The 230,686-nt window shown below is 60.2% G+C and carries 165 protein-coding genes, 1 tRNA gene and 1 riboswitch (1 of these 167 running past the window's edge); of the genes, 97 read left to right on the plus strand and 69 right to left on the minus strand.

Translation table 11 applies throughout. The features are described 5' to 3' along the window. The 3 genes from L6R21_08355 to L6R21_08365 all read right to left on the minus strand — a co-directional run. Nucleotides 1–2,714: hypothetical protein (locus L6R21_08355; protein ID MCK6559199.1), on the minus strand; the 2,714-nt coding region annotated here is incomplete at its 3' end. 370 nt (nt 2,715–3,084) lie between these two features. Further along, nucleotides 3,085–5,961, minus strand: a complete 2,877-nt coding sequence (locus tag L6R21_08360) for an Ig-like domain-containing protein (protein MCK6559200.1) — start codon at nt 5,959–5,961, stop codon at nt 3,085–3,087. A gap of 489 nt (nt 5,962–6,450) precedes the next feature. Beyond that, the gene (locus tag L6R21_08365; GenBank protein ID MCK6559201.1) at nt 6,451–7,245 is read right to left on the minus strand and encodes a hypothetical protein; all 795 of its coding nucleotides are present in this window, start codon (nt 7,243–7,245) and stop codon (nt 6,451–6,453) included. A gap of 698 nt (nt 7,246–7,943) precedes the next feature. Here L6R21_08365 and L6R21_08370 point away from each other — a divergent pair. From L6R21_08370 to L6R21_08380, 3 genes are all read left to right on the plus strand, one after another. Next, complete coding sequence (locus tag L6R21_08370) at nt 7,944–8,657, plus strand: GNAT family N-acetyltransferase (GenBank protein ID MCK6559202.1); 714 nt, start codon at nt 7,944–7,946, stop codon at nt 8,655–8,657. Further along, nucleotides 8,654–9,496 carry a lysophospholipase gene (locus L6R21_08375; GenBank protein MCK6559203.1) on the plus strand — a complete coding sequence of 281 codons (843 nt, stop codon included), beginning with the start codon at nt 8,654–8,656 and terminating at the stop codon, nt 9,494–9,496. The genes L6R21_08370 and L6R21_08375 overlap by 4 nt, the downstream gene beginning before the upstream one ends. A 130-nt stretch (nt 9,497–9,626) precedes the next feature. Further along, the gene (locus tag L6R21_08380; GenBank protein ID MCK6559204.1) at nt 9,627–9,998 is read left to right on the plus strand and encodes a DUF2784 domain-containing protein; all 372 of its coding nucleotides are present in this window, start codon (nt 9,627–9,629) and stop codon (nt 9,996–9,998) included. Between the two features lie 205 nt (nt 9,999–10,203). On the opposite strand, the gene L6R21_08385 is transcribed toward L6R21_08380, so the two are convergent. From L6R21_08385 to L6R21_08465, 17 genes are all read right to left on the minus strand, one after another. Then, nucleotides 10,204–11,283 (minus strand): VOC family protein, encoded by a 1,080-nt coding sequence (locus tag L6R21_08385; GenBank protein MCK6559205.1) that lies wholly within the window; start codon nt 11,281–11,283, stop codon nt 10,204–10,206. Between the two features lie 87 nt (nt 11,284–11,370). Next, nucleotides 11,371–11,994: a flavin reductase family protein gene (locus L6R21_08390; GenBank protein ID MCK6559206.1), complete on the minus strand. Its 624-nt coding sequence runs from the start codon at nt 11,992–11,994 to the stop codon at nt 11,371–11,373. Between the two features lie 147 nt (nt 11,995–12,141). Next, entirely contained in the window at nt 12,142–13,161 is a 1,020-nt protein-coding gene (locus L6R21_08395) for a metal-dependent hydrolase (protein ID MCK6559207.1), read from the minus strand. A gap of 10 nt (nt 13,162–13,171) precedes the next feature. Then, entirely contained in the window at nt 13,172–13,492 is a 321-nt protein-coding gene (gene sugE / locus L6R21_08400) for a quaternary ammonium compound efflux SMR transporter SugE (protein ID MCK6559208.1), read from the minus strand. Between the two features lie 45 nt (nt 13,493–13,537). After that, nucleotides 13,538–14,479, minus strand: coding sequence for a hypothetical protein (locus L6R21_08405; protein MCK6559209.1), 942 nt, complete (start codon nt 14,477–14,479; stop codon nt 13,538–13,540). Between the two features lie 679 nt (nt 14,480–15,158). Then, nucleotides 15,159–16,508 carry an AAA-like domain-containing protein gene (locus tag L6R21_08410; GenBank protein MCK6559210.1) on the minus strand — a complete coding sequence of 450 codons (1,350 nt, stop codon included), beginning with the start codon at nt 16,506–16,508 and terminating at the stop codon, nt 15,159–15,161. Nucleotides 16,509–16,564: 56 nt separating this feature from the next. Next, nucleotides 16,565–17,122 (minus strand): sigma-70 family RNA polymerase sigma factor, encoded by a 558-nt coding sequence (locus tag L6R21_08415; protein MCK6559211.1) that lies wholly within the window; start codon nt 17,120–17,122, stop codon nt 16,565–16,567. A gap of 125 nt (nt 17,123–17,247) precedes the next feature. Continuing rightward, a complete protein-coding gene (locus L6R21_08420; GenBank protein ID MCK6559212.1) occupies nt 17,248–20,364 on the minus strand; it encodes an efflux RND transporter permease subunit in 3,117 nt (1,038 codons plus the stop codon). A gap of 124 nt (nt 20,365–20,488) precedes the next feature. After that, complete coding sequence (locus L6R21_08425) at nt 20,489–20,872, minus strand: GxxExxY protein (GenBank protein MCK6559213.1); 384 nt, start codon at nt 20,870–20,872, stop codon at nt 20,489–20,491. A 73-nt stretch (nt 20,873–20,945) separates the two neighbouring features. Continuing rightward, the gene (locus L6R21_08430; GenBank protein MCK6559214.1) at nt 20,946–22,028 is read right to left on the minus strand and encodes an efflux RND transporter periplasmic adaptor subunit; all 1,083 of its coding nucleotides are present in this window, start codon (nt 22,026–22,028) and stop codon (nt 20,946–20,948) included. Nucleotides 22,029–22,219: 191 nt separating this feature from the next. Continuing rightward, nucleotides 22,220–24,115, minus strand: a complete 1,896-nt coding sequence (locus L6R21_08435; protein ID MCK6559215.1) for a monovalent cation:proton antiporter-2 (CPA2) family protein — start codon at nt 24,113–24,115, stop codon at nt 22,220–22,222. A gap of 12 nt (nt 24,116–24,127) precedes the next feature. After that, nucleotides 24,128–24,727, minus strand: coding sequence for an NAD(P)H-dependent oxidoreductase (locus L6R21_08440; protein MCK6559216.1), 600 nt, complete (start codon nt 24,725–24,727; stop codon nt 24,128–24,130). A gap of 267 nt (nt 24,728–24,994) precedes the next feature. Then, the gene (locus tag L6R21_08445; GenBank protein MCK6559217.1) at nt 24,995–25,420 is read right to left on the minus strand and encodes an OsmC family protein; all 426 of its coding nucleotides are present in this window, start codon (nt 25,418–25,420) and stop codon (nt 24,995–24,997) included. Between the two features lie 117 nt (nt 25,421–25,537). Continuing rightward, nucleotides 25,538–26,185 carry a hypothetical protein gene (locus L6R21_08450; protein ID MCK6559218.1) on the minus strand — a complete coding sequence of 216 codons (648 nt, stop codon included), beginning with the start codon at nt 26,183–26,185 and terminating at the stop codon, nt 25,538–25,540. Nucleotides 26,186–26,357: 172 nt separating this feature from the next. Beyond that, entirely contained in the window at nt 26,358–26,966 is a 609-nt protein-coding gene (locus L6R21_08455; GenBank protein MCK6559219.1) for a YceI family protein, read from the minus strand. Nucleotides 26,967–27,048: 82 nt separating this feature from the next. After that, nucleotides 27,049–27,534, minus strand: coding sequence for a MarR family transcriptional regulator (locus L6R21_08460; protein MCK6559220.1), 486 nt, complete (start codon nt 27,532–27,534; stop codon nt 27,049–27,051). A 447-nt stretch (nt 27,535–27,981) separates the two neighbouring features. Beyond that, nucleotides 27,982–28,812 carry a phosphatase PAP2 family protein gene (locus L6R21_08465; GenBank protein ID MCK6559221.1) on the minus strand — a complete coding sequence of 277 codons (831 nt, stop codon included), beginning with the start codon at nt 28,810–28,812 and terminating at the stop codon, nt 27,982–27,984. A gap of 172 nt (nt 28,813–28,984) precedes the next feature. On the opposite strand from L6R21_08465, the gene L6R21_08470 reads away from it, so the two are divergent. Continuing rightward, entirely contained in the window at nt 28,985–30,370 is a 1,386-nt protein-coding gene (locus L6R21_08470; protein MCK6559222.1) for an MBL fold metallo-hydrolase, read from the plus strand. A 529-nt stretch (nt 30,371–30,899) separates the two neighbouring features. Here the strand turns inward: L6R21_08470 and L6R21_08475 are convergent. Continuing rightward, the gene (locus tag L6R21_08475) at nt 30,900–31,775 is read right to left on the minus strand and encodes a DUF4835 family protein (GenBank protein ID MCK6559223.1); all 876 of its coding nucleotides are present in this window, start codon (nt 31,773–31,775) and stop codon (nt 30,900–30,902) included. 66 nt (nt 31,776–31,841) lie between these two features. On the opposite strand from L6R21_08475, the gene L6R21_08480 reads away from it, so the two are divergent. The 25 genes from L6R21_08480 to L6R21_08600 all read left to right on the plus strand — a co-directional run bounded on the left by L6R21_08480 (nt 31,842) and on the right by L6R21_08600 (nt 60,754). Further along, the gene (locus tag L6R21_08480; protein MCK6559224.1) at nt 31,842–32,669 is read left to right on the plus strand and encodes a hypothetical protein; all 828 of its coding nucleotides are present in this window, start codon (nt 31,842–31,844) and stop codon (nt 32,667–32,669) included. A gap of 44 nt (nt 32,670–32,713) precedes the next feature. Then, nucleotides 32,714–32,913, plus strand: a riboswitch (cobalamin riboswitch). A 192-nt stretch (nt 32,914–33,105) separates the two neighbouring features. Further along, the gene (locus L6R21_08485) at nt 33,106–35,253 is read left to right on the plus strand and encodes a TonB-dependent receptor (protein ID MCK6559225.1); all 2,148 of its coding nucleotides are present in this window, start codon (nt 33,106–33,108) and stop codon (nt 35,251–35,253) included. A gap of 387 nt (nt 35,254–35,640) precedes the next feature. After that, the gene (locus tag L6R21_08490) at nt 35,641–36,660 is read left to right on the plus strand and encodes a YpdA family putative bacillithiol disulfide reductase (protein MCK6559226.1); all 1,020 of its coding nucleotides are present in this window, start codon (nt 35,641–35,643) and stop codon (nt 36,658–36,660) included. A gap of 78 nt (nt 36,661–36,738) precedes the next feature. Further along, on the plus strand, nt 36,739–37,302 hold the full coding sequence (locus L6R21_08495; GenBank protein MCK6559227.1) for a hypothetical protein: 564 nt from the start codon (nt 36,739–36,741) through the stop codon (nt 37,300–37,302). A gap of 87 nt (nt 37,303–37,389) precedes the next feature. After that, a complete protein-coding gene (gene lpdA, locus L6R21_08500) occupies nt 37,390–38,784 on the plus strand; it encodes a dihydrolipoyl dehydrogenase (protein ID MCK6559228.1) in 1,395 nt (464 codons plus the stop codon). Between the two features lie 9 nt (nt 38,785–38,793). Beyond that, on the plus strand, nt 38,794–39,060 hold the full coding sequence (locus tag L6R21_08505; protein MCK6559229.1) for a hypothetical protein: 267 nt from the start codon (nt 38,794–38,796) through the stop codon (nt 39,058–39,060). A 144-nt stretch (nt 39,061–39,204) separates the two neighbouring features. Further along, complete coding sequence (locus L6R21_08510; protein MCK6559230.1) at nt 39,205–39,558, plus strand: NADH-quinone oxidoreductase subunit A; 354 nt, start codon at nt 39,205–39,207, stop codon at nt 39,556–39,558. Continuing rightward, nucleotides 39,555–40,025, plus strand: a complete 471-nt coding sequence (locus L6R21_08515; GenBank protein ID MCK6559231.1) for an NADH-quinone oxidoreductase subunit B — start codon at nt 39,555–39,557, stop codon at nt 40,023–40,025. Before L6R21_08510 ends, L6R21_08515 begins: the two co-directional genes overlap by 4 nt. A 200-nt stretch (nt 40,026–40,225) precedes the next feature. Next, nucleotides 40,226–42,091, plus strand: coding sequence for an NADH-quinone oxidoreductase subunit D (locus L6R21_08520; protein ID MCK6559232.1), 1,866 nt, complete (start codon nt 40,226–40,228; stop codon nt 42,089–42,091). Then, nucleotides 42,088–42,567: an NAD(P)H-dependent oxidoreductase subunit E gene (locus L6R21_08525; protein MCK6559233.1), complete on the plus strand. Its 480-nt coding sequence runs from the start codon at nt 42,088–42,090 to the stop codon at nt 42,565–42,567. The genes L6R21_08520 and L6R21_08525 overlap by 4 nt, the downstream gene beginning before the upstream one ends. A 621-nt stretch (nt 42,568–43,188) precedes the next feature. After that, entirely contained in the window at nt 43,189–43,386 is a 198-nt protein-coding gene (locus L6R21_08530) for a HEPN domain-containing protein (protein ID MCK6559234.1), read from the plus strand. A 117-nt stretch (nt 43,387–43,503) separates the two neighbouring features. Beyond that, the gene (locus L6R21_08535; GenBank protein MCK6559235.1) at nt 43,504–43,836 is read left to right on the plus strand and encodes a nucleotidyltransferase domain-containing protein; all 333 of its coding nucleotides are present in this window, start codon (nt 43,504–43,506) and stop codon (nt 43,834–43,836) included. A gap of 124 nt (nt 43,837–43,960) precedes the next feature. Next, the gene (nuoF, locus tag L6R21_08540) at nt 43,961–45,265 is read left to right on the plus strand and encodes an NADH-quinone oxidoreductase subunit NuoF (GenBank protein MCK6559236.1); all 1,305 of its coding nucleotides are present in this window, start codon (nt 43,961–43,963) and stop codon (nt 45,263–45,265) included. 139 nt (nt 45,266–45,404) lie between these two features. After that, a complete protein-coding gene (locus tag L6R21_08545; protein ID MCK6559237.1) occupies nt 45,405–47,069 on the plus strand; it encodes a 2Fe-2S iron-sulfur cluster-binding protein in 1,665 nt (554 codons plus the stop codon). 3 nt (nt 47,070–47,072) lie between these two features. After that, nucleotides 47,073–48,152, plus strand: a complete 1,080-nt coding sequence (locus L6R21_08550; GenBank protein ID MCK6559238.1) for an NADH-quinone oxidoreductase subunit H — start codon at nt 47,073–47,075, stop codon at nt 48,150–48,152. Nucleotides 48,153–48,214: 62 nt separating this feature from the next. Continuing rightward, complete coding sequence (locus tag L6R21_08555) at nt 48,215–48,799, plus strand: NADH-quinone oxidoreductase subunit I (GenBank protein MCK6559239.1); 585 nt, start codon at nt 48,215–48,217, stop codon at nt 48,797–48,799. A 186-nt stretch (nt 48,800–48,985) separates the two neighbouring features. Further along, a complete protein-coding gene (gene nuoB, locus L6R21_08560; protein ID MCK6559240.1) occupies nt 48,986–49,531 on the plus strand; it encodes an NADH-quinone oxidoreductase subunit NuoB in 546 nt (181 codons plus the stop codon). Further along, nucleotides 49,531–50,127, plus strand: coding sequence for an NADH-quinone oxidoreductase subunit C (locus tag L6R21_08565; protein MCK6559241.1), 597 nt, complete (start codon nt 49,531–49,533; stop codon nt 50,125–50,127). Before nuoB ends, L6R21_08565 begins: the two co-directional genes overlap by 1 nt. Nucleotides 50,128–50,129: 2 nt before the next feature. Then, the gene (locus L6R21_08570) at nt 50,130–50,693 is read left to right on the plus strand and encodes a 4Fe-4S dicluster domain-containing protein (GenBank protein ID MCK6559242.1); all 564 of its coding nucleotides are present in this window, start codon (nt 50,130–50,132) and stop codon (nt 50,691–50,693) included. 56 nt (nt 50,694–50,749) lie between these two features. Continuing rightward, entirely contained in the window at nt 50,750–52,012 is a 1,263-nt protein-coding gene (locus tag L6R21_08575) for an NADH-quinone oxidoreductase subunit D (protein MCK6559243.1), read from the plus strand. Between the two features lie 288 nt (nt 52,013–52,300). Further along, nucleotides 52,301–55,126: a SpoIIE family protein phosphatase gene (locus L6R21_08580; GenBank protein MCK6559244.1), complete on the plus strand. Its 2,826-nt coding sequence runs from the start codon at nt 52,301–52,303 to the stop codon at nt 55,124–55,126. Between the two features lie 377 nt (nt 55,127–55,503). Then, nucleotides 55,504–55,989 carry a (2Fe-2S)-binding protein gene (locus L6R21_08585; GenBank protein ID MCK6559245.1) on the plus strand — a complete coding sequence of 162 codons (486 nt, stop codon included), beginning with the start codon at nt 55,504–55,506 and terminating at the stop codon, nt 55,987–55,989. Nucleotides 55,990–56,079: 90 nt separating this feature from the next. Then, complete coding sequence (locus L6R21_08590; GenBank protein ID MCK6559246.1) at nt 56,080–58,389, plus strand: xanthine dehydrogenase family protein molybdopterin-binding subunit; 2,310 nt, start codon at nt 56,080–56,082, stop codon at nt 58,387–58,389. 104 nt (nt 58,390–58,493) lie between these two features. Then, nucleotides 58,494–59,471, plus strand: a complete 978-nt coding sequence (locus L6R21_08595; GenBank protein MCK6559247.1) for an FAD binding domain-containing protein — start codon at nt 58,494–58,496, stop codon at nt 59,469–59,471. Nucleotides 59,472–59,488: 17 nt separating this feature from the next. Then, nucleotides 59,489–60,754: a hypothetical protein gene (locus tag L6R21_08600; protein MCK6559248.1), complete on the plus strand. Its 1,266-nt coding sequence runs from the start codon at nt 59,489–59,491 to the stop codon at nt 60,752–60,754. A gap of 87 nt (nt 60,755–60,841) precedes the next feature. On the opposite strand, the gene L6R21_08605 is transcribed toward L6R21_08600, so the two are convergent. Together L6R21_08605 and L6R21_08610 are read right to left on the minus strand one after the other, a co-directional pair. Continuing rightward, on the minus strand, nt 60,842–61,501 hold the full coding sequence (locus tag L6R21_08605) for a DUF480 domain-containing protein (protein ID MCK6559249.1): 660 nt from the start codon (nt 61,499–61,501) through the stop codon (nt 60,842–60,844). 95 nt (nt 61,502–61,596) lie between these two features. Further along, complete coding sequence (locus L6R21_08610) at nt 61,597–62,688, minus strand: saccharopine dehydrogenase NADP-binding domain-containing protein (protein ID MCK6559250.1); 1,092 nt, start codon at nt 62,686–62,688, stop codon at nt 61,597–61,599. Between the two features lie 1,735 nt (nt 62,689–64,423). Between L6R21_08610 and L6R21_08615 the strand changes: the two genes are divergently transcribed. The 5 genes from L6R21_08615 to L6R21_08635 all read left to right on the plus strand — a co-directional run bounded on the left by L6R21_08615 (nt 64,424) and on the right by L6R21_08635 (nt 68,698). Continuing rightward, on the plus strand, nt 64,424–65,485 hold the full coding sequence (locus L6R21_08615; GenBank protein ID MCK6559251.1) for an ATP-grasp domain-containing protein: 1,062 nt from the start codon (nt 64,424–64,426) through the stop codon (nt 65,483–65,485). Continuing rightward, entirely contained in the window at nt 65,482–66,549 is a 1,068-nt protein-coding gene (locus tag L6R21_08620) for an ATP-grasp domain-containing protein (GenBank protein MCK6559252.1), read from the plus strand. Before L6R21_08615 ends, L6R21_08620 begins: the two co-directional genes overlap by 4 nt. Then, nucleotides 66,488–66,967, plus strand: a complete 480-nt coding sequence (locus L6R21_08625) for a GNAT family N-acetyltransferase (GenBank protein MCK6559253.1) — start codon at nt 66,488–66,490, stop codon at nt 66,965–66,967. Before L6R21_08620 ends, L6R21_08625 begins: the two co-directional genes overlap by 62 nt. Nucleotides 66,968–67,231: 264 nt before the next feature. Continuing rightward, nucleotides 67,232–68,482: a NupC/NupG family nucleoside CNT transporter gene (locus L6R21_08630; protein ID MCK6559254.1), complete on the plus strand. Its 1,251-nt coding sequence runs from the start codon at nt 67,232–67,234 to the stop codon at nt 68,480–68,482. A gap of 69 nt (nt 68,483–68,551) precedes the next feature. Continuing rightward, complete coding sequence (locus L6R21_08635) at nt 68,552–68,698, plus strand: hypothetical protein (protein ID MCK6559255.1); 147 nt, start codon at nt 68,552–68,554, stop codon at nt 68,696–68,698. Here L6R21_08635 and L6R21_08640 read toward each other — a convergent pair. Continuing rightward, nucleotides 68,690–69,016 carry a hypothetical protein gene (locus L6R21_08640; GenBank protein ID MCK6559256.1) on the minus strand — a complete coding sequence of 109 codons (327 nt, stop codon included), beginning with the start codon at nt 69,014–69,016 and terminating at the stop codon, nt 68,690–68,692. The two genes, L6R21_08635 and L6R21_08640, sit on opposite strands and share 9 nt — an antisense overlap. Nucleotides 69,017–69,089: 73 nt before the next feature. Between L6R21_08640 and L6R21_08645 the strand changes: the two genes are divergently transcribed. Next, complete coding sequence (locus L6R21_08645) at nt 69,090–70,592, plus strand: amino acid permease (protein ID MCK6559257.1); 1,503 nt, start codon at nt 69,090–69,092, stop codon at nt 70,590–70,592. Nucleotides 70,593–70,617: 25 nt separating this feature from the next. Further along, nucleotides 70,618–72,027 (plus strand): amino acid permease, encoded by a 1,410-nt coding sequence (locus tag L6R21_08650; GenBank protein ID MCK6559258.1) that lies wholly within the window; start codon nt 70,618–70,620, stop codon nt 72,025–72,027. A gap of 205 nt (nt 72,028–72,232) precedes the next feature. Here the strand turns inward: L6R21_08650 and L6R21_08655 are convergent, their stop codons facing one another. The 7 genes from L6R21_08655 to L6R21_08685 form a co-directional block, all read right to left on the minus strand. Then, nucleotides 72,233–72,676, minus strand: coding sequence for a biopolymer transporter ExbD (locus L6R21_08655; protein MCK6559259.1), 444 nt, complete (start codon nt 72,674–72,676; stop codon nt 72,233–72,235). A 13-nt stretch (nt 72,677–72,689) separates the two neighbouring features. After that, on the minus strand, nt 72,690–73,346 hold the full coding sequence (locus tag L6R21_08660; protein MCK6559260.1) for a MotA/TolQ/ExbB proton channel family protein: 657 nt from the start codon (nt 73,344–73,346) through the stop codon (nt 72,690–72,692). A 23-nt stretch (nt 73,347–73,369) separates the two neighbouring features. Further along, entirely contained in the window at nt 73,370–74,263 is an 894-nt protein-coding gene (locus L6R21_08665) for a hypothetical protein (protein MCK6559261.1), read from the minus strand. 100 nt (nt 74,264–74,363) lie between these two features. Next, nucleotides 74,364–75,164, minus strand: coding sequence for an MBL fold metallo-hydrolase (locus L6R21_08670; GenBank protein ID MCK6559262.1), 801 nt, complete (start codon nt 75,162–75,164; stop codon nt 74,364–74,366). Between the two features lie 3 nt (nt 75,165–75,167). Further along, nucleotides 75,168–75,509 (minus strand): divalent-cation tolerance protein CutA, encoded by a 342-nt coding sequence (locus L6R21_08675; protein MCK6559263.1) that lies wholly within the window; start codon nt 75,507–75,509, stop codon nt 75,168–75,170. Between the two features lie 132 nt (nt 75,510–75,641). Further along, nucleotides 75,642–76,535, minus strand: a complete 894-nt coding sequence (locus tag L6R21_08680; GenBank protein ID MCK6559264.1) for a hypothetical protein — start codon at nt 76,533–76,535, stop codon at nt 75,642–75,644. Nucleotides 76,536–76,541: 6 nt separating this feature from the next. After that, nucleotides 76,542–76,826: a hypothetical protein gene (locus tag L6R21_08685; protein ID MCK6559265.1), complete on the minus strand. Its 285-nt coding sequence runs from the start codon at nt 76,824–76,826 to the stop codon at nt 76,542–76,544. A 160-nt stretch (nt 76,827–76,986) separates the two neighbouring features. Between L6R21_08685 and L6R21_08690 the strand changes: the two genes are divergently transcribed. Beyond that, nucleotides 76,987–77,910: a BlaI/MecI/CopY family transcriptional regulator gene (locus tag L6R21_08690; GenBank protein MCK6559266.1), complete on the plus strand. Its 924-nt coding sequence runs from the start codon at nt 76,987–76,989 to the stop codon at nt 77,908–77,910. A gap of 76 nt (nt 77,911–77,986) precedes the next feature. Here L6R21_08690 and L6R21_08695 read toward each other — a convergent pair whose 3' ends face one another. Both L6R21_08695 and L6R21_08700 read right to left on the minus strand, forming a co-directional pair. After that, nucleotides 77,987–80,227, minus strand: a complete 2,241-nt coding sequence (locus L6R21_08695) for a TonB-dependent receptor (protein MCK6559267.1) — start codon at nt 80,225–80,227, stop codon at nt 77,987–77,989. 97 nt (nt 80,228–80,324) lie between these two features. Continuing rightward, complete coding sequence (locus tag L6R21_08700) at nt 80,325–80,768, minus strand: hypothetical protein (protein ID MCK6559268.1); 444 nt, start codon at nt 80,766–80,768, stop codon at nt 80,325–80,327. Nucleotides 80,769–81,236: 468 nt separating this feature from the next. Here L6R21_08700 and L6R21_08705 point away from each other — a divergent pair, with 468 nt between their 5' ends. The 19 genes from L6R21_08705 (at nt 81,237) to L6R21_08795 (ending at nt 100,874) form a co-directional block, all read left to right on the plus strand. Continuing rightward, a complete protein-coding gene (locus L6R21_08705) occupies nt 81,237–81,914 on the plus strand; it encodes a lycopene cyclase domain-containing protein (GenBank protein MCK6559269.1) in 678 nt (225 codons plus the stop codon). Next, entirely contained in the window at nt 81,883–83,391 is a 1,509-nt protein-coding gene (gene crtI / locus L6R21_08710; GenBank protein MCK6559270.1) for a phytoene desaturase family protein, read from the plus strand. Before L6R21_08705 ends, crtI (L6R21_08710) begins: the two co-directional genes overlap by 32 nt. Before the next feature lie 125 nt (nt 83,392–83,516). Then, entirely contained in the window at nt 83,517–85,043 is a 1,527-nt protein-coding gene (crtI, locus tag L6R21_08715) for a phytoene desaturase family protein (GenBank protein ID MCK6559271.1), read from the plus strand. A 90-nt stretch (nt 85,044–85,133) separates the two neighbouring features. Beyond that, entirely contained in the window at nt 85,134–86,051 is a 918-nt protein-coding gene (locus L6R21_08720; protein MCK6559272.1) for a phytoene/squalene synthase family protein, read from the plus strand. A 4-nt stretch (nt 86,052–86,055) separates the two neighbouring features. After that, on the plus strand, nt 86,056–86,742 hold the full coding sequence (locus L6R21_08725) for a lysophospholipid acyltransferase family protein (protein MCK6559273.1): 687 nt from the start codon (nt 86,056–86,058) through the stop codon (nt 86,740–86,742). Nucleotides 86,743–86,811: 69 nt separating this feature from the next. Continuing rightward, a complete protein-coding gene (locus L6R21_08730; protein MCK6559274.1) occupies nt 86,812–87,951 on the plus strand; it encodes a glycosyltransferase in 1,140 nt (379 codons plus the stop codon). A 6-nt stretch (nt 87,952–87,957) separates the two neighbouring features. After that, nucleotides 87,958–88,653, plus strand: coding sequence for a carotenoid biosynthesis protein (locus tag L6R21_08735; protein ID MCK6559275.1), 696 nt, complete (start codon nt 87,958–87,960; stop codon nt 88,651–88,653). A gap of 15 nt (nt 88,654–88,668) precedes the next feature. Then, nucleotides 88,669–89,397 (plus strand): fatty acid desaturase, encoded by a 729-nt coding sequence (locus L6R21_08740; GenBank protein MCK6559276.1) that lies wholly within the window; start codon nt 88,669–88,671, stop codon nt 89,395–89,397. A 95-nt stretch (nt 89,398–89,492) separates the two neighbouring features. Further along, nucleotides 89,493–90,977, plus strand: a complete 1,485-nt coding sequence (locus L6R21_08745) for a deoxyribodipyrimidine photolyase (protein MCK6559277.1) — start codon at nt 89,493–89,495, stop codon at nt 90,975–90,977. A 23-nt stretch (nt 90,978–91,000) separates the two neighbouring features. Then, nucleotides 91,001–91,315, plus strand: coding sequence for a DUF1232 domain-containing protein (locus L6R21_08750; protein ID MCK6559278.1), 315 nt, complete (start codon nt 91,001–91,003; stop codon nt 91,313–91,315). A 70-nt stretch (nt 91,316–91,385) separates the two neighbouring features. Next, complete coding sequence (locus L6R21_08755; GenBank protein ID MCK6559279.1) at nt 91,386–93,227, plus strand: N-acetylmuramoyl-L-alanine amidase; 1,842 nt, start codon at nt 91,386–91,388, stop codon at nt 93,225–93,227. Nucleotides 93,228–93,286: 59 nt separating this feature from the next. Further along, on the plus strand, nt 93,287–93,817 hold the full coding sequence (locus tag L6R21_08760) for an NUDIX hydrolase (protein ID MCK6559280.1): 531 nt from the start codon (nt 93,287–93,289) through the stop codon (nt 93,815–93,817). Continuing rightward, the gene (locus tag L6R21_08765) at nt 93,814–94,236 is read left to right on the plus strand and encodes a hypothetical protein (protein ID MCK6559281.1); all 423 of its coding nucleotides are present in this window, start codon (nt 93,814–93,816) and stop codon (nt 94,234–94,236) included. The genes L6R21_08760 and L6R21_08765 overlap by 4 nt, the downstream gene beginning before the upstream one ends. 77 nt (nt 94,237–94,313) lie before the next feature. Then, complete coding sequence (locus L6R21_08770) at nt 94,314–95,258, plus strand: histone deacetylase (GenBank protein ID MCK6559282.1); 945 nt, start codon at nt 94,314–94,316, stop codon at nt 95,256–95,258. A gap of 160 nt (nt 95,259–95,418) precedes the next feature. Then, nucleotides 95,419–96,099 carry a protein-L-isoaspartate(D-aspartate) O-methyltransferase gene (locus L6R21_08775; protein ID MCK6559283.1) on the plus strand — a complete coding sequence of 227 codons (681 nt, stop codon included), beginning with the start codon at nt 95,419–95,421 and terminating at the stop codon, nt 96,097–96,099. 242 nt (nt 96,100–96,341) lie between these two features. Further along, entirely contained in the window at nt 96,342–96,797 is a 456-nt protein-coding gene (gene rpiB / locus L6R21_08780; protein ID MCK6559284.1) for a ribose 5-phosphate isomerase B, read from the plus strand. A gap of 103 nt (nt 96,798–96,900) precedes the next feature. Next, nucleotides 96,901–97,659 (plus strand): PspC domain-containing protein, encoded by a 759-nt coding sequence (locus L6R21_08785; GenBank protein ID MCK6559285.1) that lies wholly within the window; start codon nt 96,901–96,903, stop codon nt 97,657–97,659. Nucleotides 97,660–97,794: 135 nt separating this feature from the next. Continuing rightward, a complete protein-coding gene (locus tag L6R21_08790) occupies nt 97,795–98,298 on the plus strand; it encodes a DUF5668 domain-containing protein (GenBank protein MCK6559286.1) in 504 nt (167 codons plus the stop codon). A gap of 149 nt (nt 98,299–98,447) precedes the next feature. Then, nucleotides 98,448–100,874 (plus strand): thiamine pyrophosphate-dependent enzyme, encoded by a 2,427-nt coding sequence (locus tag L6R21_08795; protein ID MCK6559287.1) that lies wholly within the window; start codon nt 98,448–98,450, stop codon nt 100,872–100,874. A 618-nt stretch (nt 100,875–101,492) separates the two neighbouring features. On the opposite strand, the gene L6R21_08800 is transcribed toward L6R21_08795, so the two are convergent. The 7 genes from L6R21_08800 to L6R21_08830 form a co-directional block, all read right to left on the minus strand. Continuing rightward, the gene (locus L6R21_08800) at nt 101,493–102,677 is read right to left on the minus strand and encodes a P-loop NTPase (GenBank protein MCK6559288.1); all 1,185 of its coding nucleotides are present in this window, start codon (nt 102,675–102,677) and stop codon (nt 101,493–101,495) included. A 157-nt stretch (nt 102,678–102,834) separates the two neighbouring features. Next, complete coding sequence (locus tag L6R21_08805; protein ID MCK6559289.1) at nt 102,835–106,092, minus strand: AsmA family protein; 3,258 nt, start codon at nt 106,090–106,092, stop codon at nt 102,835–102,837. Next, the gene (locus L6R21_08810) at nt 106,089–106,892 is read right to left on the minus strand and encodes a FecR family protein (GenBank protein MCK6559290.1); all 804 of its coding nucleotides are present in this window, start codon (nt 106,890–106,892) and stop codon (nt 106,089–106,091) included. The genes L6R21_08805 and L6R21_08810 overlap by 4 nt, the downstream gene beginning before the upstream one ends. A 199-nt stretch (nt 106,893–107,091) precedes the next feature. After that, complete coding sequence (locus L6R21_08815) at nt 107,092–115,389, minus strand: CHAT domain-containing protein (GenBank protein ID MCK6559291.1); 8,298 nt, start codon at nt 115,387–115,389, stop codon at nt 107,092–107,094. Between the two features lie 173 nt (nt 115,390–115,562). Continuing rightward, nucleotides 115,563–118,595: an AAA family ATPase gene (locus L6R21_08820; protein MCK6559292.1), complete on the minus strand. Its 3,033-nt coding sequence runs from the start codon at nt 118,593–118,595 to the stop codon at nt 115,563–115,565. A gap of 170 nt (nt 118,596–118,765) precedes the next feature. Then, a complete protein-coding gene (locus tag L6R21_08825; GenBank protein ID MCK6559293.1) occupies nt 118,766–119,128 on the minus strand; it encodes an aspartyl protease family protein in 363 nt (120 codons plus the stop codon). A gap of 100 nt (nt 119,129–119,228) precedes the next feature. Then, complete coding sequence (locus L6R21_08830) at nt 119,229–121,235, minus strand: molybdopterin-dependent oxidoreductase (GenBank protein MCK6559294.1); 2,007 nt, start codon at nt 121,233–121,235, stop codon at nt 119,229–119,231. 630 nt (nt 121,236–121,865) lie between these two features. Here L6R21_08830 and L6R21_08835 point away from each other — a divergent pair. From L6R21_08835 to L6R21_08865, 7 genes are all read left to right on the plus strand, one after another. Then, the gene (locus tag L6R21_08835; GenBank protein ID MCK6559295.1) at nt 121,866–125,489 is read left to right on the plus strand and encodes an FG-GAP-like repeat-containing protein; all 3,624 of its coding nucleotides are present in this window, start codon (nt 121,866–121,868) and stop codon (nt 125,487–125,489) included. A 477-nt stretch (nt 125,490–125,966) separates the two neighbouring features. Next, on the plus strand, nt 125,967–127,514 hold the full coding sequence (locus tag L6R21_08840) for a serine hydrolase (GenBank protein ID MCK6559296.1): 1,548 nt from the start codon (nt 125,967–125,969) through the stop codon (nt 127,512–127,514). A 285-nt stretch (nt 127,515–127,799) separates the two neighbouring features. Beyond that, nucleotides 127,800–128,003, plus strand: coding sequence for a hypothetical protein (locus tag L6R21_08845; GenBank protein ID MCK6559297.1), 204 nt, complete (start codon nt 127,800–127,802; stop codon nt 128,001–128,003). 407 nt (nt 128,004–128,410) lie between these two features. Beyond that, nucleotides 128,411–129,841: a sodium:solute symporter family protein gene (locus L6R21_08850; GenBank protein ID MCK6559298.1), complete on the plus strand. Its 1,431-nt coding sequence runs from the start codon at nt 128,411–128,413 to the stop codon at nt 129,839–129,841. A 22-nt stretch (nt 129,842–129,863) separates the two neighbouring features. Further along, complete coding sequence (locus tag L6R21_08855) at nt 129,864–130,823, plus strand: threonine/serine dehydratase (GenBank protein ID MCK6559299.1); 960 nt, start codon at nt 129,864–129,866, stop codon at nt 130,821–130,823. Continuing rightward, nucleotides 130,820–131,578, plus strand: coding sequence for an MBL fold metallo-hydrolase (locus tag L6R21_08860; protein ID MCK6559300.1), 759 nt, complete (start codon nt 130,820–130,822; stop codon nt 131,576–131,578). The genes L6R21_08855 and L6R21_08860 overlap by 4 nt, the downstream gene beginning before the upstream one ends. A gap of 19 nt (nt 131,579–131,597) precedes the next feature. Further along, on the plus strand, nt 131,598–133,184 hold the full coding sequence (locus L6R21_08865) for a T9SS type A sorting domain-containing protein (GenBank protein ID MCK6559301.1): 1,587 nt from the start codon (nt 131,598–131,600) through the stop codon (nt 133,182–133,184). A 34-nt stretch (nt 133,185–133,218) separates the two neighbouring features. On the opposite strand, the gene L6R21_08870 is transcribed toward L6R21_08865, so the two are convergent. From L6R21_08870 to lexA, 15 genes are all read right to left on the minus strand, one after another. Then, nucleotides 133,219–133,581 (minus strand): STAS domain-containing protein, encoded by a 363-nt coding sequence (locus tag L6R21_08870; protein MCK6559302.1) that lies wholly within the window; start codon nt 133,579–133,581, stop codon nt 133,219–133,221. A gap of 375 nt (nt 133,582–133,956) precedes the next feature. Continuing rightward, nucleotides 133,957–134,643, minus strand: a complete 687-nt coding sequence (locus tag L6R21_08875; protein ID MCK6559303.1) for a hypothetical protein — start codon at nt 134,641–134,643, stop codon at nt 133,957–133,959. 94 nt (nt 134,644–134,737) lie between these two features. Beyond that, entirely contained in the window at nt 134,738–135,430 is a 693-nt protein-coding gene (gene rpiA / locus L6R21_08880; protein MCK6559304.1) for a ribose-5-phosphate isomerase RpiA, read from the minus strand. Nucleotides 135,431–135,590: 160 nt separating this feature from the next. Continuing rightward, complete coding sequence (locus L6R21_08885; GenBank protein ID MCK6559305.1) at nt 135,591–136,511, minus strand: P1 family peptidase; 921 nt, start codon at nt 136,509–136,511, stop codon at nt 135,591–135,593. A gap of 54 nt (nt 136,512–136,565) precedes the next feature. After that, complete coding sequence (locus L6R21_08890; GenBank protein ID MCK6559306.1) at nt 136,566–137,708, minus strand: AAA family ATPase; 1,143 nt, start codon at nt 137,706–137,708, stop codon at nt 136,566–136,568. 94 nt (nt 137,709–137,802) lie between these two features. Continuing rightward, entirely contained in the window at nt 137,803–140,310 is a 2,508-nt protein-coding gene (locus L6R21_08895) for an ATP-dependent Clp protease ATP-binding subunit (GenBank protein MCK6559307.1), read from the minus strand. Between the two features lie 104 nt (nt 140,311–140,414). Continuing rightward, on the minus strand, nt 140,415–141,536 hold the full coding sequence (locus L6R21_08900; protein ID MCK6559308.1) for a protein arginine kinase: 1,122 nt from the start codon (nt 141,534–141,536) through the stop codon (nt 140,415–140,417). Beyond that, nucleotides 141,533–142,069: a UvrB/UvrC motif-containing protein gene (locus L6R21_08905; protein ID MCK6559309.1), complete on the minus strand. Its 537-nt coding sequence runs from the start codon at nt 142,067–142,069 to the stop codon at nt 141,533–141,535. The genes L6R21_08900 and L6R21_08905 overlap by 4 nt, the downstream gene beginning before the upstream one ends. 52 nt (nt 142,070–142,121) lie before the next feature. Beyond that, nucleotides 142,122–144,668: a T9SS type A sorting domain-containing protein gene (locus L6R21_08910; protein ID MCK6559310.1), complete on the minus strand. Its 2,547-nt coding sequence runs from the start codon at nt 144,666–144,668 to the stop codon at nt 142,122–142,124. Nucleotides 144,669–144,902: 234 nt separating this feature from the next. After that, nucleotides 144,903–145,604, minus strand: a complete 702-nt coding sequence (locus L6R21_08915; GenBank protein ID MCK6559311.1) for an ABC transporter ATP-binding protein — start codon at nt 145,602–145,604, stop codon at nt 144,903–144,905. Nucleotides 145,605–145,620: 16 nt separating this feature from the next. Further along, nucleotides 145,621–146,868: a lipoprotein-releasing ABC transporter permease subunit gene (locus tag L6R21_08920; GenBank protein ID MCK6559312.1), complete on the minus strand. Its 1,248-nt coding sequence runs from the start codon at nt 146,866–146,868 to the stop codon at nt 145,621–145,623. An 86-nt stretch (nt 146,869–146,954) separates the two neighbouring features. Continuing rightward, entirely contained in the window at nt 146,955–148,493 is a 1,539-nt protein-coding gene (gene lysS, locus L6R21_08925) for a lysine--tRNA ligase (GenBank protein ID MCK6559313.1), read from the minus strand. An 88-nt stretch (nt 148,494–148,581) separates the two neighbouring features. After that, nucleotides 148,582–149,790, minus strand: a complete 1,209-nt coding sequence (gene alr, locus L6R21_08930; GenBank protein ID MCK6559314.1) for an alanine racemase — start codon at nt 149,788–149,790, stop codon at nt 148,582–148,584. Nucleotides 149,791–149,870: 80 nt separating this feature from the next. Continuing rightward, nucleotides 149,871–151,017 (minus strand): peptide chain release factor 2 gene (gene prfB, locus L6R21_08935; GenBank protein ID MCK6559315.1). Its coding sequence is split into 2 segments (ribosomal slippage): nt 149,871–150,947 and nt 150,949–151,017, totalling 1,146 coding nucleotides; the frame shifts between segments, so codons are not numbered across the junction. A gap of 843 nt (nt 151,018–151,860) precedes the next feature. Then, on the minus strand, nt 151,861–152,484 hold the full coding sequence (gene lexA / locus L6R21_08940; GenBank protein ID MCK6559316.1) for a transcriptional repressor LexA: 624 nt from the start codon (nt 152,482–152,484) through the stop codon (nt 151,861–151,863). A gap of 861 nt (nt 152,485–153,345) precedes the next feature. On the opposite strand from lexA, the gene L6R21_08945 reads away from it, so the two are divergent. Beyond that, nucleotides 153,346–155,733 carry a PP2C family protein-serine/threonine phosphatase gene (locus tag L6R21_08945; GenBank protein ID MCK6559317.1) on the plus strand — a complete coding sequence of 796 codons (2,388 nt, stop codon included), beginning with the start codon at nt 153,346–153,348 and terminating at the stop codon, nt 155,731–155,733. Nucleotides 155,734–156,257: 524 nt separating this feature from the next. Here the strand turns inward: L6R21_08945 and L6R21_08950 are convergent. Together L6R21_08950 and L6R21_08955 are read right to left on the minus strand one after the other, a co-directional pair. Continuing rightward, the gene (locus L6R21_08950) at nt 156,258–156,977 is read right to left on the minus strand and encodes a DUF3782 domain-containing protein (GenBank protein MCK6559318.1); all 720 of its coding nucleotides are present in this window, start codon (nt 156,975–156,977) and stop codon (nt 156,258–156,260) included. A gap of 535 nt (nt 156,978–157,512) precedes the next feature. Beyond that, a complete protein-coding gene (locus tag L6R21_08955; protein ID MCK6559319.1) occupies nt 157,513–158,460 on the minus strand; it encodes a glycosyltransferase family 2 protein in 948 nt (315 codons plus the stop codon). A 190-nt stretch (nt 158,461–158,650) separates the two neighbouring features. Here L6R21_08955 and L6R21_08960 point away from each other — a divergent pair, with 190 nt between their 5' ends. The 26 genes from L6R21_08960 to L6R21_09085 all read left to right on the plus strand — a co-directional run bounded on the left by L6R21_08960 (nt 158,651) and on the right by L6R21_09085 (nt 190,508). Further along, the gene (locus tag L6R21_08960) at nt 158,651–159,886 is read left to right on the plus strand and encodes an AI-2E family transporter (protein MCK6559320.1); all 1,236 of its coding nucleotides are present in this window, start codon (nt 158,651–158,653) and stop codon (nt 159,884–159,886) included. Nucleotides 159,887–160,192: 306 nt separating this feature from the next. After that, nucleotides 160,193–160,951, plus strand: coding sequence for a hypothetical protein (locus L6R21_08965; GenBank protein MCK6559321.1), 759 nt, complete (start codon nt 160,193–160,195; stop codon nt 160,949–160,951). A 202-nt stretch (nt 160,952–161,153) separates the two neighbouring features. Further along, nucleotides 161,154–161,579 carry a nucleotidyltransferase substrate binding protein gene (locus tag L6R21_08970; GenBank protein ID MCK6559322.1) on the plus strand — a complete coding sequence of 142 codons (426 nt, stop codon included), beginning with the start codon at nt 161,154–161,156 and terminating at the stop codon, nt 161,577–161,579. After that, nucleotides 161,576–161,902, plus strand: coding sequence for a nucleotidyltransferase domain-containing protein (locus tag L6R21_08975; GenBank protein MCK6559323.1), 327 nt, complete (start codon nt 161,576–161,578; stop codon nt 161,900–161,902). Before L6R21_08970 ends, L6R21_08975 begins: the two co-directional genes overlap by 4 nt. Before the next feature lie 540 nt (nt 161,903–162,442). Then, nucleotides 162,443–162,973, plus strand: a complete 531-nt coding sequence (locus tag L6R21_08980; GenBank protein MCK6559324.1) for a gamma carbonic anhydrase family protein — start codon at nt 162,443–162,445, stop codon at nt 162,971–162,973. A 320-nt stretch (nt 162,974–163,293) separates the two neighbouring features. Next, on the plus strand, nt 163,294–165,879 hold the full coding sequence (locus L6R21_08985) for a hypothetical protein (protein ID MCK6559325.1): 2,586 nt from the start codon (nt 163,294–163,296) through the stop codon (nt 165,877–165,879). Between the two features lie 307 nt (nt 165,880–166,186). Beyond that, the gene (smc, locus tag L6R21_08990; protein MCK6559326.1) at nt 166,187–169,801 is read left to right on the plus strand and encodes a chromosome segregation protein SMC; all 3,615 of its coding nucleotides are present in this window, start codon (nt 166,187–166,189) and stop codon (nt 169,799–169,801) included. Between the two features lie 397 nt (nt 169,802–170,198). Further along, the gene (locus L6R21_08995; GenBank protein ID MCK6559327.1) at nt 170,199–171,200 is read left to right on the plus strand and encodes a polyprenyl synthetase family protein; all 1,002 of its coding nucleotides are present in this window, start codon (nt 170,199–170,201) and stop codon (nt 171,198–171,200) included. A gap of 13 nt (nt 171,201–171,213) precedes the next feature. Next, nucleotides 171,214–171,480: an HPr family phosphocarrier protein gene (locus tag L6R21_09000; protein ID MCK6559328.1), complete on the plus strand. Its 267-nt coding sequence runs from the start codon at nt 171,214–171,216 to the stop codon at nt 171,478–171,480. 4 nt (nt 171,481–171,484) lie between these two features. Next, nucleotides 171,485–173,263: a phosphoenolpyruvate--protein phosphotransferase gene (gene ptsP / locus L6R21_09005; GenBank protein ID MCK6559329.1), complete on the plus strand. Its 1,779-nt coding sequence runs from the start codon at nt 171,485–171,487 to the stop codon at nt 173,261–173,263. A 60-nt stretch (nt 173,264–173,323) separates the two neighbouring features. Further along, entirely contained in the window at nt 173,324–174,457 is a 1,134-nt protein-coding gene (gene metK, locus L6R21_09010; GenBank protein MCK6559330.1) for a methionine adenosyltransferase, read from the plus strand. Nucleotides 174,458–174,616: 159 nt separating this feature from the next. Further along, nucleotides 174,617–174,690, plus strand: a tRNA-Ile gene (locus L6R21_09015). Between the two features lie 82 nt (nt 174,691–174,772). After that, a complete protein-coding gene (locus L6R21_09020) occupies nt 174,773–174,979 on the plus strand; it encodes an AbrB/MazE/SpoVT family DNA-binding domain-containing protein (protein MCK6559331.1) in 207 nt (68 codons plus the stop codon). Continuing rightward, nucleotides 174,976–175,353, plus strand: coding sequence for a type II toxin-antitoxin system VapC family toxin (locus L6R21_09025; GenBank protein ID MCK6559332.1), 378 nt, complete (start codon nt 174,976–174,978; stop codon nt 175,351–175,353). Before L6R21_09020 ends, L6R21_09025 begins: the two co-directional genes overlap by 4 nt. A gap of 189 nt (nt 175,354–175,542) precedes the next feature. Beyond that, on the plus strand, nt 175,543–175,869 hold the full coding sequence (locus tag L6R21_09030; GenBank protein ID MCK6559333.1) for a hypothetical protein: 327 nt from the start codon (nt 175,543–175,545) through the stop codon (nt 175,867–175,869). A 341-nt stretch (nt 175,870–176,210) separates the two neighbouring features. Beyond that, entirely contained in the window at nt 176,211–176,951 is a 741-nt protein-coding gene (locus L6R21_09035; GenBank protein MCK6559334.1) for an ATP-binding cassette domain-containing protein, read from the plus strand. A gap of 121 nt (nt 176,952–177,072) precedes the next feature. Then, nucleotides 177,073–179,739, plus strand: coding sequence for a Gldg family protein (locus L6R21_09040; protein MCK6559335.1), 2,667 nt, complete (start codon nt 177,073–177,075; stop codon nt 179,737–179,739). A gap of 1 nt (nt 179,740) precedes the next feature. Next, complete coding sequence (locus L6R21_09045) at nt 179,741–181,117, plus strand: DUF4340 domain-containing protein (protein MCK6559336.1); 1,377 nt, start codon at nt 179,741–179,743, stop codon at nt 181,115–181,117. A gap of 242 nt (nt 181,118–181,359) precedes the next feature. Continuing rightward, nucleotides 181,360–182,142: an enoyl-CoA hydratase-related protein gene (locus L6R21_09050; protein MCK6559337.1), complete on the plus strand. Its 783-nt coding sequence runs from the start codon at nt 181,360–181,362 to the stop codon at nt 182,140–182,142. Nucleotides 182,143–182,158: 16 nt separating this feature from the next. Beyond that, complete coding sequence (gene thrC, locus L6R21_09055) at nt 182,159–183,490, plus strand: threonine synthase (GenBank protein MCK6559338.1); 1,332 nt, start codon at nt 182,159–182,161, stop codon at nt 183,488–183,490. Between the two features lie 160 nt (nt 183,491–183,650). Continuing rightward, a complete protein-coding gene (locus L6R21_09060) occupies nt 183,651–184,925 on the plus strand; it encodes an MFS transporter (protein MCK6559339.1) in 1,275 nt (424 codons plus the stop codon). 368 nt (nt 184,926–185,293) lie between these two features. Continuing rightward, nucleotides 185,294–185,818 carry a PepSY domain-containing protein gene (locus L6R21_09065; protein MCK6559340.1) on the plus strand — a complete coding sequence of 175 codons (525 nt, stop codon included), beginning with the start codon at nt 185,294–185,296 and terminating at the stop codon, nt 185,816–185,818. 442 nt (nt 185,819–186,260) lie between these two features. After that, entirely contained in the window at nt 186,261–186,548 is a 288-nt protein-coding gene (locus L6R21_09070) for a hypothetical protein (protein MCK6559341.1), read from the plus strand. Between the two features lie 260 nt (nt 186,549–186,808). Next, on the plus strand, nt 186,809–187,246 hold the full coding sequence (locus L6R21_09075) for a hypothetical protein (GenBank protein ID MCK6559342.1): 438 nt from the start codon (nt 186,809–186,811) through the stop codon (nt 187,244–187,246). A 467-nt stretch (nt 187,247–187,713) separates the two neighbouring features. Next, a complete protein-coding gene (locus L6R21_09080; protein MCK6559343.1) occupies nt 187,714–190,143 on the plus strand; it encodes a penicillin acylase family protein in 2,430 nt (809 codons plus the stop codon). Next, nucleotides 190,140–190,508, plus strand: a complete 369-nt coding sequence (locus L6R21_09085) for a hypothetical protein (GenBank protein MCK6559344.1) — start codon at nt 190,140–190,142, stop codon at nt 190,506–190,508. The genes L6R21_09080 and L6R21_09085 overlap by 4 nt, the downstream gene beginning before the upstream one ends. Nucleotides 190,509–190,556: 48 nt before the next feature. Here L6R21_09085 and L6R21_09090 read toward each other — a convergent pair whose 3' ends face one another. The 4 genes from L6R21_09090 to L6R21_09105 all read right to left on the minus strand — a co-directional run bounded on the left by L6R21_09090 (nt 190,557) and on the right by L6R21_09105 (nt 195,547). Continuing rightward, nucleotides 190,557–191,243, minus strand: a complete 687-nt coding sequence (locus tag L6R21_09090) for a hypothetical protein (protein ID MCK6559345.1) — start codon at nt 191,241–191,243, stop codon at nt 190,557–190,559. Further along, nucleotides 191,240–192,109 carry a CHAT domain-containing protein gene (locus L6R21_09095; GenBank protein MCK6559346.1) on the minus strand — a complete coding sequence of 290 codons (870 nt, stop codon included), beginning with the start codon at nt 192,107–192,109 and terminating at the stop codon, nt 191,240–191,242. Before L6R21_09095 ends, L6R21_09090 begins: the two co-directional genes overlap by 4 nt. A 178-nt stretch (nt 192,110–192,287) precedes the next feature. Next, on the minus strand, nt 192,288–193,151 hold the full coding sequence (locus L6R21_09100) for a carboxypeptidase-like regulatory domain-containing protein (protein MCK6559347.1): 864 nt from the start codon (nt 193,149–193,151) through the stop codon (nt 192,288–192,290). A gap of 95 nt (nt 193,152–193,246) precedes the next feature. Next, nucleotides 193,247–195,547 carry a TonB-dependent receptor gene (locus tag L6R21_09105; protein ID MCK6559348.1) on the minus strand — a complete coding sequence of 767 codons (2,301 nt, stop codon included), beginning with the start codon at nt 195,545–195,547 and terminating at the stop codon, nt 193,247–193,249. Nucleotides 195,548–196,390: 843 nt separating this feature from the next. Here L6R21_09105 and L6R21_09110 point away from each other — a divergent pair. From L6R21_09110 to L6R21_09135, 6 genes are all read left to right on the plus strand, one after another. Further along, a complete protein-coding gene (locus L6R21_09110; protein ID MCK6559349.1) occupies nt 196,391–199,453 on the plus strand; it encodes a TonB-dependent receptor in 3,063 nt (1,020 codons plus the stop codon). A gap of 196 nt (nt 199,454–199,649) precedes the next feature. Beyond that, entirely contained in the window at nt 199,650–203,093 is a 3,444-nt protein-coding gene (locus tag L6R21_09115) for a T9SS type A sorting domain-containing protein (GenBank protein ID MCK6559350.1), read from the plus strand. Nucleotides 203,094–203,149: 56 nt separating this feature from the next. Then, the gene (locus L6R21_09120; protein MCK6559351.1) at nt 203,150–204,253 is read left to right on the plus strand and encodes a PorV/PorQ family protein; all 1,104 of its coding nucleotides are present in this window, start codon (nt 203,150–203,152) and stop codon (nt 204,251–204,253) included. A 491-nt stretch (nt 204,254–204,744) separates the two neighbouring features. Beyond that, on the plus strand, nt 204,745–207,099 hold the full coding sequence (locus L6R21_09125) for a PIG-L family deacetylase (protein MCK6559352.1): 2,355 nt from the start codon (nt 204,745–204,747) through the stop codon (nt 207,097–207,099). A gap of 154 nt (nt 207,100–207,253) precedes the next feature. Then, the gene (locus L6R21_09130; GenBank protein ID MCK6559353.1) at nt 207,254–208,618 is read left to right on the plus strand and encodes a GWxTD domain-containing protein; all 1,365 of its coding nucleotides are present in this window, start codon (nt 207,254–207,256) and stop codon (nt 208,616–208,618) included. A gap of 24 nt (nt 208,619–208,642) precedes the next feature. Beyond that, complete coding sequence (locus L6R21_09135; protein MCK6559354.1) at nt 208,643–209,194, plus strand: DinB family protein; 552 nt, start codon at nt 208,643–208,645, stop codon at nt 209,192–209,194. On the opposite strand, the gene L6R21_09140 is transcribed toward L6R21_09135, so the two are convergent. Together L6R21_09140 and L6R21_09145 are read right to left on the minus strand one after the other, a co-directional pair. Further along, nucleotides 209,191–210,186, minus strand: coding sequence for a hypothetical protein (locus tag L6R21_09140; GenBank protein MCK6559355.1), 996 nt, complete (start codon nt 210,184–210,186; stop codon nt 209,191–209,193). The genes L6R21_09135 and L6R21_09140 overlap by 4 nt on opposite strands. Before the next feature lie 333 nt (nt 210,187–210,519). Further along, nucleotides 210,520–210,918, minus strand: coding sequence for a hypothetical protein (locus L6R21_09145; GenBank protein MCK6559356.1), 399 nt, complete (start codon nt 210,916–210,918; stop codon nt 210,520–210,522). Nucleotides 210,919–211,624: 706 nt separating this feature from the next. Here L6R21_09145 and L6R21_09150 point away from each other — a divergent pair. After that, nucleotides 211,625–212,710: a sugar kinase gene (locus L6R21_09150; GenBank protein MCK6559357.1), complete on the plus strand. Its 1,086-nt coding sequence runs from the start codon at nt 211,625–211,627 to the stop codon at nt 212,708–212,710. A 593-nt stretch (nt 212,711–213,303) separates the two neighbouring features. Here the strand turns inward: L6R21_09150 and L6R21_09155 are convergent. The 6 genes from L6R21_09155 to L6R21_09180 form a co-directional block, all read right to left on the minus strand. Beyond that, nucleotides 213,304–218,643: a CHRD domain-containing protein gene (locus L6R21_09155; protein ID MCK6559358.1), complete on the minus strand. Its 5,340-nt coding sequence runs from the start codon at nt 218,641–218,643 to the stop codon at nt 213,304–213,306. A 469-nt stretch (nt 218,644–219,112) separates the two neighbouring features. Next, on the minus strand, nt 219,113–220,144 hold the full coding sequence (locus L6R21_09160; protein MCK6559359.1) for a zinc-binding dehydrogenase: 1,032 nt from the start codon (nt 220,142–220,144) through the stop codon (nt 219,113–219,115). Nucleotides 220,145–220,426: 282 nt separating this feature from the next. Continuing rightward, on the minus strand, nt 220,427–221,350 hold the full coding sequence (locus L6R21_09165; protein MCK6559360.1) for an amidohydrolase family protein: 924 nt from the start codon (nt 221,348–221,350) through the stop codon (nt 220,427–220,429). A gap of 322 nt (nt 221,351–221,672) precedes the next feature. Further along, on the minus strand, nt 221,673–222,431 hold the full coding sequence (locus tag L6R21_09170) for a 4'-phosphopantetheinyl transferase superfamily protein (GenBank protein ID MCK6559361.1): 759 nt from the start codon (nt 222,429–222,431) through the stop codon (nt 221,673–221,675). 384 nt (nt 222,432–222,815) lie between these two features. Beyond that, nucleotides 222,816–228,383: an ATP-grasp domain-containing protein gene (locus L6R21_09175; protein ID MCK6559362.1), complete on the minus strand. Its 5,568-nt coding sequence runs from the start codon at nt 228,381–228,383 to the stop codon at nt 222,816–222,818. 97 nt (nt 228,384–228,480) lie between these two features. Then, nucleotides 228,481–230,686, minus strand: the final stretch of a protein-coding gene (locus L6R21_09180; protein ID MCK6559363.1) for an SDR family NAD(P)-dependent oxidoreductase. 6,530 nt of this gene lie beyond the right edge of the window; 2,206 of the gene's 8,736 nt are visible here — the last part of the coding sequence; the start codon falls outside the window, past its right edge; its stop codon occupies nt 228,481–228,483.

Genomic DNA, 230,686 nt, shown 5'->3' on the forward strand with positions numbered 1-230,686 from the left:
GTTCCGCCGCTGGGCGAAACATAGCTCGTCAAATCAAGCGCAGCAGTATTTACGCAAACTGCACTCACGGCATTGAACCCAACGCTTGGCAGCGGATTGACGACGATGTTCTGACTCGCGCTGTTGGTGCAATTGCCGCCCGAGGTGAAAGTGTAGGTGATCGTGTGCGTGCCCGTGCCCGCGTCGCTCGGCGTGAAAACTCCCGCGGAAGTCACGCCGTTGCCGGAGAAAGTTCCGCCGCTGGGCGAAACATAGCTCGTCAAATCAAGCGCAGCAGTATTTACGCAAACTGCACTCACGGCATTGAACGCAACGCTCGGCAGCGGATTGACGACGATGTTCTGACTCGCGCTGTTGGTGCAATTGCCGCCCGAGGTGAAAGTGTAGGTGATCGTGTGCGTGCCCGTACCTGCATCGCTCGGCGTGAAGATGCCCGCGGAGGTCACGCCATTGCCGGAGAAAGTTCCTCCGCTCGGTGAAACGAAAGCGGTGAGATCGACGGCTGCGTCAGTCACACAGAACGGCCCGACCGAACTGAAGTTCACACTCGGAGGTGTGCATTCCGCCAACTGAAAATCGCTGAAGCTCGTCATGCCGGTCGCCTGCGTGCTCGTCGCGGTGCGCGTGCCAACCGCCGGATATGTCCACGTGCCGGCGTCGAGTTTGCCGACGATCAAATTGCTCGGGTTGGCGCCGCCATCGAGATCGCCGGCCACGAAGTTGAAGGTTACGTCATAATTCGTGAGGGTCAGCGCGCCGTCACTCGTCAGCGCCCAATTGCGATTGACGCTCCTGGTCGCATCCAAAGTCGAAGTGCCGATACTGGCATGATCTCCGCTGGTTGATTTGGCGGTGACATTGCCGGAGTTGTTGACTTGCGCGATGGTGACCTCCACCGGCGTGTAGTCGCTGCCCGTGCCCACTTCGAACGTTTGCACGACGTTCGATCCCGCGGCGAAATGCTTCTGCAGATTGCCGGCGATATGCCCGCTGGTGCGCGCCACCGTGCCGCCGGCAGTGATGATCATTCTATTCGAGCCGGTGGTCACATTGCCGTTGAGCAGTGAGAGCGTGTTGTTCACGGTCTCATCGGTGAGCAGCGTCACGCCGCTGGCATTGTTGATTGCCAAATTATGAAACGTCGAGCCGCTCATGTTCTGCGGACTCGATCCGTTCATGATCACTGTGCCTGTGCCCGGCACAAAGGTGCCGTTGTTCGTCCAATTGCCCGCCAGCTCGAGGTTGAGATTGTTGGCATCGAGCGTGCCGGCGCTGATCAACAGATCGCCATTCACCGTGAGCGGAGTATTGACCAACTGCGCCGTGGCGTTGGCGCTGTTCACGGTAAAATGGAAAATCGGCACCGCACTGTTGATTTCAATCGTCTGCGCCGCCGGCGTTGAAGCATTGCCGATGCGAATGGTGCCGCCGGTTATGCTCTTGGCCCCGGAGCCGCTGGCAATCACCAATTCAGCGCCCCCGGCGTTGCTGTTGGCGCGTTCGCAGGTGATGAGGCCGCCGGTCATGGTGAATTTACCCGTCGCACCAAGATTGAAATTCGGCGCCGAGGCGCTGTTGTTTCCCGCCGTGGTCACCACCATTTCCCCGCCGGAAATCGTCAATCCGTTGCCGGCGCCCGAGCTGGTCACACTGATGCGGCCGGCGAGTGTGAGCGTGCCGCCATTGAGTGTGACTTCGGAGCTTGCCCCGCTGACCGTGAGTTGATTGCCCGAGCTGCTGCCGATATTCATGCTGCCGTGGTCAACGATCAGCTTGCCATTCAGCGTGAGCGAGCCGGAGCTGCCCCAATTCGACAGGGCGCTTGCGTGATTGAGATGAAAGCCGGCACCAGCGGGAATCGTCTCCGAGCCGCTGAACGGCGTTATGGTCGAGGCGCTCGAGAGCTTGAACGTTCCCTGGGTGAGCGTCAGGCCGTTGTTCGCCAGCGTTATCGGCGCCAGCACTTCCAGCACACTCGCGCTGCTGCCCAGGTTGACGGTCACGTTGTTGAAGGCCGTTGTCGCGCTGCCGGTGACATTGACTGTGCCGGTGCCAGTGAAGGTCACCGTTGCCGTTCCGGGGGTGAAGGTGCCGTGGTTGCTCCAATGGCCGGCGACGGTGAACGCCTGATTGCCGCTGGCCAGCGTGCCCGAAGCAATGGTGAGATCTCCGGTGACATCGGTGGGGCCGGCCAGCGTTGCCGTGGCGGTTCCCGAGTAGGTGAGATGATGGTAAGTCGTTGCCGCGATGGTTTGCGCCGCGCTGCCGTTGAACGCAACCGTCCCGTTGCCGGCAGTGAAAGTGGACTGGCCGGCAGTCAAGAGCAACGCGCCGCTGATCGTAAGTGTGCCACCGGCCGTCATCGTCACCGTGCCGGCATGATCGGGTGCGGTTGTGCCGACGATGACGTCGCCGCCGCATTCGACCAGGCTGCCGGCATTGAACCAGAGCGTGCCGGCGCCGGCGTCGGCGCCATCTTGTCCAAGCGCGAGGCTGGCACACTGGCCATTGGACACGTCGACGGTCAGGGTCGCGCCATTTTTGACGATGATCGCGTCTGTGGTTGACGGTTGCCCGGCCGGCCCGCTGCCGCTGCTGATCGCGCCCCAATTCGTGTTGGCGGTGATGGTGATTTGCGCGCCGGCAAATTCGGCAAACAGCAACACCAGCACCGCACCCAAAGCCCGCGCAGAACAGAATGCCCGAGGTTTCATGGCACTGCCCTCCATTTGAATGAAATGTCATGAATTTCGGCTTGTGCCTGAGCAAAGCAGCGGCAACGACGCTGCTGCCCGGCGCAAACCCGTCAATTGTCAAGACGATGAAATCGGAGTTGCCCGTCCAAGGTGGGAAACCTTCGCAACACGGGATCAGAATGAAGCCGGACTCTGGAAGTGGAGGGAGGACGTGTGAAAATCGGATACCGTTGGCTGTGAAAGTCCGGCTCCCCCTGGCTCAGGTTCGCCCTGAAGCACAATGATGCACAACGACATCGGGCTTTCGCCGCGAGCCACGCGCCTCCGGTTCAGACGACGCGGCGAAAGCCCGATGTTCAAGCAACGCAATTTTTGCCACTGGCAGATTCTATTTTTCCAATAGCATCTTGCGCACGGCCACGAAATCGCCGGAACGGACTTGGTAGAAATAGACGCCGCTGGACAACGCCTGGCCGCGGGCATCACGCGCGTTCCACTGCATCGTGTGCTGGCCGGGTTGGGCATAGCCGTCGAACAGCGTCTGCACCAGTTGTCCTTGGATGTTGAACACGCGCAGCGTCACCGGCGCCGTCCAACCCGCCGGCACTTCGAAGGTGATGCGAGTCTCGGGATTGAACGGATTCGGGTAGTTCTGCTGCAACGTGAAAGCAGTGGGAACCGAATCGTCCAGCCGGCGACCGGTGGCGACGCCGGTGGCTGAGTCATCCACGCGGAAATCGGTAATCAGAAAATCCGCGCTGCTGCCGGCCGGGCCAAAGGCCGCCACGGTGTAGTCATTGTCTCCCGGTTTGAGATATTCTTCGAGATCGATGGTGCGCGGCCCGTCAAACGGCATGAAGTAGGTATTACCGGCGCGCTCGAAGCCTTGCGCCCGCGCAATCAGCTTGATGTCATGCTGATTGATCTTCATCTCGATGCGCTCCAGGCCGTGGTTGTTCACGAACAAGTAGCGATCGATGGGCGGCAAGCTGAAGGACACCGCGCCCTGCTCCGGATTCAGGCTCAAGTAAATCGGATCGCACACGATCTCGCAGCCCGCCATGTTGGTGATCTTCAACATGAATCCCGAGCGGCCCTGCGGCTGCGTGCGTTCACTGCGGAAGCGCACCCGCTTGGCGCCGGGTGTAAACGGTTCGATGATCACCACGCGATTGACTTCATGAAACGGTTCGATACTGAAGATCCCGCTCTCCTCATCAATCGCCTCGCCGGTGATCAACGGCAGTTTGCTGAAATCAAACGTGCACTGCGGCGCGCTGGTGTCGGCGAAGACCACAACCTTGTCCGAACAAACCGTTTCACATCCCACGCTGTCGCGATGGCTGCAGGTCGCGACGATGGTGTTGTAGCCCAGATTCAGGTTCACTGTGGCGCCGAACGCCCCGCCGCTCACTGTCACCGGCGTGCCGTTGATGTCACAGCTCGAGGTCACCGGCCCCAGACCGCCGCTGACCGAAGTCGTGCCGCTGACGTTGATCGAGGTCGCGCAAATGAAGCTGCTGTCTGCGGGCGTGTCGATCTCGAGATGACACGCCAAGCGGCTGGCAAAGACGTGAATCGAATCAACCGCAACGCACACGGCGCCGGTGGCATCGGTGAAAGTGCATTCCACCGTGATGGTGTTCCGGCCGGCAGTCAACCTGGCCGTGCCGCAGGAGTCGGGCGTGACCTCGCCGTTGATCTTGCAGACTTTGGTCAGCGGCGCCAGGCCGCCAGTGGCCCGCGCGGAGAAGCAAACCGTGACGGTGGTGTCGCAGCTCACGAAGCCGCTGTCCGGGCTGAGAATCTCCACCTGGCAGAGAATCGGTTCCGCCGCCTCGGTCACCGTGAGCGTAAACGCGGTGGAATCGGAGAGGGGAGAGGGCGTGCCGTCGTCGCGCACGATAATCACGATGTTGCCATAGATGCCGCCATCCGCGAAAGAAGGCGCGAAACGCAGAACGGCCGTGCCGTCGAGTCTGTTGATCAACACGCCAAAGGCCGGCAGATTGGCGGTGAAATAGAACAGGCTGTCATTGTCGGGATCGCTCGCAGACAGCGCCAGCTCGAGCACGCTGCCTTCCACCATCGTTTGATTGGCGACAGGCTGCAGCGACGGCTTACGATTCACATTGTTCACGGTCAACGTGAAGGTCTTGCGGTCGGAGAGCGGCGGCGTGCCGTCATCAGTGGCGGTGACTTCGAGTTGATAGACGCCGGCGTGCGTGAAATCGGGAGCGAAGATGATCTTGCCGGTGCCGTCATTGTTGTTGATGAAAGTGCCGAATGCCGGCAGCCCATTGACTGCCAGCGCAATGTCATCGCCATCCGGATCGTTCGCCTCGATGCCGACCGCGAGCGTGTCACCCTCATTCATGGTTTGATCGGCGATCGGCGCCAGGCGCGGCGGATTCTCCACCTGCCTGACCGTCAACGTGAATGACGTAGTCGCGGCCAGCGGCGGCACGCCGTTGTCGGTGGCGGTCACTTGCAGATTCGGGTACACTCCGAAATCATCGAAACCGGGCGTGAAGCGAAACGTGCCGGTGCCGTTGCCGTGATCGGCAAAACTGGCAAAGCCGGGCAGGGTGCCGGGGGTGAGCGTGATGGCATCACCGTCCGGATCCGTCGCCGCCACGGCAACCTCCAGCGTGTCGCCCGCATCCATGCTGGTGTCCGGGATCGTGATCGTGAACTGGGGCGGCCGGTTGGCGGCTGTCACCAGCACGCTGCCGTTGGTGACGGACAGGAAGGGAAGCAGATTGCCAAGGATGGAAGTCGTCAGCGCTGAGAATGACAAGTCCAGTGAAGTGCTGGAACCCGGCGTGCCGACCACTTTAAAATTTACATGAATGACGTTGATGTTCGCGCGCGCAACGCCGCCCTGCACAAACGCTTGCCAATCGAGTCTTCCGCTCGCAACACCCGACTCAACAACACTCGGATTGTTCCACGGCGGGGCGGCTGGTGTGTAACCGGCGTACTCGAGAATGTCCGGTCGCCAGGTGAGCTTGGCTTCATAGGCAGCCAGTCTGTTATCGGACCTCTCCAGACCGCGCGTGTCGACAAAAATGGCCACGGAAATCGTGTCTCCGGGTTGGGGAGCGGGATTGCTGGGCACAGAGGCTGCGTCGACGCGATCGGCCATTATCGCGTTCTTGAGCTTCAATTGTGCATGGGCCGGCCCGCTCACCAGCAGAAGGAGCGCGAACAGCCCGCCCAGCAGTGCCGCTTGCCGGAGCCAGGCATGGTAGGAAGATTTCATGGTCTTCTCCCCGGTTGCAGGTTCTTGTTTGATGAGTCGATTTTCAGCAGGTGGAATGCTGCAGAGAGGTAGTGCCTGAATCTTGCATCGGAATCGCTTCACGCTCGCCGATGAGTGAAAGCGCAGGCTGAAAACTCAAGCCGGCTGAAGCCGGTTTGTCACCGCATGGCGACTGGTCGCCCTCAGATGACTTCAGGTTTCAGTCGCGCCGCAGGCGAGAGGTGGCAAAATGCGACGCAAAATGCAGGTGTTTTGCTGCCGATTCTGGCGATTGGATTGATATTTCGTGCGTGATCGCCGCGGCGGTGTCACCTTCTCGAACCTTGTCTTTCGATATGGAAGACACGGCGGAACGCTGCGTTCGAGAAGGCTGCACCGCAAAGGCGGGCTTGCCGCACACCGGCTCCCTGGGCAGTGGCGGCAAACAGCCTGGCGACCATCACACTTTCTTTCCCCAGCATTGCTTCAACAATTCTGCCGGTGGCAGGCTTACAAAGTCACGTCGAAATAAAGTCCGATGACATTGTCCAGCAGCAAATCGTCGAGCGGCACGCGAAAATAAGCGCCCGGTGAAAACTTCTCGAAAACCAGTTTGGCGCGCACGGCCGCTTGATTGACCACGCTTTCATTGAAATTGCCGCCCGAAGAAACCCAGCCGCGGCCGGTGAACGAAGCGCCCACGTAGAGCGGCTGAAAATCGAACCAGCCGTCAGCGCCATAGAGCACGTGCAACTCACCGTCGTTTTCCCGCAGTTTGTTGAATACGGTCCGGAAAAACTGATTCTGTTTCTGCTCCGTCTTGATGTTGAACGAAACGCCACCGTAAGGCTGCACGCTGAACTTGCTGATCGAGAGTTTGGTTTTGATCTTGCCGGTAAGCGGAATCAAATCCGGAATGAAGGCTTCCTGCCGGTCGAAATCCGCGATCGACCCGATGAAACCCGCGAACCCATATTTCACGACCGGCACGCGCAGCATCACCTCGATGGCGTGATTCTGTCCACCAAAGTGCAGCCCAAAGCCGGGATTGCCCAGCGTCTCGCCTTTAGTAGGGATTTTCGAATCTTCCAGCTTACCAAACGCAAAGGGAAGCTGGCCGATGAAACTGACACCATCCTTGATGACCGGAACCGTGACTGTGACAAACCAAGCTGAGGTGAAGGTGGAAGGCTCTCCATCGCCGAATTTGAACTGCGGCCGCATGGCCTCGACTTTGATCGTTTGCGCCGGCAGCAGCAGCGGGAGCAACAGCAGGAGAGTGAAAACGGCCGCAAATTTCTTCATAGATGCCCTCCGGAGGTCAGTGAAACCGGCCAGACTGCCGGGCATCGCTGTTTGGAACCGGCAGCCGAAACCGGTGGGAAATGCGATTTGATTGTCAGTCTTGCGGAAAGCACACATGAGTGTAATGTTTTTGCGGTCATTGTCAAGTCATTTTCGTGAAGAGGTGGCGCGTCGGCGGCAATGGGACGAAGGTGGGATATAGTCAGTATCCGTCCGAGAATGTTCCAACCTCGGCTGAGCCGAGGTTTCCAAAACTCAGAGCGCCGTGGAAACCTAGAGGTTCTTGATGCAACGGCGAAGCCGTTGCTGGAACTCTTCTGTCAAAAGACTGCGATTTCGGACGAACACGAATCAGGTGATCGCGCAACGCTGCGGCGGTCAGGTGAGCGGAGGGTTGGTCGACAAAATCACCGCCGGACGGTCGCGTGCCTTCATGAGATACTACGGCCACCTCCCCCGAATGCGGAAGCAGAGGCAGGTTTTTACCGCGTTCTTTGCCGAATTGGTGCGCGTCAGGAAAGGAAGAAACTGCCCGGGCGCCTGGCCGCGCGGCGTGGACACCTCGATTCAAACATACGCTGGTTGGTGGCGAAGCGCCCGGGCGGTGGTGTTTTCCGATAGTCACGATTTATCACTTGTTTTTGGACAGAGGTTTCCTCAAGTTTTCTCAAAAAACCGAATCATCAGGAAAATCTCACATGCCTCTTCCCACTGATCGCCATATCACGCTGCCGTTGCCACCAATGAAGGTGCAGCCCGTCACTCTCGCCGGCCGCGAGGTGCGGCTCGAGCCGTTGCGCCTGACCCATTGCGAAGATCTTTGTAGCGCCGGTTTGGACGAAGAACTCTGGCGTTTCACCGTTTCCCCGCTGCGCACTCCTGCCGACATGCAAGCCTATATCGCTACCGCGTTACAGGGGCAGACCGAGGGTAATGCGCTGCCCTTTGCCACTTGTCTGGCGGCCACCGGCCAGGCCATTGGCAGCACGCGCTTTGGCAACATCGATCCGGCCAATCACCGTCTCGAAATCGGCTGGACCTGGATTGCGCGGCAGTGGCAGCGAACCGTAGTCAACACCGAAGCCAAGTATCTCATGCTGCGCCATGCCTTTGAAACGCTGGGCTGCTTGCGGGTGGAATTCAAAACCGACATGTTGAATGAGCGTTCGCGCCGGGCCATTTTGCGATTGGGCGCCCAGGAAGAAGGAATCTTGCGCAATCACATGATTACCAGCGAGGGCCGCGTGCGGCACTCGGTTTACTATAGCATCCTGGACAGCGAGTGGCCGGCGGTCAAACGCGGTTTGGAGGAGAAGATGGCAAGTCGCAACCGCAGCGAGAATGCCGCGGCAGCCTCGCAAAATGACGGCACATTGTCCGCGCTTGTAGCAAAGCAAGGAGAGAGTGTGTGAAGCATGACACTGGAACTTTTGGCGGCCGCAAGCAGCCGCAGCTTTTCTATCAATGTTGGTTGCCCGAGGGCCAGGCGCGTGCGGTGTTGATCGTGGTTCATGGCTTGGCCGAGCACAGCAGCCGCTATTCGAATCTGGTTGATTACTTCGTGCCGCGCGGCTTTGCGGTGTATGCCTGTGATCATCAAGGCCACGGCCAATCACCTGGCCGGCGCGCGCATGTCGAGCGCTTCAGCGATTTTGTCGATGATCTGGAAATCTTCTGCGAGCTGGTTTACCGGCAGCAGCCCAATCTTTGCCGCTTGCTCATCGGCCACAGCATGGGCGGCTCCATTGCGCTGGCGCATGCCGTGAGCGGCCGTTGCCGTTGTGAGGGATTGATCCTCTCGGCGCCGAGTCTCAAGACCAATGCCGAGGTGCCGGCGCTGCTGTTGGCAATCAGCGGCCTGCTCTCGCGCTGGACGCCCACTTTGCGCGCGGTCCAGCTCGAGGCTGCGGCGATCAGCCGTGATCCGCAAGTAGTGGCAGCTTACGAAAACGATCCGCTGGTTTTTCGCGGCAAGATCACTGCGCGCCTTGGGCGTGAGTTGCTCGATACCATGAAAAGCCTGGAACTTCGCGGCGCCGAGCTGGCGCTGCCGCTGCTCGTTCTGCACGGCACTGCCGATCGCCTGACCGATCCCGCCGGCAGTCAAGCCCTGCTGGCGCGGGCAGGCTCGGCCGACAAAACCCTCAAACTCTATCCGGGATTCTATCACGAGCTGTTCAACGAGCCTGGCAAGGAAATCGTATTTGCGGATATGGAGAATTGGCTGCGGCAACGCCTTCCCGCGCTTTGAACGAGTGTCCATCGGAGAACATCACCGCCCGGACGCTCCATCATGAACAGAAGCACGTTTCGTTCGGTTTGTGCACGCCACGGGGCCAAGCGCCCGGGCGGTTCGTTGCTTATCTGGACTGAGATGAACGATGTGGTATCGCGCTCTGGCGGATGCAGTGGTGGTACTGCATCTCCTCTTCATTTTGTTCGTTTTGTTCGGCGGCCTGCTGGTTTGGCGCTGGCCGCGTTGCGCCTGGCTGCACCTGCCGGCGATGTTGTGGGGCGCCTTCATCGAATTCAGCAAGGGCGTGTGCCCGCTGACGCTACTGGAGAACTGGCTACGCCGCCAGGGCGCGGCCACCGGCTACGGCGTCAGCTTCATCGAACATTATTTGATTCCGCTCATCTATCCCGCCACTCTCACGCCGCGATTGCAATTCGTGCTGGGGGCATTGGTGTTGATCCTCAATGCCTGCGTTTATTTCTTCCTGCTTCGTCGCCGGCGTTGGGCGAAGGATTGAATGCTAATCCGTCCAATCATTTCACCATTTCGCCGCAGCCCGCGCCTGGTGGTCGGCTGAGCGGAGTACGGCCCGCGACGAGGCCAGTGGCTTCCCATTGTCATCCCACATGGAACTGACGATTCGCCCAGCCTGGTGCCGAATACCTCTCAAGCGCAGTCTGGCAGATTGCGCTACGAAGAATACCGCCTAGCGCGCTACTCTCTCAATTCTCCCGCCATTCCGGCACAACCAGCGGCTTGAGATTGCTCTCTATCTCACGGCGTTGTGCCTCCAGCCAGGGCGGCAGCCGCAAGCTTCGGCCGAGTTGTGCAACCGGCTCGTCCGCTGCAAAGCCGGGACCCATGGTCGCCAATTCCACAATGTGGCCGTCGGGATCGCTGGTGTAGATGCTCTTGAAATAGATGCGATCCCTCACCGGCGAAACTCGAATGTAGGCACGCAGGATCTTCTCGCGCCATTCGAGCTGGCTTGCTTCATTCGCCACTGCCAGCGCAAAATGATGCGTCTGTCCCGTGCCCATGCGCACATGGCGCGCTGTTTTCGGATCGAATTGAAAATAGGTGATGATGGTGCCGGGCTTACCCTCGCCCACGCCCCAGTACCAATGCGCAGTTTTGAGATCATCGAAATCCGAGGTCATCTTCACGCGGCGCATGCCGAGTAAGTCGCCGAAAAACGCATGCGTGGCTTCGATGTCCGAACTGATCGCCGAGATGTGGTGCATGCCCTGCTGCAACGCCATGGCGGGCGTGATGTCCGGCACCGGCTCCGGCCAATTCTCGGTCTGAATGCGTGCCTCGTCGCGCTGGCCTTTGCGCATGTCCGGCGGCGGCTCGCGATATTCCAAGCCGAGCTGGTCCGGCGCTTCATCGATCGCCCAGCCCGGGCCTTGCGTCGCGATCTCGAGCAGCACGCCATCGGGATCATGAAAGTAGATCGACTCGAAGTAGTTGCGATGAAATGGCCCGGTCACGCGTATGCCGAGATCGCGCAGGCGGCGTTTCCATTGCAGCAAGCCTTCGCGATCGCTTACGCTCAACGCGAAATGATGCGTGCCGCCAATGCCGGCTGCGCCTTTGGGCGCGTGCGGCCATTCGAAGAATGTGACCGCGGTGCCGGGCCGCCCGGTGGCATTGCCGAAATACAAATGATAGCTGCCGGGGTCATCGAAATTCACCGTCTGCTTCACCAGGCGCAGTCCGAGAATTTGTGTGTAGAAATCCACCGTGCGTTGTGCCTCGGAACACACGAGCGTGATGTGGTGCAGGCCGAGAATGCTCATCTGATTTTCTCCCTGTGCAAAGCAAAGCCGGGCCGGAAAGCCACAGTGAAGCTTGACTTTTGATGCGCTTCCTCTTCCGCTCCGGCTTTATTTGTTGACTTGTGGCCGCGCCATTGCAAAGACGCTGCCGATGGTCGCGTATTCTTCGCCGCCGAGGCGTGTGAGCGGCCGCAGCGCAGCGGCATCGACCAAACCATTGGGTCGCAACAACCCGGCACGAATGTGAAAGCGCACGATGCGGCCCAGCACCAGCGTGGCCGTGGTGCCGGCGACCGGCACGATTTGAGTGAGGCGCGCTTCCATCGCCACCGGCGCGGCAGCAACGCGCGGCGGCTTCACTTCGAGCGAGGCCACGGCGGCCAGGTTCGCCAATTGAAACTCATCGCGGCCGGATTCCCATTCGCCTGAAGTCAGATTCATCGCCGCAGCCAGCGCCTCGTCCACGAGATTGATCACGAATTCGCCGGTTTCCTGCACATTGCGCAATGTGTCTTTGGGCCGGCCCTGGCGCTGTCCAATGGCCAGCATCACCGTGGGCGGATTGCCGGCGACGGCATTAAAAAAGGAGAACGGCGCGAGATTGCGCACGCCCTCGGCGCTGACGGTTGACACCCAGGCAATGGGCCGCGGTGCCACGATGCTCAAAAACATGCGAGCGGCGTCACGCGGCGGCATTTCATCAGTGGTGAGTGAGACAAGATCTTGCGACATGCGGGTCGTCTCCCGGTTTGACGGCAGGCGCAGCACTGCACTGCAGTCGCCCACGCTGCACGCGAAGGCAGGCTTTGTCCTTTTCCTTGCCGGCAGTGGCGAGGTGCGCGACCAGCTTAAGCCGGAATCGCGCGCGGCGGCCTTGCCTTATTTTGACAGAACCGGTCGGGGCACTGGTTCCTCATTGAATTTCATTTCGGACAGATCACCCTGGGGTGAGAACGTGTAGCGCAAAATGAAAGGCAGGGAACGCTCGGGAAATCCAATAGCACGCAGAACTCCGCGGTCGATCATGAATTGCAGATCGCGGATCTCGACAACCTGGCGGCCGTCGCGCTGCTCGGAGTGCACCCAGGGAAAGCGTGCGAACAGCAGGTACCAGCGGCTCTCCTGAATCTGCAGGGCGCGGGCGGCGAACTCATCTTGCGCGTTCTCATAGACGGTGAGCGTGAGCGGCTCTGCCGGCCGCAGGTTGCTCATGTAGGCCTGCCGGGCACCATCCGCGGTTTGCGCCAGCCCCATCCAGCGGAAGAGGCTGAACGGCTGCGGCAGTGCGGTGATTTTCGTCGCAGGCAAGCCGGCCTGCTGCAGGGCCTCGGCCATGCGGTGCCTGGCGAATTGATGGTTGATCATTTCCGCGCCGAGATAGAGCAGCACCAGCAAGCTGCCAGCGAGAATGATGCGCCGGCGGCCGGTGGTCCGCAGTTTGCCGAGCAGCAACACCGCCGCCAGCAACCCGGTGAACCAAAGGTCGATGATGAACATCCAATCGAGCGCATAGCGGCCGTACGACAGCGGCGCGAGAATTTGTGTGCCGTACGCCGTGATGACATCGAAGAAGATGTGCAGCAGCGTGCCGAGCAACGCGAGCAGCCAGGCGGTTTTGAAGGGCTGCAGCTTCTTCCAAAAATAGAAAAGCGCGGCAGGCGCCAGCGCGAACACGGGCGCAAACACCAGCGAATGCGTGAGGCCGCGATGGTGCTGCATCGCGAAGATTGGATCTTGGAACGCGCCGAGCGCGACATCGAGATCCGGCAGGTTGGCCGAGACCACCAGCAGCCAGAAGGCTTTGCGTTTGAAACCGGGGTCGGCAAAAAACTCAGGCTTGGTGACTTCAATCACCTTTGCGGCCAGCGCGCCGGTGAGACTGTGCGTGAGATTATCCATCGTTACAATCTTAATCTGAGGCCAGGAGCCTGAGACCGGCGATGCCCGCCAGAATCAATGCCAGGCAAAGCAAGCGCAAGAGCTCGCGTGATTCATTGAACAGGATCATACCCAGAATTGCCGTGCCCGCCGCGCCGACGCCCGTCCACACTGCGTAACCGGTGCCCACTGGAATGGTCTTGAGCGCCTGCGCGAGCAGAAAAAAACTTGCTGCCATGGCGAGCACGGTCAACGCGCTGGGCAGGGGCCGGGTGAAGCCCTCGGTGTATTTCAACCCAACCGCCCAACCGACTTCAAACAAACCGGCAATGAAGAGATAAAGCCAGGCCATGCGTTCTCTCCGGGGGTGGTGAAGCTTGGTGAGGCCGGTGCGGCCTCAGCGCGGGGTGTGCTCCTGCTCGAGTTTCAATTTCCTCTGCCAGAGTTGGCCGGCACTTTCGGAAGCAGCACGTGAGATTTGGATCAAAGTGGCGGCAGCGCTGAGCATCATGCTCTGCCCCTGCACCAGCGTTTGCTGGTGGACGGTGTTGTTCGCCTGCTCGCCATACTCCACCGCGGCCAGTTTCTCCTGAAACGGCGTGAAGCGCGCTTGCAGTTTCTTGATTTCCTCCGGCCACCATTTCTGCAGTGCCGCCAGATATTCGTTGTCAACCGCAAGCTGTTTTTCCACCGTGGCAACGTGGAGCGCGTGCGTCGCTCTGGGCTCCGCTATCATGCCCACGCCGGGGCCGCCGGGCACTTGCGGAATCTTTTTCTGCTCCGCTTCCGCCCAGGTCTTGATCTCCTCCTGCCGGCGCTGACGATCGGCGTCGAGCTGCTGCTTTTTCTTGGCGGTCGCATCGGGGTTGGTGTATTCGCTGTTGACCGCGACGCTCATTTCGCCGAATGCCGCCACCGCTGCCTGCACTTCTTCCGATTCCGGCTGCACGCTTTGCATGCCCAGGGCCATCTGGCTCATTTGCATCGCAAATTGGATTTTTTGCTCCGGGCTCATGGCGTCGAGTTTCTTTTGCATTTCCTGCGGATCGATTTGTTGCATTGCCTGCACGCCGGGCTGTGCCAAAGCCGCGTTGAGTGCCGTGAGGCGCTGTTCCAGCGCGGCAAGCGCCTCGGCAGTGGGCTGGTAGAACTTCTTCGCATCGCAATTCTCGAAGCCCTCTTTCTCGGTGCACACCAGGCGGGAGTGCGCCGTTTTGGCGTCGGCCGGCGGTGCTGGAACTTTATCAAACTGTTCGATGAGGTTGACTTTGACCATTTCCTGGCTGAAGGCCAATGCCGGCAGCAACAGCCCCAACACCAGAAAAGCAAATCGACGCATGGTGATCTCCTTGCAAAGTTATTGAACTGGGTTTCACGAGTATCTTGAAGTCCGGCCTGCGCGTGATCGGGTCATCAATAGATCCTCAATCGCGGTTCAAGATCGCCGGATGGCAATTTGACATGACTTTGTCAGATTCACCGCGGAGAGGCGGAGTTCGCTGAGAATTCCGGCACTCTCGCCCTGCGGACTGCGCGACGCAGCGGATATTTTGCAAAGTGTGATCGTGTCAGGTTAGCCCGAAGCACGAGAGGCAGCACCCGTTGGGATGGCACCACACGTGACAGCCGTCTGTGTGCCGCTCCTTTGAACATTTGTCGGTTCAGGCTCAAAACAAAATTCCGAAAGACTCTGAATGGCAAAGCAAACTTTTGAACCACGGAGACGCGGAGATCGCAGAGGTGTCAGAGCACAAAAGCCTTTCGCCGCGCTGGCAGCGCTTGTGCGATTCCGGTGAGGACTTTGTGACTATCTGTTGCCCCAGATTGGTCGAATGCATTCCCGCCAGCCGGCGTTCAGATCTCCACTTGCCTGAATTCTGGCCTAGTAGGTTGGGACGGCTCATTTGACCGGTTATTCGGATGAGTCTTGTGAATGACTCGGCGAAGTCTTCACAGGCTCCCTGCAGGATGATGATCGGGCCGGCTATGCTGCGCAAGGTAACGGTGCACCAGGTGCACTAGACTTCATCATCGCCGGCGGGATCGAGGAAATCCAGCTCATTGCCCTCGATGGAGAGCAGATCGCCGCGCGCATAGGCGTCGTTCGCGGCCTCGTCTTCGCCGGCGGCACTTTCGCCGGCCAGCGCGCCGCGGCTGATGAGCTGTTTCTCCAGCAGGAACATTTCGTCCGCGCGCTCGCTTTCATCCAGCAGCATGCGAATGCGCAGGAATTCATCCATCAGGCCGTATTCCTCGTGCGAAACCGCGGCGAGAATGTGTTGCGCGATCAGCCAGGCGATGGCCTCCTCGTCCGCGACCCGGCGTGCGGCGCGGCGCGGTATGCGGGTGGGAAATTCCGGCGAAGCCACGGCGAAAAGATTCTTGAGGGTCTCCAGCATGCCGTGGATTTCGAGCCGGTGCAACTCGGCGTCATAGACGTGGCCGCGATCCTCGTAACAAATCTTGCGCAGCGCATCCACCAGATCCCTGGCATTGATGACGCCATCGGGGTTGCTTTCCTCATTGGCCAGCAGGTATGATCCCAGCAGTTGCAGCAAATGCGGATGGCCACCGGCCAGCGCAGCCACGCGCGCAATGAGGGCCGGCTGCACTTGCAGGCGCAGGCCCTGCTGCTCGGCCGCTTGCGCCGCCTGTGCCAGCTTGGTTGCGATGAGCTGCGCCGCTTCGGCCTGTGCCAAAGGCGATAGCGTGATCGTCTTCGCAAAGAAGCGATTGAGGCCCGCATCCTCCTTGAGCATCTCTTGAAAAAACGGACTCACGCCCGCCAATAGAAAGCGGACATTTTTCACGCCGTTTTGCTGCGCGTGCATGATGAGGCTGCGGAGCAGCCGCGCCAGAGGAACCGGGCACTTGTCCGCTTCATCGACGGCAAAGATGAGAAGCTGCTGCGCCGCGATGATTTTCTGCAGATTCTCCTGCGTGATGATCTTCTTCAGCGCGGCGAGTTCATGCCCGGCCTTCAAGTACCCGCAGATTTCGGCAGATTCCACGTCATACTCCGTCCCCAGTTTGAAGGTCACGGTGTTGGCTGCTTCGTTCCAGCGGACGAAAGCCTGCAGCAGCAGCCGCGCTGCCTGGTCCACGGTCTTCACGTCTTTGTCGGCCACCGCGAGGACGGTTTTTGCGCAGCGCGGCTTGCCTTCCATGAGCGCGCGAATTCTGGCCATGAGCGAGGATTTCCCCATGCCCATGGGGCCTTGTATTGCCACTGCGGCTTTGACCAGGCCTTGCTCGATCAGGCGCAGTGCTTCGCTGCGGCCGAAAAAATCCTCGGGCAGGCCGGCGATTTCCGCGGGGGTAAAGGGGTTTGCAAACATGTTGTCGCGCACGTCAAGATCGCGTTTCAATCAGAATGTTGACCGACCGAATGGGCAGACTGGTCACGCCGTTGTGGTTCGATTATTCACGCGTGTGTCTTTTCTCGGCTGGACCGGCACGTGCAATCCAAGCACCCATGTTGCGCACAAACGCGGCAGGTTTCCTCCAGCCGTTGGCGCAGCGCCTGGCGTGCGCGGTGGCGGCGGACTTTCAAATTGTTGCGATTGATGCCGAGCTGGTCAGCCACCAACGCCGGATCGGCCTCCGTGAGCTCCATCCTCTCAATCAACTGGGCATACTTCGGCTTGAGGGTTGGAATCAACTCCCGAATGCAGGCGCACAAGGCGGCTTCGTCGTCGGACTCCGGTTCGGCAACGTGCTCCGGCAGCGCCGGACTCTTTTCGAAGTGTTTCGCTTCAACCTGCCGGCGCCGGTAAACATCGGTGATGGCGTTGTTCAAGATGCGATAGAACCAGGGCACGAGCTTTTCCTCATCCCGCAGCTCCGGCGCGGCGCGCAGCGCCTTGAGCAGACTGTCTTGCAACACGTCTTCGGCCAGCGCCGAATCGGAAACCTTCCGCCGAACGTAGGCGAGCAATTGCTCACGCTGGTTCAGCAGTTTTGAAGTTATGAGGTCGCGCATGATCCCGTCAGTCTCAAAGTCCATTGGCCGGGAGCCGGCCCGAGTCAACTTGGCGCAAAAGCACCGAGGCAGCAGGCAGCCGTTCAGTGCAAATGGGACTTTGCTTCTTTCATCTCGCGCTCAGTTCAGGCCACCGCTTCGCCGACGCGCTCGCTGCGGGCATGCGCCGCCGGTTCATTGCCATTGGTCGCGCCGACTTTCACCGTGGTGAAGCGCGCGAGCAGCGTGTAAACCACCGGCACCAGCACCAGCGTGAGAAACGTCGACAGCAGCATGCCGCCCACCACCGCGATGCCCAACGGCCGCCGCGATTCCGCGCCCGCGCCCAAGCCAATGGCGATGGGCAGAATGCCGAAGATGGTCGCGAACGAGGTCATCAGAATCGGCCGCAAGCGGATGGTAGCCGCATCGGCAACGGCATCGAACAGGCGCTCGCCCCGCTCCTGCAGTTGGTTGGCAAATTCCACGATCAGAATGGCGTTCTTGGTCACCAAACCGATCAGCATGATCAAGCCGATCTGCGAGTAGATGTTGATGCTTTGCCCGAAGAAATACAGCGCGGCCAGAGCGCCGGCAACCGCCAGCGGCACCGACAGCAAGATCGTGAGCGGGTGAATGAAGCTTTCGAATTGCGCCGCCAGCACCAGATAGATGAACACCACCGCGAAGGCGAAGAGAAAATAGAGCGCGCTGCTGGATTCGCGGAATTCGCGCGACTGGCCGGTCAAGTCGCGCTTGATCGTGGGCGGCAGGCTGGTGTCGGCGATGCGGTCGAGATCATTCAAGGCCTGGCCCAGGCTCACGCCCGGCACCATGCTGGCGGTGATCGTCGCCGAGCGCACGCGATTGAAGTGATTCAACTCTTTCGGCGCCACGGTTTCCTTCACATTCACGACATTCGCGAGCTGCACCAAGCCGTTGGCGCCGCGCAGGTAGATGCCCTCGATGGTGTTGGGCGTGGCGCGGTCCGTGGGTTTGAGCTGCACGATGACATCGTACTGTTTGCCGCCGCGTTTGAAGTCGGTGACCACGCGGCCGCCGAGGAAGGTTTCGAGCGTGCTGCCGATGTCCGTCACCGAAACGCCGAGTAACGCCGCGCGCTCGCGGTCGATGGTGATCTCGAGCTGCGGCTTGTTCAGGCGCAAATCACTGTCGAGATTGATGAGGTAGCCGAGTTGCGAGGCCTGCGCCATCATGATGGCGACTGCGCTCTGCAGTTCCTCGTAGGTGTCGGCCTGCAGCACGTATGCCACCGGCGTGAAATTGAAATCCGCGCCCAGGCTCGGCGGGTTCAACACAAACGCCAGCACGCCCGGAATCGAAAAGAGCTGCGGGAAAAGCTCCTGCACGATTTGCTGCTGCGATTTTTGCCGTTCACTTGCCGGCTTCAGGTTCAGGAAGATGAAGCCATTGGTGACGCGGCCAGGCCCGGCAAAGCCCACGCCGGTGGCGGTGAACACGCCGTTGGTTTCGGGCCGGCTGAGCATGATCTGTTCGATCTGCCGCACGTAGCGGTCGGTGTAATCGAGCGTGGCGCCTTCGGGCGCGATGACGATGCCGAAGCCGACGCCGCGATCCTCGGTCGGCACCAGCTCGCTGGGCAGCAGCTTGAACAGCGCGGCGCTGATCGCGATCATGACCACGCCCACACTCACCACCAGCACGCGATGCCGCAACGCGCCGTGCACGATGCGATGGTAGGTGCGCTCCAGCCATTCGAAGAAGGTGTCAAACGAGCGCGAAGCCCAGCTCGAGCTGGTGTGATGCAGCGGTTTCAGCATGCGCGAGCTCATCATTGGCGTCAAGGTCAGGGCGACGAAGCCGGAGATCAGCACCGCCACCGCCACCGTCACGCCGAACTCATTGAACAGGCGGCCGATGTTGCCGGTGAGAAAGGCGAGCGGCACGAACACGGCCACCAGCGCGATCGTCGTGGCCAGCACCGCAAAGCCGATTTCTTTGGCGCCGTCAAGCGCGGCCTGCAGGCGGGACTTGCCCATTTCCATGTGGCGGTAGATGTTTTCGAGCATGACGATGGCATCATCCACCACCAGACCGATGGCGAGCACCAGCGCCAGCAGCGTGAGGATGTTGATGGTGTAGCCGAGAAAATATCCCACCGCAAACGTGCCGATGATGGAAATCGGGATGGCGAAGGTGGGGATGAGCGTGGCGCGGAAACTTTTGAGAAACGCGATGATCACCAGCACCACCAGCCCGAAGGCAATCAGCAGCGTTTCCGCCACTTCGTTGATGGAGCTCTGAATGAAGGTGGCGGAATTGTAGGCCACCTCGAGCTGCATGCCCTCCGGCAGCGTCTTTTGCAGCTCCGGCAGCGCGTCGATCACGGTTTGCGCCACTTGCAGCGTGCTGGCGCGCGTTTGTTTCACTACGCCCAGACCGGTGGTGGGCTTGCCGTTCCACCGCACCGCGGTGCGCTCGTCTTGCGCGCCGAGCGCCACTTCCGCCACATCGCCCAGGCGCACGAGCTCATCGCCGCTTTGCTTGACAATGATGGCGCCAAATTCCTCCGGCGTGGCCAAATCGCCGCGCGTGCGCACGGTGAATTCACGGTTTTCGCCCTCCACGCGGCCCGCCGGAATTTCCGCGTTTTCGCGGCGGATGGCGTTTTCGATATCCTGCGGCGTGAGGCCGCGCGCCGCCATGCGTTGCGAATCCAGCCACACGCGCATGGCATAGCGCCGCTCGCCGCCCATGAAGATCGAACCCACGCCCGGCAAACGCAACAGCCGCTCTTTCAGAATGCGCTCGGCGGCGTCGGTCAATTCCAGGTTGTTGTGGCGGTCGCTGATCAACGCCAGCCACATGATCGGCTGGGCGTTGACGTCGATCTTTTGGATGATGGGATCATCGGCCTCGCGCGGCAGCAGGCCGCGCACACTCGCGACGCGGTCGCGCACGTCGTTGGCGGCCTGATCGACGTCGCGATCAAGCTCGAAGGTGATGGTGATCGCCGAGCCTTGTTCCTGGCTGGAAGAGGTGATCGTCTTCACGCCCTCGATGGTGGAAAGCTGCTCTTCCAGAATGTCGGTGATTTCGGTTTCGATCACGTTCGGGCTGGCGCCGCGATAGAAGGTGGTGACCGAAACCACGGGCGGATCGATGTCGGGATATTCGCGCACCGGCAACTGCGTGAAGGACACCACGCCGAAGATGATGATCACCAGACTCATCACCGTGGCGAGCACCGGCCGCTGTATTGAAATTTCACTGAGCTTCATTATTTATCTCCAATGTTGAGTTTTTAACCGCGAATGAACGCCAATTAACGCGAATGAAAAATATTCACTTCCGTTAGGTTGATTAGTCGTAGTTCGCGGTATTTGAGCCATTCGAACAGCAAACTCATCGCGCTTCATCCAAAACAAGCCGTTCCCATTCCAACTTGCGGTGTTTGTAATTGATGATGACGCCGACCTTCAATCCGGTTATCCTGAGATAGTTGAGTATCGTTCCACGATGGTCATCGATAATGGTTTCGACGGTTTTGGTATCGACGATCACGCGGTTTTCGACCACAAGGACGGGAATAAATTCATCAACTAACTCATTGCGATAATAAACCGGAAATCGGGTTTGCTTGCTATAGTCGATACCTTGATGCTTGAATTCAACCGCAAGCGAGTTTTCATACGTTTTTTCTCGCAGACCGCGCCCAAGTGTATTGTGGACGGCCATCGCGCATCCGATGATTCGGAAGACCAAGTCTTTTTCCAAAAGCTCTGCCATCTTTGTTCCTTCCACAAAAAATTGGCGTTTATTCGCGTTCATTCGCGGTCAGAAAAAGAGTATCACAATTGTGCTAGTTTTGCGGTGGGGCCGCTGAAATCGGCAGGACCTTGGCGCCAGGGAAGAGTTTTTGATGTCCGGCGCGCACGACCCGGGCGCCCGCGGCCAGGCCGTTGATGATTTCGACATTCTCCCGCTGGCGTGTGCCCAACTCCACCGGCATTCTCGCCACCGTGCTGTCGGGCTGGATGAGGTAAACCAACGCCTGGTTCCCTTCCACGAAAACGGCCTCACTCGGGATGACGAGCGCGTTGGGCCGCTCATTGAGCACCACCGTCACATTGGCGGACATGCCGGGACGAAACTTGCCGCCGGGGTTGTCGAGCCGCGCCACGATCCGGACCCGGCGCGTCGCCTCATCGACGATGGGCTCGATGACATCCACACGACCGGTCAGTTCATCGTCCGGATAAGCAGTGGTGGAGACGTTCAGCTCCGCGCCCCGCTGCAAGCTGCCGTAGTAGCGTTCAGGCGCGGAAAAGGTGACACGCAGCCGGTCGATCTGCGCCAGCTCGGTGATCGGCGTGCCCGCGCGCAGAAACGTGCCGGGGCTGACGCGGCGCGCGCCGGTGATGCCCGCAAACGGCGCCACGATGCGCGTTTTCTGCAGCCGCGCGCGAATCAAGGCCAGCTCCGCCTCCGCCACTTTGAGCGCGGCCGCGGCATCGTCCAGGCTTTGTGCCGTGCCCAGGCCCTCGTCGGTGATGGTTTTGATGCGCTCGAAGGTCACCCTGCGCTGTGCGAGAATCGCCTGCGCGCGCTCTTCTTCCGCGCGCATTTGCGCATCATCGAGCTGCGCAATCAAACCGCCTTTCGCGATGGCTTGGCCCTCCCGAAAGGGCAGACGGATCACGGTCGCGTCGATTTCAGACACGATCGTGGCGGCGTCTTCTGCTGCAATAGTGCCCACCGCTTCGAAAGGGTCGATGACCGCACTCTGTGCCACCGTGGCGACTTCCACCGGCATGGGCGGCATTTGAAAGCCGCCGCCGCCGCCCTGCTGCTGTGAGCAGGCGGCCAGCATGAACGACAAAGCACCGAGGCCTGCGAGCAGGAGTGTCGAGCTTCCGTGCTGTTGCTTGCATGAAGTCATCATGCGCTAACCATCCTTTCTCCGGGAATGACTTGTGTTAAAGAGACTGCCACGACAACAATTTGCAAATGGAGCTAACGATAGCATTTCGTTCGCTCAAAGCCAAATGTTATTCGATGAAAACGGTCGCGGGTTGCCGGGGAAGAGCCCGTGCACCCTCCTGCGCTGCGGCGTTCCCGGCGGCAGGCCCTTGGTCAGCGCGCCGTCTGCGGGCCAATGAACGCACCCGCGCGCACCTCTTCACGCAGGGTCGCGCTGTCCCAACCGGCGTCGCGGTCAAGATCCGGCTCGGCGTCATCGGCCTGGATCAGCTCTTCCAGCTCGGCGCTGCGGCGGCGCACGGCATTGATGTAAGACTTGTTGTCGGCATAATGCCGGGCCAGTTCGAGCAAAACGCGCTCATCGTGCTGCAGGAAGATTTTGGCGGCGCGTTGCGCGCGATAACCGCGCATGCCCAGCAGCCGCAGGGCATCGATGCCCATGCGCAGGGAGGTGTCCAGCGTCTCGCGATAAACGTGGCGCAGGCCGGCGTTGAGCAGATGATAAGCATCGGGCCGGTCAAGGGCGCGCGCCAACACCTGCAAATTGGGGAAATGCTTTTCCACCGTGTGCACCAGGGCGAGGTTTTTTTCGGGATCGTCGAAGGCGATGATGAGCAAGCGCGCGTGATCCGCGCCGGCGGCCTGCAGCAGCTCGCGGCGCGAGGCATCGCCGTAATACACTTTCAAACCGAGTTTGCGCAACAAGTCCACGCGGTCCGAATCGAAATCGAGCACGGTGGTGACGATGCCGTTGGCCTTCAGCAGCCGCCCCACGGTTTGCGCGAAGCGATCGAAGCCGGCAATGATTACCGGGTTGTGTTCCGCGATGGCATCGGCGGCGCGTTCGTCGCGCGGTTTCGTGCCCACGCGCGGCAACAGCACTTTTTCATTGAACATGATCACCAGCGGTGTGAGCGCCATGCTCAAGGCCACCACCGCGACCAGGGTGCCGGCAACGCGCGCCTCCAGAATATTCTGTTGCGTCGCGAAGGAAAACAGCACAAAGGCAAATTCCCCCACCTGCGCGAGCGCAACGGCAAAGGTCAAGTTCTGATCCGTCCCCATTTTGAAAAACCTGCCGAGCGCGTAGAGCACGAGACCTTTCACGAACATCAATCCCAACACCAGCGCGGCGATCAACAGCGGCGTCTGCACGATCAACGCAAAGTTGATCGACGCGCCCACGGAGATGAAGAACAAGCCCAGCAGCAGCCCTTTGAACGGCTCAATATCGCTCACCAATTCGTGGCGATACTCGCTGTTGGCCAGCACCACGCCGGCAAGAAAGGTTCCGAGCGCGGGGCTCAATCCCACCTGCGTCATCAAGACCGCGATGGCAATGACGAGCAGCAACGCCGCCGCGGTGAAAATTTCCAGTAAGCGCGTTTGCGCGATGAAGCGAAATGCCGGCCGTACGATGAAGCGGCCCGCCACCACGATCAAAGCCACGGCGCTCAACACCACCACGGTCTGCGCCCAGCCGGGCAGCGCGCTCATCCAGGTGTGCTCGGCGCTCGCGGCGGCCGGCGCGCTGGCGAGCAGGGGAAAAAGTGCGAGCATCGGAATCACCGCGATGTCCTGAAACAGCAAGACCGCAAACGAGCTCTGGCCCGCGGAGGTTTTCATCAATCCTTTTTCATTGAGCGTTTGCAGCACGATCGCGGTGGAAGAAAGCGACAGCGTCATGCCAATGGCCGCGGCGGCTTGCCAGGATTGGCCCGCCAGCAACGCCAGCCCGGCAATGACGACGGCAGTCACCACGACCTGCAGGCCGCCCAGCCCGGCAATGGCCGCGCGCATGCGCCACAACAATGCCGGCTCCAGTTCCAGGCCGATGACAAACAGCATCATGACGACGCCGAACTCGGCGAAGTGCATCACGTCCTGACCTTCTGCGCCGATCAAGCCGAGCACACTCGGGCCGATGAGCGCGCCTGCAATCAGATAACCCAGCACCGAGCCGAGTCCGAGTCGCTTCGCAATCGGAACGGAAATCACTGCTGCCGCCAGATAAACCAGGGCTTGAAAGAAGAAGGAATCGCCGTGCATAGGGTCCGCTATTTATTTTCTCATTTGCTGAAGGAATTGCTTGCCACTCTCACCGTGCAGCCAGCTTGCCATATCGAAGTGGCCGTCGCGCAGCCGCTGCAGAAGCTCGAGGTATTCCTGCGCAAAACTTTCGATCTCGTGATCGGCCAGGCGATGCGTGCCATGCACCAAATACGGCGGCAAATACAGCATGCCACACAGCTTGGCGGTTTGCTCGAACGGCAAGAGGAATTCACGGATGGTATGCTGGTGCATGCCCGCGGTTTGATAAGCCTGCTCGCCGCCGCCGGTGGTGACCACGTGCACGAGCTGCTTGCCGCGCAGCGCCGTGCCTTTTGCGCCATAGGCCCAGCCGTGTTCGAGCACGAGATCGGCCCATTGTTTCACCAAGGCCGGTGAGCTATACCAAAACATGGGATGGTGCAGCACAATGGTGTCATGTGCCGCAAGCAGTTGTTGTTCCGCCGCGACGTCCACAAAAAAATCGGGATACGCTTCGTAGAGATCATGAAACGTAATCCCGTCGAGCTGGCCAACGTCGCGAATCAGGCGCGCGTTGATGCGGGATTTTTCCAAAGCGGGGTGCGCGAACAGCAACAACACGCGAGCCATGCGGCGCGGGTCTCCTGTGCGGTAATGAATGTGAAAATCAACCGGCAGCATGATCGCACGGCAAAGCGCGCTGCCGGCGCCTTGCCGTCGATCCTTCAGCCGCGAGCTTGGCCGAACGAATTTGTGCCCGTCCGAAAACGCGAATTCCTGAGAAAATGCTCCCGCAATGGCTCGGCCATTGCACAAAATCTTCGGAGTTTCGGCGACACCCGAAGCTTTGGAAACCTCGGCTCAGCCGAGGGTGGAACATTTCAGGACAGACACCAATCATGCTCCCAGCTTGGCGTCCAGCGTGATCTGTGCGGTGAGGGCGCGGGAGACGATGCAGGTCGCCTTGGCGTCGTTGGCCAGCTCGTCGAACTGGGCGCGCGCCACGCCCGGCACTTTGCCGGTCAGCTCCAGATGAATCGTGGTGATCGTCCAATTGCCCTGCACTTGTTCGAGCGTCAGGTTCGCGCGCGTGCTCAGCTTTTCGGGCGGAAAACCGGCGGCGCTCAACTTCGCGCCCAGCGCCATGGTGAAGCAGCCGGCGTGCGCAGCGGCGATCAATTCTTCAGGATTGGTGCCCGTGCCGGATTCGAACCGGCCGCTGAAGTTGTATGGCGTTTCTTGCAGCGTGCCGCTTTGGGTTGAGAGCGAGCCCTTGCCTTCCTTCAACGTTCCCTGCCAAACAGCAGAAGCATGTCGTTTCATGTGATACTCCTTTGGGTTGAACCGTGTAAGGTTGTGATGCTTGGCGCGGTACAATGCAGCCCGGCATTCTTTGCCGCGCCCTGTTTGAAATTTCCAGACAGCCAGCCGGCGCCGGCCTCAAACCGGCCGGCCGGCAAAGGTTGCGATCAACTCTTGCGCCCGCTCTTGCAGTCCGTGCTTGATCGGCAGGCCGGAGGCGGCCTGCTGATTGATGGCGAGATGATCGCCGGTCTCCAGAAAGCGCTTCATGCCGGTGGTGTTGATCCAGTAATAGAGGCCCCAGTTGCAGAGATCCCATTGGGCGAGATAGGGATTCATCTCATAATCGACATAATACAGCCGGCTGTCGTTCACCACGAAGTTGGTGGGGAAGTAGTCGATGTTGAGTTGGTGACGCTGGAGCAACTCTGCCATGGCAAAAAGCTGGGCGAAAATCGCGGCCGGTACGGCGTCGGCCGCGATCAAGTCGGCGGCAGTGGGGCCGGCAATGTATTCCTTGAGCAAATACTCACGTTGCTCGTCGAACTCCAGCAGCGCCGGCAGCGGCAGGCCGAGGCGGTGCAGGCGTGCATAGGCATGAATCTCGCTTTGGGTTTTGTCGCCGAAAGTGTAATACGCGCACGGTTCATCGTGCATGAGCTTCAACACCCGGTGCTGCGCCCGGCATTCCACCAAATAGGAATAGCCGGATTTGCCCTTGCCCAACAGGGAGAGAACGCGCACCGTGGCGCTTTTCGTGTCGAATGTGGTTCCGGGAGAGAGCATGATCTGGCGCCGGCTGCCGCCGGTTTCCTGATGGGCTTTTGATTTGGAACGAGCGGCCGCGGCGTTGCCTTGTTTGCCTGCCTGCAGAAGATTGCCCGGCGCGGCAACCGGCGCGGATCGTCAGCGATGATCAGCGCCGGTTGCTGCCGGCCGGAGTTGCTGGGTGACGCGCTTACAGCTTGGGCGCGTCTGCGGGTTTCGCAATCGCCTGGACGTTCAGACTGATGTCGACGTCTTTACTGACGATGAGATTGCCGCCTTCCAACGCTTTGTCCCATTTCACGCCGTAATCAAAGCGATTGATGGTGGTGCTGGCTTCGGCGGCCAGGCGCTTGTTGCCCCAGGGGTCGTTGATCATTCCCAGAATCGTGAAGGGCAGCATGATTTCTTTGGTCACGCCGCGGATGGTGAGATCACCGACCGCCATGAAACCCTCACCCCTTTTTTCGATCCTTTTGCTGGTGAAGGTAATGAGCGAGTCCTGGGCGGCATTGAAGAAATCATCACTGCGCAAATGCTTGTCGCGGGCTTCGTTTTCGGTGTCAATGCTCGCCACTTTGATGGTAACGCTGACCGATGACTTGCTGAGATCCTTTTCATCGTATACGATCGTGCCGGAAAAATCCTTGAATTCCCCGGTGACCTTCGCAATCACCATGTGGCGCACGGTGAACAATACGTTCGAGTGCGCCACGTCGATTTCGTATTTTTCGGTGGCGAAGCTGTTGGATAGCAGCAGCCCGCCCACCAGAAGCAAAACAAACGGAGTTTTGAAGCGCATGAGTTTCCTCCAAAATGAAAGGTTATGTGAAAATGCATCATCGTCGATCGTGGCGTGCCGCCACCCGGCGGAGCAGCCGCGATCAACGCGCCGTGGGAATTGACTTGCCCAGCTTCTTCAGCAGCCGGATGAGAGTCGCTCTTTCGTGCGGCGTCAAGGCGCCGGTCAACTGCTCGATGCCGGCAGCATGCTGCGGAAAGATTCCCGCAATCAGCCGGCCGCCGGCTTCGGTCAAATGGATGCGGAACATGCGGCGGTCGTCGCTGTCGGTGACGCGCTTGACCAATCCCTTTTCCTCCAGGCGATCGACCACGCCGGTGACGTTGGCGCCGCTCATCAGCAGCTTGCCAGCTATTTCGCACATCTTCAAGGGTCCGAGATGAGCCAGCACCTCCAACACCGCGAATTGCGGCTGGGTCAGGTCGGCCTCCTTGTGCGACATGGCTTCGGCATGGGCAAAGGAATTGTAGCAGCGCGCCAGCACCACCCACAGTTTCAACGCCTGCTGGCGGCATGCGCTGTACCCCTCGCGGTTGAGCAGGGCTTTGCGGGTCAGATGATCGGCCATGGTTTCGCCGCACTTTCTTTAAGTAAAGATACTTTAAATTTTAAATGTCTGTAGTTTAAAATAAAATCCGTGAGAGTCAAGCCCTTTTTTCGTGGCGACTCCCGACCAGGCAATAAGCTCTACGCAGCAGGGGTGGTGTTTCCCCCCCCGGGAACCGCGGAGGCGCTGCGAGCGCAGAGTCACAGCCTCACCGAAGCTTCACTCTGTGTTCTCTGCACCTCTTCGGTTTGGGCGATGATATTGAGACTGCGCGGTATCCCCAATTGCGCAGGCTCATGGCTGGCCGTGGACTTCGGATTGTAGTCCGTCGGAAATCCGGCGTCATTCCATTGATGCTGTTGATGCCACCAGAGTCGGTGAGCAAGCCGGGCGCCACGTAGTGGCAGGCAGCAATGAGGTTTTGCCAACGATCGCCGGCGCCCGGGCAGGGGAGAAAAGTGCGGGAGATCACCAGGCCACTGTCGTATGCAGGCCGCGGGCCGTGGCAAATACGCGCCACTGGCGGCCGCTCGCTTGGCTGTGATTGCGCTGTCCTTCGAGCCATTTGGCGGCGCTGTTCACGTTTACGATTGCGAAGATCGTGCCCAGCACCACGTCTGACAGCCAGTGATCTTCATTATACAAGCGCGCTGCGCCGCCCACTGTGCCCATGGTGTAGAGCAACATCTTGGCTGGCACTGGCTTGAGGCGGCGCGCAAACGTGTGTGAGGTGGCCATGGCCACCATCGTGTGGCCCGAGAAGAAGGAGTAATAGGCCTCTTCGCCGCGGAAGAAATCAAACTCATCGTGGCCCAGGCCCACATGTGGCCGCGCGCGGCCGGAGATAATCTTGGTGGGATATTGCACCGCGCCGGAGGCCAGCAATCCCGTGGACAGGACGATGCAGCCTTCTCGCAGCCATTCACTGTCGATCACCAGTCCGGTGAGATAAAGCCCGCCGGTGAGCAGGACAACGGTGCGCGGTTCGCCGTATTGCACGCCGAAGTCCGCAAGCTTGTCGCCGGTCTTGCTTTGGTTGCGCTGGAAGAAGCGGTTCACCTCCTCATCGGCGAAGGACACGGCAAAGGTACCGGCAAGGACGGAGCCGAAGATCGCCCAGTCTTTCCCCTGCCAGCGCAGCGGATTGGTCAGCACGTGGCCCGTGCCGGCCAGCACGTCGCCGGCGTCACGAGCAAACTGCTGCGGCCAATTCGTTGTCGATCGCTCCTGGCCGGAGAGGGATTGCGTACAGAGCATCAGGCAGGAAAACATCACGCCACGGCTGAGAGAGGTGTGCATGGAAGAACCTTTGGTTGATGGCAAAAATCCCGCGGGCGCGGGGCGGCTTGCAATGGCGGCGAATATAGCCAGAAACAACGGCCAATGCAAGAACACGGCGCGCTGGTTTTTCCGCTTGACATTCTTTGCACCCGGCATTAGCTTGTGCCCGACTTTTTCACGGGAGCACAGCATGCGCATCAAGTTCTGCGGTGCTGCGCGCACAGTCACCGGCTCGCAGCATTTGCTTTCCATCAACGGCAAACACGTTCTGCTGGAATGCGGTTTGTATCAAGGCCGCCGCGCGGAAGCGCGGGAAAAGAACCAATCCTTCCTGTTCGAGCCCGACCAGGTGGAAACCCTGGTGCTCTCCCATGCCCACATCGATCACTCGGGCAACATCCCCTCGCTGGTGAAACACGGCTTTCAGGGCAATATTATCGCCACGCGCGCCACCGTCAGCCTGTGCCACGTGATGCTGCGGGACTCCGCCTATTTGCAGGAAAAAGACGCCGAATGGCTGCGCAAGAAGCGTGAGGAAGAGATCGAGCCGCTCTACACCATCGAGGATGCCGAGTTGGCGCTGCAGCAATTCATGGGCGTCGAGTATGGCCGCCCGTTCAGCGTTGCGCCCGGTGTGCGGGCCACATTTCACGATGCCGGCCACATCTTGGGGTCGGCCGGCGCGGTGTTCGAGATCGAAGAAAAAGGCCGGCGGCTGCGTCTGGGTTTCAGCGGTGATTTGGGACGCTTCCGCATGCCGATTCTGCGCGATCCGGTGCTGCTCGATGATCTCGATGTTTTGATCATGGAAAGCACCTACGGCGACCGGGTGCATCACGAGATTGAAGACGTGGAGGAGGAGCTGGCCGGGATCGTGCGCACCGTCCACCGCCGCGGCGGCAAGATCATCATTCCCGCCTTTGCCGTGGGCCGCACCCAGATGCTGGTTTACTATCTCCACAAGCTCTGGCAGCACAATCGCATTCCCGAGCTGCCGATTTACGTGGACAGCCCGCTGGCAGTGGATGCCACTGCGGTCTTTCGCATGCATCCCGAATGCTTCGACCGCGAAACCTATCGCCTGTTTCTGCAGGATGGGCAGGATCCCTTCGGCTTCCGGCGACTCACGTACGTGCGTGACGTGGAAGATTCCAAAAAGCTCAACGATCTCACCACGTCCGCGATCATCATTTCCGCCTCCGGCATGGCGGAAGCCGGCCGCATTCTGCATCATCTGCGCAACCATATCGGCAAGCCGGAGAATCTGGTGTTGCTGGTGGGCTTCATGGCCGAACACACGCTGGGCCGCAAACTCGGCGACGGCGCAACGGAGGTCAAAATCTTCGGCGAGGTGTGTGAGCGCCGCTGCGAAGTGCGCAAACTCGAGGGCTTGAGCGCGCATGCCGATCGCGAGCAGTTGCTGGCGCTGGTGCAACGGCAGAATCCCAAGCGACTTCAGCAGATCTTTTTGGTGCACGGCGAGCCCGACCCGGCCGCAGCGCTTGCTGATCGCATACGCGCGGCCGGCTATGGCGGGGTGCATGTGCCCTCGCCGGGAGAAGAATTCACGGTTTGAACGCGCGTGTGAGCGTGAGGAGGTGATCCGCAATACGACGCGGTGTGCGCCGGCGATGGCGGCGCGTGCCGGAAAGCCGGCTGTTTCCCATCCTTGTTTTCATCACCCCGTGTGAGCATCTCGCGCTTCTTCGGAAGGGGGAATCGGACAAGCGCCGCCCACCTTGAGAAAGTCAATCCGCAATCGAAAAGAATGGACCCGACTGCGCAGGGCATTGCGGGTCGCGCCGGCAAAGCGGAAATCCGTTATAGGTGATTCGCTTTTGCAATCCCAGAAGAAATCCTGCAGGTCATTGGCAGAATGATTCTTTGGCAGAATGAGTTTGAAATAATGCTGCCGTCAAATCACTCCGTCAAAAATTTCTTGTGCTGCCCAACAAGCTCCGCTCTTCAGCTTGTCTGAAAATCGGATGCCGAGCATGACGCCGGAAGAACGAACGCGGCCGCGAAGTCCTTCCCGCTGGGTACGTTTGCAATCGGGAAAACGGCGTTACGGGTGAGCATTTGGAAGGCGGGGCTGGCAATGCCAGTCAGTTGGTTTCGGCTGCAATCTGCTCTTCGTAGATATGTTTGCGCTCGGGATCCAGCCGCAGCAGAATTTGGAAGGGATGGGTGTCCTTGCTGCCTTTGAAGACGTCGATGACTTCGGAGTAGTGGGCGTCAATGAATTGCTTGGCGGCGAGGTTGTCTTTGTTCTCGCGCAATACGACTTCGAGACGTTCCAGCGACTGCTTGATGTAGTCGCGCGCCGGGCCGGGCTCTTCTGCGAGCGCGGACATGCCGTAGAAGTAATAGTCTTTCAGCTCGCGGAACTTTTTGTAGTTCTCTCCAAAGATGGCGAGGATGGTGTCTTCGCGATAGTCCCAGCCGTAGATGAATTGGCTGAATTTGGCTTCCTGCAGAATCGCGCGTGCTTTTTCGAAATACTTGGTTCCTTCCAGGGCGCCGTACTTATCGAGCTCGTTGCCGATCAGCAGATAGATATAGAAATCGATCAACGCACGCACCGGCACATAGCCGGGCGAGTCCGTGATGAATTCACTTTGCTGAAAGGGAAAAATGGCGCGCTTGTCAAAGTACTGCAAATCCGGGCCGGAGGCGATCAAGCTGCACTGGTAGCGGTCTTCGGTGCTGGTGGGCCGGTATTCCAGAAAAAACTGAAAACCGATGGTAAAGGGCATCACGTAGTCTTCTTCGATCCAGCTTTTGGCGTTGATGTACTTCTCGACCTTGCCGGCAAAATCCGCCATGCGCGGTTTGAATTCATCGGGCAGCTTGTCCAAAATGGTCGTCACCTTGGCGCGCACGACGCCCTTGTCGGGGGTTGCGAAAGCGGTCGCGGCCGCAAACACAAGCGTCAGCCCGATCACGCAGCATTTGATGCGAGGCAGAAAGATCGAAGGCATGTTTTCATCTCCACCAAATAGAACACCGCAATTCACTGAACGCGGCCAATATAGCCAGAGGGGCGCATGAAAGTCAAGCATATACTCTGGTGGACCGTGCTGGCGGGCGCCGGTTTTGCGCAGACGCAGGACTATGCGCTCGGAATTCGTGCGCAGGCGATGGGAGGAAGCGGCGTGGCGCTGGCGCAGGAGGCAGAAGGCCAACTGCAAAACCCGGCATTGCTCGCCGAACTGCCGGCCTGGAGCGCGACCGCGTTCTATTCCCGGCCATTTGGCCTGCCGGAGTTGTCGTTATCCAGTCTCGCGCTCGCCGGCGGGATCGGCGGCTTGAGTTTCGGCAGCAGTGCGGTTGCTTTGGGGCATGACTTGCTGCGGGATCAAACGCTGCAGATTGCCGTCGCCCGGCGCTGGCAGTTCCGCAGCCGGCCGGCGGCAGCGGCATTCGCCTTTGGACTGCAGCTCGGTGTGCAGCAAAAGCATATCGTGAACTATGGCCAAAGTCAAAGCTTCGTTCTCAATGCCGGCGTGGTGGCGCGCCTCAACGACAAGCTGGTGTGGGGACTGGCCGCCGGCAATCTCACGCACGCCCGTGCGGGCCGCGGCCGGGAACGGCTGCCGCGCCATCTCAGTTGCGGCCTGGGATATGTGCCCGGCAGCGCGCTCACGGCACAATTCGATCTCTACAAACAGCCGCCGTTTCCGCTGGAATGGCGGCTGGGTTTTGAATTGACGCTTTGGCCGCCGCTGCGGCTGCGTTTGGGCGGCAGTGAGAATCCCGACCGCTTCACCTGCGGCTTGGCACTGGCAACGCGACCGGCCCTCGTTCAGGTCACCATGTTTTCGCATGCCGACCTGGGTTGGACGCGACAGGTGGCGCTCACTTTGCGCCGATGAGGCAGTTCGCAGAAAACCAGTTGCACCCGCAAATTCGCTTCCTTATATTGCGCATCAACACGGGTGTTCAGTTCTGCTTGTGCAAAACTGAAAGAATAGGGAACGCCGTGCGAATCGGCGACTGCCCCGCAACTGTAAGCAGCAAGTTATTCGGCGATTTCACCACTCTCGGCACGAGGGGAAGGTCGAAATCAACTCAGCCGAGCTGCAAGTCAGGAGACCTGCCCGTGCGATCAATCTCCACAATGGCGTTGACCTCCGCCATTGCCTGGGAGAGCCTTCGAGGGAAGGCAGGCTGCGACGATTCCGTCTCCTCATCCTCATCCCCTCAAGGCGTGGGGATTTTTTGTTCCTGCGCCGGTTTCTGCCTTCCGCGGAGCGCCCTCCTTCCCCTGGTGCACCCGAGCAGGTGCGCGTTCATTCTCAGGGAGGTGTTATGTTTTCAAAATTGTGTGCCGGCCTGCTGATCGCCGGCGCGATGTTGACTTCGGCGGTGCGCGGGCAATATGCCGGAGAGATTCGCGGCACGGTGGTTGATGGTTTGAGCGGCGAGCCGCTGGCCGGTGTTGCCGTGCTGCTGGGCAAGTCTTCGACCGGCGCTGCCACCAACGCTGCCGGAGAGTTTCGCTTGGCGGCGAAAGATCCCGCTGATTCTTTGCTGATCCGGCGCATCGGGTATGAACCGGCACGGCTGGCGCTCGCGGAACTTTCCGGCAACGCCGCCATCCGATTGATTCCCACCAGCCTGCTGTTCCATGAAGTGACCGTCACCGCCAAGCGCAGGGCTGCTCTCGCCGCGGACAATCCTGCGCCCGTGGCAGCCATTGCGCTGGCAGAACCGCGCTTGCTCACCAAACAGAATCTGGGTGAGGCGCTCGCGCAGATGCAATCGCTGCTGGTGAAAGAATACGGCGGTCTGAGCGGATTGAAAACCGTGACGCTGCGCGGCGCTTCCGAGGGCCAGGTCCTGGTGTTACTCGATGGCTTTCGCCTGAACAACCCGCAAGGCGGCTGGGTCGATCTCAATCTTTTGCCCACGTTGAGCGTGAGCCGGATGGAAGTGATGCGCAGCGGCGCCTCGGCGCAGTACGGCAGCGAGGCGGTGGGCGGTATCGTGCACATCCACACGCTCGCGCCCGCGGCCCGCTTCACGCCGCAGGCCGAGTACACGCTGGGCAGCTATGGCACCGGCGCCGCGCGCATGCGGTGGAGCCAGCAGTTTGGAAAATTTTCCGGCGCGCTGGCTGTGGGACAGTTGCGCACCGCGGGCGATTACCCCACCGGCCTGGCAACGCGGCCGCGGCTGGAAAACAATCGTCTCGAGAAATGGGATTTCTACGGCCGTGCCGATTATGCGATTTCACCGCAGGTGCGCGTGCGCGCTTTTCATCAATACCTCGACAGTGATCGCGCCGTTGCCGGCTCGTTGAGTTTTCCTTCGCCGGGCGCCCGGCAAACCGACGCCAATCACCTGAGCGGCGTGCTGTTCACCGCCCAACAAGGCGCACATTTGAATCTGAATCTGCAGGGAAGCTGGCATCATCTCGAACAGGACTATCGCAATCCCGATCCATTTTTCCCGATCGCGAGCCGTCATCGCGTGGAAGTGGCGGAGGTGCTGCTGCACAATCGCAGCCGATTCCGTGCCGCTGATTTGCTCTACGGCCTCGAGCTGGCGCATGCCCGCATCAAGAGCACGGATTTGCGACAACCGCGGCGCGATCAACGCAGCGCATTTGTGCAGGGCGAATGGCGCTGGCAGCGCGTGCACGCCAAATCGGCCACCAGCCTCACGCTCATTCCGGCGTTGCGTTATGACGATTATAGCGACGCCGGCCACCGCACCAGCCCCAAACTCAGCCTGGTGTGGAAATGGGAGCGCACCTTTGTGCTGTCATGGCATGCGAGCACCGGCAAGAGTTTTCGCGTGCCGTCGATGAATGACTTGTTCTGGCCGAGTGGGCCATACACGGCCGGCAATCCGAATCTGCGGCCGGAAACCGGCACGCAATTCGACGGCGGCGTTTTGCTGCAGGCCGTCACCGGCGCGGGCCACTGGCAATTCGCGATGGACGCGTTTCACACCCGGCTGCAGAACTTGATCAGTTGGATTCCGGATGAAAATTTCCGGTTTTCGCCGCAGAACATCGCGGCCGCGCGGATCACGGGCTGGGAACCGGCGTTGCACTGGCGCGCGCCGGATGAACAAGTGCAGGTGCGGCTGGCCTACACGCGTCTGCACGCCGTTGATGACAGTGAGGATCCGGCCGTGCGGGACCGGCGGCTGCTCTATCGCCCCGATCACAAGTTTGACGCCCTGCTCTCGTTCGAAGTGGCGGAGCTGAACTGCAGTGTGTCTTATCAAATCGTGAGCCGGCGTTTTGTGCGGCAGGACAACAGCCGCTCGCTGCCGGGTTATCGCCTGGTGGATTTGTCCACGGCGCGGCGATTGAACTTGAAGAACGACTACTATCTCTATCTTGCCGGCGCGGTCAACAATCTCTTCGACAGGCGTATTCAGGTGATTGAAGATTATCCGGCAGCCGGCCGTGAATTCCGCCTCACGCTGGGCGTGAGCCGGTGAACGTTGCACGCGTTGCGCCGTGATCGGGCACGTGCGTGTGTGATGTGATCGGGCCGAATGCGCCGGCAGCAGCGGCGGTGCCATCGTCGCGCGACAGCCGGACAGGCATGGTTGATTTCCGCATGCACTCGGCGCGAGAAAATGGAGCGTGCGGAGGATTCTTGCGCGTGAACGAATCACCGTGCGCTCTGTTTTCTTGCTGCTGGCAGGCTGTGCCGCGAGGGACAAGCGTGTCGGCACGGGCAAAATGGAAATAGGCCTTGCATTGCTAGCGAGAATTCTTTATAATATTTTCACTTTTGATTGACGCGAATGAGGCGTGTATAGATACGCGCGCACGGAGCCGGGAAAGAGGCTTGCTGAGTTGTGGCACAAGCAAGAGGTGGAATGGATCGCAAGTCACTAGTGGATGTCTTGATCGTTGGCGCGGGGCCAGTGGGGCTCGCCTGCGGTATTGCAGCACAACGCAGCGGGCTTTCCTCTCTGATTGTCGAAAAGGGTGCGCTCACCAATGCGCTCTGCCATTTCCCGCGCCACATGAGATTCTTCTCCACCCCGGAGCTGCTGGAGATTGGCGAAGTTCCCTTCATCATTGCCGGTGACAAGCCCACGCGTGCCGATGCCCTCAATTATTATCGCCGCGTCGCGCAGCATTATGATCTGCGCCTCCATCTCCACGAAGAAGTCCGGCGCATCACCAAATCAGCGGATACCTTCACCGTCAACAGCGCGGCCGCGGACTATCAAGCCTCCTGCGTCGTGATCGCCACGGGCTATTACGACCACCCCAATCTGCTCAACCTCCCCGGCGAGGATCTCCCGAAGGTCTCTCATTATTACACCGAGCCTTTTCCGTTTTTTCGGCGGAAGGTTGCGATCATCGGCGGAAAAAACTCGGCAGTGGAGGCCGCGCTCGACCTCTACCGCCACGGTGCGCAGGTCACGCTCATTCATCGCGGACCGGAGATCCGGCAAAGCGTGAAGTATTGGATTCTGCCCGACATTCTCAATCGCATTCAAGAAGGCAGCATCGCGGCGCGCTGCAACACCCGCGTGGTGCAAATCACCAACGACGCAATCGTGCTGCAGAACCAGGCAGGCGAAACCGAGACGCTGGCGAATGATTTCGTCTTTGCGCTCACCGGCTATCATCCCGACTATGCCTTTCTGCAGGCGTGCGGCATTGCAATCAGTGGTGAGGACAACAGCCCGCGCCACGACCCCGCGACTTTCGAGACCAATGTGCCCGGGCTTTACGTCGCGGGTGTGGTGGCCGCCGGCAAAAACGGCAACAAGATCTTCATCGAGAACGGCCGCGAGCATGCCAACGTGATCATGCGCCACCTCGCGCCGCGGCTGCAGAATCACGCACGGCGCGCTGGCGCGAGTGAACCTGCCCGGGCATGAAGCGGGCGCAGGCCACGCCTACGCTGCTCCGTGCCCGAATAAAACCGAAGACTTTTCACACACCACTGGGAGCAAAGGATGATCCGCAAGATCGGTTTATGGTTGAGTCTGGGGTGCATGGTTACGGTGCTTGCCGGCGGCACTTGCACGCCGCCGCCGCCACAGCAGCGCCCGGGCAGTGCGTTTGAGGGCTCGGCGTTTTGGGCGCGCGACATTGCGCAGCCGCTGATCACCAACTTTGCCGCCGACGCGCAGATCTATCACATCATGGGTGTTCAAATCTTTCGCGACGGCCGGCTGCCCGCCAATCAGGGAAGTTGGGGATTGGTGGCGTGGAGCCCGTCACAGCAGAAAGAGTTTCAAGTCAACGTGCGGCATGACGGCTCCACTTCGACCAGCACGCGGGCGCAAACTTCGGTGCCGGGCGCCAACGGTCAGCCCTTGCCGGTAGGTTGGGTCAACAGCACGGACATCTTCAATGCGACGGCGCCGCATCGCGATCCGGCCGCCACCTTGGCGACTCTGGCCGCGTTCAATATCGCCACTTACAGCCAGCCGATGTGGGGCATCAACTTCAACGCCGGCGCGCAGCCGACGCATTACGTGAAATTCGACGGCACCTATATCGGCACCTCGCCCTGAAGCGGCTGAACGGAACAGACGTCCGGCGCGTCGCAGATTGCGCAAGATTCAGCGCCGGGTGCAGATACAATTCCAGAGGAGAGCAGTTTGAAAGAATTTGATTTGGTAATCGTTGGCGGCGGCCCGGGTGGCTATGTGGCCGCGATTCGGGCGGCTCAACTCGGCATGAAAGTCGCCGTCATCGAAAAGGACAAACTCGGCGGCCTGTGTTTGAACTGGGGCTGCATCCCGAGCAAGGCGCTGCTGCGCTCGGCGGAAGTCTATCACCTGCTGCATCACGTGCACGAGTTTGGCCTGGGCGTGGAGAATGTTTCGTTCGAGTGGCAGAAGATCATTCAACGCAGCCGCAAGATCTCCGAGCAGATCAACAAAGGCGTGCATTTCCTGTTTCGCAAGAACAAAATCGAGCACATCGATGGCGCCGGCCGTTTGCGCAAGGGCAACGTCGTCGAAGTCACCAAAGACGGCAAGGCAGTGGGTGAGTACAAAGGCCGGAACCTCATCATCGCCACCGGCGGCACGCATCGCTCGCTGCCCGGCGTCGAGTTGGATCGCAAGCGCGTCATCACCAGCACGGAAGCCATGATCCTGCCGGAGCAGCCGAAGGCGATGATCGTCATCGGCGGCGGGCCGATCGGCGTGGAGTTCGCCTACTTCTACAATGCCTTCGGCTGCCAAGTCACCATTCTGGAGATGATGCCGCAGATTCTGCCGCTGGAAGACGAAGAAGTCGTGAAAGCGCTTACTTCCAATTTCAAGAAAAGTGGCATCGCGGTGGAGGCCAACGCCAAAGTCACCGGCGTCAATGTCGGCGCGCAAGACGTCACGGTCAGCTACACCGTTGGCAATGCCGAAAAGAAGATCACCGGCGACGTGGCGCTCATGGCGATTGGCTTTGCCGGCCAGACCGCCAACCTCGGCTTGGAAGAAATCGGCGTCACCATCGAGAAGACGTTTATCGCGGTTGACCGGCGCACCTATGCCACCGCGGTGCCCGGTGTGTATGCGATCGGCGATGTGATCGGCGCGCCGCTGCTGGCGCATGTCGCTTCGGCCGAAGGCATCGCCTGCGTGGAACACCTCGCCGGCAAAGCGCCGCAGCCGGTGGACTACAACAATATTCCCGGCTGCACCTACTGCCAGCCGCAAGTCGGCAGCGTGGGCCTGACGGAAAAGCAGGCGCGCGAAAAAGGCTATGACGTTGCCGTCGGCCGTTTTCCGTTCCGGCCGCTGGGCAAGGCCGTGGCCGTGGGAGAAACCGAAGGCTTCGTGAAGCTCGTGGTTGACAAAAAATACGGGGAAATCTTGGGTGCGCACATCCTCGGCAGCGAAGCCACGGACATGATCGCGGAATTGGTGGCGGCGCGCGCGCTCGAGTCCACCGTCCACAGCTTGCTCAAAACCGTGCATGCGCATCCCACCTTCACCGAGGCGGTGATGGAGGCTGCCGCGGATGCACTGGGCGAGGCGATTCACATCTGAGGAAAGCTGTTGCGCGCAGCGACGCTCATGATGGCGGCGCACAATGGCCGGCCGGGGCAGCAAACGCGGTGCGCTCCCGGTGCGGTCGCGATCGCGCGGCGCGAGTTGCTGGGCCCGGGGCGCGGCTGCGAATTTGGGCTACAATTCACTGATCTCATCACCATAGAAGGAGAAGCCACAATGATGAAGAAAAAGGCCGTCAAGAAGGCAGCCAAGAAGAAGGCGACGAAGAAGAAGGCGGCTGCCAAGAAGAAAACAGCGGCGAAGAAGAAGTAAGCACGCGCCTGAAACGCGCCAGCCGCTTTCGGCCTTGCTGAGTTGTAGCGTCAGTCCCGCTGCGGCGGGACTGATGTTTCGCTGTTCCGCGACGCGATGAGTTGCATCACCGCGTTTTTAGCATAAACGTCAAGCGAGTGTGCAATGAGCAGTTTGATGGCAGTGCTCACGACTTTCGTGCTGCTCGGCGGCCTGGTGGGGTTGATCCTGGCGTTGTCCTCCTGGCTCGGCCCCAAACGCACCAACAGCGTGAAAGAAGTGCCGTTCGAGTGCGGCTGGGTTCCCATTGCCCTGCCCGGCGAACGGCTGTCGATCCGATTCTACCTGATCGCGATTCTGTTCGTGCTCTTCGATATTGAAATCGTTTTTCTCTTCCCCTGGGTCACGGTGTTTCGCGAGTTGGGCCCGGGCGGCTTCTTCAGCATGATGACCTTCGTGGGTATTCTCGTGCTGGGGTTGGTATACGCGTGGAAGCGAGGTGCATTGGAATGGGATTGAGAAATCTCCTCGGTGGCGACAACTTTGTCACTTCGCGCGTCGATGCCGCCGTCGGCTGGGCGCGCAAATTCTCGCTGTTTCAGTATCCGTTCGTGACCGCCTGCTGCGGCATGGAATACATGGCAGTGTCCGGCCCGCAATACGATCTTGACCGCTTCGGCGCCGCTCTGCCGCGCTTCAGTCCGCGCCAGGCCGACGTGCTCTTTGTCGTCGGCACGATCAGCCAAAAGATCGCGCCGATCATGCGCCGTGTTTACGATCAGATGTGCGAGCCGAAATGGGTCGTCGCGTTCGGCGTCTGCACCTGCACCGGCGGATTCTACGACAACTACTCCACCGTGCAGGGCATCGATACCATCGTGCCGGTCGATGTCTACATTCCCGGCTGCCCGCCGCGGCCGGAAACCGTGCTGCAGGGCATTATGTTGTTGCAGGAAAAAATTCAAAAGCAGAAACAGGAGTATTGAGTACTGCGACCGTCAAGTCCCTTGCCCCGAAGTTGGTCTTCTGGTAGAATCTTCCCCCGCCCCTGGCACCAGGATTGGCTTATCATGTATGCCCAGCGCCGGCGGAGAATTCAACAGAATGAGGTGGCAGGGTGTTGTATCCCGCTTGACGTTCTGGTATTACCCGCGTAACGAAACTCATCGTCAGGTGACTGCATCCCATGTCTTGGCTGGAGAATATTGCCCAGAAATTTCCAGGTGCGGTGAAGGTTCTGCCCTCGCCTGCCGGGGAAAATGTTCTGGAAGTGACGCGCGACGCGCTGTTGGCAGTGTGCGCTTATTTGAAAAACGAGCATCAGCCCGGTTTCAATTTCCTGATGGATCTCGGCGGGGTGGATTATCTCACCTTCCCACAGCCCCGGCCCGAGCGCTTCGAACTGATCTGCAACCTCTTCTCCTGGCCGCAAAAGGTCCGTTTGCGCCTGCGCGTGCCGGTGCCGGAGCACGACCCGGTGGTGCCCTCAGTGACCAGTTTGTGGGCCGGCGCGGGCTGGTATGAACGCGAAGTCTGGGATCTCTTCGGCGTGCGCTTCAAGGGATTGGCCGATCATCGCCGCATTCTGCTGTATGACGAGTTCAAGGGCCATCCCCTGCGCAAGGATTATCCCATCAGCCGCCGCCATCCGCTCGTCTCCAACGAGAAGATGAGTGCCCCCGGCAGCAACGGCCAGGCGCGCACGCATCGCATCAAGACGCCCCAGCCCGGCGCGAACGCGCAGAACATGCTGCTCAACATGGGGCCTTCGCATCCGGCGATGCACGGCGTCATCCACCTGCTGCTCGAACTCGACGGCGAAACCGTCGAAAGCGCCGAGGTCGGCATCGGCTATTTGCATCGTGCCTTCGAGAAGGATGCCGAAGCCGTGACCTGGACGCAGGTCTTTCCCTACACCGACCGCCTCAACTATGTCTCACCGCTGATCAACAATGTGGGCTACGCCCTGGCGGTGGAAAAAGTGATGGGTCTGCAGATCACCGAACGCTGCCAGTACATTCGCGTGATCATGTCGGAGGTCTCGCGCATCACCGATCACTTGACCTGCATCGCCGCCAGCGCCATGGAACTCGGCGCGATGACCGGCTTTCTCTATTTCATCAAAGTGCGCGACATGCTGTACGAACTGGTCGAGGAAATCACCGGCGCGCGCCTAACCGTCTCCTACGTGCGAATCGGCGGCGTCAAGGCCGATCTCACGCCCACTTTTGCCGACAATCTGCGCAAGATTCTCAAAGAGCTGCGCATCGCATTGGACGAGCTGCACAAGCTGCTCACCCGCAACCGCATTTTCGTGGACCGCATGCAGGGCGTGGGCGTGATCAGCAAGCAGCGCGCGATCGACTTTGGCTTCACCGGCCCGATGCTGCGCTCCTGCGGCGTCGATTACGACGTGCGCAAAGCCGAACCCTATCTCGTCTACGACCGCCTCGATTTCGATATTCCCTATGGCACCAACGGTGATAATTACGACCGCTATCTCGTTCGCATGGAGGAAGTCGAGCAGAGTGTTCACATTCTGGAGCAATGCCTGCAGCAAATACCCGGCGGCGAAATCAACGTCGATCATGAAGGCAGGGTCTTACCGGCCAGCGAGATGGCGGACTACGGCAAATTTGGCCGGACCAAGGGTTTGCTGCAGATCGAAGCCCTGACCGACCCCACGCTTTCCGGCGGGAACTCGCGGTTGCGTGACAATATTTTCCCGGACAACAAGCGCGCCGTCCTGCCTGCCAAGGAAAAAGTCTACGGCAGCATCGAAGGCCTGATGAATCACTTCATGCTGATCATGGAAGGCTACGGCATTGCGCCGCCCATCGGCGAAGCCTACCAGGCGGTCGAAGGCGCCAACGGCGAGCTGGGTTTCTACGTCATCAGCGACGGCAGCGGCAAGCCCTACCGCGTGGACGTGCGGCCGCCCTGCTTCGCGCTCATGTCCGGCTTTCATGAGATGATCAAAGGCGATGCGGTGGCGGATATCATCGCGACGTTCGGCACGGTGAACATGATTGCAGGAGAATTGGATCGATGATTTCGAAATTGTCGCAAGCGGCGCGGGACCGCATCGCCGAATTGCTGACGCATTACCCGCCCGAGCACAAGCGCGCGGCCCTGCTGCCGATTCTGCACGTGGTGCAGGAGGAGATCGGCTACGTTCCCGCCGAACTCGAAGAGGAGATCGCGGCGCTGGTGGGCGTGCCGGTGGTGAAGGTGAAGGAAGTGCTTTCGTTCTATACCTGGTTTCGCCAGCGGCCGGTGGGCAAATATCACTTTCAAGTGTGCCGCACCCTCTCCTGCAGCCTGCGCGGCCACCGCGAGATTCTCGCCTACCTCGAACAGAAGCTCGGCATCAAGGCGGGCGAAACCTCGGCGGACGGCAAGTACACGATTACCGCGGTGGAATGCCTGGCCTCCTGCGAAACCGCGCCGATGCTGCAGTTGAATGAGACCTACATCGATCATCTCACGCCGGCGAAGATTGATCAGATTGTGGCGGAGCTGAAGTGAGTTCGCAGGTTCGTAGTAATGCCTTCAGGCATCGGAAGCGTATATGACTCGAGCTCGTAGGCTCGCACGTTCCGGCGGGGAGGGAAGGTGAAGAGGATTCGACTGAGGCTCAGAAAATTTGTTCGGTAAAGTAAGTTTGGGATTCGCAACATTTCGATAAGATGGCGAATGAAGCAGGGCAGCAAAAAACAACTTGCCTCAAAGGTATCGTAAGGCGTGCGGGCAGCTTCTTGGAAAAGTCTCTTTAAGCAAAAAGGTTGGTGGGAGGGCAAACGCACCTTCCACAAAAGGACATTCGCGTTTATCTTCTCTTTCCAGAGAATCAGGATTATTTCGAATTAAACTCGATTATCGAGGAACAGATAATTTTCCAGTTCACAAGGATCCAGACGATCTTGAAGCAACAGTTGTTTGCCTGCTGTGGGAAGACATTGTTTCAGCATATGTCTCCACAAAAGACGATTAGTCTCATGAGAAACTCTCCTTAAATAGATATTTGGTAGCTTGATCTCTGCGTAGGTTTTGAAAGAGCGCATGCACAAGGTGAACAAAACAGCTTGGTCCTCCGCCGTGAAGATATGGATGGATCGGGTTGAGTAAGATTTCGAAACGGCGCGGGCAATGTATAAAGCTGGCCGCTACCTCTATGTGGTCTTCATGTGCCAGCAAGCCGTTGAGAAAACGCTGAAAGCGATCTTGGCGTTTCAGGGTAAAGAGATCAAGCCGATTCATCACCTTTCCAAGCTGGCAGAGCTTGCCGGGATCTTGTCTGAACTCAATGATGAACCACTTGCTCTTATTGAAAATTGCTCTTATTGAAAATCTCGGGTCGTATTATTTGAATGCACGTTACAAAGAAACCATCGACGCGCTTTCGAAAGCAATCGGCAAAAAGGAAGCAAAAGAGTATTTGGATAAAACCGAGAGTCTGATCACATGGCTTACACAAAAACTGAAGCCATTGCCGTAATCCAAACCTTTTTGGAGGAAATCCGGCCGGAGCTGCCCATCGAGCGGGCGTATTTGTTTGGCTCGTATGCCACGGATCGGGCGCGCGACTATTCGGATATCGACCTGGCCATCGTCACGCCGGCGCTCAACTCCGAAAATTCGTTTGCAATAAATCAAAGAATTTTCAGCCGCGCCTCGCGATACAATGTTGATTTGGAGCCGATTTGCTTTTCGCCCGAAGAATTTGAGAAGGAAGAGTTACCCATCGTGCTCGACATCAAGCGCACGGGCATTGAAGTGAGTGCGCCACAAGCATAGCGTGAAGCAACTGCAAACAAAAGCAACAGCGCATCCCGCCCAGGCGGGTCAGAGACGCACAGGCACGCCAGGAAAAAACTTTGCGCGTTCCTGGCGTGAGACTGTTTGAAGGAACTGATCGAATATGACACCCAACGGCGGCATTCTCACTCCTCTCATCAAGCAGAATTGCCAGATTCTCCGGAACTATCTCGAAGCCGGCGGCTATGCCGCGGCCCGGAAGGCGCTCGCCATGGCGCCGGACGAGATCATCTCCGAAGTCACCAAATCGAATTTGCGCGGACTCGGCGGCGCCGGTTTTCCCACCGGCCGCAAGTGGAGCTTCATCCCCAAAAACTCCCCCAAACCGAAGTACCTGGTGATCAACGCCGATGAAAGCGAGCCGGGCACCTTCAAGGATCGCTATATCATCGTGCACGCCACCCACGCGCTGCTTGAAGGCATCATCATTGCCGCCAAGGCGATCGAGGCCCACGCGGCTTACATCTACATTCGCGGCGAATACGTCGAGCCGGCGCGCGTGCTGCAGGCCGCCATCGATGAGGCCTACAAAAACGGCATTCTGGGCCGGAAAGTGCTGGGCACAGATTACGAATTGAATGTCTACGTGCACCGCGGCGCCGGGGCCTACATCTGCGGCGAAGAAACCGCGCTGCTGGAATCGCTGGAAGGCAAGAAGGGCTGGCCGCGCATGAAGCCGCCCTTCCCCGCGATTGAAGGCCTGTTCCGCTGCCCGACGATCGTCAACAATGTCGAAACCATTTCCTACGTGCCGGCGATTCTCGCCAACGGCGGCGAATGGTTCGCGCAACTCGGCAGCGAGCGCAATGGCGGGTATCGTTTTTACAGCGTCAGCGGCCACGTCAACAAGCCCGGCGTTTATGAGCTGCCGCACGGCACCACGTTGCGCGAGATTCTCTATACGCATGCCGGCGGCATTCGCAACGGCAAGCAGCTCAAAGCCGTGATTCCCGGCGGTTCTTCCTCGCCGGTGCTGCGCCCCGAGGAAATCGACGTGAGGATGGACGTTGACTCGCTCGCGGCCATCGGCTCGATGATCGGCTCGGCCGGGGTGATCGCCATCGACGAAGACACCTGCCTGCTCGAAGTTCTGGAAGTGACCTCGCGCTTTTATCATCATGAGAGCTGCGGCCAGTGCACGCCCTGCCGGGAAGGCACCGGCTGGCTGGAGAAAGTGCTGGCGCGCATGCACCGCGGTGACGGCAACCGCCAGGATCCCGACCGGCTGTGGGACATTGCCACCGGCATCATGGGCAACACCATTTGCCCGCTCGGTGATGCCGCGGCCATGCCTGTGTTCGGCTTCGTCAAAAAATTTCGTGAAGAGTTCGAAGCGCACGCCCAGTATGGCAAGTGCCACACCGGAGCGTTTACCAGTTGGCAGCCGCCGGCCAGGCCCGGGGCCTGAGCGGATGCGCATGAACCGGCGGCGAAGCGTGGCGGCCAGGTCGCCGGTTGCAATCAGCAAATGACAGCAGTGGCAGCCGCGCCGGCCACACGGCGGCGAAGCTGCACCTTTTTGAATCCGATACCACGAACCCCTGCACATGCCCAACATCACAATCGATGGCAAAACCGTGGAAGTCGAACCCGGCACCACGGTGATCCAAGCCGCGGAAAAGCTCGGCATCGAGCTGCCGCGCTATTGCTACCATCCCGGCCTGAGCATCGTCGGCCAGTGTCGCATTTGTCTCGTTGAAATCGAAAAGATGCCCAAGCCGCAAGTGGCCTGCTACACGCCGGTGACCGACGGCATGGTGGTGCATACGCAGAGCGAGAAAGCGCTGCGCGCCCGCAAAGACGTGCTCGAAATGTTGCTGGTCAACCATCCGCTCGACTGCCCGGTTTGCGATCAAGCCGGGGAATGCTGGCTGCAAGAGTATTACATGCGCATCGGCCAGTATGACAGCAAGATGATCGAAGACAAGGTGAAGAAGAACAAGGCGCTCGACCTCGGCCCGCATGTCATGCTCGATCAAGAACGCTGCATTCTCTGCACCCGCTGTGTGCGCTTCTGTGATGAGATCAGCAAGAGCCATGAGCTCGGCATTTTCAATCGTGGGGATCACGCCGAGCTGGCGCCCCATCCCGGCAAACGCCTCGACAATCTTTATTCCGTCAACACGGTTGACATTTGCCCGGTGGGCGCGCTCACGGAAAAGGATTTCCGTTTCGAAGCGCGCGTGTGGTACCTGGAAGCGACCAACTCCATTTGTCCGGGCTGCAGCACCGGCTGCAACATCGCGGTGCACACCAACACCGAGCGCACGCATCACGCCCAGGGCCGGCGGGTCGTGCGCTTGAAACCGCGCTACAACCCCGAAGTGAATCAATGGTGGATGTGCGACCTCGGCCGCTATTCCTTCAAAAGCGCTGATGATCCCTCGCGGCTGACCGTGCCGATGCTGCGGCAGGGCGAACAATGGATCGAAACCAGTTGGGAAGTGGCGATCGAAGCCGTCGCGCAAAAGATCAAGTCGACCGCCGCCGATCGTGTCGGCTTGTGGGCTTCGCCACAGTTGACCAATGAAGACCTGTTCGTCTTGAAAAAGTTCGCCGGCCGTTTGGGCCTTACGCGCGTGGCGGCGGCGCTCGCCCCGCTGGAAAAGCCGGTGAGTGACAATTTCTTGATCAAAGAAGATCACAACCCGAACACACGCGGCTTGGGCCTGGCTGGGTTCCCGGTGGAAACGAAGGCCTCGGCGGATTTGCTGCAGCAGGCCGCGGACGGCAAGCTTGCGGTGCTGCTGATTTTCTCCCACGATCTGTCCCAGAGCTTTGCCGCCGATGCAGTGACGAGTGCGCTGGCGAAAGTGCCGACCGTGATTTTTATTGGCCCCAATCGCAACGCCACCAGCGCGGCGGCGCATTTCATTTTGCCTGCTGCCGCCTGGCCGGAGCTTGATGGCACCTTCACCAATTTTGCCGAGCGGGTGCAGCGCCTGCGGCGCGCGGTGGCGCCTCTGGGCGATGCCCGGCCGGTTTGGCAAATCGTCAAGCTGCTGGGCAAGCCGCTCGGCGTGATCCTGCCCTACCTCGAGTCCGAAGATGTATTTGCCGCGCTCGCCCGTGAAAACAGCGCCTTTGCCGGCATGTCGTATGCGACCATCGGCGATCTGGGCCACCAGCGCGGCGAGGAGGCGGCTGCGGTGAAAGCCCGGCGGCTCAATCAAGTGCCGGACAAGCTGCGCATCATTCCCATTTTTGGATAGCCCATGAGCGAGATTATTGCAACGGCCCTGAAGATTCTCTTTTTCGTTCTGGTCTTTGTGTTCAGCACGGCGGCGTTGTTGACCTGGGTGGAGCGCAAACAGAGCGCCCTCATGCAAGACCGGGTGGGCGCCAATCGCGCCAAGATTTTCGGCCTGCGCTTGTGGGGCCTGTTTCACATCATCGCCGACTCGTTGAAGATGTTTCTCAAGGAGGACTTTCGGCCGCAGGGCGCGGAAAAACTGCTCTTCCTGCTGGCGCCGGGCATCAGCATGTTTTTTGCGATTGCCGCCTTTGCCGCCATTCCCTTCGCCGATGTGCTGGTGGTGGGCGGCACCGCGCACGTCATGCAAATCGCCGCGCTCGACGTCGGCATTCTCTACGTCTTCGCCACCATGTCGATGGCGGTCTACGGCGTGGTGTTGGGCGCCTGGGCTTCCAACAACAACTATTCGCTCATGGGCGGCCTGCGCGCCTCGGCCCAGATGATTTCGTATGAAGTCGGCATCGGCGTCTCGATCATCGGCGTGCTGCTGGTTTTTCAAACGGTAAACTTGCAGGAGATCGTGCGCGCCCAGGGCGCCTTGCTCGGCGGCTGGCTGCCGAAGTGGGGCATTCTCTATCAACCCATCGGCTTTTTGCTGTTCTTCACCACCGGCCTGGCCGAGACCAAGCGCATCCCCTTTGATGCCCCCGAAGGCGAGAGTGAGATCATCGGTTATCACGTCGAATTCACCAGCATGCGTTTCGGCGTTTACTTTTTGACCGACTTGATCGAGACCGTGCTGATTGCCTGCATCACGGTGACGCTGTTTTTGGGCGGCTGGCAGGTGCCGTATCTCACCGCCGCCGGCTTTGAGTTTCCCTGGGGCGTCAGCCTCGCCCTGTCGAACTTGACGGTCACCGTGCTGCAGTTTTTGGGATTTTCGCTGAAAGTCGCGGTGTTGCTGTGGTTCATGATGTTGATCCGTTGGACGCTGCCGCGCTTTCGTTATGATCAAGTGATGGCGCTGGGCTGGAAGATTTTGCTGCCGCTGGCCCTGCTCAACATTTTTGTGACCGCGGCGATCATTCTGTTCGTCTGAGTCTGCCGCGCCCCCTGTCAATTCATCCGGTCTCTCATTCACCACGATTTTTTGCGTTGGCCATGAACGTTCACGACAAATACAAGCCGCTGACTTTTTGGGAAAGAACCTATCTGCCGCGTATTTGGGACGGGTTGGTGCTCACCATGCGGCATTTCTTTTTCAACCTGTGGCATTTCTTTCTGGCCAGCATCGGCGTCCAGCGCGAGTGGAAGGGCGCGGTGACGTATCAGTATCCGGAGGTGCGCCGCCCGATCTGGCCGCGCTTGCGCACGCTGCACCGCCTCACCAAGCGCGAGGACGGCACGCCGCGCTGCGTCGCCTGCATGATGTGTGAAACCGTCTGCCCGGCCAAATGCATCTACATCGTCGCCGGCGAGCGGCCGGAGAAGCAGATCGAAAAGTATCCGCTGCAGTTCGATATCGATTTGGGCAAATGCGTGTTCTGCGGCTATTGCGTCGAGGCCTGCCCGGAGGATGCCATTCGCATGGACACCGGCATCCTCGAGTTTGCCGCCTATGGCCGCAACGGCATGCTGCTCACCAAGGAGATGCTGTTGAGCTTCGTGCCCAAGAAGGAGCATTACACGGCGCGGCCGGATTTGGAGGCAAGGCCCGCCCCGGCGCCGCGCCTCTCCGAGGCGTGACGTATCCGCAGCGGCCGGCCGGCGCCACCGCTTCGCCGGCAGCGGCTGCGCTGAGCTTGCTATTCCTGCCGGCTTTCTCTATATTGCCGGCGTTCTTCGCGGTTAGCGACCGAATTCTGCGCTGCCCGCCGGTAAGGCGGCGCCCACGTTCGACCATGACCTGAATCTCGCAGAGCGGAGGAGAGTATGGGCCGACCACAGCAGCCTTTTCTGGAGAAGGAAACCCGCTTTCTCGAAGAAGGACGGTACGGCGACAACGTCATCATCACTTCAATCGATTCACTGCTCAATTGGGCGCGGCTGTCCTCACTGTGGCCCATGACCTTTGGCCTGGCCTGCTGCGCCATCGAAATGATGGCGGTGGGCGCCTCGAAGTATGATCTCGACCGCTTCGGCGCCGGCGTGTTTCGCCCCAGCCCGCGCCAGACCGATCTCATGATCGTGGCCGGCACCGTCACCATCAAAATGGCGGAACGCGTGAAGGTGCTGTATGAGCAGATGCCGGAACCCAAATATGTGTTGTCGATGGGAAGCTGTGCCACCTGCGGCGGGCCCTACTGGAAGCACGGCTATCACGTGCTGAAGGGCGTGGATCGCATCGTGCCTGTCGACGTTTACGTGCAGGGGTGCCCGCCCCGGCCGGAGGCGCTGATTGACGGCCTGCTGAAGCTGCAGGAGAAAATCCGCCGCGAAAGCTTGTTCAAGCGCAAACTCACGGAGGCAGTGAAATAATGGCACCTGATCAAATTGCGCAGCGGCTGCAGAATCGCTTCGGCGAACAGATTCTGGAATTCAAGGGCGACGCGATCGATCCCTTTGTGCGGGTCGCGCCGGAAAACCTCCTGCCGGTTTGCACGTTCCTGCATGAAGAAGCCGATCTCTTTTTCGATATGTGCCACAATCTCTCCGGCTACGATCTCGGCCCCGGCAAACCGCTCGTCGTCATCTACCATCTCTTCTCCTTTCGCCATCGCCATTGGTTTACCGTGAAGACCGAAGTGCCGCGCAGCGGCGGCCACGTGGCCACGGTGTCCTATCTCTGGCGCACGGCGGATTGGCACGAACGCGAAGTGTACGACTTGTTCGGCATCACCTTCGACGACCACCCTGATCCGCGCCGCATCCTGTGCCCGGATGATTGGGACGGCTGGCCGATGCGCAAGGACTACGTCGTGCAGGAATACTACCACGGCATTCGCGTGCCGTACGGCGAAGACTGGAACAGCTTCGACAACTTTGCCAACAACTTCGAGCGCGGACATTTCGTTTTCGCCTTTGAAAAGCGCCTGCTCGCCAACGGCGGCCAGCCATCCGAGAAGAAGGAGTGATCATGGCACAATACTTCAAAGACGTTTTCAACGGTCTCTACACCATCATGATTGGAATGTTCGAGACCTGGAAACATCTCTTCCGGCCCGCCGTCACCCTGCAATATCCCCATGCCCGCTTTGCCCTGCCGCCCGGCACACGCCAGCAGCTCTTCTGCAACATTGATGATTGCATCGGCTGCTACAAATGCGCGCGCATCTGCCCGGTGAATTGCATCTACATCGACACCGTCAAGGCCAAGCCCAGCGAGGATCTCGGCAAAGCCTCAACCGGCAACCCCATCCGCCAGCACGTCGTGCGCTTCGATATCGACATGTTCAAATGCTGCTATTGCGATTTGTGCACCACGGTGTGCCCGACGGAATGCCTGTACATGACCGACAAGTACGAATCTACGGTGTACGAGCGCAACAACGGTCTCTTTCATTTCTCGAAGTACGAACCGGCGCTCGCAGCCAAAATGCTGGCGGAGCAGGCCGCCGAAGAGGCAGCCGCCGCCGCCGCCAAAGCCGCCAAGGCTGCCGCCGCCAAGCCCAAAGCCGAGGCCCAGCCCGCGCATACCTGAGCGCGGCCGGCAACTCCGCTGGTCTTTCACTTATCCACTCCATTTCGGAACGCGATATGTTCGGCACAATCGGCAACATCTTCAAACGGCAGCGCTACTATTTTGAAGACGAAGGCAACATGGTCGTCGATCTCGATCCCTCCGCTGCCATCCAGAAATACAATCACGAGACCATGGCGAAGGCGCGGCAGAGCAAGGCCTTCCCCGGCGACGAGATGATCGTCAACATGGGGCCGCAACATCCCTCCACCCACGGCGTGCTGCGGCTGGAGCTGGTGCTCGATGGCGAGATCGTCAAGAAATGCACCCCGCATGTCGGCTATCTCCACCGTAATTTCGAAAAGCATGCGGAAAACATCGGCTGGAACGAAGTCATTCCCTACACTGATCGGCTGGACTATCTGGCCTCGATGAGCATGAATCTCGGCTATTGCCTGGCCGTGGAAAAGCTGCTGGGGATCAAGGAACTGCCCCGCAAAGTCGAATACCTGCGCGTGATCTGCGCCGAGCTCATGCGCATCGCCAGCCACCTCATGGCGATCGGCACCTTCGGCCTGGATGTCGGCGCCATCACGCCCTTCCTCTGGGCCTTCCGCGACCGCGAACGCATCCTGGATTTGTTCGAATGGATTTCCGGCGCGCGCCTGCTCTACAACTACATCTGGATCGGCGGCCTGGCGCGCGATCTGCCTGCGGGCTGGCTCAAGCAGGCGGCGGAATTTCTCGATGAACTCGAGCGCAACATGAAGGAGTTCAACCGGCTGCTCTCCGGCAATCACATCTTCATCAAACGCTCCGCCGATATCGGCATTCTCCCGCCGGAGGTCGCCGTCAATTGCGGCGCGACTGGCCCGGTGCTGCGCGGCAGCGGCATCAAGTGGGACGTGCGCAAGGACGAGCCTTATTCGCTTTATCCGGAATTCGAGTTCGAGGTGCCGGTGGGCGAGGGCCGCTATGGCCCGATCGGCTCGGTGCTCGATCGCTACGAGGTGCGCGTCAAGGAGATCGAACAATCCGTCAAGATTCTGCGCCAGGCGATCGCGCAGTGCCCGGAGCAAGGCGATGTCAAGGAGGCCATTCCGCGCCGAATGCGGCCGCCGGCCGGCGCCGAATGCTACGTGCGCAGCGAGGCGCCGCGCGGCGAGATCGGCTTTTATCTGCGCTCCAATGGCAGCGATATTCCCGATCGCGTGCGCTGCCGCTCCTCCTGTTTCGTGCATGTCAGCCTGCTCGACGAAATCAGCCGGGGCGCGATGGTGGCCGACATGATTCTCATCATCGGCAGCATCGACATCGTCCTGGGTGAAGTCGATCGCTGAATGGCGACCACAGCGCCCCGCTATTTGCCCGCAGCAGTCGAACGCCCGCCCTCCTCGTGCCAGCGAGGCGGTGGGAAGAACGTCTCTGTGGGCTGTTTTTTTGGGGAAAAGAGACCGGTTGCAACTGAAGCAACAACCGGCGCCGGCCGCGCGTGAAACGAGGTGACGCGCAAGAGACTGATCGTGCCTGGAAAGAGGAAAACCATTGCGGTGAGATTTCAGGTCAGCGGGCAGGGAAATTTGCCCGCCGCGACGCAAACCGCAGGTTAATCGTTCGGGTGTTTGGTTATGGCTTACTTCGATAACCGGCCTCAGCACTTCCGCCTGGTGGCGGTGCTCTATGCCGGCGCGCTGCTGGTGCTCGCCGGGATGAATTTTGTTCGCAATGCCAGCCGGGCAACCGACGAGAATCTGTTTCGCACCTCGCCGTCGCGGTTGTATGTGATCCGGAGTCTTGCGACCGTGCTGCCTGCAGCCGGTTTGCAGGCCGGCCCGCAGGCCGCAGTGGCTCGGGCCGATTCCGTGCGCGCCGGAGATTTTTTGATCGCCTGCAATCGCCGCGAAATCGAAGACGCCGCCGATTGGCAGCAGGCGCGGCAGGGCGTCGCGCCTGATTCCGTCATCGCGCTCAAACTGTTTCGACCGGCACAAGGCGAGGGCTTTACCATTCGTCTGGCTGCCGCCGCCCTGCCGGATTCCTGCGTGCTCGAGTTGCCGCCTTCCATCTACATCGTCGGTGTCGAAAAAGGCGGCGCTTCCGATCGTGCCGGGCTGCTGCCCGGCGATGTCATCCTGCGTATCAATCAACAGAGCTTTCGCGATGCCGTCGACGCGGACCGCATCATGCGCCGGGCCGGCAGCGGCCAGACCATCGACTACGAGGTTCGGCGCGGCCCTCGATCCCTGACGTTGCACGTCACGCTCGCCCGCCTCGGCGTCAGCCTGGGCATGGTCATCAGCTTGCTGATCGGCTTGGCGTTTCTGGGCTTGGGCCTGTTCCTCACGCTGCACCGGCCGCGCATCCGCGCGGCGCGACTGGTCGGTTTGGTGTTCATGGCATTCTCGTTTCCGGTGCTGTTGACCCATCAGCAGGGCGCGGAGGCCGGCCTGCTCTCCCAGATTTTGTTTGCGGCGATCATCGCCAACATTCTCTTCGGAACCGCCACCGGCATTCACTCCAGTTTCTACTTTCCCAAAGAACGGCCGGAGTTGTTGCAGAACCCCTGGCTCGGCCGCGTGCCCTATGTGCTGGCGGCCGCGGCGTTCGCGGTAATCGGCGGCCTGGGCTTCGCGCAATCTGCGCTTGCGCGGTTGTTGTTCTTGGCAACGCTCGGGCTGATGCTGCTTTACTACGTCGTCGTGTTTTTGATTCACCGCCGGCAATGCGGTGTGGAATACAAACGCCTGAGCCGGTCGTTCAAAGCCATTGCCGCGGCCGCGGTGGTGGGCATGCTTGTGTTGAATTTGCTGCTGGTCCGCAAAGTCGACCAGGCGAATACCGGCGTGCTGCTGCTGCCTCTGCTGCTGCTGCCGGGCGGCTATCTTTACTTTATTGGCCGCCACCGCCTGCTCGATGTGAATTTGCGCGTGCGCCGTAACACGCAATACACCATCGTCTCGGCGGTGTGGACGGTGCTGCTGCTCCTGCTGATGGTGACCGCGCTGGCGTGGCTGCCCAAGCTCAAGTTGAACCTGCCCGACATCCGCTTCAACCGCGGCTACCTCGAGATCGGCGCTCTGCCGATGTCGCCGGATCAACACCAATTCGCCGAGAAGATCATTCTCATGGCGCTGGCGATGGCATTGATCTTCGTTTTCCAAAAACTCGGCCGCGCCGGCCAGAACTGGATCGCACGCCTGTTTCATCGTGAAAGCTATGACTACCGGGTGGCCACCAGCGAGCTGGCCGAAGTGATGGCCACCAAATTGAGCATGGTCGATCTGGCGCGCGGCATCGTGAAAAAGCTGGCGGAGCTGATGCACCTCGAGCGCGTCGGCGTCATGTTTTTCCAAAACCAGAAGGTCTGTTGCTGCCAAGAGGCCTATGGCTTCGATGGCGAGGAGTGGCAGGCGTTTTGTATTGCCACCGATCAGCAGATCGTGCAGGTCTTGGAAAAATTCCGCAGCGAGTCCCGCTTCACCGTGGACTATTTACCCGATGATCTCAAGGACAATTTCTATCATCACGGCTTCCGCCACTTGATTCCGATTCGTTTCAAGGAAAAACTGGTGGGCACGCTGCTGCTCGGGGAAAAACTCTCCGAGGCAGCCTACACGCATGAAGACTTTGCCATTCTCACGGCGGTCGCGAAACAGGCTTCGGTGGCGGTGGAAAACGCTTTCTTGTATGAAGAGCTGGCCGAGCAGGAACGGTTGAAACACGAGCTTGCCATTGCCCGGCGCATCCAGTTGGCCTCGCTGCCGCAAACCACGCCGGCGATCGCAGGCCTGGAGATTGCCGGCGTTTCGATTCCGGCGCATGAAGTGGGCGGCGACTATTTCGACTACCTGAACGGCAAGCCGCACAAGATCACCGTGATCGTGGGCGACGTGAGCGGCAAGGGCACTTCAGCGGCGCTCTACATGTCGAAGGTGCAGGGCATTTTGCGCTCGTTGCACGACTTCGGGCTGTCGCCGCGCGACCTGTTCATCCGCGCGAATCATTTGCTGCGCCAGGCGCTGGAACGCAAGTCTTTCGTGACTTCCATTGGCGCGGATTTCGACACGCAGGCGCGGCGGCTGGTGCTGGCGCGCGCCGGCCATTTGCCGCTGTTTCACTACTGTGCTCCCGCACAAGCCGTGGTGAAAGTCACGCCGCGAGGGTTGGGCTTGGGACTGGATGAGGAGTTCATCTTCGCAGCCGAATTGGAAGAGAAGACCATTCCCTATGCGGCCGGCGATGTTTTTTTGTTCGTCACCGATGGTGTCACCGAAGCGGACGACGGCCACGGCGGTGAATTCGGCGAAGAGCCGCTCATCGACATTCTGCTGCGCCACCATCATCGCCCGGCCGCGCAGATTCGCGATCAATTGATCACCGCGCTGCGCGGTTTCAGCAACAACACCGAGCAGCGCGACGATCAAACCATCGTGGTGGTGAAGGCGACGCCGTGAAACCGCCGGCTGCGACTGTGCATATTCATTCACCGCCACGGAACAAGATTATTCCCCTCCGCTCCGGCCTTTCTCCAGAATCCGCTTGACAACGTTCTCCGCTGATTGTATCATCTACCCACTTTTTTGCGCCCGCCGGAGGGCGCAAACGAGCCCAACCCGGGCAGGCACGAACAATCGCATCACACCGCGCGCACGGTTTGTCTCATCCAAACCATAGTCTCTGTCCGAAAATGTTCCAATCTCGGCTGAGCCGAGGATTCCAAAGCTTCGAATGTTGTGAACGCGCTCAAGATTTTGAAGCACCGGCCGAGCCGGAGCAGGAACGTTTTCTCAAAAGTCCGCGATTGCGGACGGACACTAACGAAACCACCCTTATGCCAACCAAAGAGATCATCACCCTGCGGGTGAACGGCTCCACGCATGAGCTGGCCGTCCGGCCCTCTGACGTTTTGCTCGACGTCTTGCGGGAAAACCTGAATCTGACCGGCACCAAGCGCGGTTGTGACATGGGCACCTGCGGCTGTTGCGCGGTGCATCTCGACGGCGAGCCGCGACTGGCCTGTCTGACCCTGGCGCTGGAGGCCGTCGGCCATGAGGTGCGCACGATTGAAGGTTTGAAGGGGGAAGGATTGCTTCATCCGCTGCAGCGCGCCTTTGCCGAGCATGGCGGTTCGCAATGCGGCTTCTGCACCCCGGGTTTCATCATGACGGCCGCCGCCTTTCTGGCCGAGAATCCCCGTCCAACGCGCGCCGAGATTCAAGAAGCGATTTCCGGCAACCTGTGCCGCTGCACCGGCTATGTCAAAATCGTCGATGCGATTGCGGCGGTGGCCGAAGCGCGGGCAGCGACAACCGGATAAAGATCCCCTTGCTTTGCAGCCGGCCTGGCGGCCTGCGAATTCCATTCTCACCAGATGTGCGAGCGCAATCTCAGTGGCGGAGAGCAAAAGATGTCGAATACCATCGGCAAACCGGTTCCCTTGATCGACGGCCTGAAGAAGACCACGGGCGAGGGCATCTATACCGACGATATCAAGCTGCCCAACATGCTGGTGGGCAAGATTCTGCGCAGCCCGCATGCCCACGCCCGCCTGAAACGCCTCGACACCAGCAAAGCGGAGCAGTTGCCGGGTGTGCATGCTGTGATCACCGGCAGGGAGGCCCCGCATACTTTTGGCGTGTTGCCGATCAGCGAGGATGAAACCGCGCTGGCAGTCGACAAAGTGATTTTCATCGGCGACAATGTCGCGGCGGTGGCCGCTGACGATGAGGAGATTGCCTGCCAGGCATTGCGCCTCATCGAGGTGGAGTATGAAGAGCTGCCGGTTTATCGCAAGTTCGAAGACAGCGTGCAGCCCGCAGCCGAGGCCATTCATCCCGGCAATGGCAACGGCACCAACATTCACAAGGAAGTCCGGCAGGAGTTCGGCGAGGTGGCGGCGGCCCGCGCGCGCAGCCGCCAGGTGAAATCCGCCGGTTATGATTTCCTGGGGGTGACGCACGCGTTTACCGAGCCGCATTGCGTGATCGCGCACTACGACGCCGATGATCGCATGACGGTGTGGTCGGCGCAGCAGGTGCCGCATTATCTGCATCGCGCGCTCGCCAAAGTTCTGCAGATGCCGATGTATCGCATTCGCGTCATCCGGCCGATGGTGGGTGGTGCTTTCGGCGGCAAGAGTGATCCGTTTCCGCATGAGATGGTTGCGGCGCTGCTGTCGCGCAAATGCCGGCGGCCGGTGAAGATTCTGTTCGACCGCGAGGAGGTTTTTCTCAGCAATCACGGCCGGCATCCGACTCGCACCGAAATCGCGATGGGCCTGGATGAAGCGGGCAAGATCAGCTTTCTCGATTTGCAGGCGCAAATCGACGGCGGTGCCTGGGGCAGCTTCGGCGTGGTTACCACCTACTACAACGGCGTGCTGAACATGGGGCCGTATGTGATCAACAACTTTCGCTATCACGGCCGCCGCGCCTACACCAACAAACCGCCGAGCGGCGCCATGCGCGGCCATGGCGCGGTGAACTCCCGCTTTGCGGTCGAGACCCTGCTCGATGAATTGTGCGAAGCGGCCCGGCTCGATCCCTGCGATGTGCGACTGAACAACCTGCTGCCCGCGAACTGCACTACCGCCAATGGCTTTCGCATCACCAGCAATGGTACCCGCGAGTGCATTCTGCGCGCGCGCCAAGCCTCGGAATGGGACCGGAAATTCCGCAAGCTGCCGTTTGGCCGCGGCGTGGGCGTGGCCTGTGGCTTCTACATCAGCGGCAGCGCCCACCGCATTCATTTCAACGATCTGCCGCAATCCACCGTGCATCTCAAAATCGACATGGACGGCGGCATCACCGTGCATTGCCTGGCCGCGGAGATCGGCCAGGGCAGCGATACCATGCTGGCACAATGCGTGGCCGAACCGCTGGGCGTGCCGCTCGACCGCATTCGCATTTTCTCGAACGACTCCGATGCCGATCCCATCGATCTCGGCTCCTATTCCAGCCGCGTGACCTTCATGGCGGGCAATGCGGCGCGTGAGGCGGCGCTGCAGATACGCGCGAAGCTGGTGCAGGCGGCGAATGCGCTCACCGGCTATCCGGCCGAGGGCTTCGTGCTGGCGAATGAAGAAATCATCTATCAGCGCGATCCGCGTGTGCGCGTGACCTTCATGCAGGCACTGGAGCAAGCCCTGGCAAACAACGGCGCTTTGCTGGCCAAGGGCAAATACATAAGCCCGCCGCCGATTGGCGGTTCGTTCAAGGGCGCTCGCGCCGGCCTGTCACCGAGTTACAGTTTTCAATGCTACATTGCCGAAGTCTCGGTCGATACCGAAACCTGCGAGCCGCGCGTGGAGAAGGTGTGGGCGGCGCACGATTGCGGCAAGGCGCTGAATCCCCTGGCCGTGCAGGGCCAGATCGAGGGCTGCATTCACATGGGATTGGGTCAGGCGTTGATGGAGGAAATGGTCTACAATCGCGGCAACGTGTTGAATGCCAATCTGCTCGACTATCGCACGCTCACGCCCCGGCAAATGCCGGAAGTGGAGGTGATCATCGTCGAAAGCGATGATCCCGAGGGGCCGTGGGGCGCGAAGGAGGCCGGCGAAGGCCCGTTGCTGCCGATTCTGCCGGCGGTGGCCAATGCGATTTACGACGCGATCGGCGTGCGGCTGCGCAGCCTGCCGATGACCGCGGACAAGATTTGGAAAGCGAGGCAGGATCAGCAAAAGACTGCCAAACGCCATGTCGCGGCTGTGCTTTGAGCTTGGATCTGCCGGCGGCAGCATCGTCTTGCCCGGATTTTACCGCCTGCTGCTCAACTGGGAGTCGTTGCAGTGAGGATTGATTCAGACAACGAACAAGAAGCATGATTCTCCCCGCATTCAAATTGCACCAGCCCCAGACCGTGCCTGAAGCGATCGCCATTGCGCAGGCGTGCAAGGGTGATTTTGACTTCATTTCCGGCGGCACTGACTTGTTGCCGAACTACAAGATGCGGCTGAACCCGCGCGGCCATGTCATCAGCCTCGCCAGGATCGCCGACCTGCACGAAATCAGCCCCACCTGCATGGGCGCGATGGCGCGCTTGCGGGATGTCATCGCGAATGAATCCCTGGAGCAAGCCCTGCCGGTTATCCCGCACACGGCGCGGCAAATCGCCAGTCCATTGCTGCAGGCCTCCGGCACGATCGGCGGAAATCTGCTGCTCGACACGCGCTGCTACTATTTCAACCAAAGCTGGTTTTGGCGGGATTCGAAAGGCTACTGCTTGAAAGCGGAGGGCACAGACTGTCTGGTGATTCCGCAAAAGTCGATCTGCTACGCGACGTATTCGGGCGACCTGGCGCCGGTGTTCATGGTGCTGGGCGCCACGCTTGTGCTGCAGGGTCCGGAGGGCAGGCGGGAGGTGCCATGCGAAAATTTCTTCACGCATGACGGCATCACCCGCAATGTCAAGCTGCCCGAGGAAATTTTGACCCACGTGCTGCTGCCGGCCGCGGCGCAGTCGCTGCAGGCCGGCTATCTGAAGTTGCGGGTGCGGGACAGCATGGATTTTCCCGTACTCGGCGTGGCGGTTGCCATTCGCCTCAATCAGCGCACGATTGCGCGATTGCGCGTGGCCTTGACCGGCGTGGCGACGACTCCGCTGCTGTTCGATGAGGTGACGGAAGCGGTGGTGGGTGATCAACTCACCGGAGATCTCATCGACGGCCTCGCCGATGACATCATGAATCGGGTCACACCCTATCGCAACGTTGCCCTCTCGCCGCAATATCGCAAAGCCATGATTGCCGTGTTCATCCGGCGATTGCTGCACAAGTACCTGCCCGCCACTTCGGCGTGAAGAGAGGAGCGAAGGACATGAAAACCCAGCAGAGTGACTCCCGCATCGCCGGCCTTGCCGCCAGCGCGCGCGTCGCCAGCGACCGGTTGCCGGTGATGGTGGTTGAGTATCACGATGCGCGCTTCGGCGCCCGCGCCTATCTTGTGATCGACATGCTGGTCAACGGCGTTGCCGGCGGCGGCTGCCGTTTGAAGAAAGGCGTTACCGCGGAGGAAATGACCAAACTGGCGCAAACCATGACGCGCAAATTCACCCTGACCGAACCGCACATTGGCGGCGCCAAACTCGGCATCGATTTTGATCCGGCGCGTCCGGAAAAACTGCTGGTGATGCAGCGCGTTTTCGAGTTCTATCAAGCGTTCCTGCACAACTGCTACGTGACCGGCGCGGATTTGAACACGAATGAGAGCGAGATTGTGGCCTGCACCCAGGCCATCGGCCTGCCCTGCCCGCAATACGCGCTCGCCCGCAGTCTGGGCAACACCGAGCGCCGTATTGCGCGCTTTTTTGATGGCATTCATCTCGCCGTTGACGAACTCGGCACGATGGTGCTGAATGCCGCAGCGACCGGCTATGGCGTGTGCATCGCGGCGCAACGCGCGCTGCAGCCGCAAGACTTGCGCGGCTGCTCCGTCGCGCTGCAAGGTTTCGGCAACGTCGGCAGCGGACTGGCCAAGTTCCTCGCTGACCGCGGGGCCAAAATTCAGGCCGTGAGTGACCGCTTCGGCACCATCTACTGCAAGCAGGGACTGGATATCAGCCTGCTGCTCGCGCGCCGCGATGAGCGCACCAAAGCGGTTTTCCCGGCGCTGAAGGTGGCGACGGACCGGCCGACGAGTTACGAGTTTATTGCGGAGCCGGATGCCATCTACGAAATGGCGGATGACCTCTTTCTGCCGGTGGCCGACAGCGGGTTGATTACCGAAGAGAATTACCGCAAGATCAAGGCCAAGTACATCGTGTGCGGCTCGAACGATCCCTTTGCACCCGCCGATTTGGAGGAGCGCCTGTTCGAGTTGGGGAAAGTCGTGGTGCCGGATTTCATTGCCAACGCCGGCACGGCCGCGCTGTATCACACTTTGATTCGCGGGGAGGGGCCGGTGATTCTCACGGAGGTGTTGGCGAGCATCGCGCAGCAAATCGGGCAGGCCACCGACGAGGCGCTGCAAAAAGCCAAGGCCGACAAAATCTCGCCGCGCCGCGCCGCGGAAATCATTGCCACGGAAAAGATCAACACCTATCCGGCATACTATCCCACGACGATCTCGAAGCGCTGGTCCTGAGTCTCGCGGCGGTCAAGCGGCACTAGTTGGCCGGTTTGGCCCCGCGCGAGAAACCGTCGCAGGTAGGCTGCGGCCTCGCGGTTGGGTTCAATAGAGATCGTTGCGCAATTTGGCGAAATCTTCCTCCAGGCGGGCCAACCTTGCGTGCAATTGCGCGTTCTCATCTTCCACCCGGGCGAGCACGGCCTTGAGTTCTGCCACCTCGGCGCGCAGCGAGGCGGGTGCCGGCGTTTCTGCTTCCTCCTGCGATTCCTGGGGGTCGCCGAGGAGATGGCGGTAGCGTTCCTCCTTCTGGCCGGGCTGGCGCGCGGCCGCTTCGACCAACGGCGGTTCCCGCTGCTGCAGGCTCGCCAGTGTCTCTTCCACTTCCTCCAATGTCTTGAATTCATGCTGGCGCAGCGCGCGGCCCTTGATTTCGCCCAGAGTTTGCGGCCCGCGCAACAGCAGCAGGCTGAGCGCCGCCCTTTGCGCGTCTGACAATCCCACGCCATTATCGCCGGCCCGGTGCGCATACTTCACCACCCGGCCATCGCCGCGCACAAAGGCGCACCAGCCTTTTTCCTTCAAAGCTGCCAAGGCTTCCTCGACTTCCTCGGTCTCATATTCCACCACCGGATCGCGGCTCGACTTCTGGTTACACGCCGCCACCAGCGCATTGAGTGTCATGGGATAATACTCCGGTGTGGCCTGGCTTTTTTCGATCAGGCAGCCCAGCACACGGATTTCTTCCGGGGAAAGAGTTTTCATAGGCTCACCGAATTGGTTGGTTTCTGCACTGCGATGTTCTTCGTTGGAATTTCAATCGGCATCTCGCAGCCGGTGGTGATTACTCACGACAAGCCTCAGGTGCGCGCGCCGGCTGGCTCGCCCAGTGTGAAATCGTGCAGCTTTACGCCGGGCAAAGTCAATACAAAATCAGCGCCCAACGCGGCCGCGGGCGTCCACGCGCCGGCGCGCACCCGGCCTGCCAACACCGCCGCCAGCGCGGCGAGAGCGGCCTCGGCGGTGAGGGTGTATCCTTCCGGCGTGGTGAGTGCGCCGGACACAGTGCGGCCCGCCGCATTGCACACTTCACCCCAAATCACACTGAAGCATTGCCGCCGTTCCGCCGGCGTCAGTTCGGTGACACGTCCCGCAGCGATTGATTTGAGCAGCCCCTGCACCAGGCCGGGACGGGTGAGCGGCGCGATCCGGTTCAGCCACGCCATGCGGCCAATCAACGCCGGGGGCATGGCCATGTAGACGCATATGTTGGGAATGCCGGTCGTATGAAAAGCCGTGCTGATGTCGCCCCAGGGGATGCTCACGCCCAATTTGCCGCCCTGGGGAAAGGGCAGCATGCGCGTTTTCCAGCCGAACGGCACGGCCGTGATCTCGCCGTTGCGGCGCACGCGGCCGCCGCCCGGCAACGCTTCGATGGCAGTTTTGATTGTGCCTCGGCTCGAGCGACCGGTTCCGCTAAACGCCAACTCGAGATGGGTGGCATCCGGCAGGCGTTGTTTGAGCATTGCTGCCAGGCAATCACTCGGCACGACGTCGAAGCCCACGCCGGGCAGCATGACGATGCCTGCGTGTTGGGCCGGCGCGTGGCAGGCAAAGACCGCTTCGAATGCCGCGATTTCACCGGTGATGTCGAGATAGTGCACCCGGGCCTGCAGACAGGCAGCGTGCATCAGCCGGGAAGTGGCAGAGAACGGACCGCCCATGTGCAGCACCGCGGCCAGGCCCTGCAGATGGCGGCTGATCGGTTCGGTGTCGGTGAGCGCGAACACGCGATATTCCAAGCCAAGCTCCTGTGCGAGCCTGCGAATGGCGCCGGCATTACGGCCTGCCAAGATTGGTCGCATGCCGCGTGCGACTGCGAGCCGCGCGGTCAGGCTGCCGGTATAGCCGTTGGCGCCGTAGAGCAGCCAAGCGGGCGTGGATGAGGTCACGAGATTCCTTTTCGGAGAGTTGGGGTTTGCAGTTGACCGTCCCAAAACACTACAGCCCGGGCGCTTCGCAATGAGCAAGAGGAGTCCTCTTCGACTGGTGCACGCTTCGGAGCTGAGCGCCCGGGCGGTTTCATCCTTTCTGGGGGAATGCAATCCATTGGCCGGCCGAAATCGCAGCAATTTGGTGAAAGTGCTCCTGCGACGGCTCGACCGTTGCGTTGAAAATCTCAGAGTCCATCGGTGTCAAGCTAAGAATCGTGAAACTGTCCCACAGGGACAACCGAAAGTAGCCCAGAGATGGAGTCTCATTTTTCATTCGTCCCCACGGGACTTCTCAAGAAATCGAGACTCACTTTCCCACCAAGGAATGGGTGGGCTACCCTCAAGCGTCCCTACCCGACTCCGCCCGGCGGGTTCTGCAACAGCCGAAGCTACTTGCCTTTCTTGGCTTGACACATAAGCCTCTGAGTCTCCGCGGTGCTTGAATTTTTGCCAATCTCGGCTCAGCCGAGGTTGGAACTTTTCCGGACTCACGCTGACCTGTGTCTTTCCGAGAGCCGGGAGACTGCCCGGGCGATTCGCAACCAAGTCTGCGCAGGCCTATTATAATCGCCGGGATCGTTTATTGCAAGCCACCGGAGCGGAGATGTTTTTCGACGGATACCAACTGAGAACCGGCTCATACACGGCGGGCCTGCGGCCGGACAGGGTTCAACCGGGCCGGGCTTGCATTTTCAAAAAAAGCTCTGTAGCTTGCCGCGTGATTTGCGAGCCGGGTGGCGCGGTTGCCGAAACGTCGGCGTACGCCAGCCTCCGCCGCGGCTGGCAATCAGTGATTCGCGCAGTTTTCAAAGTGAGGAGAGCCATCATGAGTTCCCGCACCAAAACCGTCATCATCATTCTGTTCATCTTCTTCATCATGTTTCTCATTTTCCCGCGCGGTTGCCCGGAACAGGGCGGGGCAAACCCGGTCGGGGCGCAGCCCAGCCTCACTGGCTTTTGAGAGTGAATCCGGTCCAACCCAGGTTGGACCGGCGTGCGTGATCGTTTGCACGACGCGGATCCACCCAAAGCACTCCACCGCGCAGCCGTGAAGCGTACCTCGTCGCAAAGCCGGCGGCGTGGGAGTCCCTGCCTGGCTGCGATGAGGCGGGCATGCGCGATGAATGACGCAATCTCCAAAAAAAGTTGGCGCCCAAGCGCGAAAGTGCCAATTAATTCTTGCATTTTCCTAAAAAAGTTTGTTTATTGCGCGCGTCAAAAAATGATAGTCGAACAAATTGGAGATTGACGCACCAGATGTTACTCACGATCCCAGCCGATTCAGCGGAACCGCCAGAACCGGCTTCTCCCACCCAGCTCACTACCGCTGCGTGCTCCGAGGGGGAAGTAATCCAACGCCTTCCTATTTCAGTATTGTCTGCATCCGTCCGTCTCTATCTCAAACGAACCTTCCCAGCATTGTCACAGGTGATTGCCGTGTGAAATCGAACCAGTCGCCCGGTTGCGACTAAGGCCCACAAGAGCTCATTTCGGCGGCAACTGAATGTGCGGCCAGGCGGTTTCGGAAACAGTTGCCACTCGACTCAATCACCAGAAAAAGCCGGCCTGCACGGCGACAACGCCGCGCCGGCGAAGATGCCACGTGCGCAGGCAGGCGCAAAGCCGCAGCGGCGCACGGCATGCGATCACCTGAACCACATGCAGTTCTACAGTCTTTGAGGAGACACACATCATGCGAGTTGGATTTACCTACAACATGAGGCGAAATTCGTCGGCCGCCGAAGAAACGGAGCCTCCTGATTTTCCCTCGTCCCTCGCCCCCGGCCTCGACGGCATGGACAACTTTGCCGAATGGGATGACGAACACGTCGTCCGGGACCTGCAGGAAACTTTGGCGAAATACCACGAGGTGATTCCCATCGAAGCCGACCTCAATGCGTTTGAGAAGCTTCGCAAATATCGTCCCGATATCGTGTTCAACATTGCGGAAGGATTTTTTGGCCCGTCCCGCGAGTCAGTTATCCCCGCCATGCTGGAGATGCTGGGCATTCCCTACACTGGTTCCGATCCGCTCACCCTCGGCCTCTGCCTGGATAAGGCGCGCGCCAAGGAAGTTCTGGGCTACCACCGCCTGCCCACCGCGAAGTTTGCCGTGCTGAAATCCTGGCCGCTCAACGGCCAGTTGCGCCACTTCGACTATCCCATGTTCGTCAAGCCGCTGTTTGAAGGTTCCAGTAAGGGCATCTGGATGGATTCCGTGGTGGAAAACACCTCCGCCATGAAGGCCACCGTGGAAAAAGTCTGGCGCACCTATGCGCAACCGGCGCTGGTGGAGGAGTTCATGCCCGGCCGGGAATTCACTGTGGCGCTGCTGGGCAACGGCGCGTCATTGCGCGTGCTGCCCATCGTCGAAATCGCTTTCGAAGCGCTGCCTGCGGGCGCCAAGCCCATCTATGGCTGGGAAGCGAAGTGGCTGTGGGATTCGGCAGAGCATCAATTGGAAATCTACAAATGTCCGGCTGATCTCGACCGCGAGCTGCAGTCCAAGATCGAGACCCTGTGCAAGAAGGCATTCAACTATCTCGGCTGCCGCGATCTGTGCCGGATTGACGTGCGCCTGGACGCCAATGGCGAGCCCAACATTCTCGAGCTCAACCCGCTGCCCGGCTTGATCAAGGATCCGGCCGTGCATTCCTGCTTCCCGAAGGCGGCCTATACCGCAGGCATGACCTTCGATGATTTGATTCTCACCATTTTGGAGGAAGCGTGCCGGCGGCAGGAGGTGCGGAGATGAATGGCCATCGCGTTCTGATTGCCTACAATGCGCCGCGCCGCGAGCAGCGCGGCCGCGCCATCGACTATGTTTCCGAAGCCGGCGTGCTGGAGCAGGTGAATGCCGTGCATGCTGCCCTGCTCGAACTGGGCTATGAAGTCATGCTTGCGCCGTTGCAGAAGTCGATTCCTGCCTTCATGGACCGGCTCTCCCGCACGCCCACCGATCTCGTGTTCAATCTGGTGGAAGGGTGGCAGGGCGAGAGCCGTTTTCATGTGCATGTGGCCTGCTTGTACGAGCTGCTGGGTGTGTCCTACACCGGCGCGCCGCCGCCCACGCTCATGCTGGCCACCGACAAATGGACGACCAAGATGATGCTGCATCAGGCGGGCTTGCCGGTGCCGGCGGGCATGCTGTGCAGCGAAGTGCCCGGCCGCGTCAACCTGCGCTTCCCGGTGATTGTCAAGCCGGTGCATGAAGATGCCAGCCTGGGCATCGATGCGGAATCCGTTGTGTATTCGGTGGAAGATCTGCGCCGGCGCGTGGCCTGGGTGATTCAAAACTACCATCAACCCGCGCTGGTGGAGGAGTACATCGACGGCCGGGAGTTGAACATCGCCATCCTCGGAGATCAAATTCCGGAGGCGTTGCCGATTTCGGAGATCACTTTTCCCTACTGGCCGGCGGGCCTTCCGCGCATTTGCTCTTACAATGTCAAGTGGATGGCCGACAGCGAGGAATATCATGCGGTGGAGGCCGAGTGTCCCGCCGCGCTCGAGGAAGAAACCGCCCTGCGCGTGCAGCAAATCGCGATTGCCGCGTTTCAGTTGCTCGGCTGCCGCGACTATGCGCGCGTCGATATGCGCCTGTCCTCCGACCATCAGCCGTACATCGTGGAAGTCAACCCGAATCCGGACATCTCGCCCGACGCGGGCTTGACGCGCTCGGCGATGGCTTCGGGGCGATCGTACATGCAGCTCGTGGGTGACATCATGGCGTGCGCCTTGAAACGTGGAGAACGCAATGGTCGCCATTCGCGCCCTGCAGCGCGACGATCGGCCGTCTATCAGCCGAATTTTGCATGACACCGGCAATTTCACCGCCGCTGAAATAGCCGTCGCGCTCGAACTGGTCGATATCTACCTCAATCAGCCGCAGCAGAAGGACTACCTGCTCCATTGCGCCCTCGCCTCGGATGACGGCGTCATCGGCTATGTTTGTTTCGGCCCGACACCGATGACCGAAGGCACTTGGGACTTGTATTGGATCGCCGTTGCCCCGCCGTATCAGGGCAGCGGCATTGGCCGGGCATTGACCGAATTCGTTGAGAATTACGTGATCAGCCGGCACGGCCGCCAGCTTTTCATCGAAACTTCCTCGCAAGCGAAATACGAACCCACCCGCCAGTTTTATCTCCGCCGGAACTATCAGGAAATCGCCCGCCTCCCCGACTTCTACACCGTCGGGGATGACCGCGTCATCTACCGCAAACTGTTGCGCTGAATAACGGCACCCGGCAACTTGGCCACACAGGCTTGCCGTCAGCCCTCCTGCAAAAAGTTTCCTGCTGCGGCTCAGGCAGCGCCTTGCGGACGGCGCAAAATCTACTTGTGCTTCACGGAAACTTGATTATCTTGCCCCTTAACTTTTTCAGCAATCGGAGCCTCGCAGCAGAAATCCCGACCCAAACGAAAACCCAACAATCACGCGCGCGCCAGCAGCCGCCGCGCGGCGATCGCAGCATATGATCGACGGAGGAAGGAAAGCATGGAACGATTCATCAGCCTGCTGGGTATGGTCGCCTTGTTGGCGCTTGCCTACGCCATTTCCTATGATCGCCGGAATTTCCCCTGGCGGGTGGTGTTGTGGGGAACGGGTCTGCAACTGTTGTTCGCGGTAATCATCCTGTGGACGGATGCCGGCAAGACCGCATTCCAATGGACCGGTGACAAGGTCACCGCCTTCCTCGGCTTCACCAAATACGGCACCGAGTTTCTTTTCGGCAATCTCGTCAAGCCGGAATTTCAAAACACCTTCGGTTTTCAGTTCGCCTTCGCCATTCTTCCCACCATCATTTTTTTCTCTGCGGTGATGTCGATTCTCTATCATCTCGGGCTGATGCAAAAAATCGTCGAGGTGATCGCGCGTGCCATGGCGAAAACCATGGGCACGAGCGGCGCGGAATCCTTGTCCTGCTCCGCCAACATCTTCGTGGGCCAGACCGAGGCGCCGCTGTTGATACGGCCGTTCGTGGCAACGGCGACGAAGTCGGAGTTGATGGCGATCATGTGCGGCGGCTTTGCCACGGTGGCCGGCGGCGTGCTGGCGGGTTACATCGCGATGGGCATTCCGGCTGCGCATTTGCTGGCCGCCAGCGTGATGTCCGCGCCGGCCGCACTGGTGATGGCCAAGATCATTCTGCCGGAACGGGAGGAGTCTGTCACCAAGGGCCACGTCAAAGTGCCGCCCGCCAAAGTCGCGGGCGACGTGATTGAAGCAGCGGCGGTGGGCGCAGCGGATGGCGTCAAGCTGGCGGTCAACGTCGGGGCCATGCTGCTCGCCTTCATCGCCATCATCGCCGTGATCAATGCCGGCATGGGCGTTGTGCACCAGGCGCTGTCGAGTTGGGTGGGTTTCGATTACTTCCCGCAAGACCTGCGCACTCTCTTCGGTTGGATCTTCGCGCCGCTGGCGTGGCTCATGGGCGTGCCCTGGAAAGATTGTATCGAGTTCGGCAACCTGCTGGGCACGAAAATCTCGATCAACGAATTCGTGGCTTATGTTCATCTCGGAGAGGTGATCAAAGGCGGCCTGATGAGTGAGCGTGCCGAGATTATTGCGACCTACGCGCTGTGCGGGTTTGCCAACTTCTCCTCCGTTGCCATTCAAATCGGCGGGATCGGCGGCATGGCACCCGAGCGCCGCGGTGAGCTGGCCAAACTCGGCTTGCGCGCCATGTTCGGCGGCGCGCTGGCAAGCTGGATGACCGCGACGATTGCGGGGATGCTGATCGGCTAGGAGGCAAGGAGACAAAGAGCCAAGATCAGAGATGGTCTTCCAACTTCTCCAAACCATTGGGAGGGTATCATGGAAAAGCTGGAGCCTAGATATGATCTTCGGGAACGAGCCTTGCGCTTTGCCACGCAGATCGTCATGTATGTCCGGACTTTTCCGAGAGAGGTCGCGGGGTTTGCAATTGGCGGCCAACTCATTCGCTCCGGCACTTCACTGTGAGCAAACTGCGAAGAAGCCGATGCCTGTGCCGGTGCCAGCGAATTCATCAACAAGATACGGACCTGCTTGCAGGAGTCGCCGGAAACTCGCTGCTGGTTGATAGTCTCCAAATTTGCTCTCGGAGAAAGCGAGCTGAACACCTGGCTGCGCAAGGAGGTCTCTGAATTGATCAAAATTTTCAACTCGATCATCGCGAAGACCATCAAGAGAAGAAAATCCCCAAATCATAACGCACACAAATCTCGAACGTGAATTGCCCGTCTCGGCACTTGTGCCCTGATCAAGCGAATGCCATTCTTGGACTTCATAATCAACCACGCGACCCCTGATTCTCTTTGGCTTATTATCCAACTTGGCACCTTGGCTGCTTGACTAACTTGGCTCCTTGACCATGAACCTGTTCCGCACCAAAAACCTCGACCAGTTGACCCGCGACGCCGAGGCTACACGCATGAAGCGCTCGCTCGGCCCGGTCGACTTGATTTCGCTCGGCATTGGCGCCATCATCGGCACCGGCATTTTTGCCGTCATCGGCACGGCAGTGGCCGGGGATGCCGTGCGTCCCGGCGCCGGTCCCGCGATCATGCTCTCCTTTGTGCTCACCGCGGTTGCCTGCGCCTTTTCCGGCTTGTGTTACGCCGAGTTTGCCTCGTTGGTGCCGGTCTCGGGCAGTGCTTACACATATTCTTATGCCACTCTCGGCGAAGTCGTGGCGTGGATCATCGGCTGGGATTTGATCATCGAATACGCCATTGGCAACGTTGCGGTCGCGATTGGCTGGGCTGCCTATTTTCACCAAATGTGCGAGGGCCTCGGCCTGCATATTCCTGCCTGGCTCTCGGTGGATTATCGCTCCGCGGTGCAGGCGGCCGCGGCCGCGGCCAAAGCCGGCGGGCAAGTCGATCCCTCCATTGCCCTGAACTATGAGGCGTGGCTCAACCATCCCACCATTCTCGGCATTCCCATCGTGTTCAATTTTCTCGCGGTGGCGATCGTGGCGCTGATCACGTGGGTCCTGGTGCTGGGCGCGAAGGAATCGGCGCGGGTCAACAACATCATGGTGGTGATCAAGCTCGTCATTCTGCTGTTCTTCATCTACGTGGGCGCGAAGTACGTCAAGCCGGAGCATTGGACGCCGTTCATGCCCAACGGCTTTTCCGGTGTGTGGACCGGCGCGAGCTTGATCTTTTTCGCCTATATCGGTTTTGATGCCATCTCCACCGCCGCGGAGGAATGCCGCAACCCGGGTCGCGACATGCCCATCGGCATCATCGGTTCGCTGGCGATTTGCACGCTGATCTACGTGGTGGTGGCGGCGGTTTTGACCGGCATGATGCCGTGGGACAAGCTCGGCGTCGCAGATCCGCTCGCGGCGGCGCTGGCCTACGTCGGCTCCGATGCCGCTGCCGGCCTGGTGGCGTTCGGCGCGGTGATTTCCATGACCGCGGTGCTGCTCGTTTTTCAATACGGCCAGCCGCGCATCTTCTTTTCCATGTCACGCGACGGTCTGCTGCCGCCTTACTTCGAAAAAATTCATCCCAAATACAAGACCCCACACAAAACCACCATCTGGACCGGCGTGGTGGTCGCAACCATCTCCGCGGTCGCCAACATCAACGAGATCGTGGAATTGACCAACATCGGCACGCTCTTCGCTTTTGCGCTGGTGTGCGCGGGCATCATCATTCTGCGCTACAAAGATCCGCACCGGCCTCGCGCCTTCAGAACACCGCTGGTGCCGCTGGTGCCGCTACTCGGCATCGCCTCCTGCATTTACTTGATGGCCGGCCTGCCTTACGTTACCTGGATCCGCTTCGGCCTGTGGCTGCTCGCCGGTTTGCTGCTCTATTTTGTCTATGGCTTCTGGCACAGCCAATTGCGCCGCCGGGGTTGATTTCGTTCAGCAAAGGAGACCAGCAATGCAAGAACCAACGCCGCCAACCGCCGCGCAAAAGGAATCCGCGCCGACGGAGTTGCTGCGCGCCCTCGGCTTGCGCGAAGCCATTGCCATCAACATCGGTTGTGTGATTGGCTCCGGCATTTTTCTCGTGCCGGCAACCATTGCCGGCCATCTGCACGCCATGGGCCCGATTCTGCTGGTGTGGGTCGTGGCGGGATTGCTCACGCTCTTCGGCGCGCTGTCACTGGCCGAGCTGAGTTCCATTCTGCCGCGTGCCGGCGGCCCGTATGCTTATCTGCGGGAATCCTTCGGCAAGGTGTGGGGCTTTCTGTTTAGTTGGAATGATTTCTTCATCAACAAAGCAGCCTCGCTCGCCGCGGTTGCCATCGCCTTCACCACCTATCTCGGCTATCTGGTTCCCGCCATCGGCCAAAGCCCGCCGTTTTACCAACCCGGCTGGACCATCTTCGGCCATCCTTTCACCTTCGGCTGGAGCCAGCTCGTCGCCATTGCCGTAATCGCGCTGGTGACCATCATCAACGTGCGCGGTGTGCAATTCGGCGGTTGGGTGATGAACATCTTCACCTCCGCGAAAGTAGCGGCCTTGGTGTTCTTGATTCTTGCGGTTTTCTTCTCCGGCGCGGGCAGCACGGCCAACATGCTGCCGTGGTGGCCGGAAAGCTGGAACCGCGAACTCACCGCCGCCTTCGGCCTGGCGATGGTCTCGGCGTTGTGGGCTTACGACGGCTGGGTTGACGTGACGCTCACCGCCGGTGAGATCAAAAACCCGACCCGCAACGTGCCGCTGGCCTTGCTCCTCAGCGTGCTGGTCATCATGGTGCTCTATTTGTTGGCGAATATCGCATACGCGCTGATCATCCCGATCCACGCCATGCCGGCTTCCACGCGCATTGCGGCGGACGTGGCGGCGCGCGCCATCGGACCGGCCGGCGCGGTCATCATCGTGGCCGGCATCATGTGCTCGACGTTCGGAACCGTCAACGGCATGGCGCTGGCCGGCCCGCGCTCGATTTGGGTCACCGGGCATGACCGCGTCTTTGCGCCGGCGCTCGGCAAAGTGCATCCGCGCTTTCGTTCGCCGCATGTGGCCATCATCACCATCGGCGTGTGGGGAGGGCTGCTTACGCTCAGCGGCACGTATGATCAACTGGCCGCGTACGTGGTTTTTGGTTCGTGGTTTTTTTACGCCATGGCGGCGATCAGCGTGATTGCGTTGCGCCACAAGCTGCCGGACGCGCCGCGGCCCTACCGGGCGTGGGGCTATCCCCTCGTAACCTTGTTGTACACGCTGTTTGTCGGCTGGTTTTTGTACAACACGTTGCTCAACGATCCGCGCGATGCCTTGATCGGCATCGGATTGCTGGTTCTGGGATTGCCGTTCTACTATTACTGGACGCGGCAACGGTGACCCCATTGCGAAGCTGAAAGCCGGAGAGTGCAAGATATATGGGTGGCGGCCTGGCCGCAGATTGGCAGAAAAGACCCGCTCAAACAGACAGGCCAACGGATCAAGCGATCCGTTGGCCTGTCTGTTTTTCGCCCCCGCCCCGGCGCATTGCGCTCGCTGAGCCTGATGGCTTGCCTGCCGCCCGCCCAGCGAGGCGGCGCGAGCATCAATTCCCGCTCGCCTCGGGAATCGTCGCGATCGCCAGCTTCTTTACGCCGGCCTGCTTGGCAATATCCATCACCTTCACCACTTTGCCGTGCGGCACGTTTTCATCGGCGAACAGATGCAGCGTTGTCTGCGCAAGCTGGCTGGCTGCCGGTTGCAGCGCCGCAGGCAGGGTTTCCAGGGTCAGCTCCTGTTCATTCAAACGAATTCTGCCGTCTTTGAAGATGTAAAGGATGTAGGATTCCACCTGGGTGACGTCCGCGCTTTTGGCGCTGGGCAGATCCAGCTTCATGCCCGGCTGCTCGATGAAGGTCGAGCTGATGAAGAAGAACATCAGCAGCATGAATACGACATCGATCAACGAGGTGATGTTGATGAACACGCGCCGGCCCGAACGCGCGCGTGTGGACGCGGCAAAGGAGAATTTGCTGTCGTAGAATTGCATAGGCACCTATGAATCAAGCAGCGGCTGCCTGGCCCGCACGCGGTGGGTCGCCGGCGGGCGTGAAGGCGCGGATTTTGAGCAGGAGCGCCGAAGTCTGGTCTTCGATATCCAACACCAAATCTTCCGCGCGCTTGGTGAAGTAATTGTAAACGGCCAGGGCCGGAATGCCGATCGCCAAACCCACGATGGTGGTGATCAACGCCTCCGAAATGCCGCCCGCCAATGCCGCCGCCTGGCCCACGCCCATCTGGCTGATCACCTTGAAGATCTTCAGAATGCCGAGCACGGTGCCGAACAGCCCGAGCAACGGCGAAATCGCGGCGACCGTTTCCAGGGCCACCAGGCCGCGCTCGAGCGCGCGGACTTCCTGGCGGCCGCGATCAATGATGATCTCCTTCATCTGCTCATGGGGCAGGCTGCGATGCTCCAGCGCGGTGCGAATGATGTTGGACAGCGGCCCGTTGTGCTTCTGGCAGACCGACAAGACCAGGTCCACGTCCTGCGGCGAAGAAATGCTCTCGATCACCGACACCACTTCGGGCGTGAGAACCTTCCGGCGCCGCAGGCTCAGGAGTTTTTCGATGATCACCGCCACGCCGACCAGGGAACACAGGCCGAGCGGGAACATGGTGATGCCGCCTTGCTGCAGAAAATGCCAAACCGTTTGCATAGTTCCTTTCCAGGTGGAGGCCATCACGGCCGGATGACGGTGTATTCGAAATGCGCCGTGATCTCGAGATAAGGCTCGGGAAAATTCTCCGGCAGCTTGCGGAAGGGCGCGGAAAGCTGCACCGCGCGCACGCTCGTTTTCATCAGCGACTCGTGGCCGTTGAAGTTGAGCACCTCCAGCGTTTGCAGCGTGCCGTCCGGATAAATGCGGAAGCGCAATTGCGTCTTGCCGCTGATCAAGCCCATGTGGGTGAAAGCCGGCGGCGGAAAGATATTCTCATAGATGCGCCGCCGCAGCCACAACAGATAGGGCGCAAATTCCCACTCATAAGTGTTGAGGGAAAAATCGCCGAGCGCCTGCGCGCGTGTGGCTTGCTGGTCATGTCCGGGTGAAACTTCGCTCTCGGCAGCCGGAGAGTGAGGCGCATTCTTGCCGGTCAGCATTTCCCGGCGAAAACTGGCAGCGCCGAAGTAAAAGGGTTGTTCAGAGGGAGTCGCGGCACTGGCTTCGGCAGCATTGCCTCCCGCGGGTTCGGGCGGTGACGCCGTTTGCCGCGGCGGAGAAGCGGGACGCTGCGATTGCAGCAAGCCTTTGGAATATGCTTCGCCCAGCGGCAGGTTTTCCGGCGCCTCTGGATTTTGGGCCTCGGCATTCTTGTCGGAGGCGAACTTGGGCTCGTCCGCCGGTTGTTCACGCCGCGCTGACTCCGGCGCTTCCACCACTTCCCGCGGCCGGTCTTCATCAAAAGTCAATTCGATGACTGCGGGCACCGAGCTGACCCTTTGCGCTGCCGCCAGAATCCACCCGGCAGCCGCGGCCCAGCTCGTGAGCAGAAACGCGATGAGATGAATGAGCAGAGAAGCGGCCAGCGCCCATTGCACCGGTTTGTTGCGAAAAGATGTGGACAGGGCTTGCACAGGGTTTTCAGCAGAGCGTGGGAAACCAGCAGAGATTTGCGCTGAGTTTTGTCTTCGCGGCAGGCCGCGGGCGATGCCGGTGCTGCGGGATGACAAAACCTCACAGCGTTAGACGATCCAAATCGCCGGCAAGTTTGACCTCGCCGGAAAAGAATTCCCGGCATTGCGCCACCACCGGCGCTGCGAGGCTCTCCGGATACAAATGCGACAGCAGCACCCGCCGGCAATTGGCAGCCCGTGCGATTTCTCCAACTTCGCCGGCCGTCAAATGATTCGCCAGGCCCTGGCCGTTGGGAAACGAACACTCGGCGATCAACACCTCCGCCTCGGCGGCCAACTTTGCGATTTCTGGACAGGGGCCGGTATCGCCGGTGTAGGCCAGCACTGCACTGCCGGCTTGCAGACGGTAGCCGTTGGCCGGCACGCCGTGATTCATCGGCAAAGTGTGCACCTGCCAGGGGCCGGCTTGAAACGTTTGGGCCGACACCTCCTGCACGTGAATGGGAACGACAATGTTGTCAATCCACTTGCCGTAAAGAACCGCCAAGCCTTCGTAGAAATTCCGGAGGCCGGGCGGGCCATACAAGTGCAGCGGCCGATCCTGCCGCTGTTTGCCTTCGCCGTGCAACGCCCACAGCAGCGGCGGCAGATCGGCGATGTGATCGAGGTGAAGATGGGTGATCAAAATCGCATCGACCGCGATCAGCGGCAAGCCGGCCTCCAATCCACGGCGAATCACGCCGTCGCCGCAATCCAACAGCAGGAGGTGATCATCGCACCTCAGGGCATAGCCCGCCATGCTGCGCTCGGGCAGCAACACCCGCGTGCCTGAGCCCAACACCGTGAGCGTGATCGTGTGCGCGATTTCGGGCGGGGCGGATTCTGCCAGCGTTGCGGCCATGGCTCAGCCCACCGGGTGCGGCTTCACTTCGGCCACCAGCCAGCGCAGATAGTCTTCCGCGCCCGCGACGATGGGCAGGGCGATGATCTCCGGCACTTGGTAGGAATGATGTGCCTGCACGGTGGCGATCAATTCCTGCAGCAGCGGCCGCGTGGTCTTGATGATCAACAGCACCTCTTCCTGCTCGTCGATTTTGCCCTGCCACCAGAAGAACGAACGAATGCCGGGCAAGACATTGACGCAGGCTGCGAGCCGCTGTCCGACGATCAAGTTTGCGAGCTTTGCGCCTTCTTCGGCATTGGCGGCAGTGACCAGCACCACCAGCTTGTCGTTGAGATTTTCCATTGCCATCTTTCAGCACGCCGTGTCCTGCTGACCCTTCGGCTCTTCTACGAATGATCACTCGCAGGAAAGAAGAATCTTATTGAAGGCGGTCGCCGGTTCGGGGCGAGACCCGCGGTCTCGCGGGGTGAGGCGTCAGCGTATCCAGCTCGCCGGCAGGAACCGCCGCGTGAAATGCCACATGGTGAAGCATTCCACGGCAAAGGCCATGAAGCCGAGATAGCCGTAGAGCGGCATCTCGAAAAGCTTCGGTTTGTTGAAATAGGGCACCGTGTAGACCCATTTCGCGCCGGCCCAAAAATTCCAGAATTCCCAGAGAAAACCGCAAATCAATCCGGCGGCAAACAGCGTCAACAAGGTGCTCAATGAGCGCTGTTCCAGCTCGCGCAACAGCGAAGGCAGGCCCATGCGATAATTCAGCGGATCGAGCAGGAAGATGAAGCCGATCCACACCAAGACAAACAGGTAGCGGGCCGTTGTCGCCGGCAGAATCAATGGCACCGTGCAGCAGAGAAATCCGAGAATGACGAACAGGCGCAGCACACTGGCCGGCAGAACCAGGGGCGTGGCGGTTGCGCCTTTCAATTTCGCCTCGCGAAACAGCCCGTGTGCCTGCAGCAGGTCGTGGGTCATCAAAATGCCGGGATAGATCGTGGCAAACGACCAGATGAAACCAATGAAGCGAAGGGTGAGATTCTCGGGAAGATTCACATAGGCCCAGTTGCGCAGGTGCAGGTTGTAGCCTTCGAACATGAACCAGTAAATCACCGAAAAGAAGGCCATCGCCCCGAATTCGCGGGCATGAGCGAAGATGAAGGACTCGCCCCGCTGTTTGAGCAGCAGCGCGTCGAGCAACAGGAGATAGCCCGTCCATTGCACCGGCGTGAACCAAACCCACACCGGGTTGACTTTGGCAAACATGAGGATTTGGCCGGCAAGCATGATGGCGAGGCCCAGCAGACCGTGCCAGGGAAGCGGCAAGCGCCGCGTGCGCGTCAAGGTATGGGCGCCGACCGAAGGAGGGGGCATGGCAGCCTAGTTCAGGAATTCGGGTGAGCGGGACATGCGCTCGGATATGATGCGGTTGAAGCGGCTGCGATAGATCATCTCAAAAACCGCTTCCTTGTCCGGAAAAAGCATGAGGGCAAAGCGTTTGGTCAGATGGATCAACCGGCAGGCTTGCACCACGGAAACCGAGGGGCTCGCCAGCAACAGGCAAATCAAATCCGCCACCCGGGAAAGCTGCCAAGCTTTCTGGCGTTCTTCCTGCACGGCGCGATCGCCGGCATGGGGTTGATTCGGTTTTCGGGCATCGGTCATGATGAAGCCACCTTGTTTGCGATTTCCACAACGGCCAGCGAAGTATAAAGTTTGCTTGCAAGAAAGGCAAGAGATTCTTTACTTGGAACGGGCCTGCCTGCCGGCCGGTATAACAGGGCGATTGTGGAAACGAATGGTTGGTGCCTGGATTGGAATGCCTATGCGCTCACTCGCGATGAAAGGGATTGTCTGCCTGGCGGCCATGTTGCTCCCGCTACTGCTGCGCGCGCAAACCATGCCGCCGCTCTTGCCTGGCGCGGCCCACCCCCATCTTGATTCGCTCAACCTCTCTTCCGCTCTACCGGATTCCAACGAGGCCATCGCCGTGCGCGCGGATTCTTCTGCCGCTGCTGTCTTGCGTGGTGAAACGCCGGAAGCGCGCTTGCTGCGGCTGCGCCGGCAGGCATTCGTCGAGCAGATGCTGGCGCATGCCTCTTTGGGCGTCATGGATTCGACGTTGGCTTTCCGGCTGGCCGCCTACGTGCCGGTGATCGGATTGACCGCAGAAGAGCTTGCCCGCCTACAGCCGCAGCGTGACCCAATCGCTGAAGCCGTGCGCCGCGATCAACTCGGCGTGCCTTCACTGTTCAATCTCGGCGAAGCGTTGGGCAAAGGCGTGAAATATCTCGCCAACAAAACCGGCTTGGCGCGATCGCAACCCAATCTCTGGACGGCAATTCCTTCGGCTGCCGAGGTCAGTGTCATGAAAGTGCTGTGGCAGGAGGGCAAGGCCACGCCGGCGGCGATCTATGCCCGGGTCGACAGTCTGGCATTGACGGTGAAGGATCTTGAAGTGCTGCTGGAGAACCTGCGGGCGCGCGGTTGGCTCACGCGCGCGCAGGTTTCGCCGCAAAATGAATTCACCGCCTTCGGCATCGTGAAGTTCGAAATGAGCCGCAAGAACGCCAAGAACCGCGAATTTCTCTACCAGCCGGTGATTCACCGCGAGGACATGCTGGCCTATCTCGATGCTTCGGCCTATTCGCGGCAAGTGCGCCACGCGTACGGTGATGATCTCGTGGTGGCGCATTTGCGCCAACTGATGACAATCCTGGCAACTGAAGGAACGGCAGGCAAAAACTGAAGGATCGAGGCCGCGCCCGCCGGCGTCATTTCTCCCGCCGCATGACGCAGGCGGGCTGGTCTCGATCCCACTCAGTTCAGAAAAGGAAGGCCGTGGTCAGGGCCACGCTGCGGATGGGTTCGAGATTGCTTTCGACTTGCGTGTAGTAATAGTCAAACGCGTTGTAGACGTTGAGCGTGATTTCCGCCGGCGCCAGGCGCACGCCCGCGCTGAAGTTCGTGACCCGCTGCGCGACGTTGGGCTGGTCGGGAAAAACGCAGAATTGCACCCGGCTGACGTAGCGCGAATCGACGCCCAGGAAGTAGCGGCCAAGCGTGAGGGTCGCGTTGCCGGTGAGCAGGTGACGCGGCCGGTAGCACAGCGGTTCATCGGAAGATTCGGTCACGCCGGTCACATCGTTGCGGCGTTCCAACTGCCGCGCGTCGAGATAAGTGTAGCTTCCTCCCAAAGACAGCCGCCGGTTCCAGAAGGAAGTATTGAAATCCAGTTCCGCGCCGCGGATGCGCGCCCGGTTGAAGTTTTGAAACTGGATGACATTTTGATTGCGCTTGGTCACGAAGCGGCCTTCGATCAAATCCTCATAATCACTCCAGAACACGGCAGGATTGATGAAGACGTTGCTGAGCACGAATTGCCCGCCGATCTCATGCGACCAGCCGATTTCCGAGCTGAGATTGGGATTGGGAATCACCACAAAGCCGCTGGCTTTGGTCAGCGTGAAAAGCTCGGCCATGGTGGCGGCGCGAAAACCGCGGCCGGAAGACAGGCGCAGCGACGCCGAAGGCGAAACGACATAGACCAGCCCGAAGCGCGGGTTGAGATGATACTCCCGCAGGCCCGTGTCCACCCAGTGATAATCAAAGCGCAAACTGCCGGTCAGCGTGAGTGCCGTCGTCGCTTTCCATTCATGCTGCAAGTAGGCGGAAAAATCGCGGCCGTCGTGCGTGCCGAACAGCGTGGAGTTGATGCTGTTCAACGTTCCCGACATGCCCACCGTGGAGGAATGCACGGGATTCAACTCGATATCGAGCTGGGCCTCGAGGTCGTTTTTCTGGGCGCGTGAATCGATGTGCGGGCTGGCGTTTTGCACGAACGGATTGGGATCGGTTTCGGCGAGATCGTTCTCGAAGCGGCTGTAGTAGAAGGAATCGCGCAGCCGCAGGGTCATGTTGCTGCCCAGCAGGGTTTGATAGGTGACACCGGTTTGCAGGCGGCGGGTATGCGTGTTCAAGCCGGCGGAGGCTTCCGGCACGCGCGTGATCTCATTGATGCTTTGAGCCGCGATGGCCTCGCCACCGTAGTTGTTGGCGAGATTGGCATAAGCCGTGAGGAACGACGTCGATGTGAAATTGTATTTCAGCTTGGTGTAGCCGTTGAAGCGGCGATAGTTGCCGTTTTGCGAGTAGCCGGTCGATTCCCGGCGGCCGAGCGAGGCGCGCACCCGCAACTTGCCGAACGCGCGCGAATGGGAAATATCCTGATAGTTGTAGAACTGCGTGCGCTCGGTGAAGCGCCATTCCGGATAGCGCGGCTTGTCGTAAATGCCGGTCGAGGTTTTGACGGCGGTGACCGGTTTCTCGCTCGGATCTTTGGTGATGATGTTGACCACGCCGCCCAGCGCGTTGCTGCCATACAGCGAGGAGGCCGCGCCTTTCACCACTTCCACGCGCTCGACTTCATTGGGCGGAATCTGATCCCACTTGATGTCGCCGCTGTCGCCGGGCAGCATCGGGACGCCGTCGACCAGCAGCAGGACGCGCGTGCCCGCGCCGCGGCTGTATCCGGAAGAGCCGCGGATGTTGATTTGCCCGCCCATCAGATTCACGCCCGGCGCAAACTCCAGCAGCCGGTCCAGCGAAACAAAATTCTGCTGCTCGATTTGGCGCGCATTCACGACGCTCAAGCTCACCGGTGTTTCCAAGAAGGACTGCGCCTTCTTGCTGGCGGTCACCACCACTTCCGGCACGTCAATGGCCGATTCGCGCAATTGAAAACTGAGGCGCGTGGTATCGCCGGCATTCACGCGCAGCACGGCACTCATGCTGGTGAGGTAACCGATCAAGGAGGCGCGCACGCGATAGTTGCCCGGCGGCACGCCGCGAATGAGGAAGCGGCCGTCAATATCGGAGGCCGCGCCGATGCTGGTGCCTTCGACGATGAGATTGACGCCGGGCAGCGCCTCCCGGGTCGTGGCCTCGCGCACGGTGCCGGCGATGACGCCGCGCGCCGCCGGGGTTTGCCCGTTGAGCGCGGCCCCGCCGGCAAGCAGCAGGGCGGTGAGGAGGAAATTTACCAACCGCTGGGAAAAACGTTCCATGAGTTCAGTCCCTGAATGATGGATGGAAAAACGTTCTGGCAATCGTCTGATTGATGCCAGGCGCGATCGCGCCGCCGGCTGAGCGGCATCTGGTTGATCATGGCAGGATGGGAGAGGGCGGCGACAAGCGTGCAAAGTCGGCAACGATATCGACGCCGGTGAGCAATTCTTTGTCAGGTACGGTGATGCTGGCAGGCCCATTGAGGCTGCCGTTCAGGCTGTAGACGCCCAGGGTGTCCAGGCCGCTGTAGTCGCTGCTGGCAAACTGTTTTTTGGGTTTCCACGCCAGCACCACCCATTCGTAGGTGCCGGGCGCCAGCGTGAGCGTGTAGTCGTAGCTGGAAACGAACCGCGGCAGTGTATCGCTGAAAACGGGAGGATTCAAGGCGATTTCGAAGACCGAGGCGGGCATTTTTTTGAACACCGCCACCCGCACCCATTCCGTCGTATCCGGCCATGCCCCCACGTAAGTGATGCGCCCGGAAATTCCCTCACGAATGGGCGCCAGCCCGTGATCCGTGCACGCGGGAACAATAATCATGAAGACAACGAAGCCAAGTGGGAGAAGCGAGATGGCGTGCTTCCGCATGTGTTTCCCTCACAGAAGTAGGTGGTAAAGCTCACGGCCGCGGGAGGCGCCGCGACGGTCAAATACCTCCGGTCGCCCGTGTGCCGGCCCGCTGCCGCCAAAAGTGAATCAAAAGCAAGGCGCAAATTACAGCACGAGATTATCATTGTCAACGGCGAAAATGGTGGCCGCAGGCATGAAGGCAATCGCAGTGCAGGCATCTTGCTTGCAGCAGACGTGACCTCAGCCCCAGCCCACGTCACTTAGGCATTACTCTTCGTGGGCTGCAATGACACCTCGACCGTTTGTTGCGGCACGTAGTTGACCCTTGCGTCTCGCGTGTCATTTCTGCAAACTTCTACCATTGTACCACGCCAGCACAACGCTTGCGTCTGCCCCTGACTTGGGTGAACCGCCGGCGCGGAGAATGATTGAAAAAGAATGAAAATCGAATATCTGCTGTTCAATTTGCTCGTTTTCGCCGGGCCGGCAGCCATGAGTTTCGAAAAGCAGATTTACTTTTTCTCGAAATGGCGCCGCGCCGGGCTGGCGATTGCTCCGGTCGCGCTGCCCTTCATCGTTTGGGATGCCGCCGTGACCGGACGGCATTGGCGGTTCAATTCCGCCTACACGCTCGACTGGCGCGTGGCCGGCTTGCCGCTCGAAGAACTGCTGTTCTTTTTCACCGTGCCGTTTGCCGCATTGTTTGTTTGGGAGGTGATCGGCTTTTATCTGCCCGATCGCAACAGCGCGGTGGCCGGAGGGTTCGCTGTGCTGCTCGGGCTGGCGCCCCTGCCGGGCCTGCTCGCCTTCCTCAGCGGCCGGGAATACACCGGCATCATGCTCGTGGCGTTGGGCCTCACGGCTGCGCTCGACCGGCTGCTGCAAACCCGCTTGTTGACCGGGCGGCGGGTGCTGTACTATTTCGGCGCGACGGTGGTGATGAACTTGATCTGCAACGGCTATTTGACGGCGCGGCCGGTGGTGATTTACAGCGAGGCTTATCAACTCGGCATGCGGCTGGGCACCATTCCCATTGAAGATTTTGGCTATGGCTTTGCTTTGATCATGCTGGTCACGATACTCTATGAGAAGTTCCGCCGTGTTGCGCCTGCCTAAACGCGTGTTGGTCGTCGGCGCCGGCTTGGGCGCGATGAGCGCCGCCGTGCGCCTGGCGCGCATGGGATTTCGCGTTACGGTGTTCGAAAAAAACGCCGAAATCGGCGGCAAAGCCGGCGAAAGGATTCTGGGCGGCTATCGCTTCGATACCGGTCCTTCCTTGCTCACCATGCCGTTCGTGGTTGATGAGCTGTTTGCTTTTGCGGGATATCCACGCGAGCAGTTTCTGCAATACTTCCCGCTGGAGCCCATCTGCCGCTATTTCTTTCCCGGCGGCAGCCGGCTGGATGCCAGCTCCGAGGCTGCCCGCATGAAAGCGGAAATCGCCAGGCTCTCCGCCGGGGAGGCGGCGCAATACGAGAAATTCCTGGCATACAGCCGTCGCATCTATCAACTCACGGCGGAGGTTTTTCTTTTCTCGCCGTTTCATGAATGGCGCAAGCTGCTGCGCCGGCGCAATTGGCGGGCTTTGCTCTCCCTGTCGCAGATCGACCCGCTGCGCACCGTGCATCAGGGCGTCGCGCGCTTCTTTTCCGATGAACGCTTGCTGCAGTTGTTTGACCGCTACGCCACCTACAACGGCTCGAATCCCTATCGCGCGCCGGCGACGCTCAACATTATTCCGCATGTCGAGTACGAGCTGGGCAGCTTCTACGTTCAGGGCGGCATGCGGCGGCTGGTGACGGCGCTCGCGCAAGTGCTGCAGGCTCTGGGTGTCGAAATTCACACTTCCCGCCGCGTCGAAAAAATCTTGCATGACGGCAAGAAAGTCACCGGCCTGCTGGTGAATGGTGAGAAGGTGGAGGGCGACTATGTGCTGTGCGGCCAGGACGTGGTGGTTGCTCATGAACAATCCCTCGAGGGGTTTGACCGGCGGCGCCGGCAACTGCGCAAGTTGGAACCTTCCTGTTCCGGGCTGGTTTTTCTTTGGGGTGTCCGCCAACGCCACAGCCAGCTTCTGCACCACAACATCTTTTTCTCGCACAACTACCGCCGCGAATTCGAGCAGATTTTCGATGAACTGGTGCCGCCGGAAGATCCAACCATTTACCTTGCGATTACCAGCAAGAGTGATCCGGAGCATGCGCCCGGCACCGGCGAGAATTGGTTCGTGCTGCTGAACATGCCTTATTTGAACGGCAGGCTGGATTGGCAGAAGGAATTGCCGTGGGTGCGTGACCGCGTGCTGGCAAAGTTGAGCCGGTTTGGTCTCGACCTCGGCGGTGACATCGAAGTGGAGAGTGTCATCACGCCCCAGGACTTTTATGACCTGTACTTGAGCAATCGCGGCAGCATTTACGGCATTTCTTCCAACCGCCGCAGTACCGCCTTTCGCCGGCCACCGAACCGCAGCCGTGATCTCAAAGGTTTGTATTTTGCCGGCGGCGCGACCCATCCCGGCGGCGGCATTCCGTTGGTGCTGCTCTCCGGCAAGCTGGCCGCCGAATTGATCGCCGAGCATGCCGCAAATTTCTGAGACCGGAGCACAGGCCGCCGGCGCAGAAACGAGGAAGACTGCAAGGGGGATTACAGCCGGTGCAACGTAGTAGTATGAGTGGGACAAAAGGCGCCAATTTGAAAAAAGAGAGTGTGGGCGAAAGAATGAAAAACTTGAACAGGATTGTCGTCATTGGTTCCGGCTTTGGCGGTTTGGCGGTGGCGGTGCGGCTGCAGGCGGCGGGCTTCGCCGTGACCCTGCTGGAAAAAAACGCGCTGGTCGGCGGCCATGCCTACCAGCTCAAGCGGCAGGGCTACACGTTCGACATGGGGCCCTCGCTGATCACCGCGCCGGACATCATCAATGCCGTGTTCGCCAGCGCAGGCCGCCGCCTGGAGGATTACCTCGACCTGGTGAAGCTCGATCCGTTCTATCGTATCTATTATCATGACGGCACTCATCTCGATTACACCGGTGACGTGCCGGCCATGAAAACACAAATGTCTGCCTTCCACCCGCGCGACGGCGAGAACTATGAACGTTTCCTGCGCGACAGCGGTGCCATCTACCGTGCCGTCATCGCAGACGGCTTGGGCACCACTTCGTTTCATCAGCTCAAAACGCTGCTCGCCTTTCTGCCGCGCGCCTTTCGCCTCAAAGCCCTGTATCCGGCGCATTTTCTCGTCAGCCGCTATTTTCGCGACCCGCGCAACATCTTTGCCTTCTCTTTTCATCCGCTGTTCATCGGCGGCAATCCCTTTCGCGCGCCCAGCGTCTATTTGATGATTCCCTATCTTGAAAAAGCCGGCGGCGTGTGGTTCAGCCGCGGCGGCATGTACAGCCTGGTGCAGGCTTTTGAAAAAGTGTTTCTGGAACTGGGCGGCCGCCTCGTAACGGAAGCCGAGGTGACGGAGATTGTGGTTCGCAACGGCCGCGCCACCTGCGTCATGGCCCGGGAGGAGTTTTTCGGCGCCGAGGCGGTGATCTCAAACGCGGATTGGGCGCACACGCAAATGCAGCTCATCAAGCCGGAGCACCGCCGCAAGTGGAGCGATCGCAAAGTCAAGAAGCTGGATTATGCCATGAGCGCGTTCCTGCTCTATTTGGGCGTGCGCAAGCAATATCCCCAACTCCTGCATCACACGCTGATCCTGTCGCCGCGCTATCGGGAGTTGGTGAAAGACATCTTTGATCGCAAGATTCTGCCGGATGATTTTTCCATGTATTTGCATGCGCCCACGCGCACGGATCCTGCCATGGCGCCGCCCGGCTGCGAGAGCATATACGTGCTGATTCCGGTTCCCAATCTCGCGGCGGAGGTGGACTGGCAAATCAACGCGCGGCCCTTTGCCGACAAGGTCCTGCGCTTTTTGGAAGAGGATTTCGGCCTGCATGAGCTGCGCCGTCATATTGCAGTGATGGAAATCTTCACGCCGCTCGATTTCAAGCTGCAGCGCAATTCTTATTTGGGCAGCGCGTGGGGCGTGGAACCGAAGCTGACCCAGACGGCCTATTTTCGGCCGCACAATCGCAGCAACGATATTCCCAACCTCTACTTCGTCGGCGCGAGCACGCATCCCGGCGCGGGCGTGCCCGGTGTTTTGCTCACCGCTGCGGCCACAGAGCGGCTGGTGCGGGAAGATTTCGGCATGCCGGCGTTGACGCTCACGGCTCACGCAGGAGGAGATTGAACCCGCCACAACGTTGACTGCCCGCGGCTGCCCGGACGGCACACCTGATTTCAGTATGAGAAACGATGAATGCATTTTCGAGAAACAATTATGAAATACTGGTTGGAAAAGAAGAATCGCCTTGTGTTTGATCACGCCCGCCATTCGACCGCCCATCATTCCAAAAGCTTCTACCTCGCGGCCCGCCTGCTCCCCGAAGAAAAACGGTGGGCGACCTTTGCCGTTTACGGTTACTGCCGTTATGTCGACAACTTGATTGACAATCAACGCGCCCGCCATACCGTCGAGATCGAGCGCGAGCTGGAATTCCTGGTGCACGAACTGGAAGCCGCCTACCGCACCGGCGAATCCGAGCATCCCATCATTCAGCCATTTATCGTTGCGGCGCTGCGCTATGGCATTCCCATCAAGCATCCGCTGGATTTAATCAGCGGCGTGCGCATGGATTTGCGCCACGTGCGCTATGAGACGTTCGCGGAGCTTTATCCGTTTTGCTACAAAGTCGCGGCGGTCGTCGGGCTGATGATGACCCACATCTTCGGTTATGACGCGCCCGGTGCCTTCGCTTATGCCGAAAAGCTCGGCATTGCCATGCAATTGACCAACATTCTGCGGGATATTCAAGAAGACCGCCGCATGGGCCGCATCTATCTGCCGCTGCAGGAGCTGCATGCCTACCATTGCGCCGAGCAGAACATTCTCGCCGAGCAAATGACGCCGGGGTTTCGCGAGCTGATGGCGTTCCAAGTCAATCGCGCGCATTCCTACTACGACGCGGCGGAAGCCGGCATTGCCCTGTTGCAGGAAGATGCGCGCTTCGCGGTGTATGCGGCCAGCCGCATCTATCGCGGCATTCTGCGCCGCATCGAATCGCGCGACTACAACCCGTTTCTCGGGCGGGTGTACGTGCCGAGACACACCAAGCTCAGCATCGTGCTGGAGGAAGTGCTGCGCACCAAAATGCTCGCCGCTCACGGCGGCCTGACTTATCCCGTCGACCTGAGCTGAGGCCATGATTCCCGCCAAACATGCGTTTTGGGCTGATGGAATTTTCTATCCCTATCTTCGGCAGCTCTGCCGCCGCCATTTTCACCGGCTGGAGATTCTCGGCAGCCTGCCGCACTTCGACCCGCAGTTGCCCGTGCTGCTGCTGCCCAATCACAGCACGTGGTGGGACGGCTTCTTCGTCTATCTCTTGAATCGTAAGATCTTTCATCGCCGGCCTTATTTGATGATGCTGCAAGAGCAGCTCGCGCGCTACTCTTTTTTTGCGCGGCTCGGCGCTTTTGCCATCGACCCGCATTCGCCGCGCGAGGTGAGGCAATCCTTGCGCTATGCTGCGGAGCGCTTGCAAATGCAGCCGCCGGTTTTGCTGGCGGTCTTTCCGCAGGGTGAATTGCGACCGTGGCATGTGCGGCCGCTCGGTTATCGCCGCGGCATCGAGATTCTGCTCAAGATGGCGCAATGCCGGGTCAATCTGCTCAACCTGGCCATCAGCGCCGGTTTCTACCGCGAACGCCGGGCAGAAGTGTTTTTTCTGTTCGATGAAAACCGCATTGTTGATCACCGCAATTATCCCGATCACCTCGGCCTGGAGCTTGCCGAGGAACGGCTGCTCGCCGAGCTGAGACAACGCTGTGATCGCGGCGAAACCGGTGTCTCCTTGCTGCCGCGCCGCGGCCGCGCACCTGCAGGTTGATGCGCTGGGCCTGCCCGGAATTTTTCGCGGCAAGAATGGATCTGCAAACAGGTGCAACCCTTGGCTCTCGTGCTCACTGTGGTGCTGGCCGTGCTCGGCCTCGTGCTCGTGGTGACGCTGTACAATGCGCTCACGGCACCGCTGCTCAGCCGGCCGCCGTTGCTGCCGGCCGCGCCCTTGGTCTCCGTGCTCGTGCCGGCGCGCAACGAGGCGGAGAATATCGCGGCGTGCCTGGCAGGTTTGCAGCAACAGCGCTATGCGCAATTCGAGATCATCGTGCTCGACGACAATTCGAGCGATGCGACCGCCGCGCTGGCCGCGAATCTGGCCGCGCGCGACAGCCGGATTCGGCTGATCTCCGGCGCGCCGGTGCCGGCGGGCTGGACCGGCAAGAATTGGGCATGCCACCAACTCAGCAAACATGCGCGCGGCGAGATTCTCATTTTCACCGACGCCGACTGCCGCCACAGCGCAGAGATCATCGCCGCTACTGTCGCGTGGATGCAGAAGTATCGTTTGGGTTTGTTGACCGCCTTCTCGCAGCAAATCACCCTCACACTGCCGGAAAAGCTGGTCGTGCCGGTGATCTACATGCTGGTCTACAGTTATCTGCCGTTGTGGCTGACTTACTATTCCAAGTCGCCCGCGCTGGCGGCGGCCAACGGCCAGTGGCTGGCCTTCACGCGACCGGCCTACGATCGTCTCGGCGGTCATGCGGCGGTCGCGACGGAAGTGGTCGAAGATGTTGAATTGAGCCGGCGCGCCAAGCGGTTCGGTGAGAAGATTCTCGTGCTCGCGGGCAATGATGCGGTGCAGTGCCGCATGTATCAATCCTGGCGCGGCGTTTGGGAGGGATTTTCCAAGAACGCCTTTGGTTTGGCCGGCCATCAAACCATTCCGTTCTTTCTGCTGTTACTGCTGTTGTTCGGATTGCACGTGTTGCCGTTTGTTCTGGTTTGGCTGCCGCCGCTGGCGAAACTCGCGGCCCTGGGCATTGCCATGAATCTCGCGCTGCGGCTGGTGCTGGCAGTGAAATACAAACAGCCGGTGCTGAGCGGCATACTGCTGCATCCGGTCGCCGTTGTGCTCACGCTGCTCATCGGCCTCAATTCTTATCGCTGGTATCGCGGCGGCAAGATCGTTTGGAAGGATCGCCGCGTGTTTTTCAATCAACCGGCCGCCGGGTCCGCTGCCGGCCCCGGGCTTTAGCGTCTCATGAAAATCAACACGCATGCGCTGCTCGTTTTTTTGGTGTATTTGCTGCTGCTGGCGGGCGCGGCTTGGCATGCCCTCGATGTTCTGCAACGCGAAATGCAGTTGCTGGCAGCGCCGATGATCATCGGGCTTGCCCTCTTGCTTTTGGGCGAATATCTGTGTAAGCTTCGCCGCCTGCCCGCAACGCCGCGCGGCGCGAGTCATATCGTGTTGCGTTTCGTGGGATGGAGCAGCGCGGTCATTATTCTCGGTTTTCTCGTTGAGCTGGTGGGTGTGCACACCGGTTGGCTGTTCGGGCAATATGATTATCGCGGTGTGCTGCAGCCGGAGCTCGCCGGAGTGCCGGTGGCCATCGGCTTTGCCTGGCTGGCGATGCTGCTCAGCTCCGCGGCGCTGACGCAGCGGTTTTTGCAGGCTCACGCGGCTGCCGGCGCGTTCCGCTCCGCTGTCAGTATTGCCGCGTTCATGGTTTTGTTCGATCTGTTCATGGAGCCGGCGGCAGTGGCGCTCGATTACTGGCAATGGCAGGGCGGCACGGTGCCGCTGCAAAACTATGCCGCCTGGTTTGTGATCGGGTTCCTGCTGGCTTATGCCGGCTTGCGGCTGGGCGTGTTACAGGCGAAATTTTCCAATCTGCCCCGGCACGCTTACCTGGCGCAATTGCTCTATTTCACGGTGGTGAACTTGTCGCGTTGAAGAGTTGAAGAACAGATGCATCCCTATGCCACACAATCCTCCCGCGGCCTGCTGTTCGGCGCGATGATCATCGCGCTCTGGTTCGGCAATCTCACCATGCTGCTCACCCAGCCGGTGACCGCGGCGGCCTGGGTGTGGATATCGCCGGCGCTGTTGCTGCAGACCTTCCTGCACACCGGCCTGTTCATCACGGCGCATGATGCCATGCACGGCACCCTCACCCGGCACCAGCGCTGGAACGATTTCGCCGGTAGCGTGTGCGTGCTCCTCTATGCGCTGTTTTCATTTCGGCGGCTGCGGGTGGAGCATCAGAAGCATCACGCCCATCCGGCGAGCGCGACCGACCCGGATTTTCACGACGGCGCGCATGCCGGCTTCTGGCGCTGGTACGGGCATTTCATGCTGACGTATGTGACCTGGCGGCAGTTGCTGGGCATGGCGCTGGTCTTCAATCTCCTGCATCATGTGCTGCACGTTGCGCTGTTGAATCTTCTGCTCGGCTGGATCATGCCCGCGCTGCTCAGCACGCTGCAGCTCTTCTATTTCGGCACATTCCTGCCGCATCGCGAGCCGGCGGGCGGTTACGAGAATCGCCATCACGCGCGCAGCAATGCCTACCGGCCGCTGTGGTCGTTTCTCTCCTGCTATCATTTTGGCTATCATCTCGAGCATCACGAATTCCCGTTCGTGCCCTGGTGGCGCTTGCCGTTCGTGCGCGGCCAGGAGATGCGCCGGAGCAATTGAGCAGCGGCCGGCCTTTTTTCCGCCCGCGCCGCACCCGTTCTGCCACCGGCTGATTCGAGGCTGCACGCAGCACGCAAAGACAAGCTCGCTCACTCATGCCCATTCCCGATTGCCGCATCGCGGCCTGCAACACGGCCCCGCTCCATCCCCACGGTGAATTCGTGCTGTATTGGATGATTGCCAATCGCCGCACGCAGTGGAATTACAGCCTGCAGCGCGCGGTCGATTATGCGGTGGAATGGCAAAAGCCGTTGCTCGTGCTCGAAGCGGTGCGCTGCGACTATCGCTGGGCCAGCGACCGGTTTCATCGTTTTTTGTTGGAGGGCATGCGCGACAATGCCGGCCGCCTGCGCAAAACGGCGATCTCCTACTATCCCTACCTGGAACCTGAACCTGGTGCGGGCAAAGGCTTGCTGGCGGCGCTGGCGGCGCGCGCCTGTGTGGTGGTCACCGATGATTTTCCCGCCTTCATGTTGCCGCGCCTGATTGCGGCCGCTTCGCGGCAAGTGCCGGTGCGGCTGGAGAAGATCGATTCCAACGGCCTGTGGCCGATGCGTGCCACCGATCACGTTTTTCCCACCGCCTATGCTTTCCGCCGCTTCCTGCAAAAGAATCTGCATTCTCATCTGCTCACCCTGCCGCTCGCGGATCCTCTGCGCCGCGTGAAATTGCCGGCGCTCACCGCGCTGCCCCGTGAGATTCTGCGCCGCTGGCCGCCGGCCGAGCCGGCGCAATTTGCCGGCGATCCGGCAGCGCTGGCGCAATTGCCGATCGATCATCGCGTCGGCGCCGTCACGACGCGCGGCGGCAGCGCGGCCGGGCGCGAGCGGCTGCTGGCGTTTCTCGAACTGCGCCTGGCGCGCTATGTGGAGGAACGCAATCAACCGGAGCAGGAGGTGACCAGCGGCCTGTCGCCGTATTTGCATTTCGGCCATCTTGCGGTGCATGAAATCTTCGCGGAGCTGATGCAGCGCGAGTCGTGGTCGCCGGCATTGTTGCCGCCCAAAGGCAAGGGCGCAAAAACCGGCTGGTGGGGTGTGCGGCCGCCCGCCGAAGCCTTTCTCGACGAATTGGTCACCTGGCGGGAGCTGGGATACAACTTCTGCGCACAGCGCACCGACTACGATCAATATGAATCGCTGCCCGCGTGGGCGCAGGCCACGCTCAACCGGCACAGCCGCGACCGGCGCAGCCACGCCTACTCGCTGGCGCAGTTCGAGCAGGCCGCAACGCATGATCCACTGTGGAACGCGGCGCAGCGACAGCTCGCCACCGAAGGCCGCATGCACAACTATCTGCGCATGCTCTGGGGCAAAAAGATCCTGGAGTGGAGCCGCGCTCCGCGGGAGGCGCTGACAATCATGATCGAGCTGAACAACAAGTACGCGCTCGACGGTCGCAATCCCAATTCCTATTCCGGCATCTTTTGGGTGTTGGGCCGTTATGACCGGCCGTGGGGACCGGAACGGCCGGTCTTCGGCGTCATTCGCTATATGAGTTCGGAAAACACCGCCCGCAAAGTCCGCGTGCGTGAGTATATCCAGCGATATGCCGGCAACTCACCGGCGCTGTTCGATTGATTCATGCGAAAAGGAGATGCGCCGTGCCCTCCGCCAAAAATGTGATAACCAAGCCCTCGTTTTGGAAGCTGGTTTGGCATCTGCCCAAATTGCTTCGCCTCGTGCTGCGCCTTATGCGTGACCGCCGCGTGCCGCTCATCGGCAAGCTGGCGTTGGTCGCCGCGTGCGTTTATGTCGTTTCGCCCATCGATCTATTGCCTGATTTCGTGCTGCCGGTTTTGGGCTACACCGATGATCTCGCCATTCTGCTGGCGGCACTCCGCTTCCTGTTCAACCTGACCCCGCCCAATGTCCTCGAGGAGCATCTTGGTGAGTTCGACCCGCGTTCGATCCGCTAGATCGGCAGTGCGCTGCCCGAGCCGTGCCCGCAGGCACTGCCGGCACCGCCACCGGCAGGCATTGCCCGCTGTGCCGCGCAGTCCGGTTGCGCTGCTGCTGTGCGTGCTCATTTCGCTGTTGCATGTTGCCACTCTGTCTGCCCAGAAGCTGCACCTCGAGGTGATCTATCCCCGTGAAGAGTTGACCATCACCGCGCGTGATTCGACCTTCGTGTTCGGCAATTTTGAGCCGGCCACGGCGCGGGTTACGATCAACGGCGTGCCGGCGCGGCAGTATTCCAATCAGACCTACCTGGTCATGGTGCCAGTCAAACCCGGCAAATTCGTGTTTCGCGCCGTGGCGGTTGACAGCATCGTGGCGATCGGCGGCGTGGATTCGGCCGTGGTCGAGCGGCTGGTTTACATCCCCGATTATCTCGCGACTTCACCGCCGGCGCCCTTGCAGTTTGACACGAGCTATGTTTATCCCAAAGTCGATCTCGCCATGCGCGCCGGCGAGGTGCTGGGCGTGGCGGTAAAAGGCTCGCCTGGCTGGCGCGCGACGTTTGAGATTGCGGGGTTGGCGCAAGAACTCCCCATGGCTGAAAGGCCGCCGCGCCGCCAGTTCTATTGGGGCGAGGCGGTTTTTGGCCGCGCCCAGCCGCCCAACACGCCCGAGGTGCGGGGCATCTACACCGGCGTCTTCATGTTGCGCGACAGCGATTCGCTGCAAAACGCGAGCATTCGCTTTCAGCTCAGCAACGACCAGGGCGAGAAGATCGAATTGACCGCACCCGGCCGGTTGAGTTTGTGGCCCGAGGCCATTCCGCAAGTTGCCAGCCTGACCGAGGAACTCACCATTGGCCGCACCGGACCGGGCAACGGCTACCAGCTTTTTTTGCCGAAGGAGGTCAAGTTGCGCCTCACCGGCAGAGAGGGTGGGTTCTATCGCGCGCGCCTCACCGAGGATGAATCCATCTGGGTGCCGGTGGCCAATTGCCGGCTGCTGCCTGCCGGCACGCTGCCGCCGCGGGCCATCGTGCAGGTGGCCCGCACGCAGAGTTTTGCCGATCGCACGCGCGTCACCATTTTCATGGAAGAGCGCGTGCCTTTTCGTATCGAACAGCGCACCCAGCCGCAGCGCCTGGAGGTGATTCTGTTCGGAGCCACGGCGGATACGGATTGGATCCGGCATGACTACGGCGATCCGTTGATCGGCGAGATTCGCTGGTCGCAAGACCAGGATGAGAAGTACCGCCTCAGCATTGCACTCAATCAAAAACAGCAATGGGGCTATCGTGTCGCCTATGACGGCACGAATCTCGTGCTCGACATCAAGAAGACGCCGAAGCTCGCGTCCTCGCCGCACAGCCCGCTGCAGGATTTGTGGGTTTGCATTGATGCCGGCCACGGGCCGGATTTGGGCGCCATCGGGCCCACCGGGTTTTTCGAGAAGGATGCCACCTTCCTGCTCGCCGCAGAATTACGGGAGAAGCTCGAGCGCCGCGGGGCCAAGGTCATCATGACGCGCACCGTTGCCGAAGAGGGCATGACGCTCACCGCGCGGCGCAAGTTCGCCGAAGTCAGCAATGCCGACTTGTTCATCAGTCTGCATTACAACGCGCTGCCCGACGGCGTGAATCCGTTTCTCAATCGTGGCAGCAGTGCGTTTTACTATCATCCGCAAAGCTATGAGCTGGCAAATAAAATTCTGCGCATGTTGCTTCAGAAGCTAAAACTTCCTAATTTCGGCCTGTTTTACGACAATCTTGCGGTGTGCCGCGTCACCAACATGCCGGCGGTGTTGATCGAGCCGGCGTTTCTCATGCACCCGGAAGAGGAGATGCTGATCCTCTCCCCGCGTTTTCGCGCGCTCACCGCAGAGGCTATCGTCGCCGGAATGGAAGCGTTCGTGCGGGCGGCGCGGGAATGAAGCGGCTGCGCCCGGCGGCGCACGCTTGCGTGGTTTCTCTCTGCACAGCCAAATCAGGAATGAATTCGGAATTCGCCCATTGCCCGAAATGTGCGGGCCAGCTCGAAACGCGCGTTCTCGAAGGCCGCGAGCGCCAGGTTTGCCCCCGCTGTGGCTTTATCCTGTATCGCAATCCGATTCCGGCAGTTGCCGTGATTCTGCAGCAAGACGACGGCATTCTGCTGGTGCAGCGCGCCGTTGATCCGCATGCGGGTGACTGGTGCCTGCCGGCGGGTTTCATGGAGTGGGAGGAGGGACCGGAGCACACCGCGCGCAGGGAAGCCCGCGAGGAAACCAATCTGGACATCCGGGTGCGGCAGCTCTATGGCGTTTTTCCGGGCAGCGACTATCCCGCCAACCGCATCGTGCTGATCGTTTATCGTGCGGAGATTGTTGGCGGCGAGCTGCGGCCCGGTGATGATGCGAGTGACGCGCGTTTTTTCAAATTGACGGATTTGCCCGAGAATGTTGCTTTCCGCGTGCATCGCCAGATTCTGGCAGCGCTCCAGGAGGAGATGCATTCGCGCATGCCCAAACAGGACTCTTTATGAAATGCAGAGTGATCTGTATGCTGCTGGCCGCCGCGCTGACCGGCGGTTGCAACTCCGCGCCGGAGCCGCAGCCGGCACCTAAACCGAAGGCAATCGCAACCGTGGAAAAAGGCCCGCAGAAAGTCTATATCGACGAAATGCCCCGGCTGTTTACCACGGCTGCCGGTCGCAAACTCATGATTCCCGTCACCGGCAATTTGCCCAATCCGGCCTATCAACTCGACACGCTGCGCGTGGAGCGGCGCGACGAGGTCGTCGAAATCACGCCGCTAGCGCGTTACGATGACAGCCTGATGGTTACACAAGTCCTGGTGCCTTTTTCCAGAACCGTAGCAATTGGCCCGTTTGAACCGGGTGAATACCATCTGCGTTTCAACAGCCGTTCCGGCGTGCAAGACGCCAAGATTATCGTTGAGTGAGAGCGGCGCTGCACCGGCAACAAACAGCGGAACAGACTGCCCAAGAGGCAAGTTCGAACCTCCTGCGGTGAAGGCTCATGACAGGTTTCTATTACCATCCGGATTTTCTTCAGCACGACACCGGTGACGGCCATCCGGAACGGCCGGCGCGCCTGACCGCGATCATGCAACACCTGGAAACCACGGGCTTGCTCGCGCGGCTGCAGAGCCGACAGCCGGAAGCAGCGCCGCCGGCGGCGATCGCGACGGTGCATCCGCACGGTTACGTGGCGTGGGTGCAACAAAGCTGCGGCCCGCGGCTGCACATGCTCGATTCAGATACCGTGGTCTCACAGCATTCCATGCGCGCGGCGCAACTGGCGGTGGGCGCCGCCCTCGCTGCAGTCGATCAAGTCAGCGCGGGCAAGCTGCGCAACGCTTTTTGTGCGGTGCGGCCGCCGGGGCATCATGCCGAGACCAGCACCGCGATGGGCTTCTGCCTGTTCAACAACGTGGCCATTGCGGCGGATTGGCTGATTCGAAGCCGGCGTGCCGAAAAAGTCCTGATCATCGATTGGGACGTGCATCACGGCAACGGCACGCAGGAGATTTTCTATGAACGCGGCGACGTTTTCTTTTTGAGCTTCCACGAGTGGCCGCTCTATCCCGGCACCGGCCGAGAGGAGGAAACCGGATCCGGCGCCGGCCGCGGCTGCACCCGCAACGTCCCCATCGCGCCTTACACGCCGGAGGCGGATTATCTCGACCGCTTCTCCGCCGTGGTGACGGAAGTGCACGAAAGCTTCAAACCCGATTTTGTGTTGATTTCCGCTGGTTTCGATGCCCACCATCGTGATCCGCTGGCGCACCTGCGCTTGACCGAAACCGGCTTTGCCCGCATGACTGAGTTGGTGCTGAATTTGGCGCAGTCTTCCGCCGCCGGCCGCGTGGTTTCGCTGCTGGAGGGCGGTTACGACCTCAATGGACTGGCGCATTCAGTGGCCGCACATGTGGAGAAAATGGCAGCCGCAGCCGCGCCGTGAGGCAGGCTCGCAGCCGCGCCTCGCTTCGTGCTGCCGGCGGCAAGTCCACGGCCGGAGGCGAATTCAACCGGCGAGCACAGGACGCTGCTCGCGCACATGCTGTTGGACCGAACGCTGATCACAACCTGACGTCTCCTGTGAGACGGAATGGGTGCATGCCATGAGCACCAAAGGGTGGCAAGATCAATCCGCGAGCGATGACTCCTTCCTCTCCGCTCGCCGGCGCATGGTGGCGCACCAGCTCGAGCGCCGCGGCATCCGCGATGCGCGCGTGCTCGAAGCCGTGCGCAGCGTGCCCCGCCACCTCTTCGTGCCGGAGCGCTTTCATGCTCTGGCCTATGATGACAGTCCGATCGCCATCGGATTCGGCCAGACCGTCTCCCAGCCTTACATCGTGGCTTATATGCTGGAAGGGCTCAAGCTCATCGGCATCGAAAAGGTCTTGGAGATCGGCACGGGATCGGGTTATGAAGCCGCGCTGCTTTCCCACTTGTGTGAAGAGGTTTATTCACTCGAAATCATTCCGGAACTAGCGGCGCGCGCTGAAAAAACTCTCAACGAGCTCAACTACACCAACGTGCAAGTGCGTTGCACCGATGGCTACAAGGGCTGGCCGGAGGCGGCGCCCTTTGACCGCATCATTCTCTCTGCCGCGCCCACGCACGTTCCCGAAATGTTGCTGGATCAACTCGCGCCCGCCGGCATGATGATCCTGCCTTTGGGTGATCTCGACCAGCATCTTGTCCATTTGACCAAGACGGCCACGGGCAGCATCGAGCGCACGCAATCCCTGCCGGTGAAATTCGTGCCGATGACCGGGCTTTCCGCGGCCATGAACTGAGCATCGCATCGCCTTTGGATCAAATGCCAGCGCACTCTTCCCGCAAAACCAAACAGGTGCTCACCGAGCGCGACGTGCTGCAAGCTTGGCAGCAGCGCCAGCGTCAAATCAACGTGGCGGCCGGTGTGATCATTACGCCGGCGGCGCGCGATGCGGCGCGGGCGCGCGGCATCACATTTCTCGATGCCGCTGCGGCTGCAACCCCGCAGGCGAGTCCGGCGCCGCCACCCTCGGCAAGCCCGCTGCTGGTCTTCATCGGCTCGGATCATGCCGGTTATCAATTCAAAGAGCAAATCAAATCATGGTTGCGTGAGCTGGGCTACCGCCACGAAGATGTCGGCACGTTCAGCGAAGCGCCGGTTGACTACCCCGACATTGCCGAATTGGTGGCGCAGAAGGTGGCGGCCAAGCCGGAGTTACGCGGCATCATCATCGATGGTGCCGGCATCGGTGCGGCCATTGCGGCCAACAAAGTGCCGGGCGTGCGCGCTGCCGCCTGCTTTGATCCCTACACCACGCGCAACAGCCGTGAGCACAACAACACCAACGTGTTGTGCCTGGGCAGCCGCAACCTCGGCATTGACATCGCCAAAGAGATCGTCAAGATCTGGCTGGCAACCGGATTTGGCGGCGGCCGGCATTTGCGCCGGGTGGAAAAGATCACCGCGCTCGAACAGAAATATCGCGGCGGCTCTTGAAACCTGTGGACTCCTGTTCCGTCTAACCTGGCGGTCTTTAAGGCACGATGTGCATGGCATCCGTCCCAACGTGAACAACTATTGAATGGCTGTGTCTCCCCTCATGAATCAAGCATTCCAAAACCAACAGACTTCCCTGCCACCACCGGCTGGCGGCCCCCGCCGGCTCTATCGGTCACTGTCGGATCGCCGCATTGCCGGCTTGTGCGGCGGCATTGCAGAATACTTCGGCATTGATGCCCTGTTGGTGCGCATTCTGTTTTTGCTCAGTGGTATTTTTGGCTTCGGCGTGTTCGTCTACATTGTGGGCTGGATTATCATTCCCGATAACCCCGCCGGCGTTACCGTGACCCCGCGCGTGCCCTCGGCCAGTACCCGCTACGTCTGGGGAGTCATTCTCATTCTGCTGGGGTTGGTGTTCTTGGCGGAGGCCAATGGCTTGGACTGGCTGGTGCCCTGGCGCTGGCATTTCTACTGGCCGGACTGGTTGAGCTGGGGCGTGGTGTTGTCGGCGTGCCTGGTCGGGTTGGGACTGCTGATGGTTTACCGCGGCTTCACCAATCCCCCGGTAACGTCATCGGCGGCGACGAATTATTCAGCTTTTGATGCTGCGATTGCAGGAGGGCCTGTGATGAATCCGAAACGATTGACGCGTTCCGTCAAGGAGCGCATGGTGGGTGGTGTCTGCGGTGGTTTGGCCGAGTATTTCAACCTCGATCCCTCGTTGATGCGCGTCCTGTGGGTCGTCATGACTTTTGCCAGCGGTTTCTTTTTTGGAATCGTGGGCTATATCATCATGATGGTGGTCGTGCCCGAGCAACGGCTCGACTCGAGCGAACCCAGCACGACCAACGTTCCCTAGCCGCCGGCCCGATACCCTTTCGGCGCAATTCGGTTTTGTGCCTGCGCTGTCGACGATCCTGCGCCATGGGATTCTCGCGCTGCGCTGCAGCACCGAGCTGTGCGATTCCAACTTGTGGCTCAAGGAGATGAGAGGATGGCAACGCCGCGTCGCTCATTTGTGCCCGGAATTATCCTGATCTTGATCGGTTTTTTCCTTCTGTCCGATCATTTGAATTTGCCCTGGCCCAGCTTTGAAGCCGGTTATCCGATCTTGTTCATCATCTTTGGTGTGGCGAGCGCAGCACGCATCCGCTTCGGTGACAAAAGCCTGGAGGGTGTGTTCGGCGCGTTCTTCTGGCTGACCCTGGGAATTTTCTTTTTTCTGCGCAATTTCGATTACATCCCCTACCGTGCCTGGCCTTGGGAGATTGTCGTGGTCGCTTTCGGCATGGGCTTCCTGGGCAAGTTTTTGTTCCGGCCCAGTGAGTGGGGGACGCTGGTGCCCGCCGCGGCGTTTCTCTATCTCGGCGGCGGCTGCCTCCTGGATTATTATGAAGTCGTCTATTTCCCCTTTTATGACCTGCAACGCTACTGGCCAGTGCTCCTGATTGCCATTGGCGTGGGCATCGTCATCAATGGCGCGCGCAAGGCGGCCTAGCCCGCGCGCCTTTCCCGCCTCTGGCCCGCGCTCCCGACATTCGATTTGACATTCAAAACCTCATTCCCTACCTTCCTGTCCGCTTTTTGCTGTCGAGATTTCATGGAATCCGCAAACGCCACAGTCTTCCAACGCAGGGAATCGTACGCATGATTGCAGCCAGCGGACGGAGCAAGCGCGCCAAACGCGCCTCTTCGCGCTTCACCTCCGAAGAAGTTCTGCAGGACTATCGCCTCGCCTGCCTGAGCCGGCAAGTCAGCCTGATCAGCCGAAAAGAAGTCATGGGAGGCAAAGCCAAGTTCGGCATTTTCGGCGATGGCAAAGAGGTGGCGCAACTGGCAATGGCCGGCGTCTTCCAGAAGGGCGATTTTCGTTCGGGCTACTATCGTGATCAGACTTTCATGTTTGCCACCGGCATGTGCAGCTTGCGTGAGTATTTCGCCCAACTCTACGCGCACGCCGATGTCGAAGCAGAGCCGAACAGCGCCGGCCGCGCCATGAACGCACACTTTGCCACCCGCAGCCTGGAGGGCGACGGCCGCTGGAAAAATCTGATGGCCATGCCCAATTCCTCCGCCGATGTCTCGCCCACCGGCGCACAAATGCCGCGCTTGGTCGGCCTCGCCCAGGCCTCCCGGCTGTATCGCGAGCTGGAGGAGCTGAAACAATTCTCCAACTTCTCCCACCACGGCAACGAGATTGCCTTCGGCACCATCGGTAATGCCACCTGCGCCGAGGGCATCTTCTGGGAATCGCTCAATGCCATTGGTGTGCTGCAAGTGCCGGCCGTGCTCTCCATCTGGGATGATGAATACGGCATCTCCGTGCACAACGAGCATCAAATCACCAAAGCCAATCTCTTCGAATTGTTGCAGGGCTTCCAGCGCCGCCGCGGCACGCGCGCAGGTTTTGATTTGTACCCGGTCAAAGGCTGGGATTATCCGCGTTTGCGCGAGGTGTACGCTAGGGCCACTGCCGTCGTCCGCCGCGAGCATGTGCCCGCCATCATTCATGTGACGGAATTGACCCAGCCCCAGGGGCATTCGACCTCGGGCAGCCATGAACGCTACAAATCCAAAGAGCGGCTGGCATGGGAGCAGGAGTTCGACTGTCTGCGCAAGCTGCGCGAGTGGATACTGCAGGAACGCCTCGCCACTGCCGTGCAACTCGACCGCCTCGAAGAGGAATGCCAGAGAGTGGTGACGGATACGCGCGATGAAGCCTGGCAAGCCTATCTCGCGCCGATTCTCGCGGAGCAGAAGCAAGTCGCCGCTATGATCGAGGCCATCGCCCAACAATCGCACCAAGCGGAGAAGCTGCGCAAGTGCCGGGCGGGCCTGCTGGCGAACCCCCATCCGCTGCGCCGTGACTTGATGGCAACCATCGCCGAGGTGCTGCTGCTGACGCACGATGAACCGAGCGCGCCCCGAAATGATCTGCTTGCCTGGCGCCGCGAGCTTGATGAAACCACGCAGGAGCGCTACCGTTCCCATCTTTACAATCCCACCGCCAGCTCGGCGCTGCCGGTGCAGGAGATCAAGCCGGTTTATGCGGCCAAGCCGGCCATGGTGAATGGCTTCGAGATCTTGAATGCCTGCTTCGATGCCGCACTGGCGCGGGATCCGCGCGTGCTTGCCTTCGGTGAAGACGTCGGCCGCCTGGGCGACGTCAATCAGGCTTTTCGCGGGCTGCAGGAGAAATATGGCGAACTGCGCATTGCCGACACCGGCATTCGCGAATGCACCATTGTCGGCCAGGCCATCGGGCTGGCCATGCGCGGCTTGCGGCCAATCGCCGAGATTCAATATCTCGACTATTTGCTCTACGCCCTGCAAATTCTCTCCGATGATCTTGCCACGTTGCTGTGGCGCACGAAAGGCGGGCAGAAGGCGCCGGTGATCGTGCGCACGCGCGGCCACCGCCTGGAGGGAATCTGGCATTCCGGCTCACCGATGGCGGGCATCATTCATCTCGTGCGCGGCCTGCACGTGCTGGTGCCGCGCAACATGACGCAAGCGGCGGGATTCTACAACACGCTGCTGCAAGCCGAGGATCCGGCCATTTTGGTGGAAGTGTTGAACGGCTATCGTTTGAAGGAAATGCTGCCGGAGAATATCGGGGAATTCACCATTCCGCTCGGCGTGCCGGAGATTCTGCGGGCAGGCCGCGATCTCACCGTGGTGACCTATGGCGCGTGCTGCCGGCTGGTGCAGGAAGCGGCGGAGCGGCTGCAACGCGTCAATGTTGACGTCGAAGTCATCGACGTCCGCGCGCTGCTGCCGTTCGACCTGCCGGGCATGATCGGCGCTTCGCTGCAAAAGACCAATCGCATTCTTTTCGTTGATGAAGACGTGCCCGGCGGCACCACCGCCTACATGATGCAGGAAGTGCTCGAACGCCAGGACGGCTACCGCTGGCTGGATTCCCCGCCGCGCACGCTGCCGGGCCAGCCGCATCGCCCGGCCTATGGCTCCGATGGCGATTATTGGTCGAAGCCCAACGTCGAAACGATTTTTGCGGCAGCATATGACTTGATGCGCGAGGCAGATCCGCGGCTCTATCCGGCGATCTTTTGACGGCTTGCGGGCCTGACGATTCCTCGGCAGGCTTGTGAAGAGCTGGGCACAGTCCCGGGTTATTCACAAGATCGCGCGGGATGACAAGTCGAATGGGCCGCCAAAACAAATTGAAGAAGTGTCCGCCCCAAAACGCCACCGCCCGGTCGCTTGGTCGTGAACAGGCGCGAGTTTTGTTCGACTCGTGCACGCTTCGCGGCCAAGCGGCCGGGCGGTTTCTTGTTTTCTGGACAGGCAGCAGGGCAACAGCCCACGAGCTTGCCCCCGACGGGCATATGCGTCAAGCTAACGAAAGCGCCTGTCCCCAACGGGACAAATGTGATAGCAAAGGGCTACGCCCTGGGAAGCAAGACATCGCCGGGTTTTATAGCCCAATCAGGGCGAAATGAAACTACGTATGCGGCCTCGCCTCATTCTATTTCGCGCCATTGGCGCTCCGAGTTTGGCTTGAACTTTATCTTGGGGCGTTGCCCCAAGCTTTCATAGGCCGCCCCATTGGGGCTTTTGCTTTTTCCCAAATCGTTAACTTGACACCGATGCCCCGACGGGATCGCGAGTGAAAGTCCACGGAGAGCGCCCTGGGAACTGATGGAGCGCGAAGGAACGCGCAGGCGGGTTCTATTTTGAGGGCGTCGGGCTGGCGAGCGGTGGGCCTTGCGCCAGCTTGGTGATGCGCTCCTGGAACATGTGTTCGGGAACGCGGCAGGGCAGCCCACCTTCCTGCAGTTCACACCTTCCCCACAACAAACATTCAATCGAACAAATTCGGCTGCCGTCGTCCGGCCGGTCCTGCAGATCGAGTAACGGCAAAATGGCCCGCACGCCGCGGGTTTCATACTTGGCCGGCGCGCCGAGCAAATGGCGTTGCACCATGCGCAGGAAGCGGCCGTGGTTTTCGGATTGCGCGGGCAGCAGCTCTTCCGGCCGGCGCTGGCGCAGCGCGCGTTGCAGGCGGGGATCGTCGTTCAAGTAGCCCCAAAACTCGAGGCGCAGGCGGAGCAGATCCTGCGTGGCGATTTGCAGCGACAAGCCCTCTTTGATCTCGCGATAATCGTGCACACGATTGAGAATCAATTTGGGAGAGAGGCTATTGATGATCTTGAAGAAGCGCAGCGCATCACGCACGCTTTGCTCGCGCAGGCTGCGCCCGATTTCCGTGAGCAGGCGGTGATCCTGCACGTGGGTGGGATCTTTGGAGCGGTCGAGCAGCGCCAGCACTTTGGGCGAATCGTGAAACGAGCGGCGCAACAGGCGAAAGACCGCGACTTTGAGGAAGTTGTAACATTCCTGAATCGAGGTCGGTTCGGGATTGGCGACCACGATTTGGACGTCGCCGGCATTGAACAAGTCCACCTCGTTGAAGGAGGAGCCGGCGCCGATGTCGACGATCACGAAATCCACGGCGAGCTGGCGCAGGTGGCGGATTATTTTCAGCTTTTCGCCATACTCGATGTTGGCGAATCCCGGACTGCCGGCCGCGCCGCAGATCAATTGCACGCCCGGCAGCGGCGAGTCGATCAGAATCTCGGCGAGATTCTTGCTCCGGCGGGTGATGAAATCATGCAGCGTGCGCGCCGGCGTGTCGATGCCCATGATCGTATGCAGATTCGCGCCGCCCAGATCGGCATCAACCAAAACCACGCTGGCCTGCGATTGTCTCAGCACCAGCGCCAGGCTGGCACTCACCACCGTTTTTCCCACCCCGCCTTTGCCCCCCGCCACCGTAATAATGCGCAGCGGCCGATGCGACCAGGTGTGGCCGCGCGCTGAGACAGGTGTCGTTTCTGCAGGGGAGTCTGACATAATTTGCTCTGTACCGGTGCAATTCCAATTTGTAACAGAGAAATTACAGACAGTTTTCGCGGAATGCGTAGTACTGGCCAGGTTCTGGTTGGAAAGTTTGGCAGAGCTGCCGATGCTGCGGCTGGGGCGGCGTTATCGCCCCGAGCTGAAACGGCGGCTATTGCGAACTCGAGGACTCCAAGAAATAGCGCATGGGCAGGCGCGCAAAATCGATGGGGGAGGGCAGCGTGAAGGGTGAGAACCACGGTTTGATCGGTTCCAGCGCAGCGTAGATGAAACCGTTCTTGATCTCGAACGACATCGCGCGCACGTTGTACTTGGTTTTGAGCAGAAGCCGCATGTTTTGAATGCCGCGATCGGTGCCTTTGGGATCGAGCGCCTGCAGCAGATTCGCGGCCACTTTGTTTTCGATTTTCGTGAGATTGAGCTTGCCGCTCAAGTTGCGCACGAGCTGCTCCGGCGTCGTACCGGCACCCTGCAGCCGAAAGTCGGCGGACATGCGCGAGCCTTTCTCGAAGCGCGAAGTCAGCGGCCGCAACCGCGAAATGTCGATGGAAGAAACCTGCAGCGCAGTGGAATAGGTCAATTGGTCGGGCGAGCCGTCACCCAATCCCACCAGCACATTGCCGATGAAATTGCCGTCGAGAAATTTCATGCGCATTTGCGGCAGATCAAAGCGGGAGTTGCCCAGCCGCAGATCCGCTGCGATATCCTCCAGCCGGTAGCCCATCACCTCCAGGCGGGCGATGGAAAAATGTGAACGCGGTGTGCGCGGCGGCAGCGGCGGTTCGCGGAGAACCTCATACAGCAACAACGATTCGCCGGCATTGGCCAACATCGCGGCCGGCGCTTGCTCGTCCGCGTGCAGGGTGATCTTCGCTTCCTTGCCCTCCAACTGAGAAGTGTAGCGTTGGGCAAAATCCACCTCGCCATCGAGATCATGAATCGTCAGCAGCGTGTCGAGCGCAATTTCGAAATCCCGAAGCTGGAGGAAACCGCTGACGGTTGCGGGTTGCGGCGCAAAGGGATCATCCGGCAGAAACTGATCAATTGTGAGTTCGCCGTCGAGCTTCCCGGCCAGCGCCAGGCCCGCGGCCGGCGCAATTGCCGGCTGCGCCTGCAGGGCGAGGGAAAGCTCGGTTTTCACCTGCATGGCATCCGCAAAGAACTTTCCCCGGACGTCGTAATTTCCCTTGAGCTGCCAGGCGGGAATTTCGAAACCACCATCGCGCACCGCGAAGTCGTCCGTTGCGATCACCAGCACGCCGCTGGCAAGCGTTTCCGGCAGCGGCGCTTTCAAGTAATCCGGCAGGCGCGGCGCGGCACAGCGCGCTTGAAATTCTCCCAACGTTGCTGCGGGGGTGAGCGACCAGCGCGTGTCGAGCTGCACGTCATTCAAGTAAAGGCCGAGTGTGCTGTCTTCGTAGACGGCATTCGTCGAGCGCGCCGTGAACTCGCCGCGATAGTCGGCTGCGCCGTTGGCGGATGACTGGCCCTGCAGCCAGCCGGCGAAGCTGGCCTGGCCCGCGATGCGGGGCGCCGGGAAAAGCGAATCTCCCAAAAGATGATCCGGCAGCAGGGCGATGACTTCCGCCAGATCCAGCGTGCCCTCGGTCAGTTCCACACGATAGGCCGGCTTTTCGACCTCATAGTCCAAGGTAAAGCGCACGCCTCCCAGTCCCAAGCCGATGCGGCCGTCGGTGAGTTTGATGCGGGAGAAGTCGGGTGTTACGGAAAGCTGCGCGGTGGTGCGCAGATGGTCTGCGGGAATGTCGCCCGCATCATCGCTCGTGAGGTAAGTGAGCGGCTCGTTGCGCAGATTGAAGTCGCAAGCGAGGGCGCGCAGGCTGGGACCGCGCACTGTCAAGTCACCGCTGAGGCGGCCGCGCAGGCTGTCGGCAGTGAACGGAGCGAGCTCGAGGTTTTCGAACTGCACGACGGCCTCGACTGCAAAATCTTTCGGGGCCTCGCCATTTCGCCGGTGGCCGCCGGCCGGCCGCAGATTTGCATTCCCGCTGATTTTTGCGCCGGCGAAATCATCAATGGCAAACGCAACCGCAGCAGCGGCCGGCAGTTGATCCGCGCCCAATTCTCCGGAGATCGATATCGCTGCCGGGCCGGCATGCAGCACCGTTGCGGAATCGAGCGGCAACACCAGCGAGGCAAAGTCGGTTTTGGCAGAAAAAGAAGCGCCGGCCGCGGCAGCCCGGGTGGCATAGTGAACCTGCAATCGGCCGTGATCGGCGGCGAATCCGGCGCGGCGGTCGCGATAGCTCAAGTCTGTTCCCGTGAGCGTGAAGTTGATCTGTAGGTTCTCCGTTGCACCGGCGATTTCACTGCCGGAGAAATCCAGCATGCCTGCGGCCTCGATGTCCGCCAGCGCCGGCAGGAGTTGCATTCCGAGATGCGTATGCACAAGCTGCAGCAGGCGGCCCACGTCCAGACGGCCGCGCGCGATTTGCGCAGAAAAGCGGGAGGCAGTTTGTTCCTGGTTGAAGGTGAGACGCGCCGCGATTTGTTCCTCGCCGGCAAGCGTGAGCTGCAGTTCCGGCACCGCGACTCGTCCGGCAGCGAGATTAAGGGCAGCTTGCGTGCGCAGGCCGAGTGCAGGCAGGGAAAACGCGGGTTGCTTCGCCAAGCGGATCGTTTGCGGCGTGAACGTGAGTGCCGCCGTGAGCGTCAGCGAATCCCGGCTGGCGAGCTGGCAGCGAATCTCAGCCGCCAGCGCGGCGCGGAGGCCGAGCGTGTCGGCCGGCTTGGTTGAGGTGGAAAAATAGTCGAGCGCGGTGCCGCGGCAGTCGAGCGCGATTTCCCCCTGCACATGGTTGTGGCGATCGACGACTAATTCGGCAACGGTGAGATCAAATGGAGAAATGGTGAGGCGCTGGTTCGTGCTGTCGGTTGTCAGGCGCGCGGCGATTTCAATGCCGGTGAGCGCGAGTGATTGGAGGTTGAGGTCGACCGGTAGCGCCGTGGCGGCAGCGGTGTCGGCCGGTGGTGCCGCGCTGGAATCGGCAAAGGCTGCCAGCAAGTCATCGAGATTGCTCGCGCCGTTGGAATCTTGTTGATAGTGCAGCCGCGGCCGCACGATCGCGATGCCGCCGATCTCGAGCTTGCGCTTGAACAGCGAAAAGAAACGATAGGCAAACTCGATCCTCTCGATGGCCAGCGGCGCGGGCGCGTCGCCGGCTGTCATCGCCGCCAGCGTGACCTCTTCCAGTGTGAAACCCGTGAAGAGATTGAAGCGCAACTGCCCGGCCTGCAGCCGCAGGCGGTAGTCTTCGGCGAGCGTCGCGATCAAGATCTCTTTCAGCCGTTCCGAGGGGTAACGGATTCGCAAATAAGCCGTTGCGCCGGCGGCGAGCAACACCAAGCCGAGCAGGAAGAATAGCAGGATTTTGGCGAAGCGTTTCACTGCCGGGTTCTGGTTTGGCGGTCACGCGCGAGATTCCACTTCACCCAGTCCGTCTGCTCGTCCCGGTCAGAAGTTTTGAACGAGCCGGTTGATTTCACCTTGCCGTCGGTGCCGATGGTGATTTGCTGCATGTTGCGCACGAGGTACACCCATGCGTCGAGGGTGATCTGGGAGGGGCCGGGCACCTGGCGCGGGCCTTCGATTTGACGGCGGCCTGACTGCCCCGCGCCGATGGTTTGCGGCGTGAGGGTGTTCATCTTTTCCGGCGCGTTGCTGATTTTCACTTCGCCGGTGTAGACTTTGAGCTGGGTTTCCTGGCGGGTGGAGTCGTGGTTCAAGCGGAAAACCGTACCGGTGATGGCGGCGCCGGCAAAGTCGGAAGAGACTTCAAACGTCGAGTTGGCATCGACGGATTTGACTTTGCCCCAAATGTCGCCCTGTTCGAGCGTGATCTTGGTTTCGAGCTTCTTCTCTTTGGTTTCTTCATAGAGCTTGACAATGTCGATCGTGGTCTTGGGCGCCAGCCGAATGAGATCGATCTCCGCGAGCTGCATTTCCGCGCGCGATTTGAGCAGCGTCCGCACCCGGTCGCCGGTGTAGACGTTGGTTTTGTTCTGGGCGCGGATCCAGTCCGGATCTTCCACCTGCTTCTTCTTGACGTCACCTTCGACCAGCGTGAACAAGCCTTTTTGGGCGTCATCGAGTTTGCGCCGGGACGACCAGGGCCGCGCGGCCAGCGCCATGCAGACGGTCAACAGCAGAAACAGTGCTGCAACGGAGAGCAGAATTCTCTTGTTCATGTTTGATTCCTCGAGTTTGATGCGTCACATGTGAATCACCCGTGGGTGCCGCCGCGTGCGCTTGCCTGTGCCGGATTGCCGGCCGGTAAGCCCGCAGCCTGGCGGTTGGTGTGCCGGTCAAAAGCGTCTGGTATTTTACAATTCTTTTGCTCAAACGCAAGCGTCTCGTCGAGGTGCCGCGCGACGAATCAGAATCGCGCTAGCGCCAGTCGCCCGTCAAGCCGAAGCTGGCCCAATAGGCCGGATGCCGGTTGTGATAATCGCGCACGAAGCGCTGGGCTTGGCGCAAGGCCTCGGCTTTGCCGGCACCGGCTTCGAGGTAGCGATAGAAGCGCTTGACCGTGATGGCGGTGGCGAGATCATCGACCGTCCACAGGCTCGCGATCAGCGCGGGTGTTCCGGCGAAGAGAAACGCGCGCGCCAGGCCGATGACCTCATCGCCACCGGTCACCTTGGCGAGGCCGGTTTCACAGGCGGAAAGCATGACGAGATAGGTGTGCAGCTTCAGGCTGAAGATCTCATGCGCTTCCAGACGGCCGTCGTCTTCGCCGGAAGCCGGCGCCAGCAGCAATGCCGAGAACAGTGGGTTGCGTTCATCATACACGCCGTGGCAGGAGAGATGAACGAGATTGGCGCGCCAAATCCCGGCAGCCAGCGCCGCGGGCGTGGCCGCCTCGCGGCTGTAGCTCTCGATTTGGCCGAAGGTGAATTGCAGGCTCTCGATCTCCTTGGCCGCAAACGGCAGATCATATTTGGCGTCGCCGACCGCAGGATTGCCGAGCGCCAGCACGCGATAATTGCTGCGAGCCTCGGCAAGAATCGCCTCGCCCTTGCGGTGACAAAAACCCAGCACGGTCGCGCTCGGCGCCAGCGCCAGGGCGTGCGCGTCGATGAGATAGGTGCTGTCGGCTTTCTGCAGCGCGGGGAAGGGCACATAGTGCAAGGGGCCGTGCGGCACGATGACGAGTTGCCTGGCATTCTGCAGCAGCGGCGCAATCGGCAGGATCAGTTGGTCGTACAACTGCCGGCTGAAACTTTCAACCGAGGCGCGCTTGGTGATGGCCTTGCGCAATTGCAGAATGAGATCGCTCAGCTTGCCGCGCTCCAGGGGCGTGGCCACCGCGCGCACTTGCCGCCGGTCGACCACCCAGCTCACCAGCCGGTCCTTGGCAAAGAAGTATTCCACCAGCGCCACGCTGTCGGGCAGGAGGCCTTGCACCGCCTGCACCGGCAGCGGCTCGACGCTCACCAGATCCGCCAGCTCGGGATTGGCGGTTTTCATTTCCACTAGCAAGTCCGCATAGGCCTTTTGCAGGCCGGCCAGGGAGTCTTGCAGCGCGGCCATCGTCAGCCGATCGCCGGGATCCGCGGAGGCATTTTGCTGCAGCGCTGTAATCCTGGCCTGCGTGAAGCTGATCTGATCGAGCAGCCGGGTGCGCCGCGCCAGCAGGTGTTCGCCGGCGCCGGCCTGCCAGTCGACCGCGCTGTTGGCGAGCAAATCGGCAAAGCTGCGCGATTTGGCGCGCTCGGCGAATTGAAAGGCCTCGGCCTCGCGCTTCATGAGCAGCAGCAACAACACCGCTTCTTCGTAGAGGTCGCTCTTGTTGTCAATGAAACCGCTGCGGTATTCTTCCACCTTGATCTTGGCGCTCTGGCGTTCGACGCTCGCAATCGCGCGCTGATAAAATTCCAGCGCCGCGGCCGTCTCATTCGATTGCTGCGCCAGCCGTGCGAGCTGCCACAGGCAACGCCACTGCAATTCTTCCAGCGCGATCTCTTCGGCTTTGGCCAGCGCCTGCTGCAGGGTGATCCGTGCCGGAGTTTTGTGGCCGCGCTCCAATTGCAGGGTGCCTCTGGTGTAGAGCGCCTGCACCAGCGCCCGCTGATCTCCCAATTTCGCGGCCAGCGCTTCGGCTTTGTTCAAGTATTGCTGCGCCGAGTCACTTTGGCCGAGAACCTGGTACACCTGGCCAAGATTGTTGAAATCGTACAGCAGGCCGCGCTCGAAATTGAATTGTTGATCGATGGCGCGCGCCTGCAGGAAGCTGGTGAGCGCCGGCTGAAACTGCTTTTGTTGAATGTAAACCAGGCCGAGGTTCTTGTACACCGTGGCCTGCTCACGCTTGGCTTCCACCGGCTTTTCTTCCTCCCAGGCCAGCGCGAGTTGCAGCGCGTGCTTTTCCACATCCAGCGCTTGCTCGAGTTCACCGAGGCTCATGAGAATCAAGCCGCGCGCGTTGTGACCGCGAATGTCGAGGGCCGGATCGCGCCGGGCCGCCGCAAGCTCCAAGACGCGGTGCTGATGGCGTAGGGCATTCTGGTAATCGCCGTTGAGCCACTCGGTTTCGGCCAGCGCCTGCATGGCCGCCGCGAAATTGGCGGTGTCGGCCAGTGCCGCAAACGTGTCCGCCGCCTGTTGCAGCCGGGGCAGCCCTTCGCCATAAGCCGCCAGCCGGGTGAAAGCGATGCCCGCCAATTGTTGCGCCACCGCCAGCGCGCGCTTCTCCGCGGCTGCATTTGCCGGTGCAGCGGCGGTGAATGCTTGAATCGCATGCTGCAGATAATCCAGCGCCTGGTTGTAGCGATCGGCTTCCAGCGCCAGTTTGCCGAGCAGCGTCTCCACCAGCAGGCGCGGCAGCGGCTGGCGCTGCTCCGCCAGCAGCCCGGCCGATTGTTCCGCCCAGCGCAGTGCGGCGGCGTAGTCATTGCGCGCCTGCGCAATCTTGGCCAGTTCAAATTGCGAGCTCGCCCGGGCCATCGCATTGTTGGCCTGTTCCGCGAGCGCCAGGTTCTTCAGCTCGGCCGCTTCGGCGGCGGAATAGTCTTGCAACTCGCGGCGCCAGACCGAGAGATTGCGGTAGCTGCGCGCGGCTTGCCGCTGGTCCCCGGCAGCCAGCGCCTGCGCGAGAATTCGCTCTTCGATGGTGCAGGCCGTCGCGAAATCTCTGCCCGCTACCGCGCTTTCCTTGATGCGCTCTTCGAGACGCTGCACGTATTCCGGCCGGCCGAGCTGCTGCGCCATAGTGAGCGCGGATTGGTAGTAGCGACTCGCTTCGGCGTAATCGTCTTGTTGCCGCGCCTGCGTGCCCTTGGCCACGGTGAAATCCAGGCGGCTGGCGGCAAACTGATTCTTCTCGGCCGTCGTCATGCCGGCAAATCCGGCCAGCTCAAAGGCTGCCCAAGCAGTGGATTGGGGATGGCGTTCGCGCACCGCGGCCTGGGCTGCGGCCAGCGCGGCAATGGCCGGTTCGGTTCTGAGCGCCGGGTAGAACGTCTCACAAAAAGTCGTGCGAATCTCAGGAGACACGCGCCATTGGGTGAGTACGAGCGAAGGCGCGCCGCAGTAAATCAGGCAGCGCTGCAGGGCAATCAACTCCTCGCCGGTTTGCGCGCCGTCAAATGGAAAGGCCGCGTTGGGCAACACCACCAGGCTGGCGGCCAAATCCAGCTCGAACATGCGATAGAGCGGAAAGAGCACCGTTGCCGGCAGCTCACTCTGCGGCTGGCGCACCAGCAGGCGCAGTCCCGAGGACAAAGGATGAGTCGGTTGCGACAGGAATTGATGATTGATCTGCAGAATGCCGGCGCTTTGCACGAGTTGCCGCGCCTCGCCGTTGCGCCAGTCTACCCCCTGCCGCACTTGCATGGCGTTCGCGGCCGCGAGTTGCACCGCCTTTTCCGCCTCGGCCGCATCTTGCAGCACCAGGATGTTGCCGGCGTTGAGATTCTTGTTGTGCAGCGCATAGCTGAATGCCGCCAGACTCGCAACCTTGGTGAAGCCGAAAAGATCGAGTGCGGTTTCGCCCTGGTAGGAAAGCGCGCCGAACGGCAGATAGTGCAGGCAATCATCCGGCACGATGACCAGGTTGGAATAGGAATCCAAATCCGGAATTCCCGCCAGCAGCAGTTCGCCCAACTCCGCGGCCAGCGCAGCGCGCGCCGGATTTTGCTCAATGAGCGCCTGGCGAAATTGCTGCACCGCCAGCCGCAACTGTGACCGCGCAATGGCCCGGCGCGTCTGCGTCAGCCCCGTGGCGCTCAGGCACCACACGATCGTTTCATTCTCACCGACAAAATAAGAAAGCACGGCAGTGGCTTCATCGAGTGAATCCTGCACCGTGCTCAGCGCCACGGTTTGCACGCTGAAGAAGCTCGCCAGTTGGGGATTCTCCTGCAGCGCTTTGGCGATGACCTGCCGGTATTCGCTCTCGGCCTGCGCCAGCTCGGCGTGCACGCGCGCCAGTTCTTTCGGCCGTTGCGGCTCTTCCGACTCCAGTTTGCGCAGCTCCGCGCGCACGCTGCTGATTCTGCGCTGCAGGAAGGGCGCCTCGCCGCCGCCCTCGCCCCACAGCAACCGATGGCGCTGGCGTTTGGGCACGAGATAGCGCGTCGCCACGAGATTAGCAAACTCATGCGCACGGCTGCGCTCGCTGAGTGCCAAGGCCTCGCGGCGGTTGCCCTCGCCGGCGAGCAGCGCGATGGCATTCTCGTAAAGCTCGCGCTGCTCCTGCGCCTGCGCAAGGCGCTGCTCGATTCCCTCCGGAATGATGGGCAGCCCTTCGAGAATGTCGAGAGCGCTGTCATACCAGTCCTGCGCGGATTTTTGCGCCGGCGCACCGGCGTTCGTCTCCGGGCTGCGCCAGAGTGTGGCCAGTGTGCCGAGGGCATGCTCCACGCGCCAGGTCAGCTCGGCGAGATTTTTCTGAATGCTCAGCTCGTGCGCGGCCTGCAGATGCTGCAGCGCGGGCGGATAATCCTGCGCCAGCACGAACAGGCTGGCGAGGTTGCGGCGCACGATCACTTCTTCCGCGAACAGTCGGCGGTTGGCGGCCAGCGCCAGGGCGGTGTCATAAGCGGCAGCCGCCTGGGCGAGGTGATGCAGCGCGTCCCAGGTGGCGCGCACATCGCGATCCAACTCGCTGCGACCGTTGGCCAGCGCGGCCAACGCCGGCGCGCGAGACTCGCGGGCGCCGCGCAAGCGCCTTTGCGCCGCGTTGTAATGCAGGCTGCCGAGCAAATTGAGCACGGCCACTTTTTGGCGCGGTTCGACCACGGCGGCTTCTTCGATCTCCGGCCGCAGGATTTGCGCCCGGTGTTCGATGACCTGCAGCAGCGAGTCGGCGCGGCCGGCGGGCTGCTCGGGCAGCAGCGCCACATTGCCCAGGTTGATCAAGTTGACGATTTTGCCGGCGGGAATTTGGTAACGCTGGCAGACTTGAAACGAGGCTTCGAAATACGCGAGGGCCTTGTCGAAATCATGCTGGCTGTACCACAGGTCGCCCAGGTTGTTGAGCGCGATCGCCTCGCCGGGCCGGTCTTTGCGCTGGCGCGCTGCCGCCACTTTTTGTTCGTAAGCCGCCAGCGCCTCGGGCAATTCCTTGCGCGCTTCGTGGCTGGCGCCGATGAGGGTGAAGATCAGCGCTTTTTCCTGCTCGCGGGTCAGGCCTTCGGTGCTCGACTCGCCGAATTGATCCGCATTCATCCAAAACACCGGCAGCCCCAGCAACTTGATTTCAAACTTGCTCTTTTTGGGCTTGGGGAAACCGCTGTCGCCGCGCAGCCGCAGCAGCGTCAAGGAACTGTCGCTCTTTTGAATCGCCTCTTCGGTCTCTTCATTTTGCAGATGATTGTGCGCGATGTTGCGCAGCACCAGCGCCTGGTTGTGATTGCGGTATTCGCGCTTGCCCGCTGCCAGCACCGCGCTGTAGTGCTCGTTGGAAGATTCAAAATCTCCCAGGCCCTCGTAGAGCAGCGCCAGCCGGTTGAGGTTGCGCAATTCGCCGTCGGCATCGCGCAGGCTGCGGCACAGCCGTACCGCTTCTTGCAGCAGGGGAATGGCCTCCTGCGACCGGCCGCTCACCCAGGCGCATTGCCCCGCGCGCTCGTAAATCACCGCCTGCTGTTTGGTGGAAACAAAGCTGCTGTCGTATTGCAGTTTGATCAGATAGTAGCGCAGCGCGTTCTCGAAGCCGAATTCGCCGAGATTGTAGTAGTTGTTGGCGAGATTGAGCGCCAGATTGGCCTCGGTGAGCGGCGCCACCTTCTCATCATTGACGGCGATGCCGGCGGTCAGCACGTCGATGGCTTTTTCATACCAGCGTTCCGGCGGCCGCGGCTTCTGCAGTGTGAGGGCGCGCACGGCATTGTCCAGCAGCCGCGGCGTGGCCAGCGCGATCTTCTCGAAAAAGCCCTTCTTGCGCCGGCGTTCCTGCTGTTCGAGATTTTCGATGGCCTCGTAGTTGAAACCGAGCGTGAGATAGGCCGGCACCAGGCGGTAATTGATCGCCAGACTGCGCTCGATCAAGACGCAGGAGCGGCGCAGCAGGCCGACATTGGTTTCGCCCTGGTAGGAATAAGCCAGACCCAGGCTGTACAGGAGAATATCGTTGTCCGGCGCTGCCGCGTTGCGGCGTTCGTATTCCGCCACCGCCGCGTCGCTGTTTTCCAGCCGGTGCATGGCTTCGAGATAGCCGCGATGGGCCTCGAGATTGGTGGGATCATACTCGCGCGCCTGGCGAAAGAGCGCGAGCGCCAGCTCGGCATCGCGGCCGCGCAGCAGTACGCGGCCGCGCGCAATCAGCGCCGCCACCAGTTCGGAGCGCGCCTGGCTGAAAGCACTTTGATCTCCGCCCCGGCGATCACGCGCGAGCAGCGTGGCAAAAACTTGCGAGGCGCCGGGCAGTTCGTTATCCGCCAAATGCAACCGCAGCAGCGCCAGCGCCACGCGGTCGGCGAGATTTTGCAAATAAAGCCCGCGCTGCGTTGCCAACCGGTCGAGCAAATCGTGATACTCGTTGGTGGCGAGCTTAAGCTCGCCCTCGCGCGCGAGCTGTTGCGCAAGCTGAAAGCGCGCCGTGAAACTGACCTCCGGACGGGTGGCGTACTTCTGGCTGAGCAGTTGATAGGTGGCCAGCGTGTCGCGGCCGGCATTTGCCACCGCGAGCTGCAACAGCCGGTCACAACCCGCCGCCTGCCATTCCCATTGCTCGGGAAACAGCGTGACGATTTTGAGATAGGCCTCTTCCGCGGCGGCCATGCGGCGGCCGCGCGCCAGTGTCTCGCCCGCAAGCAGCAAGGCCTGATAACTGTACTCGCCAAGCCCGGGATAATCGCGCGCAATGGCGAGCAAATGGCTGACGCCGGTCTCGCGCTGGTTTTGCCGGAGCAGAATCCTGCCGAGCGCCAGGCAACAGCGCGCCTGCACTTCCGGCCAGCTCTGCTCGCGCTGCGTGATGGCGTTCAGGAGTTGCACGTCGCTGCGCGCCGCGGCCAGCTCCACCTCCGCCAGCGCTGCTGCTTCATCCCGCCCCGGATCACCCTGCTGCACCACGCTCCAGATCGCCAGCGCCTGAATCGTGTCGCCCAGCGCCAGGAAGCGCCGCCCCATCTCGACTTCCGCATGATTGATCTGCCGCGCGGAATCGGGAAAGTCAAACGGAATGGCCGCGAGCGTGAGAATGGCAAGCTCGTGATTGGGGAAGCGCCGCGCAAACGCGATGCTCTCGCCCGGCGCGGGATAGCGCGCCAGCATGCCGGTCTCCGGAATGCGCCAGAGATCGAGATTGCCATAACGATTGGCGGCATAGTAGATGGCGCGATCGCTGCCCCAATACGGAAAGAGCGCGCCCTCTCCGCCGGGTGTGATTTGCAGTTCGCGCGGCACTATGAGTGCACGGCCGGCCTCATCGGAAACCTGCACCAGGCGCAGATGAGTGCCGGATTGTTCCGCGGCGGTTTCCGTGCGTTGCACCACCAGCATGTCACCCTGCGGCGACCAGCTCGGGAAACGGTTGTCTCCCACAAAAGTCACTTGCCGGGGTGGTTCCGTGGCGCGCGTATCCGCGGCGACGATGAACACCTGCCTGCCGGAATGGCCGGCCACCGGCGCCACCACCGCCAGGTGCCTGCCATCGGGAGACCAGGCGGCGTCGCTGCCGGCAACATCGCGCAGCGGATGGCTGGCTTTGGTTTTGACATGATAAAGCCAAAGCTGTTCTCCGCCACTCGCGCCACGACTGAAGGCAATGGCGCGGCCCTCCGGCGAAAAGACGGGCGACACCTCGCGCACGAAGTTGCTGGTCAGGCGCGTGATCTTGCCCGGCAGCAGGCGATCATGCTGCGCTTTTACTTTCAACAGAAAGAGATCACCCTCGGCGTCGTCGCGCCGCGAGATGAAGACGATGAACTTGCCATCCGGTGACCAGGCCGGGCTGAAGTCATCGCTGGTATGTGTGGTGAGCGGGGTGGTTTGGCCGCCGGCAGCGGGCTTGGCCCACAGATCATAGTTCTTGTTGCTGCGTGAAACGTAGACCAGCCAGCGGCCGTCCGGCGATAGCGCGGGCATGAGGTCCGGCTCGGGATGGGAGGTCATGGGGTGTGGTTCGAGCAGTGCCGCGCGGCCCTCGGGCCGGTTGGCCGCCGGAGTGGGCGTTGGCAATGCGGGCGATTGGGCAAACGAGGATATGAATAGAATTGTGAGAAAGAGAAGGATAGTCATATTCTAAGCTCGGACCGTTGGCTCAGGAGATTGTATCGACAGATTGGGAACGTCTCGACAGGCTATTTAGAAGTCGATAATCACGTTGGGTAACAGAAGGCCGATTTTGGAAGCTAGATTCGTTAGACCAAGACCGTTTGAACAGAATCCTGATTAGTCTGTTGACTGGAAAGTCACGGGGATTTTGAAATGTTCACCAATTCCTGAAATATCGGTTCGCTGCGAAGTGGATCGAGAAGATCATCTACCAAGGCATGTGTTCGTGCATCGATATCCAATAAAATTGCCTGTTTCAGAAGTTCAATCGCTTCGGGATGTCGTTTCAGTAGTGCAAATGCAACTGCGTGGTTGTACCGATCAGGTACGGTGCTAATAGGGAGTTGCAGTGCCTTATCAATATCATACACTGCAGCAATCGAATTGCCGACTGCAAAGTATGTAGCCGCTCGACGTGTCAATGCAAATGTGTCCTTCTCGTCTCTCTCCAGAACATTATCAAAATCTGCCAAGGCTTTTTCATAGTTTTTCATTCTTCGGTGTATTTCGCCACGATATCCAATGGGTGTTGTAAGTTCACTGTCGAGTTCTATGGCGCTATTAATTTCAGCTAGCGCTTTTTCATATTCTCCCATCTGGCATAAAGCCCAACCCCTCCCAATAAGTGCTCCAGCAAATTTCTTATCCAATACTGTAGCACAATCAAAATCGGCCAATGCGTTTTCGAATTGGGCCGTTGCCCGATAGACCTCTCCACGCTTGGTAAGTAGCTGCGCGTCCTTGTCGTTAAGCTTGATCGCAAGGTTCAGATCAGTAAGAGCTTTATCGTATTGTCCTAGATCCATGTGGACCTGGCTACGCCTGATAATTGTCCAAGCGTCCTTGGCATTGAGTGTTAGCGATTGATTCAAATCATTCAAGGCGTTTTCGTATTGTCGTTGCAAGCGATAGGTCTCTCCGCGATGCGCCAGTATTGAAGCATTTTTCGGGTCAAGTTCATGGGCGCGATTGAACTCGATCAATGCCAGATCATAGCGTCGTACTTGCCGATATGTAAGGCCACGACAAGCAATCGCCCACGAGTACTTTTCGTCCAGTTCAATAGCACGATCAAAATCCGCTAGTGCTTGGTCATAATTCTTCATTTTGCGATGGGTCTCTCCTCGCTGAGCTACATAGAATGCCTTCTTCTCGGCGAGTTCGATTGCACTATTTAGATCTGTCAGGGATTTCTCATAATTACCGATTTGACGATAGGCCTGGCCACGTGCTGCGAGTGCCCAAACGTACGCTTTGTCGAGTGCTATAGCACAGTCAAAATCAGCTATTGCATTCTCATATTGAGCCATTAACCGGTAGGTTTCACCGCGATGAGCAAACGCCCATGCGTACTTTTCATCAAGCTGAATAACACGGCTGAAGTCATCAATTGCCTGCTCGTGTTTGCCAACCTTACGGTATGTTTCTCCGCGACTGGCAATTGTCCAGGTATACTTCTCATCAAGAGTTATTGCATGATCCAGTTCTATCAATGCACGCTCGTGTTGATTAGTAAGTCGATAAGATTCTCCACGAAGAGCATGAATTTCGCAGCGGGCTGTTGGCGTTAGGTTATGCTGGAGCTCAAGTACTCTGAGCTTCTCAATTACTTCAGAATGGCGATCATTGTTATGATTCTGATAAATGGCTATCAATACTTCGCCATTTCTGTATAAAGCTGATGAGCCTGCATCCGACCCGGCTTGTAAACAGACTCTGGCAATGTTTTCGGAGAACTTCCAACGCCAACGGGACGCATGCAAAAAGGCACTAGCCACTTCCGAGAAGTTCCGGTCAGGCTGCGCGCACACGGCATGATACACGCGTTCGCATTCCAGTTTTCGCCAATGATCATTCTCGTATGCAGATTGACCTGACAGGTCGAACTGCGTTTGAGTCTCTGTAAAGTACTTTGCTAGCCTTTCGTGAGTCGTTGAAAATTCATTGGGGCTCGTATTGCGTAAGTGGCGCAGCATAAGCTCACGTACCTTTTCATGGTAAAAAGAACCTCGCTGATTGTCGGTGCGGACATAGCTTTGCGCAGAGAGCCAGTTAAACATTGTCGTTGACGCGTCGTTGAGCGCTGCACTCAGTATGTCCCGATTGAACTGTCGGGGGATGGCGGCAAGTATTGCTACAATTCGTCGCTCTTCCTGCGGTGTCCATTGCAGGAAACGTGTGACAGCGTCTCTACTGATGTCTTGCAAGGGTACGCCAGGCTGCGGTCTGGTGGCGGCAAGCAACTCCACCAAAACCGGTAATCCACCGCTATCCATTTGAATTTGTGCTACTAATCTGTCATCGGTGATATTGATATCCGGATTGCTCAGATATAGTCGAGTTTCTTCAGGTGTAAATGGTTCTAATGTAATGTGGCAAAGCATGCCTGATAACTCGGTCCAGTGCTGTTCGAGTGGGTCACGACCGCTGATGACAAACGTGATACCTGTATTGAATTCACCATATTCGAACCTGAACAACGCCAGTAGCCATGATGCGAGAGTATCACTTGTGCGTTCGAACACATCAAACATCAGTATGAGCCGCTGTCGTTCGGTAGCATGGTTGAGTAAGCTCACAAAAAGAGGAGTAAGCATACGCTCAGGCTCTCGCAACAACTGCACTTCATCTTTGTTGCCCCAGCGCGAGAGACCGTAGTTTACTAGTTCAGCAAGCGCTTCTCCTGCGGTTTGTGGATCAATTTCGTCAAAAAACACTCCAGCCACAGGTACTTTGCGCAGATTTTTAATAGTAAAATCTGATACACCACGTGTAACAACACTTAGCATACTTCGGGGAGCTTTCGGGTCACTCTCCATTTCTTCGCGCAGTTCGTAGTACTTTTTGCAGCGCTCGTCAAATTCTTTGTCTTGAATATCATACTTAGCAAGTTCAGCGGCAACGTGACGCATGGCAGCGATAGGATACGGGAAACGATCATTGCACGCAATTGCCAGCGCATTGATGCTGGATGATGATGCAATGTGTTCGAATTGTCTGAGGAGTGTGCTCTTGCCTACGCCACCTTCGCCAGTCACGGCAAAGACCATGTAGTTCGGTACGTCACTCGCAAAATTCTCTTCAAAGACGCGGAGTTGCTCTCGTCGCCCGACGAAATTTTCTTTGCGCCGCTCCTCACTGATCTTTTTCCATGAGATTCGTTGACTCACAGTGTGGCATCCTTCCCCAATTCGTGGTTTTTGATGTCAGGTTATTTGCCAACTCCCAGACATGCAAGCATGCTATGGTTGTGAAAAGACTATGTTCACACTTAGGCGACTTTTTTTCATGTCTTCATTTCCGTATTCTCTTTGTCGTTCCACGGCTGGACGATCTGATTTTATTTCGCCCGCAGGGCGCGGCGGCGGCTGATGGTATGATTTTCCATATCAATGACCAGCCGGAAATCCTGCAGCAAATGCGTGCCGGCAATCGGTTCGGCTTCCGGCGGACCAATGACGACGTTGCCGGCCACGCGCTCACCGCCGAAATCGAAAAAGCATGAGCCATAGGGGAATTCTTTGATACTGCCGTCTGCCAGAGTCAGTTCAACTGTTCCCAGTGGCTCGATTCCCAACTCTGCCGCGTCTCTTTGGGTGATCCAAGCCCGGGTTGCGCCGGTATCGACAAGGAAAGAGATTTCTTTCTGACGCTCGAGATCGTGAAGGTTCGCCACCGTGAGTTCCAAATAGATGTCGCCCATTGTTCTACTCCTCTTCGACGTCTCCAAAATTCACAGACAAGGCCCTGCAAGGCGACAGAATGATAAGCACGCCCTCGCATTGATGCAAGCCTCTTTTGCATCAGCGCCACCGCACCACTTCCACGCGCGCATCATTGAAGCAGGCGCCGCCGCCGACCACGTTGAGCGTGTCCGGCGCCAGCGCGTTGGCGGTTTGGCCGTTGCGCGAAGCTTTGCGCCAGGCGCCCTTGGGCATCACCACCACGCCGGGCCGCACCAGCGCCTGAATCTTCAGACGGCACACGACTTCGCCGAGAGCATTGAAAACTCGCACCAACTCACCAGTCCGCAAACCGCGCGCCGTCGCGTCCGCCGGATTCATTTCGAGATAAAGCGCGGGCAGGTTGTATTCCGCCATCGTGCTGTTGATCGCTTTGTCGGTGGCGGGACTGATCAGCGCCAAGGGAAACGCCGGGTCGTTTTCCTCTGCGAGAAATTCATAAGGCTGGCCGCCGAGCTGCGACAGCGTGAAGTGAACCTTGCGGTCCGCCGTGGCCGGAAACGCCGTGACGAATTGCACCGGCGCGCGTCCGGGAAAATCGAAGAACGCGATTCTGTCGCGCTGCAGTTGTTCGAATGAAATCTCCCTGCCCATGCCGCGCATGGCCTGCGCCGCACGCTCGAGATACGCCGGTGTGCCCGTCTGAAAGTCGGCATCACTCCAGCCCATGGCGCGGCCGAGCAGCGCAAACACTTCTTCGTTGGGCTTGGCCTCGCCGGGCGGCGCAATCACCGGCGCGCTGTACTGCAGCGCATAGCTGCCGTAGGCTTTTTTGATCTCGTGTTGTTCCAGAAAGGTGACGGCCGGCAGCAACAGGTCGGCGTAGGCAGCAGTGTCAGTCATCACCTGATCGAACACGACCGTGAACAAGTCTTCGCGCTGCAAGCCGGCCAGCACCGCGTTTTGATTCGGCATGGTGGCCACGGGATTGCAATTGTACACGAACAGCATTTTCACCGGCGGATTGTTCTCTTCCAACAGAATCTTGCCGAGGCGGTTCATGTTGATCACGCGTGCGTGCCACGAGTTGCCGCTCACCATCATGCTGTCATCCCAGCGAAACGCCGCGCTGTTGCTGAGCGTGTAGCCGCCGCCGCGTGTGCCGAATTTGCCCAACACTGCCGGCAGCGCGAGAATCGCCGCCGCCGCCTGGCCGCCGTTGCGGTTGCGTTCCAGGCCCCAGCCCAGGCGAATCACCGCCGGCTCGGATTCCGCGTAGAGCCGCGCCACGCGTTCGATCTCCGCCGCCTCGACGCGTGCCAGCGCCGCCGCCCGCGCCAGGGTGTAAGGCTCCGCTTTTTCGAGCAGGGTCTCGCTGCCAACCGTATGCGCGCGGATGAAATCCCAATTCAGCAGGCCGTGCTCGTGCCAGTAGCGAATCAGCGCAAGCGCCACGGCCAGGTCTGCGCCGGGATAAATCGGGAGATGCAGATCGATCTCGCGCTCGGAAAAATGGCGCACCGGATCGATCGTAATGATTTTCGCGCCGTTCGCCTTTGCTTGTTTCAAAAACGGCACCAGATGAATGTGAGTGGCCTTCGGGTTGCCGCCCCAGATGATGATGCAGCGGCTGGCCGTGTAGTCTTCAAATGCGACGCCGGCCATCTTGCCGTACATTCCTTTTGCCGCCTCGCCGGTGGGCATGGCGCACACCGCGCGCGCCAGCCGCGAGGCCCCGAGTTTGGCGAAGAAAGCTTTGTCGCTGGTATCCTGGCCGAGCAAGCCGTTGGAGCCGCCGTAGCTGAACGGCAGAATGGCCTCGCCGCCCCAACGGCTTTGAATCTCGCGGCAGGATTGGCAGATGATTGCCACTGCTTGCTCCCAACTGATCCGCTCGAAACGGCCTTCACCTTTGGCGCCGCAACGCCGCATGGGATGCAACAACCGTTCGCTGCCGTACACACGCTTGCTGAAGTTCGCCACTTTGGAACAAATGAAACCAGCGGTGAGGGGATTGCGGTGCGAGCCGCGAATTTTGCGGACGCGGCCGTCCGTCACTTCCACCTCCAGACTGCAAGTGTCCGGGCAATCCATTGGGCAGACGGAGGGCAGGGTTTCCGTGGGCATGGCTGGACTCGATTGTTGGTTGAGTGAATGGCGATGATTGGTTTGCAGGCTGACTGCGACGAAGCGGGCGCAAAGTAGATAACGGCAAGAGGAAAGTCAAGCGGCTGCCGCCGAATGACAGCGCCAGTGACAATGCCGGGCCTTACAGTCGGCTTGAACCAACAGGATTAGCAGAATTAACGGGATTGAAAGGGATCGTAAATGTTTAGCCAGTTGAAGAAACCCACCGCCCGGGCGCTCATGATCCGAATCAACTTTGGTTGTTGAATTCTTGCGTCGAACGGGCTTCATAGGGCTCCAAGCGCCCGGGCGGTCCTTCAAATGACCAAATTTCTACAGGGGATCTACGCCAGTTTTCAAACCAGTGAAATCTGATGCCCCGCGGGCAGCAATAAGCCCGATTCGCACACTGTTGTCTCGCACGATGACAGTGGTGGTGGATTTACTTCTCAACCTAACAGTGTACTGACTGTTTTGCCCCTTACCCCTTGCCCTTGCTCCTCGCCCCTCGCCCCTTGACATCCTGCCAAATTTCCCTATTTTCGTTGCTTGCAAACCAGCAGACACCTCCTAATCCGCCAGAGGCCGCCACAGCGCCACCGCGGTCAACCACGAAGAAGGCAAGCGCCCATGATGAGGTTTCGGTTTTGGCTGTGTTCCGCACTCCTTCTTGGCCTGCCTGCAGCCGGTTTCTCCCAATACGCCTTTTATGATTCGGTGCACGGCATCTATTGGTCCCAAGTCGCCCCGCCGAGTGGCGAACGCTTCAGCGACAGCCAGCTCGTGCGCGAGGGCCTGGGCTATCTGACGGACGGGGCCGACAATCTCTACGAATACGACGCCGCGCGACCCCAACCCTGGCGCCGGTTGCCGCAACCGGGCCAGTACAAGATTGCAGAATACTTTGCTCTGGAGGCCGACGACATTTGGGCGGCGGTGGAAGTGCCGGAGATATTCAAGAATATGCTCTATCATTGGGACGGCCACTCCTGGACACCGGCGTTCTCGCAAAACGTGTACAGCATTCTGAATATCTATTTTTCCTCTCCGGAAGAGGGCTGGCTGGCCTGTCACTATGGCGAGGTCTGGCACTACTTGCGTGGTCAATGGCAAAGGGAAAAATTCCCGGCCTTCCTGCACGTGCGTTACTTGGAGCCTGCGCCTGATGGTTCACTTTATGCCGTTTGCCGCGCGCCGCAGCAGGGCGCGTTGCTGCGGCGCTGGCAAGGCGAATGGCAGCTTGTATCCGGTGATTTCTTTCCGAATCTTACCGCGGTGTCTTTCACCCCTTCGAACCGCCTGATCGTTACCGAACCCAGCCTTGCGCCCCGGCGGCTGACATTCGGAAAGCAGCCGGCCTGGAGCTATCCGCTGCGCAACGTGGAGTTTTTTTCTGACGGCGCCGGCTACGGCGTGGATTTGTCAACCATCTATGCTTTTCAAGACACCGCCTGCACCGCCATCGCCACCTCGCCGATTCAACTCTCCGAAGTGCGGTTGTTCAGCAAAACCTTTTCGTGGATTGTGGGCGCGGAGGGTTTGGTGCTCATGCCGCAGCAGCACGTGCCGGCCGCCTTTCCCCAACCCCGGCTGGAATCTTCCTTTCAAATGCTTGAAGTGCCGGTGACGCGCCTGTATGGTCTGGCCGTGTTGCAAGACCGGCCGGCCGCGCCCTGGCGCGTCCATGCCATCGCCACCTATGGCCCCAACATGGTTTTTGATCCGGCTACTTTCTTCCCGTCGCGGGAGAAGCCCAATACCGGCGATCGTTTTCCCGACCACGCGCCACGTTTGAATCTTGCCGGCTCCGAAAACTACACGACACGTGACAGCGTCTCCGGTGCGCTTCTGCCAAACTTCGATCAAGGCGTCACCACCGGCGACCTCAACGGCGACGGCCGCAGCGATCTCGTCGTCACCAGCATGTATGGCCATCCGTTTGTCTACTTCAAAAGCAATCGCGAATTCTATCATGACGTGACTGCCTTTTCCGGTTTGAAAGAGTGGGGCAGCGTGCGCCGGCGCCCGATGCTCGCCACCTTGTTCGATGCCGATAACGACGGCGATCTCGATTTGTTCATTGCCTGCCAGTATGCCAGCAACGCGTTCTTCGTCAACGACGGCCGCGGACGATTCACCGAGATGACCCAGGCCGCCGGCCTGGCCACCACCACCGGCGGCGGCGTCGGCGGCTATGCCGCGGACTTCGACGGCGACGGCTGGCAGGATTTGTATGTCACGTGTGTGAGCCGCACCAACCTGCTCTATCGCAATCGCGGCCCGGAGGGCAGCGGCCGGCCCCGTTTCGAAGACGTCAGCGCCAGCAGCGGCGAAGCCTGCCAGCAAGATCTCAAAGAATCGCAGGGCGCAGCGGTGGCGGACTATGACAACGACGGTGATCTCGACCTCTTTGTCTGTAATCGCATGAGCGCGAGCCTCCTGCTGCGCAACCAGGGCAACGGCACCTTCAAAGACGTCACTGCCGCCGCCGGCCTGGCTCGCCAGGATCAGAGCATGGGCGCGCTCTTCTTTGACGCGGATTTGGACGGCCATCTCGACTTGCTGGTCACGAACATCGGCCGCAATCGCTTCTACAAGAACAGGGGGGATGGCTCGTTCGTCGAACAATCCAGCCAATTTGCCGACTGGGACGGCGCGCGCAACTTGATGGAGGCCAGCCAGCGCCTGGGCGGCAACAGCACCGGCCAGCTCGCCGTCGATCTCGATGAGGACAGCGACCTCGACATGCTCATCGCCAACTACGACACCGGCATGTTTGCCCTGCGCAACGGAATGGACCGCCGGCGCTCCGGTATCGCCATTTCTCTGGAAGGAATTCTCAGCAACCGTTCTGCAGTGGGCAGCCGCGTTTTTCTCTATGAAGCCGATTCCACCGGCAGCCCGGCAAAGTTGGCGGGGCAGCGGCTGATCGAATCCAGCAGCGGCTTTGGCAGCAGTCCCGCTAAAATTGCCCATTTCGGCGTCGATTCCACCAAGACTTATTTCGCCCGGGTTTATTTTCCCTCCGGCATCGTGCGCGAGTTGCGCGGATTGCGCGGCGGCGAGCGGCGCGTGGCGGCGGAGCTTGCCGGCATGGGCGCCAGCGTCATCAAGGCCAGGCGCACGCTGGCGGATTTGTTCCTGGGTTTCCGCAGCCGCGAGCGCTACCTGGTTCTGTTGCTGGGCGCGCTGATACTTTTCCTGCTGGTGAAATTCGGCAGGAAATATTGGGGCGTGGCCGTACATGATGTGCCGCGCCTGGCCTGGACGTTCGGTTTGAGTTATTGGAGCAGCCTGATCTTGTGGCTCGCCGAGAGCCAGCTTGTTTTCATCTTGCGGCCGCTCGTCATCGGCACGGGCCTCACGCTGGCGGCCATGCTCGCCATTCGCTTCCAGCGCATGCGGCGTGCCCGCGCGGCCTCGCTGGAGATGCTGCAGGTGCGGCTGCATGCCTTCGATCACGGCAGCGTTATTCATCAATTGATGAATCGTCTGGCCTTCTATCTCGAGAATCTGCAGAATGGAAACGAGCTGGCGCCGGCGGTGCGGGAAAAGCTGCTGCAGCTCGCGCGCAACACCCATTCCATTCTCAAACAGGAAATCGACGCGATTCTGACCTATCAATACGCGAACAATTTCGCGGCCGATCTGGCGCATGCGCTGGAAAGGAAGTGGAACCAATTCCGCCAACTGCTGCACGGCTTGCAGCGCGCCCTGCAGATGGACGAAAGGCCACAGCCGGAAGTGCTGGCCGCCCTGCGGCGCGGCCAGGAGCAAATCCGCGCGGGCATCGCGGAACTGAAGCAACGCTTGAGCGCGGAATACTACGCCGACGTGCCCCGCGTGATTGCGGATCTGCTGCAACAGCGCGAAAGCAACGGACTGGCGCTGCGGCCGCATCCGGCGATGCCGCGCGCCCGCATCGCCGCGGCTGATCTTGCCTACGTGCTCGATGAATTGGTGAGCAACAGCCTGCGCCATCTCGACGGCCGTCCGGCACAAATCGCTTTCGAACTGCGCCACGCCTATGATGAAGTGCATCTCGAAGTACACGACAACGGCGCGGGCATTCCTCGAGAACTCTGGGAGGAGATTTTCAAACCGGGTTTCACCACCAAAGCCGAAGGCCGGGGCGGTTTCGGGCTGTATCACATTCGCCAGCGGGTCGAAAAAGCGGGCGGCAAAATCTTCGTGGCGGAGAGCCAGCCCGGCGGCGGCACGACCATGCGCATTTGCCTGAAAGCGGAGATCTAGGATTGGGTCGGAGAGATGATCACGCCCGCAAAGTTTTTTGCACCGCGAAGGCGCCAAGAACGCAAAGAAAGATCTCAGAATTGCCGCTGGGCTTGCAGTTTTGGGAATTTCGGTTCAGCCGAGGTTGGGACATTTTCGGACGGACACGCTAGCGCATTTCTTTTGCCGGAAGAGTCGTGAGCCGCTCTGTCATGCTGCCGGCCTCCTTCCGCGCGAAGGGCTTGTGCCCAACGCGGGGAAGATCCGTTGCGGGATGACTTGATCAGCGCCGGTACTGCGCGACAAATACCAGCGCGTCCGGCCAGCACCATCGTCATTGTCATTCAGATAAACCTTGTGAAGTTTTCGGCGACCAGGCCGGGAATTCACAAGATCCCTTTGGGATGACAAAGTCGAGATGTTTCCCTCAGCCAGAACAAGAACAGCGAAGTTGGTTCAAGCTCGCTACAACGATGTGATCACAAAACGGAGAACCCTATGCCAAGCAAGAGAAATTTTCCTGCGAGCACTCGGCGACACGCACTCTGCCTCGCGGCGATCATCTTCCTCGCGAGCGGCGCAGCGCTGAGCCAGACTCTGCCGCTCAAGCGCCTGGACGCCTACCTCGAGCGGGCGCGCGTGCAATGGGAAGTGCCGGGGCTGGCCGTGGCCATGGTGAAGGATGATTCCGTTATTTTTGCGAAGGGCTACGGCGTGCGCGAGCTGGGCAAACCCGGCAAGGTCGATGCGCACACGCTGTTTGCCGTGGCCTCGAATACCAAAGCCTTCACCGCGGCGCTGCTCGGCCTGCTGGTCGAGGCCGGCAAGCTCAATTGGGATGATCGCGTCGTTCAGCATTTGCCCGGCTTTCAAATGTATGATCCCTACGTCACGCGCGAGTTGAACCTCGTCGATCTGCTCACCCATCGCAGCGGCCTGCCGGTTTATGGCGGGGATCATTTGTGGATCGGCGCCCAGCTCGACCGTGAGGAAATCATGCGGCGGTTGCGCTATCTCGAACCCAATGCGCCGTTGCGCGCCAAATTCCAATATCAGAATTTGATGTTCCTGGTCGCGGGCCAGGTCATTCCCGCGGTTACCGACACGAGCTGGGATGACTTCATTCAAGCGCGCCTGCTCCAGCCTTTGGGCATGCGCGAAACCGTCACCAGCATCCGCTTTCTCGCCGGCCGCGACAACGTGGCCGCGCCGCACGAAGTCGTGCAAGGCAAAATTGCCGCCATCTCCTACGACAGCGTTGATGCCACCGGCCCGGCCGGCTCGCTCAACTCGAACGTGATCGACATGGCGCAGTGGATGCGGCTGCAGCTCGGCAAGGGCGTGTACCGCGGCCGGCGCCTGCTCAGCGAATCCACCATGCGCATGTTGCACACGCAACACATGCCGATTCCCGTTGGCGTTTGGGCGGAGAAAAACTTCGGCCGGCATTTTTCCGGCTATGGTTTGGGCTGGTTCATGTATGACTATCGCGGCCAGAAAGTCATGAGTCACGGCGGCGGACTGTCCGGCATGTTCTCGCTGCAAACCTGGCTGCCGGACAAAAACTTCGGCGTCATCATTCTCACCAATTTTGCGCCGCATGACTTGACCGATGCCCTGACCTACCGCATTCTCGATGCCGTGCTGGGCGCGCCCGCGCGCGATTGGAGCGCGGATTTTTTGCGCTGGCGCGAGGAACAGCGCGAGCGTGAGGCCAGGGCCGAGGCGGAGTTGCAGGCGCAGCGCGTCGCCGGAACCCGGCCCTCGCTCGCCCTGGAGGCCTATGCCGGCACTTATTTCGATGAATTCTCGGGCGCGGCGCAAGTGAAGCTGGTAAATGGCAAACTGGTGTTCTACTACAATCCGCGCCACACCGGCGAGATGGAGCACTGGCATTACGACACGTTTCGCCTCACCTGGCACAATCCGATCTATGACATGCCCAAGACAGCCCTGGTTACCTTCTTTCTCGATGAAGCCGGCAGGGTCGAAAAACTCAAGACGGTATTCTACGATCCGATTTACTTCAAACGCGTGAGAGAGTAGGGTGCCAGCACGGCTGAAAGCCTTTCTCGATTTTGGAAAATGGTCGCGGCATCTGTTGCAGCGTGGATCGAGATAACGTACCGGACAAAACTCATCTCGAAGGGAATCGCCAACGGATCGAAACAAGCCAACGGAGGAATCCTGCGGCGCAGTCGGCGTGGTGACGGCATCGTCACTACCCCCGCGGGCTGACAGCTTGCTGACAGCAGGATGGCTAGCCGCCTTGTTCCGCTTTGCCAGGGAACAAGGCACCGGTTTTGAAAGAGTTCTCAAGAGGAAATCACCGTGTCCAATTTCTTTCCCATGCCGGCTGCTGATCGCTGGTATCTGGTCATTGTAATCGTGTTTGCCGCGCTGGCGTTCCTGCCGTGGTCGCGCAGCTTGCACTTCGCAGGCATGGCGTTGTTCGGCTGGCTGATGGCGGGCTTGATGCTGCTGTCGCCCGCGATTGCGCTCATTCTCATTTGGCGGGAACGCCGCAAAGACTGAATTCTGCGAAAAGGCTTTGCACCGCGGAGCCGCAAAGGCACGCAAAGAAAAGATTCGAATCTTGTCCTTCATGATTGCCGGCAAAACATGATTGGGAAATCATTGCGGCTTTGCGCATGGGCGTGAATTCTTTCGCCCAAAGTGGAAAAGGCCGGAGATTTTTAGAATTGATACAAAACCCGCATCAATACGGGTCGAGAAAGCAGCCACCGGACAACTCTTTGCATTTTTTGCAACGAGTTTACTCTTTAGTGACTGAAGTAGTTCCTGGCGCTCTTTGTGCCTTCGCGGTTGACAGATTTGATTGCGGCGATGGCCGCGCCACGGTTGCGCCCAGCGCGGGGAAGATCCTTGGCAGGATAACATGAAAAAATGCCGGTTGGACACTTGTGAATGGGAGACGCTTCATGACCCTCGAACGCGGCATAGTCGCCGCCTATCTGCTGGCTTGCATCGCCATCGGCGTGCTGGCCTCACGCAAAGTGCTGATCTCGCGTGAAGACTATTGGGTCGCGGGCCGCCGCATCGGCACGTGGATCAACGCGCTGGCGATCATGGCCGCGCTCGCCAGCGGCGGCTCGATCATCGGCGTGATGGGGTTGGCCTACCAAAACGGCATTCCCTATGCACTCGCCATGTTTGCCGGCGCGGTGCTCGGCTTTCCACTCGCCGCGATTCTCGTCGCCAAACCGCTGCGCAACTTCGGCAAATTCACCCTCACTGATTTTCTTGTCTTCCGCTATCCGCATCCCGTGGTGCGCTACGCGGTGCCGCTGGTGATTGTCGTCAGCTTCACGGCCTACATCGTCGCCCAAATGAAAGCCGCGGGCCTCACCGCCAATATCCTGCTCGGCATCTCCTACAATCAGGCGGTAACCGGCATGGCGCTGGTGTTCATTTTGTATGTCTCCATCGGCGGCATGCTGGCAGTGACGTGGACGGACGTCGTGCAGGGCCTGCTCATGCTCGCCGTGGTTCTGCTCACCGCGGGCATGATGGTGAGTCGTTTGGGCTCGCCCGCTGTCCTCATGCAGCAGGCCACCACCGCCGCACCAATGCTCGGTGAAGTTGCGCAGCAGCCCTTCAGCAGTTACCTCGGCTCGTTTGTGATTTGGGCGGCGGCCATTCCGGTGATTCCGCATATCGTCATGCGGGTGTTCACCGCCAAAGACGCGCACGGCGCCCGCCTCTCGCTCAACCTGGCAATGGTAGCCTACAGCATCATGATTCTCGCGGCGGTGCTTGCGATCGTGCCGGCGGGCAAGATGCATTTCCCTGCGCTGGCGGATGCCGACACGATTTTTCTCGAAGTAATGAAACAGGAATTCCCGCCGCTGATTCGCGGTTTGGCGGTGGCGGCGGTGATGGCCGCGGTCATGTCCACCACCGACGCGCTGCTGCTTGCCTGCAGCTCGGCGGTGGCGCATGATCTGTTGGGCGAATTCTTGTCGAAACGCTATAGTCTGAGAGCCGTGAACTGGATTGCGGTGGCGGTCGCGTGGATCATCGGTTTGCTCGCGATGTATTTTGCCTATTCGCCGCCGGCTCTGCTCACCGCGTTTTATTCCGCGGCCATCGGGCTGCTGAGCGCCGGTTTGTTCGTGCCGGTGATCGCGGGCTTGTGGTGGAAGAAAGCCACGGCCGCCGGTGGGGTGGCAGCGCTGCTCACCGGCAGTGCGGTTTATCTCGCGGTGCAATTCACGCCCGGCACACCGCCGCTCTCTGCCATTTTGCTGGCCCTGCCCGCGAGCGCATGCGCCATGTGGATTTTCAGCCGGTTCCGGCAACCGGAAGAAGCTGCCCTCGTCGCGGAAGTTGCCCGGCTGCATCCATCTTGAATCTTTCACAACGGAGGCCGGCTTGCAAAAGATCACGCTGGTTGAAGTCCTCGAGGCCCGGCGCGTGATTGCGCCTTATCTCAATCCCACGCCGCTTTATTCCTATCCTGGTTTGAGCCATTTGCTCGGCACCACGACTTACGTCAAGCACGAGAACCATCAGCCGGTGGGCGCGTTCAAGATTCGCGGCGGCATCTATTTCATGAGCCGGCTCGCAGAGGATGAAAAACGGCGCGGTGTGATTACCGCCAGCACCGGCAATCACGGCCAGGCCATCGCCTATGCCTCCCGGCTCTTTGGCGTTGCGGCGACCGTCGTGGTGCCGCAGGGCGCCAACCCGATGAAAGTGGAAGCCATTCGCGCCATGGGCGCCAACCTCGTGTTTCACGGGGAGAACTTCGAAGCGGCGCGGCACTTTGCCGAAGCGCACGCCCGGGAAACCGGCGGCCGTTTCATCAGCTCCGGCGATGAACCGTGGTTGATCGCCGGCGCCGGCACCATCACGCTGGAGATCATCGCAGCCTTGCCGGAAGTGGGAACGATCATTGTGCCGGTGGGTGGCGGCAGCGGTGCTGCCGGCTGCTGCATCGTGGCGAAGACGATCAACCCGCAGATTCGCGTCATCGGCGTGCAGGCCGAGAAGGCGCCGGCCGTTTATCTCTCCTGGAAATCGCGCGGGCGCGTGGAAGCCAAGATCGAAACTTTTGCGGAGGGACTGGCCACTGCCGCGCCGTTCGATTTGCCGCTTGCGATCATGCTCGAGCATCTCGACGACTTCGTGCTGGTGAGTGAGGAGGAAATGCGGCAGGCCCTGCGCTTGTTGATCGAACATACCCGCAATCTGCCGGAGGCCGCGGCCGCCGCGCCTCTGGCTGCTGCGCTGAAAATCAAAGCGACGCTCGCGCCCCGGCCGCTGGTGCTGGTGATGAGCGGCGGCAACCTCACCCTGCAGCAATTGCAGCAAGTTTTGGCAAACGCATGACTGAGTTGAGAGAGTTTCGTCCCGGCTTGTGGCTCACCGAGCTGCAACTGGAGGAATTCGCCGTGCGCGGCGCCGTGCTGCTCGGCAACCAACGCGCGGCGGTGTGGGACACGCTCTCGCATCCGCGCGACATGCAGCCGGTGGCGCAATTGCTGGGTCGCCGCGATTTTGTGCTGATTTACAGTCACGCCGATTGGGATCACGTGTGGGGAACCGCCGGCCTGCCTTTTTCGGACAAAATGATCTGGGCGCACGCGCATTGCCTTGCCCGCTTTCTGAATGAAGTGCCGGTCGAGTTGCACGAGAAGCAAACAGCCGAGCCGGGTAAATGGGATGAGGTTGTGCTGGTTCCGCCCACGCATGTTTTCGAAGCCGCGCAGCCGTTCGATCTCGGCGCAGTGACGCTCACGCTGCATCATCTTCCCGGCCATACGCGAGACAGCATTGTTGGCTTTGTGCCCGAGTGGGGTGTGCTATTGGCCGGAGATTCAGTGGAAACGCCGTTTCCCTTACTCAATGCTGCAAGTCCGCTCGACCTTTGGAGCGCGGCATTGCAGCGCTGGGCCGCGGACGAGCGCGTGCAACATGTTATTCCGGCGCATGGAGAAATTGGCGGCCGCGAATTGCTTCGGCAAAACCTCGCTTACCTGCGCGGCTTGCGCGAGGGCGCGGCCGTCGTTCCCCCTGCCGGCTTGGATCCCTTCTATCAAGCCGCCCATCGTGAAAACCTGCGCCTGGCGCAGAAACTTGATTGATTCGCAATGAGGTGCGGAAATGAGAAAGCTGAGGCAGTGGACGCCCCTCTGGTGCGCCATGTTGTTCGCCGCTGCTCCGCTGTTGGCGCAACATCAAAACGTGCTGGTGAGCAATTTGAATTATCCCAATGAACCGTGTATTGCCATCGATCCCAATAACACCGGCCGCATGGTGGCTGCCGCCAACCTGAACAACTTCTACTACTCGAGTGATGCGGGATTGACGTGGACAGGCGGCCGCGCGACTTCGACTTATGGCGTGTGGGGTGATCCGGTGGTGGTCGCGGATTACCAGGGCAGTTTCTACTATTTTCACCTCTCGAATCCGCCCAACGGCAATTGGATCGATCGCATCGTGTGCCAAAAATCCACCGATGGCGGCAAGTCGTGGTCAAGAGGAACGTTCATGGGGCTGGTGCCGATCGCCGGCGGCGCCAAAGCGCAGGACAAAGAATGGGCTGTCGTCGATCGCAACAATCACATCTATGTCACCTGGACGCAGTTCGATCGCTACGGCAGTGCCGCTCCACAGGACAGTTCGATTATTCGCTTCGCCAAATCAACGGATGGCGGCGAGACCTGGTCGGAGCCGGTGCGGATCAACCAAGTTGCGGGTGATGCCATTGACAGCGATAATACCGTGGAGGGCGCGGTGCCGGCGATCGGGCCGCAGGGCGAGATCTATGTTGCGTGGGTGGGGCCGGCCGGCATCGTGTTCGACAAGTCCACCGACGGCGGTGAAACCTGGCTGGCGGACGATATCTTCATCGACGCCATGCCCGGCGGCTGGAATTTTTCCGTGCCCGGCATCTATCGCTGTAACGGTTTTCCGGTGACGGTTTGTGATTTGAGTGACAGCCCGCAGCGCGGCACGATCTATGTGAACTGGTCGGATCAACGCAACGGCGAGCATGACACCGATATCTGGCTGGCGAAATCGCACGACGGCGGTTTGACGTGGAGCGCGCCGATCCGGGTGAATGACGACAGCCCCGGCCGGCATCAATTTTTCACCTGGATGACGATCGATCAGGTCAATGGCACGCTTTACTTCGTCTTTTATGATCGCAGGAATTACGGCGACAACCGTACCGACGTTTTCATGGCGATGTCGCGGGACGGCGGCGCCACCTTCACCAATTTTCAGGTCAGTGAGTCGCCCTTCACGCCGCGGCCCGAGATCTTTTTTGGCGATTACACCAGCATCGCGGCGCACAACAATGTCGTGCGTCCGATCTGGACGCGGCTGAACAACGTCGAGCTGAGTTTGCTGACGGCGATTGTCGATCTCGACCAGATTACCGGCGTCCAAGACCGGCACGCACTGCCGCCGCAGACACATGCGCCGGCGCAGAATTTTCCGAATCCGTTCGACGAGGCCACCTATCTCTCCTTCAAATTGCACCGGCCGGCGATTCTCAGTTTGAAGATCTATGATCTGCTCGGCCGGGAAGTTGCGACCGTCATCGATCGCAAGCCCTACGGCATCGGCCAGTACGTCGAGAGTTTTCAGCCCCGGGACTTGGGACTGCCCAGCGGTGCATATTACTACGTGTTGCAGAACGGCAGCGCGGTGATGAGGAACAGGATGATCTATGTGAAGTAGGCCGGCATGGTGGCCGCACTCCTCTGCTGCCACCTCAGTTCCTCGAAATCTCTTCGCAGCCGTAGAAGGCCGCCAGCGCTTCGTGCTTGCTGTCGTAGGCTTCGAACACGCGATTGAGATTGGTCAGTTGCAGCAATCGCCGGACGTTGCGGTGCACGCCGGTGAGCTTGAGTGCGCCGTTGACCGCGTGCAGCTTGCGGGCGGCGCCCACCAGCACGCCGAGCAAAGTGCTGTCGAGGTATTCACACCGCGACAGATCGATCAGCAGGCGGCGCTCGCCGGCCGCGATGAAATCAAACAACTGGCGGCGCAACTCGTTGGCGAGCGCAAAATGAGTCTCGCGGCTGGGGATGCAAATGACGAGGATATTGTTTTCGTGGTTGGTTTCGCAATGCATGAACGCCTCCGCAGAATTCTGCAAAATGGCAACCGGCGGTGCCGGCGGGCGCGTGGTTGATTGACGGATTGTGATGAAGACGCGGTTGGATACGCGTGAGGCGGGTCAAGAATCGGTGTGTGACCCCGGCCAGAATGCCACTTTAGTACCGGCGTCGCAGAAAAATGCAGAAAAGCGAAAAATGATTGCCCGTCCGCAATCACGAGCTTTTGAGAAATTGTTCCCGCAACGGCCTGGCCGTTGCATCGAAATCCGCAGAGTCTCCGCGAGATCAGGCCACCATTCCAGTGCCCGGGAAGATGCCTTCAGCATGGCATTAGAAGACAACGGCTCTTCATGCAAACGACAAGCGCAATAAGGCAACAGGCGAACGGACTATTCAGCGCGAATGGACCGGCGCCATTCCCGCTCGACCTCGGCGGCTGGCAGGTTCCACGCCGCCAGGCAGGCCTCGGGCCAGGCCTCGCCTTCCTGAAATTGACGGAGCAGTGAATTGATCTTGGCGGGTCCGTATTGCTCTTCGAGAAAACGGGCGAGGCGATAGAGGCTGAAATAGAGGGCAGCCAACTCTTCCTGAGTTTGCGCGGCGGCGAGCCGCGTTTCGAATTGGGAAAATTCCGTCACCGGCGCGGCGCGCCGGCCGGGTTTGAGATGCTCGATCTCGCCGGAGTGAAATACTGCCAGGGCTTCGCTCAACCAGCGCGGACAAGCGCCGGTGGTCGCTGCCGCGAGCAAGCAGTGCATGATTTCATGCCGGATGGTGCTGGCGAGTATGCCGCGTTCGCGCAGCACCCGCACGGGTTGCAGATGAATCATGCCGTTTTGATAAACCGAAGCCAGCCACCAGGGTGAGCGCGTCTGCTGGCAAAAGGCGTAAGAGGTGGCAGCGAGATGGATCCGGATTGGAGGCGAGGTGGGGGAGGGGTATTTCTCGCTGAGGGTTTGCCAGGAGGCCACCGCCAGGTCCAAAACTGTGGCGGCTTCCGCTTCGCTGTGACCGATCGCAAAGGTTACAGTCACCGGGCCGCGCGCCATCGTGCGCAGCGGCTGGCAGGGCAGCATGCTCGCCCAGCCCAACACCAGCGCGCCGGCAATTGGCCACCACTGCCGCCGGCGCCGCCGAGTCCTTTTTCCTGCCGGAGCGAAGCGAGAGAAGCTAGGCCGCCCATCTTTCTGCAATGCTGCCATCGCGCCTGCCCACGATTACCAAATCCGCGACCGCGACAAACAATCCCACCTCGACCACGCCGACAATGCTCTTGAGGAGCTGCAGCAGCTTCTCCGGCTCGGCGATTTCGCCAAAAGCGCAGTCAATGATGAAATTGCCATTGTCAGTTCGAAACGGTTTTGCCGGGCTGCCGCGCAGCGCCGTTTTGCAGCCCAGGCTGCGCAAAATGGCGGCAGTGGATTGCCAGCCGAACGGCAGCACTTCCACCGGCAGGCGAAACCGGCCGAGCTTGGGCACCAGCTTTTTTTCATTCACCATGATGATGACGCGGTCGCTGCGCGTGGCAATGATCTTCTCGCGCGCGAGCGCGCCGCCGCCGCCTTTGATGAGATTGCAGTCAGGATCGACTTCATCGGCGCCGTCGAGAGTGAGATCAATCTTGTGAAAGGCGCCGGCGTCTTGGATCAGGGGAATCCGCAGCCGTTTGGCGAGTTGCGCAGTCGCCGCCGAGCTGGGCACACCGGTGATCCGCAATCCCGCGCGGAGGCGCTGGCTGAGCGCACGCAAGGCCAGGGCAGTGGTGCTGCCGGTGCCCAAGCCGACCGTCATCTTGTTTTCGACGTATTGCAGTGCGGCCGCCGCGGCAAGCTGCTTCTGTTGATCAGTGGAGAAACGAGGCATGTGGCTCTTTCGCAGTTTGGTTTTCTTAAAGATGAATCGCGGCAAAAAAAGCAAACACTCGAACTACGAAGACGCTGAGGTCTTGGCGTTTCAATTCAAGGAGTTTTTCTCCGCGTGCCCAGCGACTCTGCGGTTGAATTTTGGGTTCAGCTCTTTCCGGTCATGTGTTGGCAGCCCGCACCGCAGACACGATCGCTGCGGCAACGAGTTCAGCGGCCAGCGCGCCGACCGCCAGCAGGCTGGCCTGTTCTTTTCCACAAGAGATGGCAAAGACCATGTCCCCGTCAAACGGCGTGTGCGCCGGACGAATGGCGCGCGCCAGCCCGTCCTGCGCCATTTGCGCGATTTTGGTGATCTCCACCCGCTGGAATTGCGCATTGGTGGCGACCAGCACCAGCGTGGTGTTGCTCCAGGCGCGTGCCGGCGCGAAGGGATGCGAACGCAGATAGGCCTGAGTGTCCAACCAACCGCCCTCGGCGTTGCGCGCGCCGGCCACCAGGGCACCGGTTTGGGGATCGACGATATCGCCATACGCATTGACCACGGCCAGCACGCCGATCACCAACGCGCCGTGGCGCCAGGAGGCCATGCCCACACCGCCGGCCATGCTGTGCGGCACGCCGAGAATTTTGCCCACGGTGGCGCCGCAACCTGCGCCCACTGCGCCCTGGCGCGACTCCGCCGTCGAAGCTTCGCAGCAGGCTTGATACGCCATTTCCGCAGTGGGCCGGATTTTGGGATCGCCTACGTGCAGATCAAAAATCACCGCTGCCGGCACGATCGGCACCTTGGCAACGCCGACGTCGAAGCCGAGATTCTGCTCCTCCAAATAGCGTTGCACGCCCGCCGCGGCATTCAAACCAAACGCGCTGCCGCCGGTGAAGAAAATGCCGTGCACTTCCTGCACCAGCCGCACCGGTTTGAGCGCTTCGATTTCGCGCGATCCCGGCGCGGAGCCGCGCACATCAACACCCGCGATGGCGGGCGGTGGCGGCAGGATGACGGTGCAGCCGGTGCGGGCGGCCGCGTCATGCGCGTGGCCAACGCGCAAGCCGGGCACGTCGCAAAGGGAATCAGGCATGGAAGCAAAGTCAGACGGTATGAGGGCGGCGCCGCGACTTGCCGCGGCGTCATGCTATTTGACCAGGGTTGGTTTCAGGCCGCGGCGGAAGAAGGTGGATTTCTTCGGCTGCGCCTCCTCGCCCAGATTGCGATCGCTGAAGAAGAAGAGATCGCTGATCATCAGCCCGATGGAATTGCGCAGCGGCTTCCAGTTCTCGCGATAAGCCTCGCTATCGACGCTGGTGCCGTCCTTGTCCTTCACCACCAGCCGCACGCGCTGGGGGTTTTCGCGGTTGATCATGAAAGGCGAGTGGGTGGTGTAGAGAATCTGGTTTTTGATTGCCAGATCTTCCATCACTTTGATCAAGTCCTTCTGGCCGGCGGGATGCAGGTGAATGCCGGCTTCATCCACCAAAAAGATGAACTCATTGGCGCGCGCGTCCACCGTCTGGGCAATGAAGTTGATGTAGAAGGAGAGGTACCAGCGAAAGCCCAGGCTGCGCGATTCCGGCGTGTCGAACACCGTGGTGCCGTCGGAAATGTCGATATAGAGAATGTTGCCGTTGACGTTGAGCTTGATCTCGATGGTGGGTTCCTGTGACCAGGCGCGGCGGATTTGCTGCGTGATCAGGCGGCTGGCTTCCTCGCTGGCGCGGCGGCCACGGGTGGAATCCTCGAAGATAAGCTCGGGGTTGTTGATGCCGCCGATGCGCAACAGGTTGCGTTCGGTGCGGTAATGGTCGCCGCCTTCCAGCAGATCCTCGAGCGTGGCGCGGTTCTTAAGCAACTGGATTTCGTCGAAGTAAAGCAGCTTGGGCAGCGTGGCGAGAAACATGTCCTTTTCGCGCAAGCCGATTTCCGACTCGCCGACGAACACATGATAATCGTCGAGCGTCGGACCTTCTTTCTTCACCAGCAGCGTTTCCGTGTCTTTGAACGCCTCGCTAAAGCGCAGCAAATTGCGGCGATTTTCTTTGGAGATTTGGGAAAATTCCAGCGCCACTTCCGGGCATTTGCCTTGATAATAGTAGTCGGAATACTGGCAGGTGAGCGTGTTGTCGAATTGTGCCCCCGGGCTGAAGGCGTACAGCGCTTTCAAAATGTTGGTCTTGCCGCTCTCATTGGCGCCGACCAGAGCGGTGATTTTGGGATCGAGCGGGAACGCCAGTTCGAAGATCGACTTGAATGCCCTCACAAAGACACGTGATATCGTCATGTGCTGCCTCAACGGGTAGGTGTTCTATAAACAACAAAGCCCGATCTCGAGTTGCCGCCGCAGATCGGGCTGAAATCTTTTCAGGAAGACCAAGTCAATTTTCCACCGCTTCCGATTCGGGTTTCTCGTCATCGGCCGGAGGCTCGGGCTTGGGTTTGTATTCCGCCTTCTCCACCACTTTGCGGCCGGCTTCGATAAACTCCAGACCCTCGCCGCTCTTGTCCACGCGAATCTGGCTGCCGTCGGTGAATTGTCCGCGCAGGATGTGTTCGGCGATCGGATCTTCGATGTTCTTCTGAATCACCCGTTTCAAGGGCCGCGCCCCGTACACCGGATCGAAGCCCTTCTCCGCGATGAAGTCCTTGGCGCTGTCGGTGAGATTGATCGCGATCTGGCGGTCGGAGACTTTCTTGAGCATCTCGCTCACCACGATGTCGATGATCTGATTCATGTGCTCACGCGTCAGGCTGCGGAACACCACGATTTCATCCACGCGGTTGATGAACTCTGGATTGAACAGCCGCTTGACCTCCTCCATGATTTTGCTCTGCATCTTGGCGTAGTCGATTTCGCCCTCTTCGGTGGAAAAGCCGAAGCCGCCGGCCTTCTTGATTTCCCGTGCGCCGACGTTCGAGGTCATGATCAAGATGGTGTTCTTGAAATCAACCTTGCGGCCCAGGCCGTCGGTGAGGTGGCCGTCGTCGAGGATTTGCAGCAGGATGTTGAAGACATCCGGATGCGCCTTTTCGATTTCATCGAAGAGCACCACGGAATAGGGGTGGCGCCGGACTTTTTCCGTCAACTGGCCGCCCTCTTCATGGCCGACGTATCCGGGCGGGGCGCCGGTCAAACGCGAGACCGCGAACTTTTCCATGAACTCCGACATGTCCAGCCGGATGAGCGCGTCTTCTTTTTCGAAGAGATATTTGGCCAGCTCCTTGGCGAGTTGCGTCTTGCCGACGCCGGTCGGGCCGAGGAAAATGAAGGAACCGATCGGCCGGTTGGGATCCTTCAAGCCGGCCCGCGTGCGCCGGATCGCCTTGCAGAGCAGGTGAATCACCTCATCCTGCCCGACAATGCGCTTTTTGAGTTCCTCCTCCATGCCGAGGATTTTTTCATTTTCGGATTGCGCGACTTTGCGCACGGGAATGCCGGTCATCATCGCCACCACGTCGGCGATATCGTCTTCGCTCACGGTGGCGATGACTTCGTCTTCGGTTTCTTTCCAGCGCCGCTTGGCCGCGTCCAGCTTGCGGTTCAGCCGCTTTTCCTGATCGCGCAACACCGCCGCGCGCTCGAACTCCTGGTTCTTGATCACGCGGTCTTTTTCCTGGCGGACTTTCTTGATCTCGTCCTCCAGTTTGGTAATTTCCTTCGGCACCACGATGTTGGCGAGATGCACCCGCGCGCCGGTTTCATCGAGCACGTCGATGGCCTTGTCCGGCAGGAAGCGATCCGTAATGTAGCGTTCGGAAAGCTTCACCGAAGCGGAGATCGCGTCGGGCGTGTAGGTGACTTTGTGATGCTGCTCGTAGCGGTCTTTCAGCCCTTCGAGAATCTGGATGGTTTCTTCGGGGCTGGGCGGATCGACCATGATCTTTTGGAAGCGGCGTTCGAGTGCGCCGTCTTTTTCGATGTACTGCCGGTATTCGTCCAGCGTGGTGGCGCCGATGCACTGCAATTCGCCGCGCGAGAGTGCCGGTTTGAACATGTTGGAGGCGTCCAGCGAGCCGCTCGCGCCGCCGGCGCCGACGATGGTGTGCAATTCGTCGATGAACAGGATCACATCCTTGGCGCGGTAGAGTTCGTTCATGATCGCCTTCATGCGCTCTTCGAACTGGCCGCGGTACTTCGTGCCCGCCACGATGGCGCCCAGGTCGAGCGTGACCACGCGCTTGTTGTGCAGGATGCGCGGCACTTTGCGCTCGACAATGCGCAGCGCCAAGCCTTCGGCGATGGCGGTTTTGCCCACGCCCGGCTCGCCGATCAACACCGGATTGTTCTTCTTGCGGCGGCTCAGGATTTGCGCGACGCGCTCGATTTCACGCTCGCGGCCGATGATCGGATCGAGTTCGTTCTTGCGCGCCAGTTCGGTGAGGTCGCGGCCGAAGTGATCGAGCGCCGGCGTCTTGGAGCGCTGCGGGTTGGCTTCCTTGCTGGAAGGGGTGCCGCGCAGAATGTTGTCAAGCTCCTCCCGCACGGCTTCGTAGGTGATGTCGAAGTTCAGCAGCACCTGGGCGGCGACGCCGTCCTTCTCCTTCACCAGCGCCAACAGGAGATGTTCGGTGCCGATGATGTCCGACTTGTATTTTTCCGCTTCGACATAGGCCATCTTCAGGATCTTTTCGGCCCGTTTCGTGAACGGAATGTTGCCGATGGTCATGGTTTCGCCGGTTGACTTCACGGCGTCTTCGACGGCGCGTTTGATTTCATCGAGATCCGTTCCCAGGTTCCGCAAGATTTCCACGGCAATGCCTTCGCCTTCGCGGATCAGTCCCAGGAGCAGGTGTTCGGTGCCAATATAATCGTGCCCCAAGCGCAGTGCTTCCTCGCGTGAAAACTGGATGACCATCTGCACTCGGCTCGAGAAATTATTCTTCATTTGATCAACTCCCACAAGAGTAGGCTCAAGCGTTGCCTGATTTTTTTTCGCGGCGCAATCTACAAAGGAATTTTGCAAAAGTAAAGAGGGTTTTCCCCGCGGTTTCAAGACTGTAATCCGAGCTTGACACGCAACAGCATGGCGCGCATGGAATCGCGCTCGTACGCGCCCGCCATGGCCTTGTGATTCTTGCGCAAGTGACCGGGCTGCAGCATCAACGTCAATTCATTGAGCAGGGCGAGCGGCCAGTCCTTCATTTCTTCCAGGTCACAATCGTGACCCAACCGCAACAGCGAGAGCACGTCGAGACATTCCTGCGAATTGAGCATGCGGGCGTAGCGCAGCGTGCCGTAGGCGCGCCAGATGCGGTCGAGCAGGAAGTTGTTGCGGCCGGTCATGAGCTGGCCGCGGGTGTACTCCTCGAGCTGGCGCAGGTCCTCGGCCACCTCGGCCACCACCGTCATCACCTCGGCCTCGGATTTGCCGAGCGTGACTTGATTGGAAATCTGAAACATGTTGCCGCTGGCCTCGGTGCCCTCGCCGTAGAAGCCGCGCATCGTCATGCCGTGCTGCGCCAGCCGGCTCTTGGCGCCCTCGATGCCGCGCAACAGCGCCAGCGCCGGCAAATGCATCAACACCGACACACGAATGCCGGTGCCGGTGTTGGTGGGGCAGGCGGTGAGGTAGCCGAAGCGCTCGCTGAAGGCATATTCGATGCGCTCGCTGAGCTGGTCATCGAGCGCACGGATGGCCTCCCACGCCGCGGCGATGGCCAGCCCGGGCTGCATGGCTTGCAGCCGCAAATGATCCTCTTCATTGATCATCAGGCTGAGCGATTCGTCGGCATTGAGCGCGAGCAGGCGTGGCCCCTTGCGCTCGATGAATTGCGGGCTGGCGAGCCGGCGTTCGAGCAGCATTTCGCGATCCAGGCGCGGCAAACGTGAAAGATCGAGGCAGCGCGGTGACGCGGCGAGCGGCAGGCCGGCAAGGGCGTCCCACACGTCGGCAATGATCTTGTTCTGGCTGTCGACATCGGCCTTGTTGGGAAAAGCGTGCGCGGCGAGATTGCGCGCCAGGCGAATGCGCGTCGACAGCACGAGGTTGCCGTGCGGGCCGCTGTGCTGCAACCAGGAGGGCATGGACTTCGCCAGCTCATTGCAGTGCCGCTTGGAATTGGCGGCCGCCGCCTCCCAGGCGTATTGCGGTTTATTGGTATCGTTTTTCATGGTGTGCGCGGCGGAAAAGTTCGACCGGCCTGTTCCGCCGCACGAATCTGATCGCGCAGCTCGGCGGCCCGCTCGAATTTTTGTTCGCCGATGGCGCGCTCCAATTCCTGGCGCAATGCGGCCACACTTTTGCCCACGCGCGGCCTGAGCCGTTGCGGCCGCCGGCCGGTGTGACGGTTGCGGCCGTGAATATTGCGCAACAACACTTTGATCACCGGCTCAAACGCCGTGTAGCAAGCGGCACAACCGAGCAGGCCGCCGGACTCGAATTCCGGCCAGGTCAGGCCGCATTTTTGGCAACGTTCGCGCGGTTCTTGTTTCGCGCGGGAACGGCGGCCGCTGCTCTTGGCCGGCGCCTCACCCAGGATGCTGCTGACCACTTTGCCGAAGAATTCCGGCAGGTTGGTCGCCGCGCTGGGCAGACCCTGCTGGTGCGCACATGCCTGGCAAAGAAAAATCTCGCTCTTCTTGCCGTTCACGACTTGCTTCAAACGAACCGTGGCTTTGGCGTTGTGACAGGATTGACAGGTCATTTGTCTTGCTTCCCTCGCTGAATCGCTTCGTCCTCTCGGCATGCAGCCGGCTTCATCTGACCAGCAGCATTTTGTTTGATGAAACAAAGCCGTTCACCTGCACGCGATAGACATAGACGCCGCTGGCCAGCTCGCCGGCCTCGAACGCGACTTCGTGTTTGCCCGCGGGCTGGTGCGCTTGCACCAATGTTCTTTTTTCCCGGCCCAGCATATCGTAAATCTTCAGCGTGACCATTCCCGGCCGCGGAATTTGATAAGCGATGACCGTGGTGGGATTGAAAGGATTCGGATAATTTTGAAACAGCGCATACTCCGCCGGTGCGACGAGCGGCGCGCCATCAACCGCAGTGGTGGTCAGATCATATTGTGCCATCGCAACCGAGGCCGTGCCGCCGGCAATGGTAAATCCTCCGCCGATCATAATTCTGTTGCCTGACAAAACGAGAGAAGAAACGAGTCCATTCGTGCCGCCGAGATCATGCCATTCCGCGCCATCCCACCACGCGAGATTTGAAGCGGCAGTGTGCCCAGCCTGATCAAACGAGCCGCCGATGATCAGCTTACCGTCATAAGAGATGACGTCCATGACGTAACCGGGTTCGTTTTTTCTCAAGATGGTTCCGCCAAAGGCTTGCCACGTCGTGCCATTCCATTTCACGAAACCGTGAAACGGCTGGCCATTGATCCTCTTTGTGATCGCGCCGCCAACCAGTACTTCATTCGCCTGCACTTTGATGACGGCGACCGTGCCCTCGACGCCGTCATTGCCGGGCCCGCCCAAGGCGGACCAGGATTGCTGATTCCACACCGCGAGGTTTTGCGCCGGTTCAATATCTGCCAGGCCAAATCGCCCGCCCACATACAGCAAGTTCCCATCGCGTGCCAACGCGTTGACGACTCCGAGAAAGCCGTCGGATCTTCTGAGACCGTTGCCTAATGCCTCCCAGCGATTCGTCATGAGATTGAATCGCGCAATGGAATTTGCCGGCAGCGCATTGTTGACCGCGTCGCCTACGATCGCAAAGTATCCTCCCACATAGAGATAGTGATCGATTTTTTCCAAAGCATACACCGAAGCGCCTGACACGCCGCCGACGCCGATGCCGATCGCCGACCATTTGGCGCCGTCCCATTTGGCGATGTGATAGGCCTCCACTGAACCGGCGAAGCCAAAGTGGCCGCCGACATAAACCTCATTGCCGTCGACGAGCAAAGTCTCGACGCTGCCGGTGATGCCATTCTCCGCGGCGGTGCCGAGCGTCTCCCAATCACTGCCGTTCCATTTGGCGATGCTCTTGGCAAACGTGCTGCCGGCAATGCTGAAGCTGCCGCCCGCGTAAATGGCGTTTCCGGAGCCGGCGAGCGCGCTGATGCCGTTGCCGATGATGCCTTTCTCGGCAAGGCCTTCGGACAGTTTATTCCAACGTGATGAAGCGTCCTCCCAATAAGCAACACTTCCGAGAAACATATCGCCGGCTTTGCTGAAATCACCGCCGACGTAGAGCCGGTTGCCAATGGCTTGCACAGCATTGACGCCGCCGGGCCACGGTCGGCCTGGGAATCCCAGCGCTTCACCGACAGTCGACCATTTTGCGCCGTCCCACTTCGCAATGCTCCACGCGGGCGCATCGTTGATATTTTCGAAGTAGCCGCCGACATAGAGATTGTTGTTCATCAGACAGAGCGTTTTTATCTGGGGCGGGCCGGTGCCATCGGGCGTGAAATAAACGTCTCCGAAAGTTTCCCAAGCCGTCTTGTTCCATTTCGCCACGCCGTGCGCGCGCACCGTGCCGGTGGAATCGAACATGCCGACGATGTACAAATTCCCGGTGGCATCCACTTCCATGCCGCGCACCCAGTTGTTCGCGCCGCCGCCAACTGCGCTCCAACTTGTGCCGTTCCACTTCGCAAGATTTCTGGCGGCAACGCCGCCCGCAGAATGAAACTTGCCGCCGGCATAAAGGTCATCGCCGTTCGCGGCAAAGGCGTAGGCATACACCAAATCGTTGGGAATGGCGCTGGCCAGGCCGCCGTTGAAAGTCTCCCATTGCTGCGTGTCGAGATTCCACGCGGCGATGCCGTTGGTTTTTTGCTTCCCCACGAGATGGAAATAACCGCCGATGACGATCGATCTTCTGTGAATGGACATCGCGTACACGAACCCCGAGCTGATGAGCGTATCGCCATTGGTGAAAACGTCAATTTTTCTGACACCGTTTTCACCACCGTCGCTCACGGGGTTCCAATTTTTTCCATCGAAGTAGGTCAGGGCATTGACGCGCTTGGTGCCGGCTTGCACGAACAAGCCGCCGGCGAACAGCTTTCCGTCAATGAAACTCATCGCGTGCACGGTGGCATTCACGCCGTTATCCGGGCCTTCGCCGAGGGCATGCCACTTCTTCCCATCCCATTTGGCGATGTTGTTCGCCGCGACGCCGCCGGCCACCGAGAATTGGCCGCCGACGTAGAGATTGGCGCCATCGCTGGTCATGGCGTAAATCGGACCATCGACGACACCGGGAACGGAAAAGTCCCGGCTCCAGCCATTCTGTCGCGTGGCAGAATAGACGGCGCGGCTGCTCTGGCTCGCAGGCTGCAAATCAGCGGAGACTTCTCCATCTGTGCCAGGCAGAGACAGCAGGGCTATAGACAGGGTTTGATCTTTTGCTGCCTCTGCAACGCCATAGAATCCTCGGTGTTGTGCAAAAGCACTGGTGCATGTCATCGTCAGAAGAAGCGAAACGGTTTTGATGGACATCGAGGTTTTTCTGCCTTTCGATTCGGGGTGAAATAAGTGAAGCGCGGCACGTTCAATTCGAAGCAGAGCCGCGCGTCAACGCCGGTTGACGTGAATGCTGCGAATCTGGCCGTCGAACAATTCCACGACGCGATCGGCGCGCTCGGCGAGCGCGAGGTTGTGCGTCACGATGATGAACGTGCGCCGGTCGCGGCGGCTCAAATCCCAGAGCAATTGGTGCAAGCTTTCGCTGGACAACCGGTCGAGATTGCCGGAGGGTTCATCCGCCAGCACGAGCTGCGGCTCGTTCATGAGCGCGCGGGCCACGGCCACCCGCTGCTGCTCGCCGCCGGAGAGTTGGCCGGGCCGGTGCGCCATGCGCGGCGCCACACCGACGTCCTGCAATAGCTTGAGGGCGCGTTCGCGTAAATCGCGGCCATTGCGGCCGGCGATCAGAGCCGGCAGCAGCACGTTTTCGAGCGCGGTGAATTCCGGTAGCAGATGATGAAATTGAAACACGAAGCCGATGAACTGGTTGCGAAAATAGGCGAGCTGGCGGTCATTCAGTTTGGACAAAGGCGTGTCGCCGATGATGATCTCGCCGCTGGTGGGGCGATCCAAGGCGCCGAGCAAATGCAGCAGCGTGCTTTTGCCCACGCCCGAGGCGCCGACCACGGCAATGATCTCGCCGACATAGACGGTCAGATCCAACCCCTTGAGCACTTCCAATTGCCCGGTGGCGGTGGGATAGGCCTTGCTCAGCTTGCGGGTGATGATGATGGGTTCTCTTGCGGCCATGATCACAGGCTCACTTTCATTCGTATCGTATGGCTTGCACCGGATCGAGGGTGGCGGCGCGCAGGGCGGGGTAGATGGTTGCCGTGAAGGAGAGCAGGATGGCCGCCAATCCCACCGCGGCAAAATCGAGCGGGCGCATCAGAATCGGCAACGCATTGATGATGTAAACGTCCGCGGGCAGCGAGAAGAATTTCCATTTGAGCTGGCTCCAGCACAGCAGATAGCCGAGCGTCAGGCCGATGGCCGTGCCGACCACGCCCGCTACCAATCCCTGCAACATGAAGATGCGCATCACGCTTTGATTCGTGGCCCCCATGCTCTTTAGAATGCCGATTTCCTTAGTTTTCTCCAGCACCACCATGATCAGGCTGCTGACAATGTTAAAGGCCGCCACGATGATGATCAACGAGAGGATGATGAAGGCAATCCACTTCTCGAATTGCATCCAGGAAAACAGGTTCTTGTTGACCTCGAACCAGGTCTCGGTGTTGTAGGGATACTTCAGGCGGTTTTCGATCAACCCGGCGACTTTGTCGGCGAGGTTCATGTCTTCGAGTTTGAGCTGCAGGCCGGTCACCTTGCTTCCCAACTCGAACAGCCGTTGCGCTTCGGGAATGCCGATGAAGGCGCAATTCGAATCATACTCGAAGATGCCGGTTTCGAAGTAACCGGCGACGCGAAACTGCAGCGCGCGCGGCATGGCGCCGAAGCCGCTCAAATTCAGACCCGCGGCCGAGAGCAGCGTGACTTTGTCGCCCAGCCCGACTTCGAGCCGGTCCGCCAGCGAGTAACCCAGCAAGATGCCGGGCAGGGGCCGATCGCCTTCTTTCTCGATGGTGCCGAGATTGAGCGTGCCGTAATTGACGTTCTTGACGAGATCGGTCACCAGCGATTCGCGTTTGGGATCGATGCCCTTGATGATGATGCCTTCCTTCTTGTCCTGGCCTTGCGAGAGAATCAGTGCCTTGTTGAAGACATAGGGCGAGGCCGCCACGATGTGCGGCAGATCCTTGATCTTTTCCTCGACAGCGCGGTAATCGGTCAGACCTTGGTCATGAAACGTCTTGACTTTGATATGGGCATCGAAGCCGATGATGCGCGAGCGCACCTCGCTCTCGAAGCCGTTCATTACCGAGAGCACGATCACCAAAGCGGCGGTGCCGATGGCCACGCCGGCAATCGAAATGTAGGTGATCAACGAGATGAATTTGACCTGGCGTTTGGAGCGCAGATAGCGCCGCGCAATGAACAGTTCGTAAAACATTCTTGCCGCTTTCCAAAAATCCTGCAGGGAAAATTCTTGTCCGGCGCCACGTTAGTGATTTGCAAAGGTGCGGCGCCGCGCGGCCATTATTTTTCCGGCCGCATTTGCGGAAACAGCAGCACGTCCCGAATCGAGGGCTGGTCGGTGAAGATCATGACCAGCCGGTCGATGCCGACGCCCAGGCCGGTGGTGGGCGGCATGCCGTACTCCAGCGCGCGCAGAAAATCCTCGTCGAGCTGTTGTGCCTCTTCGTCGCCGGCTTCCATCAGCCGCTTCTGTTCCAGGAAGCGCTCGCGCTGGTCGAGAGGATCATTCAATTCCGTGAAAGCATTGCCCACTTCCTTGCCGGCGAGGAACGGCTCGAAGCGTTCCACCAGGCCGGGCTTGCTGCGATGACGCTTGGCCAGCGGCGAGAGCGCAACCGGGTAGTCGGTGATGAACACCGGCTGGATCAGCTTGGGCTCAACTTTCTCGCCGAAAATGGCATCGATGATTTTGCCCTCGCCCATGGTGGGGTCGGTCTCGACGCCCAGCTTGCGCGCGATGCTGCGCAGTTCTGCCAAACTCTTGCCGAAGAGCGCCTCGCCGGTTTCCTTCGCGATGGCGTCGAGCAGCGGCACGCGCGGCCAGGGCGGAGTAAGGTCGATTTCCTGACCTTGATAGGTGATGCGATAGCCGCCGGTCAAATCCCGCGCGATCTGGCAGAACATTTCTTCGACCAAGTTCGCCATGAAGTGGTAGTCCTGATAGGCGATATAGACTTCCATCATGGTGAATTCGGGATTGTGGAAACGATCCATGCCTTCGTTGCGGAAATCCTTGGCGAACTCGAAGACGCCGTCGAAGCCGCCGACGATCAGGCGTTTCAAATAAAGCTCGTTGGCAATGCGCAGATACAGGGTCATGTCCAGCGCGTTGTGATGCGTGGTGAAGGGCCGCGCCGACGCGCCGCCGTAGAGCGGCTGCAGAATGGGCGTTTCAACTTCGAGGTAGCCGCGGCTCGTGAGATAGTCGCGCATGCTGGCGATGATGCGGCTGCGTTTGATGAACACCTCCCGCACCTGGGGATTGACCGCGAGATCGGCGTAGCGCTGGCGATAACGAAACTCCTTGTCGGCCAGGGCGTCGAACACTACGCGCTCACCCGCGGTCACTTTTTCCTTGGCAATCGGCAGGGGCCGCAGTGATTTCGCCAGCAGTTTGAGGCCGCTGGCCTGCACGGTGATTTCGCCGGTGCGCGTCTTCACCACTTTGCCCGCCACGCCGATGACGTCACCCAAATCCAGCAGCGGCACCAGCCGGTAGTTTTCTGCGCCGATCAAATCTTGCTTGAGATAGAACTGCAGCCGCCCGCTGGCATCCTCGAGATGGCCGAAGGTGGCCTTGCCCATCGGCCGCAACGCCATGATGCGGCCGCCGATCGTCACTTCTTTTTCGAACAGGGCCTCGAAGTTGTCTTTGACCTCCGCGGCGAGATGGCTGCGCTGGAATTCGTGTGGGAATGGATCAACGCCGAGCGCCTTGAGCTGCTCGAATTTTTCGCGGCGGGCCCGCAAAACCGTGCTCAGATCTTCGGCGTCGGTTGTTTCTTTCTCAGGGTTGATTTGGTCTTGATTGTCGTTCATGGAACTTGCGTGGATGTTTTTTCAAGGTGGATGTTTTGGGCGCTGGCCTCATCGCCGGTGAGCCAGATTGATTTTTGGATAGAATACCTCAAGCCGGCGTCTGCGTGTCGTCCGCGCCCTCCGCATAGCGCCGTGGCACGCGTTGCGAGATGTTACAGGTGACTTCGTAGGGAATCGTGTCCAAGCGTTCGCACCACTCGTAGATTGTGATTTCATTATCACCCTGCCGGCCCAGCAGCACGACTTCATCACCGCGGCGGAGGCCGGCATCATCGCCCAGGTCGACGATGATTTGATCCATGCACACGCGCCCGACCACCGGCCGGCGCCGGCCGCCCACCAGCACCTCCATGTTGTTGGAGAAGCGGCGGCTGAAGCCGTCGGCATAGCCAATGGGAATCGTTGCCAGGAAAGACGGCCTGCGGGTTTGAAAAGTTCTGCCGTAGCTCACGGAGAAGCGGGCCGGCACGTGTTTGACCTGAAGCACTTGCGAGCGCAGCCGCATGGCGGGCTGCAGCGCAATCGACTCCGTGGTTTCGCGGCTGGGATAGTAGCCGTACAGGATCACGCCGGCGCGCACCATCGTGAAATAGGCCTCCGGCAAATCGAGAATCGCGCCGCTGTTGGCGGCGTGAATCCATGGCGGCGAAATGCCGCGTTCGCGCAAGCGCGTGACCGTGGCGCGAAACGCGGCGAGTTGCTGCCGCGCATAGGTTTTGTCGGTCTCATCGCTGGTCGCGAGATGAGTGTAGAGGCCGGTCAGCAACAGGCCTGGCAAGCGGGAGAGGCGGGTCACGAATTCCACCGGGTCATCATGCACGCCCACCCGCCCCATGCCGGTGTCGATTTTGACGTGCACAGTCGCGACCGTGCCGAGCGCCTGCGCGCGCCGCGAAATCATCTGGGCAAGATCGTGCTCATAAACCGTCATCATCAAGTCATGCTGCAGAAAAGCATCGATTTGGTGCTCGAACAATCCACCGAGCACGAGCACCGGCGCGGTGCAGCCGTGTTGGCGCAGGATGATACCCTCTTCGAGCAGGGCCACGCCGAGCTGCGTCGCGCCGGCGCGCAGCGCAACGCGCGCGATCGGCACGCTGCCGTGGCCGTAGCCGTCGGCTTTGACGATGGCCATCACCTCCGCCGGAGGCGTGCGGCTGCAGATGCGGCGCGTGTTTGCCGCCACCGCCTGCAGGTCGATGTCCGCAACGGTTGGCCGTTGGTTGGCAAAGGATTCACGTGGGGAAAAGTCGAGCGCGGCATGGCCGGCAGGCCTGGAAGGCAGCTCACCCATCATGAGGCTTTCGCTCGGGACGCAGTCATCGGCCGCGGTGGTTGCTGCAGAAGGGTATTCCGCGATGGTTTCCAATCACACAACTATTCTTCGATCTCCAGTTCTTCCAACACTTCGGCGCCGCCTTTCTTGTTGGCGCGCATGCCCATCAAATAGGCCTTGATGAATTCATCCAAATCGCCGTCCATCACCGCCTGCACGTTGCCGGTGCTCACGCCGGTGCGATGGTCCTTGACCAGGTTGTAGGGATGAAAGACGTAGGAGCGGATCTGGCTGCCCCAGGCGATGTCTTTCTTGTTCTTCTCCAAGTCGCTGAACTTGGATTTCTCCTGTTCCAGCTTGAGCTGATAGAGCTTGGCCATGAGCAGTTTCATCGCCATCTCGCGATTGCGAATCTGGCTGCGCTCGTTTTGGCACTGCACCACGATGCCGGTGGGCACGTGGGTGAGGCGTACCGCCGACGAGGTCTTGTTGACGTGCTGGCCGCCGGCGCCGCTGGCGCGATAGGTGTCGACGCGCAGGTCTTTCTCTTCGATTTTGATGTCGACGTTGTTCTCCACCACCGGCAGCACGAACACCGAGGCAAACGAAGTGTGCCGGCGCTTATTGGCGTCGAACGGCGAGATGCGCACCAGGCGATGCACGCCGGCTTCAGCCTTGAGATAGCCGTAGGCATAGGGGCCAGTCACTTCGATGGTCGCATCTTTCAAGCCGGCTTCTTCCCCGGCTTGCAGGTCGATGACTTCGTATTTGAAGCCGCTGCGTTCGATCCAGCGCAGATACATGCGGTAGAGCATCTGCGTCCAGTCCTGGCTTTCCGTGCCGCCGGCGCCGGGATGCAGCGTCAGGATGGCGTTGTTGTGATCATGTTCGCCGGAGAGCATGTTGCGGAACTCCAGCGCCGCCGCCGCCTTCTCGAAGTCATCCAGCTCCTTCTCGGCCTCCTGGAAGACGCTTTCGTCCCGGGCTTCCTCGGCCAAATCCAGCATGACGGCAGCGTCCTCGCGTTTGCGATCCACTTCCTGCCAGGCCGTGACCCATTCCCGCCGCACGGCGAGGTCGCGCATCAACACTTGCGCGCGCTCGTTGTCGTTCCAGAAATCCGGCGCCGCGCTCTTCTTTTCGAGCTCTTCGATTTCTTTTTCTTTTTTGGGAATTTCAAAGACTGTCCCGCAGGTATACAACCCGTTGGGACATTTCCTTGAGTCTGGTGTGCAAATCTTCACGCATGAGGTTTGTTTTCCTTGATTGAATATTTAAACCGCCGCGAATATAGCAGAAATCGCGCAGAGATGCAAGCAGGCTTTTGCCCGGCAGCCGCGTGCGAGATCGGCCGGCGAAGCCTTTGTCACCGCGATTTTGTTTAGGAAAGGCGCAGTGCTTGAGTGGCCATTTCTCATCCCGCCGCCTCAGCCAGAAATCGTCGAACAGTGCCCTTCGTCTGTTGACATTTATTTAAGGGTGCAGGATGAGCCCATAGCATCTTGCTCGCGGGCAGGACAGCGGTGTGCTCAATGTAGAGTGGGAGAGAGGCCCGAAAACGCGTCCGGCAGCATACGAGAGCCGTGGTTGCCTGGCTCGGCGACGCAACCCGAGTAGGGAAAGCCAATCCTAGGCTCGTGGCGAGTTGCTGCCTTGCCAAGTCTCAATGCTGCCGGACTTGGGAGGGAGGAAAGAGTGGAAGTAAGTGTCGTTCTATTCTGGCAAGACTCTTGCGTCTGCAACGATTCTATCGCTCAGGCTTCCAGCTTGCCATCGCCTGCAAGCTGCAGGCCCAATGCCATTGGCTTTCTTTGAGGGAAAATCGGTCCCAACCTTGACTGAGCCAAGGTTTTGTGAGCGCTTGCACCAAGCGAACACACCAAGAGCATTCCCTCTCGCGGCTATGGAAAGAACATCGCCGCAAAATCGGCGGCATCGGGCCGGAGGGCCTGCGCCAAGGACGACGCATTCAACGAGCACCGGCTCTTCGCGTCCCGGCAAAGTAGTGAGCGCAAACTCAACGGCAAAGGACGCCATCTGCTTCTGCGAGATAAACCCATCGGCGCGAAACCTGGCTTTGCTGCCAGGGCTTCAGTTCACGCTCTCGCGAATCAACGCCACCACCTTGCCCTGAATCGACCAGGCCTGGTTCAGCGGGATGGGGGCGTAGGCGTTGTTCTCGGGCTTCAAGAACATCTCGTTGCCGGTGCTGATGAAACGCTTGACCGTAGCTTCTTCGCCGGTGAGCGCCACCACGATGTCGCCGTTGCGCGCCTGGCTGGTCGAGCGCACGATCACGAGATCGCCTTCGTAAATGCCGGCGTCGATCATGCTGTCACCCTGTACGCGCAGCGCGAAATATTCCGAGCCGTCGCTGGTCAGGTAGTCCGGCACCGGCACGTAGCGCTCGACGTTTTCCTGCGCGAGAATGGGCATGCCTGCCGCGATGCGGCCGAGCACCGGAACGTTGTCCGCGTGAGTTTGGTTGGGCAGGCCCATCGGGTGCAGCACTGTAATGCTGCGCGCGGCACCGCCGCCGTGCTTGGCAATGTAGCCTTTCGCCTCCAAGGCCGCCAGATGTTTGAAGATTGCATTCTTCGAGCGAATGCCCAACTCATCCGCTAGCTCTTGCATGGTGGGCGGAAATCCGCGCTTCTTCACGTCGCGCGCGATCAGCTCGAGAATGAGCTTCTGTTTCTCTGTGAGTTTCTTCATGACATGCTCCAGGTTTTGGTGAGATCTGCGGCGTGCCTCTCGGCGCAGCGTGTTGAAGTTCGCGCCGCCTCGCCGTTGCGCGCCGGTCTCGGGTTCCAACCACCTCTCTCCCGCTGTGGAGCCACATTTTGTGAGTGGAGCATCTATCAGCCTTCCACTGGCTCACGCGAGTGCATTGATGTTCACTGACATTATAATCACCGGTGAACAGAATGTCAAGATATTTTTTCAAAAATCTCAACTTTTTTTGCAGATAAAAGACTCCGATTTTCAATGCGGGCTGAAGCGAAAACCGTGCGCGCCTCTGTCCGTGTAGTGCTCAAGTAGCCGTGCCTGTGAGCCAGTTTCAGTTCCGCTCAGGACGGCTCATCGCCTCCCAGGTGAATGGGCCTTTTCTGTTTTCGCTGCAGTCATTCCCGCTGCGACCGGCGACTCTTCGAGTTTTCAATCTTCAGGTTAAAATGGATGGCGAGGCGGCTTGTTGGTCCGCAGGCAACTCTTCCGTTAAAGCTTCGTCTCTGGGAGCGTGCGAGTTGAGGCTGTGGTGAGATCGTGCCGTTTCACCTCATGCTGCCTTGCTTGCACAAATGAGAGGCCTGCCGGTCGGGTTGACTTTTCCATCATGCCGGCCTATATTGCCGGTCGCTGCGGCAGGCCCTCGGGCAGAAGATGAGCGTGCACTGGTTGATGCAGAACTGGGCATTTGCCCGATAGCCGTACTCCGTTGCAGTTCCGGCCGCGTCGGCACGCTGCGGCGCAACGACACGTGAGCCGAATTCTCCATTACCTCCCGAATAGCCGCCTATGAAACCTGATTCCCCAGTCAAATCCCTTCTGCTCGCAGTTGCGGGTGTTCTGGCCATGTTGGCCTACTTCCAACTTTTTGCCAACTCGCGAGTGGCGCATTTCCTGCGGCCGGCCGTATCGACCGAGGCCGTGCTGGCCGGGGCCGAGCAGGCCTTGCAACAATCTCCGCTCGCCGGGCTGGATTTGCGCCGCAGCATCGAGGTGGCGACGAATGCCGATCTTGGCAAGTACGTGCAACAAGCCGGGCTGCCGCAATCTGCCGCCTCTGCCCTCCCCATTGGCCGTTGGGAAATCCGCTGGCGGGGCTCAGCGCCTGGCGAGGACGGCAAGAAGAGCCGCGTGCTTTTCCGCGTCAACTACGATCTCACCGGCAAGTTTGTCGGCATGGAATTGCGCGACCCGCGCCGCCACGGCACGCCTCGCTTGAATCAGGAGGAGGCGCTGGCGCAGGCGCAAGCCTATCTCACTGCCTTGGCTTTCGACACGACTGCGCTCGCCCTCTCCGAAAAGAAAACCGGCGATGACGACGGCGTGCCCTCGCATGAGTTCACTTTCACCCGTCCCTCGCCGGTTGCTGCCGCCTTGCAGGAGCGCGTGCGCGTGCACGTTGCGGGCAACACAGTTGTCTTTTTTGATCACGAAACCAGAGTGCGGGAGGAAAAGCCGCCCGTCGTCGCGCCGCCGGAAAGAAATGTGCAGTTCTCGACCGAGCCGGGCGCGCTCTCCGAAGCGCAGGCGGAAAAAATTGCAGACATCGTCGCGGGCGTGCTGATCGGAATCACCTGGACGCTGGTGCTCGGTTTTCTGATCGTGACGTTCTTCAAACGCCTGCGCCATGATGAGATCGAATTCAAACGCGCGTGGTGGTTCGGCGGACTGCTGTTTCTGGCGACGGCAACCACGGTCGCCGTGGATAACTGGCAGATTGACTGGCTGGCGGTTTTCCTCGGCGGCGGCATGGGCGGCTTGTTCGTGGGCTTGGGTATCGTTGTTGTTTACGCCACTTCGGATGGCGTGAGCCGCGAAGTTTGGCCGGAAAAGCTGGCGCTTGTGGATCTTCTGTTCGCCGGCCATTTGCGCGTGCGCGAATTGGGGGAGGCCATTCTGCACGCCTTTTTCATTGCCGGCGTCACGGCCTTGCTGCTGGCCGCGCCCGCCATGCTGGCCAACGCTGGGCGGCTCAGCTACGTGCATTTTGAAGAGAGCCGGCTTTGGTTTCTGAGCGGACCGGCTGCCATGCTCACCGTGCTGAGCAAGAACTTTACTGCGTCCGCCTATCTCACCGTGATCTTCTTCCTGTTTTGGTCGGCCTATCTGAAATCACGCTTGCACGGAGGCAGGCTGGCTCTGGCGTTGCTGGCCCTGTCTTTTGCCCTCTCCGCATTCTCGCTGGACTATCTGCGCCCGATTTATGCCAATCCCGTGCTTATGCTGCCTGCCGCGCTGCTGCTCGCCCACTTTGCGCAGCGTTACGATTTCCTCACCCTGCTGCTCGCGCTGCTGCTTTTCGGCTTGCTGCTGGATTTGAGTTTCATCGGCATTTTGCCGCTGGGCCAGACGAGCGCGGTGAGTGTGGCATTGATGGTGCTGGCCGTTTTACTGCTGGCCGCCGGCGCGCTGCTGGTCTATCAACCCAAATCGGTGCAGGAATTTCGCGGCTACGTGCCGGCTTACGTCAGCCGCATCGCTGAGCGCGAGCGTTTTCTGAATGAGCTGGAGATTGCCCGCGGCGTTCAGTTGCGCTTCCTGCCGCAGGCTGCGCCTCATTTTCCCCGTCTTGAAATCGCCAGCATCTGCCGCCCGGCCATGGAAGTCGGCGGCGACTATTTCGATTTCATCCGCGACGGCAACGACCGCCTGAGCGTCGTCGTCGGCGATGTTTCCGGCAAAGGTGTATCCGCGGCGTTCTACATGACTTTGGCGAAGGGCATCATCAAAGCGCTCTCCCGGCTGACCCATTCGCCCAAGTCACTGCTTTCCGACATGAACACCGTCTTCTATGAGAACACCCCCAAGGAAGTCTTCATCAGTTTGATCTATGGCCGGTTCGACCTCGCTGCCGGCACGCTCACCTTTGCGCGCGCAGGCCACAACCCGCTCATCTTGCACAAAGGCCTCGGCGGCGAGCTGCAGCTTCTGAACCCACGCGGCCTGGCCATCGGCATGGAACCCGGTCCGGTTTTCTCCGCCACGATTGAAGAGCAGCGCCTGCCGATTCAGCGTGGTGATGTTTTCGTCTTCTACACCGACGGGATTTCCGAGGCGATGAACAAACACGGAGAGGAATTCGGGGAAGATCGCCTGCGCCAGGCCATCAGCCGGCTGAGCCATGTCCCGGCGCAGGAAATGCTGGATGCCATCACCCGCGCAGTTTCCGATTTCACCGGAGATGCGCAACAACATGACGATTTTACGATGGTGGTGGTTAAAGTGGTGGGATGAGTTCGCTACACCGCTTTAAGAATTGCTGGTTGGTTCTCGGTTGCGCGGCGTCTTATCTCAAAAGTGTGCCTTTTGGGGCAGCAGTGCTCGAGCCTCTGGCGGTCTTTGTGCCATAAGGCGCTCAAAGGCAGAATAGAATTTTGAAAGTCTTGATGCCAAAACCATTGGGGACAAAACGATTGAGCCCGAATCCCGCGTGATTTTCGTGTTGACTGAAATGATAAGAAAGGCCTTGAAAACACAGGGTGAGATGCCAGGGGCCCGTTGCCTCTATTCGTGGAAGCGGTCTTTCTCTATGTCCTTCAGACGAATCTTGTGAAATGCCTGCCCTGTGCCCAAGCCTTTGCAGGATAACATCGATATTGGTTTTACCAATAATGGGTCTGACCGGAATTTTTCCCACTGCCGCCCGAGGGCTTCAGTTCAACTCGTATGAAAACTGGCGCGGAGTATCACTCTGGAAAAACTGGCACGACCGCGCAGTTCTTTTCTATTTTGGTCCGGTGGCAGTCTGGCAGACTGCGTTACGATGGGGTACTGTGCTTCTGGCTTTCTCCCAATTCCACCTCATCAGCAAAGCTGTAAACCTCCACGCCCAAGTGCTGCGCCGCGGTTTGAGCCTTGAAGTCGACCATCGGTGAGATCACGATGGTGCGATCAGCCTTGTGACCATGCCTTTGCTCGTAAAACGCCTTCTTGCGCCAGAACGCATACATGTCGGATTTGCTCATCGAGGATTTGATTTCACACAGAATCAGAATGCCGTTGGAAATGATCACATCCAATTCCACCTGGTCGGGTTTGCCGAATACAGATCCCTGCTCGTCGAAGTCCTGGTAGCGCTCGACTTTGACTTTGAAGGAATCCTCCAAAATCGCCTTGAGGCCGTTGCGGAAGGAGGCTTCGGATTGCATCCCCCACCTTGCTCCCAGCGCGCCGATACTGCTCTCAATTCTTCTATCGAGCGCTTTGATCGAAGCCACCATCTCCCTGATGACCTTTTGGTTCTCCTCCCATTTCTTTTGGTTCTCCTCCCACTTTCTTTGGCTTTCGCGCCACTTTTCCTGATCTTCCTCCCAGAGTTTGTCCTGCCTCTCCCTTTCGGCTTTCAGTTCATCCAAAACGCGATCGATTCGATCCTCCAATCGTTCTTTTTCGGCATACTTTGCTGAGGCTATTTCGGTGATTGACTGGCGGCAAGATTCGTCTTCCTCGAGCAAGCGCATGAGCTCGCTGCGAATCATGGACCTGATTTGGTCTGTTTGTTTGGTTGCCGGCATCTTGATTCCCCGGGAATGATGAAATCAGTTTTGTCTCTTTGTGACCACGGCAGGCCGCTTCGTCTTTGTGCGGCTTCGGCAAGCTTCTGCGCCGTAACTTAACTTATTTTTCAAGAAAATCAAGAGGCGGCAATTGCTGCCTCCTGGCGAAAGGACTGGGGCAGCGTGAGCCTACCAAGCGTGACAAGCCCGCGGCCCGAGCCAGGCATTGCCATATTCCTTTCAGCCAAATCGCCTTGCGGGTTTGCGAGAACTTGCCCGCGATGAGTAGGTGCAAACAAGCACGGCCGGCAAACTCGCGCGGTGCAGAGTTTCGTAGCGCAGGCATCTTGCCCAATGTCACTCACTTTTCAGAGTAGTGAAATTCTCGCAACTCACTGATTGCTGCTCACTTCAAATGGCTTGACCTTGCCGGACTTTCGCAGCAAACAAGAGGAACCAAAGCGGAAGGTGCAACTGCTCGGCGTGCGCCAGAAAGGAATCCAATTCGGGGGGAGAGTCAAAAAGACCACAGCCGCAGCAGCAGGAGAGCGTGGCCGCGCCATTGCGCCCAGCGGCTGCGCCAGGACTGCGGTGCAGGCAGCAGCCGGTCGAATGGCAGGGCGAGGGACAACACCAGCAAGGTGGTAAGCTCCGAAGCCGCCACGATCAACTTGGCAATCGCGAGCCGGCCGGCGCCGTGATGCTTGCGAAAGTAGCGGCACAGGCTGCGATAATATGCGATGAAATTGCGTGCAACCGCCTGCCTGGCGCTTTGACCGCCGGCGTGATAGACCCTTGCCCCCGGCAGAAAGTAGAGTTTTCCGCCGGCAGCCGCGACGTTGTGGCACAGCTCGACGTCCTCGAAGTACATAAAATAGCCTTCGTCAAAGCCGCCGGCCGCCTCGAATACTTCACGGCGCAGCGCCAGGCAGGCGCCGGCTTGCTGCACCGGCCGTTGCTCATTGTGATTCCACCAGGTCATCCAGTAACGGCCAAAGCGCCTGCTCTTCGGAAACACGCGCGCCAGTCCCGTGCGCTCATAGAAAAGCGTTTCCAGCGTGGGTAGCTCGCGAATCGCGCCGAATTGAATGCTGCCGTCGGGATTCAAGTGTTTGGGCACGCAGCCGCTGGCCAGCGGATTCGCGTTCAGAAAGCCGACCAGGTCAGCGGCCAAATCGCCGTCCACCCAGGTGTCGGGATTGAGCAGCAACAGATAGCGGCCGTGCGCCTGTTGCGCGGCGGCGTTGTTGGCGCCGCCAAACCCGCGATTTTCCGGCAGCCGCAGCAGCTTGACGAAGGGGAATGCGCGCGCGACCAGCTCCGCGGTGCCGTCGGCAGAGGCATTGTCGCAAACGATGATTTCACTCGCCACGCTGCGGCAAAACTGCTGCAACGAGGCCAGGCAGCGCGCGATGTCGTGTCGCGAATTGTAGGTGACGATGATAATACTAAGCTCAGGTGGCATCGAAATCGTTGTTGAATTGTCGTGCGGCGATTTGGGCCGGAATAATACACAAGCGCGGCGGCATTCTCAAGCACTTTTGCCGGACAAATATCTTGCTTCTCTGCGGGGCTGCGGCTATATTGCTTCCCGTTTTTGACGATTTCTCCGGCCGCGCTGACCACAGGTTGTCACACGAACCATTCGAGCCTCGATGCAAGTTCCGCCCCCGCATTATCATTTGCAATTCTCCGACCGGCAGTTCTACATCATCGGCCGCGTCCTGCTCGCGCTGTTGCTGCTCGCCGCGGCGCTGGTCGTGATGTTTTTCATGCGCAACCTGCTCGCGCCCCTGGTGATTTCGATCTTTCTCGCTTACTTGCTGGAGCCCGCGGTGGAAGCGCTGGAGAACCGCGGCCTCGACCGCGTGTGGGCAATTTTGATTGTTTTCTTCGGCCTGGCCGGCATGGCCACCACGCTCTTCCTGCTGCTGCGCGCCGAGATTTCGAGCGAAGTGCAGACCATTCTCGCGCACGTGCAGCTCGAACAGCCCGAGCTGCTCATCGAGCAGATCAAGGAGAAGCTCAAGCTGTCGTTTCCCGGCGCCACACAGGCGCGCATCGTCGATATGATCGGCAAGGTGATGCTGCACTTCTTCTATTCCTTTTTCAAACCCGGAGTGGAGGGCGTGGTGGAATTGTTTTCCACGGTGGGCGGATTGATCATCGTGCCGTTTCTCACCTTTTTCATTCTCAAAGATTCGCGCGCGCTGCAAACCGCGATCGTGCAGCGCATTCCCAACCGCTATTTCGAGATGTCGCTCAGCCTGTTTCACAAAGCCAGCCAGCAACTCGGCCGCTACATCCGCGGGGTGTTGCTGGACGGCGCGCTCGTCGGGTTGATGGTGATGATCGCGCTCTCGCTGCTCGATTTGCGCTACGCCGTGTTCATCGGCGTGCTGGCGGGCATGGCCAATTTGATTCCCTATCTCGGGCCGGTGTTGGGCGGCATTCCCGCCATTGCGGTTTCGGTGATCGACCGCGGCAATTTCTCCGGTGTGCCCGCGGTGCTGTTGGCCTTTGCGGTGGTGAAGATCATCGACGACTTTCTGATTCAGCCCTACGTGGTTTCCAAAAGCGTTTCGTTGCATCCGGTGATCGTGATTCTCGCCATCTACGTCGGCGGCAATCTCGCCGGCATTTTGGGCATGATCGTGGCCGTGCCGGTGGTTGCGATTATCAAAGGCAGTCTGGATATACTGCATTGGGGATTCAGCGAATACTACATTTTCCGCCTGCCGGAATTCGCTTTTGCCAATGCCGAGGAATTCAAGCAGGCCACCGTGGCGCCCAGCGCGCCCGCGGTTGTGGCCGGCCAACCCGACGGTCAATCCCGTGCCCATGCGGAGGCGGGCACCACAGCGGCCTCGGTTCAATCTTCTGCGTCCTGATGTATTTTCCCAACCCGAACGAGCCGGAATCAAAGAAGGCAAAAGCGCTCGCGAAGACGCGGAGACGCAAAGGCACGCAAAAAAAAGATTCGAGTATTGCCTTTCATGATTGCCGGCAAAAAATGATTGGGAAATCTTTGCGGCCTTGCGTCTCTGCGTGAATTCTTTCGCCCAAGGTGAAAAAAGTCGGGGATTCTCAGAATCGATACAAAACCCGCATCAATATGGTTCGAGAAAGCACCCACCGGACAGATCTCTGCTTTCTTTGCAGCGAGTTTACTCTTTTGTGACGAATGAGTCCTGCGCATGCGCAATCATGTTCTGATCTTTGGCTTGTGCTTGCTGGCCGCCCTGGCCAATCAAGCCTGTTTGAAATCGACATTGCAGAAAGGGCAGCCGGAGACTGCCGCGCCTGCACGCCGGCCCGTGAAGGCTCCGCCGCCCGCTTTGCAGGAGGCGACGGCGGCAGTGGCCCCACGCGCCGCGCTGGCCAATTACGTGGTGGATTGTGATCGCGCCCTGATCGATCTGGCCGGACCGCTGCAGCAAATCGCCGATTCCCTCACCGCGCTGAATTTGATGTACAGCGCCCGCAATCTGGCGGATTGCTCGGGCATCTATCATCGCACGGTGCAAGCCTTGCAGGCACGCTGCCCGCACATCGAGACGCCGGAGGCCGGCCGCGCCCGCAGCGCGGAAGCGATTGCCCGCTGGTATGCCGAGCGCCGCGAGTTGATCCTGATTCAGGATGCTCTCGCGCAAGCGGATTTGATCAAGCCGGGCGCCGTGATGTTTTTTGGCCGCGATCTGCGCGTGTACCGCAAGCTCAAGCCGGAGCAGGCCCTCGCGGCCGTCCATCATCTCGGCATCGTGGTTTCGGTGGAACGCGATGCCGAGGGCAACGTGATTTCGTACCGGCTCTTTCAGGGCCGCGCGCCGGGCAAACCTGCTGCCACCACCAGTTTCCATTGGCGCCAGCCTGCGCGGCCCACCTTCCCGCCGTTCGGAAACGGTGAGCAGCAGTGGATCGGCCTGGCGCGCTTGGTGAATGCCTCTTCGTATTGACGCACCGGCATTCCGCGGGCTGGCAAGGGCTGAATCACCGTGGGGCTGATTTCCCGCGCGACTTGAAATCTCAAACAAAAATCATCCCGGCCCAGTTGTCAGGATGATGCTTTTGTTTTTTGCCGATCGGAGACGGGTCGTGCCACGCTTGCGTGAGTGAATAGGACAAGTCTTCGAACAAGGAGATTTTCGGGTTATTGCCATGAGCAAGCCGGATGTCCGCTGGATTCAGCGATACAAACATTTCAGCCAGGCCTTCGAGCAGTTGAACCGTGCCGTTGAACTGGCTTGGCAGCGTTCCTTGAGCGAACTCGAAGAACAGGGTTTGATTCAGGCCTTCGAATACACTCATGAGCTGGCCTGGAACACCTTGAAAGAATTCCTGGAGAATCTCGGTGTCCAGCCGCTCTACGGGTCAAAGGACACCACTCGGGAAGCATTCAAGCGCGGATTGATCGAAGATGGCCAAATTTGGATGGAAATGATCAACAGCAGAAACCTGACTTCCCATACCTGCCATCAGCAAATTGCCTCGGAAATCGCCCGGACGATTCGTCATGGCTATCATGCCGCTTTTCGTGCGCTTCTGGAGAAGCTTGCACCCTTGGCCAAAGAGCAGGCATCATGAAATTCGGACTCACAGACGCCGCCATTGCCCGAATCCACGGCATCTTCGCCCGCCATCAGCAGGTGGAACGGGCGATTCTCTACGGCTCGCGTGCCAAAGGGAACTACAAGAACGGTTCAGACATAGACCTGACGCTCGTCGGCGGCGCTGATTTGAATCTGCAGGTGATGCTGCAGATCATGAATGAAATTGATGACTTGTTGCTGCCCTATAGTTTTGATCTCTCCCTCTACACGATGATCACTGACCCGGAGGTGATCGCTCACATTCAGCGTGTGGGCGTGGTGTTCTACGAGAAGGCCGGAGAGGCGCGGCCTGCTTGAATCATTTCTCCCTCGAGCGATTCTCCGGCGAGCAGAAAATCGTGAGTCATGCGATGACACCCAGCCCTGCGGGGGCACCATCACAACGCGCCAGGAATGCCGCCCTTGTGTATTCGAAGTTGGGTGTGTGCAAAATTCGTCGTCGTCTCACCAGGGCTGCATTCGTGAACTCTGTCCGTTCCCAGGGCACTGGCCGTGGGCGGTTACATGTGACCCCGCCGGGGCCACATGCCGGCGTTCTGGAGAAGAGAGTGTACTTACAGCGGTTTTCAATTGGATGAGCAGGTTGGTAGTCCCCGCCCCTTGTGGCCGGCTGTCAAAGCCAACAAATTCGCGGTTGCCACAGCGCCCCACGAGGGGGCAAGACTACGATTCCTGCGCATGCATTTGAAAAATGCTATAACGGTGTAGCACCGTCCCACGGGTGAGGCGCCGGTTTGAGTCGGCGTGAGCTTGGCGGCCGCGCTCTCAATCGCAGGCGAAGGTGGCAACGATTGCCATCGCAAATTCAGGTACCAAAGCAAGTCGGAAAGTTGATACATGATTCTTCCCTACCAGCAAATCTTGCCGCGCCTGGGCAACAATGTTTTCTTGGCGCCGAATGCCACTGTCATCGGCGACGTTGAAATCGGCGAAGAGTGCGGCCTCTGGTTCAACACCGTGATCCGCGGCGATGTCAATTACATTCGCATCGGGCCGCGCACCAACATTCAGGATTTGTGCATGTGCCATGTCACGCTGAACAAGTGGCCGTTGATCATTGGCGAGGGCGTGACCGTCGGGCACAGCGCCATTCTGCACGGTTGCGTGATTCAGGATTACTGTTTGATCGGTATGGGCGCCAAAATTCTGGACGGCGCGCGCGTCGGGCCGCAAGCGCTGGTGGCGGCCGGTGCTTTGGTGCGGGAAGGCTTTGTCGTGCCCGAGCGCACACTGGTGGCGGGCGTGCCGGCGGCGGTGAAGCGCACGCTCACGCCGGAGGAGGTTGAAAACCTGTTTGCCTCGGCGGAGCGCTACATTCGCTACAAGAATGAATATCTGGCCGCGGGCATCGGCCAACGGCAGCAGTGAGATTGTCCGCTTCGCGCTTGCGGCGGCGCAGCGCTGTTGCTTTTGAATCCCCCGATGCTTATTTTGCCGCGCTTTTTTTGACCGCGGCGCCGAATCTGCGGTTCCTGCCGGGCGCGGACAAGCCGCAAGCGCGTTTCGCCTTGCAAGCCGTTTTATACCATGTTGTGCTTGCGTTGGCGCCGGCCTTTCCGTGGTGAACCGATGAAATGTGCAGAACTCTATTTCAAGATTGACACCCTGATCGCCCTTACTCTGGAGAAGTTGTGTTGCCTCGTGGAAAATGGCCCGGACTGTTGCGATTGCTCTGTTGCGTTGCAAGTGTGGTCGAACTGCATGCCCAAACCAATCCCGCCCTGCCTTATCATGCCGCGCCTGCGGTCTATGCGCCGGTGGATTCCAGCGCTTCGCCGCGCCGTCTGATCTCGTTGAACGGCGAGTGGCGCGCCACCGTTGACGCGCCGGCCTTCAACGGCACGGTCAGAATTCCCGGCGCCTATGCCTCGGAAGGCGTGGTCACTTTCACCCGCACCTTCCGGCTCGATCCTTCCCTGCGAACCAAAACGGTGCGTCTGCAGGTAAACGGCATCAACTACCTCGCGCAAATCGCGTTGAATGACGAGATCACCGGCAGCCATGAAGGCGGCTACACGCCCTTTACCGTCGAGTTGCGCGAAGAGCGGCTTTCCTTCACGCAGGACAACACGCTTACGATTCGGGTCGACAACCGGCTGGCGCCGCGCACCACGCTGCCGGCGAAGCAGCGGCCGCTGGGCTGGCGCAACGAAGGTGGCGTCATCCGCGAGATCTTTCTCGAAATCCTCCCGGAGATTCACTTTGCCGCGCCGCGCTTCGGCTATCAATTGCAGAATGAGCAGGCGCTCATCAATTTCACCGCGCAGCTTCGTGCCCGCCGCGACCTGCCGCGGGAAAACCTCGCCGGTGCGCGCGCCACTGTGGAGGTCTGGGATCTCGCCCGGCAGAACAAGCTCGCCAGCTCGCTGCCGGTGGCGTGCGACAACTGGGACGCCGATCGGCAGCACGTGCGGTTGAGCTGCGCGCTGCCGCAGCCGGCATTGTGGTCGCCGGCCACGCCGAATCTCTATGCCCTGCGCGCGGTGCTGGTGCAGAGCGATACCCTGGTCGATGAAGTCTGGCAGGAAACCGGCTTTCGCAAAGTTGCAATCGCAGGATCCGAGCTGCGTCTCAACGGCGCGCCGCTGGTCCTGCGCGGCGCCACCTGGATGGAGGCTTACAATCATCATTCGCTGTTGCTGGCGGTGGATGAAATCAATCATCTCCTTGCCGCGGCGCAACAGCTCGGCCTGAATGCCTTGCGCGTCACCGGCCATCCGCCGCATCCGCTTCTGCCCAGCCTGTGCGATCGCGCCGGCATTTTGCTGTTGGAAGAGTTGCCGTTGTACCATCTCACCGAGGCGCATTTCCGCCAGCCCAATTTCTCGCCGTTGGTGCAGGCGCAAGCCCGGGAGATGATCGAGCGCGATAGCGCGCATCCCAGTGTGCTGGCTTGGGGCCTGGGCGCGCTGGCCGCGCCGCTTTCCGAAGGTGCCCAGCAAGCGCTTGCCGAAGTCGTTGCGGAAATGCGCAAGCTCGATGACCGGCCGCTGTATACCGTCACTCTCCCCGGCTGGATGCCGCTGTGGCAGCGCCACACCGATTTCATGCTGCTGGACCGCTTTTTGCGCCGGGAGGTGACGCGCGCCGCCGATCTCAGCAAGCAAGCGGCCCAACCGGTGATTCCCATCTTTGGCCAGTGGGCGAGCGAGGCCCTGGTTGCCGGCGGCCGGACAGAAGGCGCGGGCCGTGCTGCCGCGGAAGAATTTCAAGCGGAGTACTTCACACGCATTTTCGAGGCGCTCGAGCGCAATCAGGAAAATCCCAGCTACTTCATCGCGACATTGACGGATTGGAGCGGGCCCATGCCTGTGCTGGCGGTCGGGCCGCGCCGCCCCGCGGCGGCGATCAAACCGCTGGCAGCAGCGGAGGTCGATCACTTTCTCGGCCTCGACAATCTCCGCACCTATCCCAGTGGCTTGGTGGAAGCGGCCGGCCAGAATCGGCTGGCGTTCAAAGTCGTGCAGGCGCACAACCGTAAAGACTTCAATCCGGTGGTGGTGACCAAGCACCAGGAGTCCAGCAGCTCCGGCGTTTTTCAGATCACCGGCATTCTGCTGATTCTGATCCTGCTGTACTTCATTCAACGCGACCGGCGGCTGCAGGACAATCTGCGGCGCGTCTTCGTGCATCCGCACGGTTTCTACATTGATGTTTATGAAAACCGCAAAGTCGCGCCCTTTCTCACGGTTTTGCTCGGCTTGGCGGAAAGCGGCGTGCTGGCGCTGCTGCTCACGCAATTGTGCTATGCGTTCCGGCATCAACTTGTCTTGGACTTTGTGCTCAATCTGTTCGTGACCGGGCCCGGGGCGAAGGCGGCCTTGATCTGGCTGGTCTGGAATCCCGGCTGGTTTCTGCTGCTCGCGACGGTGGGCTTCTTTCTCGCCGGCCTGCTGTTCGCGGTTTTTCTGCGCATTCTCGGATTGTTCATGGGCAGCAGCCTGACGCTGAGCCAATACTTCACCTTCGTTTTCTGGGTGTCGGCGAATTTGCTGCTGCTGGCTCCGATCGTGCCGGTGTTTCACCGCCTGTTGTTGATGCCGGACTTCGTGCGGCCGGTGCTGTTCGTGGTTGCAATCATCCTGCTCTGGCTGCTCGGCCGGGCGTTTCGCGCGGTGCGCGTGCTTTACATGATCAGCTTCCTGCGCGCTGCGCTGCTGTGCGTGTTGGTTTTCGGCGGGCTGCTGACCGCGCTGCTGCTGTACTATGATCAAACCCAGGCGCTCTTTGATTACGCCAAATACTATTTCGAAATGGTGAAGGCGGCGGGTTGAAGCGCGGCACCGCCCGGCGTGGCGCGGCTCGCGGGGGGAACAAACGCCTCCATAAACGTCATGCTGCCCCGGCATGAGCTTGCTCGACGCGGAGCGATCTCTGCACGCGCAGCCATGCGCCCAGCCAAAAATATTCTTGTATTTCAGATCACCCGAGTCTAAATTTGCGGCCGGCGAAAATCAGGAGTGATACTGCTGAGCCATGGTTGACAGCACCGCGTTCCACCAACTGTCCCCGACTTCTTTTTTCACGCCGCAGCGTTCGCTGACCCGTTGGGCTGTCTTTCACACCTAGTTGGGAGTAATCGTGTATCTTTCCAAGCTCGAGATTCTCGGATTCAAATCCTTCGCAAAGAAGACGGAATTCAAGTTTCACAACGGCATCACCGGCGTGGTGGGCCCCAACGGTTGCGGCAAGAGCAACATCGTTGATGCCATCCGCTGGGTGCTCGGTGAACAAAAAGCCGGCGTCTTGCGCAGTGAACGGATGGAGAACGTCATCTTCAACGGCAGCAAGACCCAGAGACCGTTGGGCATGGCCGAAGTCTCGTTGACCATCGAGAACACGAAAAACATCCTGCCCATCGACTATTCCGAGGTCGTGATCACGCGCCGGCTGTTCCGTTCCGGCGAAAGCCAATATCTGCTCAACAATTCCGTCTGCCGCTTGAAAGACATCATGGATTTGTTCATGGACACCGGCATGGGCGCCAATGCCTATTCGGTGATCGAGCTGGCGATGGTCGAACAAATCCTCAACGGCAAGGCGGAAGAACGGCGGCACATTTTCGAAGAAGCCGCGGGAGTGGGCAAATACAAGGCGCGCCGCAAGGCCGCCTTTCGCAAGTTGGAAGCCACCGCCGCGGACTTGCTGCGCCTCAATGACGTGCTCTCCGAAGTCGAAAAAAACGTGGACTCCCTCAAGCGCCAGGTGCAAAAAGCGGAGCGCTACAAAACCTACGAAAACGAGCTTAAAGAAACCGATCTCACACTTTCGACTTTCCAGTTCTACGCCATTCAGCATGAAGTCACGCCGTTGACCGCGGAATCGAAGCAGTTGCACGATCGCCGCGAAGAGCTTTCCGCGCAACTCGCCACCGAAGAGGCGGAGATCGAGGAAATCCGGCTGCAAGTGCTCGAATCCGAAAAGCAACTCGTGGCGCGACAGCGTGAATTCAACGCCAACACCGAGCGCATCCAGAAGAAAGAGGAGGAGGTGCTCGTCAGCCAGGAGCGCATTCGCGCGGTGCAGGAGAATCGCAGCCGCCTCGCCCGCGAAATCGACGAGTTCAGCAAGCGCAGCGCCCTGCTGGCGGAAATGCGCACCACGCTGGCGCACAAGCTCGAGGAGATGAAAAGCGCGCTCGAGACGCTGGAAGTCGAAACCCTTACTCGGCAACGTGAACTCGAGGCGCAGCGCCAGGTCTATCAAGGCAAACGCCAGGAATTGCGCGAGGCCGAAGGCCAGCGTTCCACCGAGTTGACGACCATCAGCAATCTCCAAAAAGAGCAGGAACGCCTGCGCACGCAATTGGAATTCGGCGAGCAGCGCCGCGCGCAACTGAGCGCGGAACTGGCGGCGCTGCAAGGCCAGCGCACCTCGCTGGACGCCGCGCGCGATGAGCTCTCGCGCCAGGTGGCGCACGCCCTGGCGCAACTCGACCAGCTCGGCCTGCAGAGTGAGGAGAATCAGCAGGCAGTGCAGGCCAAGCAAACCTGGATTGCCGAGGCTAAGCAGCGCCTTTTGGAACTGTCGGCGCAGGCGCAACGCCAGCGCGATCGTGCCAGCCTGCTGCGCAAGGTGCAGGAGAGTTATGAAGACCATCCCGAGGGCGTCAAGCATCTCCTGCTGGAGGGCGGCATGCCGGAAGGCTGCCTGGGAACGCTGGGTGAACGCATTCGGGTGGCGGAGCCGCATCGCCGCGCGGTGGAAGTGGCGCTCGGTGAAGCCGCGATGGCCCTGCTCGTCGATCATCCCGACCGCGCCTTTCACGGTATCGATCTGCTGCGCTTGAACGAAAAAGGGGTCGCCACCTTTTTGCCGGCCGCCGCCCATGACCTGGGCTATGAAGGCAACGGCCAGTTTCCGTTTGGCGATGAGGAAATCGTGGGCCGCCTCGCGGACCTGGTGGATTGCGACGCGGAGCTGCGGCCGCTGATGAACAACATGCTGGCGGATTTCTATCTGGTGAAATCGCTGGCCGCGGCGCGCCGGCTGGCCGCGTTCAAATCGCCGCGACGCTTGGCGCTGGTGACGCCCACCGGTGAATTGGTGACCAACTGGGGCCCGGTGCGTGGCGGATCGGAGAAGACCGTCAGCTCGGTGATCGGCCGCCGCGAAGAAATCGCCGCCCTCGAGCAGGAAGTCGAACGCCTCGACTATGAAATCGACGCGCTGACGGATCAATGCGAGGCCGCGGAGCGGGAACTGCGCGAGTTGCTGGCGCAAAGCGAACGGCTGGCGCAACAGCGCCGGGTGCTGGAAAAGGATCGCCAACAGCTCGAGATCGAGTTCGGCCAGGCGGCTTTCCGCGCCACCAAACTGGCCGAGGAACTGGCGCAGCACGAACAGGAGCTGCAGCAGCTCGAGTTGATCCATTCGGATTTTGTCAGCCAGCTTGCGAGTGTGCAGCCGCAGTTGCAGCAGCGCGAATCGCTGCAATCCACCGCTGAGAATTCCTATCGCCAACTGGCGGTGGAAATCGAGGGGTTGGAGGCGCGGTTGCAGGAGGCGGAACAAGCCGCGAGCCGGGCGACGCTGGCCGTGGTGGAAGCGCGCGCTGAGCTGCGCAATACCGAGGCCGAGATCAACCGCCTGGAACAAAACCGCAAGGAAATCAGCGAGGCCATTCAGGATCGCGAGGAACAAATCCGGCAGGCGCAGCAACAGGATCAGGAATTGACCGCGCGCATCGCGGAAATCCGCGAGCAGTTGCAGGAGGATTTTGCCGAGCGCAAGGAATTGGAAGACCTGGTGGCGGAGTTGGAGCAATCCTTCCGTGAGCAGAAATCGGTGGCCGAGGGAAAAGAGCGCGCCCTGCGTCCGCGGCGCACGGAACGCGATGAAATCTCCGAAAAGCTGCATCAGGATGAGCTGCGCCTTGCCGAGCTGGCCATGCAGCGCGCCAACCTGCTGAAGCACGCGCAGGAGAATTATGAAGTCGACCTGGCGCAATATGCCACGGCCAATCCGCCCGCCGCTGACCAGGAATTCGACGCGACCGCCACCGCAGAGCGCGTCAACTGGCTGCGCAACCGCCTGAAGAGCATGGGGCCGGTCAACATGTTGGCGCTTACCGACTATGAAAAGGAAAAAGAGCGCTTCGACTTTCTCACGGCGCAAAAGGAAGATTTGATCAAGGCCGAGGACAATCTCAAAGAGACGATCAAGGTCATCAACGACACCGCCTACGAGCGCTTCGGCAAGGTCTTCTCGCTAATCCGCGAGAACTTCATTCAAGTCTTCAAGAGCTTCTTTCCCGACGGCTTCGTGGATTTGTGCCTGGACGAGGGCGACCCGCTGGAGTGCGACATCATCATAGAAGCCAATCCCAAAGGCAAGAAACTCGGTTCGCTGGCGCTGCTCTCCGGCGGGGAGAAGACGCTGACCGCCATCTCGCTGCTGTTTGCCATTTATCTGGTGAAGCCCAGCCCCTTCTGCATTCTGGATGAGGTGGATGCGCCGCTGGATGACAACAACATTGGCCGCTTCACCAGCGCGCTGCGCAAATTTGCCGAGAACACGCAGTTCATCTGCGTGACCCACAACAAGGGCACGATGAAATCGGCGGACTACCTCTACGGCGTGACCATGGAAGAGCAGGGGGTGTCCAAAGTCGTGTCGGTTAAATTCGAAGAGGCGGACATTGGCCAGTTGGCCTCCAACGCGCCGCCCGCGCTCGCCGAATTGAGCCAGAATTAGCGACCGTCCGCAATCGCAAACTCTTGCGTGCGTTCCTGCAACGGGTTGGCCGTTGCGTCCAAATCCTGCACGTTTCCCCGGCACCGCCGAGGGTGGAACAGTCGCGGACCGGCTCGAATTCGCCTGGCAGAAGCCGGTGAATTACTTGCCCAAAGAACCGCACGCCAGAACAGTGCGCGCGAGCGGCCGCAGGCCTGCGGCCGGCTGGGTGTGGCCCGGCAGCACCGGAACTTTTGCTTGCTTATCAGGGGCTGGATGGTTATTTTTGCCGACCTTTGACGCGAAGTGCCTGCGCTCTGCCATACAATCACCAATGCTACTGCCCCGTCTGCGTGTCCGATGGTCTTCTGATCTCACCTGATACCTCGCACGGGGACGATCCAGTTGGAATGTTTCCGTGTCAGAATACCTTGAGAAATTCGTCCGATTCAAAGAGCTGGTCAACACCTATCTCGATTCGTTCCTGGCGCCGGGGCGAAACGGCGACGGCCGCGGCGAGCCTGGCAGCCTTTACGATCCCATGCGTTATGCCATGGCCGGCAACGGCAAGCGCATCCGGCCGGTTTTGCTGTTGTTGAGTTGTGATGCGCTGGGCGGTTCGGTGCAACAAGCCCTGCCCGCCGCCGCCGCGGTCGAGTTGATGCACAATTTCACCCTGGTGCACGATGACATCATGGACCGCGATGAGACCCGGCGCGGCCGGCCAACGGTGCACCGCCGCTGGAACGTCGATGTCGCCATCCTGGCGGGCGACGGTTTGGTGGTGCTGGCCTATCAAAGCCTGCTGCAGACCGACACGCCCCAGCTCAGCCGCATTTGCGAGATTTTCACCAACGGCATTCTGGAAATCTGCGAAGGTCAGGCGTTGGACGCCGAGTTCGAGCATGACGAAGGTGTGACCATGGCGCGCTATGAAGTCATGATCATGAAAAAGACAGCGCGCCTGCTTGCCATTTGCACACAGATCGGCGCGATATTGGCGAATGCGAACGCCGCGCAGATCGCGGCCTTTCGGCGCTTCGCCGAGCATCTCGGCCTGGCCTTTCAGATTCAAGATGATTTGCTCGACATTACCGTGGAGCAGGCGACGCTGGGCAAGGATTTCGGCAGCGACGTGCGGCGGCACAAGCGCACGTTTCTTTATGTCCACGCCATGGAAAACGGGCGCACCGAGCAGCGCCGCGCCTTGCGCGACTTGTTTGCCAAACCGGCGATCAGCGAAGCAGACATTCTCGCGGCGCAACACCTGTTTCGCGCGACCGGCGCCCTGGCCGCCGCAGAATCCGCGGTTCAGCGCCACGTTGCCGAAGCCAATCGCAGCCTGGCGGCGCTGGCACCGGCCGCTGACCTGCACGCGCTGCAACAGTTGGTTGAGATGATCCTACATCGAAAAGCCTAATCGCGATTTGGACATGCTGGAGAAAAAAGTCCGCGTTCAGAACAAGCTAGGATTGCATGCACGTCCGGCCGCACTTTTGGTCAAAACCGCCAACAAGTTCAAGTCCGACGTTTTCTTGACCCGCGAAAGCCAGGTGGTGAACGGCAAGAGCATCATGGGCGTGATGATGCTGGCCGCCAACTACGGCAGCGAGATTACCCTTTCCGTCAAGGGGGAAGACGAAGTAGCCGCCCTGGCCGAATTGACCCGGCTGTTCGACAGCAAGTTCGGTGAACAATGATGCCATGCGAGTCGCATCCGTGAAAACTTCCGAGCCTACCGCCGCCGTCACCTTGCGCGGAGTTCCCGCTTCGCCGGGCATTGCGATTGGCCGGGTGTTCCTCTATTCCGAGAAAGCGCCGGTGGTGGAGCGGGAACAGCTCTCCGCCGCGGAAGTGCCGCGCGAGATCGAACGGCTGCGCCAGGCGGTGCAGCAGGCGAAGCAGGAGATCGAGCACGATCAGGCCATTGCGCAGGAGCAGGCCGGCGACGCCGCTGCGCAGATCTTCGAGGTGCACCATCTCATCCTCGATGACCCGGACTTTCTCCCCCGCCTGGAAAACGAAATCGCCACCCTTGCGGTCAACGCCGATTTCGCCTTCCATCACTTGATGCGCGAATACGTCAGCCAATTGCTCAAGCAAAGCAGCTTTTTCAGCCACCGCGACACCGATTTTCAGGACGTGGAGCGGCGCGTGCTGCGGCATTTGCAGGGCGATCAGGGCGCCTACTTGAACAAACTGGCGACCGGCGCGATTGTGGTCACGGAAGACCTGGCGCCCTCGCTGGCGGTGCTGCTCAATCGCCACAAGATTCGCGGCTTTGCCACGGATTTCGGCGGCATTACTTCACACGGCGTCATCATTGCGCGCTCCAACGGCTTGCCCGCCGTGCTGGGCCTGCGCGAGATCACCCAGCGCTGCAAGCCCGGCGACCGCGCCATTCTCGACGGCGACGAAGGCCTCATCCTGCTCAATCCCGATGAAGCCACGGTTAGCCGCTATCAAAAGCGCCAGGCCAGGCAATTGGAGGCGCGCAGCCGGCTGGGGCACTTGCGCGATTTGCCGGCGCGCACCCGCGACGGCCGCGACATCGAGCTCGCCGCGAATTTGGAATTCGCCGATGAAGTCAAACTCGTGCGCGAAAACGGCGCGCAGGGCGTGGGCCTGTTTCGCACCGAATACCTCTATCTCGACCGGGCGGAAGCGCCCTCCGAAGAACTGCAGTACGAAACGTACCATCGCATCGCGCAGGAAGCCCGGCCGCATCCGGTGATCATTCGCACCATGGATCTCGGCGGCGACAAGGTGCCCGCTTGCGTCAAGAGCGGACCGGAGCCCAACCCGTTTCTCGGCTGGCGCGCGATTCGCATCTGTCTGGATCAGCCCGAGCTGTTCAAAGAGCAACTGCGCGCGATTCTGCGCGCCAACGTGCTGGGCAACATCAAAATCCTGCTGCCCATGATTGCCGGCGTCGATGAGCTTGACCGCGCCCTGGCGCTGATCGAACAAGCCAAGCGCGAGCTGGTGAAGGCCAAGAAACCGTTCGAGCCGGACACCGAAGTCGGTGTGATGATCGAAGTGCCCTCGGCGGCGATGATGGCGGATCAAATCGCCGAACGCGTGTCGTTTCTCAGCATCGGCACCAATGATTTGGCGCAATATGCCATGGCCGCCGATCGCGGCAACGCGCGCGTGGCGCATCTGCTCATGGGCCTGCAGCCCGCGGTGTTGCGCCTCATTCAGCAGGTGATCAACGCGGCGCATCAGCGCGGAGTGTGGGTCGGCGTGTGCGGCGAAATGGCCGCCGATCAGCTTGCCACCCTGCTGCTGGTGGGCATGGAAATCGATGAACTGAGCGTCAACCCCATCGAGGTGCCCAAAATCAAGAAGATCATCCGCAACACCACCTTCCAGGAAGCGCGGGAGCTGGTGCAGCAAGTCATGGCGTTTTCCACCGCCCGGGAAATCCATGATTACCTCAAGCCCTACATGCGGCACCGCTTCAAAGATTTGTTCGCCTAAAACAACCCCTTTCTCACATCTTTGGTACTGCCCCTCGGTATAATGCACGAAGGAGTAGCTATGAACGCAATGCTTTTCACGTCGGAATCCGTCACCGAAGGCCATCCTGACAAGATTGCCGATCAGATTTCCGACGCGGTGCTGGACGCCATCTTTGCACAGGATCCCAAGGCGCGCGTCGCCTGCGAGACTTTTGTCACCACCGGTCTCGCGGTGGTCGGCGGGGAAATCACCACCGACTGCTACGTGCACATCCCGGACATCGTGCGCCAGATGATCAAGGACATCGGCTACACCAACGCCAGCTACGGCTATGATTATGAAACCTGCGCCGTGCTCACCTCCATCGACCGGCAATCGCCGGACATTGCGATGGGCGTTGACCGCGACGGCGCCGGCGATCAAGGCATGATGTTCGGCTACGCCAGCAACGAAACGCCGGAGCTGATGCCCATGCCGATTCTGCTGGCACACAAGCTCTGCCATCGTTTGGCGGAGGCCCGCAAGCAGGGCATTCTGCCTTTTCTCCGGCCGGACGGCAAGGCCCAGGTTTCCGTGCGTTATATCGACGGCAAGCCGCGCGCGGTCGAGGCCGTGGTGGTCTCCACCCAGCACCATCCTGAAGTCTCCCAGGAGCAGATACGCGCGGAGGTGATCGAAAAAGTGGTGAAGCACGTCATTCCCGCGGAGATGTTGAGCGAAGGCAACGTGGTTTATCACATCAATCCGACCGGCCGTTTCGTGGTGGGCGGGCCGCAGGGTGATGCCGGCCTCACCGGCCGCAAGATCATCGTCGACACCTACGGCGGTTTTGGCCGGCACGGCGGCGGCGCGTTCTCCGGCAAAGACCCGACCAAGGTGGATCGTTCCGGCGCCTATGCCATGCGCCACGTGGCCAAGAACATCGTCGCGGCCGGCCTGGCGGAACGCTGCGAAATCCAGGTTGCCTATGCCATCGGCGTGGCGCAACCGGTGTCGATTTGTGTGGAGACTTTCGGCACGGGCAAAACTTCGAATCAAAACATCGAGGCGCTCATTCGCAAGCATTGGGATTTGCGGCCGCGCGGCATCATCGAGTATCTCAAACTGCGCCGGCCGATCTACCGCGCCACCGCCGCCTACGGCCATTTCGGCCGCGAGGGGGATGGCTTCACCTGGGAGAAGCTGGACAAGGCGGCGGACTTGACGAAGTAAAGCCCGAGAAAGGGCTTGCTTTCGCAGAGAATGCCGCGCTATATTGCCGCAGCAAGTCGAGTTTTGGACAGCTCGACCGGGCGTTTGGTTTTGACGAGCAACCGTGTGGTCCAGCGGTGCGCTTGGCAGAAATCCGGCGCCCGGCTGCTGCTTCCCGCCGGGCCCTTAGCTCAGTCGGTTAGAGCGGCGGACTCATAATCCGTTGGTCGTAGGTTCAAGTCCTACAGGGCCCACTTCTCTCCTTCAATTTCAACAGAAAATGGGTGTAAAGTACTGGCGTATGATTCAACCCAGCGCGATACACGGAGACCGTCAATGGAAATCGTAACCGTTTCACCCAAGTTTCAAGTCGTCATTCCTTTCAGTGTCCGTCGATCACTCGGCCTCAAGCCCGGGCATAAAGTGCAAGTCGTCCTGTACGAAGGCCGAATTGAACTCATTCCATTGAAACCCGTCAAGAAGATGCGTGGTTTTCTTAAGGGCATTGAAACGACGATTGAACGGGAAGCCGACCGCGTATGAATGTCGTGGACTCGTCTGGTTGGCTCGAATACTTTGCCGAGGGGCCAAACGCCGCTTTTTTCGCCTCCGCTATCGAAAACACGGCTGCCTTGATCGTCCCATCCATCAGCATCTACGAGGTGTTCAAGCGCGTCAACCAGCAGCGCGATGAGCATGCCGCCCTGCGCGCTGCAGCGTTGATGATGCAAGGCCAAGTCATCCCGCTGGATACTCCAATTGCCTTGAGTGCGGCGAGGATATCGCTGATGTTATCTCTCCCGATGGCGGATAGTGTGATTCTCGCTACGGCCCGTGCCACTGGTGCGACCTTGTGGACACAAGATGAGCATTTCAAGGATATTCAAGCGGTGCGTTACGTCGCAAAAGGGAAATGACGGAGGGGAGGTCTCACAGCCAGGTGTGCCGCCGACGCAGCGCAAATGGTCTCCCAGAAAATCTCTTCCAACCGGGCGGATAGTGAATCCTTTGCCTGATCATCAGGCGCACATGTGAGGCGATTCGTGCGACCAAGTCTGATTTGCGTGAAAGATATTCCGTAGTGCACATTGGATGCCTGGTATCTGGTGAAATCCCTCCAACCCCTCCTCCTCGAACTCGCCAAATGGGCGCTGGTGCTGTGGCTGATGTCGCCGCTGGCCGTGGCCATGCACGGCCCCATCGATTTCTCCCGCGTCGCGCTCGGCATCCTGCTCTTCATTCTCTTCACCGGCAAGATGCTCTACGACACCATTCTCGCGCCCGCCAAAACCCGCGCCGAACGCACACCGCTGCAGGATGTGCTCGCCATGATCGGCTCCGTTGCCGTCATTGCCCTGGCGGTGGGCATGATGCTGGTGCTGGTGGGACTCTACGTCATGAAGGTCATCGCGAGCTGGACGCCGCCGCAGTGAAAAGAATCTTGCATTTTTGACGAGATTTCTTATCATTGCCAAGCTGTTTGCCAAAGCCAGCCCTGCGTGCCTCGGCACCCCACCCTTGTTATTCAAGAAGTTGACGGCCAGGGGGAGTGAGTTCGCGCTTTGGAGATCCTGCGCGAATGGGCCGCCGTCTGGCAACAGCAACAGTGAAGGAACTGCAACAAATTCGCAGCGTGGCAAAACTTTTGGCGGCTGGCAACAGTCTGTAACCTTTCGATAACGCAGGTTTAGCCGCGGTTGGCCAAGCGCCGCAGCAGCATTCCCCCGGCATGACTTTTCGAATCATCATAAATCAAACCTAGAGGGCACACTTTATGGCTGAAGCTGCACCGAAGATCATGATTGAAGCGAAAGGCCTGAGCAAGTATTACGGGCCTTTCGTGGCGATCAAGGACGTTTCCTTCGCGATCCCCAAAGGTCAGATCGTCGCCTTTCTCGGGCCGAATGGCGCCGGCAAGACCACGACCATGAAAATCCTGAGCGGCTATCTTGCCGCCAGCGAGGGGTCGGCGGCCATTGCCGGCCTGGACGTCGGCCAGGATCGCCTGGAAGTGGCCAGGAAACTGGGGTACTTGCCGGAAAACGGGCCGCTGTATCAGGACATGACCCCGCTGGAACTGCTGCAGTTTTTCGCCGAAGCGCGCGGCTTGGAGCCCGGCGCTGCCAAACAGCGCATCGCGGCGGTGAACGAGCTGTGCGCGCTGCAGCAGGTGATGGAGAAACCGATCGGCAAACTCTCCAAGGGTTATCGCCAGCGCGTCGGCCTGGCGCAGGCGCTGCTGCATGATCCGGAAGTTCTGATCATGGACGAACCCACCGCCGGACTCGATCCCAACCAGATCCGGGAATTCCGCAAGAACATTCGACACCTGGGCCGCTCCAAGACCGTTCTGCTTTCCACGCACATCTTGCAGGAAGTCGAAGCGGTGGCGGACCGCGTCATTCTGGTGCACAACGGCCGCCTGGTGTATGACGGCACGCCGGCGCAGTTGATGGAAAACGGCTCGCTGGAGAATCCCTTCTATCGCCTGACCAGCAACGGCGCGGCTGCCTGAGGCGTGCGCCCCGGCCGGGGCAAAGTGGCCGGGCCGGTGCTTGACTTGCGATGGCCGCCCCCAGGCGGAGATTACCGGAAAACTATAAAACGACAGGGTTGAACCAATGAACATAAGTTGGATGCCCAAGATCAACTGGAAAGTGGTGCAGTCGATCATGAGACGCGACCTGCGGCGCTATTTCAGCAATCCCACGGGTTACGTCTTCATCACGCTTTTCATCTTTCTGAGCGCGGCCGCCGCCTTCTGGCGCGAGCGCTTCTTCCTCAACAACCTGGCCAATCTCGATCAGCTCAACGACTTCTTTCCGTATCTGCTCCTGTTCTTCATTCCCGCGCTCACCATGGGCGTGTGGGCCAATGAGAACAAAGAAGGCACCGATGAGTTGTTGTTGACGCTGCCGGCCACTGATTTGGAAATCGTGCTGGGCAAGTACTTCGCGGCTTTCGGCATTTACACCGCCTCGCTGCTGCTTTCGCTCAGCCACGTCATCGTGCTGTTCTTTCTGGGCTGGCCCGATCTCGGCTTGATGCTCGGCAACTATTTGGGCTACTGGCTCATCGGCGGCGCGTTGATCGCGGTTGGCATGCTGGCCTCGCTGCTCACCTCCAACGCGACCATCGCGTTTATTGCCGGCGCGGTGTTTTGCTCGGTCTTCGTTTTCATCGAGGCGCTGGGCGGCATCTTTGGCCAGACCGTCAAAAACTTCCTGGCGCCGCTGGGCGTGTTCGGCCACTTCGGCGATTTTTCCCGCGGGGTGATCAGTCTGGGCGGCCTGCTCTATTTCGCTTCGATTGCCGGCTTGTTTCTCTATTTGAATGTGACCTTGATCAGCCGGCGGCACTGGCCGCAGGAAGCCGATGGCTACAAAATGTCGGCGCATCATCTCGTGCGCGCGGTGGCGCTGGTGATTGCCCTGATTGGCTTGAACGCCGTGCTCGGCCGTTTGAGCCTGCGTTTGGACGTGACCGCTGAACAGTTGCACTCGCTTTCGGGCGAAACCAAGTCCTTGCTCCGCGAAATCCCGCCGGAGCGCCCGGTTTTGATTCAGGCATACTTGAGCAAGGAAGTGCCGCAGCAATACGTGCAGACGCGGCAAAACCTGCTCAGCTTCCTGCGGGAAATTGCTTCGGCGGGCGGTAATCGCGTGCAGGTGCTGATCCACGACACCGAGCCTTACACGCAGGAGGCGCGGGACGCGCGCGAGAAATTCGGCATCACGCCCGTGGAGGTGGCAAATCCCGGCAGCGCGCGCGCCAGCAGCGCGCAGGTGTTCATGGGTGTGGCCTTCACCTGCGGCGCGGTGGAACAGGTGATTCCGTTCTTCGATGCCGGCTTGCCGGTGGAATATGAGCTGGCGCGCAGCATTCGCGTGGTGGCGCAAACGCAACGCAAGAAGATCGGCATCGTCAACACCGACGCCAAGCTGTTCGGCGGCTTTGATTTTCAAACCATGCGCAGCAACCCGGCCTGGCCGGTGGTGGACGAGCTCAAGAAGCAATACGAAGTCGTGCAAGTCGATCCTGCCAGCGCGATCACAGATTCCCTGGACGGTCTGCTGGTGGCGCTGCCCTCCGCCTTGCCGCAGGAGGCCATGGACAATCTGCTGCGCCGCATCGAAGCCGGCACGCCGACGCTGTTGCTCGATGATCCGCTGCCCATCATCAACGTGGGGCTGGCGCCCTCCGAGCGCGCGGGCGCGGATATGAATCCGTTCATGCGCAACAATGCGCCGCAGCCCAAGCCCAAGGGCAACATTCAAGCCTTGCTGAGCAAGCTCGGCATCAGTTGGAACTCGGCGCAGATTACGTGGGACACTTACAACCCGCATCCCGACCTGGCGCAGATTCCGCCGGAGATCGTGTTCGTGGGCGCGGGCAACGAGACCACCGAGCCGTTCAACCGGGAGCACCTCGCCAGCTCCGGCCTGCAGGAAGTCGTGCTGCTCTATCCCGGCTCCATGTCCCCCTCGCCCAGCAGTCCCTTCACGTTTCAACCGCTGTTGCGCAGCGGCACGGTGTCCGGCACGCTGCATTATCAACAAATGGTGCAACGCAGCTTTTTCGGCACCCAGCTCACTGATTCGCGGCGCCTGCGGCACATTCCGGGCAACCTGGACCAGACCCTGGCCGCGTATGTGCATGGCACCCAAAAGGACTCGCTCGGCGGCGACAAGAATCTCAAAGTCATCTTCATCGCGGATCTCGACTTCATCTCCGAGCAGTTCTTTGAATTGCGCCGGCGCGGCTTCGAGAATCTCAATTTCGACAACGTGACCTTTTTCCTGAACTGCATGGACTATCTCGTCGGCGATGATTCCTTCGTCACCCTGCGCAAGCGCCGGGTCAAGCACCGCACGCTGGAGACCGTGGAAGCCCGCACCCTCGCCAACATCGAGCAGCGCGTGAAGGAAGAGCAGGACGCCGAAGCGGAGGCGCAGCGCGCGCTCGACGAGGCGCAACGCCAGCTCAATGAAAAAGTGGCGGAGATCCGCCAGCGCACCGATTTGGACGCGCAGACCAAGCAAATCATGGCGGAGAACGTGCAGCAGGTCGAAAACCGCCGTTTCGAAGTGCAAAAGGCCAACATCGAAGCCGCGAAAGAAGCCAAGATTCAGGCCAGCAAGGAAAACATGGAGGCGGCGATCCACCGCATTCAGAGCGGCATCAAAACGCTGGCGGTGCTGCTGCCGCCGATCCCGGTTTTTGTCATGGGCGTGATGATTTTCATGCGCCGCCGCAAACGCGAGCAAGAAGGCGCGGCCGCGGCCAGAAGATTGAGGAGCTGACATGAGCGAGAAAAAGAAAACTCTGACATTTGTCGGCGTGGCGGCGGGCCTGCTGGTGCTGGCCTTGATCACTGCCCCGCGCCGGGTGACCCCCACGGCTTTCAACGATCAAGGCCAGCCGTTCTTCCCGGAATTCAAGGACCCGCTCACCGCCACCTCGCTGGAAGTGATCGACTACGACGAGGCCACCGGCAGCGCGCAGCCCTTCAAAGTTCAGTTGAAGGATGGCAAGTGGACCATCCCCTCGCATCACAACTATCCGGCGGACGGCAAGGATCGCCTGGCAAAAACCGCCGCGGCCGTGATCGACATCAAGAAGGATGATTTTCGCTCCGACAACGTCAGTGATCACGAAGGGTGCGGCGTCGTCGATCCGCTGGACGAGAAGGCGGCCAGCCTCAAGGGCCGCGGCAAGCGCGTCACCATCAAAGGCGCCGGCGAGCAGGTGCTGGCGGATTTCATCATCGGCAAGCCCATCGAAGGCCGCGACGGCTTCCGCTTCGTGCGCGTGCCCGGCCAGAAGCGCGTCTACGCCGCGCGCATGAACATCGACATCTCCACCAAGTTCAGCGACTGGATCGAAGCCGATTTGCTGCAGGTCAACAAAGACGATATCCAGCAAGTCGTGCTCAAGGACTATTCCATCGACGAGCGCCGCGGCATTGTCAACCAGCGTGATGTGATTGTGCTCGACAAAAAGGAAAGCGACTGGCTGGCGAACAACATGCGCAGCAGCGAGGAAGTCGACAAAACCAAGATGAATGACTTCCTCACCGCGCTCGACGGCCTGGCGATCGTGGGTGTGCGCCTGAAACCCGCCGGCCTGTCCGAGAGCCTGGAAAAGTCCAGCTCCGGCGTGATGCTCTCGCAATCCGACATGCTGTCGCTGCAAAGCAAGGGCTACTACTTCACCCCCAACGGCCAGTTGCTCTCCAATGAAGGCGAGCTGCAGGCGACCACCAAAGACGGCGTGATCTACACGCTGCGCTTCGGTGAAGTGGTTTACGGCCAGGGCGAGGCGGTCACCGCCGGCAGCGATTCACTCGCGCCGCCGCCGGGCAGCGGTCCGGCGGAGAACCGCTATCTGTTCATCACCACCAGCTTCGATCCCAAGCAACTGCCGGCCGAGCCCAAAAAACCGCGCAACACCGACTTCGCGAGCAAGCCCGATAGCTTGTGGACCGAGGCGGATCGTGAGAACAAGCGGTTGCAGGACGAATATGACGAGTGGCAGAAGAAGATGGACAAGGGCCACAACCTGTCCAACGATCTCAATACACGCTTTGCGCGCTGGTACTACGTGATCTCGTCCGCCAGTTTCGACAAGCTGCACCTCACGCGCAGGGATTTGGTGAAGCCCAAGACCAAGACCAGTTGAGGCCAGCGGCCGCCACCTTCGAGTTGTGGCAGCCCTATCGCCCGCGGCATCGCGAATTCGCCGGGGAAATTTCCGCTTTCAATTCTCCGGGGAATTTCCGATGCTGTGGGCGAGTTTGTTTTGGGGGAAATTGAAACTGCAGTTTGCGGCCAGTCGTCAGCTTCGCCGGCACGGCCGCACTCGCGCGCCAGCGCAGGAAGCCGGAACTCACCTTGCATGCGACAAACCCAACGGAGCCTCTCATGCCCTACGAAAACATTCTCTTCGCGGTGAAGAACAAAATCGCCTATCTGACCCTCAACCGGCCGGACAAGCTCAACGCGCTGAATTGGAAAACCATGCAGGAACTGCAGCACGCGCTGGCCGCGGTGAAAGAGGACTCCGGCGTCGGTGGCGTCATTCTGACCGGCGCCGGTGAAAAAGCCTTTGCCGCCGGCGCAGACATCAGTGAGCTGGCGCAGCAAACGCCGGTGAGCGCCAAAGAATTTTCGCTGCAAAGCCAGGAGATTCTGCGCTTCATCGAGCGCTATCCCAAGCCCATCATCGCCGCGGTGAATGGCTTCTGCCTGGGCGGCGGCAGCGAATTGGCGCTGGCCTGCCACCTGCGCGTGGCCTCCGAAAAGGCCAAGTTCGGCCAGCCGGAAGTGAACCTCGGCATCATGTGCGGTAACGGCGGCACGCAACGCCTGCCGCGCTTGATCGGCAAAGGCCGCGCCCTCGAGCTGCTGCTCACCGGCAATATAATCGATGCCCAGGAAGCCTATCGCCTGGGCTGGGTCAATCACGTCACCCCGCCGGAACAACTGCTCGCCAAATGCGAGGAGATTTTGCAGACTGTTTTCAAGAAAGGCCCGATCGCGATCAAGCTCACCCTGGAAGCCGTGGTGCACGGCCTGGACATGACGCTGGAAGAGGGGGTGCAGCTCGAATCCAATCTCTTCGGCATGTGCTTCTCGACGGAAGACATGAAAGAAGGCACACGGGCGTTTCTGGAAAAGCGGCCCGCGAATTTTCAGGGGAAGTGAGTCCGCACCCGCGCTCATGAACGAACTGCATGCCAGTTACCGTTGCAGCAGCGGCTGCGCCGGCGAATATCCACTGGACGAAATCATCTACCGCTGCCCGCACTGCCATGACTTGCTGGAGGTGAAGCACGACTTGCGGCCGCTCGCCGGCCGCAGCGCCGCGCAGTGGCGGCAGCTTTTTGATCAACGCCAGCAACTGCGCGCCGGCGTCTCCGGCATTTGGGCGAAGAAAGAGTGGGTTCATCCTCACTTGCAGGATGACAACATTGTGTCACTGGGGGAGGGCTACTCCGCGTTGCGGCCGGCCGGCGGCTTTGGCAAAAGCCTGGGGCTGGAGCAGCTTTGGATCAAGCAGTGCGGCGACAGTCCCACCGGCTCGTTCAAAGACCTGGGCATGACCGTGCTGGTGTCGCAGGTGAAGCAGATGATCGCGTCGGGCCGCCGAATCGAAGCCGTGGTCTGTGCTTCGACCGGCGACACCTCGGCCTCGCTCGCGGCCTATTGCGCGGCGGCCGGCATTCCATCAGTGGTGTTGCTGCCGGCGGGCAAGATCAGTCCGGCGCAATTGATTCAACCGCGGGCGCACGGCAGCCTGACGCTGGCATTGGAAACGGATTTCGACGGGTGCATGCGGCTGGTGCAGCAGCTCGCGGCGCGGCCCGAGGTTTATCTCGCCAACTCGATGAACTCGCTGCGGCTGGAAGGCCAGAAGATCGTGGCTGTCGAGCTGGTGCAACAACTGGGCTGGCAGGTGCCGGACTGGGTGATCGTGCCGGGCGGCAATCTCGGCAATGTCACCGCGCTCGGCAACGGCTTTCTCTTGCTGCGCGAGTTGGGCTTGATCGCGCGGCTGCCGCGTCTGGCCTGTGCGCAAGCAGCGCATGCCAATCCGCTTTATGCCAGCTTCCTTACCGGATATCGTGAATTTCACCCCCAGTCAGCGCTGCCCACGCTGGCGAGCGCGATTCAAATCGGCAATCCCGTCAGCTTCAAAAAGGCGATCAGAATTTTGCAACAGTTCGACGGCATGGTCGAGCAGGCGAGCGAAGAGGAGCTGGCCGAGGCAGCGGCGCTGGCGGACCGCCACGGCCATTTCGTTTGCCCGCAAACCGGGGTGGCGCTTGCCGCGCTCATCAAAATGGTGGCGCGCCGGCAGGTGCAACCGCACGAGCGGGTGGTGGTGATCTCGACCGCAAACGGCTTGAAGTTCGTTGAATCCAAAATCGCCTACCATCAGCAAGCGCTTGCGCAGCTCGAGTGCCGGCATGCCAACCCGGTGCAGCACGCGGCCGCGGACTTGCCGAGTGTGCTTGCAACCATTGCAGCGCATGCTGCGCGGATGAGCTGATTTTCACGCGCGCAACACCTCCTACCCGGAAGGAGATTCTCAAACACCTCTTTCTCTATTCTCTCCGATCTCACCGTGTGAGCGGAGCATTCGCAGCGGTTGATTCTGAACTTCGCTGCTTCAATTCGCCACTACCTTTCACTTCATCTGCACGCTTATTGTGTCCCTTGCTCTTCGCTTCGGTGCACTGCGGCATCGCGACTACCGCATCTTCTTTGCCGGCCAGTTCGTGTCCTTCATCGGCACCTGGATGCAAAACACCGCACAAAGCTGGCTCGTGTATGAACTCACCCGCTCGCCGGCATGGCTGGGCCTCATCAGCTTCTTGGGATTCCTGCCGCTTTCCTTGTTTGCGTTGATTGGCGGCAGCGTGGCCGACCGTTTCAACCGCCGGCGGCTGGTGTTGGCCACCAATGCGCTGGCGCTGATCATCGCCGGCTTGTTTGCGGTGTTGATCTGGCTGCACGCCGTCGAAATTCACCTGGTGGCGGTGCTGGTGTTCCTGAACGGCCTGGTCAATGCCTTTGACATTCCCGCACGGCAATCCTTTCTGGTTGAGATGGTGGGCAAGGAAGATCTTGCCAACGGCATTGCGCTCAACTCGGCGATGTTCAACGGCGCGCGCATGTTCGGGCCGGCCGTGGGCGGCCTGGTGATTGCAGCTTTTGGCACGGCCTGGTGCATGGCCGCCAATGCTCTGTCGTTTCTGGCGACCATTCTGGCTGTGGCCGCGATTCGCTCGCGCGCACCGGCGCGGCAGGAAAAGGCGCCGCTGCGACTGCTGCAATCGCTGCGGGAGGGCGCTGCTTACATTCGCAGCTCGCAATTGGTATGGGGCGTGCTGGGGTTGGTGGCGGTTTCGACGGTTTTTGGTTGGTCCTACACCGTCATTCTGCCGGTTTATGCTGACAAGATTTTGGGCGGCGGTGCGGTCGAGCTTGGGCAATTGCTGTCGGCAAGCGGCCTGGGCGCGCTCAGCGGCGCGGTGTTTTCGGCGACGGTGGCCAGCCGCTTTCGGCCGCGCAAGATCTTGCTGGCCGGTCTTCTCATCTTCACCCTCGCGATCATGGGGTTTGCATTGTCGCGCCAGCCGTTGCTCGCCACGATCAGTCTGGCGCTGATGGGCTTGGGTCTGATTCTGTTCAATGTCAACAGCAACAGTGCGCTGCAGCAGCGTGTGCCCGATCACTTGCGCGGCCGGGTGATGGGTTTCTATGTGCTGTGTTTCGGCGGCTTGATGCCGTTGGGCAGCCTGCAGATCGGTTTCGTTGCCGAGAAGCTGGGTGTCACTTTGGCCCTGCTGCTCAACGCCCTCATTTGCGGCCTGGCGGTGTTTGCGGCCGCCCGTGTGCTCGTGCAGATGCGCCAGCGCCCGGTGGAAGAACCGGCCGCCGCGAGTCCCTCCCCGATCAACGGCTTCTCGATTGAAAGATAGTCTCGCGTCCGTCCGCGGACGAAGAAATCGCCCGGGCGCTTGCTTCCGAAGCTTGCACGAATTGAATGGCACTTGCCGTTGTCCATTGCGCAGCGCCCGGGCGGTGGTTTTTCTCATCTCGTTTCCGGCCGCAATCTGCAAATCTGCCTTTCGCTGGCGGCAGTGCTTGCGGCTATATAACCCATCGTGAACCTGAATCTGCCTACGTGCGCTGCGCTTTCTGCCGCCGGCTGGCCGCTGCGACAGGCCGGCGATGCTGCCACGCACGTCAGGGCGCGCGGGGGCAGGAATTCGACATTCAGGTTGAATAGGAAGTCGATTTGACTCGGTCGCTGATTCCATATGAAAGTTGTGAGGACGTGCCTGCCATGATTGTCAATCCTACCGGCGTTATTCTCGCGGTGTTTTGTGGGCTGGTTCTGGGTTGCGCTGCGGAGAAACCCACCAAGCCGGCCGCGCGGCATGACGCCGAACAAATCGCCCGAGAGCAAGTGCCGGGCGGATTTGTCACCAGCTTGCGACAGGAGGTCGATCTGGGCAGACGGGTGTACAAAGTCTTGGTGCAAAATGATTCGACGGCGAAACGGGTGAGTATCGATGCCGCCACCGGCCGCATCGTTGAGATCCTCGATCGCACCGAGGATTTGCGCGAAGCGATGGCGGATAATGAAAACCTCTCCGTGCCGCTCAGCCCGGCGGTGCGGGCCGCCGCGGAATCCACCGCGCTGGCGGTAGTGCCGGGCGAACTCCTGCGCTGGCGGGTGCGGAAAGACCAGGGCCGCCTGCTTTATCGCTGCGGCATTGCGGAGGCGGATGGCAAGGTCGCGCGCGTCACGATCGATGCGGTCACGTGCGCTGTGCTTGCCGTCGATCGCTCGCAGCCCGCGCGCTGAGACGAGGCCTCACACTTTCGTTCGTTTTGTCGCAAGTCCGTGACATGAAAATTGACTGCCGCAGCCGCCAAGCTTGACTTTCCTCAGGCGCTTCGTTATTTTGCGCAGTCAAAAAAAATGCCGCCCAAAATCCGGAGTACGCTGCTGCGTCACACGCCCGTGCGAGACACCTCTTCCACCCCTGTTCGCACCGACCACCTTGGCTGACTTTCCCGCAATTTCTTCAAATTGGATTCGATGTTGGTAGACTATCTCGTCATTCTGACGTCAGGCTGAACCGGGGAAGCGATTTGGCAAGCGGGCGCGAACGCAGACGGCGCTCAGGGATGATGTCGGAATTCTGCTGATCGCGGAATTCGCTGAGCTGGCCGAAGGGCATGCGCCGGCAGGGCGGCGGCCGGGGTGATCATCACCACGACAGCCGCCGCGACGAGTTCAGGGTTTGGCGGCTCCATTCGGAGTGATGGCGCGGCGCCAGGACGTTTTTCAACGCTTCAATCTGCAGGAGGCTGTCATCATGAGTTGGACGGACACTTTTACCAACCACCAAGCAGCAAAAGCTTACGATGGCGACAATAGTACGGGCGGCTATGACGACCCCGATTCCTTCGATGACAGCGGGGAGGTCAACGACCCGTATTCGCCGATCTGGGAGGGGAGTACGGTCCACAGTGACACTTGGGGTGGCGATTCCTCTTTCACCGATTCCAACGACAATTCGCAAGACTGATTTGGCCCACGAGCGGCCCTGTCTGGGTGAACCGCGGTGCCGTGCCGGCACCCAATAACCAGCAGCACCATTGCCGAGAATGCAGCGCACGGGTAGGCATGTCCCCCCATGCTGGCCAAACCGGCGCGGCCGTTGCATTCTCGGCATTTTTGTGATTGCGTCCTGTCGCAAAATTGTGTTTATTTCCCCACAATCATCCGCACCACAGCGCGAGCCATTGCCTCTCTGGCTGGATTCCATCTATCCTGGCGCCGGTTTTCATGTTGATTGACACACTCAAAAACTGGATTACCGTTGTACGGCAAAAGGCGCGGCAGCAGTCGGCTCTGGCGTCCGCCCAACCGGCGGCGTGGCACGTCATGACCATCGACAAATGCGTGGAACAAGTGCCGCAGATGAAAAGCATCCGGCGCGGCGATTTGCGTTTTGCCGACCGCATGGTCGTCACCACCCAGAATTCCGAGTATGATCTCGTGATGATCGAAGACGACACCTTCCTGGTGGCCGGCGGCTGGTTCGATCGCGAACACTTGTCACCGCATCGCGTCAGAATCAACGGCTGCACTTGGGGCGGCAGCATGATTTGTTTGGATATTCTGGCGGCGCCGGGCATGTGCATGGAATTCAACAACCGCGTGCTGACCTCGGCCATTCGCGCCGTCGTGGTGTACCGACCGCAATTTTCCACCTCCGACTGATTTGCAATTGCCGCATGCGAGATTGTATTTGATCGCTGCGGCCATCCCCCCCGAGGCGGCCGGACGCAACTCTCTCCCAACGTTCGCATGTGCTCCATCATTCTGCAATTATCCCGGTTCCGCCGTTTCCGAATTTGCTTGCGGCGACCGCGGCATGCGACTTGCCAATGCTCAGCAGTGAAACGAACGATTGTGCTGAGAGCGATCAGCACGCAGTGCATGGCACCCCCCTCACAGCCAAAAGGCCCGGGTCGCGCGACTCGGGCCTTTTTGTTACTGGCCCCCAAGATCCTTCAATCCTTTTGTCCCCAATCATTTCGAAATGAGGATTCCACTAAACGTCGCAGCACGAACTCCGCGGTGCCGCTGCCGGTGTGGCATGGCAACCAGCCGCAACTTGCGCTTGACTTTCCGGGCAGATTTGGATACACTCCGCCCAATTTTCGGAAGAACCTTTGGAACCGCTCATGCGCTGGCTCAAACCGATTTTCGGCATTCTGCTCATGCTGGCTGTTTTCCTCCTGCTCAATTTCCGGCAGCAGCAAATTCCACCACTCGGGAAATTCCTCAATCCCTTTGCCGGGTTTTGGCAAAACAACACTACCCAGGATGAATTGCCCACCCACATGTTCCTGCCCGGATTGCAGGATAGCGTGCACGTGTTGTGGGATGAGCGCCGCGTGCCGCATATCTTTGCCGGGAACGAGCACGATTTGTATTTTGCGCAAGGTTATCTCACGGCCCGCGACCGGCTCTGGCAAATGGAGTTTCAGACGCATGCGGCTGCCGGCCGGCTGGCGGAGATCGTCGGCGCACGCGGCCTGGAACACGATCGCTTCCGCCGCCGCCTGGGCATGGTCTACGCCGCGGAGAATGCCCTGGCTGCCATGCGTGCCGATTCCGCCACCTGGCAGGCGGCCGAGGCCTATGCCCGCGGCGTCAACGCCTGGATCAGCAATCTGCCGCTGCGCCACTTACCGCTGGAATACAAGATTCTCGACTACCGTCCGGAAGCGTGGACGGTGATGAAGTCGGCGCTGCTGCTGAAACTCATGGCCTGGCGCCTGACCAGCCGCAATGAGGAAGTCGTCATGTCGCGCACGGCCGCGGCGCTGGGCGATTCGCTGACGCGGCTGTTGCATCCCGGCTATCCGCCGTTCATGGAGCCGATTGTGCCGGCGGAGACGCAGTGGCAGTTTGTGCCGGCGGCGGTGCCGCAGCAGGGTCACGAGTTCAAATACGTGCCGCCGGAGGACGCTTCTCTCTCGGCGGCCCTGCCGGCGCGGGGCAGCAACAATTGGGCAGTGGCGGGCAGCCGCACAACCAGCGGTTATCCGATTCTCTGCAATGACCCTCACCTGACGCTCAACCTGCCGGCGATTTGGTATGAAGTGCAACTGGCCGCGCCGACAGTCAACGTCTATGGCGTGAGCTTGCCGGGCGCGCCCGCGGTGGTCATCGGCTTCAACCAGCAAGTCGCCTGGGGCGTCACCAATGCCGAATCCGATGTGATGGATTGGTATCACATCGTTTTTCAAGACAGCACGCGCCAGGCTTATTTCCATGACGGCGCCTGGCGGCCAACGGCCTGGCGCGTCGAGGAAATCAAGATCCGCGGCGGCGCGACGGTGCGCGACTCGATTCCCTTCACCCATCACGGGCCGGTGGCCTATCGTGCTGCGGAAAAGCCGTTTGCCAGCGACGTGCCACGCGGCGCCGCGCTGCGCTGGGTGGCGCATGACGCCTCGAATGAACTGGCCACTTTTCTCAAGCTGAATCGCAGCCGTAATTACGGCGATTTTCTCGCCGCATTGGAACACTATGCCTGCCCGGCACAGAATTTTGCGTTCGCCGACAGCGCCGGCACGATTGCGCTGTGGCACCATGGCCGCTTCCCGCTGCGCTGGCCGGAGCAGGGCCGTACGGTCAGCGACGGCAGTGATCGTGCCTACGATTGGCCGGGTTGGATTGCGCGCGCGCATCTGCCGCACACGGTGAATCCCGGCCGTGGTTTTGTCAGCTCCGCAAATCAGAGTCCGGTCGCCGATACCTACCCCTATTTTCTCGGCGGCGAGTATGCTGCCTTTGAGCGCGGCGCCCGCATCAATTCCCAGCTTGCAGCGCTGAGCCACCTGCGTCCGGAAGACATGCAGGCTTTGCAGAATGACGTCGTGGATCTGCATGCCGCCACGGTCTTGCCGGCGCTGCTGGCGCAACTGCCGCCAACCGGCTTGACGCCGGAGCAGGCGCAGGCACGCGCCGAACTCGAGCAGTGGAATTATGAGTTTCAGGCCGATCAGGTGGCGCCGGCAATTTTTGCGCAATGGTGGCGCGCCTTGCAGGATTCGATTTGGAATGATGAATGGCCAAACAGTGACCACCGCCTCAAGCGGCCGCGCCGGGACGTGACCGTTGACTTGATTCTGCATGCGCCGCACGCGCCCTACTTCGACCGGCGCAACACCGCTGCCCGCGAAACTCTGCCCGACCTCGCCTGGCTCGCATTGCAATCCGCGGTGCGCCAGCTTCGCGAGAAGTTCGGGCCAATGGGGCCGGCTTGGCAATGGGGCCACACGCGCGGAACCGACCTTCGCCATCTTGCCGATATTCCCGGCCTGGGGCGCTTGGGTTTGCGCAGCAGCGGTAACTACACCTGCGTCAATGCCATCACCAACACTACTGGGCCTTCCTGGCGCATGATAACGGCCCTGGGTCCGCAGCCGCAAGCTTGGGTAATTTATCCGGGCGGCCAGTCGGGCAATCCCGGCTCACAGTTCTATGACAACTTTGTGGATGACTGGCTGGCCGGGAAGAGTTACGCGGCGCTTTATTTGAAATCACATTTGCAGACGGATGATCGTCTCATCGGCAGGACTATTTTGCGAGGGAGGCCATGAAGGGAGTCGCTCTATGCCTGGCAATCATGCTGATGCTCCAGCTTCTCACGCCGTTCTGGTGGTGGATTATGCTGGTGCCGCTGGGTTTTGGCATGTGGGCAGCCCGCTCGGTGTGGCACGGCATGGGAGTGGGAATGGTGAGCGCGGGATCGCTGTGGCTGGGCGCAAGCCTGTATAACTGGCTGTCGTCCGGTCAATTCATTGCCGATCGCGTGGCAGCAATGCTCGGCGCCGGCCTCGGTTTGAACAGCGTCGTGTTGCTATTCGTGTTGACGGCGCTGGTGGCGGTGGTGCCGGCCGGCCTCGCCGGTGCGACCGGCTATTGGTATCGATACCTCTTCCTGACGGCGATGAAATCCCGCTGAACCGGTTGAAAGCGGGCAATGCCGCGCGCGGGCTTGCGGCTGCCTCGGTCACCGCTTGAGTTTGCGCAGTTGCAATTCGATTTCGCCGGGTGCAAACCACAACTCAAAATGTCCGGGCCGGATGCTCCTGGAATTTTCATAGGACGCTGACAGATCTGAAAGTCTCACCTCCACGCCCGCCCTTGCCAACACTGCCTGCAAGCGCCGGGCATCAGCCTCGTCCGCTTTGCGGAAGTAGCGCAGTTCGGTAACCTGCGGCCCTTTATCCACCAAACGCTCGATGCCGGGCACGACATAACCCGCGGCCTTCACCTGCTCGCCCGCCTGCTTTGCGGCCGGTCGCTGTTGCTCATCGCGAATGTGAATATAGAGCCGCGCTGGAATCGTCGCGGAGTCAGGAACCGTGGCGAGCGCTTGCGCCTGGCTCAATCCCGCCTTCAGCGAGGACAATTCCCTTTGTGCCGGCTCGTTGCCACCGCCTTGCAGCGTCCGGGATAAATCGTCGACTTGCCGCGCCAGGCTGTCCAGCGTGAACGCCAAGTAGGCGCGCTGTGCCTGCATCTGGCGAATTTCAGTTTCCAGCGCTTGCTTTCTGGCGATTAACGGCCGAATCTTCTGCCCCACCACCACGACCACCACGACCACGACAATCGTCAGCAAAAGTTGGGCAACCATCCACAGCGATACGCGCCGGCCGGCTGCCTGCGTTTTGCCGCCGGTTTTTTTCACATTCATTTCTGTCCACCTCCTGACAAGGCGATCTTGATGATGCGGTAGAGAATCGTTCCGAAACCCAGCAGCCCGCCGCCAAACCCGGCTGACTCGATTTTGCCGAGTGTCTCCACGTTGATCTTGTTATCGAGCACGGCCCACACCGTGCCCAGCACCAAAATGATCAAACACAGGCAAGCCGTGCCGATGGTCATGAGTATGGCATATTCGCGCGAGGAGGCGGTGGTGCCTTCGGGTGGACCAGCCGGCACTGCGCCGGTCGGCAGGGGTTCGGCAGACGCGAAGATGACCTGTTTGGGGTCGGATTTCGGCGCAATCAACTTGGGTGTTTGCTGCTCGTCCAAGCTTTCGAGATTGATTTGCAGGCAGCCCAGGTCGAAGGCGGTTTGCAGATCGCGGCCAAAGCCCAGCGCTTGATAGAACGCGGAGGCGAAACTGAGCGCAGCGGCGTCACCGATGGCGGAGGACATGCCGATAACGCAATCGATCTGTTGCGCGATCGCCTGCGCCTGGCCGGCGGAGAAGCAGGCGTTGAGCACGACGCAGCGGATGTTGTCTTTCAACAGGGCAAACAACTGCCCGAACGCCGCGCTCGACACCGGCTGGCTGTTGCCCTCGTGGTCTTCCAGAATGATTTCGCTGGCCTCGCTGCCGTGGCCGCTGAAGTGGACGATATCGGGTTGGTAGCGCAGGAGATGGCTTTGCAGATCGCTGACGCGCACCGCCCATTGCTGCTCGATCTCGAAGCGGTCGCGAAATTGGGATTGGCGCAACGCCTGATCGATGCGCCGGACTTCCTCATCCAGGCGCAGCGGGCTGGTATCGCGGGGATTCGCAGCGAGGAAGAGAATGCGGATGACTTTGCTCATAGACAGCGCGGCGGAAGAAGTTGGGAGCCAGTTCCATGCGCGGGAAGCCGCGTCGTACGCCGTGACTTTGCTCCCTTACATGGTGAATCGGCGCCAAATATGCAAATGGTTTTTCCAGTGCGCCTGGGACTGCCCTCGCAGGCAGAGACTCTCCTCGCCGCAACCGCATCCGGCCGTTTCACGGAAGGGAGCCGGTGCCACCCGTCACCACAAACTGGCCGCCTTCGCGCTTGGCGGGAATCTTGAGAAAGTCCGCGCCGATTTCCTCGACCCGCTCACCCAGGCTGGCGAGCAAGCCGTCGGGCATGTTGGCGTGCTCGATGAAGAAATACGGGATGATTTCATAATGCCCGGGCGGCACAATGTTGGGCGTGAAGTTGAACACTAGCCGCCGGCTGCGCACTTCGGGGCCGATGCGATCATAGTCGCGCGTGTGCGCGCCGACGTCCGGCACATCCGCAAAAATTTGCCCCGATTCCCGCTGCCGCAGCAGAATCGCGCCCAGAAAGCCGCCGACGCTTTTGGGATAGACCACGGTCACTGAATCGAGCGTGGCCTGTAACGACACCTGCACGTGCACCGGGCCGTCGAATTGGCTCGGCACCACTGCCGGCTCGACGTAGGTGAGAATGCGCAGCATCTTGAACAGCGAGACCTGGTTGATCAACTCACCGTCGGCGTTCAAGTCACCGGCGCCGTACACGAACCGGCCGTTGCGCACGAGCACCTCGGCCCAAGCGAGTTTGTAATTTGCCAAATAGAAATACAGCCGGTGCCAGCCGCTGGCATCGGTCTGCGTGACCGCCGGCGGCAATTGCAGGGTGAATTCGCCCGTGCTGCCGGTGCGCGTGGCAACGGTGGTGCCTTCGAGCCAGACGTACACCTCGGCGGGATTGCCGCCGTCGCTCAACTGCACGCGTCCCTGCAACTCGCCGCTTTCAACACGAATGCCGTCCTCGGAGAGCGGGCTTTTGCTGCAACTCTGAACCAACAGCGCGGCCAGAAGGGCGGCGACCGCACCGAAAGATCGCACTTGCATCATGGCTGTGGCCTCGCATGAAATGTTATGCTGCTTGCTGCCCGCCGGCTGGGCGTTCCCTCGCGGGGTGGGCGGCCCGCCTGCCGTGGTGTGATCCATCAATATTGCGCGCCCAGCACCAGATAGTAGCGCCGGTCACGAATGGCCAGCCCCTGCAACACCTCGCCCGTTTGGTGGAGCAGATTGCGGCCGGAGGCATTGACAAAGAGCTTCAGTTTGTCGATCGCAAAAGTCTTGCTGAGATGCAAATCGAGATTGGAGTAGGCCGGCAGCGTGACCTCGGCCAGGCCGCCAAATGCGGGCGCGCCGCCCGACTGGTCTCCCGCTTTGATGCGGCGCAGCCAGCCGACTTGCTCGCTTTCCGTGAACCAGTAGGCCTGGAAGGAATAACCGGCATGATCGACATTGAGCGTGAACGTGCGCTTGAGATCGGATTTGAAGGGGAACGCCGCCCGCTCGGAAATCGAGTAGCGTGACAGGCCGCTGCTGAGCGTCACTTTCTTGCGGAAAAAGAACACACTGGCCTGGGATTCGATGCCGGCAATGCGGGCGTTTTGCACGTTGTCGTAGAACAGGATCGGAATGCCGGGCGTGGCCGCCGCGCGGAATTTGTTCGCGTAATGATTTTGAAAGAAGTTGCCGCTCACCTGCCAGCCGTAGATGCTGGTATGCGCGCGCACGTCGCGTGTGATCACCATGCCCAATTCCACGCTGCGGTTCTTCTCCGGCGCGAGATTGGGCTGGCTGGCAGCGGGCGCGAAAAAGGCCGGCGAGCTGACCTGCTGCAGCAGCGTGGGAAATTTGACATTGGCGCCCACATTCAAATAGCCATTCACCGCAAGATTGTTGCGGTACCCCGAAAAACTGAAGGCGAACTTGAGCGTGGTGGCGCGCCAATCATTGCGCTCGAAAACGCCGGCGGCCACCAGCGGATTCTGATCCGCCGGATTGCCGCGCAGCACGTAGTCCGGCTGTTCATCCAGCACGCGATCGTGGCGCATGCTGACATCCACGTCCACGGCTTGAAAAAAGTCCGAGCCGCCGTCATTGTGCAGCTTGGCGATGGCCACCACGCCGTGATGCTGCCGCGTGAACGTGGCGGAATGCAAGCCCAGCCGCTGCTCGCCGGGCACGTCGCGGTCATCGCGAAACTCCAGCCGCGCGCCCTCGAATTGATACGCCGTCAGCAGATCCAGCCGGCCCAGGGGAAAATGCTTCTCCGCGTTGAGATGAAAGGCGCGATTGTCAACCACGCCGCTCACCGACCCGGCGCTCACCACCCGCCGGTCTTCTTCCATTCGTTGCAGCGATACCGCCAGCTCGAAATCCTGCTGGCGCGCCTGTTCCGCGGCATAGCGCACCGTCAGCACGTGATTGAGATTGTCGGCGCGTTCATCGAAGAAGCGATCTTCATAAAGGCGATCGGTGTAGAGGTAACTCGCCGTCAAGGATTTGCCCAGCCGGCCGCCGCCGGCTTCGCTGAAGCGGTAAGTGAGATTGGCGGAATGATGCAATTCGGTGTTCTTCAATCCCAGGTCCTCAGCAACCGCAACGAAACTGCGTTTGGAAGCGCCGCGCGCGAGATTGTAGGAGGCCAGCAGCCGGTTGAATTGGCGAAAGAAATGCAACCCCCAATTGCCGGAGCGGTAGGTGCCGAAACGCTGCTGAAAGCGAATGGAATAGTCCTTCTGCACTTTGGGCACCGCGTTGATCACGCCGCCGAAGGCATCGGCGCCATAAAGCGCGGTGTTGCTGCCCTTGATCACTTCCAGCCGCTCGAGATCCTGCAAATCGAGCAACTGCAAATCGAAGACGTTGTCATAGGCGCTGTTCAGCCGCACACCGTTGAACAAGATCGCTACTTCATCCGGGTTGCTGCCGCGAATCGACACGGTCTTGCGGCCGCTGAGCTGCTCCTCGATCTGCACGCTGTGATCGGTCTTGAGCAAATCGCCGGCGTCGACGAAGCCGCGGATTTCGAAGCTTTTGGCGTCGATGACCGACACGGTTTGCGGCAAATCCCGGGCGATTTCCGGCGGCCGTTCGCCGATTTCGCGCACCTCGATTTCCGGCAGCACGATGACGCGCGGTTGCAGATAGACGTAACGCAGATTCAGCAGCGCCGCGAGCGGGAGGGCGCGAGTTTCATAGGCCACATGCTGAAATACCACGATGCGGGCGGCGCTGGTGTCTGCCAGCCGCAAGGTGAAGCGGCCGCTGAGGTCGCTGGCCGTGCCGGTTTTTGTGCCCTCGAAATAGACACTGACGCCGCGGATTTCGCGGTGCGTGTTGAGGTCGCGGATAATCCCCGAAAAGGAACTCTGCTGGGCGGACAAGGCAGCGGGGAGGAGGGCTCCCCAAAGAATCAACGACTGGGCAAGCCATCTGCAAGACAGCATAAAGGCCTCCTCTGTGAGCGTCATGGCGCGTTGCGGCGTGGGCGTGAGAACTGGCGGAAAATGGAACTCCGGTCTCAGAGATGCAAGCAAAAAGTTGTGAATGGCGCGGCCGATGCATTCGTTTGCGTTGGCTGTAGACGGATCCCATCGCAGGCAGGCGGTGTTCACGGGCTGCGTCTCCACGGGCGAGATCCCCCCGGCGGCTGGTCCCTTCGTGCAAATGCCTTCCCGATGTTATGCAAAATTGCGCACGCATGCCTGATAAAATCGGACCTGACTCAAGTTTGGTTTTTAGCCATAACATCTTGATTTTAATGCCTGAGTTTCTCTTGGGCGGATACCTGTTCTGTCATGTTTGTTACACTGGCATAATTTCTGTTGAGGTGATTGCTACTCTATTCCATATATATGTGGAAATTTTCCCCCCTTGCGTTATGGCTGGGTTCTGACCACGTTGATTCCACGGTTCGCAAGACGGCTTTCCTTTCATCGCACTGATTCTGAAGTAGACAAAGACTCGATTCCACCAGGGCAGTAGCAGGAAGGACAAAACTTCCGACGGATCGCCAAGAAATTCAAGCGTCGGCAGTGGGTGTGCCAAGTTCTGCGAAATGAGAATCTCATACTACCGTCATTCCTACATTTTCGGTATTTCGGCTGCATTAGCCCTCGGCTAGTGGCGCGGCGCGCCATTGGTTGGAGGGCTTTTTTGTTTTTGGGGATGCTCGCTCCCGGGAGGAAACCGGCGAGCCACGCCTGCAGCAAGGCTTGAGCGTCCCGCAGGGAAGGAAAGGTTTGGCAACTAAACTCCCATCTACTAACCATCACTGGAGGAGGTAGAGTATGCATCGCAGGTCCATGGCAGTGCTTGCCTCGTTGCTCCTGCTGCCGTGCTTTTTGTTCGCCCAAGACGGTAAGATTCGCGGGCGCGTGACGGCCAAGGACACCAACGAGCCTCTGATCGGCGCCAACGTCGTGGTCGACGGCACGACGCTGGGCGCCGCGGCGGACCTCAACGGCGATTTCGTCATTCTGAGCGTTCCGCCCGGCGTGTATACCGTGCGCGCGAGCTACATCGGTTACCAAACCGTTGTGATCGCCAACGTGCGTGTCAGCGCCAACTTGACGACCACGCAGGACTTCTCGCTGCCCAGCTCCGCAATTGCGGTGGAAGCGATGGAAATCGTGGCCGAGCGCCCGTTGATCCAGCGCAACACCACCAACACCGTGCGCCTGACCACGCAGGAAGACATTCAGAACCTGCCGTTCCGTGGCGTGCAACAAATCGTGGCGTTGAACTCGGGAACGGTGCTGCAGGACGGTAACCTGCACGTGCGCGGCGGCCGCGTCGGCGAAGTCGCCTACTATATCGACGGCGCCACCGCCCTGAATCCCTTCAACAACAATGAAAACGTCGGCGTGATTCAGGAGGCCATCGAAGAAATTCAATTACAATCGGGCGGATATACCGCGGAATTCGGCGGTGCCAATTCCGGCATCGTGCGTACCACCGTTCGCACCGGCGGCCAGGATTTCAAGGCCACGGTCGATTACCGCACGGATGATTTTGCCAAACCCGGCGAAAAATTCCTCGGCACCTCGGCCTTCGGCCATCGCAATGCCGTGGTCACCGCGAGCGGCCCCCTGCTTTCCAACAAAGTGAAGTTCTTCCTTGCCGGCCAGCATAACTACCAGCGCAACCGGCAGCCGCTGTTCCTCGAGCCTTTCCGTTTCGACAATTTGGTGACCGACGCGCTCGGCCAAGCCGGGCCTTCTGGTGCAGGGCAACCCCTGCCAGGCGCCGTGGAGTTCGAGGAAAACTACCTGCCGCGCAACCAGCGCGAAGACAACTCCGTGCAAGGCACGCTGACTTATGATCTCAGCAACGTCCTGAAATTCCGCTTCACCGGCAGCTACGCCGAAGTGAACAACCCGGTGGGCGGCGAATGGCCCGGCGGCACCCCCACCCAAACGCCGGTGGCTGAATCGCAGAACGGACTGCAGAACGTTTTCCAACGCCGCCTGGCACAGCAGGAAACCATTTCCTCGCTGGCCAATCTGAAGGCCACCCACGTGCTCAGCCCGAAGACCTTCTACGAAGCCTCGATTTCGTTCTCCGAGCGCAAATTTCGCCAGTATGACGAAACCTTCGGCGACAACTGGACGCTCTATACCGACAGCCTCGCCAACGCGGAAAAGGGCTATACCGGCTTCGTGCGCCGTTATGAAGGCCCGTATGACCTGAGCACCATCAACAACTTCGCCTTCAATCATCCCAACGCGCCGATCAACACCTACTATCGCGACAGCCAGCAAGATCTGGGCGCTTCGCTGGATTTGACCTCGCAAGTGTCGAAGAGCTGGGAGGTCAAAGTCGGCGGCCGCATGGATCGCTGGACCATGCGCAACTTCGATGTCAACAACATCTCCGCCACGATGCAATTCCTGTATGGCCGCAGCGGCAACAACCCGCGCGTTTTTGCCAGCGAGTACGAGCGCAAGGTGTTGATGGCACGCGCCGGCGGCACGCGTCAAACCCAGATGATCAACTTCTTCGGGTATGACGTCGACGGCAACAAGATCAACTCCGGCCCGGACGGACCGCGCCATCCGCTCTTCCTCGCCGCCTACGTGCAGAACAAGCTCGAGTATCGCGACCTGGTGGTGAATCTGGGCCTGCGCTATGAGCGCATCGCGACCGACGCGCCCGCGCCCAAGGATCTCGAAAATCCGGCCTTCGATGAAAAAGTGAACTACATCGACGAGTCCCAACTGACCACCGCTGAAGCCACCGACTACTTGCTGCCGCGGATCAACTTCTCGTTCCCGGTGACGGACCGCACCGTCTTCTATGCCACCTACGGCAAGTATGTGCAGTTGCCCCAACTCGTTGACATTCTGACCGGCAACCAGGTGCTCAGCATCTCGGTCAGCCCGGTCACGCGCTCACCCTACGGTTATTTCGGCCAGTACGCCGGTTTCACCGCCAAACCCGAGCGTACCACGCAGTATGAAATGGGTATTCGCCAGTCGATTACCGACAATTTTGCGTTCACGGTGACCGGCTTTTACAAAGACCTGATCGAGCAACTGCGTTTTGACCGCGTGTTGTCCGAAGGCAAGGGCACCATTCCGGAAGGCCAGACCGTCTTCTCCGGCCTGCTGAACAATGACTTCGGCACGGTGAAGGGTCTGGAGTTGACGCTGGAACTGCGCCGGGTGAAGCGCCTGTCCGCGAAAGTGAGCTATACGCTCTCGGATGCGCGCGGCACCGGCTCCGACAGCCGCGCCACGCAAGTGGCGGTGAGCGACGGCGGAGCGCGCTATCCGATTTTGACCTACAAGCTCAATTACAACCAGCCGCATCGCGGCTCGGTGGTGTTGGACTATCGTTTCGCCAAGGGCGACGGCGGTAAGATTCTGCAGGGCACCGGCCTGAACGCGATTCTGACGTTCAACAGCGGCCATTCCTACACGCAGATCCAAGAGCCCGAGACGCTGGGCCAGGCCAGCCCGTGGAACATCGGCGTGCGGCCGCTCATCGACCCGCGCAGCAGCTATCCGGTGGAGCCGGTCAACAGCTCTTCCACGCCCTTCAATTTCAACGTCGATCTCAATTTCAGCCGCTTGATTCCGCTGGGCCGCTTCGATGCGGAGCTTTACGTCAACGTGCTGAACGTGTTCAACACCAAGAACGTGCTCAACGTTTATCCCAACACCGGTACTTCGGAGGATGACGGCTGGTTGCGCAGCGAGGCCGCCGGCTCCTATGTGGCCATCCCCAACTACGCCGACTTCTATCGTGCCGTCAACGTGGACAACCGCTGGGCCTACAACACCGCCACGGGCAATGATCTGTTCGGCAACCCGCGCCAGATTTTCGCCGGCCTGCGGTTGGAGTTCTAAGCTTCCGATGCCAGCCCGCCGCCCGGCGGTGGCCGGCTGGTGCGGTTGCAGGTGTTGCAAGGCGATCAGCGTTTGACGAGACGCCGTTCCCGATGTGAGTCTCACCGGCTGCCGGCGGTTGTGGCGCACGCCCGGGTCGAACAGGAACGGCGGCCATCCAAAACCGTGATTCGAGAACGAAAAGGAGTCACACATCATGCAAAAGAGCAGTCTGTTGAAACTGATGCTGGCCGGTCTGCTGCTGTACGGAGCGACCGCCTTCGCTGAGCGGCCGGCGGGCGAGAAGGAGCGCAACCAACAAGCGCTCAGCAAGCCCACAGGCACCCCGCGCTATCAGATTCTGAACATCAACAACATTTGGACGTGGATCCGCAATGACGGCATGTCCAATCATTCCCCCATCGCGGATGACGGCACCTACTTCCCGCGCGGCACCGGATCGGCGATTTACCAGGACGGCATCATGTGGGGCGGCAAGGTGTATTTGGATCCGAACTACACCCAGCCCGGTCCCAAGGATCAATTGATCCGCGTCGGCGGCGCCAACTATCTCGTGGGCACGCGTGAAGGCCGGATCATCGGCGAGGGTGCCTCTGCCGTGGCTGCCAACACCGCTGATGCTGACGTGCGGGCTTATCGCATCCGCCGCGACTATGCCGTGATGTCGGATACGGAAAAGCGCCGCGATGCCGCTGAATACAACGAAATTCCAGTCGCGAACGTTACCGATGCGCAAGTCGCCACCATCATGTCGCGCTATGCGCTGGACTGGAAGGAATGGCCGGTGCAGCAAGGTGCGCCCTATATCGAGCGCAACGGCACGCCCGGCTATCAGCCGCCGCCCGAGTTCAGCGCGACTTTTACGGTCGACGATCTCATCAAAGGCAATTACGACGAGCCGGGTATTGCCGGTGCGGATCCCAACTCCCCGGCTGACCAGGTGGTGTGGACGGTGTTCAACGACCTTGATGCCAGCACGACGCTGCAATTGCAGGGCTCGGAACCCCTGGGCTTGGAAATCCAAGTCACGCTGTGGGGCTACAAACGGACCGACGCCCTGGGCAACATCTATTTCCGCCGCGTCAAGTTGATCAATAAGGGCGGCGTGGATGTCACCGACGCCGGCGGCACCAAAGGCTCCTTCTACATCAACGAAATGTATGTGGCGCAGTGGTCGGATCCCGATCTCGGCAATTCAGGCGATGACGTGGCCGGCTGTGACGTCAACTTGAGCTTGGGCTACGTCTACAACGGCCAGGCGGTTGACAGTGAGTATCGCGGCTTTCGCTTGCCGCCGCCTGCCATCGGCTACGACTTTCTGCAAGGCCCGGCCGTGCCCGGCGATCCCACTGACCGCGCCGTCTTCGATCTGAAGTACAAAGACGGCTTCAAGAACCTGGGCATGACTTCATTCTCCTACTTCTCGGCCGGCTCGCCGATCTCTGACCCGCCGCGTTCCTATACGCAGGGCACCATTCGCTGGTACAAGATGCTGCGCGGCTTTGCCCCGATCGACGGCGACGACCAATACTATCCGTTCCCGCCCGGCGTGGCGCCCGATCAGTTTCCGCTCTCGGGCGATCCGGTGACCAAGACCGGCTTTCTCGATGGCGAAGGTGAGCAATACTCCTTCGTGCCGGGAGACCGCCGCATCAACCTGAGCACCGGTCCATTCAGCTTGAATCCCGGTGAGACCCAGGAAGTGGTGGTGGCGGTGGTCGGTGGCTTGGGCGCCGATCGTATTTCCAGCGTCGCAGTCATGAAGTTCAACGACCGCTTCGCGCAGAACACCTACAACGCCTTGTTCCAAGTTCCCAAACCGCCGGTTGCACCGATTGTCACCGTCTCGGAACTGGATGGCACGGTGGGTGTGGAATGGGGCAGCAATTTGAACCGGGTGCGTGATACCGAGACCACGGTGCAACAACCCGGCGGCTATGCCTTCGAGGGCTACAATGTCTACCAATTCCCCAGCCGGGGCGCTTCCTTGTCGGAAGCCAAGCGCATAGCCGTATTCGATCTGGCCACCGATCCCACTGTGGTCTTGGATGAGCAGTTCGATCTTGCCTCGGGCCAGATTCTCAACAAACCGGTGCAATTCGGCACCAACAGCGGCATCGCGCGGTATTTCAACTTCAACCGCGATTACGTTCGCGATATCGGCAAACTCTACAACGGCCAGGAGTATTACTTGGCGGTGACCGCCTATAGCCGCGCCACCGTGCCCGGCTATCTGCCGGCTTCCTTGGAGTCCGAACCGACAATCATTACCGTCGTTCCCCGCGTGCCTTTCGGAATCGAGTACGAGACTGCTTTTGGCGACACTCTGAAGGTCAATCGCCTGGGCGGTGGCAGCGATGGCATCGTTTTGCCCATCGTCGTCAACCCGAAAGCCAGCACGGGCGACAGCTATGAAGTTCGATTTGCCGTGGACAACGATGGCAACACCACCTGGAATCTGCTGAACACGACGAAAGGCACGACGGTCTTGACCAACAAGACCAACCAGAGCGGTGATGAGAAGTATGACATCATCGATGGGATTTTCCTGGTGGTTTCCGGTCCGCCGCCTGGTGTCAAAGAATGGGAATGGACCGCGGGTTCACGTTTCCTCACCTGGGCTGATGCGGCCGGTCTGGAATTCGAAGGCTTCGAAGGCGCGCTGGGCTGGGCTTCTCCGCGCTCGGTTTTCGGCGATGGCACGCACATCATTCCCGCCGACAAGCTCAAGAAAATCGAGATTCGTTTCGCCAATGCCGACGCCAATGATCTCGAGTTTGATCCCAATCAGCCAAATGTTTCCTATGCCTATCGGCATGGCCGCGGCTTCGGCGGAGCGCCGGCACGACCGGAGTTTGCGCCTTACATCATCAACACAGGCGGCAGTTATTCTTATCAAGACTTCACCAAGAGCGTGCCGCTGGCGGTGTATGATGTCGATGCCAATCCGCCGCGCCGCTTGGCCGTGGCCTTTCTCGAGAACAACGCAGTGGACGGCAAAGTCGACGGTCGCTACAACCCTGGGGTTACCGGTACGACCAACAACACCGCTTCCACCGGGCCGCGCGAATGGCTGTGGATCTTCGACGCAGACTATAGCGAGACACCCAACCCCGCATGGCAAGTTGAGATCATTGAAGGCCCGCAGCCGGTCATGTACTTCGCGACCTGGCAGCGCCGCAATGCCAACGCCTGGACCGATGGCAACGTGATTACCATTACGCCGAATCGGCCGAATACACCGGATGATGCCTTTAGCTTCGCTGCGCCGGCGCCGAAAAAGGGTGGCGCACTTGACGCTGCCAGCGCACAGAATATCGGCGTGTACCCGAATCCTTACTACGCCTTCAACCCGGCGGAAAACACCACGCTCAATCGCTTCGTGACCTTCAACAATCTGCCGCCCAACGCCACGGTCCGCATCTTCAACATGGCCGGCCAGTTGGTGCGCAAACTCGAGAAAGTCAATGACTCCTCGCAGTTCCTGCGCTGGGACCTGCAGAATCAAACCGGCTTGCCGGTGGCGAGCGGCATGTACATCGCGCACGTGGAAGCCACCCTGCCGGCCACCGGCGCCAAGGCGGTCAAGGTGTTGAAACTGGCCGTCATTCAAGAACAAGAAGTGCTGGAAGTTTTCTGAGCGCTACGCTGACTCATTTTCGCTTTCACAACTCTCTTGCAGAAGGAGAAAATGTCATGAAGAGTAAAGTAGTCATTTCCATGCTTTGCCTCGGCGTGGCGCTGGCGATGTTGCCGCTGCGGCTGTCAGCGCAGGCCCTGGGCGAAGGCATCGAAAATAAACGCATCGGGACGGCCGCGGCGACCGAGTTGTTGATTCCCGTGGGCGCGCGCGACCTGGCCATGGGCGGCTCCAGCCTGGCGACCAGTGCCGGCATCGACGCGCTGCACTGGAATCCTGCCGGCCTCGGCCGTTTGGCCACCACCGCCGAAGGAACCTTTACGACCATGTCCTACCTCGCCGACATTCGCCTGAACTACGGCGCCGTGGGCGTGGGCTTCGGCGGCTTCGGTGTCGTCGGTCTCAGCATCCGTTCCTTTGATTTCGGCGACATCCTGTTGACCACCAACGATGATCCGGAAGGCCGGGCGGGCCGGACCTTCGCGCCCACTTTCGTGACCGTGGGCCTGACCTACTCGCGTGCCTTCACCGATGCCATCACCGCCGGCGGCACTGTCAAGATCATCTCGGAGAAAATGGGCCGCGCCAGTGGGGGCGGCTTTGCGCTGGATTTCGGCGTGCAGTACCACACTCTCGCCGGCATCAAGGGCCTGCATCTCGGCGTTGCCATGAAGAACATCGGCCCGCAGATGAGCTTCAGCGGCTCGGGTTTGTTGCGCCGGGCAGTTTCCTCCGAAGGCAGCCGGCCGGAGCAGTACTATGATGTCAAAACGGCCAGCTTTGAATTGCCCTCTTCGGTCGAGATTGGTCTGGCGTACGAGCGCACCATGAGCGAAAATCTCAAGATGAACTTCAGCGGCGCGTTCGCCAACAACAACCTCGGCCTCGATGGCTATCGCGGCGGCGCGGAAGCGCTGTATCAAGTGAGCAACAACTTCCGCCTCGCCGGTCGCGCCGGCATCGAGATCTCGCCGAACGGCGGCGTCGATGACAGTTCGGTGGAAATCTCGAACGGCGGCGATGACCAAATCTTCGGGCCGGCGTTGGGCTTCGGTTTTCTCTATAAGACCGAGTCGCTCGACATCACCCTGGATTACGCCTATCGCTCCGTCGATTTCTTCGACAGCAACCAGATGTTTACGCTCAAGCTCGGCTTCTAAGCAGTTCGGCCGTAACTGAGTTTCGTTGTGAGAAAGGCTGCTCCGCCGGGGCAGCCTTTCTTGTTGTGCGCCGCGTTGGGAGCCGGGAAGATTCCTGCTGCCAGGTCAGGCACCGTGGGGATTTTCTTCCTTTCGAACGCAGCGCAGTCTGCCCGACGGCAATCGTGAGAAATGCCGTCCCTGCGTGGCCGTTGGCATTCGAACAAAGCCGGTTGAAAATTGGCGCAGAAATCGTTATCAATACGCCATCCGCCTGGCAGCTTTGCAAGCTCTGATGAATTGGCGCGTTCCGTCCCTCACCGCCCGGTTGTCGTGGAATTGCTGCATTGGCGAAAATCGAGTAAAGGTTGCTTGCCCGCGAGATGAGCCCGGCCGGTCGGCTGCAATCAGAAAATGAGCGATTGGCATGATGTCGATCTGAAGTGTGAATTGGCAAAACCGGTTCACGATCTCTCTTATTTCACCTTCGGCGGAATCATATGTTGCTTTTCATGAAACGCATCAGCAGAAATCGTCTTGTCACGCGTGGTTTGCCCGTGCTGCTTCTGGCTCTGCTCGCCGCCTGCGAGAGCACCCCGTCGCCGCAATCCTACTTTCCGGAGACCGGGCGCCGCGCGCTGCAGCAGCGCTCTTTGGAGGCGCGCACCGACCTGCGCGTGCTCGCGCTGGCGCTGCAGCCCGGCAGTGAAGACTTGGCAACGCTGGCCTATTTTCGCCTGGGCCGCGGCGCCACCACCATGAGCGCCTTCGCCAGCAACGGCGAAGCGGGGGAGAGTGACCTGCGTACCGAGTATCCCGCCTACTTGGCGGCGGTACGGCGTGAGGAAGCGACTCGTGCTGCTGCGCACGTGGGCGCTGAAGTCTATTTTCTCAATCTGCCTGATCTCGTTGCCGCGCATGATTCCGCCAGTGTGCGGCTCGCGTGGCCGGCCGATTCCGTGCGCACGAAGCTGGCACGGCTGTTTCTCAAGTTTCAGCCGGATATCGTTCTGCTCGCGCCCGAGCCGGAACGCGGCACCGCCGGCACGAGCTGGCCGCGGCATTGCCTGGCAGCAGATGTACTCGCGACCGTCCAGCAGCTCAAGTCTGCCGATTCTGCATTGCCCGCCAATGGCCTGGAGGCGCCCCGCCGCTGGCGTGTCGATCGCGTTTTTGTTGATGACGGCAGCGGCGTGCGTCCGCCGTTGCAGCAAGTGACTGCGCAGTGGAAAAAAACTTATGAAGCAATCGGGCAGGAGGCCGGACGCGCTTATGCCTCCCTGGCGCGGCAGCGGACCATGTGGCGCGCCGGGCGACCGGTGGGTTACACGCTGCTCGCCGGCGCCTCTGCTGCACCGCTTGCTGCGCTCGATGCCGAACTGCCGTTGCCGGCCAGTGGCCGGTTGGCTGGCCTGGAAAAACGCGTGCGCGATTTGACCGGCAAGACGCAGGAAGGCAAGGCAAGCGGTGCGCTGGCAGAAATCGTGAGCCTGATTGATTCCGTCAGCCTCCTGCTGGCGGAGAAGAATTTGCTGGAGACCGAAAGGCGGCGGTTGTTGCATTGGAACAAAACGTTGGGCGATTTGCGCTGCACGCTGTTGGGCGTCGAGGTCAAATTCACCCTGAGTGACACCGCTCTGAGCGAGCGGCAACTCACTTATCTCACGCTTACCAAAGTGACCGGCTTGAGCAAGGGCGGAAACACTTCGGTTTTCTTCGGCAACGTCGATGCTCAAACCGGCTGGATCGTCGACGAGGGGTTCGAGCACAAGCTGCCGCTGCGGCTGAACGATCCCTATCGCCTGCTGTCGCCCAAACAAGTGACCTACACGTTTCCCCCGGCCTATCATCAACAGCAGTCCGCGGAGTCTTATCAAAAGCTGCTGTTCTTTGTGATTCACCGGGCCGCCAACCGGGAGCAGGATTTCATCTACCGTGCGGAAGCCAAACTCACTTTTGGCCCGCGCTTTTCCACCGAGGTGCTGAATCCGATCGTGCGCATGCACGCCAAGGAGCATCTGCGCCTCCGCCTCACCAACTTCTCGCGCGACGGCGTGACCGATGAGGTCTGGGTTGATGACGCCTATGCCACGGCGCGGCCCAGCCGCTTTCGTCTGAGCGAGAAGGGCGCCACTCATCTCGATGTGCTGCCGCTCACCTGGCGCGGCGACCCGCCGCCGGGCAACTACCTGATGCAGGTGCAGATCGACAGCATTCCCGAGGCCAATTTTCTCGCGCGCAAATTTTACGCGACGGCCGATTCAACCAAGCGCCTCGGCCTGCTGGCCGCGCTGGCCGACAGTCCGGCTGCCGAAGCGCTGCGCCGCCTGAATCTGAAATACACCGCGCTCTCACCCAGCGCCGATTGGGAGAAACGCCTGGATTCGCTCGAGGTGTTGCTGATCGACCGCCGGGTGCTGTCGTTTCAACCCGAGCTGGCGCAGCGGCGCGCGGCGTTACAGCGGTTTGCCGAGGCCGGCGGCCACGTAATCATACTCGCGCAAGAGGCGCCGGTGTGGAACAACGGCCCGTTGTGGGAAGGCTTGCATCTCATCCCGGTTTTGAGCTGGGAAGCGAACACGCCGCTGCAAACCGCAGCGGCGCACGCCCTGCTGGCTTTTCCGAATCATCTGGAGGCGTCGGACTGGGAGGGCTGGCTCTTTCGCCGCGCGTACAATTTGATCTCCGGGCCGGCGCTGGCTGGAGCAGAGACTCCGATTCAAACAACGGCGGAATCCGCGCCGCTGCTGGTGACGAAAATTCTGGGCCGCGGCCGCTTCACTTATGTGGATTTGGCGCTCGCACCGCAATTGCTGAACGTTCATCCCGGTGCTTTCCGGTTGTTCGCCAATCTGATTTCGCTATGAATTTGCCCGCCGTGAGAACCGAATGCTTTGTCACGATTCCCCACGGCGGCGCCTTGGGATACCCGAAGCGTGATTTGGGTTCGGAAAAATTCTACCAAAGCCTCGGCCCGGCCGAGGCTGAACATCTCTCGCACAGAAACTCAGGTGGTCAGTCATGAAACCTCGATTTGCCCTGCTGGCCTGTCTGCTGTTGGCCGGTGTGCCGGCCGCGGCGCAAGATCTGGCGCCGGCCGCGCCCCTGACCTTCAATCTCGATTATGCGCGCTTTCGCAATGACGAGCGCAGCGGTTATTTGGAGGTGTACTACAGCTTCCAGCCGCGCGTGCTCAGTTATCACCTGGCCAATGGCCAGTACCACGCCGGCGTGCAGATCACCACGCGCCTGCTGGAACGGTCGGGCGCGCGGGTCGTTGCCGAAAAGCGCACGCTGTTGAAGGTCTCCCAGGCTGATACCGCCGCGGCTTGGTACCATTATCCCATGGTCACGCAAGCCGGCTTTGCTCTGCCCCATGGCGAGTATACCCTGGAAGTCATTGCCGCAGATTCGCTGGCGCCCGGCCGTCGCGACAGCGTGGTTTCCGCCCTCGAGGTGGTGGCTTATCCCGGCGGTGTGGGCATCAGCGACATCGAATTGTGCCGCAGTATTGCGCCCTCCACCAAGCGAGATGATCTCTTCTTCAAGAATGGGATGGAGGTCATTCCCTATCCCCAGATGGTGTTTGGCACCGCCACCACGCCGGTGGTCTTTCATTACCTCGAGCTCTACAATCTCGATCCCCAGGCCACCTATCGCGTGAAGACGCTGCTGGCAGATGCCGACGGCAAACCGGTGCGCGAGGTCAGCAAGGAGCGTAAGTATGGCGCCAGCAACACCGTTGAAGTGGGGACCTCGAACATCACCTCGCTGCCCTCGGGGAAATATCTCTTTCATTTGCTGCTGCTCGATCAGCGTGACAGCCTGCTGGTCGATGCGGAACGAGCGTTCTTTGTCTACAATCCGCATCTCACCCCCAAGCCGGCTGCCACGTCCGCGCTTGCCGCGAACTTAGCGAATCTTTCGCTCGCGGCACTTGACGAGGAGTTTCAACAGGCGAAATATCTCGCGATCAAGGAAGAGGTCAAAATCTTCGCAGGATTGGTCACCGCCGAGGCCAAGCGCGAATTTCTCACGCGGTTTTGGGGGGAGGTGGAAAAGGGCAGGGGTGATTTCCCGGCGATCACGCGCGCCGAGTATCTGCGCCGGGTGGCGATTGCCGGCGAACGCTACACCAGCCTCAACAAAGCCGGCTGGCGCTCGCATCGCGGCCGCATTTATCTGCTCTACGGCGATCCCAACGAAATCGAGCGCGTGGCGAGCGCCGGCATTGCCAAACCGCATGAGATTTGGCGGTACTTCGGCATTGAGAACGGCGTTGAATTCGTCTTCATCGACCGCTTGGGCTTCAACGATTTCGAACTCGTCCATTCCAACAAACGCGGTGAGTTGCGCGATGACAACTGGCAGAATCTGTTGCAGTAGCAGCCGGCGCGGAGAGTTGCGGACATGAAAAAGATCGACCAGCCACAGCCGGGCGAATATGCCCCCTATGCGAGCATGTACATCGATTTGTTGCCGGATGACGGCCTGGTGCTGCAGCACCAGGCCGCCAATCTCACGGCGACCAAGGCCCTCTTGCGCGATCTTCCCGAGGAGAAACTCATGCGCCGGTATGCGGCCAACAAATGGACGATCAAGGAGATTCTGCTCCCTCTCAGCGATGACGAGCGCATCCATGCTTATCGCGCCCTGCGATTCGCCCGCAATGATCAAACCGAGTTGCCGGGCTTCGAGCAGGACGACTATGCCCGCCATTCCGGAGCCAACGCGCGCAGCCTTGCCGATCTGCTGCGTGAATTCACCACCGTGCGCCGCGCCACCCTCTCATTGTTCGCTGGTCTCGAGCCGCGGGCTTTTACGCGCTGCGGCGTGGCCAACGGCACGCGCATGAGCGTGCGCGCCATCGCCTACCACATTGCCGGGCATGAATTGCATCACTGCCATCTCATCAAGACGCGGTATTTGAACCAGCCGGCGAATCTCCTGCCTCTCCTCTAACCGCGACGTGCCGTGACCGAGCGCGTTCGCCGTGGCTGCGGCGCCAGCGCCTCCTGCAAGAATCGCATGAGAAAGCGATCGGCCCAGTGCCAGTTGTGCGCGGCGCGCGCAGCAAAGACGGTTTGCGGAAAACCGAGGGTGCAGCCTTTTTCGGCCAGCAAGCGGCAGAACTGCTCGGCGCGATCGCGATTGCCGCGCATGCCGTCGTGCGCGGTGCTGGCCACCCAGAAGCGCGTGCGGCGGAGACGGTGCAGCGTCCTGCCGCGGGCGCGCGCGATGATATCAGTGGCATTCCAGGCGCGCAGGGCGCGGCGATTCCTCGGCTTGCCCAGCGCGGCGTTGAACAAGGGCGAAGCCAGCCACACGCGATCGCGCAAGGCCCCGCCGCCCTGCCGCGGATAGCGATGGCCCGGCCACATCAAGGTGCCGTCATAGATGCCCGCTTCGTCAAAATAGCCGGACAGCTTGGCCGCCAACAAACTCACCGTGTATCCTCCCAAAGAAAAACCTGCCATCAGTTTTCTCGTCGCCGGCCCGGCATAACGCTGCTCACACTCGGGCAGCAGCTCGCTGGTGAGGTAATGCCAGCAGCGGCCGCTGCCCAAGCCCGTGTGTTTCACCGGCCAGGCACCGGCCATGTCGATCCCCAAAGAGGGCACCGCGTTGTCGTCGGAATTCAAACCCGGCATCACCACCACCATGGGCGGCAGCAAGCCGGCGTTGATCAGCGCATCGATGTCCTCGACGGCAGTTGATTTCTTGCGCGAAGTATCCTCGTGAAAATTGCACCATTCCCGTTCATGGCCGCGAAAGAGATAGAGCAGCGCCGCTGCCCGGCCGGGCTGAAGGCGGGGTGGCTCATAAACGAAGCAAGCTTTCGCAAGCCGGAGGCTGCGGGAGTAGCGCCATTCCAGGCGCAGCGTGCCGTGCAGCGAATCGGCATGGCGCGCCAGTATTTGGGCATGAATGTTTGCGCGAGTGGAGCTTGGCATTGGGCAACCGGGGATGAATGGTGGCGGTCGCGGCACTCGGCGGCCGGAGGGGGTGACCTGGATCTTGCGTGGGAATTGTTGCCCTGCTCACCTGCGGTTGCATGCACAGGCGAAAGAATGATGCAAAATTCAGGTGTCACGCTGGTTGTGCGTCAGCGCCGCCACGCGCCCCCGCAGGCTGTCATTGCCTCACCGGTGCCGGCATGCTTTGCGCGGCGCCGGCGGCCTGCTGCAATGACAGCCGCGGCGCGTCTTCAGCGGCGTGAAGTGGAAACTGCTGGAAGAGATAATTCAGAAATCAACACCGGTGCGCGACGGCCTCACCGGCCGGCGTCAGGCTTTGTAGATGCTTCCCACCACCGCGCCGAAGATCACCCACTCGATGAAGCCGATGCCGCCCATGCAGTAAGTCAGATAGTAGGGAAAACCCTGCACGGTGAGTGGGCTGTAGTACATTGCGATGAAGCTGATCACTCCCATGAAGACGCCGAACATCATGCCGCCTTTGGCGCCCGCTGCCCACGAGCCACGTGTGCGGGCAAACAGCAAGGCGCCGGCGAGGCCCATCAGGATCGCAATAACCGGAAACCACATGAAGTTGGCATCCTGGCGGAACACTTCCGGCAGTCCTTCATAGGTTTTTCTCATGACCATGCCGTGCATAATGAATTCATACACGGCATTCACCACGCCGCCGGCCAGGCCGGCTACCACAGCTTTGGACCAGTTCATGAACTCCCTCCTCTGTTGTCGAATACCACAACCAGACATTGGATTGATCGGGTTGCTTGAAGCGGGGCAGGATGGCGGGCGCAGCCGGAGGTCACTTCAAGCTTGCAGGCGGCAAAAGATAAGCAATTGTGCAAGATTTGTCAATTGCCAAAACCGGCCCGCCGGAACAAGGGAATTGATTTTGAAGGCGATCCTGCTTTATTAGTACTACAACGTTAAGGACACTGGCTTCTCCAGGAGGCCAGCTTGACCCCGACGGAGTCACATGCAATAGCCCACGGGCAGCGCCCTGGGAACTGACAAAGTCCATCGCAAAAAGCCCTGACAGGGCGGCATTTCTGGCGTGTTTCTAGGGCGCCCCGAGGGGCCGGGGGTCTTGTTCCCTTGAAATGTCTAGCCACCACCCATGTCATCCTGCGAGGATCCTGTGAAGATTTGAGCACGGTGCCAGGTGCCTCCCAAGGTTCCTTCTGAATGACACGCGGAATCACTTATACAAATCAAAGCAACAGAATACTGGATGCTCTCTCATGACTGTCAATTTTCCAGGGCGTTGCCCTTCGCTTCTACATTTCGCCCCCGTAGGGCTTTTTGTCTGTGCAATAGAATTCGACACAACGTTGTAGTTAGTCTCTGTCCGGAAATGAAGAAACCGCCCGGCCGCTGGCCAACTACAACAACTCTAACCTGAGGAGGTGAGATCACCATGGCACTCAAAATCAAATCCGCGGATGAAACCGAATTCGATTTGCTGGCATTGGGCGAATGTATGATTCGTTTGAGCCCGCCGGGACATCAGCGCATCGAGCTGACGCCGGTCTTCGAGGCTTATGCCGGCGGCGGAGAATACAACGTCGCCTATGCGCTGGCGCGTTACGGCATGCGCACCGCCTGGGTGTCGCGCCTGGTCGAGAGTCCGCTCGGCGCCTTCATCAAGAATCATGCGCAGGCCAGCGGCATGAATCTCAGTGAAGTGATTTGGGTGCCCTACGACGGCGTGGGCCGCGCCGACCGCATCGGTTTGAATTTCACCGAAGTGGGCATCGGGGTGCGGCCCAGCGTCACGCTCTATGATCGCGGCCACTCGTCGACCGCCCACATGCAGCCGGGTGAAGTCGATTGGCGGCGCCTCTTCGGCCGGCGCCAGGCGCGCTGGTTTCACACCGGCGGCATCTTCACGGCGTTGAGCGACAGTTGCGCGGAAGTCGTTGCCGAAGCCATGCAGGCGGCGCACGAAGCCGGCACGGTGGTCAGCTATGATCTCAATTTCCGCAGCAAGCTGTGGTCGAGCAAGCGCGCTATCGAGGTGACCAAAAAGCTGGTGCCCTATATCGACGTGCTCATCGGCAATGAGGAGGATTTCCAGAAAGTGCTGGGCTTCGAGGTCGAAGGCACGGATGAACAGCTCAAGAAGCTGCCGGTCGAGGGCTACAAGAAGATGGTGGAAAAGGTGGTGAAGACCTTTCCCCACATCAGGGCGGTGGGCACCACCTTGCGCGAAGTGGTGAGCGGGCTGGTCAACAATTGGTCTGCCATCATGTATTATGACGGCCAGTTCTATCAATCGCGGCGCTATGAGAATCTCGAGATCGAAGATCGCGTCGGCGGCGGAGACGGGTTCTGCAGCGGTTTCGTGTACGGCCTGCTGCACGGCATGACTCCGCAGGAATGCGTGGAAATGGGCGCGGCACACGGCGCATTGCTGCAAAGCACGCGCGGCGACACCAGCATGGTGACGCTGGAGGAAATCAAACACGTGATGGGAGGGGGGAGCGCGCGCATCAAGCGCTGAATCCCGTGCAATCAGCCCGCGGGTTGCAGCCCATGCACACCAGTTGTTCAGGCTTACCCTCAGTCCTGACCGAACAAGTCCACGGTGCGCCGATCATTCTGCCGCCAGTGCGCTGTTACTTTCATTCGTGAGAGTGGCTCTCAAAATGTCATTCAGGCGAATCTTGTGAAATACCCGGCAGCGTGCCAAGATCTTCACATGATCCTTACAGGATGACAGAGGGGCTACGGTGCAATAGATTACAGCGGTTTTCAATTGGATGAGCAGGTTTTTAGTCCCCGCCCCTTGTGGGCGACTGTCATTGCAGGATGACAGAGGGGCTACGATGCAATAGACTACAGCAGTGTCCGTCCAAAAATGCTCCAACCTCGGCTGTGCCGAGGTTTCCAAAACCTCGAGTGGCGTGTAGACTCTGAGGATTTCGATGCCACGGCCAAGCCGTTGCAGGAACGCCTTTATCAAAAGGCTGCGATTTCGGACGGACACGAATTGTTCTGTCACCCAGCCTTCAGCAACAACAAAAACGCCACTGGTGCAACACCAGTGGCGTTTTTGTTTCCGCGGTTCGACTTCTGCCGGATCGTGCCGGCGGCCTACTTCAACAAGGTCATCTTGTGCGCCTGCACGAAGCCCTCGGTTTCGATGCGGTAGATATAGATTCCGCTGGCCACCCGGCCGCCGTCATCGCTTTTGCCATCCCAAGAGATTTGCCTGAATCCAGCCGCCTCCAGGCCGTCGACCAGCGTCCGCACGCGCTTGCCCAGCAGGTTGTAGATTGCCAGCTTCACGTGCACCTGCTTCGGCAAATCATAGCGGATGATGGTGGTGGGATTGAAGGGATTGGGATAGTTCTGCAGCAGGGCAAAACGCTCGGGCAGCTCCGCGTTCTGTTCCTCCACTCCGGTAGTGGGCGTGATGTCCGTCGCCAGAATCGGATGAAGCTGATAACCCGTTGCCGGATTCGCAGAGCTGAACTGGCCCAGCACGCCTTCGAGCGCAAACGTTCCCATGGGAATGGGTACGCCTGCGATTCTCGTATCCGAGGCTGCCGGCGTGCGCAACGCCACCGCGCCGGACTGATCGCTGGCATCGGTGACCGTGTACGTCTTGTTTGCCGCGAACACCGTGTCGCCGGCGGGATTGATGGTCAGGCCCTCGACCCGAATCAACTCACTCTCATAAGCCTCGCCGTTGCTGGCCAGCTCGGCCAGGGTGACGGTCTGCGGCGCGGGCAGCTCGTTGTCGCGCGAAATCACTTCGAAGCTGCTGATCGGCGAGAGTTCCTTCAAGGCACTGAACTCAGACAGCGTGCCGGTGACCCGCAGCCGATCGCCCATGCGGACGTTGCCACTGTCAACCGCCGCGCGGAATGCGCCGCTGGTTTGAAACGCAGTCATGCCCGCGGTGGCATCCTGCAGCCGTGCAAAGCGGCCAAGCGCGCGCGTGACAATGCCCTCGATCGTCACCACCGTGCCGTTGACCGCTTGCCGTGCAATCGCAATCGGCATGATCGCCGTGGCGCCGGGAATCACCTGGCCGCGAATCTCACCGGCGGGGAAATTGGCCGAGTGCACGTTGACGTAAAGCTGGCTCGCCAGCAACTCCACCACCAAATCCGGGGTGAGCGCCTGCGTGGTGTCGCTGCTCTTCCACACGCCGCTGGCCGTGGTGCCGGTGAAAGGAATGTCGCGCACGACGCCGGCGTTTTTGCCACGGCCGGCATTGTGGAAATGCGCGGCGCGGAACGCGCTGCTCAGCCCGGTGTAGCCGGCTTCATAGCCCAGTTCGGTGCCGCTGGGGTTCAGCGTGAAATTGCCGTAGCCGGCGGCGTTGGTCGTCACCGGCGGCACTTCCTGGCTGCCTTCCAATTGCGCCGCAAAACTGATCGCCACGCCGGTCAACACCTGGCCGCGAATCTCGCCGCCGGGATTGGCCGCGGTGTGCACATTCACATAAAGATTGCCGGCGAGCAATTCCGCCACCAGCGCCGGGGTCAACGGCTGGGTGGCATCCGTGCTGCTCCACACGCCGGTGGCAACCGTGTCCGTGAACGCGATGTCGCGCACCACTGGGCCGTTGACGCCGGCCGCGGCATTGTGAAAATGCGCGGCAGCGATCGGCCCGCTGAGATTGGCGACTTTGATCTTGTAGGAAAGCTGCGTGCGGTCTTCATTCAACACAAAGCGGCCGCCGCCGGCGGCATTGGTGTTGACTGCCGGATTCTCCTGCTGGCCGCTGAGCACCGCGTGAAAGACCGTCGCGGCGCCGGTACGCAGTTGTCCGCGAATCTCGCCGGCAGGATTGGCGGCAGTGTGAACATTCACATAGATCTTGCCGGCCAGTAACTCCGCCACCAACGCCGGGGTCAGCGCCTCGGCATCACTGTTGCGCCACACACCGGTGGCCGTATTGCCGGAGAAATCAGCCGTGATCGTGCGCACCGGTGAGCCATTCTGGCCGGCCGGCGCGTTGTGAAAGTGCGCCGCCTGTATCGCGCCGCTCAGACCATTCACGGTGACCGAGAAGGACAGCTCCGCGCCGGTGGCGTTCAGCGTGAAACTGCCGCTGCCGTTTGCCGTGGTCGTCACCGGCGGCACTTCTTGTGCCCCGTTGAGCGTGGCCGTGAAGTTGATCGGCTGGCCCGGCAATACCTGGCCGCGAATTTCACCGCCGGGATTGAGTGCGGTGTGCACATTCACATAAAGATTGCCGGCGAGCAATTCCGCCACCAATGCCGGGGTCAGCGGCTGATTGGTGTCGGTGCTCGACCACGTGCCGCTGGCAATGCCGTCGGTGAAAGTGATGGCCCGCACCACCGGCCCGTTCACGCCGCCGGCGGCATTGTGAAAATGCGCTGCGGCGATCGGGCCGCTGAGTCCGATCACACTCACGCTATAGCTGAGTTCGGTTTGATCTTCATTCAACACGAACATGCCGCCACCCTGCGCCGTGGTGGTGACTGGCGGCACTTCCTGGCTGCCGCTCAGCGTCGCGAAGAAAACCGCCGGCGCTTTGAAGTCCGCGCGGCGCGAGGGTTGAATCTGCAGCGTGTTGTTGAAGGAAGTGGCCACGCCGATGATGTTCACCGGATTCGGCGGCTGCACTGCGCCGTCGATGTCGGTATCACGATCGATGAACATCGCCAGCTCGCCGCTGCCATCGTTGATGGTGAGCGTCCTGTCGCTGTTGTCCGGCGGAAATGTGCCGATGATATTGGCCTGATTGACGCGAATCAACTCACCCTCGATTGCGGCGCGATTGTTGACATACTCGGCCACCGTCACCACCACCGGCGCCGGCAGGCCGGGTTCGTCGATCACCACAATCGAATCCGGCACGGTTTCGATGTTGCGGCGGCCGGAATTGGTGGCAATGCGGCCGTCCTTTACCAGCACGCGCGTGCCCTGGGTCACCGCGGATTTGGCGTTCCCCACGAACATGCGAATGCCGCCGGTGGCATCCTGCAGATAGAACTCCGAGCTGTTCGTGCTCGACAGCCGGAAATCCACCGTGGTGATGATGCCGGAAATCGCGATCTTTTCCGCGCCGTCCGGCAATTGCCGCGCGACTCCGATCGGCGCGATGCCGCGGAAGCCGGGCAGCAGTTGCCCGCGAATCTCTCCAGCCGGATGTGCGGCAGTATGGAAATTGATGTAGATTGTGCCGGCCAGCAGCTCGACCACCAACGCCGGGGTCAAAGCCTCGGCATCAGAACTCTTCCACACACCTGAGCCGCCGCCGCTGCCCAGCTCGCTGGTGAGCGTGCGCACCGGCGGACCATTGACTCCGCGATTGGCGTTGTGGAAATGCGCGGCATTGACCGGTCCGCTCAAGCCGATCGTGCCGACGTTGAAAGTCAGCTCCGTGCCCGCGGCATTGAGTTTGAAATAGCCGATGCCGGCGGCCTCGGTCATCACCGCTGGCACTTCCTGGCTGCCTTCGACTTGCGCTTCGAGATTGATGCTTTTGCCGCTTTCCAATTGCCCGCGAATTTCACCGCCGGGATTGAGCGCGGTGTGCACATTCACATAAAGATTGCCCGCGAGCAAATCCGCCACCAGCGCCGGTGTCAGCGGCTGGGCATCGGTGCTGCGCCACACGCCGGTTGCGGTGGTATCGGTGAAATCAGCGGTGAGGGCACGCACCACCGGGCCATTGGTGCCGCGCGGCGCCAAATGAAAATGCGCGCCGGTGATCGGGCCGCTGAGATTGCGGACTTTCACCATGAAGCTCAACGCCGTCTGCTCGGCGTTCAGCACGAAGTATCCCCCGCCCGCCGCGGTTGTGGCCACCGCCGGGTTCTCCTGCTTGCCTTCCAGCACCGCCAGAAAGACCGTTTCCGCGCCGGCGCGAATTTGCCCGCGAACTTCGCCGCTGGGATTGGCGGCGGTGTGCACATTCACATACAGCTTGGTGGCGAGCAACTCCGCCACCAGTTCCGGTGTCAGGGCTTCGACCGTGTCGCTGCTGCTCCACACGCCGGTGGCCGTGCCGTCGGTAAAAACATTGGTGATCGTGCGCACCGGCGGACCATTGACGCCGGCGGCCGCGTTGTGAAAATGCGCTGCAGTCAGCGGGCCGCTCAGATCATTCACCGCCACTTCGAATTGCAGTTGCGTGCCGGTGGCATTCAGCGTGAATTTGCCCACGCCATTGCCCGGCACACTGACCGGCGGCACTTCCTGCTGGCCATTGAGGCTGGCCGTGAATTTTTTCTCGCTGCCCAGCAAAACCTGGCTGCGAATCTCGCCGCCGGGATTGGCGGCCGTGTGCACGTTGACATAAATGTTGCCCGCGAGCAGTTCATTCACCAGGTCTGGAGTCAATGGCTCGGTATCCGTGCTCTTCCAACTGCCGCTCGCAACTTCCCCTTCGAAATCCGCGGTGATCGTGCGCACCGGCGGACCATTCAGGTCGGCTGCCGCATTGTGAAAATGCGCGGCGGTGATCGGTCCGCTCAACCCCGTGACGCTGACATGGAATTGCAGCTCGTCGCGTTCATCATTCAACACGAAATAGCCGCCGCCGGTGGCGGGCAGCGTGAGGCTGGGCACTTCCTGGCTGCCGCTCAGCACGGCCATGAAATAGGCCGGTTGCTTGGCCAGGCCGTCCGGCACGGTGCCGGGCGTGGGCGCGTTGTCTTCCGTCCAACTGCCGCCGGCAAAGCTGAAATTCTCGCTGGTTTCATCATGGCCGGTGATGCCGTTGCCGCCGCTGCGTGTTTCGCCGGCCTCGGGCGCGTTGCGCGCGGCGCTGGAACCGGTTTCGTGCGGCTGAAAGTCGCTGTCATTGTCGGCATTGACCACCGTTTGGCTGGCGCTCGGTGTGTCGTTTTTGTAGGTGCTGGGATTGCTGTCAGCATCCGGCCCGTCAATCGCCAGGCCGGTCTTGTCAACGGCCGTGCTTTTGTTGCCCCACACCACGTAGTCGACGTCTTGCACCAGGTCACTCTGGCCGTCCCACGTAAACAACACAACACTTTCACTCGTGTTGGTGAGGCCGGCATTGGCAGTGACCACGATGCTCACCATATCCGTGACCGTGGTGTCAGTTCCCAGAATCTCGTAGTCAGGCGCCACGGCGTATGTGGTTTTGAAGCCAGCGCCGCTGAATGCAACGACTGTCACCCCGCCGGGCGCAATGCTGGCGCCGTCCGGGAATTTCACCAAGAAATCGAAGCCTGCGACCGACAGTGCGGCTGCACCATTGACGACTCTCACGTAGTCGGGGTTGCCGGTGCTGACATCATCAGTGAGATAGTAGTTCGAGAGATCAATCGTGCTGAAAGTTGGATTGAAGATCTCGATAAACTCACCATCGGTGGGCGTGACCACGAACTCGGAGATGAGCAGGTGATCGCTTTGACCGAGCGCCGGCAAGGCCAAGCCCAGCCCAAGGCAGCCCAAAACGAAAATGCGTTGCAACCATCTCATGAGCGTCCTCCTTCGCGTTGGTTAAGGTGTGCTGAGGGATTTTGACGAGATTGGGATAACTGTGGAGCAGGCGGCTGCAGTGATAGGAAAAAAGGCGGCACAAAGCTCTTTTGCAAGTTGGGCATGGTCCCCGTCCAGTTTTGCAGAGAAAACTGCTCTCGCCCCGTGAGCGCCACGTTGCTTGACAATGAGATCAGGGAAGATCCGGAGCTTTTGTGTGCAGTAAATGAAGTGAAGGTACTTGTGCGGCCGCAGTTCGCGAGGCTGCCGCCGGTGGTAAAAGCAGGCGAAAAAGTAGGAGAATTCCCGAGAAAGTCAAGCTTGAAATTTCCGGCCGGGCAGCGCAGAAATCTCCCAACCGACAAAAAGCATCCGCTGGGTTGCTTCTATCCGCTGGAAAAGAGGTGGAATTCCATTCCGGGTTTGATGAGCCAATCGCCTTGCTGCCGAGCTGCGCATGAATCCCTGATCACGCCACGGCCAGCACGATCTTGCCGAACTGTTCGCGCCGTGCCAGCAGACGATGCCCCTGGGCTGCTTCGTGCAACGGCAGCACGCGGTCGATCACCGGCCGCAGCGCGCCGGCTGCGAACAGCTCGGTGAGATGGCGCATTTCGCCGTGTGAGCCCATGATGCTACCGAAAAGCGTGAGGTTGCGCGAGAAGAGATAACGCAGATCGGTAAGCGCGCGATAGCCGGTAGTGGCGCCGCACGTCACCACCCGGCCGCCCGGCGCCAGCGCTTTGATGGAATCATCCCAGGTCTTTTCGCCGACGTGTTCGAAAACGATGTCCACCCCGCGCCGGTTGGTGAGTTGGCGCGCGGCTTCGCGGAAATTCTGCTGTTCGTAGTTGATCAAAAAATCCGCGCCCAGCGCCTGCGCCTTGGCCAGCTTGGCCGCGCTGCTCGCCGCCGCAATCACCCGCGCGCCGTGCAGCTTGGCGATTTGAATCGCGGCCACGCCCACGCCGCTGCCGGCGGCCAGCACCAGCACCCAGTCTCCGGGTTGCACCCGGCACTTTGCCACCAGCATGTGCCAGGCGGTGAGAAAGGTGAGCGGAAAGGCCGCGGCTTCATGAAAACTGAGCTGCGCGGGTTTGGGAATGATATTGACCGCGGGCACGGCGATGAATTGCGCATACCCGCCGCTGCGATGCTCACCGATCACGCCATATTGGAAACAATAGTTGTCGCGCCCCGACAGACAGGCTTTGCAGTAGCCGCAGGAAACGCCGGGCGAGACGATGACTTCGTCCCCGGCTTGCACGTGCGTCACGCCCGCGCCGGACTGCGCCACTACCCCGGAAATATCCGATCCCAGAATGTGCGGCAGCGGCAGCTTCAAGCTGGGAATGCCGCGCCGCACCCAGAGATCCAGATGATTGAGCGCGCAGGCTTTGATGGCCACCAGCACCTGGCCCGGCCCGGCTTCGGGCGTGGGCAGATCACCGTAGGTCAAAACCTCCTCATCGCCGTGCTGGTTGAAGTAAATGCATTTCATCTCTCACCTCTGTGCTTGGGAAAACGACCGCACCTGGCTTGCCATCGATCTAAGCGATAAGGCGCTCAAAGGCAGAATAAAACGTTAAGCATGAGCAAACAGAGCAAACAAAGAAGAAATCTCTGTTTGCTCCTGTTCTGGTTTCTTGTCGGACTCGAGCCGTTCCGCACCGGCGGGGCCGCGGTTTTCAGATTGTCTGAAAATCCGCTGTAGACAATTAGTACCACAACCGTAAGCCGGGGTATTCTGGACTATTCAGCAAGGTAGACGCCTCCTTTTGCCTCAATCAGGCAAGGCACCGCAAGCGCGCAGCAAGCGCCGGGCATTCTCATGGAGAATCGCGTTTTTCAGCTCGTCGCTCAGCGGCAGGCTGAGGAAGGCCTCGACGTTCTTGCGCATGTCCCACACGCCGGGACTCGGCCAATCCGTGCCCCACAGGGTTTTGTCGGCAATTTCCGCGAGGCGGGGCAAATAGTCCAGCAGTTTTTTGGGGGGAATGCCGGAAATGTCGATGTGCACGTTGCGGTGGCGGCGGAGCAGGAAGAAAGTGGTTTCGGTATGCAGCGGCCGGCCGGCATGCGCGATGATGATTTTGAGATTGGGGAAATCCACCGCCACGTCGTCGATCGGCATGGTGTCGGCGAAGACATTGCGCGCGCCGGGAAAGATGCTGGTGCCGCCGTGGAACATCATCAGCAGGTTTTCCCGTTCGGCGCGGCGATAAAGCGTTTCCTGCGCGGCGTTGCCGGAACGGTAGACATTGGCGCCAATGGCTTGATGTGGCGGATGTACTTTCAGGCAGCGAATGCCCAGGCGCAACAGCCGGGTCAGCTCGGTGTCGACGTCATCGCAGAAGCGCGGATGCACGCCGCCGAAAGCGATCAGGCGGCGGGGATTTTCTTGGCAGTAGTGCGCGACAAAATCATTCGTTGCCGCGGTGAAGCCCATGAGATCGGGACTGGGGTAATTGATCAACCCCGCGGCCTCGATGCCGTTGGCGTCGAGAAATTCCAAAAAGGCGCGCGGCGATTTGATGAACTGTTCGATGGCGGCCAGGTCACTGCGGCCGGCAGTCATCTTTTCCCGCACGCCGGGCTTGAGTTGTTCCCAGGGTTGAATGTGGACGTGGATGTCGATGATGGGCATGAGAAGGTTGGTTTTGGGGTGATTTTCACTGGGGTGGTTTTCGGCATTGCTGGCCGCCATGCGTGTGTTTCTTGCGCTGCGAACCTGGGCCGTTTGTCATGCTGCCAGCATCTTCCCTTTTTTCGCAAGATAGGTTTGCCGGTGCATAAATGCAACCGTGAGAATTTCCAGTTGGAGGGGGAGGTCATCGTTGTTCACACGGGATTGAATATGACGCCTGCCGGCAAAAAGGTAAATGGCACTTGTGCGCGTTGGTAGTAATGCTACGCACGTTCGTAGTGATGCCTTTAGGCATGCTTCTCACAGGTTGGGCGAGGCATGAGGGATGTTATCACGACTTTAGGCTTGGCGCCTGAAGGCGCTACTACAAACGAAGGCGTAACTATAGACTCAATTCCAAGGGAGGTGAGGTTATATGGTGAGTCACCAGGGTGAGAACGAAGCCCGGCAGGGGTTGCCACCAGCCGTGGAATTTGCGGCCGGTTTCGTGGCATCGCGCCGTGAATTGCTGCCATCCCGCCGGCGCGGCGGCCGCGCTGAGTTGCACTTCCACGCTGCGGGGATCGCGGCGCAAGCCCTGGCGCAGCGCCTTCAGGCAGCTTTCCTTGGCGCTCCATAGCAGGTTGGTGAGCAGCGGCTGCTCGGCATCTGCTGCGCTCAGCACCAGCGCTTGCTCCGCAGAGGTGAAGTAGTCCGCCAGAAACAACGCGTTGCGCGGCTGCACGGCTTCGAGATCACAGCCCAGCGGCCAGGCCTCCGGCGCCAGCGCTGCCACACAGCTTCCTTCGCTGTGACTCAACGAAAGCGCCAGGGCCAGCGGTTGCTTTCGCCAAAACATCTCAGGCGCGCCGGTGGCGCCGGCGCGCAGCTCGAATGCCGCCATTGCAGTCTCCGGTGTGCAGTCGCCCGGCAAGTCGCGGAGCAGTTGCGCGTGTTTCTCTTCCAGCAGCACGCGCGCTGGTTCGGCTTGGGCGAGCAGCATGCACAGGGCGCGTTTGGCCGTCCAGCGGCCGAGGCGCCAGTCCAGGCGGCGTTTGGGAAAGCGCAGGCCCGTGAGCAGGCGGCGCTCGGTCGGGCTCAACCACTCGTCGTCCTCGGGCGCCTGCGCCTGCGTTTGCATGATCCAAAGAATGCTGTTCATAGGCCATGAGGCGCGCAAGGTCAGAACAAAATCCTGGAAGATTCTTACAAGCAGAAAGTAGACATATGAACCGCGGCGACGCGGAGAGCGCGGAGTTTCAGATCCAAGAGAGTCCTTCTTCGCGTCTCGTCGGTGAGCTTTTGAAGTGAATGCCACGGGAGCGTGCCCAAATCTCCACAAGATCCTTACTGGATGACAGCGTAGTCGTTTGTTTGATCATTCCCCAGGAGACTGATTCATCGCTGTTGTCCTGGTGCACTGTTCTCTTGCAGAATTTGCCCGTTCATGCTTGCCAGCAGCGCCGCAAGGGTTCCGCAAAGAGATGCCTTGCGGCTTCATGGCGTCCTGGCGGCTGCACGCGAGTCTTCTCTTTTCGGTTCCGGCTCATCCGGCTTGGGAACGCTGCATGCCGCGGCGCACGGCTTCGATCAAATACGGCCGCAGCCGGGCGGCGGGGATGATGGTATTCACCGAGCCGACCCGCTGGGCGCGCTCGATGCTGTGAATCGTGTCGAACTCTTCCGCGACTTCACCGAGTTTTTCGGAATAAACGCTTTGATACACTTCCTGCCATTGGTTGCGCAGCTTCACCTTTTCCGCGCCCTGCGCCAGCGCGCTGCGCTGCTCCAATTCGGTCAAGCGACGGTCGGCGCGCGTGCGTTTGTCCACGTCGCGCGCGAACACCACGGCCGCAGCGGGCGCGCCGCCGATCACCGAAGCATATGAGCCTTCCAGCGCCACCACTTCCATGTTGTCGTTGAGCGCATTGGAGAACACCACAAATGCGCCGCCGTGGTAGCGCGAGATCACGCAGAATACGATCGGGCCCTGGAAATTCACCACCGCGCGGCCGATCTCCGCGCCGTATTCCAACTGCCAGTTGCGCAGCGATTCCGGCGAGCCGTCGAAGCCCGAGAGATTGGCCAGCACGACCAGCGGCCGATTGTTGCTGGCGGCATTGAGGGCGCGCGCGATCTTCTTCGAGGATTGCGGAAACAGCGTGCCGCCGGTCCAGGTGGCCGGGCCATCCGCCGGCGCGATGCCCAGGCGCGGCAACGGCCGCGATTCGAAGCCCAGCAGGCACACCGGCTGGCCGCCGAGATGCGCTTCCCACACCACGGCAATCTCGGCATCGCGCATGCCCAGCCAGCGCTCGAGCGGCGGATGATCCTGATCAATCGTGGCGCGCATGACTTTGCGGATGTCGAAAGGCTTCTTGCGGCCGGGATTCTTCTCGCTGGAAAAAATGTCGCCCACCACTTCGAACTCGCCGCCATGCGGAAACAGGCGCACGTCGCGCTCGAGCGGATCATTGCTGAGCGCCGGCCGCGGAAAACGCTCGCCCGGCGCGCGGTAGGCGTGTTCGTAGTAGCGCAACAGCAGCCGGCAGGCTTCGCCCACGTCCGCTGCAAAATACTGCGCCTGGCCGTTGGGTCCCATCACGCGTTCGTAGCCGCCGATGCCCTCGTTGTCTTCCGCGGCCACGCCGCCGGAATATTCCAGCGCTTGCTTGCCGGTGAGCACCATGGCGCTTTGTGGGGTCATGATGAGAATGCCGCGCGTGTGCATGAGCATGGTGGCCTCGGCGTTCCAATAGGGTTGCGCGCCGACGTTGATGCCGGTGACCACGACGTTGATCTCGCCGCCCGCCTGCGTGAACGCGATGATGCGGCGCAGCACGCGCGCGATCCAATCCATGTTTTCAGTGCCGCTGCTCATCGAGATCAAAGCGCCGGCGGAGAGTGCGTACCATTCCAGCGGCACGCCGAGCTGTTCGGCCAAATCCAACCCCGCGATGATGCGCCGGCATTCCGGTTCCGCCAGCGCGCCCATGGCCTTGCTGGGATCACCGAGCAGCGCGACGCGCGCCATGCCTTCGGGATGTTCGGCAGTGAAATTGCGCAGCACGCCCACGACGATGTTGGCCTGGTTTTGCCCGGCGGGCCGGCTCACCGGCACGAGCGCCTGCGAGGCAGCGAGATCATATTCCACAAACTCGCCGGCGGGATAGTCGGCATGCGTGCCTTCCTTTTCGGGAGTGAGCATGCGAATGAGGTCGTAGGGATAGACCATGCCGCGGCGCCGCAGTTGCACGACTTTCTTGTCATAATCCGACAGCGTGCGAATCGGCTGATCCGAGGGCGTGCGGAAGCGCGTCACCACGCCGCCGCCGGCGGGATTGGAGATGTCCAGAATCACGTCGCGCAGCCTGCCGGTTTCCGGATCGAGCACGTGCACGTTGGCCACGACTTTCTCGATGCCCTGGCCCTCGGCGATGGCCGCCAGCTTGGCGATGATGCGCTGCAGGCGCGCGGGATCGAGCTCGAACACGGGCCAGACATACAGCAGCACGCGATTCCAGTGCAGGCGTTGGTGTACCGGCAGCGCGGCTTGATAGCGCCGCATCGCTGCCAGGGTTTCGTGCAACATCCATTCGAGTTGCGGCAGATGCACGCTGGCCTCGCTCCGGCGCGCGACCACGGTCATGTTGCGCACTTCGGCAAAGGCAAACAGCCGCTGGTCGCTGGGATTGTCGTGCGCCACGCCCTTGAAGAGATAAACATCTTCGACCGAGGGCAGCCGCTCGATGGCGAAATTGCTCAGCCGCCAGACTTGCAGGCGCTTGCCCATCATCGGATGCAAGCCGCGATAGACGCGCTCTTCTTGAAAGCCGTTTTCGCTTTGGCGAAAGGTGTAGATTTCGACGTCGCCGAGCGGGGCGGGCGCTTCCAGGCCGGAGACCACGAACACGGCGCGGCGAATGCGGCGGGGCAGCGGCGCGCGGTTGAGTTGCTCGGCAAGCAGGTCGGCCGCTTCATCGCGGCTGGTGAAAAAATCCGACTGCCAGACGTAGAAGTCCATCACCACGTCGCGGTTGGCGGGAATGGCGGCGAGCAGGGGCGTGAGGCTGACCAGGAAGTCCGCCAGCCGGCCATAGTCGGCATGGCAGCTTATCAGCTCGATGGCGGTGCCTTCATACTCATACCAGGCGCGCAAGAGGTTGCGGCCGGCCACCACTTCGCGCCGGAAGTCGCGCAGCTCGCGGATGCGATAGAAGCGCAGATTCATCACTTCGAGAATGAGGCCGCGCATTTCGAAGTCCGCGGTTTGAATGCGGCGCGAGAGCAATTGGTTGAGCGGCTGCGGGCAATCCACCATTTCCTGAATGCGCTGTTCGCGATCGGCGGCCTGCGGCTGTTGTTGCAGGTAGTCGAGATGGGCCTCGACCGTATGATAAATCGCATGGCGGCTTTCATCCAGCAAAGGCTGATCGCAATAGCGATAGCGCACTTCGCGGGCGAGATCGTTGATCTCGGGAAAGAGGCCCTGGGTTTCGTTGATCAGGCGATCGAGCAAATCGCGATAGGCCGGTCCGGCGAGCGGCTGCAAGGCCGGCATGTGTTCGAGATGGCGTTCGAGAATGCTGGCGAGCAGGCTCTGCGCCTCGGGCAAACGCTGGTGTGAGCGCGCCAGCCGAAACAGGCCGCGATCAAGCTCCGGCGAATCAGCCAGGCTGGTAACGCCGTGATGCGCCAGCGCGGCCAGCAGGCAGTTCACGAAACGCGGGGGCAAACCTTCGCTGCCGGCTTTGGTGTTGCGCAAATAAGCGTGCAAGTACTCTTCCGCGCTCGAGCGGCCGTTGCCTTCGCTGCGGCTTTCATCTAAAGGCGCGCGACGGAACACCGCGAGCAGATCCGTCACGATCGTCAACGTTGCGATTTCCTGCTGCCACCACTCGGGAGACTCCGCGCTTGCGCTGGCGGCAAGCGCCCTGCGTTCGGCCAGCAGCCGTTTGATGTCATCGGCGCCGCCGTCGAACCCGAGCAGGAGTGACTTGATCGCCGCCAGGTTGGCCTGCCAGCGCTCGGCTGCGGCACCCGGTGGCGCCACGGGCGCGGCCAGCGCGGCAAATTGCAGCGGCGCCCGGCCGGCGGTCGCCGGCACCGGATTGTGATCGCCCAGTTCCAACGACAACAACGCCGCGCCGGCATTGACCTGCTGATTCTGGCGCACGAAGATTTGCTTCACGCTGCCGCCGGCCGGCGCCAGAATCGTCATCTCCATCTTCATCGCCTCGAGCACGGCCACACGCTCGCCCGCAACGATGGTATCGCCCTCTTTCACCAGCACGCTCACCACCACCGCCGGCGCCGGCGCTTTCACCAAGCCTTCATCATCCCGGCCGATGCGATGCGGCACGCCGTCGACTTCGATCACAAAAGGCGGCTGTTCCGCCAGCGAAAACACGCGATGGCTGCGGCCGCCGATCGTCAGCTTCCATTCGAACTGATCGAGGCGCTCGGCGAGGATTTCCAGCCGGTGCTCCTGCACCTGCACGCGAAACCGATGCGGCTCGAGCTGCAACACGTGCAGCGAATAAGACTGGCCCTGATAAACCAGTTTGACCGTGACCCCGTTCTGCAGCCGCACCAGCGGCCGGCCGCGATGGGCGGAGGCGAAGAAGGTCGATTTCTCCTGTTCGAATTCCGCGAGGTAGGCTTTGATCGCGGCAAGCACGAGCGCCACCTCCGCATGGCGGCCGGAGAGATGGCCGTTGCTGCGGACCAAGCCGTCGAGCCAGCCGACTTCCACGCGCGCGCGTTCCACTTCCGGCCGGCCGAGCAATTCGGTGAGAAAGCCCTTGTTGCTCATGCCGCCGGTGATCACCACCGAGGTGTGCAGCAGCGCGCGTTGCAGGCGCGCCAGCGCCTCGGAGCGGTCGCGGCCGTGCGCAATGATGCGGCCGATCATCGAATCAAACTCCGGCGGCACCACACCGCCGTCGGCCAGGCCGGTATCGACGCGCACCCCCGGACCGGAAGGCAGGCGGAACACTTCGACGGTGCCGGGCGCGGGCGTGAATTGTTGCGCCGGATCTTCGGCATTCAAGCGGACTTCAATGGCATGGCCCGCCGGTCGCGGCGGTTTGCCCTCGAGCTTGCCGCCGCGCGCCACGTGAATTTGCAGCTTCACCAGGTCGAGACCGGTGGTCAACTCGGTCACGGCATGTTCCACCTGCAGCCGGGTGTTGACTTCCATGAACCAGAACTCGCCGCGGCGGGAATCGAGCAGGAATTCGACATTACCGCAGTTGACATAGCCCTGGCTTTGACAGAGCCGCACGGCGGCGTCAGCGAGAGCGTCGCGGTGGCTGCGCCGGAGCTTGGGCGCCGGCGCTTCTTCGAGAATTTTTTGATGGCGGCGTTGCACGCTGCAGTCGCGCACGCCCAACGGCCAAATCGTGCCGTGCTGATCCGCGAGAATCTGCACCTCGAGGTGACGCACGCCGGTAAGCAGGCGCTCGACAAAAACCGTCGGGTCGCCGAAGACTTTGAGCGATTCCGAGCGCGCGCCGGCATAGGCGGCAGCGAGCTGCTCCGGCCGCACGGCAGTGCGAATGCCGCGGCCGCCACCGCCGGCAGAAGATTTGATGATGACGGGATAGCCGAGCTGCTCGGCGTGCTCGCGCGCCTGGGCCAGCGTCTGCGCCGCCGCGCCCTGCCACGGTATCACCGGAATACCCAGTTCCCCGGCGATTTTCTTGGCGGTGATCTTGTCGCCCAGGTTGCGCATGGCCGTCACGCCCGGCCCGATGAAGACCAGCCCGAGATTTTGACATAACTCTGCGAATGTGGCCTGCTCCGCCACGAAGCCCCAGCCCACCCACACCGCCTCCGCCGCGGAAGCGCGTAAGGCCTGGGCCAGCAACTCGTGATTGAGGTAACTGTTCTTACGCTCGCCGTCGGCCGCATCAACGTAAATCGCTGGGCCGAGGGTAAAGGCTTCGTCCGCCTCGCGCACGAACAACGCATGCCGGTCCGGCTCGGTGAACAGCGCCAGCGTGCGCAGTTGCGTGTGAAATTCCTGATTGTATTCCTGCACTGCCTGCACGAAGCGCATGGCCGCGTCGCCGCGATTGACGATGGCAATGCGCCGAAATTCTGTCTTCATTCCACCTGCCCTCATTCAAACAAAAAAAAGGTTGCCGTCCGTCCGCGCGACCGACAACCTTTGGGGATTCTGCATTCACGCTTTCAGTTTGTCATTTCTATTCGACCACCACCCGCAACGGCTGGAGCAACGCCTGCGCCACCGGATCCGGCAGCGCCATGGTGCGATAGCCGCGCAGCGTGAGGTAGACATTGCCCTTGTCATCTACAACCTGTGCCTCGAACGTTTCATTCTCGCCGCGCTGCACCGCGGCAAACAAGCGGCCTTTCACGCCCTCGGCCGGCCGCCCGAAAGCGATGCTGGTCACTTGCGAAGGCAGGCCCATGCGCGCTTGACTCGCCAACTCCCAAATGCCGGCGGTTTGAAAACACAACTCGAGCAAGCGCGGTGCTGCTGCCGTGGCGAGCGTCTCGGGTACGTGATTGACCGGCAGATTTTCAGCATACTGGCCGATCACTTCGTTGCCCGCGCGCCAGGCGGTCGCCAGCACTTGATAAGCCGGGCCGTGAAAATACAGCCGGTAGATGTCCGCCGCCGCGACGCGCGCGCCTGCGGCAGCAGGATCGATCTTCTCGCGCTTTGCCGGCGCCGCCGGCACGGCAGCCAGCCGCACTCGTGCCGTGAAATGCGTGGTCACCTCCGGTTCGGACTGGCCATGCAGCGTGCGGCTGCCCAGCAACCGGCATTGCGCTACGATTTCCTCCTGCTCCGCCGCATATTGCACCTGCACCGTAATCGTGCGCGGCGCGTTGCGGTAGAATTTGAAAGGCGCGAGAAAATTCACCTCTTCGACCGCGATCGCATGGCGCTCGGGAAACAGCACCAGCGCCGCTTCCACCATTGCCTCGAGGCCCATCACGCCGGGCAACACCGGCGTGCCGCTGATTTGATGATCGTGCAGGAACGGCTGCTGCGTGGGATCGAGCGTCGTGTTTACGGTCAGGCCGCTGTAAAGGCCCATGCCGCTGACTTGCCCGATCATCACGCCGCGCGATTGCAGCCGGGCGGACAGCTCACTCTTCGGGCCGGCATGCAAGCCGCCGGTCTCATCGAATTCGCTGAGCATCATGCCCAGCCTTTGCGCGATCACCACTTCGCCGCGCGTGGCGCCGGCGGTCAGCTCGCGGCGAATCACGGGAATGCCGGCTGCCGGCGGCAGCATGTCGATGCCAGCCTGCTTCATGATCGCCGGAATCGAACCGCGCGCCGCCATGCCGATGCCGCCCCAGGCAGTCCAGTCCAGGGCAATGCCGCGGGTCGCGGGCCGGCTGTTACGGAAGTTGGCGACACTCTTACAGAGAAAATCATTCGCGGCGCTGTAGTCGGTTTGGCCGGCGTTGCCAAAGCGGCCGGCAATCGAGCTGAACACAACGGCCGCAGCCAGCGGCAGCTCAGCGAGATTGGCCAGCAGGTTGAACCACCCTTCGCTTTTGACATCGAAGACCAAATCGAACTCCTGCGGCTTTTTGTCCGGCAAAAGATGGCTGATCTCCAACCCCGCGGCATGCAGCAACACGTCGATGCGGCCGCTGCGCTGCCGCGCGGATTGCATCGCTGCAGCCACTGCCGCGCTGTCCAACATATTGACGCTGTAGTAGTACGCGGTGCCGCCCGCCTGTTGCACCGCTTGCATGGCAGCGAGCGCCGCGTGCTTGCGTTCGAGGCCGGCCAGCTCTTTCTCCACCAGCGCCGGCGTGGCACGCTCGCCGCGGGCTTTGATTCTTTCGAACAGATCGCGCTTGAGGTTTTCCTTGTCCGCGGCAAAGCGCTGCAAATCCGGATCAGCCGGATCAGGCGTGGGCGCGAGATCGAGCAGATGAAACGTGCCGCCCGCGGCTTGCGCCAGGTCGGCGGTAATCGCGGAGACGATGCTGCCCGCGGCGCCGGTGATGAGAAAGACCGTGTCGCGGTTGAGCATCATGCCCGGCTGGCCATCGACAGCGGATTTTTCTGCCAGGCTGATGCTCCAGCGCAGGCCGCGCTGGTAGCCGATTTCCACTGCACCGGGATCGGCCAGCGTCTCGTCCATCAAAAGATCGGCAAAAGCCGCGGTTTTGCGGCCCGCTTCGAAATCCACCACTTTCACCAACGCGGCGCTGTGTTCCCGCTTGTAGGACTTGGCAAAACCGGCGACGGCACCGCCGAGCGGCGCGAGTGCACCTGCCTCGTCATAACCGTGCTGGCCGCCGAGGCGCGTGGCGCAAACGAGAAAGGTTCCGGCTTTGTTGATGTGGTCGTAAAGCGCGCGCATGGTGGTGAAGAGCAGTTTCACGCGCACCCGCGCCGCTTCGCGAAAGCCGGCG

This window comes from bacterium (assembly GCA_023150945.1).
Taxonomy (GTDB): Bacteria; Zhuqueibacterota; Zhuqueibacteria; order Zhuqueibacterales; family Zhuqueibacteraceae; genus Coneutiohabitans.

Bases quoted from the DNA above. Each gene is read 5' to 3' on its own strand.
- L6R21_08360 (MCK6559200.1), bottom strand. From the start codon at position 5,961: ATGAAATCTTCCTACCATGCCTGGCTCCGGCAAGCGGCACTGCTGGGC.
- L6R21_08365 (MCK6559201.1), bottom strand. From the start codon at position 7,245: ATGAAGAAATTTGCGGCCGTTTTCACTCTCCTGCTGTTGCTCCCGCTG.
- L6R21_08370 (MCK6559202.1), top strand. From the start codon at position 7,944: ATGCCTCTTCCCACTGATCGCCATATCACGCTGCCGTTGCCACCAATG.
- L6R21_08380 (MCK6559204.1), top strand. From the start codon at position 9,627: ATGTGGTATCGCGCTCTGGCGGATGCAGTGGTGGTACTGCATCTCCTC.
- L6R21_08385 (MCK6559205.1), bottom strand. From the start codon at position 11,283: ATGAGCATTCTCGGCCTGCACCACATCACGCTCGTGTGTTCCGAGGCA.
- L6R21_08390 (MCK6559206.1), bottom strand. From the start codon at position 11,994: ATGTCGCAAGATCTTGTCTCACTCACCACTGATGAAATGCCGCCGCGT.
- L6R21_08395 (MCK6559207.1), bottom strand. From the start codon at position 13,161: ATGGATAATCTCACGCACAGTCTCACCGGCGCGCTGGCCGCAAAGGTG.
- sugE (MCK6559208.1), bottom strand. From the start codon at position 13,492: ATGGCCTGGCTTTATCTCTTCATTGCCGGTTTGTTTGAAGTCGGTTGG.
- L6R21_08405 (MCK6559209.1), bottom strand. From the start codon at position 14,479: ATGCGTCGATTTGCTTTTCTGGTGTTGGGGCTGTTGCTGCCGGCATTG.
- L6R21_08415 (MCK6559211.1), bottom strand. From the start codon at position 17,122: ATGCGCGACCTCATAACTTCAAAACTGCTGAACCAGCGTGAGCAATTG.
- L6R21_08420 (MCK6559212.1), bottom strand. From the start codon at position 20,364: ATGAAGCTCAGTGAAATTTCAATACAGCGGCCGGTGCTCGCCACGGTG.
- L6R21_08425 (MCK6559213.1), bottom strand. From the start codon at position 20,872: ATGGCAGAGCTTTTGGAAAAAGACTTGGTCTTCCGAATCATCGGATGC.
- L6R21_08430 (MCK6559214.1), bottom strand. From the start codon at position 22,028: ATGATGACTTCATGCAAGCAACAGCACGGAAGCTCGACACTCCTGCTC.
- L6R21_08435 (MCK6559215.1), bottom strand. From the start codon at position 24,115: ATGCACGGCGATTCCTTCTTCTTTCAAGCCCTGGTTTATCTGGCGGCA.
- L6R21_08440 (MCK6559216.1), bottom strand. From the start codon at position 24,727: ATGGCTCGCGTGTTGTTGCTGTTCGCGCACCCCGCTTTGGAAAAATCC.
- L6R21_08445 (MCK6559217.1), bottom strand. From the start codon at position 25,420: ATGAAACGACATGCTTCTGCTGTTTGGCAGGGAACGTTGAAGGAAGGC.
- L6R21_08450 (MCK6559218.1), bottom strand. From the start codon at position 26,185: ATGCTCTCTCCCGGAACCACATTCGACACGAAAAGCGCCACGGTGCGC.
- L6R21_08455 (MCK6559219.1), bottom strand. From the start codon at position 26,966: ATGCGCTTCAAAACTCCGTTTGTTTTGCTTCTGGTGGGCGGGCTGCTG.
- L6R21_08460 (MCK6559220.1), bottom strand. From the start codon at position 27,534: ATGGCCGATCATCTGACCCGCAAAGCCCTGCTCAACCGCGAGGGGTAC.
- L6R21_08465 (MCK6559221.1), bottom strand. From the start codon at position 28,812: ATGCACACCTCTCTCAGCCGTGGCGTGATGTTTTCCTGCCTGATGCTC.
- L6R21_08470 (MCK6559222.1), top strand. From the start codon at position 28,985: ATGCGCATCAAGTTCTGCGGTGCTGCGCGCACAGTCACCGGCTCGCAG.
- L6R21_08475 (MCK6559223.1), bottom strand. From the start codon at position 31,775: ATGCCTTCGATCTTTCTGCCTCGCATCAAATGCTGCGTGATCGGGCTG.
- L6R21_08480 (MCK6559224.1), top strand. From the start codon at position 31,842: ATGAAAGTCAAGCATATACTCTGGTGGACCGTGCTGGCGGGCGCCGGT.
- L6R21_08485 (MCK6559225.1), top strand. From the start codon at position 33,106: ATGTTTTCAAAATTGTGTGCCGGCCTGCTGATCGCCGGCGCGATGTTG.
- L6R21_08490 (MCK6559226.1), top strand. From the start codon at position 35,641: ATGGATCGCAAGTCACTAGTGGATGTCTTGATCGTTGGCGCGGGGCCA.
- L6R21_08495 (MCK6559227.1), top strand. From the start codon at position 36,739: ATGATCCGCAAGATCGGTTTATGGTTGAGTCTGGGGTGCATGGTTACG.
- L6R21_08510 (MCK6559230.1), top strand. From the start codon at position 39,205: ATGAGCAGTTTGATGGCAGTGCTCACGACTTTCGTGCTGCTCGGCGGC.
- L6R21_08520 (MCK6559232.1), top strand. From the start codon at position 40,226: ATGTCTTGGCTGGAGAATATTGCCCAGAAATTTCCAGGTGCGGTGAAG.
- L6R21_08525 (MCK6559233.1), top strand. From the start codon at position 42,088: ATGATTTCGAAATTGTCGCAAGCGGCGCGGGACCGCATCGCCGAATTG.
- L6R21_08530 (MCK6559234.1), top strand. From the start codon at position 43,189: ATGTATAAAGCTGGCCGCTACCTCTATGTGGTCTTCATGTGCCAGCAA.
- L6R21_08535 (MCK6559235.1), top strand. From the start codon at position 43,504: ATGGCTTACACAAAAACTGAAGCCATTGCCGTAATCCAAACCTTTTTG.
- nuoF (MCK6559236.1), top strand. From the start codon at position 43,961: ATGACACCCAACGGCGGCATTCTCACTCCTCTCATCAAGCAGAATTGC.
- L6R21_08545 (MCK6559237.1), top strand. From the start codon at position 45,405: ATGCCCAACATCACAATCGATGGCAAAACCGTGGAAGTCGAACCCGGC.
- L6R21_08550 (MCK6559238.1), top strand. From the start codon at position 47,073: ATGAGCGAGATTATTGCAACGGCCCTGAAGATTCTCTTTTTCGTTCTG.
- L6R21_08555 (MCK6559239.1), top strand. From the start codon at position 48,215: ATGAACGTTCACGACAAATACAAGCCGCTGACTTTTTGGGAAAGAACC.
- nuoB (MCK6559240.1), top strand. From the start codon at position 48,986: ATGGGCCGACCACAGCAGCCTTTTCTGGAGAAGGAAACCCGCTTTCTC.
- L6R21_08565 (MCK6559241.1), top strand. From the start codon at position 49,531: ATGGCACCTGATCAAATTGCGCAGCGGCTGCAGAATCGCTTCGGCGAA.
- L6R21_08570 (MCK6559242.1), top strand. From the start codon at position 50,130: ATGGCACAATACTTCAAAGACGTTTTCAACGGTCTCTACACCATCATG.
- L6R21_08575 (MCK6559243.1), top strand. From the start codon at position 50,750: ATGTTCGGCACAATCGGCAACATCTTCAAACGGCAGCGCTACTATTTT.
- L6R21_08580 (MCK6559244.1), top strand. From the start codon at position 52,301: ATGGCTTACTTCGATAACCGGCCTCAGCACTTCCGCCTGGTGGCGGTG.
- L6R21_08585 (MCK6559245.1), top strand. From the start codon at position 55,504: ATGCCAACCAAAGAGATCATCACCCTGCGGGTGAACGGCTCCACGCAT.
- L6R21_08590 (MCK6559246.1), top strand. From the start codon at position 56,080: ATGTCGAATACCATCGGCAAACCGGTTCCCTTGATCGACGGCCTGAAG.
- L6R21_08595 (MCK6559247.1), top strand. From the start codon at position 58,494: ATGATTCTCCCCGCATTCAAATTGCACCAGCCCCAGACCGTGCCTGAA.
- L6R21_08600 (MCK6559248.1), top strand. From the start codon at position 59,489: ATGAAAACCCAGCAGAGTGACTCCCGCATCGCCGGCCTTGCCGCCAGC.
- L6R21_08605 (MCK6559249.1), bottom strand. From the start codon at position 61,501: ATGAAAACTCTTTCCCCGGAAGAAATCCGTGTGCTGGGCTGCCTGATC.
- L6R21_08615 (MCK6559251.1), top strand. From the start codon at position 64,424: ATGCGAGTTGGATTTACCTACAACATGAGGCGAAATTCGTCGGCCGCC.
- L6R21_08620 (MCK6559252.1), top strand. From the start codon at position 65,482: ATGAATGGCCATCGCGTTCTGATTGCCTACAATGCGCCGCGCCGCGAG.
- L6R21_08625 (MCK6559253.1), top strand. From the start codon at position 66,488: ATGGTCGCCATTCGCGCCCTGCAGCGCGACGATCGGCCGTCTATCAGC.
- L6R21_08630 (MCK6559254.1), top strand. From the start codon at position 67,232: ATGGAACGATTCATCAGCCTGCTGGGTATGGTCGCCTTGTTGGCGCTT.
- L6R21_08635 (MCK6559255.1), top strand. From the start codon at position 68,552: ATGGAAAAGCTGGAGCCTAGATATGATCTTCGGGAACGAGCCTTGCGC.
- L6R21_08645 (MCK6559257.1), top strand. From the start codon at position 69,090: ATGAACCTGTTCCGCACCAAAAACCTCGACCAGTTGACCCGCGACGCC.
- L6R21_08650 (MCK6559258.1), top strand. From the start codon at position 70,618: ATGCAAGAACCAACGCCGCCAACCGCCGCGCAAAAGGAATCCGCGCCG.
- L6R21_08655 (MCK6559259.1), bottom strand. From the start codon at position 72,676: ATGCAATTCTACGACAGCAAATTCTCCTTTGCCGCGTCCACACGCGCG.
- L6R21_08660 (MCK6559260.1), bottom strand. From the start codon at position 73,346: ATGCAAACGGTTTGGCATTTTCTGCAGCAAGGCGGCATCACCATGTTC.
- L6R21_08670 (MCK6559262.1), bottom strand. From the start codon at position 75,164: ATGGCCGCAACGCTGGCAGAATCCGCCCCGCCCGAAATCGCGCACACG.
- L6R21_08675 (MCK6559263.1), bottom strand. From the start codon at position 75,509: ATGGAAAATCTCAACGACAAGCTGGTGGTGCTGGTCACTGCCGCCAAT.
- L6R21_08680 (MCK6559264.1), bottom strand. From the start codon at position 76,535: ATGCCCCCTCCTTCGGTCGGCGCCCATACCTTGACGCGCACGCGGCGC.
- L6R21_08685 (MCK6559265.1), bottom strand. From the start codon at position 76,826: ATGACCGATGCCCGAAAACCGAATCAACCCCATGCCGGCGATCGCGCC.
- L6R21_08690 (MCK6559266.1), top strand. From the start codon at position 76,987: ATGCGCTCACTCGCGATGAAAGGGATTGTCTGCCTGGCGGCCATGTTG.
- L6R21_08695 (MCK6559267.1), bottom strand. From the start codon at position 80,227: ATGGAACGTTTTTCCCAGCGGTTGGTAAATTTCCTCCTCACCGCCCTG.
- L6R21_08700 (MCK6559268.1), bottom strand. From the start codon at position 80,768: ATGATTATTGTTCCCGCGTGCACGGATCACGGGCTGGCGCCCATTCGT.
- L6R21_08705 (MCK6559269.1), top strand. From the start codon at position 81,237: ATGAAAATCGAATATCTGCTGTTCAATTTGCTCGTTTTCGCCGGGCCG.
- crtI (MCK6559270.1), top strand. From the start codon at position 81,883: ATGAGAAGTTCCGCCGTGTTGCGCCTGCCTAAACGCGTGTTGGTCGTC.
- crtI (MCK6559271.1), top strand. From the start codon at position 83,517: ATGAAAAACTTGAACAGGATTGTCGTCATTGGTTCCGGCTTTGGCGGT.
- L6R21_08720 (MCK6559272.1), top strand. From the start codon at position 85,134: ATGAAATACTGGTTGGAAAAGAAGAATCGCCTTGTGTTTGATCACGCC.
- L6R21_08725 (MCK6559273.1), top strand. From the start codon at position 86,056: ATGATTCCCGCCAAACATGCGTTTTGGGCTGATGGAATTTTCTATCCC.
- L6R21_08735 (MCK6559275.1), top strand. From the start codon at position 87,958: ATGAAAATCAACACGCATGCGCTGCTCGTTTTTTTGGTGTATTTGCTG.
- L6R21_08740 (MCK6559276.1), top strand. From the start codon at position 88,669: ATGCATCCCTATGCCACACAATCCTCCCGCGGCCTGCTGTTCGGCGCG.
- L6R21_08745 (MCK6559277.1), top strand. From the start codon at position 89,493: ATGCCCATTCCCGATTGCCGCATCGCGGCCTGCAACACGGCCCCGCTC.
- L6R21_08760 (MCK6559280.1), top strand. From the start codon at position 93,287: ATGAATTCGGAATTCGCCCATTGCCCGAAATGTGCGGGCCAGCTCGAA.
- L6R21_08765 (MCK6559281.1), top strand. From the start codon at position 93,814: ATGAAATGCAGAGTGATCTGTATGCTGCTGGCCGCCGCGCTGACCGGC.
- L6R21_08770 (MCK6559282.1), top strand. From the start codon at position 94,314: ATGACAGGTTTCTATTACCATCCGGATTTTCTTCAGCACGACACCGGT.
- L6R21_08775 (MCK6559283.1), top strand. From the start codon at position 95,419: ATGAGCACCAAAGGGTGGCAAGATCAATCCGCGAGCGATGACTCCTTC.
- L6R21_08785 (MCK6559285.1), top strand. From the start codon at position 96,901: ATGAATCAAGCATTCCAAAACCAACAGACTTCCCTGCCACCACCGGCT.
- L6R21_08790 (MCK6559286.1), top strand. From the start codon at position 97,795: ATGGCAACGCCGCGTCGCTCATTTGTGCCCGGAATTATCCTGATCTTG.
- L6R21_08795 (MCK6559287.1), top strand. From the start codon at position 98,448: ATGATTGCAGCCAGCGGACGGAGCAAGCGCGCCAAACGCGCCTCTTCG.
- L6R21_08800 (MCK6559288.1), bottom strand. From the start codon at position 102,677: ATGTCAGACTCCCCTGCAGAAACGACACCTGTCTCAGCGCGCGGCCAC.
- L6R21_08810 (MCK6559290.1), bottom strand. From the start codon at position 106,892: ATGAACAAGAGAATTCTGCTCTCCGTTGCAGCACTGTTTCTGCTGTTG.
- L6R21_08815 (MCK6559291.1), bottom strand. From the start codon at position 115,389: ATGACTATCCTTCTCTTTCTCACAATTCTATTCATATCCTCGTTTGCC.
- L6R21_08825 (MCK6559293.1), bottom strand. From the start codon at position 119,128: ATGGGCGACATCTATTTGGAACTCACGGTGGCGAACCTTCACGATCTC.
- L6R21_08830 (MCK6559294.1), bottom strand. From the start codon at position 121,235: ATGCCCACGGAAACCCTGCCCTCCGTCTGCCCAATGGATTGCCCGGAC.
- L6R21_08835 (MCK6559295.1), top strand. From the start codon at position 121,866: ATGATGAGGTTTCGGTTTTGGCTGTGTTCCGCACTCCTTCTTGGCCTG.
- L6R21_08840 (MCK6559296.1), top strand. From the start codon at position 125,967: ATGCCAAGCAAGAGAAATTTTCCTGCGAGCACTCGGCGACACGCACTC.
- L6R21_08850 (MCK6559298.1), top strand. From the start codon at position 128,411: ATGACCCTCGAACGCGGCATAGTCGCCGCCTATCTGCTGGCTTGCATC.
- L6R21_08860 (MCK6559300.1), top strand. From the start codon at position 130,820: ATGACTGAGTTGAGAGAGTTTCGTCCCGGCTTGTGGCTCACCGAGCTG.
- L6R21_08865 (MCK6559301.1), top strand. From the start codon at position 131,598: ATGAGAAAGCTGAGGCAGTGGACGCCCCTCTGGTGCGCCATGTTGTTC.
- L6R21_08870 (MCK6559302.1), bottom strand. From the start codon at position 133,581: ATGCATTGCGAAACCAACCACGAAAACAATATCCTCGTCATTTGCATC.
- L6R21_08875 (MCK6559303.1), bottom strand. From the start codon at position 134,643: ATGCTGCCCTGCCAGCCGCTGCGCACGATGGCGCGCGGCCCGGTGACT.
- rpiA (MCK6559304.1), bottom strand. From the start codon at position 135,430: ATGCCTCGTTTCTCCACTGATCAACAGAAGCAGCTTGCCGCGGCGGCC.
- L6R21_08885 (MCK6559305.1), bottom strand. From the start codon at position 136,511: ATGCCTGATTCCCTTTGCGACGTGCCCGGCTTGCGCGTTGGCCACGCG.
- L6R21_08890 (MCK6559306.1), bottom strand. From the start codon at position 137,708: ATGACGATATCACGTGTCTTTGTGAGGGCATTCAAGTCGATCTTCGAA.
- L6R21_08895 (MCK6559307.1), bottom strand. From the start codon at position 140,310: ATGAAGAATAATTTCTCGAGCCGAGTGCAGATGGTCATCCAGTTTTCA.
- L6R21_08900 (MCK6559308.1), bottom strand. From the start codon at position 141,536: ATGAAAAACGATACCAATAAACCGCAATACGCCTGGGAGGCGGCGGCC.
- L6R21_08905 (MCK6559309.1), bottom strand. From the start codon at position 142,069: ATGACCTGTCAATCCTGTCACAACGCCAAAGCCACGGTTCGTTTGAAG.
- L6R21_08915 (MCK6559311.1), bottom strand. From the start codon at position 145,604: ATGGCCGCAAGAGAACCCATCATCATCACCCGCAAGCTGAGCAAGGCC.
- L6R21_08920 (MCK6559312.1), bottom strand. From the start codon at position 146,868: ATGTTTTACGAACTGTTCATTGCGCGGCGCTATCTGCGCTCCAAACGC.
- lysS (MCK6559313.1), bottom strand. From the start codon at position 148,493: ATGAACGACAATCAAGACCAAATCAACCCTGAGAAAGAAACAACCGAC.
- alr (MCK6559314.1), bottom strand. From the start codon at position 149,790: ATGATGGGTGAGCTGCCTTCCAGGCCTGCCGGCCATGCCGCGCTCGAC.
- lexA (MCK6559316.1), bottom strand. From the start codon at position 152,484: ATGAAGAAACTCACAGAGAAACAGAAGCTCATTCTCGAGCTGATCGCG.
- L6R21_08945 (MCK6559317.1), top strand. From the start codon at position 153,346: ATGTTGGCCTACTTCCAACTTTTTGCCAACTCGCGAGTGGCGCATTTC.
- L6R21_08950 (MCK6559318.1), bottom strand. From the start codon at position 156,977: ATGATTCGCAGCGAGCTCATGCGCTTGCTCGAGGAAGACGAATCTTGC.
- L6R21_08955 (MCK6559319.1), bottom strand. From the start codon at position 158,460: ATGCCACCTGAGCTTAGTATTATCATCGTCACCTACAATTCGCGACAC.
- L6R21_08960 (MCK6559320.1), top strand. From the start codon at position 158,651: ATGCAAGTTCCGCCCCCGCATTATCATTTGCAATTCTCCGACCGGCAG.
- L6R21_08965 (MCK6559321.1), top strand. From the start codon at position 160,193: ATGCGCAATCATGTTCTGATCTTTGGCTTGTGCTTGCTGGCCGCCCTG.
- L6R21_08970 (MCK6559322.1), top strand. From the start codon at position 161,154: ATGAGCAAGCCGGATGTCCGCTGGATTCAGCGATACAAACATTTCAGC.
- L6R21_08975 (MCK6559323.1), top strand. From the start codon at position 161,576: ATGAAATTCGGACTCACAGACGCCGCCATTGCCCGAATCCACGGCATC.
- L6R21_08980 (MCK6559324.1), top strand. From the start codon at position 162,443: ATGATTCTTCCCTACCAGCAAATCTTGCCGCGCCTGGGCAACAATGTT.
- L6R21_09000 (MCK6559328.1), top strand. From the start codon at position 171,214: ATGCTGGAGAAAAAAGTCCGCGTTCAGAACAAGCTAGGATTGCATGCA.
- ptsP (MCK6559329.1), top strand. From the start codon at position 171,485: ATGCGAGTCGCATCCGTGAAAACTTCCGAGCCTACCGCCGCCGTCACC.
- metK (MCK6559330.1), top strand. From the start codon at position 173,324: ATGAACGCAATGCTTTTCACGTCGGAATCCGTCACCGAAGGCCATCCT.
- L6R21_09020 (MCK6559331.1), top strand. From the start codon at position 174,773: ATGGAAATCGTAACCGTTTCACCCAAGTTTCAAGTCGTCATTCCTTTC.
- L6R21_09025 (MCK6559332.1), top strand. From the start codon at position 174,976: ATGAATGTCGTGGACTCGTCTGGTTGGCTCGAATACTTTGCCGAGGGG.
- L6R21_09035 (MCK6559334.1), top strand. From the start codon at position 176,211: ATGGCTGAAGCTGCACCGAAGATCATGATTGAAGCGAAAGGCCTGAGC.
- L6R21_09040 (MCK6559335.1), top strand. From the start codon at position 177,073: ATGCCCAAGATCAACTGGAAAGTGGTGCAGTCGATCATGAGACGCGAC.
- L6R21_09045 (MCK6559336.1), top strand. From the start codon at position 179,741: ATGAGCGAGAAAAAGAAAACTCTGACATTTGTCGGCGTGGCGGCGGGC.
- L6R21_09050 (MCK6559337.1), top strand. From the start codon at position 181,360: ATGCCCTACGAAAACATTCTCTTCGCGGTGAAGAACAAAATCGCCTAT.
- thrC (MCK6559338.1), top strand. From the start codon at position 182,159: ATGAACGAACTGCATGCCAGTTACCGTTGCAGCAGCGGCTGCGCCGGC.
- L6R21_09065 (MCK6559340.1), top strand. From the start codon at position 185,294: ATGATTGTCAATCCTACCGGCGTTATTCTCGCGGTGTTTTGTGGGCTG.
- L6R21_09075 (MCK6559342.1), top strand. From the start codon at position 186,809: ATGTTGATTGACACACTCAAAAACTGGATTACCGTTGTACGGCAAAAG.
- L6R21_09080 (MCK6559343.1), top strand. From the start codon at position 187,714: ATGCGCTGGCTCAAACCGATTTTCGGCATTCTGCTCATGCTGGCTGTT.
- L6R21_09085 (MCK6559344.1), top strand. From the start codon at position 190,140: ATGAAGGGAGTCGCTCTATGCCTGGCAATCATGCTGATGCTCCAGCTT.
- L6R21_09090 (MCK6559345.1), bottom strand. From the start codon at position 191,243: ATGAATGTGAAAAAAACCGGCGGCAAAACGCAGGCAGCCGGCCGGCGC.
- L6R21_09095 (MCK6559346.1), bottom strand. From the start codon at position 192,109: ATGAGCAAAGTCATCCGCATTCTCTTCCTCGCTGCGAATCCCCGCGAT.
- L6R21_09100 (MCK6559347.1), bottom strand. From the start codon at position 193,151: ATGATGCAAGTGCGATCTTTCGGTGCGGTCGCCGCCCTTCTGGCCGCG.
- L6R21_09105 (MCK6559348.1), bottom strand. From the start codon at position 195,547: ATGCTGTCTTGCAGATGGCTTGCCCAGTCGTTGATTCTTTGGGGAGCC.
- L6R21_09110 (MCK6559349.1), top strand. From the start codon at position 196,391: ATGCATCGCAGGTCCATGGCAGTGCTTGCCTCGTTGCTCCTGCTGCCG.
- L6R21_09115 (MCK6559350.1), top strand. From the start codon at position 199,650: ATGCAAAAGAGCAGTCTGTTGAAACTGATGCTGGCCGGTCTGCTGCTG.
- L6R21_09120 (MCK6559351.1), top strand. From the start codon at position 203,150: ATGAAGAGTAAAGTAGTCATTTCCATGCTTTGCCTCGGCGTGGCGCTG.
- L6R21_09125 (MCK6559352.1), top strand. From the start codon at position 204,745: ATGAAACGCATCAGCAGAAATCGTCTTGTCACGCGTGGTTTGCCCGTG.
- L6R21_09130 (MCK6559353.1), top strand. From the start codon at position 207,254: ATGAAACCTCGATTTGCCCTGCTGGCCTGTCTGCTGTTGGCCGGTGTG.
- L6R21_09135 (MCK6559354.1), top strand. From the start codon at position 208,643: ATGAAAAAGATCGACCAGCCACAGCCGGGCGAATATGCCCCCTATGCG.
- L6R21_09140 (MCK6559355.1), bottom strand. From the start codon at position 210,186: ATGCCAAGCTCCACTCGCGCAAACATTCATGCCCAAATACTGGCGCGC.
- L6R21_09145 (MCK6559356.1), bottom strand. From the start codon at position 210,918: ATGAACTGGTCCAAAGCTGTGGTAGCCGGCCTGGCCGGCGGCGTGGTG.
- L6R21_09150 (MCK6559357.1), top strand. From the start codon at position 211,625: ATGGCACTCAAAATCAAATCCGCGGATGAAACCGAATTCGATTTGCTG.
- L6R21_09155 (MCK6559358.1), bottom strand. From the start codon at position 218,643: ATGAGATGGTTGCAACGCATTTTCGTTTTGGGCTGCCTTGGGCTGGGC.
- L6R21_09160 (MCK6559359.1), bottom strand. From the start codon at position 220,144: ATGAAATGCATTTACTTCAACCAGCACGGCGATGAGGAGGTTTTGACC.
- L6R21_09165 (MCK6559360.1), bottom strand. From the start codon at position 221,350: ATGGCGGCCAGCAATGCCGAAAACCACCCCAGTGAAAATCACCCCAAA.
- L6R21_09170 (MCK6559361.1), bottom strand. From the start codon at position 222,431: ATGAACAGCATTCTTTGGATCATGCAAACGCAGGCGCAGGCGCCCGAG.
- L6R21_09175 (MCK6559362.1), bottom strand. From the start codon at position 228,383: ATGAAGACAGAATTTCGGCGCATTGCCATCGTCAATCGCGGCGACGCG.